This is a genomic window from Agarivorans sp. TSD2052, from assembly GCF_023238625.1.
Classification (GTDB): Bacteria; Pseudomonadota; Gammaproteobacteria; order Enterobacterales; family Celerinatantimonadaceae; genus Agarivorans.
This window is the reverse complement of sequence record NZ_CP096670.1, coordinates 4,050,001-4,280,686: the sequence shown is the minus strand read 5'-3', so window position 1 is coordinate 4,280,686 and position 230,686 is coordinate 4,050,001. Positions and strand designations below refer to the sequence as shown.

Annotated in this window: 212 protein-coding genes and 2 riboswitches (2 of these 214 running past the window's edge); of the genes, 134 read left to right on the top strand and 78 right to left on the bottom strand. The window is 44.6% G+C overall.

What is annotated here, in order from left to right:
• The 6 genes from xylF to M0C34_RS19560 form a co-directional block, all read right to left on the bottom strand.
• Positions 1-136 carry the 5' end (the start) of a D-xylose ABC transporter substrate-binding protein gene (gene xylF, locus M0C34_RS19585; protein WP_248713338.1) on the bottom strand. Its footprint begins 857 nt before the window's first position, so 136 of the gene's 993 nt are visible here — the first part of the coding sequence; the start codon lies at positions 134-136; its stop codon lies off the left edge, out of view.
• A gap of 406 nt (positions 137-542) precedes the next feature.
• Complete coding sequence (menC, locus tag M0C34_RS19580) at positions 543-1,463, bottom strand: o-succinylbenzoate synthase (protein ID WP_248713337.1); 921 nt, start codon at positions 1,461-1,463, stop codon at positions 543-545.
• Between the two features lie 100 nt (positions 1,464-1,563).
• The gene (gene menB, locus M0C34_RS19575) at positions 1,564-2,409 is read right to left on the bottom strand and encodes a 1,4-dihydroxy-2-naphthoyl-CoA synthase (RefSeq protein ID WP_248713336.1); all 846 of its coding nucleotides are present in this window, start codon (positions 2,407-2,409) and stop codon (positions 1,564-1,566) included.
• A 1-nt stretch (position 2,410) separates the two neighbouring features.
• Positions 2,411-3,196, bottom strand: a complete 786-nt coding sequence (gene menH / locus M0C34_RS19570; RefSeq protein WP_248713335.1) for a 2-succinyl-6-hydroxy-2,4-cyclohexadiene-1-carboxylate synthase — start codon at positions 3,194-3,196, stop codon at positions 2,411-2,413.
• Complete coding sequence (gene menD / locus M0C34_RS19565) at positions 3,186-4,916, bottom strand: 2-succinyl-5-enolpyruvyl-6-hydroxy-3-cyclohexene-1-carboxylic-acid synthase (protein WP_248713334.1); 1,731 nt, start codon at positions 4,914-4,916, stop codon at positions 3,186-3,188. Before menD ends, menH begins: the two co-directional genes overlap by 11 nt.
• Complete coding sequence (locus tag M0C34_RS19560) at positions 4,900-6,231, bottom strand: isochorismate synthase (RefSeq protein ID WP_248713333.1); 1,332 nt, start codon at positions 6,229-6,231, stop codon at positions 4,900-4,902. The genes menD and M0C34_RS19560 overlap by 17 nt, the downstream gene beginning before the upstream one ends.
• A 133-nt stretch (positions 6,232-6,364) precedes the next feature.
• On the opposite strand from M0C34_RS19560, the gene M0C34_RS19555 reads away from it, so the two are divergent.
• The 9 genes from M0C34_RS19555 (at position 6,365) to thiH (ending at position 15,858) form a co-directional block, all read left to right on the top strand.
• On the top strand, positions 6,365-7,255 hold the full coding sequence (locus M0C34_RS19555; protein ID WP_248713332.1) for a 1,4-dihydroxy-2-naphthoate polyprenyltransferase: 891 nt from the start codon (positions 6,365-6,367) through the stop codon (positions 7,253-7,255).
• Positions 7,256-7,380: 125 nt separating this feature from the next.
• Positions 7,381-8,568 (top strand): outer membrane beta-barrel protein, encoded by a 1,188-nt coding sequence (locus M0C34_RS19550; RefSeq protein ID WP_248713331.1) that lies wholly within the window; start codon positions 7,381-7,383, stop codon positions 8,566-8,568.
• Between the two features lie 16 nt (positions 8,569-8,584).
• Positions 8,585-9,136: a polysaccharide biosynthesis/export family protein gene (locus M0C34_RS19545; protein WP_248713330.1), complete on the top strand. Its 552-nt coding sequence runs from the start codon at positions 8,585-8,587 to the stop codon at positions 9,134-9,136.
• 128 nt (positions 9,137-9,264) lie between these two features.
• A riboswitch (TPP riboswitch) is annotated at positions 9,265-9,379 on the top strand.
• Positions 9,380-9,488: 109 nt separating this feature from the next.
• Complete coding sequence (gene thiC, locus M0C34_RS19540; RefSeq protein ID WP_248713329.1) at positions 9,489-11,426, top strand: phosphomethylpyrimidine synthase ThiC; 1,938 nt, start codon at positions 9,489-9,491, stop codon at positions 11,424-11,426.
• Positions 11,416-12,960, top strand: coding sequence for a thiamine phosphate synthase (thiE, locus tag M0C34_RS19535; RefSeq protein ID WP_248713328.1), 1,545 nt, complete (start codon positions 11,416-11,418; stop codon positions 12,958-12,960). The genes thiC and thiE overlap by 11 nt, the downstream gene beginning before the upstream one ends.
• Positions 12,961-12,968: 8 nt before the next feature.
• Positions 12,969-13,754, top strand: a complete 786-nt coding sequence (locus M0C34_RS19530) for a HesA/MoeB/ThiF family protein (protein ID WP_248713327.1) — start codon at positions 12,969-12,971, stop codon at positions 13,752-13,754.
• Positions 13,751-13,954: a sulfur carrier protein ThiS gene (thiS, locus tag M0C34_RS19525; protein ID WP_248713326.1), complete on the top strand. Its 204-nt coding sequence runs from the start codon at positions 13,751-13,753 to the stop codon at positions 13,952-13,954. Before M0C34_RS19530 ends, thiS begins: the two co-directional genes overlap by 4 nt.
• An 11-nt stretch (positions 13,955-13,965) precedes the next feature.
• The gene (locus M0C34_RS19520; protein WP_248713325.1) at positions 13,966-14,733 is read left to right on the top strand and encodes a thiazole synthase; all 768 of its coding nucleotides are present in this window, start codon (positions 13,966-13,968) and stop codon (positions 14,731-14,733) included.
• 12 nt (positions 14,734-14,745) lie between these two features.
• Positions 14,746-15,858, top strand: a complete 1,113-nt coding sequence (gene thiH / locus M0C34_RS19515; RefSeq protein WP_248713324.1) for a 2-iminoacetate synthase ThiH — start codon at positions 14,746-14,748, stop codon at positions 15,856-15,858.
• A 3-nt stretch (positions 15,859-15,861) separates the two neighbouring features.
• Here thiH and M0C34_RS19510 read toward each other — a convergent pair whose 3' ends face one another.
• Entirely contained in the window at positions 15,862-16,602 is a 741-nt protein-coding gene (locus tag M0C34_RS19510) for a substrate-binding periplasmic protein (RefSeq protein ID WP_248713323.1), read from the bottom strand.
• Between the two features lie 126 nt (positions 16,603-16,728).
• Here M0C34_RS19510 and M0C34_RS19505 point away from each other — a divergent pair, with 126 nt between their 5' ends.
• Complete coding sequence (locus M0C34_RS19505; RefSeq protein WP_248713322.1) at positions 16,729-17,265, top strand: putative ATP-dependent zinc protease; 537 nt, start codon at positions 16,729-16,731, stop codon at positions 17,263-17,265.
• An 8-nt stretch (positions 17,266-17,273) separates the two neighbouring features.
• On the opposite strand, the gene M0C34_RS19500 is transcribed toward M0C34_RS19505, so the two are convergent.
• On the bottom strand, positions 17,274-18,119 hold the full coding sequence (locus M0C34_RS19500) for a DNA ligase (RefSeq protein ID WP_248713321.1): 846 nt from the start codon (positions 18,117-18,119) through the stop codon (positions 17,274-17,276).
• Positions 18,120-18,236: 117 nt separating this feature from the next.
• Here M0C34_RS19500 and M0C34_RS19495 point away from each other — a divergent pair, with 117 nt between their 5' ends.
• Positions 18,237-18,593, top strand: coding sequence for a GFA family protein (locus M0C34_RS19495; RefSeq protein WP_248713320.1), 357 nt, complete (start codon positions 18,237-18,239; stop codon positions 18,591-18,593).
• A gap of 70 nt (positions 18,594-18,663) precedes the next feature.
• On the opposite strand, the gene xylA is transcribed toward M0C34_RS19495, so the two are convergent.
• From xylA to xylB, 7 genes are all read right to left on the bottom strand, one after another.
• On the bottom strand, positions 18,664-19,986 hold the full coding sequence (gene xylA, locus M0C34_RS19490) for a xylose isomerase (protein WP_248713319.1): 1,323 nt from the start codon (positions 19,984-19,986) through the stop codon (positions 18,664-18,666).
• Between the two features lie 304 nt (positions 19,987-20,290).
• The gene (locus M0C34_RS19485; protein WP_248713318.1) at positions 20,291-21,202 is read right to left on the bottom strand and encodes an aminoimidazole riboside kinase; all 912 of its coding nucleotides are present in this window, start codon (positions 21,200-21,202) and stop codon (positions 20,291-20,293) included.
• Positions 21,203-21,294: 92 nt separating this feature from the next.
• A complete protein-coding gene (locus tag M0C34_RS19480) occupies positions 21,295-22,038 on the bottom strand; it encodes a transporter substrate-binding domain-containing protein (protein ID WP_248713317.1) in 744 nt (247 codons plus the stop codon).
• A gap of 202 nt (positions 22,039-22,240) precedes the next feature.
• Positions 22,241-24,244 carry a transketolase gene (gene tkt / locus M0C34_RS19475; RefSeq protein WP_248713316.1) on the bottom strand — a complete coding sequence of 668 codons (2,004 nt, stop codon included), beginning with the start codon at positions 24,242-24,244 and terminating at the stop codon, positions 22,241-22,243.
• A gap of 27 nt (positions 24,245-24,271) precedes the next feature.
• Positions 24,272-25,231, bottom strand: coding sequence for a transaldolase (gene tal / locus M0C34_RS19470; protein ID WP_248713315.1), 960 nt, complete (start codon positions 25,229-25,231; stop codon positions 24,272-24,274).
• Positions 25,232-25,686: 455 nt separating this feature from the next.
• Positions 25,687-26,901: a XylR family transcriptional regulator gene (locus M0C34_RS19465; RefSeq protein WP_248713314.1), complete on the bottom strand. Its 1,215-nt coding sequence runs from the start codon at positions 26,899-26,901 to the stop codon at positions 25,687-25,689.
• A gap of 134 nt (positions 26,902-27,035) precedes the next feature.
• Positions 27,036-28,487 carry a xylulokinase gene (gene xylB, locus M0C34_RS19460; RefSeq protein WP_248713313.1) on the bottom strand — a complete coding sequence of 484 codons (1,452 nt, stop codon included), beginning with the start codon at positions 28,485-28,487 and terminating at the stop codon, positions 27,036-27,038.
• Positions 28,488-28,770: 283 nt separating this feature from the next.
• Between xylB and M0C34_RS19455 the strand changes: the two genes are divergently transcribed.
• Positions 28,771-29,973: a XylR family transcriptional regulator gene (locus M0C34_RS19455; protein ID WP_248713312.1), complete on the top strand. Its 1,203-nt coding sequence runs from the start codon at positions 28,771-28,773 to the stop codon at positions 29,971-29,973.
• 84 nt (positions 29,974-30,057) lie between these two features.
• A complete protein-coding gene (locus M0C34_RS19450) occupies positions 30,058-30,948 on the top strand; it encodes an aspartoacylase (RefSeq protein WP_248713311.1) in 891 nt (296 codons plus the stop codon).
• Between the two features lie 116 nt (positions 30,949-31,064).
• Here the strand turns inward: M0C34_RS19450 and M0C34_RS19445 are convergent, their stop codons facing one another.
• Positions 31,065-31,790, bottom strand: a complete 726-nt coding sequence (locus M0C34_RS19445; RefSeq protein WP_248713310.1) for an NAD(P)-dependent oxidoreductase — start codon at positions 31,788-31,790, stop codon at positions 31,065-31,067.
• Positions 31,791-31,888: 98 nt separating this feature from the next.
• Between M0C34_RS19445 and M0C34_RS19440 the strand changes: the two genes are divergently transcribed.
• Both M0C34_RS19440 and M0C34_RS19435 read left to right on the top strand, forming a co-directional pair.
• Positions 31,889-32,782 carry a LysR family transcriptional regulator gene (locus M0C34_RS19440; protein WP_248713309.1) on the top strand — a complete coding sequence of 298 codons (894 nt, stop codon included), beginning with the start codon at positions 31,889-31,891 and terminating at the stop codon, positions 32,780-32,782.
• A gap of 120 nt (positions 32,783-32,902) precedes the next feature.
• Positions 32,903-33,223: a DUF1840 domain-containing protein gene (locus tag M0C34_RS19435; RefSeq protein WP_371923093.1), complete on the top strand. Its 321-nt coding sequence runs from the start codon at positions 32,903-32,905 to the stop codon at positions 33,221-33,223.
• Between the two features lie 15 nt (positions 33,224-33,238).
• Here the strand turns inward: M0C34_RS19435 and M0C34_RS19430 are convergent, their stop codons facing one another.
• The 8 genes from M0C34_RS19430 to M0C34_RS19395 form a co-directional block, all read right to left on the bottom strand.
• A complete protein-coding gene (locus tag M0C34_RS19430; RefSeq protein WP_248713308.1) occupies positions 33,239-33,835 on the bottom strand; it encodes a P-loop nucleotide/nucleoside kinase family protein in 597 nt (198 codons plus the stop codon).
• A gap of 87 nt (positions 33,836-33,922) precedes the next feature.
• Positions 33,923-34,894: a magnesium transporter CorA family protein gene (locus tag M0C34_RS19425; RefSeq protein WP_248713307.1), complete on the bottom strand. Its 972-nt coding sequence runs from the start codon at positions 34,892-34,894 to the stop codon at positions 33,923-33,925.
• Positions 34,895-34,921: 27 nt separating this feature from the next.
• On the bottom strand, positions 34,922-36,292 hold the full coding sequence (locus M0C34_RS19420; RefSeq protein WP_248713306.1) for a magnesium transporter: 1,371 nt from the start codon (positions 36,290-36,292) through the stop codon (positions 34,922-34,924).
• A gap of 56 nt (positions 36,293-36,348) precedes the next feature.
• Positions 36,349-36,780, bottom strand: a complete 432-nt coding sequence (locus M0C34_RS19415; protein ID WP_248713305.1) for an ATP-dependent zinc protease family protein — start codon at positions 36,778-36,780, stop codon at positions 36,349-36,351.
• Positions 36,773-37,330, bottom strand: coding sequence for a mechanosensitive ion channel domain-containing protein (locus M0C34_RS19410; protein WP_248713304.1), 558 nt, complete (start codon positions 37,328-37,330; stop codon positions 36,773-36,775). The genes M0C34_RS19415 and M0C34_RS19410 overlap by 8 nt, the downstream gene beginning before the upstream one ends.
• Before the next feature lie 9 nt (positions 37,331-37,339).
• Positions 37,340-38,356 (bottom strand): succinylglutamate desuccinylase/aspartoacylase family protein, encoded by a 1,017-nt coding sequence (locus M0C34_RS19405; RefSeq protein WP_248713303.1) that lies wholly within the window; start codon positions 38,354-38,356, stop codon positions 37,340-37,342.
• Positions 38,357-38,389: 33 nt separating this feature from the next.
• A complete protein-coding gene (gene rimK, locus M0C34_RS19400; protein ID WP_248713302.1) occupies positions 38,390-39,295 on the bottom strand; it encodes a 30S ribosomal protein S6--L-glutamate ligase in 906 nt (301 codons plus the stop codon).
• A gap of 39 nt (positions 39,296-39,334) precedes the next feature.
• Positions 39,335-39,691, bottom strand: coding sequence for a MaoP family protein (locus M0C34_RS19395; protein ID WP_248713301.1), 357 nt, complete (start codon positions 39,689-39,691; stop codon positions 39,335-39,337).
• 84 nt (positions 39,692-39,775) lie between these two features.
• Here M0C34_RS19395 and M0C34_RS19390 point away from each other — a divergent pair, with 84 nt between their 5' ends.
• Positions 39,776-40,747 carry a LysR family transcriptional regulator gene (locus M0C34_RS19390; protein WP_248713300.1) on the top strand — a complete coding sequence of 324 codons (972 nt, stop codon included), beginning with the start codon at positions 39,776-39,778 and terminating at the stop codon, positions 40,745-40,747.
• 6 nt (positions 40,748-40,753) lie between these two features.
• Here the strand turns inward: M0C34_RS19390 and M0C34_RS19385 are convergent, their stop codons facing one another.
• Positions 40,754-41,521: a hypothetical protein gene (locus M0C34_RS19385; RefSeq protein ID WP_248713299.1), complete on the bottom strand. Its 768-nt coding sequence runs from the start codon at positions 41,519-41,521 to the stop codon at positions 40,754-40,756.
• A gap of 186 nt (positions 41,522-41,707) precedes the next feature.
• Positions 41,708-42,595, bottom strand: a complete 888-nt coding sequence (locus M0C34_RS19380) for a LysR family transcriptional regulator (RefSeq protein ID WP_248713298.1) — start codon at positions 42,593-42,595, stop codon at positions 41,708-41,710.
• Positions 42,596-42,699: 104 nt separating this feature from the next.
• Here M0C34_RS19380 and M0C34_RS19375 point away from each other — a divergent pair, with 104 nt between their 5' ends.
• Together M0C34_RS19375 and M0C34_RS19370 are read left to right on the top strand one after the other, a co-directional pair.
• A complete protein-coding gene (locus M0C34_RS19375) occupies positions 42,700-43,938 on the top strand; it encodes a DUF3179 domain-containing (seleno)protein (RefSeq protein WP_248713297.1) in 1,239 nt (412 codons plus the stop codon).
• Positions 43,939-44,140: 202 nt separating this feature from the next.
• Complete coding sequence (locus M0C34_RS19370) at positions 44,141-45,967, top strand: ABC transporter ATP-binding protein (RefSeq protein ID WP_248713296.1); 1,827 nt, start codon at positions 44,141-44,143, stop codon at positions 45,965-45,967.
• Between the two features lie 43 nt (positions 45,968-46,010).
• Here the strand turns inward: M0C34_RS19370 and M0C34_RS19365 are convergent, their stop codons facing one another.
• Complete coding sequence (locus tag M0C34_RS19365) at positions 46,011-46,652, bottom strand: hypothetical protein (protein ID WP_248713295.1); 642 nt, start codon at positions 46,650-46,652, stop codon at positions 46,011-46,013.
• 137 nt (positions 46,653-46,789) lie between these two features.
• On the opposite strand from M0C34_RS19365, the gene M0C34_RS19360 reads away from it, so the two are divergent.
• The gene (locus M0C34_RS19360) at positions 46,790-48,046 is read left to right on the top strand and encodes a sensor domain-containing diguanylate cyclase (protein ID WP_248713294.1); all 1,257 of its coding nucleotides are present in this window, start codon (positions 46,790-46,792) and stop codon (positions 48,044-48,046) included.
• A gap of 20 nt (positions 48,047-48,066) precedes the next feature.
• Here M0C34_RS19360 and yegD read toward each other — a convergent pair whose 3' ends face one another.
• Together yegD and M0C34_RS19350 are read right to left on the bottom strand one after the other, a co-directional pair.
• The gene (gene yegD, locus M0C34_RS19355) at positions 48,067-49,440 is read right to left on the bottom strand and encodes a molecular chaperone (RefSeq protein ID WP_248713293.1); all 1,374 of its coding nucleotides are present in this window, start codon (positions 49,438-49,440) and stop codon (positions 48,067-48,069) included.
• Between the two features lie 89 nt (positions 49,441-49,529).
• Complete coding sequence (locus M0C34_RS19350) at positions 49,530-49,958, bottom strand: hypothetical protein (protein WP_248713292.1); 429 nt, start codon at positions 49,956-49,958, stop codon at positions 49,530-49,532.
• Positions 49,959-50,165: 207 nt separating this feature from the next.
• Here M0C34_RS19350 and M0C34_RS19345 point away from each other — a divergent pair, with 207 nt between their 5' ends.
• On the top strand, positions 50,166-50,465 hold the full coding sequence (locus M0C34_RS19345) for a hypothetical protein (protein WP_248713291.1): 300 nt from the start codon (positions 50,166-50,168) through the stop codon (positions 50,463-50,465).
• Positions 50,466-50,498: 33 nt separating this feature from the next.
• Here M0C34_RS19345 and M0C34_RS19340 read toward each other — a convergent pair whose 3' ends face one another.
• Positions 50,499-51,365, bottom strand: coding sequence for a mechanosensitive ion channel family protein (locus M0C34_RS19340; protein WP_248713290.1), 867 nt, complete (start codon positions 51,363-51,365; stop codon positions 50,499-50,501).
• A gap of 282 nt (positions 51,366-51,647) precedes the next feature.
• Here M0C34_RS19340 and M0C34_RS19335 point away from each other — a divergent pair, with 282 nt between their 5' ends.
• On the top strand, positions 51,648-52,529 hold the full coding sequence (locus M0C34_RS19335) for a DMT family transporter (RefSeq protein WP_248713289.1): 882 nt from the start codon (positions 51,648-51,650) through the stop codon (positions 52,527-52,529).
• 141 nt (positions 52,530-52,670) lie between these two features.
• Complete coding sequence (locus M0C34_RS19330; protein WP_248713288.1) at positions 52,671-52,916, top strand: DUF2498 family protein; 246 nt, start codon at positions 52,671-52,673, stop codon at positions 52,914-52,916.
• 3 nt (positions 52,917-52,919) lie between these two features.
• Here the strand turns inward: M0C34_RS19330 and M0C34_RS19325 are convergent, their stop codons facing one another.
• A complete protein-coding gene (locus M0C34_RS19325) occupies positions 52,920-54,557 on the bottom strand; it encodes a glycoside hydrolase family 13 protein (protein WP_248713287.1) in 1,638 nt (545 codons plus the stop codon).
• A 344-nt stretch (positions 54,558-54,901) separates the two neighbouring features.
• Between M0C34_RS19325 and M0C34_RS19320 the strand changes: the two genes are divergently transcribed.
• Positions 54,902-57,232 (top strand): starch-binding protein, encoded by a 2,331-nt coding sequence (locus tag M0C34_RS19320; protein ID WP_248713286.1) that lies wholly within the window; start codon positions 54,902-54,904, stop codon positions 57,230-57,232.
• 60 nt (positions 57,233-57,292) lie between these two features.
• Here the strand turns inward: M0C34_RS19320 and M0C34_RS19315 are convergent, their stop codons facing one another.
• The 4 genes from M0C34_RS19315 to M0C34_RS19300 form a co-directional block, all read right to left on the bottom strand.
• Entirely contained in the window at positions 57,293-60,475 is a 3,183-nt protein-coding gene (locus M0C34_RS19315; RefSeq protein WP_248713285.1) for an efflux RND transporter permease subunit, read from the bottom strand.
• Between the two features lie 2 nt (positions 60,476-60,477).
• A complete protein-coding gene (locus tag M0C34_RS19310; protein ID WP_248713284.1) occupies positions 60,478-61,497 on the bottom strand; it encodes an efflux RND transporter periplasmic adaptor subunit in 1,020 nt (339 codons plus the stop codon).
• Positions 61,498-61,551: 54 nt separating this feature from the next.
• Complete coding sequence (locus M0C34_RS19305; protein WP_248713283.1) at positions 61,552-63,240, bottom strand: FAD-dependent oxidoreductase; 1,689 nt, start codon at positions 63,238-63,240, stop codon at positions 61,552-61,554.
• An 86-nt stretch (positions 63,241-63,326) separates the two neighbouring features.
• Positions 63,327-63,512 (bottom strand): YgaP family membrane protein, encoded by a 186-nt coding sequence (locus tag M0C34_RS19300; protein ID WP_220720015.1) that lies wholly within the window; start codon positions 63,510-63,512, stop codon positions 63,327-63,329.
• 154 nt (positions 63,513-63,666) lie between these two features.
• Between M0C34_RS19300 and M0C34_RS19295 the strand changes: the two genes are divergently transcribed.
• The 3 genes from M0C34_RS19295 to M0C34_RS19285 are packed head-to-tail and all read left to right on the top strand — an operon-like array spanning position 63,667 to position 64,862.
• Positions 63,667-63,963 (top strand): ArsR/SmtB family transcription factor, encoded by a 297-nt coding sequence (locus tag M0C34_RS19295; RefSeq protein WP_248713282.1) that lies wholly within the window; start codon positions 63,667-63,669, stop codon positions 63,961-63,963.
• Positions 63,964-64,012: 49 nt separating this feature from the next.
• A complete protein-coding gene (locus M0C34_RS19290) occupies positions 64,013-64,441 on the top strand; it encodes a YeeE/YedE family protein (RefSeq protein ID WP_248713281.1) in 429 nt (142 codons plus the stop codon).
• Entirely contained in the window at positions 64,434-64,862 is a 429-nt protein-coding gene (locus tag M0C34_RS19285) for a YeeE/YedE family protein (RefSeq protein WP_248713280.1), read from the top strand. Before M0C34_RS19290 ends, M0C34_RS19285 begins: the two co-directional genes overlap by 8 nt.
• A 34-nt stretch (positions 64,863-64,896) precedes the next feature.
• Here the strand turns inward: M0C34_RS19285 and M0C34_RS19280 are convergent, their stop codons facing one another.
• Positions 64,897-66,087 carry an ROK family protein gene (locus M0C34_RS19280; RefSeq protein ID WP_248713279.1) on the bottom strand — a complete coding sequence of 397 codons (1,191 nt, stop codon included), beginning with the start codon at positions 66,085-66,087 and terminating at the stop codon, positions 64,897-64,899.
• Positions 66,088-66,595: 508 nt separating this feature from the next.
• Between M0C34_RS19280 and M0C34_RS19275 the strand changes: the two genes are divergently transcribed.
• Positions 66,596-67,282 (top strand): substrate-binding periplasmic protein, encoded by a 687-nt coding sequence (locus M0C34_RS19275; protein ID WP_248713278.1) that lies wholly within the window; start codon positions 66,596-66,598, stop codon positions 67,280-67,282.
• A gap of 62 nt (positions 67,283-67,344) precedes the next feature.
• On the opposite strand, the gene M0C34_RS19270 is transcribed toward M0C34_RS19275, so the two are convergent.
• The 4 genes from M0C34_RS19270 to rep form a co-directional block, all read right to left on the bottom strand.
• Positions 67,345-70,416, bottom strand: coding sequence for an alpha-amylase family glycosyl hydrolase (locus M0C34_RS19270; protein WP_248713277.1), 3,072 nt, complete (start codon positions 70,414-70,416; stop codon positions 67,345-67,347).
• Positions 70,417-70,496: 80 nt separating this feature from the next.
• Positions 70,497-73,502, bottom strand: coding sequence for an alpha-amylase family glycosyl hydrolase (locus M0C34_RS19265; RefSeq protein ID WP_248713276.1), 3,006 nt, complete (start codon positions 73,500-73,502; stop codon positions 70,497-70,499).
• Positions 73,503-73,776: 274 nt separating this feature from the next.
• Entirely contained in the window at positions 73,777-74,877 is a 1,101-nt protein-coding gene (locus M0C34_RS19260) for a protein kinase family protein (RefSeq protein WP_248713275.1), read from the bottom strand.
• Between the two features lie 282 nt (positions 74,878-75,159).
• Positions 75,160-77,184 (bottom strand): DNA helicase Rep, encoded by a 2,025-nt coding sequence (gene rep, locus M0C34_RS19255; RefSeq protein WP_248713274.1) that lies wholly within the window; start codon positions 77,182-77,184, stop codon positions 75,160-75,162.
• Positions 77,185-77,351: 167 nt separating this feature from the next.
• Here rep and M0C34_RS19250 point away from each other — a divergent pair, with 167 nt between their 5' ends.
• Genes M0C34_RS19250 through M0C34_RS19240 form a run of 3 tightly spaced genes read left to right on the top strand, consistent with a single transcriptional unit; the run spans position 77,352 to position 82,139 of the window.
• A complete protein-coding gene (locus tag M0C34_RS19250) occupies positions 77,352-77,918 on the top strand; it encodes a TetR/AcrR family transcriptional regulator (protein WP_248713273.1) in 567 nt (188 codons plus the stop codon).
• Between the two features lie 16 nt (positions 77,919-77,934).
• Positions 77,935-79,056, top strand: coding sequence for an efflux RND transporter periplasmic adaptor subunit (locus tag M0C34_RS19245; protein ID WP_248713272.1), 1,122 nt, complete (start codon positions 77,935-77,937; stop codon positions 79,054-79,056).
• Between the two features lie 11 nt (positions 79,057-79,067).
• Positions 79,068-82,139 (top strand): efflux RND transporter permease subunit, encoded by a 3,072-nt coding sequence (locus M0C34_RS19240; protein ID WP_248713271.1) that lies wholly within the window; start codon positions 79,068-79,070, stop codon positions 82,137-82,139.
• Positions 82,140-82,205: 66 nt separating this feature from the next.
• Here the strand turns inward: M0C34_RS19240 and M0C34_RS19235 are convergent, their stop codons facing one another.
• Together M0C34_RS19235 and tcdA are read right to left on the bottom strand one after the other, a co-directional pair.
• On the bottom strand, positions 82,206-83,840 hold the full coding sequence (locus M0C34_RS19235) for a methyl-accepting chemotaxis protein (protein WP_248713270.1): 1,635 nt from the start codon (positions 83,838-83,840) through the stop codon (positions 82,206-82,208).
• A 182-nt stretch (positions 83,841-84,022) separates the two neighbouring features.
• Positions 84,023-84,799: a tRNA cyclic N6-threonylcarbamoyladenosine(37) synthase TcdA gene (gene tcdA / locus M0C34_RS19230; RefSeq protein WP_248713269.1), complete on the bottom strand. Its 777-nt coding sequence runs from the start codon at positions 84,797-84,799 to the stop codon at positions 84,023-84,025.
• Positions 84,800-84,941: 142 nt separating this feature from the next.
• Here tcdA and M0C34_RS19225 point away from each other — a divergent pair, with 142 nt between their 5' ends.
• Positions 84,942-85,469 (top strand): DUF4136 domain-containing protein, encoded by a 528-nt coding sequence (locus tag M0C34_RS19225; RefSeq protein WP_248713268.1) that lies wholly within the window; start codon positions 84,942-84,944, stop codon positions 85,467-85,469.
• A gap of 46 nt (positions 85,470-85,515) precedes the next feature.
• Here M0C34_RS19225 and M0C34_RS19220 read toward each other — a convergent pair whose 3' ends face one another.
• Complete coding sequence (locus M0C34_RS19220; RefSeq protein WP_248713267.1) at positions 85,516-86,979, bottom strand: sensor domain-containing diguanylate cyclase; 1,464 nt, start codon at positions 86,977-86,979, stop codon at positions 85,516-85,518.
• Positions 86,980-87,097: 118 nt separating this feature from the next.
• Here M0C34_RS19220 and M0C34_RS19215 point away from each other — a divergent pair, with 118 nt between their 5' ends.
• On the top strand, positions 87,098-88,132 hold the full coding sequence (locus M0C34_RS19215) for an acyltransferase (protein ID WP_248713266.1): 1,035 nt from the start codon (positions 87,098-87,100) through the stop codon (positions 88,130-88,132).
• A 58-nt stretch (positions 88,133-88,190) separates the two neighbouring features.
• Here the strand turns inward: M0C34_RS19215 and M0C34_RS19210 are convergent, their stop codons facing one another.
• The gene (locus M0C34_RS19210) at positions 88,191-89,471 is read right to left on the bottom strand and encodes a hypothetical protein (RefSeq protein WP_248713265.1); all 1,281 of its coding nucleotides are present in this window, start codon (positions 89,469-89,471) and stop codon (positions 88,191-88,193) included.
• A 216-nt stretch (positions 89,472-89,687) separates the two neighbouring features.
• Between M0C34_RS19210 and M0C34_RS19205 the strand changes: the two genes are divergently transcribed.
• Positions 89,688-90,800 (top strand): DNA alkylation repair protein, encoded by a 1,113-nt coding sequence (locus M0C34_RS19205; protein WP_248713264.1) that lies wholly within the window; start codon positions 89,688-89,690, stop codon positions 90,798-90,800.
• 68 nt (positions 90,801-90,868) lie between these two features.
• Here the strand turns inward: M0C34_RS19205 and fghA are convergent, their stop codons facing one another.
• Positions 90,869-91,708: an S-formylglutathione hydrolase gene (gene fghA, locus M0C34_RS19200; RefSeq protein WP_305883142.1), complete on the bottom strand. Its 840-nt coding sequence runs from the start codon at positions 91,706-91,708 to the stop codon at positions 90,869-90,871.
• Between the two features lie 91 nt (positions 91,709-91,799).
• Complete coding sequence (locus M0C34_RS19195) at positions 91,800-92,930, bottom strand: S-(hydroxymethyl)glutathione dehydrogenase/class III alcohol dehydrogenase (RefSeq protein WP_248713263.1); 1,131 nt, start codon at positions 92,928-92,930, stop codon at positions 91,800-91,802.
• Between the two features lie 193 nt (positions 92,931-93,123).
• Between M0C34_RS19195 and M0C34_RS19190 the strand changes: the two genes are divergently transcribed.
• The 6 genes from M0C34_RS19190 to M0C34_RS19165 all read left to right on the top strand — a co-directional run bounded on the left by M0C34_RS19190 (position 93,124) and on the right by M0C34_RS19165 (position 98,651).
• On the top strand, positions 93,124-93,999 hold the full coding sequence (locus M0C34_RS19190; RefSeq protein ID WP_248713262.1) for a LysR family transcriptional regulator: 876 nt from the start codon (positions 93,124-93,126) through the stop codon (positions 93,997-93,999).
• A 269-nt stretch (positions 94,000-94,268) separates the two neighbouring features.
• Positions 94,269-94,634 (top strand): hypothetical protein, encoded by a 366-nt coding sequence (locus tag M0C34_RS19185; RefSeq protein ID WP_248713261.1) that lies wholly within the window; start codon positions 94,269-94,271, stop codon positions 94,632-94,634.
• A gap of 17 nt (positions 94,635-94,651) precedes the next feature.
• The gene (locus M0C34_RS19180) at positions 94,652-95,179 is read left to right on the top strand and encodes an ankyrin repeat domain-containing protein (RefSeq protein WP_248713260.1); all 528 of its coding nucleotides are present in this window, start codon (positions 94,652-94,654) and stop codon (positions 95,177-95,179) included.
• A 390-nt stretch (positions 95,180-95,569) separates the two neighbouring features.
• Entirely contained in the window at positions 95,570-96,040 is a 471-nt protein-coding gene (locus M0C34_RS19175) for a carbohydrate-binding protein (protein ID WP_248713259.1), read from the top strand.
• A 510-nt stretch (positions 96,041-96,550) separates the two neighbouring features.
• Positions 96,551-98,182, top strand: a complete 1,632-nt coding sequence (locus M0C34_RS19170) for a methyl-accepting chemotaxis protein (protein ID WP_248713258.1) — start codon at positions 96,551-96,553, stop codon at positions 98,180-98,182.
• Between the two features lie 166 nt (positions 98,183-98,348).
• Positions 98,349-98,651 (top strand): DUF1330 domain-containing protein, encoded by a 303-nt coding sequence (locus M0C34_RS19165; RefSeq protein ID WP_248713257.1) that lies wholly within the window; start codon positions 98,349-98,351, stop codon positions 98,649-98,651.
• A gap of 532 nt (positions 98,652-99,183) precedes the next feature.
• Here M0C34_RS19165 and M0C34_RS19160 read toward each other — a convergent pair.
• Complete coding sequence (locus M0C34_RS19160; protein ID WP_248713256.1) at positions 99,184-100,704, bottom strand: KAP family P-loop NTPase fold protein; 1,521 nt, start codon at positions 100,702-100,704, stop codon at positions 99,184-99,186.
• An 834-nt stretch (positions 100,705-101,538) separates the two neighbouring features.
• Positions 101,539-103,020, bottom strand: coding sequence for a ketol-acid reductoisomerase (gene ilvC, locus M0C34_RS19155; RefSeq protein WP_248713255.1), 1,482 nt, complete (start codon positions 103,018-103,020; stop codon positions 101,539-101,541).
• 225 nt (positions 103,021-103,245) lie between these two features.
• On the opposite strand from ilvC, the gene ilvY reads away from it, so the two are divergent.
• The 13 genes from ilvY to M0C34_RS19090 all read left to right on the top strand — a co-directional run bounded on the left by ilvY (position 103,246) and on the right by M0C34_RS19090 (position 116,449).
• The gene (gene ilvY, locus M0C34_RS19150) at positions 103,246-104,127 is read left to right on the top strand and encodes an HTH-type transcriptional activator IlvY (RefSeq protein ID WP_248713254.1); all 882 of its coding nucleotides are present in this window, start codon (positions 103,246-103,248) and stop codon (positions 104,125-104,127) included.
• A gap of 33 nt (positions 104,128-104,160) precedes the next feature.
• Complete coding sequence (gene ybaK / locus M0C34_RS19145; RefSeq protein WP_248713253.1) at positions 104,161-104,634, top strand: Cys-tRNA(Pro) deacylase; 474 nt, start codon at positions 104,161-104,163, stop codon at positions 104,632-104,634.
• A 28-nt stretch (positions 104,635-104,662) separates the two neighbouring features.
• Positions 104,663-105,400 carry a substrate-binding periplasmic protein gene (locus M0C34_RS19140; protein WP_248713252.1) on the top strand — a complete coding sequence of 246 codons (738 nt, stop codon included), beginning with the start codon at positions 104,663-104,665 and terminating at the stop codon, positions 105,398-105,400.
• A gap of 69 nt (positions 105,401-105,469) precedes the next feature.
• Complete coding sequence (ubiK, locus tag M0C34_RS19135) at positions 105,470-105,724, top strand: ubiquinone biosynthesis accessory factor UbiK (RefSeq protein ID WP_248713251.1); 255 nt, start codon at positions 105,470-105,472, stop codon at positions 105,722-105,724.
• A 444-nt stretch (positions 105,725-106,168) separates the two neighbouring features.
• A complete protein-coding gene (locus M0C34_RS19130; RefSeq protein WP_248713250.1) occupies positions 106,169-106,867 on the top strand; it encodes a hypothetical protein in 699 nt (232 codons plus the stop codon).
• Between the two features lie 84 nt (positions 106,868-106,951).
• The gene (locus M0C34_RS19125) at positions 106,952-107,503 is read left to right on the top strand and encodes a carbohydrate binding domain-containing protein (RefSeq protein ID WP_248713249.1); all 552 of its coding nucleotides are present in this window, start codon (positions 106,952-106,954) and stop codon (positions 107,501-107,503) included.
• 39 nt (positions 107,504-107,542) lie between these two features.
• On the top strand, positions 107,543-108,052 hold the full coding sequence (locus tag M0C34_RS19120; protein WP_248713248.1) for a carbohydrate binding domain-containing protein: 510 nt from the start codon (positions 107,543-107,545) through the stop codon (positions 108,050-108,052).
• A gap of 375 nt (positions 108,053-108,427) precedes the next feature.
• Entirely contained in the window at positions 108,428-110,512 is a 2,085-nt protein-coding gene (locus tag M0C34_RS19115; protein ID WP_248713247.1) for a glycoside hydrolase family 52 protein, read from the top strand.
• 167 nt (positions 110,513-110,679) lie between these two features.
• Entirely contained in the window at positions 110,680-111,783 is a 1,104-nt protein-coding gene (locus M0C34_RS19110) for an AraC family transcriptional regulator (protein WP_248713246.1), read from the top strand.
• Positions 111,784-112,106: 323 nt separating this feature from the next.
• The gene (locus M0C34_RS19105; RefSeq protein WP_248713245.1) at positions 112,107-113,210 is read left to right on the top strand and encodes an ABC transporter ATP-binding protein; all 1,104 of its coding nucleotides are present in this window, start codon (positions 112,107-112,109) and stop codon (positions 113,208-113,210) included.
• Between the two features lie 88 nt (positions 113,211-113,298).
• Positions 113,299-114,558 (top strand): extracellular solute-binding protein, encoded by a 1,260-nt coding sequence (locus tag M0C34_RS19100; protein WP_248713244.1) that lies wholly within the window; start codon positions 113,299-113,301, stop codon positions 114,556-114,558.
• Between the two features lie 55 nt (positions 114,559-114,613).
• On the top strand, positions 114,614-115,609 hold the full coding sequence (locus tag M0C34_RS19095; RefSeq protein WP_248713243.1) for a carbohydrate ABC transporter permease: 996 nt from the start codon (positions 114,614-114,616) through the stop codon (positions 115,607-115,609).
• A gap of 9 nt (positions 115,610-115,618) precedes the next feature.
• Complete coding sequence (locus M0C34_RS19090) at positions 115,619-116,449, top strand: carbohydrate ABC transporter permease (RefSeq protein WP_248713242.1); 831 nt, start codon at positions 115,619-115,621, stop codon at positions 116,447-116,449.
• Positions 116,450-116,517: 68 nt separating this feature from the next.
• Here the strand turns inward: M0C34_RS19090 and M0C34_RS19085 are convergent, their stop codons facing one another.
• Positions 116,518-116,757: a GlsB/YeaQ/YmgE family stress response membrane protein gene (locus M0C34_RS19085; protein ID WP_248713241.1), complete on the bottom strand. Its 240-nt coding sequence runs from the start codon at positions 116,755-116,757 to the stop codon at positions 116,518-116,520.
• A 193-nt stretch (positions 116,758-116,950) separates the two neighbouring features.
• Between M0C34_RS19085 and M0C34_RS19080 the strand changes: the two genes are divergently transcribed.
• The 8 genes from M0C34_RS19080 (at position 116,951) to M0C34_RS19045 (ending at position 124,275) form a co-directional block, all read left to right on the top strand.
• Positions 116,951-117,559: a GNAT family N-acetyltransferase gene (locus M0C34_RS19080; RefSeq protein WP_248713240.1), complete on the top strand. Its 609-nt coding sequence runs from the start codon at positions 116,951-116,953 to the stop codon at positions 117,557-117,559.
• A 12-nt stretch (positions 117,560-117,571) separates the two neighbouring features.
• A complete protein-coding gene (locus M0C34_RS19075; RefSeq protein ID WP_248713239.1) occupies positions 117,572-118,195 on the top strand; it encodes a DUF1349 domain-containing protein in 624 nt (207 codons plus the stop codon).
• A gap of 143 nt (positions 118,196-118,338) precedes the next feature.
• A complete protein-coding gene (locus M0C34_RS19070) occupies positions 118,339-119,685 on the top strand; it encodes a class II 3-deoxy-7-phosphoheptulonate synthase (RefSeq protein ID WP_248713238.1) in 1,347 nt (448 codons plus the stop codon).
• Between the two features lie 176 nt (positions 119,686-119,861).
• Positions 119,862-120,692 (top strand): hypothetical protein, encoded by an 831-nt coding sequence (locus tag M0C34_RS19065; protein WP_248713237.1) that lies wholly within the window; start codon positions 119,862-119,864, stop codon positions 120,690-120,692.
• Positions 120,693-120,854: 162 nt separating this feature from the next.
• Positions 120,855-121,748 carry a DMT family transporter gene (locus tag M0C34_RS19060; protein ID WP_248713236.1) on the top strand — a complete coding sequence of 298 codons (894 nt, stop codon included), beginning with the start codon at positions 120,855-120,857 and terminating at the stop codon, positions 121,746-121,748.
• 72 nt (positions 121,749-121,820) lie between these two features.
• The gene (locus M0C34_RS19055) at positions 121,821-122,351 is read left to right on the top strand and encodes a hypothetical protein (RefSeq protein WP_248713235.1); all 531 of its coding nucleotides are present in this window, start codon (positions 121,821-121,823) and stop codon (positions 122,349-122,351) included.
• A gap of 19 nt (positions 122,352-122,370) precedes the next feature.
• Complete coding sequence (locus M0C34_RS19050) at positions 122,371-122,916, top strand: DUF2301 domain-containing membrane protein (protein ID WP_248713234.1); 546 nt, start codon at positions 122,371-122,373, stop codon at positions 122,914-122,916.
• Positions 122,917-123,120: 204 nt separating this feature from the next.
• A complete protein-coding gene (locus M0C34_RS19045) occupies positions 123,121-124,275 on the top strand; it encodes an MFS transporter (RefSeq protein ID WP_248713233.1) in 1,155 nt (384 codons plus the stop codon).
• Positions 124,276-124,375: 100 nt separating this feature from the next.
• On the opposite strand, the gene M0C34_RS19040 is transcribed toward M0C34_RS19045, so the two are convergent.
• Positions 124,376-124,552, bottom strand: coding sequence for a hypothetical protein (locus M0C34_RS19040; RefSeq protein ID WP_248713232.1), 177 nt, complete (start codon positions 124,550-124,552; stop codon positions 124,376-124,378).
• Positions 124,553-124,808: 256 nt separating this feature from the next.
• Here M0C34_RS19040 and M0C34_RS19035 point away from each other — a divergent pair, with 256 nt between their 5' ends.
• Positions 124,809-125,393: a DUF1287 domain-containing protein gene (locus M0C34_RS19035; RefSeq protein WP_248713231.1), complete on the top strand. Its 585-nt coding sequence runs from the start codon at positions 124,809-124,811 to the stop codon at positions 125,391-125,393.
• 64 nt (positions 125,394-125,457) lie between these two features.
• Here M0C34_RS19035 and M0C34_RS19030 read toward each other — a convergent pair whose 3' ends face one another.
• Positions 125,458-126,354 carry a LysR family transcriptional regulator gene (locus M0C34_RS19030; protein ID WP_248713230.1) on the bottom strand — a complete coding sequence of 299 codons (897 nt, stop codon included), beginning with the start codon at positions 126,352-126,354 and terminating at the stop codon, positions 125,458-125,460.
• 106 nt (positions 126,355-126,460) lie between these two features.
• On the opposite strand from M0C34_RS19030, the gene M0C34_RS19025 reads away from it, so the two are divergent.
• Entirely contained in the window at positions 126,461-127,030 is a 570-nt protein-coding gene (locus tag M0C34_RS19025; protein WP_248713229.1) for an NADPH-dependent FMN reductase, read from the top strand.
• Between the two features lie 60 nt (positions 127,031-127,090).
• On the opposite strand, the gene M0C34_RS19020 is transcribed toward M0C34_RS19025, so the two are convergent.
• Together M0C34_RS19020 and M0C34_RS19015 are read right to left on the bottom strand one after the other, a co-directional pair.
• On the bottom strand, positions 127,091-127,870 hold the full coding sequence (locus M0C34_RS19020; protein WP_248713228.1) for an ABC transporter permease: 780 nt from the start codon (positions 127,868-127,870) through the stop codon (positions 127,091-127,093).
• Positions 127,871-127,992: 122 nt separating this feature from the next.
• Positions 127,993-129,117 (bottom strand): GGDEF domain-containing protein, encoded by a 1,125-nt coding sequence (locus M0C34_RS19015; protein WP_248713227.1) that lies wholly within the window; start codon positions 129,115-129,117, stop codon positions 127,993-127,995.
• Between the two features lie 307 nt (positions 129,118-129,424).
• On the opposite strand from M0C34_RS19015, the gene M0C34_RS19010 reads away from it, so the two are divergent.
• A complete protein-coding gene (locus tag M0C34_RS19010; protein ID WP_248713226.1) occupies positions 129,425-130,069 on the top strand; it encodes a YceH family protein in 645 nt (214 codons plus the stop codon).
• A 43-nt stretch (positions 130,070-130,112) separates the two neighbouring features.
• On the opposite strand, the gene M0C34_RS19005 is transcribed toward M0C34_RS19010, so the two are convergent.
• Positions 130,113-131,255: an HlyD family secretion protein gene (locus M0C34_RS19005; RefSeq protein ID WP_248713225.1), complete on the bottom strand. Its 1,143-nt coding sequence runs from the start codon at positions 131,253-131,255 to the stop codon at positions 130,113-130,115.
• A complete protein-coding gene (locus M0C34_RS19000; RefSeq protein ID WP_248713224.1) occupies positions 131,255-131,662 on the bottom strand; it encodes a DUF3302 domain-containing protein in 408 nt (135 codons plus the stop codon). Before M0C34_RS19000 ends, M0C34_RS19005 begins: the two co-directional genes overlap by 1 nt.
• 180 nt (positions 131,663-131,842) lie before the next feature.
• Here M0C34_RS19000 and M0C34_RS18995 point away from each other — a divergent pair, with 180 nt between their 5' ends.
• On the top strand, positions 131,843-132,769 hold the full coding sequence (locus tag M0C34_RS18995) for a sialidase family protein (RefSeq protein WP_248713223.1): 927 nt from the start codon (positions 131,843-131,845) through the stop codon (positions 132,767-132,769).
• Positions 132,770-132,833: 64 nt separating this feature from the next.
• Here the strand turns inward: M0C34_RS18995 and M0C34_RS18990 are convergent, their stop codons facing one another.
• The 4 genes from M0C34_RS18990 to M0C34_RS18975 form a co-directional block, all read right to left on the bottom strand.
• Positions 132,834-133,835, bottom strand: coding sequence for a DUF2860 domain-containing protein (locus M0C34_RS18990; protein WP_248713222.1), 1,002 nt, complete (start codon positions 133,833-133,835; stop codon positions 132,834-132,836).
• 283 nt (positions 133,836-134,118) lie between these two features.
• Positions 134,119-134,577 carry an aspartate carbamoyltransferase regulatory subunit gene (pyrI, locus tag M0C34_RS18985; protein ID WP_248713221.1) on the bottom strand — a complete coding sequence of 153 codons (459 nt, stop codon included), beginning with the start codon at positions 134,575-134,577 and terminating at the stop codon, positions 134,119-134,121.
• Entirely contained in the window at positions 134,577-135,509 is a 933-nt protein-coding gene (pyrB, locus tag M0C34_RS18980) for an aspartate carbamoyltransferase (protein WP_248713220.1), read from the bottom strand. Before pyrB ends, pyrI begins: the two co-directional genes overlap by 1 nt.
• Positions 135,510-135,622: 113 nt before the next feature.
• Positions 135,623-135,982: a TraR/DksA family transcriptional regulator gene (locus tag M0C34_RS18975; RefSeq protein WP_248713219.1), complete on the bottom strand. Its 360-nt coding sequence runs from the start codon at positions 135,980-135,982 to the stop codon at positions 135,623-135,625.
• Positions 135,983-136,304: 322 nt separating this feature from the next.
• On the opposite strand from M0C34_RS18975, the gene M0C34_RS18970 reads away from it, so the two are divergent.
• The 24 genes from M0C34_RS18970 (at position 136,305) to M0C34_RS18855 (ending at position 160,724) form a co-directional block, all read left to right on the top strand.
• Positions 136,305-137,387, top strand: a complete 1,083-nt coding sequence (locus tag M0C34_RS18970; RefSeq protein WP_248715667.1) for an extracellular solute-binding protein — start codon at positions 136,305-136,307, stop codon at positions 137,385-137,387.
• A 405-nt stretch (positions 137,388-137,792) separates the two neighbouring features.
• Positions 137,793-138,389 (top strand): PEP-CTERM sorting domain-containing protein, encoded by a 597-nt coding sequence (locus M0C34_RS18965; RefSeq protein ID WP_248713218.1) that lies wholly within the window; start codon positions 137,793-137,795, stop codon positions 138,387-138,389.
• 111 nt (positions 138,390-138,500) lie between these two features.
• A complete protein-coding gene (locus M0C34_RS18960) occupies positions 138,501-139,913 on the top strand; it encodes an undecaprenyl-phosphate glucose phosphotransferase (RefSeq protein WP_248713217.1) in 1,413 nt (470 codons plus the stop codon).
• Between the two features lie 93 nt (positions 139,914-140,006).
• Positions 140,007-140,540 carry a polysaccharide biosynthesis/export family protein gene (locus M0C34_RS18955; RefSeq protein WP_248713216.1) on the top strand — a complete coding sequence of 178 codons (534 nt, stop codon included), beginning with the start codon at positions 140,007-140,009 and terminating at the stop codon, positions 140,538-140,540.
• Between the two features lie 36 nt (positions 140,541-140,576).
• The gene (locus M0C34_RS18950; RefSeq protein WP_248713215.1) at positions 140,577-142,838 is read left to right on the top strand and encodes a GumC family protein; all 2,262 of its coding nucleotides are present in this window, start codon (positions 140,577-140,579) and stop codon (positions 142,836-142,838) included.
• A complete protein-coding gene (locus M0C34_RS18945; RefSeq protein WP_371923092.1) occupies positions 142,835-144,259 on the top strand; it encodes an oligosaccharide flippase family protein in 1,425 nt (474 codons plus the stop codon). Before M0C34_RS18950 ends, M0C34_RS18945 begins: the two co-directional genes overlap by 4 nt.
• A complete protein-coding gene (locus M0C34_RS18940; RefSeq protein WP_248713213.1) occupies positions 144,228-145,031 on the top strand; it encodes a hypothetical protein in 804 nt (267 codons plus the stop codon). The genes M0C34_RS18945 and M0C34_RS18940 overlap by 32 nt, the downstream gene beginning before the upstream one ends.
• The gene (locus M0C34_RS18935) at positions 145,021-145,992 is read left to right on the top strand and encodes a hypothetical protein (RefSeq protein ID WP_248713212.1); all 972 of its coding nucleotides are present in this window, start codon (positions 145,021-145,023) and stop codon (positions 145,990-145,992) included. Before M0C34_RS18940 ends, M0C34_RS18935 begins: the two co-directional genes overlap by 11 nt.
• A gap of 13 nt (positions 145,993-146,005) precedes the next feature.
• Positions 146,006-147,217, top strand: coding sequence for a hypothetical protein (locus M0C34_RS18930; protein ID WP_248713211.1), 1,212 nt, complete (start codon positions 146,006-146,008; stop codon positions 147,215-147,217).
• A 57-nt stretch (positions 147,218-147,274) separates the two neighbouring features.
• Positions 147,275-148,414 carry a glycosyltransferase gene (locus M0C34_RS18925; RefSeq protein ID WP_248713210.1) on the top strand — a complete coding sequence of 380 codons (1,140 nt, stop codon included), beginning with the start codon at positions 147,275-147,277 and terminating at the stop codon, positions 148,412-148,414.
• Positions 148,415-148,960, top strand: a complete 546-nt coding sequence (locus M0C34_RS18920; protein ID WP_248713209.1) for an acyltransferase — start codon at positions 148,415-148,417, stop codon at positions 148,958-148,960. It begins immediately after the preceding gene.
• A 138-nt stretch (positions 148,961-149,098) separates the two neighbouring features.
• A complete protein-coding gene (locus M0C34_RS18915) occupies positions 149,099-150,232 on the top strand; it encodes a polysaccharide pyruvyl transferase family protein (RefSeq protein ID WP_248713208.1) in 1,134 nt (377 codons plus the stop codon).
• A 280-nt stretch (positions 150,233-150,512) separates the two neighbouring features.
• Complete coding sequence (locus M0C34_RS18910) at positions 150,513-150,818, top strand: LbetaH domain-containing protein (protein ID WP_248713207.1); 306 nt, start codon at positions 150,513-150,515, stop codon at positions 150,816-150,818.
• Positions 150,815-151,777 carry a nitroreductase family protein gene (locus M0C34_RS18905; RefSeq protein WP_248713206.1) on the top strand — a complete coding sequence of 321 codons (963 nt, stop codon included), beginning with the start codon at positions 150,815-150,817 and terminating at the stop codon, positions 151,775-151,777. The genes M0C34_RS18910 and M0C34_RS18905 overlap by 4 nt, the downstream gene beginning before the upstream one ends.
• Positions 151,778-151,786: 9 nt before the next feature.
• Positions 151,787-152,710, top strand: a complete 924-nt coding sequence (locus M0C34_RS18900; RefSeq protein WP_248713205.1) for a glycosyltransferase family 2 protein — start codon at positions 151,787-151,789, stop codon at positions 152,708-152,710.
• Positions 152,711-152,712: 2 nt separating this feature from the next.
• Positions 152,713-153,975 carry a glycosyltransferase WbuB gene (locus M0C34_RS18895; protein ID WP_248713204.1) on the top strand — a complete coding sequence of 421 codons (1,263 nt, stop codon included), beginning with the start codon at positions 152,713-152,715 and terminating at the stop codon, positions 153,973-153,975.
• 4 nt (positions 153,976-153,979) lie between these two features.
• Positions 153,980-155,107, top strand: a complete 1,128-nt coding sequence (gene gmd / locus M0C34_RS18890; protein ID WP_248713203.1) for a GDP-mannose 4,6-dehydratase — start codon at positions 153,980-153,982, stop codon at positions 155,105-155,107.
• 10 nt (positions 155,108-155,117) lie between these two features.
• Positions 155,118-156,077 carry a GDP-L-fucose synthase gene (gene fcl / locus M0C34_RS18885; protein WP_248713202.1) on the top strand — a complete coding sequence of 320 codons (960 nt, stop codon included), beginning with the start codon at positions 155,118-155,120 and terminating at the stop codon, positions 156,075-156,077.
• Positions 156,074-156,547, top strand: a complete 474-nt coding sequence (locus M0C34_RS18880; RefSeq protein WP_248713201.1) for a GDP-mannose mannosyl hydrolase — start codon at positions 156,074-156,076, stop codon at positions 156,545-156,547. Before fcl ends, M0C34_RS18880 begins: the two co-directional genes overlap by 4 nt.
• A gap of 107 nt (positions 156,548-156,654) precedes the next feature.
• A complete protein-coding gene (locus tag M0C34_RS18875; protein ID WP_248713200.1) occupies positions 156,655-157,413 on the top strand; it encodes a hypothetical protein in 759 nt (252 codons plus the stop codon).
• Positions 157,414-157,416: 3 nt separating this feature from the next.
• A complete protein-coding gene (locus M0C34_RS18870; RefSeq protein WP_248713199.1) occupies positions 157,417-157,833 on the top strand; it encodes a VanZ family protein in 417 nt (138 codons plus the stop codon).
• Positions 157,820-158,617, top strand: coding sequence for a tyrosine-protein phosphatase (locus tag M0C34_RS18865; RefSeq protein ID WP_248713198.1), 798 nt, complete (start codon positions 157,820-157,822; stop codon positions 158,615-158,617). The genes M0C34_RS18870 and M0C34_RS18865 overlap by 14 nt, the downstream gene beginning before the upstream one ends.
• 3 nt (positions 158,618-158,620) lie before the next feature.
• The gene (locus tag M0C34_RS18860) at positions 158,621-160,027 is read left to right on the top strand and encodes an O-antigen ligase family protein (protein ID WP_248713197.1); all 1,407 of its coding nucleotides are present in this window, start codon (positions 158,621-158,623) and stop codon (positions 160,025-160,027) included.
• Between the two features lie 466 nt (positions 160,028-160,493).
• Positions 160,494-160,724 carry a hypothetical protein gene (locus M0C34_RS18855; protein WP_248713196.1) on the top strand — a complete coding sequence of 77 codons (231 nt, stop codon included), beginning with the start codon at positions 160,494-160,496 and terminating at the stop codon, positions 160,722-160,724.
• 176 nt (positions 160,725-160,900) lie between these two features.
• Here M0C34_RS18855 and pckA read toward each other — a convergent pair whose 3' ends face one another.
• The 3 genes from pckA to hslR all read right to left on the bottom strand — a co-directional run bounded on the left by pckA (position 160,901) and on the right by hslR (position 163,994).
• Entirely contained in the window at positions 160,901-162,526 is a 1,626-nt protein-coding gene (gene pckA / locus M0C34_RS18850; protein WP_248713195.1) for a phosphoenolpyruvate carboxykinase (ATP), read from the bottom strand.
• A gap of 178 nt (positions 162,527-162,704) precedes the next feature.
• Positions 162,705-163,586 (bottom strand): Hsp33 family molecular chaperone HslO, encoded by an 882-nt coding sequence (hslO, locus tag M0C34_RS18845; RefSeq protein WP_248713194.1) that lies wholly within the window; start codon positions 163,584-163,586, stop codon positions 162,705-162,707.
• Between the two features lie 12 nt (positions 163,587-163,598).
• Positions 163,599-163,994 (bottom strand): ribosome-associated heat shock protein Hsp15, encoded by a 396-nt coding sequence (gene hslR / locus M0C34_RS18840; protein WP_248713193.1) that lies wholly within the window; start codon positions 163,992-163,994, stop codon positions 163,599-163,601.
• Positions 163,995-164,250: 256 nt separating this feature from the next.
• On the opposite strand from hslR, the gene gspC reads away from it, so the two are divergent.
• The 12 genes from gspC (at position 164,251) to M0C34_RS18780 (ending at position 175,572) form a co-directional block, all read left to right on the top strand.
• Positions 164,251-165,141 carry a type II secretion system protein GspC gene (gene gspC, locus M0C34_RS18835; protein ID WP_248713192.1) on the top strand — a complete coding sequence of 297 codons (891 nt, stop codon included), beginning with the start codon at positions 164,251-164,253 and terminating at the stop codon, positions 165,139-165,141.
• A gap of 19 nt (positions 165,142-165,160) precedes the next feature.
• Positions 165,161-167,260 (top strand): type II secretion system secretin GspD, encoded by a 2,100-nt coding sequence (gene gspD / locus M0C34_RS18830; protein WP_248713191.1) that lies wholly within the window; start codon positions 165,161-165,163, stop codon positions 167,258-167,260.
• A 65-nt stretch (positions 167,261-167,325) separates the two neighbouring features.
• Positions 167,326-168,798 carry a type II secretion system ATPase GspE gene (gene gspE / locus M0C34_RS18825; protein WP_248715666.1) on the top strand — a complete coding sequence of 491 codons (1,473 nt, stop codon included), beginning with the start codon at positions 167,326-167,328 and terminating at the stop codon, positions 168,796-168,798.
• A gap of 8 nt (positions 168,799-168,806) precedes the next feature.
• Positions 168,807-170,027 carry a type II secretion system inner membrane protein GspF gene (gene gspF / locus M0C34_RS18820; protein ID WP_248713190.1) on the top strand — a complete coding sequence of 407 codons (1,221 nt, stop codon included), beginning with the start codon at positions 168,807-168,809 and terminating at the stop codon, positions 170,025-170,027.
• A 27-nt stretch (positions 170,028-170,054) separates the two neighbouring features.
• Positions 170,055-170,495, top strand: coding sequence for a type II secretion system major pseudopilin GspG (gspG, locus tag M0C34_RS18815; RefSeq protein ID WP_248713189.1), 441 nt, complete (start codon positions 170,055-170,057; stop codon positions 170,493-170,495).
• 1 nt (position 170,496) lies between these two features.
• Entirely contained in the window at positions 170,497-171,087 is a 591-nt protein-coding gene (gspH, locus tag M0C34_RS18810) for a type II secretion system minor pseudopilin GspH (protein WP_256469292.1), read from the top strand.
• The gene (gspI, locus tag M0C34_RS18805; RefSeq protein ID WP_248713188.1) at positions 171,084-171,446 is read left to right on the top strand and encodes a type II secretion system minor pseudopilin GspI; all 363 of its coding nucleotides are present in this window, start codon (positions 171,084-171,086) and stop codon (positions 171,444-171,446) included. Before gspH ends, gspI begins: the two co-directional genes overlap by 4 nt.
• Complete coding sequence (gene gspJ, locus M0C34_RS18800) at positions 171,446-172,165, top strand: type II secretion system minor pseudopilin GspJ (protein WP_248713187.1); 720 nt, start codon at positions 171,446-171,448, stop codon at positions 172,163-172,165. Before gspI ends, gspJ begins: the two co-directional genes overlap by 1 nt.
• Positions 172,165-173,154, top strand: a complete 990-nt coding sequence (gene gspK, locus M0C34_RS18795) for a type II secretion system minor pseudopilin GspK (RefSeq protein ID WP_248713186.1) — start codon at positions 172,165-172,167, stop codon at positions 173,152-173,154. Before gspJ ends, gspK begins: the two co-directional genes overlap by 1 nt.
• Entirely contained in the window at positions 173,151-174,353 is a 1,203-nt protein-coding gene (gene gspL / locus M0C34_RS18790; RefSeq protein ID WP_248713185.1) for a type II secretion system protein GspL, read from the top strand. Before gspK ends, gspL begins: the two co-directional genes overlap by 4 nt.
• Positions 174,350-174,820 (top strand): type II secretion system protein GspM, encoded by a 471-nt coding sequence (gspM, locus tag M0C34_RS18785; protein ID WP_248713184.1) that lies wholly within the window; start codon positions 174,350-174,352, stop codon positions 174,818-174,820. The genes gspL and gspM overlap by 4 nt, the downstream gene beginning before the upstream one ends.
• Positions 174,817-175,572 (top strand): type II secretion system protein N, encoded by a 756-nt coding sequence (locus M0C34_RS18780; RefSeq protein WP_248713183.1) that lies wholly within the window; start codon positions 174,817-174,819, stop codon positions 175,570-175,572. The genes gspM and M0C34_RS18780 overlap by 4 nt, the downstream gene beginning before the upstream one ends.
• Positions 175,573-175,616: 44 nt before the next feature.
• Here the strand turns inward: M0C34_RS18780 and yrfG are convergent, their stop codons facing one another.
• Entirely contained in the window at positions 175,617-176,279 is a 663-nt protein-coding gene (gene yrfG / locus M0C34_RS18775) for a GMP/IMP nucleotidase (RefSeq protein ID WP_248713182.1), read from the bottom strand.
• 75 nt (positions 176,280-176,354) lie between these two features.
• On the opposite strand from yrfG, the gene nudE reads away from it, so the two are divergent.
• The 3 genes from nudE to M0C34_RS18760 all read left to right on the top strand — a co-directional run bounded on the left by nudE (position 176,355) and on the right by M0C34_RS18760 (position 178,282).
• Positions 176,355-176,921, top strand: coding sequence for an ADP compounds hydrolase NudE (nudE, locus tag M0C34_RS18770; protein ID WP_248713181.1), 567 nt, complete (start codon positions 176,355-176,357; stop codon positions 176,919-176,921).
• Position 176,922: 1 nt separating this feature from the next.
• Positions 176,923-177,738: a 3'(2'),5'-bisphosphate nucleotidase CysQ gene (cysQ, locus tag M0C34_RS18765; RefSeq protein WP_248713180.1), complete on the top strand. Its 816-nt coding sequence runs from the start codon at positions 176,923-176,925 to the stop codon at positions 177,736-177,738.
• A 136-nt stretch (positions 177,739-177,874) separates the two neighbouring features.
• Complete coding sequence (locus M0C34_RS18760) at positions 177,875-178,282, top strand: c-type cytochrome (RefSeq protein ID WP_248713179.1); 408 nt, start codon at positions 177,875-177,877, stop codon at positions 178,280-178,282.
• 78 nt (positions 178,283-178,360) lie between these two features.
• Here the strand turns inward: M0C34_RS18760 and ylqF are convergent, their stop codons facing one another.
• Complete coding sequence (gene ylqF / locus M0C34_RS18755; RefSeq protein WP_248713178.1) at positions 178,361-179,305, bottom strand: ribosome biogenesis GTPase YlqF; 945 nt, start codon at positions 179,303-179,305, stop codon at positions 178,361-178,363.
• Between the two features lie 237 nt (positions 179,306-179,542).
• Here ylqF and M0C34_RS18750 point away from each other — a divergent pair, with 237 nt between their 5' ends.
• The 3 genes from M0C34_RS18750 (at position 179,543) to M0C34_RS18740 (ending at position 182,559) form a co-directional block, all read left to right on the top strand.
• Entirely contained in the window at positions 179,543-180,229 is a 687-nt protein-coding gene (locus M0C34_RS18750; protein WP_248713177.1) for a hypothetical protein, read from the top strand.
• 129 nt (positions 180,230-180,358) lie between these two features.
• Positions 180,359-181,483, top strand: coding sequence for a M14 family metallopeptidase (locus M0C34_RS18745; protein ID WP_248713176.1), 1,125 nt, complete (start codon positions 180,359-180,361; stop codon positions 181,481-181,483).
• A 296-nt stretch (positions 181,484-181,779) separates the two neighbouring features.
• A complete protein-coding gene (locus M0C34_RS18740; protein ID WP_248713175.1) occupies positions 181,780-182,559 on the top strand; it encodes a PEP-CTERM sorting domain-containing protein in 780 nt (259 codons plus the stop codon).
• Between the two features lie 60 nt (positions 182,560-182,619).
• On the opposite strand, the gene gltS is transcribed toward M0C34_RS18740, so the two are convergent.
• From gltS to M0C34_RS18725, 3 genes are all read right to left on the bottom strand, one after another.
• Positions 182,620-183,843, bottom strand: a complete 1,224-nt coding sequence (gene gltS, locus M0C34_RS18735; protein WP_248713174.1) for a sodium/glutamate symporter — start codon at positions 183,841-183,843, stop codon at positions 182,620-182,622.
• Between the two features lie 219 nt (positions 183,844-184,062).
• Entirely contained in the window at positions 184,063-185,412 is a 1,350-nt protein-coding gene (gorA, locus tag M0C34_RS18730) for a glutathione-disulfide reductase (RefSeq protein WP_248713173.1), read from the bottom strand.
• Positions 185,413-185,476: 64 nt separating this feature from the next.
• The gene (locus tag M0C34_RS18725; protein ID WP_248713172.1) at positions 185,477-187,480 is read right to left on the bottom strand and encodes an ATP-binding protein; all 2,004 of its coding nucleotides are present in this window, start codon (positions 187,478-187,480) and stop codon (positions 185,477-185,479) included.
• A 187-nt stretch (positions 187,481-187,667) separates the two neighbouring features.
• Between M0C34_RS18725 and prlC the strand changes: the two genes are divergently transcribed.
• The 10 genes from prlC (at position 187,668) to glpG (ending at position 199,460) form a co-directional block, all read left to right on the top strand.
• A complete protein-coding gene (prlC, locus tag M0C34_RS18720; protein ID WP_248713171.1) occupies positions 187,668-189,701 on the top strand; it encodes an oligopeptidase A in 2,034 nt (677 codons plus the stop codon).
• 67 nt (positions 189,702-189,768) lie between these two features.
• Positions 189,769-190,854, top strand: coding sequence for a mechanosensitive ion channel family protein (locus M0C34_RS18715; protein ID WP_248713170.1), 1,086 nt, complete (start codon positions 189,769-189,771; stop codon positions 190,852-190,854).
• Between the two features lie 400 nt (positions 190,855-191,254).
• Positions 191,255-192,670, top strand: a complete 1,416-nt coding sequence (locus tag M0C34_RS18710) for a DUF4397 domain-containing protein (RefSeq protein WP_248713169.1) — start codon at positions 191,255-191,257, stop codon at positions 192,668-192,670.
• A gap of 598 nt (positions 192,671-193,268) precedes the next feature.
• Positions 193,269-194,387, top strand: coding sequence for a branched-chain amino acid ABC transporter substrate-binding protein (locus M0C34_RS18705; RefSeq protein WP_248713168.1), 1,119 nt, complete (start codon positions 193,269-193,271; stop codon positions 194,385-194,387).
• Between the two features lie 97 nt (positions 194,388-194,484).
• Complete coding sequence (gene livH, locus M0C34_RS18700) at positions 194,485-195,411, top strand: high-affinity branched-chain amino acid ABC transporter permease LivH (protein WP_248713167.1); 927 nt, start codon at positions 194,485-194,487, stop codon at positions 195,409-195,411.
• The gene (locus M0C34_RS18695) at positions 195,408-196,679 is read left to right on the top strand and encodes a high-affinity branched-chain amino acid ABC transporter permease LivM (protein ID WP_248713166.1); all 1,272 of its coding nucleotides are present in this window, start codon (positions 195,408-195,410) and stop codon (positions 196,677-196,679) included. The genes livH and M0C34_RS18695 overlap by 4 nt, the downstream gene beginning before the upstream one ends.
• Positions 196,676-197,440, top strand: coding sequence for a high-affinity branched-chain amino acid ABC transporter ATP-binding protein LivG (gene livG / locus M0C34_RS18690; protein ID WP_248713165.1), 765 nt, complete (start codon positions 196,676-196,678; stop codon positions 197,438-197,440). The genes M0C34_RS18695 and livG overlap by 4 nt, the downstream gene beginning before the upstream one ends.
• 20 nt (positions 197,441-197,460) lie before the next feature.
• The gene (locus tag M0C34_RS18685) at positions 197,461-198,162 is read left to right on the top strand and encodes an ATP-binding cassette domain-containing protein (RefSeq protein WP_248713164.1); all 702 of its coding nucleotides are present in this window, start codon (positions 197,461-197,463) and stop codon (positions 198,160-198,162) included.
• Between the two features lie 129 nt (positions 198,163-198,291).
• Positions 198,292-198,618 (top strand): thiosulfate sulfurtransferase GlpE, encoded by a 327-nt coding sequence (gene glpE / locus M0C34_RS18680; protein ID WP_248713163.1) that lies wholly within the window; start codon positions 198,292-198,294, stop codon positions 198,616-198,618.
• A complete protein-coding gene (gene glpG / locus M0C34_RS18675; RefSeq protein ID WP_248713162.1) occupies positions 198,615-199,460 on the top strand; it encodes a rhomboid family intramembrane serine protease GlpG in 846 nt (281 codons plus the stop codon). The genes glpE and glpG overlap by 4 nt, the downstream gene beginning before the upstream one ends.
• On the opposite strand, the gene M0C34_RS18670 is transcribed toward glpG, so the two are convergent.
• A complete protein-coding gene (locus tag M0C34_RS18670; protein ID WP_248713161.1) occupies positions 199,438-199,839 on the bottom strand; it encodes a flagellar basal body-associated protein FliL in 402 nt (133 codons plus the stop codon). The two genes, glpG and M0C34_RS18670, sit on opposite strands and share 23 nt — an antisense overlap.
• 243 nt (positions 199,840-200,082) lie before the next feature.
• Between M0C34_RS18670 and M0C34_RS18665 the strand changes: the two genes are divergently transcribed.
• Together M0C34_RS18665 and ubiA are read left to right on the top strand one after the other, a co-directional pair.
• Complete coding sequence (locus tag M0C34_RS18665) at positions 200,083-200,628, top strand: chorismate--pyruvate lyase family protein (RefSeq protein WP_248713160.1); 546 nt, start codon at positions 200,083-200,085, stop codon at positions 200,626-200,628.
• A gap of 21 nt (positions 200,629-200,649) precedes the next feature.
• Positions 200,650-201,504: a 4-hydroxybenzoate octaprenyltransferase gene (ubiA, locus tag M0C34_RS18660; RefSeq protein WP_248713159.1), complete on the top strand. Its 855-nt coding sequence runs from the start codon at positions 200,650-200,652 to the stop codon at positions 201,502-201,504.
• Between the two features lie 26 nt (positions 201,505-201,530).
• Here ubiA and plsB read toward each other — a convergent pair whose 3' ends face one another.
• Both plsB and M0C34_RS18650 read right to left on the bottom strand, forming a co-directional pair.
• Positions 201,531-203,924, bottom strand: coding sequence for a glycerol-3-phosphate 1-O-acyltransferase PlsB (gene plsB / locus M0C34_RS18655; RefSeq protein ID WP_248713158.1), 2,394 nt, complete (start codon positions 203,922-203,924; stop codon positions 201,531-201,533).
• Positions 203,925-204,132: 208 nt separating this feature from the next.
• On the bottom strand, positions 204,133-204,822 hold the full coding sequence (locus M0C34_RS18650; RefSeq protein WP_248713157.1) for a GntR family transcriptional regulator: 690 nt from the start codon (positions 204,820-204,822) through the stop codon (positions 204,133-204,135).
• Between the two features lie 355 nt (positions 204,823-205,177).
• On the opposite strand from M0C34_RS18650, the gene M0C34_RS18645 reads away from it, so the two are divergent.
• The 6 genes from M0C34_RS18645 to M0C34_RS18620 all read left to right on the top strand — a co-directional run bounded on the left by M0C34_RS18645 (position 205,178) and on the right by M0C34_RS18620 (position 210,516).
• Positions 205,178-206,365 (top strand): ABC transporter substrate-binding protein, encoded by a 1,188-nt coding sequence (locus M0C34_RS18645; RefSeq protein ID WP_248713156.1) that lies wholly within the window; start codon positions 205,178-205,180, stop codon positions 206,363-206,365.
• 98 nt (positions 206,366-206,463) lie between these two features.
• On the top strand, positions 206,464-207,333 hold the full coding sequence (locus tag M0C34_RS18640) for a branched-chain amino acid ABC transporter permease (protein WP_248713155.1): 870 nt from the start codon (positions 206,464-206,466) through the stop codon (positions 207,331-207,333).
• Between the two features lie 4 nt (positions 207,334-207,337).
• Entirely contained in the window at positions 207,338-208,309 is a 972-nt protein-coding gene (locus tag M0C34_RS18635; RefSeq protein WP_248713154.1) for a branched-chain amino acid ABC transporter permease, read from the top strand.
• On the top strand, positions 208,306-209,088 hold the full coding sequence (locus M0C34_RS18630; RefSeq protein ID WP_248713153.1) for an ABC transporter ATP-binding protein: 783 nt from the start codon (positions 208,306-208,308) through the stop codon (positions 209,086-209,088). Before M0C34_RS18635 ends, M0C34_RS18630 begins: the two co-directional genes overlap by 4 nt.
• A 3-nt stretch (positions 209,089-209,091) precedes the next feature.
• Positions 209,092-209,814 (top strand): ABC transporter ATP-binding protein, encoded by a 723-nt coding sequence (locus M0C34_RS18625; protein WP_248713152.1) that lies wholly within the window; start codon positions 209,092-209,094, stop codon positions 209,812-209,814.
• A 6-nt stretch (positions 209,815-209,820) separates the two neighbouring features.
• Positions 209,821-210,516, top strand: coding sequence for an aspartate/glutamate racemase family protein (locus M0C34_RS18620; protein ID WP_248713151.1), 696 nt, complete (start codon positions 209,821-209,823; stop codon positions 210,514-210,516).
• Positions 210,517-210,582: 66 nt separating this feature from the next.
• Here the strand turns inward: M0C34_RS18620 and aguA are convergent, their stop codons facing one another.
• Genes aguA through aguB form a run of 3 tightly spaced genes read right to left on the bottom strand, consistent with a single transcriptional unit; the run spans position 210,583 to position 213,960 of the window.
• Positions 210,583-211,674 carry an agmatine deiminase gene (gene aguA / locus M0C34_RS18615; protein ID WP_248713150.1) on the bottom strand — a complete coding sequence of 364 codons (1,092 nt, stop codon included), beginning with the start codon at positions 211,672-211,674 and terminating at the stop codon, positions 210,583-210,585.
• Between the two features lie 2 nt (positions 211,675-211,676).
• Complete coding sequence (locus M0C34_RS18610) at positions 211,677-213,074, bottom strand: APC family permease (RefSeq protein WP_248713149.1); 1,398 nt, start codon at positions 213,072-213,074, stop codon at positions 211,677-211,679.
• 4 nt (positions 213,075-213,078) lie between these two features.
• Positions 213,079-213,960, bottom strand: coding sequence for an N-carbamoylputrescine amidase (gene aguB, locus M0C34_RS18605; protein ID WP_248713148.1), 882 nt, complete (start codon positions 213,958-213,960; stop codon positions 213,079-213,081).
• Positions 213,961-214,065: 105 nt separating this feature from the next.
• Between aguB and M0C34_RS18600 the strand changes: the two genes are divergently transcribed.
• A complete protein-coding gene (locus M0C34_RS18600; protein ID WP_248713147.1) occupies positions 214,066-214,959 on the top strand; it encodes a LysR family transcriptional regulator in 894 nt (297 codons plus the stop codon).
• 166 nt (positions 214,960-215,125) lie between these two features.
• Positions 215,126-215,593: a DUF2059 domain-containing protein gene (locus tag M0C34_RS18595; RefSeq protein ID WP_248713146.1), complete on the top strand. Its 468-nt coding sequence runs from the start codon at positions 215,126-215,128 to the stop codon at positions 215,591-215,593.
• A 123-nt stretch (positions 215,594-215,716) separates the two neighbouring features.
• Here the strand turns inward: M0C34_RS18595 and M0C34_RS18590 are convergent, their stop codons facing one another.
• Positions 215,717-215,977 carry a VanZ family protein gene (locus tag M0C34_RS18590; RefSeq protein WP_248713145.1) on the bottom strand — a complete coding sequence of 87 codons (261 nt, stop codon included), beginning with the start codon at positions 215,975-215,977 and terminating at the stop codon, positions 215,717-215,719.
• Between the two features lie 361 nt (positions 215,978-216,338).
• On the opposite strand from M0C34_RS18590, the gene M0C34_RS18585 reads away from it, so the two are divergent.
• Both M0C34_RS18585 and M0C34_RS18580 read left to right on the top strand, forming a co-directional pair.
• Positions 216,339-216,590 (top strand): DUF2999 family protein, encoded by a 252-nt coding sequence (locus M0C34_RS18585; protein WP_248713144.1) that lies wholly within the window; start codon positions 216,339-216,341, stop codon positions 216,588-216,590.
• 254 nt (positions 216,591-216,844) lie between these two features.
• Positions 216,845-218,131, top strand: coding sequence for a DEAD/DEAH box helicase (locus M0C34_RS18580; protein WP_248713143.1), 1,287 nt, complete (start codon positions 216,845-216,847; stop codon positions 218,129-218,131).
• A gap of 90 nt (positions 218,132-218,221) precedes the next feature.
• On the opposite strand, the gene metJ is transcribed toward M0C34_RS18580, so the two are convergent.
• Complete coding sequence (metJ, locus tag M0C34_RS18575) at positions 218,222-218,521, bottom strand: met regulon transcriptional regulator MetJ (RefSeq protein ID WP_248713142.1); 300 nt, start codon at positions 218,519-218,521, stop codon at positions 218,222-218,224.
• Positions 218,522-218,674: 153 nt separating this feature from the next.
• Here metJ and metB point away from each other — a divergent pair, with 153 nt between their 5' ends.
• Both metB and M0C34_RS18565 read left to right on the top strand, forming a co-directional pair.
• Positions 218,675-219,832, top strand: coding sequence for a cystathionine gamma-synthase (gene metB / locus M0C34_RS18570; protein WP_248713141.1), 1,158 nt, complete (start codon positions 218,675-218,677; stop codon positions 219,830-219,832).
• Between the two features lie 30 nt (positions 219,833-219,862).
• On the top strand, positions 219,863-222,274 hold the full coding sequence (locus M0C34_RS18565; RefSeq protein ID WP_248713140.1) for a bifunctional aspartate kinase/homoserine dehydrogenase II: 2,412 nt from the start codon (positions 219,863-219,865) through the stop codon (positions 222,272-222,274).
• 163 nt (positions 222,275-222,437) lie between these two features.
• Here the strand turns inward: M0C34_RS18565 and M0C34_RS18560 are convergent, their stop codons facing one another.
• Positions 222,438-224,495 (bottom strand): alpha-amylase family glycosyl hydrolase, encoded by a 2,058-nt coding sequence (locus tag M0C34_RS18560; RefSeq protein WP_248713139.1) that lies wholly within the window; start codon positions 224,493-224,495, stop codon positions 222,438-222,440.
• A gap of 273 nt (positions 224,496-224,768) precedes the next feature.
• Here M0C34_RS18560 and fabR point away from each other — a divergent pair, with 273 nt between their 5' ends.
• Positions 224,769-225,389 (top strand): HTH-type transcriptional repressor FabR, encoded by a 621-nt coding sequence (fabR, locus tag M0C34_RS18555; protein ID WP_248713138.1) that lies wholly within the window; start codon positions 224,769-224,771, stop codon positions 225,387-225,389.
• A gap of 12 nt (positions 225,390-225,401) precedes the next feature.
• The gene (locus tag M0C34_RS18550; RefSeq protein WP_248713137.1) at positions 225,402-225,740 is read left to right on the top strand and encodes a DUF1422 family protein; all 339 of its coding nucleotides are present in this window, start codon (positions 225,402-225,404) and stop codon (positions 225,738-225,740) included.
• Here M0C34_RS18550 and M0C34_RS18545 read toward each other — a convergent pair.
• Positions 225,737-226,198, bottom strand: a complete 462-nt coding sequence (locus M0C34_RS18545; protein WP_248713136.1) for a YHS domain-containing (seleno)protein — start codon at positions 226,196-226,198, stop codon at positions 225,737-225,739. The genes M0C34_RS18550 and M0C34_RS18545 overlap by 4 nt on opposite strands.
• 109 nt (positions 226,199-226,307) lie before the next feature.
• Positions 226,308-227,411, bottom strand: coding sequence for a tRNA (uridine(54)-C5)-methyltransferase TrmA (gene trmA, locus M0C34_RS18540; protein WP_248713135.1), 1,104 nt, complete (start codon positions 227,409-227,411; stop codon positions 226,308-226,310).
• A 147-nt stretch (positions 227,412-227,558) separates the two neighbouring features.
• On the opposite strand from trmA, the gene M0C34_RS18535 reads away from it, so the two are divergent.
• Both M0C34_RS18535 and M0C34_RS18530 read left to right on the top strand, forming a co-directional pair.
• On the top strand, positions 227,559-228,734 hold the full coding sequence (locus M0C34_RS18535; RefSeq protein WP_248713134.1) for a DUF5610 domain-containing protein: 1,176 nt from the start codon (positions 227,559-227,561) through the stop codon (positions 228,732-228,734).
• A 56-nt stretch (positions 228,735-228,790) separates the two neighbouring features.
• A riboswitch (cobalamin riboswitch) is annotated at positions 228,791-229,016 on the top strand.
• Between the two features lie 37 nt (positions 229,017-229,053).
• Positions 229,054-230,686: the 5' portion of a TonB-dependent receptor domain-containing protein gene (locus M0C34_RS18530; RefSeq protein ID WP_248713133.1), read on the top strand. The gene runs 203 nt beyond the window's last position; the window shows 1,633 of its 1,836 coding nt (coding positions 1-1,633); its start codon is at positions 229,054-229,056; its stop codon lies off the right edge, out of view.

The window sequence follows — 230,686 nt, the reverse complement described above, 5'->3', positions numbered from 1 at the left end:
CAAAAAAGTCGCGGTCTTTTTGCCAGCGCTCTAAACGAAGGTCGTCTATTGCTAGGCCAATTTTTACAGTTTTCGCAAATACTGGGGCAGACATCGCCAATACCACTGTACACAGTAGAGTGATCAGTTTTTTCATATTTTTGCTCCTTGCTTTATAGCTTGTTTTATTTTGTTTTAGCTAAATGTAGGGTGAAGAGGTCATCCCAATAACCATTCCTCAGCATCCAGACTAGGCGTATGAAAAATAATCGCCAATGATGCTTTTTTGTTCAGGCATGATGTTTATTCACATAAAGTAACACTTTGTGACACACCTCAAGAAAACGTTTTCCTGTGGGGCGTGCTTATTACGCATTGGCACTATAGTTGAGTCACAGTTTTGCTTGAGTGGCTTATTTTTTGGCGACAAAAAAGCATGGCGGTAGCCGGTGTTAGTTCAAGTGTTTGTGTTTAACTTTCTGATTGTTAGTAAAAAATGCCACCAGGTAGTTATCAGCAATCTCCCTTCTATTAACCGAACTTTAGCGGGTGACTGGTGGTGCTTAACGGCTATGTGTAAACTCTTGAATGAGTTCTATCTCGCGGGGGGTGTCAGCAAAGGCTTTAAAAGTGTCTAAGCCTGGCGCTTCATCAGGAGTGTATTGTTTGGCTAGGGTTTGGATCCAAGCCAGCCCTGTTTCTGTTTCGCAGGCTGAGCTTAATACGCACTTAACCTTATCAGCGCTGGCTTGTTCAATCAGATTAATGGTGCGATGCCAAGATCCGACTAAACTGGGCTTGATGACTAAACAGCGTAAACCTTCAAAGTAGTGGTAGCGATAAGTGCTATCTTGCAAGGTTTCGTCTAATGCGATACCTACTTGAGTGCGGGCAGCTAGCATAGCGCATTGTTGACTGTTGTTTAGTGGCTCTTCAACGTATTCAATTCGGCTTAAATCGATACTTTCTAAAACAAAAACAGCTTGGTTCCAAATCCACCCTTGATTGGCATCTAAGCGCAAGGTGAGTGAGGGGTATTGTTGTTGTAATTGTTGAATCAGCTGGATGTCGTGTTTCGGAGAGTGCCGAGCCACTTTGAGTTTGGCCAGCGTAATATGACCTTTGTTAAGTACTTGCTGGCAGTCAGTTAAATCACCCGTTAATAGGGGGTAAGCCACTTGAATTGGCGATTCAGGTGGTAGGCCTGCCATCGCACAATCTAGACCAAAGGCCACACTGGGATACAGTTTGCGTTGGGTATGTCCTTGCAAACAGTCGATGATTTGTTGCTCTGCTTGGGCTAAATTCTCATCACTAAAGCCAGGCAGGGGGGCAATTTCTCCCCGACCAATTCGACCATCGCTAAATTGAATGTCTAGGTATAAGCCTTGTCGATGGCTTATTTGTAGAGGCCCAAGCTGCAAGGGTTTGGTTAACGCTTGGCTATAACGGCTTAGCGTGGCACTTTTCCAGTGACATAACATGCCTTTAATCCTCTACATTTTAGAATGGGAGTAAGCCATATGCTTACCCCTCTCAATCTATCATCGGAAGCTCAATATGATCAATTGATTCTTTTGTTAATTAAGGGTTCCGCTTAAATTTACTAAATTCTGGCGGCCGCTTTTCATTAAAGGCATTACGCCCTTCCTGACCTTCTTCTGTCATATAGAATAGCATAGTGGCATTCCCAGCAAGCTCTTGTAAGCCTGCTTGGCCATCGCAGTCAGCATTGAGCGCTGCCTTTAAGCAGCGCAGTGCCATTGGGCTGTTCTGAAGCATTTCTCTGCACCATTGCACGGTTTCTTTTTCCAGTTCGGCGTAGGGCACTACGGTGTTTACTAAGCCCATGTCTAAGGCCTCTTGGGCGTCGTACATGCGACACAAGAACCAAATTTCACGGGCTTTCTTCTGGCCGACGATACGCGCCATGTAGCTGGCACCCCAGCCGCCATCAAATGAACCCACTTTGGGCCCTGTTTGGCCAAATTTAGCATTGTCGGCGGCAATGGTTAAATCACACATCATATGCAATACATGACCGCCGCCCACTGCGTATCCCGCTACCATGGCAACCACCGGTTTCGGACAAGTGCGAATTTGCCGTTGGAAATCTAGCACATTGAGGTGATGGGTGCCCTGATCGTCTTTGTAACCGCCGTAATCTCCACGTACTGACTGATCGCCACCCGAACAGAATGCTAGCTCACCTTCACCGGTTAAAATGATGACGCCAATCTCTGGGTCAATTCGCGCATCGTGTAAGGCGTGCATCATTTCTTGTACCGTTAAGGGGGTAAAAGCATTGCGTACTTGAGGGCGATTAATGGTAATTTTGGCGATGCCGCAGCGTGACTTGTGGTAGCGGATATCGCTGTATCCATTGTCGGCATTCAACCAATTTACAGCGGAGTTATCAATCTTAGTCATTCTATTCTCTATGGTTTTTAAGACACTGGGACAGTTGCTGAAGAAACAGTGTCGGTTGTTCAAAGTGGCAGTTGTGCCCGGCGTTGTTAATGCTGTGCCAACGCAGGCTAGGCGTGTTTTGCGATAGCTGTTTAGCTAAGCCTTGGTACTTATTGTCTAGGCTACCGCCAATAAAATCTAGTGGCATTTTCAGTCGACCCAGTTGTTGAGCGAGATCAGCCTGTAAACCGACACTACATGCCACTTGGGTGGCTGCGATGCCTTGTCGATCTTGCTGGCTACGCTTGGTTATTAGTTGCTGGCGCTGCTCGCTGGACAAATTGGCAAATATGCCTTGTTGGTACCAATCGTCTAACAGTTTCTCCAAGGGTTCTGTTAACCAGCGTTCAGCCCACTTTTTATCGTGGTCTAAGCGTTGCTTTCGCTCTTGGTCATCGCTTAACCCGGTATGTGCTGACTCAATAATCAACTGTTGCAAACCTTTTGGGGCTAACAAGGCGTGATGCAGGGCTAGGCGGCCGCCTAAGCTGTAGCCGAGCAAGCTATAGTGCGTGACTTTTAACCTTTTAAGGCAGGCACTTAGTTGATGACTAAAGTCTTTAAAAGCGGCTCGTGGTTTTAAGCGTTGTTGGGCGCTCATTCCATGTCCGGGAATATCTATAGTGACACAGTAATAGTGCTGGCTTAGCGCTGCGATGACTGCGCGCCAGTCACTACCGCTGCCCAAAAAGCCGTGCAGTAATACCAAGCAAGGAAGTTGGTGTTGGCCATAAACACTAAAGTGCATCTTTAGAGCTCACCTCTATGATTAAATTTTTATAGCGGGTGCTGGCATCCCCAGAGGTAAAACTTACCTCAATTAAACTGGCACCTGGTTGCTGTTGGGAGTGTTTAAAGGCTTGGACAAACTGCTCGATGTTAGCGACTTTAAGATAAGGTAAGTTAAAGGTGTTAGCCGCCGCTGCAAACTGAGTGTTATGAGGGAGCTGGTAATAGTCATTGGCCAATTGGTGGTGCTTATTTGGCTCAGCAAGCGCGGGAAGCAGCTTGAAGATCTCTCCACCTTGGTTATTAAATAGCACGATGATTAAATTAGACTGACAGCGACTGGCTAAGGCTAAAGAGTTTAAATCATGTAGAAGAGAGGTATCGCCAATCACCAAGGTAGTGGATGTGTGCAGCGCTTGGTTAATTCCGCTACTGGTAGCGAGTAGGCCATCAATCCCAGAGGCTCCACGGTTGCTAAAGTAGTGTTTGGCTTTACAGTCTTGCCCAAGCAACTCAAACATACGCACTATCATACTATTCCCCATAAATAGCGCGGTATTATCTGCTTGTAATCGAGATATTTGCTGACATATTGCTAGCTCAGAATAATCGACTAGAGCGCGATTAATCACAGGCGCTAGTTGTTGCTGGGCAGCTTGCCATAACTCTAAGTAGTGGGCATTGGATAAGCCACTTGTTACCGGATGAGCGGCTAACCATGACTTGGCTTGGCACTGCCAACGTTGTTGTGCTCTGTGAGCGGAATTTATTCGCTGTGGTAGCGTATCAATCAAGTAATGCCTTGCGTTTGATGCCGCTAGCCATTGGTTTAGGCGTTTAGAGACTAATTTACCGCCAAACTGAATAATCAATTCGGCGTCAGCGTGCTGTGCAAAGTGCTGATTGGCGAGTAACAATTCTGCTTGGCTAATAATTCCCTTGCGAGTGTCACTTTGTTGCCAGTGGCTTTGACAATCGGCTACTACTGGCCAGCCAGCCTGTTGAGCCCAAGCGATAATGGCTTGGCTTTGTTCTCTTGCTTGTTGGCCGATCACGACCAGTACTTTGCTCTCAATCTTTAGTTGATGCCAATCACTGGCAGGGGGCGCTAGCGGCTCAGCGCTGAGTTGTTGATAGTAAGGCTGCGATCCTGCGAGCCAAGGCGCGAGTTCATTCGCTTGCTGGCGAAGATCTTGTTGCGCCTGTTCAGGGTAAAACGGTTCACGGTAGGGGCAATTTAAGTGCACCGGACCGGTAGTCTGTTGCTGCACCGCTAAGGCATGGCCAAGCTCTGTTAGCATGCTTCGTGGTGAGAGACTTAAGCTGGGTTCGGCCAGTTGCGCTTGATATACCGGATAGTTAGCAAAAATACCCAACTGCTCTATCGCTTGGTTAGCGCCTACCGCAATTAATTCATGGGGGCGGTCTGCGCTAAGAACCAGCAGCGGAACGGCGCTTTGCTTAGCCTCTATGACCGCTGGATATAAGTTAGCCACCGCGGTGCCAGAGGTGGTGATTAGCGCCACAGTTTGTGCCTTTGCTTTGGCCACACCTAAAGCAAAAAAGCCTAAGCCTCGCTCGTCAAAGTGGCAATGGCTAATGCACTTGGGGTGATTGGCCACCGCTAACGTTAAGGGGGTTGAGCGAGAGCCCGGTGCAATGCAAAAGTGCTCAATACCGTGGCGTACGCAGTCTTCTATTAACCACTCAGCCCAGGCAATATTAATGTTCTTTTTCAAGCAGCGCGTCCTCATCTACTAACTGCAGTACCGTGGCGATTTTATGATTCAGTTCTTGCCATTCTTGTTCGGCTTGTGAGCCAGCAACAATCCCAGCACCGGCAAAGGTACTTAAATGCTGAGGCGTGACCAGTGCGCTGCGGATTGCCACTGAAAATTCACTTTGGGCTCCGCTTAGCCAGCCAACCGCTCCAGCATACCAGCCGCGAGCGTAACCTTCATTTTTTAATATAAATTGTACTGCTGATGAACGCGGTAGGCCGCCCACCGCAGGAGTGGGGTGTAAAGCCTGCAATAAAGAACGGTCGTCTAAAGAAGGGCTTATTTTGGCTTGGATCCGCCGTTTTAAATGTTGTACCCGGTCTAACTTGACTAACTGCAATTCATCGAGTGTACGAACATGCAGGCTCAATTCCCTTAAGCGACGGGTTAAATCATCTACCACCAATTGGTTCTCTAATTGGTTTTTGGCGTCTTCGAGTAATTGTTCGCCCAGTTGTTGGTCTTGCTCGGGTGTGTTGCCTCTAGGTGTCGTGCCTGCCAGTGCTTCACTAACCAATTGACTTCCCTCACGCGAATACAGGCGTTCGGGACTACAGCCTAAAAAGCTACTAACCCCATCAAATTGAAACAAAAAACTATAACAGTTTTGTTCTTTTTGTTGCCATTGCTTGAGTAAAGAGAAGGCGTTGAGCTCTGCATTGAGTTGAATGTTGGTCTGTCGCGATAACACTACCTTGGCGGTATGCTGTTGAAACTCTTCACTGGTGACTTGGTCAACCAAGCGCTGCCAATGTTGGCGACTAGGTTGGTCTTGACGGCTTAAGGCTTTCAGTGGGGCATGTTGCAGTGCTTGGCTGGGTTTTAAGGCGCGAAAGGCTTTCTCGATACGCTGATATTCAAGTTCTGGCTGATGCTCAAAATTGGCATTAATAAACAGTCGGGTATATTCACCATCACAACGAATTTCGAAACGCGGCAGGATGAAACGTCGCTGCGGAAAGCTCGACCAAAGAGCGCTTTGCCTTGCAAAGGCAATGCCGCCATAAAAACGGAGTTGGTTATTGGCCGGATCGAGTTGGTCGCATACCGACTGCAGTTGTTCGAGATTTAATATTGATTTAGCGGCCCCTACAAAGGCAACTTGTTGTTGATGTTTATTTTTCCAATAACCGCGGGTGCTATGTTGCTGTTGGTTTAACCACGCTAACAGATCGAGTTTGGCAAGCTTGATACAAGCTTGTTGAAACCCGTGCTGGGGTGCCTGCCTCAATTGGCGTATGGCTTGTTCAAATTGGCTGTCAGACAGCTTCACCGTAGTTACTTCCTGCGCTTGATGACGTTCTCAATGTAGCTGTTTTTTTTACAATATTACAGTCAGATTTGGCTCAGCCTTGATGCTGAGCAATAATAGACGCTAAGTTCTTATCTTTAAGTTGAATATTACTTTGAAATCATGGCTTCATGCGGCGCGTTTACGCACTCTTCCTTTGGCAAGTTCTTCGATTATTCTTGGCTCCGCGCTGGCGCTTTCTCAGCAAGCGTTTTCTTGGCCAGTTTTGGTGTTAGCCCTAGTGACCGCCTTATTGCTGCAAATACTGTCTAATTTGGCTAATGATTATGGCGATGCAGTGAAAGGTGTAGATGATGACTCTCGGGTGGGCCCACAGCGGGCTATTCAAGCTGGCTTGCTGAGCCCGCAGCAAATGCTTAGAGCGATACTGGTGGTGGCTTTGTTGTCAGTGGTGAGCGGGCTTAGTTTGTTAGCGACCAGCTTGGGAGGACATTGGCAGGCTTGGCTGGGATTTATTGGCCTTGGAGGTTTAGCCATTGTGGCTGCAATGGCCTATACAATGGGCGCTAAACCCTACGGCTACCGAGGTTTTGGCGATATCAGTGTCTTTTTGTTTTTTGGCTTGTTGGGTGTGATGGGGTGCTATTACCTGCATACACAAAGCATGAGTTTTACCGTCTGTTTAGTGGCCGCCGCCAACGGCTTACTCGCTACAGCGGTATTAAATATTAATAACTTACGAGACTTTAAGCCCGATCAACAGGCTGGCAAGTTAACCTTAGCGGTGCGTTTAGGGGAACAGTTGGCGCGTTATTACCATTTAGCGTTGGTATTTGGCGCTTTGCTGTTGTTTGCTATCTATATCGTTTTGCAGGCTCCCACTAGCTTGGCTTGGTTATATTTATTGCCCGCCATGGCTCTGATCAAAGTGGCGCTCACAGTATTTCGTCACCACCAACATCAAATTCTTGACCAACAATTGCAAGCCACCGCAAAACTGAGCTTTGTGTTGGCACTGGTATTTAGCGCTGGCTTGCAATTTTAGTGGCTAGGCTTATCGCTGAGTGAGGCGTATTATTCACATTTATTCTAATAAACCTCAGCAAAAAGCCTTGGGCGTTGTCCTTCGGCTTTGTTAAGGTAGCAGTTAGTCAATTTGGAGAATAAATAATGCGCAAGATAGGGATCGTCTTGCTGCCAGCCCTAGCAATGGCAGGTCATGCCTTGGCGGCAATGCAGCCAGCTCAGTGGTACAGTGCAGATGGAGTCGGAGTGATGCCTAGTATAGAAGTACTTGGCCTCTATGACAGTAACTTAACCAACACTAATGACGACAAAGTGTCCTCTTGGGGCACCATTGTGTCCCCTGCCATAGCGCTGTTATCAGAGCGTGATACCAGCCGTTATTATGCCGGCTACCGCCTCGAGTGGGCTGAGTATTTTGATAGCCCCGAAGATAACTTTGTCGATCACCATCTGCAGTTGAATGGTGATTGGGAGTTCTCGGCACGTCACCGTGGTCAATTGAGTTATGACTTCAAACGAACCCATGATCAACGAGGTGACGGCATTTCGGCGGGTTTAGGTGGCGTGATTGACGAACCTGTTCAATATAACTTAAATCATTTTCATGGCTTATATGGCTATGGAGCGCTGAGTGCAAGCGCGCAAATTGAATTAGAAGCCAATGCTCGTCAACTAGACTATGTCAATTTTCGTGATGTCACTCAGTATCGTGACCGCAAAGCAATTGACGGCAGTGTACGTTTTTTCTATAGGGTGTCTTCAGCGACCCGTTTACTGGCCGAGCTTGAAGCCTTGCAAAGTGATTACAAAACCACCGAGCCTAATACCGATAGCCGAGACTTCAATGACTTGTTTGCCTATGTGGGTGGCGACTGGGCGGTGACAGGTAAAACCAAAGGGCGCGCTAAAATTGGTTGGCAAGAGCGTAAGTTTAAAGAGGGCTCTCGTGATAAGTTCGCCGACCTCAGCTGGAGTATCGCAGCTGATTGGTCACCGAGAACTTACTCTACCGTTAGTTTAGAGGGGGGGCGCAAAGCCAAAGCGCCAGAGCAAGGCGGAGATATAATAGATAACACTAATATCAAGTTAGATTGGCAACATTATTGGCAAGAACGACTGTTAACTTATGTGACATTTGGCTATGACGATGATGATTATCTTGGCATTACTCGACAAGATAAAACTTATGAAGGTCGAATTGGGGTAAGCTATCAATTCCGTCGTTGGCTAGAAATTTCACTTTGGCAGCTATGGAGGGATAAAGATTCTACGGTTGAGGCCGTTAGCTATGATAAGCAGGTAACTAGTCTTAAATTGAGACTCAGCCTATAAATGAGGATTTAGCTAAATGAACAAAGGATGGAGGCCATTTAAATGCGGACTTACTGTGCTGCTTGCTGGGTTATCCTTTGGTCTTTTAGCTGACGCTAACGAAGCAATACAAGAATATCGTTTAGCGGCGGGTGATACCTTTCGAGTGATTGTGTACGGTGAGCCAGAACTTCACATGGAGACGCGTTTAGCTGACGATGGTTATATTCGTTATCCTTTTCTTGGCAAAATAAAAGCCAAAGATATGACCTTGACCGAGTTACAGTTGCTGATTCAATCCGGTCTGAGTGGCGACTATCTGGTCGACCCTATGGTACAAGTGACCATGGTCGAATACCGACCATTTTTTATCAATGGTGAAGTCGCCCGCCCGGGGGCTTACCCTTATCAACCGGGTTTAACGGTCAACCGTGCAATCACTTTAGCGGGCGGCTTTAGTGAGCGTGCAGGTAAAAGTAAAATTACTATTCAAGCCGAAGGTGCCAGCCCCGACCAACAACAAAGAGTCACTTTAGAAGATCGCGTTTCAGCTGGCGATGTGCTGAATGTTCCGCAAAGCTTTTTCTAACATTCTTTTTAAATACTCATCCTAAAAGGTTAAGCAATTGTTAGTGTTGGCTTAACAAAAATAATTAATTTCATTATTACCTTTCTGTATATCGCTATTGTGGTTTGGTTTTTTCAGCCCTATACTCGGCTTTCTTGTCGGAGTGCCGAAAGGCTGAGACCACGAGTAGCTAAGCTACGCTGTGTGGGATCCGTATAACTTGATCAGGATAATGCCTGCGCAGGGAACAAGATGAGTAACGGTTTGCTTCTGTTAATGTTTGAGCCACCAACTAAGCGGCACAACTTAACAAAAGGTTACTTTTCCTACATCCGACAAGCCTCATTCTTAAATTTTTATTTAGAGGCCAGTCATGTCAAGACGCGAAACCAGAGCTGCAGCAGAGCAATACATTAATAATCTGCAAGGCCAACCTTTTCCAAATTCAGAAAAAATCTATGTTCAGGGAAGTCGAGACGACATCCAAGTGGCGATGCGCCAAATTAACCTGGCTGACAGTTTAGTCGGCGGCACTAAAGATGAACCAAAGTTAGAGCCTAACGAACCTGTACGCGTTTACGATACCTCGGGCATTTATACCGACGAACATGCTGAACTAGATGTTCATAAAGGCCTGCCACAACTGCGTAAAGCGTGGATTGAAGAGCGTGGCGATACCGAAGAATTAACCGGGCTTAGCTCTAACTTTTCGCAGCAGCGTTTAGCTGATGAAGGCTTAGACCATATTCGCTTTGAAAGTTTACCTACTCCTCGAAAAGCTAAACTTGGCAAAACCGTTACCCAACTGCACTATGCTCGCCAAGGTATTGTTACACCAGAAATGGAATACATCGCGATCCGTGAAAACATGGGGCGGGATAAAATTCGTGAAGACTTGTTGGCCGAGCAGCAAAAAGGTCATTCCTTTGGCGCTTCACTGCCAGAACATATTACCGGTGAATTTGTGCGTGATGAAGTGGCCCGTGGTCGCGCTATTATCCCTGCCAATATTAACCACGCCGAAGCAGAGCCAATGATCATTGGTCGTAACTTCTTGGTGAAAGTAAATGCCAATATCGGTAATTCGGCAGTGACTTCATCGATTGAAGAAGAAGTTGAAAAGCTAGTATGGGCCAGCCGTTGGGGCGCCGATACGGTGATGGATTTGTCTACCGGTCGTTATATTCACGAAACCCGCGAGTGGGTGATTCGTAACTCACCTGTGCCGATTGGCACCGTACCTATTTATCAAGCCTTAGAAAAGGTAAACGGCGTAGCTGAAGACCTTAATTGGGAAGTCTTCCGCGATACCTTGATTGAACAAGCCGAGCAAGGTGTTGATTACTTTACTATTCACGCCGGTGTATTACTGCGTTATGTGCCTATGACCGCTAAACGGGTGACGGGTATTGTGTCGCGTGGTGGTTCGATTATGGCGAAGTGGTGTTTAGCTCACCACACTGAAAGCTTTTTGTATGAACGTTTTCGCGATATTTGTGAAATTTGTGCCGCTTACGATGTATCACTGTCGTTAGGTGATGGCATGCGTCCGGGTTCTATTGCTGACGCTAACGATGAAGCCCAATTTGCTGAGCTAGAAACCTTGGGTGAGCTCACCAAAGTGGCTTGGGAATATGATGTACAAGTGATCATTGAAGGCCCAGGTCATGTGCCAATGCAGATGATTAAAGAGAACATGGAGAAGCAGTTAGAAGAGTGTCACGAAGCACCATTCTACACGCTTGGCCCATTGATCACTGACATTTCACCTGGCTACGACCACTTCTCATCGGGTATTGGTGCCGCGATGATCGGTTGGTTTGGTTGTGCGATGTTGTGTTATGTCACACCTAAAGAGCACTTAGGTTTACCGAATAAAGACGATGTGAAGCAAGGCATGATTGCATACAAAATAGCGGCGCACGCAGCTGATTTAGCAAAAGGACATACTGGCGCACAGATCCGCGATAACGCCATGAGTAAGGCGCGATTTGAGTTCCGTTGGGAAGATCAATTCAACCTAGCCTTAGACCCTGATACAGCGCGCGCTTATCATGACGAAACCTTACCGCAAGATTCTGCCAAGGTGGCTCACTTTTGCTCAATGTGTGGACCTAAATTCTGTTCAATGAAAATCTCGCAAGAAGTGCGTGACTATGCCAAAGATTTAGAAATCAAAATGATTGATGAACCTTTGGCTGACTTAGGTTTTGTTGCCGAAGGCATGGCCGAAAAATCTGCAGAGTTTAGAGACAAAGGGGCCGAGATTTACCATTCGCCACTGCGTGCTGAGACCAGCGATGAAGTCTAAGTTGGACACGATAATCGACTTGCGTCCGCAAATCTGGACTATCGCTGGTAGCGATAGTTGTGCGGGGGCGGGCTTGCAAGCTGATTTGCTTACCGCTCACGACTTTGGCGTAGAGTGCGCCACTGCGGTGACGGCAATTACGGCGCAAAACATTCAAGGGGTGACGGCTATTCAGCCTTCATCACCTGACTTGTTAGCGGCGCAATTAGATGCGCTAGCGCTTACCAATCCTGCCAAGGTGATTAAAATTGGTATGTTGGGCAGTGCTGAGTTAGTGCGTGTAGTCGCTGATAAATTAGCGACCTACAAGGCGACTTGGGCTATACCTCCAATAGTGGTATGTGACCCCGTGTTGGTCGCTAGCTCAGGCGCTAATTTAGCCCTAGATGACTTGATGCAGGCTCTCCCAGCTTTATTGGCCCAAACCGATGTCTTAACCCCTAACGCGACTGAATTAGCGAGTTTAACCGGCTTTACGCTAGACAGTGTCGCGGCGCTTAAGCAAGCCTGTAGTTGCTTGCTTAAGCAAGGGGTCAAAGCGGTGTGGGCCAAAGGCGGACATTTAGCCTTAACACCCGGTGCTGCTGTAGATTATTTCACAGACGGCCAACGAGAAATTGTACTGTCGAGCGCAATGATTGACGCGCCGCATACTCATGGAACCGGATGTACGCTAGCGTCTGCGTTAGCCTCTGCCCTAGCGCATGATTTCGCCATGGAAGATGCACTGGTATTAGCTAAAGCCTATGTTTATCAGGGCTTAAAACAAGTGCTTGGTCGTGGTAATTTAGCCCATCTTGGCTGGCCCACTGAGCGTGCAAACTTCCCACGGGTAGAGTCAGCTCAAACAGTGTTAGGCCAAAGGTTTGGTTTAAGCGAGTCTTGGCCAGAAGCGGTAACTTTTGAGCGCTGTGATACCACCAAGTTGGGAGTGTACCCGGTGGTTGATAGCCTTGAGTGGATCGAGCGCTTGCTTGAGCTTGGGGTAAAAACCCTGCAGTTGCGCATTAAAGATAAAACCGATGCCGAAGTTGAAGCCGATGTTATTCGAGCCATTGAGCTTGGCCATCAACACCAAGCCCGGTTATTTATTAACGACTATTGGCAATTAGCGGTAAAACATGGCGCTTATGGGGTTCATCTTGGCCAAGAAGACTTAGAAGTCGCGGATCTAGCACAAATTGCTGCTGCAGGTTTGCGTTTAGGTATTAGTACTCATGGTTATTTTGAATTGCTACGTGCCAGCCAGTTACAACCAAGTTATATTGCTTTAGGGCACATTTTCCCTACTACAACCAAAGACATGCCGTCTAAGCCACAGGGTTTAGCTAAGCTAAGCCGTTATGCTCGCTTGATGCACGATTATCCTTTGGTGGCCATTGGTGGTATCGATTTAAGCCGAGCTCAGCAAGTATGGCAATGTGGAGTAGGCAGTGTGGCCGTGGTACGAGCGATTACCGAAGCGGCAGATCCTGCTGTTGCGGTAGCTGAACTTGAAGCCATAGCAAGCCAGAAAACAGTCAACCAGCATTAGGAAGCAATATGAACCAAGCCAACAGTGATTTGACCTTAAGCGATCAAGAATGCCTTCGTTATAGCCGCCATTTGTTATTAAAAGATGTGGGTGAAGAAGGGCAAGTTAAGCTTAAGCAAGCGCAGGTTTTGGTGATCGGTATGGGCGGTTTAGGTGCGCCAGCTAGTTTGTATTTAGCGGCCGCAGGTGTCGGCAAGTTAGTGCTCGCTGACTTTGATGACATTGATAGTTCCAATTTACAACGTCAAGTGCTGTATCGAGAAGAGGATATAAAGCAGCCGAAAGTGTCTGCGGCTAAGCAGCACTTACAGGCGCTTAATTCTCATATTCAGATACGCACAGTAAATCGAAAAATGGATACTATGTTATTGGCTATGGAAGTGGCGCAGGCAGATGTAGTGCTTGATTGTAGCGATAACATTACTACCCGTTATGCGGTAAATCAGGCTTGTGTGGCAGCCAGCGTACCGCTGGTGAGTGGTGCCGCGGTGGCTTTTGATGGGCAGCTAATGGTGTTTGATTTTCGCCAAGCAGCACAAGGCTGTTATCACTGTTTATTTCCCAATGCTAGCGAGCAGCAGTTGAACTGCAGTAACGCCGGCATATTGGGCCCTGTGGTAGGCACTATTGGCAGCTTACAAGCGCTAGAAACAATCAAATTGATTGTTGGAATCGCATCGGCTCAAGTGGGACGTTTTTCTAGCTTTGATGCTCACACTCTTGAGTGGTTTCACCTAACAACCAAACATGACCCTAAGTGTCCAGTGTGCGGTACCAATAGAGAACAGTCATGATATGCATTGAATTTAACGGTCAGGCTACCGAGTTGAAGCCACCTCTTAATATTGAGCAGTTATTAGCTCAGCAAGCACAAAATTCTGAAGGGGTCGCCGTGGTATTGAACGGCAACATTATTACGCGTAGTGAATGGGCAAATACTGAGATCTTGGATCAAGCAAAAGTAAGAGTCTTCCGCGCAATCGCTGGTGGTTAAAAGGATACGTTGTGTTAAAAATTGCAGATAAAAGTTTTACTAGTCGCTTATTTACTGGCACTGGAAAGTTTGCCACGGCTCAGCTAATGAGCGACAGTATTCAAGCCAGTGGTAGTCAATTGGTGACTATGGCGATGAAGCGGGTTGATGCGCAAGACCAGCACGACGACATTCTGGCTCCGCTGATTAAAGCGGGGGTCAATTTGTTACCTAATACCTCGGGTGCGCGCAATGCCGAAGAAGCCATTTTTGCCGCTAATTTGGCCCGCGAAGCCTTGGGCACTAACTGGCTTAAGCTAGAAATACACCCTGACCCTAAATATCTGATGCCTGATCCTATTGAAACCTTAGCAGCCGCCGAAAAGCTGGTGCAGCAGGGCTTTGTGGTGCTGCCTTATGTGCATGCAGATCCAGTGTTATGTAAACGTTTGGAAGATGTAGGCTGCGCCGCGGTAATGCCCTTAGGTGCACCAATTGGCACAAATAAAGGTTTACGTAGTCGTGACTTCCTCGAAATTATTATTGAACAAGCCAAGGTGCCTGTTGTCGTTGATGCTGGCATTGGTGCGCCGTCAGACGCGGCTTTAGCCATGGAATTAGGTGCTGACGCGGTGCTTGTAAATACCGCTATGGCGGTGGCTAAAGACCCAGTGGCTATGGCCAAAGCCTTTGCGCAAGCTGTCGAAGCGGGCCGCACTGCCTATCTTGCGGGCTTAGGAGCAGAACTACGTCACGCCGAAGCGACTAGCCCCTTAACAGCATTTTTAGATACCTTGTAAGTAGAGAAGCCTATGAGTTTTGCCAAGCAATTAGCCCAATACGATAATGCTGCTGTTCATTTAGCCATTAACAGTAAAACCACCGTTGATGTAGAACGGGCACTCGCTAAAGATAAGCTGGATTTAGATGATTTTCAGGCTTTGATTTCGCCTGCCGCAGAAGGCTATATAGAGGAGATGGCGCAACGTAGCATGCGTTTAACCCAGCAGCGTTTTGGTAAAACTCAACAGTTCTATATTCCGCTGTATCTAAGCAATATGTGCAGTAATATTTGTGACTATTGTGGGTTTTCGATGGGTAACAAAATTCGCCGGCTTACCTTAGATATGGAAGAGCTTGAGGCTGAGTTAGACGCCATTAAACAACTCGGTTTTGACCACATTTTGTTGGTTACCGGAGAGTCCGAACGCAAAGTTGGCATGGATTACTTCCGCCTAGTCATGCCTAAAATAAAAGCCCGTTTCTCACATGTTTCCATGGAAGTTCAGCCGTTAGACCAAGCTGAATATGAAGAACTTATTAGCTTGGGTTTGGACGCAGTGATGGTTTACCAAGAAACCTATAACAGACACCGTTATGCAGAGGTCCACCCTAAAGGGCGAAAACGTAATTTCGATTATCGTTTAGCTACGCCAGAGCGTTTAGGTGACGCCGGCATCAGAAAAATGGGTATTGGTGCGCTAATTGGCTTAGATGAATGGCGCAGCGATTGCTTTTATGTGGCGGCGCATTTGCAATACTTAGAACGAAAATACTGGAAGAGTAAATTTTCTATTTCTTTCCCTCGCTTACGTCCTTGTGAGGGGGGCTTTCAACCTAAATCTGTAATGAGCGACAAACAATTAGTGCAGCTAATTTGTGCCTATCGTTTGTTTAACCCTGATGTTGAATTGTCATTATCTACCCGCGAGTCGGAGCATTTTCGCAATCATGCTATCCCGCTGGGTATTACTAGCATGAGTGCTTTTTCTAGTACTCAACCGGGAGGTTATGCCGATACCAGTGAGAAAGCCTTAGAACAGTTTGAAATTAGCGATGATCGTAGGCCTGAAGTGGTCGCCGAAGCGGTAACAAACGCAGGCTATCAAGTGGTATGGAAAGATTGGGATCGAGCGCTAGGCTAGCGGTTACTGCAAGTATTTAGCTTCTAATTGTGCCAAAGCCCCTTGTTCAAGTAATTGCTTAAGCTGTTGGTCAAATTGCTCAACAAACTTTTCGTCAACCTGTTCTTTGCTAAAAGCTAAGTACACGGGGACTTGGCCTAAAGCAGGCTTGAGCAGCTTCAAGCTGTGCGGTTTACCCTCTTGCGTGGCAACCAAAAGTGCTTGCCGACTGTCGGTGGCTATCATATCTAACCTGCCCAATAATAATGATTTGACTAAACCTTCAACGCTATTGTGTTTGTCTACATCAAATACTTTATCTGCTAGTGCTGCATCAAAAGAAGGCGAAATACGGACATTGCGCACCTTACCTATACGATAGGCATCGAGTTCAGAGAAATCTCCTGAAAAGCTATTCTCAGACCATGACGATGTGGCAATGAGGTGCTGATCTAGGAATAAAAAGGCGGTATCAGGATAGTAGAAAAACTGCTCTCTGTCGGTGGTACGCATAGTGGGAATAAGCCCCTGACTTTGATGGGTTTTCACCTTGGCGTACGCTCTTGCCCAATTGCTTAGCTGATAATCGGCATCCACGCCAAGTTTTGCAAAGCTCTGGTCAATGAGATCGATAATGATCCCCTCTGCTCTGCCTTGAGCATTGAGCATAATGTAAGGCGGGAAAATGAAGCTTTGTATTTCAATCGTTTTTGCTTGCGATGTACCACAGCTAATTATTATCAAAAATAATACGAGGTATTTCATTTGTATCCTCATCTTTGAACTCTCGGCAAAATTATAGGCAAACATGCTATGGTAAGCGACCCAAACGGCGGTAACTAACCGTTTTATTTATTATCCGCGTGAACAATCACATAAGAGAGGTATAGCGTGTTAAAGAAACTACTAGTTGCAGCAATACTAGTACTTGCTTGCGTAAGCAGTGCAATGGCCGAAAAACTAACGGTAGGTGCCGCCGAGCGTGTTCGCATCGTCGAAGCCGACCTGCACTTCTTAACTCGAATTGATACTGGTGCAGCTAGCACTTCTATGCATGCAGAAGCCATGACCGTATTGGATGGCGAGAATATTAATCCTGCGGATTACAGCGAGGCTGAGCAAAAGTCGATAGTGCGTCCCACAATGCGTAAAAATATCGGCAAGTACTTGCAGTTTACTACTGAAAACGAGCAGGGTGAAAAACACCAAGGTAAGGCGCTTATCACCAATGTTGCTGCGGTGCGAAATTCACAGGGCTTAGAAATCCGCTACAAGGTGGCTTTGGCGGTGGAATGGCAAGGCCATGCCAAAACAGTGGAAGTAAATTTACGTGACCGCAGTAAAATGCACTACAAATTGTTAGTTGGGCGCAATTGGCTTGAAGGTGACTACCTGGTCGATGTAGAACGAAACAAAGACTTAAAATAAACGTCGCCTTATAAGGCTTGGTGAATGCGCACAAAACGGGCAAAACGAGGTTTGCCGTGTTCGGTTAGGCCATTGTAGCGATATTCAATCACGCTGCCGATAGGGGGTGGTTCGGCCCGTAATTGGTCACTCAAACCACTGCCTATTTTAAATTTTCGACCTTGCGCGTCTTCTACGACTAAGGCACCTAACATACCTCGGTACTTACCTTTTCCATGGCTGTAGGCGATCACCTCCGCCTCGGCATCTTGGTAGCTTTTATACTTGATTAGTGCGTTGCTACGACTCGGTAAATACAGTGATTCAGGGTCTCTTAGCATTAAACCTTCACCGCCCTCAGCACTGATTTGTTGCAGCTGCTGTTCTAATTTTGGCCGCCCTGGATAAGCGCGATAAACGGGTACCTGCATAAAGGCATTGGCTGCACTTAGGGTTTGTAAGTGCCGATAGCGTTGCTGATAAGAACCCAAATAGTGCGGTAAATCAAAGGCAATAAAGCGGACTTCTTGCCACAGTGGCAAGCTGGGGTTGTGTTGATTGATTAAGCCCACTAAGTGACTAAATTGTCCTCTACCGAGCCATAGCTCTCCGTCTACGGCAACCTTGGGTAATTGACTCAGCCACGCCTTGGGTAATTCAATGATGTGGCCGCGACGACTGAGTAGTTGCGTTCCATCCCAATAAGCGCGCACCCCATCATATTTTTCACACACCCAATAGTGTTGCAGCGCTAAATCTTGCTGGTAGTCGGCTGCCAGCATCAGTTGTGGTGGTTGCACTGCTTGGGCAAAAGCCTCGCGACTACTGATTAACAGTAAACAAAGACGGAGTTTGCTACTGAGAGAAGTTTCCATGCGCACCTCTGTATTGACTTATTTGTTACTAATAATAGTGCAAATGAAAAAGGCTCGCTAGCATTTATCGCATTCAGCGTTAAACTCAAAAAAGGTTTATCTCTGAGGGTGAGAATTATGACTAAAAGTTACCTAGGAAGTTGTCATTGTGGCGCGGTGAGGTTTAGCTTGAAAACGAGTTTAGAACCGGCGGTGCGTTGTAACTGCAGCCTTTGCCAGCGTAAAGGTATTGTAATGGTGACAGCTGATGATACGAGTTTCGAGTTATTGTCTGGTGAGCAAGCATTGACGTTGTACCAATGGAATACACAAGTGGCTAAACATTATTTTTGTAAACACTGTGGAATATATACCTTCCATAATCCGCGTACTGCGCCAGCGCTAACTCGGGTTAATGCAGGCTGTTTAGAGGGGGTCGACCCCTTGAGTTTAGATGTGGGGGTAGTGAATGGTGCTGCACTGTCTAGTGAGTAATTTAAGATAAAAAAAGGCCGACGCTGCTGCGTCGGCAATAATGCAAAAGGAACTAACTAATACTCAGGTTTTACTTACTAAAAATATGTTTATTAACGATGTTTTCTAATTCTTCTTGGCGACCAGAAACGTGTGCTGGGTCAATGTTGTCAGCAATCGCTTGTGTGGCTAAAGACTCTAGGCTGTAATCGCCGGTCATGATGCCTTTACCTAAATCACCGTTCCATCCCGCGTAGCGGTCAGTAACAATCTTGCTGATGTCTTGGCTCTCTAGCAAGCTAGCCGCTTTTTCTAGTGCAAGTGCACAAGTATCCATGCCGCCAATGTGGCCGTGGAAGAAGTCAGCGGGATCGATACTTTGACGACGTAGTTTAGTGTCAAACATCAAACCACCGTCTTTAAAGCCGCCAGAGCGAAGAATGTCATACATTACCGGTGTCCATTCTTCTACGCTGTTAGGGAATTGGTCAGTATCCCAGCCTAGTTGCGCATCACCACGGTTAGCATCGATAGAGCCAAATAGGCCTAAAGAAATAGCGGTAGCAATTTCGTGATGGAAAGAATGACCCGCTAAAGTAGCGTGGTTAACTTCAATGTTTACTTTCACTTCGTCTTCTAGACCGAACTGTTTTAAGAAACCGTAAACGGTAGCAGTATCGTAATCGTATTGGTGCTTAGTAGGCTCAGCGGGTTTTGGCTCAATCAAAATAGTACCGGTGAAACCGATTTTATGTTTGTGCTCAACCACCATTTGGAACAAGCGACCTAGCTGCTCGCGCTCTTGGCGCAAGTCGGTATTTAGTAGCGTTTCGTAACCTTCACGACCGCCCCATAATACGTAGTTTTCGCCGCCTAGCATCTTAGTTGCGTTCATCGCAGTAAAGATTTGGCTCGCTGCGTAAGCGAAGATTTCAGGATTAGGGTTTGAACCTGCGCCAGACATGTAACGTGCGTTAGAGAACGCATTTGCCGTGCCCCATAACAATTTCATGCCGGTTTCGCTTTGCTTCTGCGCAAGCACATCCATCATGACTTTCATGTTTTCGGTGTACTCTTTTATAGAGTTACCTGCTGGTGCTACGTCAACGTCGTGGAACGAGTAGTAAGGCGTGCCCACTTTAGAGAAGAAATCAAAAGCAACATCGGCTTTCATTTTCGCCATTTCAAGTGCGTTACCTGGTTTTTGCCAAGGGCGATCGAAGGTGCCGGCACCGAAGATATCAAAACCGTCCCAGCAGAAGTTATGCCAGTAACAAGCACCAAAGCGCAGGTGCTCTTCCATGGTTTTACCCATGATTACTTTTTTAGCGTCGTAATGACGAAACGCTAGTGGATTAGTGGACTCTGGCCCTTCGTATGCGATTTTCTCGAACTGCTCAAAATATTGAGTCATGAAACTACTCCTAAAGGAATGTAATACATAGGAGAACCAATCTCCTGCTTGTTAAGTATTGTTAGCCTTAGGATGAATTCTCTCAATTATGAAAAATGCGGTCTTTTTTCAGCTATTTGCTTTTCGTGCGCTAACTCCCGTTTTGAATGGAGGTTTTTTAGGGTTTTTCAGCAAAAGTAGTGATTTCATTGCGTGGATGGGAAATATCGTAATGCGAATTTGGTTGCTGTAGGGTGGGGCGATTCAATCGTGACCACCTAACTTACGGAACAGCACCCAAAACATCGAGGTGTTTTGGCTTAGTTTAGCGCTTAAGGTAGGGAAGCGCCGACATTGCGCCTTTCTCTGCCACCGCCAAGGCTCCACATTTATTACCACGCGCTAAAGCCTCTAGTAGAATGGTTTTATCTTGCCACTGACTAAACTGGCATAACTGCGCTAACACGCCACCCACAAAGGCGTCACCAGCGCCGGTAGTATCAACCACTTTGTCCACCGGTTCAGAGGCCACCTGATGCTGCTGACCCTTATAGATCAGCTGGCTGCCTTGTTCACCCAGCGATAAAATCACAGGGATCTGAAAATTATTATGTAAGTGTTCAATGGCAAGAGACAAATCTTGGCTGTCGGTTAACCATAATGCCTCTTCTTCCGATAATTTTATAAGATCGCACAATGGCAGGTATTGCGTGATATGTAGGCGCATATGTTCGGGGCTGGGCCACAACATTGGGCGCAAATTGAGATCAAAAAACACCCAACCTCCTGCGGTGCTACATTGTTTGGCCGCCACTGTGGCTGTTTGGCGGCAAGGTTCAGCCGCTAAAGCAATAGAGCTCAATTGTAACCATTGCTCTGATTGAAAAGTGGGTAGTTGGTCAAGGCTTAAAAATTGGTCGGCACTCGGCTTGACTAAAAAGCAAAACTCACGCTCTCCGTGTGGGTCTAAAGATACCATTACCGTAGACGTATGATGCTGTTGGTCAATGCTTAAGCAACGCAGGTCTAAGCCTTCAGCGCGCAGGGTCGCGCTAACACGCTGGCCCATTGGGTCATTGCCTACTCGACCAATAAAACCACTGGCTACGCCTAAGCGCGCTAAGGCCACGGCAACGTTAGCTGGGGCTCCGCCAGGACACATTTTTAGTAGTCCATTAGCCTCGGGGAGCAAGTCAATCACCGCATCACCTAAATTCCAAACCTTTGGCTCATTCATCGCTTTCCCTCGTATCTACGTTTTTTCTGATTCATACTGTTGGCTAATATGATGGCTTAAATCGAGTCTTCGTTGTGTGGCTAGCTTCTAGCTTAAGGCTGCCGTTTTATGCCTGAAAGGGTGTAGGAGTTGTCTAGGTAGTGTTTTTGCACTTTGCTAATAGCCAGATTGAGCCGCAACATAAAATCGGGATGCTTAGCTAAATAGTTCTTAGAAATATAGATACCAAAGGGCGCCGAGCGTTGTACCACTTCAATATACTCGCCGCTAATAATATTGGTATGCACATTAGCCGTTTTAAACACATCGGCCGACAAAAATGCCGCATCAATACGTTTTAAATCAAACAGTAGTTGTGCCAGTTTAGCGACGTTTTTCTGTTTACCGATCACTCGATAATAGTGCTTATTCAACCAACGAAGGGTATTTGTTCCTTCTATCGAGGACACTTTTGCACTTGATTTGAAGCCCTCAGCGTCGGGATCTAAATAGCTGTCATAACGAAAAAACCAGCTCCAGTTATTAAACAAAATTGGGTGAGAAAATACCGCTACTTGGTCACGCTGTTGGTTCTGCGAGGCTAAGAAAAAACCATCTGCCATACCATTCTCTACATCACTAAATGCGCGTTTGTAATTAGGCACCATTTTGCTTTGATAGGGGACGTTTAGCTCTTGCATTATTTTGTCGATGAGAAAATTGCCTCCTGCTAATGGTTGCTCACTGGCAAAGGTATAAGGCACAAAATTGGGATACACCAAACGCAGGGGTTCAGCATAGCTAGGTGGAACGCTTACTCCAATACATAATAAAATTGCCAAGCAAGCTACGCGCACAACATCGACTCCAAAGGGATAAGGTGGTTAGCAATAGTATAGTCAGACCGATGAATATCAATTGCTTAGCGAGCATGTTTAGTTGAAATAGTTGAACTGGATCTTTATTACTGAGGTTTTTGCTGCGGGGGACATTACGTGATTGGGAGAATAATAGGGCGCTATTCGTTTTCAGCTAGCGCCCTATGTGTCCTTTTTTAGTTTAGCTATCTAATAAGCTTAAGCTTTGGTCGACAACATTTTCTACAGTAAAGCCGAACATTTTAAATAGTTCGCCGGCAGGAGCTGATTCACCAAAGGTTGTCATACCTACGGTAACGCCGTCTAGACCAACATACTTGCCCCAAAAGCCAGCTTGTAGGGCTTCTACGGCAACTCGTGCTCGTACTGCTTTAGGTAGCACCGCTTCGCGGTAAGCGGCATCTTGCTTGTCGAAACGCTCGGTACATGGCATAGATACTACCCGTACTTGTTTGCCTTGCTCAGTCAGTTTAACTGCGGCGTTTACCGCTAGCTCAACTTCAGAGCCTGTGGCCATTAAGATTAGCTCTGGCGTACCCGCACAATCTTTAAGCACGTAAGCACCACGATTAATGAGTTCTAACTGCTCACCACTGCGTTTTTGCTGGGCAAGGTTTTGGCGAGAGAAAATTAACGCACTTGGGCCATCATTGCGTTCTACCGCGTTAATCCAAGAAGCGGCAGACTCTACTTGGTCACAAGGGCGCCAGGTTTCCATGTTTGGTGTTAAACGTAGGCTCGCTACTTGCTCAACAGGCTGGTGCGTTGGACCATCTTCACCCAAACCAATAGAATCGTGAGTGTAAACGAAAATAGAGCGTTGCTTCATTAATGCTGCCATACGAACCGCATTACGGGCGTATTCCATGAACATTAAGAAGGTCGCTGAGTAAGGAACAAATCCACCATGTAAAGCAATACCGTTTTGCATTGCCGACATACCAAATTCACGTACACCGTAATGTAAGTAGTTACCTGATGCATCTTCTGCCGTTACTGACTTAGAGCTCGCGTGGAAGGTAAGGTTAGAAGGGGCTAAATCCGCTGAACCGCCTAACAATTCAGGTAAAATTTTACCAATTACATCAAGCGTGTTTTTCGACGCCATACGGCTAGCAATATTAGCAGGCTCGTTTTGTAAGCGTTGCAATAAGGCTTGAGTTTCAGCTTTCCAGTTTTCTGGCAGCGTGCCTTCAACACGGCGTGCGTACTCAGCAGCGAGTTCTGGGTAAGCTTTTTTGTAAGCGGCAAATTTGTCGTTCCACGCTTGCTCTTGAGTGTTGCCCTTGGCTTTGTTATCCCATGCTTGGTAAACGTCAGCAGGTACTTCAAAAGCCGCATATGGCCAGTTCAAGAATTCGCGGGCGGCTTTAATTTCGTCATTACCTAGTGGTGCACCGTGACAGTCGTGTGAACCAGACTTATTCGGTGAACCAAAGCCAATGACTGTTTTAGTACAGATTAGCGTAGGTTTAGTGATGTCACCTTTAGCAGCAACAATCGCGGCATTAATTTGCTCAGGATTGTGTCCGTCGATGTCACGAATTACGTTCCAGCCGTAGGCTTCAAAACGTGCTGGGGTATCATCGGTGAACCAACCTTCAACGTGGCCATCAATAGAAATACCATTGTCATCCCAGAAGGCGATTAGTTTACCTAAGCCTAGGGTGCCAGCCAGTGAAGCCACTTCGTGAGAAATACCTTCCATCAAACAACCGTCGCCCATAAAGGCGTAAGTGAAGTGATCGACAATCTCATGATCTGCACGGTTAAATTGGGCCGCTAACATTTTCTCAGCGAGCGCCATGCCTACCGCATTAGCAATACCTTGGCCTAGTGGACCGGTCGTTGTTTCAACACCAGGAGCATAACCATATTCTGGGTGACCTGGGGTTTTAGAATGCAACTGACGGAAGTTTTTCAACTCTTCTATCGGCAGGGCATAACCGCTTAGGTGAAGTAGCGAGTACAACAACATTGAACCGTGGCCGTTAGACAAAACAAAACGGTCGCGGTTGCTCCAGCTTGGGTTTTCTGGGTTGTGAGCTAAGTGATCACGCCAAAGTACTTCGGCGATGTCAGCCATGCCCATAGGGGCGCCTGGGTGACCTGAGTTAGCTTGTTGAACGCCGTCCATGCTCAAGGCACGGATAGCGTTAGCAAAATGTTGACGAGGGTGAGCCATCTTTAATTTCCTAATAATAAATAATCTTTAAGCTTGCAGTGCTTCAATAAGCATTTTGTCTAGTTTCACTTGGTCAACGGCAAAGGCGCGAATACCTTCAGCCAATTTCTCGGTGGCCATAGCGTCTTCGTTGTGAGCCCAGAAAAACTCGGCTTCGGTCATTGGCGCAGGACGATTATGAGAAACGCCTTTGTCTACTAAGCGCGCTTCTAAAGGAGCGTTGGTTTGGTCTAACTCTTCAAGCAATGCAGGGCCAATTGTTAAACGGTCACAACCGGCTAATTCAACGATTTCACCAATGTTACGGAAGCTCGCGCCCATCACGACAGTGTTATAGCCATGTTCTTTGTAGTATTGGTATATTTCAGTCACAGAGATAACGCCAGGATCCTTCGCGCCAGCGAAATCGGCGTTGCTATCTTTAGCTTTGTACCAATCTAAAATACGACCCACAAAAGGAGAGATAAGGAATACGCCAGCTTCTGCACAGGCACGTGCTTGAGCGAAAGAGAACAATAAAGTTAGGTTACAGTTAATGCCTTCTTTCTCTAATTGTTCTGCAGCGCGAATACCCTGCCAAGTAGAGGCTAGTTTAATCAATACGCGTTCTTTGCTAATGCCGGCCGCTTGGTATAGCTCAATTAAGCGGCGCGCTTTAGTAATACTGGCTTCAGTATCAAAAGACAAACGTGCATCTACTTCAGTAGAAATACGGCCAGGTACTAACTCAAGTACTTTACAACCAATGGTCACGACTAACTTGTCGGCGGCCATTTCGATTTGCTCGGCGGGTACGTCAGATTGCGTTTTTGCCCATTCGGCCACTTCTTTTAGCAAGCTTGAGTACTCAGGCAAACCTAAGGCCTTAACAATTAACGAGGGGTTAGTTGTCGCGTCTTCTGGAGAAAACTTGCGCATGGTGTCCAAATCGCCAGTATCGGCAACTACCGTGGTGTATTGTTTTAGCTGTGTTAGTAGAGAACTCATAAGATGTATAGACCCTTGTAATGAAAACTAATTGTGCGGCTTGTTTGGTGAGCCTTCATTATTGCTGAAGGTCGGTGACCAAAGCTAAGCTTCATGTCCGTATTAAAGTGCCAGACTGGCAGTTGAGCGCAATTACGCTTTTTTTAGCGCTAATGTTGAATTTTCGCAGTCCCAACCTAGATCACACTTTATTTGATGTTTTCTTGGTTTTGACGGCGTAAATCTAATCGCTTCGTCACACTCGAAGCCATGGTGCGCTGAAATAATTTAAAAAGAAACGCGCTTAACTATCAGAGTTTTCATAAGGCTAATGATGTTTTTTTGATCATAACCTGATCTGTTGGTTCGCGTTGTTTCTTTGCAAGCTTCGTTTGATGGCAACTTCGCTTCGCTAAACTCAATAAAACAGGCACTGCTCATCGAATATAACCAGAATAAAGCGACTATAGCTTGCCTTAAGCGCTGGCCGAAATTGGCTGTTCATCAATAATAAGGGGATCCAGATCTCTATTTGTCACCCCTTTTTGTTCTCGTAGCTTACCTGGTGTCATATTCCAGCGTTTCTTAATGGCGCAAGACAAATACTGCGGGCTACTAAAGCCTACTGTTTTCGCGATTTCACCCAAGGTTTGCTCGGTATCGATGAGTAACTCTAGCGCTAAGTTAAGTTGGGTATCCAGCAAATACGAGTGTAACGATATGCCCAGTTCAGCGTGAAATTTATTGTCGATGGCACCTCTAGAGCAGCCCAGTTCGGCCAAAATTTGCTTCACCTTGATATTGCCTTGATTAATTCGAATCAAGCTAAGAGCGCCACGTACTAGATTATCTTTGAAGTGGAAGTAGTCGGTTGAATCGCGACCAATCACCCGTTCAGGTTGTACATGATGGTGCTGTTTTAGTAATTGCTTTCCGTCCATGAGTGGTTGCAGTAAAGATGCGGCCAAATAGCCCATAGCGCGAGTACCTTGGCGAACCGATGTTAGGGTTGGCAGGCTCAAGGTACAATTTAACTCGTCATCGTCGATACCCATAATTGACACCTCTTCAGGTATCTTTATTTTGGCTAACTCACAGGCATAACTTAGTTGGCGTGCTCGTACATCGTTTGCTGCGATAATCCCAACCGGTTTTGGCAGGCAACGTAGCCAGTCACATAAGCTTTGTAAATCGCTATCCCAACTATCAGCTTCCGCTTTGCCGCTAAACTGACTATAGGCACATTGATTACGCTCGCACCAGTCCTGCAGCATCCGTTCTCGGTCGGCAGACCAATCGTTAAACTGTCGGTTAGGGTAGCCACAAAATGCTAAATGGGTATAACGGCGCATTTTTAAAAAGCGCGCCGCCATATTGATAACTTGTTTGTTATCCGACATGACCAAAGGGTAATTTTGCATGCTGTTAGCCGACAATTCACTACTCGAAATACCGACAACCGGTATGTTGCGAGACTTGATCGCGTCGCGAATTTCAGGGTGATCAAAATCAGCAATAACCCCATCGCCTTGCCACTTGCTAAAATCATCCACTGAGAATAGGTTTTGCTCGCCAATGAATAAGTTCCAAGGTGCGCCATTTTTCACAAACGAGGAAATGCCGGTAATAATGCCTCGGTCGTAAGCCATATTTGCGTTTAATAGCAACGCTACGCGGTAGTTTTTTGCCATGGTATTTGTCTTCCGTATTACTACGATTATTTCGCTGAAATAAGTCTATTTAAGCCAATGCTTAAATAGATTCACTAATGGTCAATATTGCTAACAGCCATAACAGGGTTATGGCTGTTAGCCGGCCTTAATGATTAAAACAACGGCGCTAGTTTCTGGTAAATAGCTTGGAATGTTGCGCGGCGTGCAGCATAGCTCGCGTGACGTTGAGCATTCACCTGATGCACTTCAACGAGCTCTGGCACAGGGCAAATAAGGTCAAGATCAGCATTATCAGTGACGCCAAGTTGGGCTAAACGAGCCGCACCTAAAGCTGGGCCTACTTCGCCGCCTAAACGGTAACTGACGCTTTGACCAAATACATCGGCTAGCATTTGACGCCAGTATTGGCTGCGTGCGCCACCACCAATTAGGGTGATTTCTTCAGGCTTTAATCCGGTTGAATGGAGTGCATCTAAGCCATCCGCAAAGGCGTAAGCGACACCTTCTAATACTGCGCGGCATAAATCGAGTGGGCCAGTACTGTGGGTCATGCCAAAAAACACGCCTTTAGCTTCTGGGTTGTTATGCGGAGTCCGCTCACCTGAAAGATAAGGTAAGAAGAAAACGGTATCTTCAGATTCTGGTGCGGCTTCAACAGCGGCTAACATGCTTGGTACGTCGGCTTGGCCTGTCAGCTTAACGACCCAATCTAAACATGAAGCAGCACTTAAAATAACCGACATTTGATGCCAAGCACCTGGTAAGGCGTGGCAGAAGCTGTGCAGAGCAGATTCTGGATTACTTAAGTAGCCATCGCTTACTGCAAAGTAAACACCTGAGGTGCCTAGCGACAACATCGCTTGGCCTGGTTTAGTAATGCCCACGCCTACAGCGCCAGCAGCGTTATCACCACCGCCCGCTACTAAAGGTACAGCAGGCATGCCCCAGCGCTCGGCCAGTTCAGGTTTTAGGGTACCGGTGACTTCGCTCCCTTCAAATAGCTCAGGCATGTTGGCGCGGTTTAGGCCGGTAGCGGCCAGTATTTCATCGCTCCAATCACGTTTGGCTACGTCTAACCACATGGTGCCAGCCGCATCAGACATATCGGAAGCAAAGTTACCTGATAACAAATAACGCAAATAATCTTTAGGTAATAATACCTTGTCTACTTGAGCAAATATTTCTGGTTCGTTTTGCTTAATCCACAGTAGTTTAGGCGCGGTAAAACCAGGCATCATCAAGTTGCCAACGATGTCTCGAGAGTTAGGCACTAGGCGTTCTATTTCTTCACATTGAGCGGCGCTGCGACCGTCGTTCCATAAAATCGCTGGGCGTAAAATGTCACCTTTGGCATCGAGTAAGGTTGCGCCATGCATTTGTCCACTTAGGCCAATTGCTTTTACTTGCGCTAAAGAATGCTGCTTACTCAAGCTGGTTAAAGCATCTTGGGTGGCTTGCCACCAATCTTGGGGGGCTTGCTCTGACCATAGTGGAGCAGGCCTAGAAACGCTTAAGCTAGCGGTTGCTTGGCTTAATAGTTCGCCGCTTTCTGCGAGTAAAACCACTTTTACGCCTGAAGTGCCTAAATCAATACCAATGTACATAGAAGTTCCTTATTGGGACGCGAGCTGCTCAACTTGTTTTGTTAAAGACAAATAGACCTAGCTGGTTAATTTAATAAGGCCATCCTGCCGTGAATAGGAAAAGTGACTCAATTACGAAAACTGCTAGTAGGGTAGCGTTTTTCTATGGCGTGCCTGAGTTCACAGTTTCACTCAATTTGTGCATGATCATCATCACATTATGTTTTTTCACGGTGGCATAAAAGCCATTTTTTTTACATAGTAAATTAAATAACCTTAGGCACTACGCTTTTAGGAGCCCCATATGTTTGATAAACGTTTCAAAATCACATTGTTGTTTAATGCTAACAAGGTCTATGACCGCCAGATAATCAAAGGGATCGGGGATTATTTGCAAGCGTCGCAATGTGACTGGGATATTTTTCTTGAGGAAGATTTTCGCTGCCGTATCAATCGGCTGCAGCATTGGGTAGGCGATGGTATTATCGCTGACTTTGATGACCCCGAAATAGAGCAAGCGCTTACTGGTTTGCGGGTACCTGTAGTGGCAGTGGGCAGTTCTTACGAAAACCCTGATCAGTACCCTAAGTTTCCTTATGTGGCTACTGATAACCGCTCCTTGGTAGGAGCGGCGTATGAGCATCTCAAAACCAAAGGCTTAGAATCGTTTGCTTATTATGGTATGCCGCCCAATGAAAATAATCGCTGGGCCATGGAGCGAGAGTCAATCTTTCAGCAGTTAGTGGCTAGCGATGGTTACGAATGTGCGGTATACCGTGGCATGGAAACCACCCCTGAATCTTGGCAATATGCGATGAACCGCTTAGCTGACTGGATCCAGTCACTGCCCAAACCGGTGGGTATTGTTGCAGTATCAGATGCGCGCGCGCGTCATTTACTTCAAGTGTGTGACCACCTAGGCATTATCGTACCTGATAAGGTGTCGATTATTGGCATCGATAATGAAGACTTAACTCGCCACCTAAGCCGAGTGTCTTTAAGCTCGGTAGCGCAGGGCTGTCGTAAAATGGGCTTTCAGGCTGCCAAGCTATTGCACCGTCAATTGCAAGGGCAAGAGCTACGCAACGTACGTGAATTGGTGGGACCAGAACAGGTTATCGAGCGTCAATCAACCGATTTTAAAGCTTTAAAAGACCCTTACGTGATTCAAGCCATGCACTTTATTCGCCACAATGCCTGTAAAGGGATTAAGGTTGAGCAAGTACTCGATTATGTGCGGGTATCTCGTTCAAACTTAGAAAAACGTTTTAAAGATGACATTGGTCACTCGGTACACCAAGAGATCCACTGTGCCAAGCTAGAGCAAGCGATGAGTTTGCTACGTAATACTGAGTTATCAACCTCAGACATCGCAGAGTTATGTGGTTATCCGTCATTGCAATATATGTACGCGGTATTTAAGAAAGACCTAGAGCTCACCCCAAAAGCCTACCGTATCGGTAAGCAAGAGCAAGACCAAGAACAAGATTTAGAATTGGAAGAGTAACAAGCCCGCGCTTTGGCTTGAGTCAAAGCGCGTTTCCTTTTAAGCTCAAGGCTGTTTGCTCAATAGCTTAAAGGAAAGTTTGCTTTGTCTAAAATTAGCACAGTCGCTATCGTTGGCGGTACGCATGGAAACGAATTCAGCGGTATTTATTTACTCAACAAGTGGCAGCAATCTCCCGAACTTATCTCCCGCCCTAGCATCAGCGTAGACACCGTATTTGCTAACCCCAAAGCTTATGGCGAAAACAAGCGTTATATCGATGCCGATCTTAATCGACAGTTTACAATGTCCGAACTGAACGATCTTAGCTTAAGTAACTACGAGCAGTCGCGAGCCAAAGTATTACATCAGCAGCTAGGCCCCAAAGCCAGCCCCAATATGGACTTGGTGATTGATTTACATAACACCACCTCTAATATGGGGCCCACCTTAATCTTGCTCGAGCCAACGCCGTTTTACAAACAACTGGCGGCGTATGTGAAACTACAAATGCCCGAGGCAGTGGTATTTTTAGATGAGCCAGAAGACGATTTAGCCAACCATCGCTTTTTGGCCAGCTGTGGAAAATACGGGGTGTTGGTTGAAGTTGGCCCGCAGCCACAATCAGTATTGCGTCAAGATATTCTTGAGCAAATGGAAAACATGACTGGCCATATTCTCGATTTTGTTGAGTTACACAATCAGCAGCAAGTCCCGGAACTACCCAAGCAAGTAGAAGCCTTTTTATATCTCGATAGTATTAAACTGCCGCTAGATGACCAGGGTGAACGCCTGGCTATGGTGCATAGCAATGTGCAAGACAATGACTTTAAAGCGATAAAGTCTGGAGACCCAATATTCCGCACCTTTACGGGTGAAGATATTTGCTACCAGGGTGAGAAAACGGTGTATCCGGCGTTTATTAACGAAGCTGCCTATTACGATAATGACTTGGCGATGTCGCTACTCGACAAGGTGTACTTAGAGCTAGAGTAGTAGACGGTTAATCCCATAGCGATTAACTGTACCGTTAGTCGCTATTACAAGGTTGTAGGGCAGAGCAGGACTATCCTCTTCATGCTGGGTCTTTGTGTTCTCGTCAGTAAACCATGTTAATTAGACGCATTATAAATAACGGGCCATTGGCCTTTCCATTGTTGCCAGATTAGCTCGTTGATGATCAGTTGCGTCATGAAGTGGGCCACATTGATTCGACTGGTTTTACCTGCATCAAAAATTGCACTGCGTATTGGCGATGAATACACATCGTATTGAGTGACCACATCGTTGTTCACTAGGCTATCAGGTCTGATTGCCGCCCATTCGATGCTATTGTGGCTGGTGCTAAAATGCGACTGCAGATACGCCGCCGCTTCTTCGTTGTCGGCATGCGGGGGTAAGAGCATTCTTATTAACCCTATAATAAAGGATTGTGCAGTCGATATTGTTTCGCCTGCTGGTATGTTTACATTACCGCTTGTATTCATCAGTAGAAACTTTACTGGAGAGGCGGGCTTGCTTCTCTCTATCGCCATGCATAATCGCTGAACGCTATCACTAACGAGTCGCTGTGGTTGGCCAAACATTCCGTGCAACGTTAAGTTGTGACCAAGGCATGAAGCGACCGCTTGGCAGCCTGATACGTGGTGGTGTAGTTCTGTATCGCTCATGTCTAAGAGATTGGCTTGGGTAATCGAAAGTTGCTGATTGTGGATTAATGCGTCAGATAAATATCCCACTGAGCGGACGATAATTTTTACTTTTTGCCCTTGTTTGAGCAATTGCTCAACTAACAACTGACCGGTTGCCCCGCTAGCCCCAACGACCAGAGTAGTCATCGTTTTGTTCTCCCATTATCAATGATGTGGCCTCACTATACTTATACGTAAATAGAAGGTAAATTGGCTAAATTAGTATAATAAGTATGCATTTTCGTATGAACTGGAAGTCAGCTAAATTCGATTGGAACAACACGAGAGCATTTTTGGTCACCGCAGAAGAAGGCACTTTATCCGCCGCAGCTAAAGCCTTGAATATGACGCAGCCAACGCTGAGCCGTCAGGTGGCGGCACTCGAAGCGGAGCTAGCAGTCAGCTTATTTGAACGGGTGGGGCAACGCTTGGTGTTAACTGAAAGTGGCCTAGAACTATTAGAGCATGCACGCGCCATGGGAAATGCAGCCTTGCAGTTTTCTTTAGCGGCTAGCGGACAATCTCAACAACTTGAAGGTTCAGTGACCATTTCCGTTGGAGAGTTAGATGCAGTGTTTCGTTTACCTAAAATCATCGCTAGATTGCGACAACAAGAACCGGGAATAGACCTTGAAGTCATCGTTACCAATCAAACCAGCGATCTAAAGCGAAGGGAAGCCGATATCGCGATTCGCAATTTTCGTCCAACGCAGCATGATCTGATTGCTAAGAAGCTTGGAGAAGAGCGTATTTGGCTCTACGGAACCAAAGGCTATTTGGAACAGTTGCCCGCATTCTCAGATATCAGCAATTTCAGTGACATTCAGCTTATCGGTTTTGACCGAACGAGCGCGGTATCAAAGGTTCTCAATCAACAAGGTTGGCAGCTGACAAAACAGAATTTTCAATTGATTACTTCATTTCAGCTATTACAGCTGGGTTTGTGTAAAGAAGGACTGGGCCTGATGTTTTTCCCTCAAGATATGGGTGATAAGGACCCGCACTTGCAGCGTGCTTTTGAACACCTGGGGCCAGCCATGCGCCTCCCTTTATGGCTAGTATGCCATCAAGAATTACGAACTAGCCTTAGAGTGCGGCGAGTATTCGACATTATTGCTCAAGCGCTAGGTCAAGTTTGATTGGCTAGCTAAAGTTAGCAAAATGTCGCGATGACTGAAAAATCACAATATTGTATGCTGGGTTCAGGTTATTGTTTGTATTCAGCGTTAAGCTTTATGCTTATAGCCAAGAGGATAACGATGAGTATGTTAATTACATTTAGCTGTAAAGCCTATGCCAAGGTGACCATGTTTGGTGAGGTAGGACTGCATTTGTTGAAGATGATGGGCCACAGTGGAACAGTGCCTGGTGCGCTTCGAGCTGAAGATGTGCCAGCGGCACTCAGCCAGCTAAAAACGGCCATCGACAAAGAGATAAAAGCGCAAGCTCAACATCAAACTGAAGATGACCCAGATACCTATGTTGAGCCGCCTGTTAGCCTAAGTACCCGCGCATTACCCTTGATTGAATTATTAAGCGCAGCGGCTAAAGAGCAATGCAATGTAATGTGGGAAGGCTAGGCAGTAACCTACCACTTAAGGCTTATGACTCGCCTCTAAGACCGACAGTATCTGTTGCATAGACTGCTGATACTGTGCTTGGTTGGAATTTTTAAACAGCAGTAAATCGTCCACCACTTCCGGATTATCAATGCAATGAGGTATCGAGAAATCAACGCCTTTAATATACTCATCCCAGTTTTCTAATTTCCAAGTGTCTCTAGGAGAGTCTCGCTCAATCATCCGTTGTTTCACCACGTCTACGTCGGTTTCAACCCATACCACGGTGAGTCGGGCATTTTTTTCAAGCAGTTGACTTTTCAAGTTATCGATATAGGCGGTATCTCTTATTTCTCGAGTAAAAGGTGCGTTAATTAACACGATGTCGTCGTAATCTAAGGCTTCCATGGCCAAGGCTAAAGTCGCTTGGTACTCGTAGTTGCGAATATGCTGTTCAAAGAAATCAGAACTGCGATTTACTTCAGCGTTGGCCAGTTTGAATATTTGATGCGACAGTACAATCAGCGTGTCTTTGTCGAGATAAACAACATGCTTAAGCGCCTTGGCCAACTGTTTAGAAATATAGGTTTTACCACTGGCCGGTGGCGATGTGACTAAGATTAATCGTTTCATTTTTGTTCCAAGTTGCACGCTTAATTGTTAAGCAGCTTATCATTTACCAATAGTTTTTCCAGTTGTCTATAGCGTAACGTCTAACGCTTAAAACCAGCGCTTCCATTTAAATAATGCAATTAACGCTATCGCAATTGACAGCATACTGCCCAACAAGATGAAGTAGCCATTGGGGTGGTGTAGCTCAGGAATGACTTCAAAGTTCATGCCGTAGATGCCAGCTAAAAAGCTTAGTGGCACAAATATCGCGGTAATCAATGTCAATACACGCATGGTGTTATTGAGCTTATGTGAGCTAATCGATAAGTAACCGTCGACTAAATCCCCACAGATCTCATAATACATGGTCGTTAAGCTATGTAGGCGTTCGAAACGTTCGTGCAAGTCTTGTAATACCGGCTGGTCGATAGTTATGTTGGTAACGCTTTGTTCTGACTGCAAATTAACCAGCTTTTTACTGACGCTAAGGTGATAATTAAAAATTCGATTTAGTCGCAATATATCGGTTTTTTGCAGGGTAATAGCGGCTAACAATTGATCGTCGCCATGGCGGCTAATTTTTTCTTCTAATTCGCTTAAATGGTCTTCAAACTCTAACAGCTGGTTTAAATATAAGTTTGAAGCGCTATGCATTATTCGACAGGCTAAACTCAAGGGAGCCTGTAAGTATTTATTAAAACCTTGGTTGATTAAGTTTTCTATGCCTTGTGATTGGCCTTGATGAACAGTGATAAGGTAGTTGTTACCAGCAAACATGGCCAGTTGCATATGGTCGAATTTTAGTTCGCCTAAGCACTGTTGAATGCCCCGATACATGATGAATACTTGCTCATCAAATAGCTCAATTTTAGGCGGGTGACGGCTGCGAAATACGTCGGTTATTGCTAAGGAGTGGCAATTGAAGCGTTTTAACAGTTGTTCGGCATCGAGCTGTGTCATCGCTTGTAAATCAATATCGATCCAAATGCTGTGACTAGCTTGTGATGACCAACTGTCTATCTGGCTTGCATCGCCCAAGCTAGGCGAACCGTCGTCGCGGCTTAACCAAGTTCTAATCATCTATGTGTCCCTAGATTTACGCGTGGCTTAGCGAATTAAAAAAAGCGAAGCTAGCCCTAAAAATGCGACGAAACCCACTATGTCGGTGACGGTAGTTAAAATTACAGAGCCCGCTACTGCAGGATCTATGTTCATTTTTTTCAATACAAACGGTATTAAGGTCGCTGAGGCTGCTGCCGCTAAGCTATTTAATACAATTGCTATGAAGATCACTACACCTAATGGCACGGAATCAAACCAAAAACTCACCACTGCTGCAATCACCAAACCGAGCATTAAACCGTTAAAGGCAGCAATCTTAAGTTCTTTATTTAACAGAAGCTTAAGGTTGCTTTGCTGTAAGTGATTAAGGGCAATACCACGCAGTGCTACCGCCAAGGTTTGGCTACCAGCGATGCCACCCATACTGGCGACTACTGGCATTAAAATAGCCAACGCCACCAGTTGCTGTATGGCACCTTCAAATAAGCCAATGACCCATGAAGCCAAAAAGGCAGTGGCTAAGTTGGTCGTGAGCCAAATAGCACGCATTTTGGCTGCTGTTGGCACCGGTGTGAACAAGTCTTCCTCATCAGAAGGGCCGTCGTTAATCACCACATCTAAACTTTTTTCTTGTAGCCATTGCACTAGATTAGAAAGGGCAATAGCGCCAACAATTTTGCCGTCTTTTTGCACCGGATGCCAAGCATGACCGGGCACAATATTCACCGACATAGCTACGTCACTGAGCATTTGCTGGTGGTCGAACACCTCAATGCTTTGGCAGATTTCCGCTAAACGTGTCGCATCGGCCGCGTTGCTTATGTCAGTCATACTGCAGGCACCGTGAAACTGTCCATTAGCGTCTACCAAATAAATGGCGACGTGTTTGTCGGCTTTGTCAGCTAAGCGCTGTTTAATCCGTTGCACGCTAGAATTGGGGCGGGCACGTAGTATATGGGTATCGACATAACGGCCAATTTGTTCGTCTTCATAGCTTAGTGCATCTTGCAGCTGTGAAGTGGTCAGCTCATCTTGTTGTTCCAGATAAATATCGACCATTTTCTCTGGAAGAAAATCAGCAAATTCAACAATTTCTGCATCACTGATATAGTGTTGCAGATCGTTTAATTGTTGCTCGCCAAGTTGACTAAATAGGTGCTTTACCGTTTCGTATTGCAGTAGGTGCAATATTTCCCAGTTACGCTTTGTTTCAATGTAAGGCCAAACCTGCTGACGATAAGCCTCTGGGAGTGATTCAACCAGGTTAGCCAAGACCGCATTATCGTATTGGCCGACAAAGCTTAAATCTTGCTCATCGGTGCTTGAGTTAAGTGTTTCAAGGACTCGACTTAGGGCTTCATCATGGTGACCATCAAATATTTGTTGGTTGGAGCTTGGCGTAACTTCGTTAGTCATGTTGTTGCTCCCTGTCGGTATTTGTTAGTGCGTATACGGTCCTTTCTGCGGCCATTTTAGCCGGCAGAATCAACTAGAAAACTTTGCGAAGGGTCTACTAATACTTTATCACCCATGCCTTGGCGCCCTAATAACATTAAGTAACTCATATCTTGGCGATTGGTTAAGGTTATCTCAATAGGCCAAGTTTGCTCACCTAACTGGAACGCGGTTTGAATCACATAACGCTGCTCTACTTCGCCATTAGATGATTTTACGCGGCGCGTATCAAAGATAGGCGCCGAACATCGGCAAACTTGCTCCAAGTTATAAATATCTGGATGCAAATCAAAGCTAATATGTGGCTTACCCTTGATTTTTTTACGTTCAATATTATCCACATGCAAAGATGAGGTTTTAGCTCCAGTGTCAATGCGAACGGGTAGTTCGCTAATGCCGAGTTCGGGTAAATGGCAGGTTTCTAGGTTGCCAATGATTAACTTAGCCATTGGCTTTTTCCTCCGTGCTTGTTGGCGTTTCAATCGGTTGGTCTGCATCAAGCTGCGTTTTCTGTTCGGCGCTAATCACCACCGCTTTTTGAAATACCATCGAATTAGGGAAGGTGAGTTTAGCACCGTTCTCGTCGACCAAAATAACGTGAAACAAGGTAATTTCTTCTAGGCGCCCCTCAATGGAGTTGTCACCATCTAAGATTTTAACTTGGTGACCCACCCGATAAGGGAAGAAGAAAAACACAATGATACTGGCAGTTACATTACTCAAAATTGACCATTGGGCAAATAAAGCAACGCCGATAACTGCAAATACCGAGGAAAAAAATACCCCGAAGTCATTAAAGCCAACATCACTAATGATGCTGAGAATCATCAGTAATACTAAGGCCATAATACTACGCAATACCCAAGTTACGTAGTGAATCCGCGCTTTGGCAATACTACGTTCCTGCCCAATTTTTAGCACCAATTGGTTGAGTTTAGTTTGGCCAGCCATGAAGCCGATTAGGGCTAAAGCGCTTAATAAGATCTCGTTAATGCTCATTACTTTACCTTATTGTACTAAGCCGTTATCTAGGGGCTTAATTGACTCTTGCAGGGTTTCTATTTGCTCTGCCACTTCGTCTTGGTCGGCGCCAAAATAGGCGAGGTGATACATGGCATCGCCTTCTTGCACCAAGGGGATGTTTTGTTTGCCAATCACAATACCCGAGCGCTTAACCGTTACTTGGTTGATCAGCTTGCCAAAAGGGCTATAAATGTCAGCCAATATATCCCCCTCTTCCACCAGATCCCCTAATTGGGCATATTCACTGACAATGCCACTAGCAGACGCGCGTAACCACGAACTACTGTAGGCAATGTAAGGCGGCGCTTTTTTGCTACTGCGCCGCTTCTTAATCATACCTAAATGCGACAGTACTTTTAAAATGCCTTTTACTCCACTTTGAATCGATAATTCATCAAAGCGTAAGGCTTCTCCGGCTTCATAAAGCAAGATTTTGGTTCCGTTATTTACCGCGGATTCACGTAACGAACCATCACGTAAATCGGCGTTTAATAAAACCGGTACACCAAAGGCCTCGGCTAAGAGCTTAGTCTCAGGATCTTTCAAATTAGCCCTGATTTGTGGCAAATTTGAGCGATGAATCGCGCCGGTGTGTAAATCAATGCCGTAGTCACATTGCGCCACTATTTCGCTTAAAAAAATGTGTGCCAAACGGCCCGCTAACGATCCTTTTTCAGAGCCTGGAAAGCAGCGGTTTAAGTCACGCCGATCAGGCATATAGCGGCTTTGGTTAAGTACCCCATAAATATTTACCATGGGCACAGCAATTAAGCAGCCCTTGGTCAGCTTAAAACTAGGGGAGCGCGTTAAGCGACGAATAATTTCGATGCCATTTAGCTCATCACCATGCACTGCCGCGCTGATAAATACCGTTGGGCCCGCCCGTTTTGCGCGGGTGATATGCACTGGAATAGAAATATTGGTATCGGTATATAGTTTCGCTACCGGAATTTCTATTTGTTTATGTTCACCCGGTTTTACTTCTATTCCAGCAATGATCATCGTTAGCCTCTTAACGCTTTAGTCCTAATGCTATTAGCCTTTACCACGAGTTTTAGTGGCGAAGGGTTTGGCATTTTTTTCAATAAACTCAAATACCATGCCTGCTACATCTTTTTTGGTGGATGTTTCTATGCCTTCTAAACCTGGCGAAGAGTTCACTTCCATCACCACTGGACCATTATTAGATTGCAAAATATCTACACCACATAAGTTTAAACCCATGGCTTTTGCCGCATTAACAGCAGTGGCTCGCTCTTCTTTGCTCAAGCGGACCAACTGTGCTGCGCCGCCGCGGTGTAAGTTAGAACGAAACTCACCCTCTGCCGCTTGGCGCTTCATAGCGGCGACGACTTTGCCTCCGACTACTAAGCAGCGAATATCGGCCCCCCCGGCTTCTTTAATAAACTCTTGTACCAAAATGTTGGCTTTTAAGCCCATAAAGGCTTCAATCACACTTTCGGCGGCTTTATTGGTTTCGGCCAGTACAACACCAATGCCTTGCGTGCCTTCAAGCAACTTAATCACTAGCGGCGCTCCACCTACATTTTTAATTAGATCTTGAATCTTGTCAGGCTTGCTGGCAAAGCCGGTGCGTGGCAAACCAATGCCTTTACGTGACAATAATTGTAGTGAGCGCAACTTATCGCGTGAACGGCTAATGGCAACCGATTCATTGACACAAAAGGTACCCATCATTTCAAACTGACGAACCACCGCTGTACCATAAAAAGTAATTGATGAACCAATCCGTGGGATGACCGCATCGTAGTTAGGCAGTACCTCACCGTTGTAGCGAACCGTGGGTTTACTGCTAGTTATGTCCATATAGCAGTGTAAGGTATCTATGATATCTACTTGATGGCCACGGGCTTCACCAGCCTCTTTTAAGCGACGAGTGGAGTAGAGGTTTTCTCCGCGAGATAAAATGGCTATACGCATGGTAATTCCTTAATGGTATGAGCTGATGCCGTGTTTAGTTTAGTCGTCATCATCAATAAATATTTCTTCAGCGATGTGATGTTTACCGCCGGGCGATTTTGCGTTGCTATTTAAGGTATGAAAGCGACGCCTTGAATAAGCCAATGTCTTATATTTCATCCATAGTTTTTCTAGTTTGCTACTCGGCTCTAGCTGTAAGCTGGTGACCAGCAAGAACCGTTGTTCTTGGTTGCCTTCAGGCAGCAGTTCACCGGTTTCAAGGGCCTTCATGGTTTCACCAAATAAGCTTAGTAACTCAGACTCTAGCAGGGTGAAATCACCGGATTTACTAAAACCGCGTTTAAATTTCAGATCATCGTAGAAACGTTTTTTTCCAAAGCGAAAATCAGTCGTCATTACCGTTACTCCAACTTATTCAGGAAAAAGGCTGGCTAAGCAGCGCAGCTAAGTTGGCTGCAAGGTAGAGACTATTGGGCAAATATGAAAACGAATAGTTTTTGTCGTAAGAACAATTTTTGTTTGTTAATCTCGCAAGCACTAGAGCAAAGAGATAACCCTATGGATGTAAAAGTATTTCGCACCTTTCTAGAAGTGGCTAAAGAAAAACACTTTGGGCGAGCGGCAGAAAATTTATATATCACTCAGGCTGCGGTAAGCGCCCGAATTAAGCAGCTTGAAATTTTTTTTGATGCGCCTTTATTTATCCGTGATCGTAATGCCATTAAATTAACCAGCTCTGGGGAGCGCTTGATTGCCTATGCGGAAAACATGGTGCGAACTCTTGAGCAATCTAAAGCGGAACTATTACTCACTCAAGCCCACGCTATTCAGCTTACTCTTGCCGGTACACCTAATGTATGGGATGCCTATTTGCAAAACGGCCTAAGTGTGGTTACCGAGCATTTTGAGGGCTATGCATTTACCGCAGAAACTCTAGGTAGGGAGCATATGAATCGCGCCTTAATAGAACGAACCTTAGATATAGGGGTCGGGGTTGATCCTTTAAAATCAGATGAATTAGCCTGTAAGAAAGTCGCCGATTTGGAGTTGATGTTGGTATCGACCCAGCCCAAAAATCAGCAGCAGGCTTTAGAGCAGGGCTATGTATATGTTGATTGGGGGACCCGCTTTGCCTCTGAACATGCGACTCGCCATAGTAAAATGCCACCCCCCTTTTTACGTACCTCAACCGGACGAATAGCCTTAGATTTTATATTGGAAAAAGGCGGAGCTTGTTATTTACCCGCATCCATTGTGGAGCCTTTTCTCGAGTCCCAGCAGTTGTTCACGGTAGCGCACTCAGAGGCTTGGTTGCGGCCAGTGTATTTAAGCTACCGTAAAGATTCTGCCGCTTTGGAACAAATTAAAAAAGTAGAGAAGTTGTTAGATAAAACAGAGCCAGCTACTGCCTTTAGTTTGCAACAGGCAGGAGAGTTACCTCCCGCCGAGTAGCTTAGTTTAGCCAACTAGAGGGGCTGCTAGGGTAAACTCAATAAGACTATCTTTTGGCAGTTCTATATCGTTACCTTGAGTAATAAGCGATGCGCCCACCCCTACTTTTGCCCCGTTTTTGGCTCCACTGCTGCCATTTATTAACCCACCAATAGCGGCTGCCCGAGCCGTTTTACCGACGGTGTCTCCGGCGGTGTTTGAGCCATTAGAGCTTAATGAATCGGTTTGAATATCATGCATTTGGTCGTTTATTAACACACTAGTTAGAGTGATGCTCATACTGGCTGAGCCTGCTACTCGGCCCGCTTTTTTTACTTCACTTAGCTCACCATAAACGGTGCTACCACGCTTGGCTACCACCGTATCACCCGACATTAAGTTGGCTTCTAAGGTGCCTGTGAAGCGCTGGCCTGTTTCGTGCTGGCGAGTATTTACACCTTCACTCATGCGCACCGTTATCACGGTGCCAGCGGGGACTTCTGCGGGCTCAATTGGACTCGCGTCTGTGTTAGCGGCTTCTGTTTGGTTGCTGTCGGTAAAGCTGCTGATGGTGTTGTTATCATTTAAGTTGTCACTGAAACTAATATTGGCAATTTGGGCGGTAGGGAGCTTTACCTCAATACCGTTTAAATCTAAGACCAGCGTTTCTGCATTTTGCGACACGATGGCGCCTTGCAAAGAACGGCCATCTTTTAGCTGAACGGTTGCGGCGTGAGCCGAGCTTGAAATAAGACCAGCGAAGATAAGTGCGTACAATGATGATTTGATGTTCATGGTAAGTTCCTGCAGTAAGTCATGTTGATGGAGGCATCATATGAACTTTGCTATTGCAGAATAAGCCTGTTAGCTGGGAATGATTGTTCCACTAATTGGCTTAATCACGGCGTAAATAGATGGGGTTTAGTCAATACGGGAGATCGCCTCATAGGTGAGCGCTACGCTCACCGAGTGGAAGTACGGCTATTTGTGTTCCATAAAAGCTTGTAGTTTTTCTATAAATATAGCCACTTTGGCTGGTAAATACTTACGAGAGTGGTAAATAGCATAGAGGTAGCCGCTAAGTTGCTGCGGATGTGCATAAGCTTTAACTAATTTGCCTTGTTGTACTAAACCCTTAGACAGCATATCAGGAACTAGAGCAACTCCCTTGTCTTGTAAACACAAATCTAAGCCTAATTCAGGGTTTTGCACACTAAAAAATGGTGATATGGATTGCAGCACAAGCTCGCCCTGGTGCTCAAAGCGCCAAAAGTGAGTGGGTGATTGAGAGACAGAGTTAAAAATAATTCGGTGCTTGTTCACGTCACTAGGATGCTGAAGTAAACCGTGTTGCGCAATATATTTGGGGCTGGCGTAGTAATCGTACTTAATGGTGGTAATACGTCGGGCGATTAAGGATGAATCCTTTGGTTCGTCTACATGAAACATGATGTCGTAACGGGTCGATGTTTGCTCTTCTTGGCGACCTTCGCTGCTAAACGCTTCAAATTTTAATTCTGGGTAGTCATTAATCATGTCTATCACTACCGGCCAGAATATGCGTAGCAGCGTATTGGGGATGAAAATACTTAAGGTGCCACTTGGCTGGTCGTTTTGCTGCTGAGTATCGTGCTCTAACTGTTTAGCTTGTTGAATAAGTTGCTCGCAGCCCTGTAAGTAGTTGTTACCTACTTCGGTTAAGCTCAGGCTGCGAGTCGTTCGCGCTAGCAGTTGCACCCCAAGGTGTTTTTCTAGATTGGTGATTCGGCGACTAATCGTGGATTTAGGGATCCCCGTCGCGTCGGCTGCCTTAGTAAAGCTACCTTGCTCGGCTAGATTAACAAATAGTTCCATATCTTCTAAATTCATATCGCGATCCTTGCGGGCTGTCGTTGTTCCATTATATGCAACAATAAGTTGTATTGTCGTCGGTTTTTCCGCTACTTCCTTCACATTAAGCTAGCTGCAATTGAATGAATGATAGAGCAGAGGTGTTTATGTTTACGAGTTTATTAATCGGAGCGGGCTTAGCGGCGTCCTTATATTTCGCGTTTATTATTTTTATGGAGCTGGGGGATTTTGGCCAGTGGGTGGTTAAGTCTACACGCAGTAAAACCATGCGAGCTTGGCATCAACGAAAACGTTTGAGCCGAAACACCTTGCTAAGCTTGGTGCTTGCTTGGGGATTGTGGCTGGTTTTAGCGAGTCATATCCCGTTAATGATGATGCTGGTAATCAGTGTGGTCATTTTGCTGATGTTTTTCTCTGGCGCAATAAACCCAGATTTTATGATGCGTGCCCGCCAAGACAATGCGGTATTTGTTAATACCGAGCAAGCGCAGCAGTACTATCACGATGATGAAAGTGTGATTGTTTATGAATACGCTGGCCAAGCACGTGCGCATTCTGATAAACAATTGGTTCGTCCCCATGTGGTTGGTGATCGTTCCGACGGCCCGGCAAATGTCGTGATGACCTATTGCGGTTTAACCAATTTAGGTATGGCTGTTGTACCTGAAATTAATGGTCAAGCTTTGTCACTTCGCCCAGTGTTACAGCTAGAAAATAATTTGGTGATGGCTGACGCGAATACCGACCAACCAATCCAGCAGCTGTGGGGCCGTAAAGAATGTGATGTAACGGCCGGTAATGCTGGCGAAATGCAGCAGGTGGCTACCTTTAGAATGCCGTTTGCCAAGTTTAAACAGGCTTACCCTAATGGCTTAGTGTTTGTAAATGATTACCTTGAAAAAGGTTTACGGCCACCATTTTGGCGAAACCCAGTGGTTTATGTTTACGACCGTATGATTGAACTGATTTTTGGCCTGGCCATCAATGCACAACATAAAATGGAAAAACCCATATTTCCCACGATTAAACATGTAGACGAACGCTTACCCAGTAAGCAATTAGTGTGGGCGTTTAATATAGGGGAGAGTTATTTTGCCTATACCGAAGCGTTTTTACGCAGCCAAGGTGGCTTAGTGAGTATTGAAGCTGAAGGGCAAACCATTGTGGTTAATTACGATCAAGAGATGCAAAGCTTAGGGGTGTTTTATAATCCAAATCAGCAGCCAGTAATAGGTTTAGATTTTGCGGGTAACTTAGAAAATGGCGAACAGCTAAAGCGAGTGGAAACACTTAAAGCGGGTATTTTTTGGATAGTGTGGGCTAACTTTTTCCCACAAACCGAGCTTAATATAAGCCAGTAAACCTCTTTACCCCCGCACTTTGATGGCAAAGGCTGGAACGTCTGGTTTCAGCCTTTTTTATGGTTTTTATTCTGATGTTCATCGAGAATTAGTTAATTGTCGTTTTATGCTCAGCAATACTGCGTCTCACTGATAAAGTGCGTTAAAGTAGTAAGTAGTATTTGTAATTTATATCTCCGCGATTTATCGCAAGGATTGCTTGATGTTTAGTTTTTTTGAGCGGCTCACGGTAGCGTTTCCGAAACAAGAGCCTAACCAACCCCCAAAAGGTTTATACCAATTTTGTCGGCACTATTGTCAGGGTATGGTTGCGCCCTTATTACTGATGGCTGTGTTGGCTGCGCTAATTGCAGTATGTGAAGTTGCATTGTTTGGCTTTATGGGCAAGCTGGTTGATTGGTTAAGTACTAAAGACCCCAACACTTTATTAAGTGACGAAGCATCCACCTTGTGGGGCATGGGGTTAATGTTGTTAGTTATCATGCCTCTGCTGACTCTAGCTTACTCTTTATTGATTCACCAAGCGTTGCTTGGCAATTTTCCGATGGCGATTCGCTGGTCAGCTCACCGCTATTTATTGCGCCAAAGTGTCACTTTTTTTGCGAATGATTTTGCGGGAAGAGTCGCCACTAAAGTGATGCAAACGGCTCTGTCAGTGCGTGAAACCGTCATGAAGCTCTTAGACCTCTCGGTCTATGTGATTGTGTATTTCACCTCGATGGTAGTGCTGGTGGCGCAGGCTGATTTAAGGCTGATTTGGCCAATGCTGATTTGGTTGCTGGTTTACATCAGTATTCAGTTAGTGTTTGTGCCTAAATTAAAAAAAATATCTACTGAGCAAGCCAATGCTCGTTCATTGATGAGTGGTCGCATCGTTGATAGTTACACCAACATTGCTACGGTAAAGTTGTTCTCTCATAGCCAGCGTGAAGCCGACTATGCGCAAGAGGGCATGGAAGAATTTTTGCTTACCGTCCATAAACAAATGCGTTTGGTGACCTACTTAAATGTGTCAGTGCAAATGGCTAATTACCTACTCACCTTTAGTATTGCTTTTCTCTCCATATATTTGTGGATGGTGGGTGATATTTCAGTTGGGGCAATCGCTATAGCCATTGCCTTGGTATTGCGTTTAAACGGTATGGCGCAGTGGATCATGTGGGAAATTGGCTCGTTGTTTGAAAATATTGGCACGGTGGCCGATGGCATGGCAACACTAACGGTGGCCCAAACCATTACCGATCAAGTAGATGCTAAGCCATTACGCGTAACTGAAAGCCGGATCCATTATCGCGATATTCGTTTTCACTATGGCGAAAAAACGGGGGTGATTGAGCAGCTTAATCTCAGCATTAAAGCGGGGGAGAAAATTGGTTTGGTAGGGCGTTCGGGCGCAGGCAAAACCACCTTAGTCAACCTGTTGCTCCGTTTTCATGATGTAGAAGGCGGGGCAATCTTAATCGATGACCAAGATATTAGCCAAGTGACCCAAGACAGCTTGCGCGCGCAAATAGGCATGGTCACACAAGACACCTCATTGTTGCATCGGTCGGTGCGCGATAACATCTTGTATGGTCGTCCTGATGCTAGCGAGGCGCAAATGCTCGCCGCAGCAAAACAAGCCAAAGCTCACGATTTTATTTTGGGTTTAACAGACCAAAGTGGCCGCACTGGTTATGATGCCCATGTTGGTGAGCGCGGAGTAAAACTCTCCGGAGGGCAACGACAGCGGATCGCGATTACTCGGGTATTGCTTAAAGATGCTCCTATTTTGGTGTTGGATGAAGCGACATCGGCCTTAGATTCAGAAGTAGAAGCGGCTATTCAAACCAGTCTAAATCAATTAATGGAAGGTAAAACAGTGATAGCAATAGCTCACCGTTTATCAACTATTGCGGCTATGGACCGCTTAATTGTATTGGACAAGGGTGAGATTATTGAACAAGGCACGCATGCTGAACTGATTCAAGGCAAGGGGATCTATAGCCAGTTATGGGCGCATCAAACCGGTGGTTTTTTGGGTGAGTAGTCCTTAATGCTAAATAAAAACGCTAGCTATTTGGCTAGCGTTTTTATTCATGGCGTTTAATTTTTTGGGCAAAGCTCTGAGGCTTGGTTTTATCTAAGCGCATCAGTAATACTTGATTCTGTGCAGTGGTTTGCTCCACTAATTGCGCGGTAGTTTTTAAGCTGGACGCCAGCTGATTAAGCTGGCTGGTGGCGGTGATAACCGCTCTACTTGTGGGAGCGAGCACACTAAAGTAGATGGCCAGTAGCGCCACGATGATAAGCACGACCAACGCTGCCAATATAATGAGTACCCACAGCTGAATTTTATTGGATAAATCGTCTGCTAATTCTACGATGGGCTGGGTGCTTTGAGAGACGGTATTTGGCAATTGTTGAAGGCTACTGTTTAATTGAGTGCTGAGTTGTGTAACCGCCAACAGCGTGTCTTCAAATTGCTGTTGTTGCTGAGGTGTTAGTTCCGGATTTGTCGCGAGATGATTGATACTTTCAGCGATACTGTCTAGCGCTTGCGCCGATTGTAAGGCCGCTTGCTCAATCCCTATCACTTCAACATTAAGTTGCATGTTTAACCGAGGGCCGGCGTTTGCTTCGCGAGTGGCATTAATCTCCTGGGCATATACGGAAAAGGCGATTAGTTGGCTAGCGAGGGTTGCTAGCAATATCGGGTAGATGATTTTCAACACATTGATACTCTTGGTTGCCGTCCATAGCTTAACTTTACTTTAACAGTCGTATTGATAAAGTGATAGTCAGTGTGAATATTTGAGTTAGTCAGCCAGCCTGACTACGCTTTAACTTAAATAGATAGGCTAAGGCATTAATGGCAAAAGTACGCGGTCTTCGCAGTTATTATGGTGTTGCAATTCATCGAGACTTTGTTCCCTTATATGTCGATGAAAGTTACGCGCACCTTTTTGGTTATGATAACGCCGAGCAAGTTCTGGCTCTTCCCTCATTGCTATCTTTAATTAGTACTGAAGATCACCAAGAGGCCATCGCCGCGAACCAAGCGATTATGTGTGGTAGCGCAAGACCTAAAGCCAAAGTGTATGAAAATAGAAACCGCCAAGGCAAACGTTTTTCGGTAATGATTATTGATCAATTGACCGACTGGCAAGGAGAGCCTGCCATACAGGTCACCATTATTGATGTTTCCGAGCAAGTGGCGGCAGAAAAAAGGCTAGAAGAAAGTGAGCAGCGCTATCGTTCATTGTTAGAAACGTCGATCCAAGGAATATTGGTACATCGCGATTTTGAGCCCTTATATGCTAATCAAGCGTTGGTGGATTTAATTGGTTACGACAGCCCTGAGGACATTCTTAACATGCCTTCTTTGTTGTCACTGATCCCCGAGGCAAACCAACAGCAAGCCATGCAATCGCATGAGCAGTTGATTGAAAGGCAAGCGGCCACCAATAACTTTGTGGTTGAATATGTGCGCCGAGACGGCACATCGGTTTGGTTACAGATAACCGCAGCGCCGGTGAGATGGGGGGATAAACCCGCTGTGCAAGCGGTGATGATGGATGTTTCCCAACAGCATCAACATCAGCGGCGCTTAGAGTTTCAAGCGAATCATGATGCACTAACGGGCTTGATTAATCGTCGCTCAATGAATGCTACTTTAATTGAAGCGTACGCAAGCAGTAAACGCTCACTACGCCCTTTATGTTGCCTGCTTTTAGACATAGATAACTTTAAGTTAATTAATGACCGTTATGGCCACCCTGCTGGAGATGAAGCGCTTAGGGTATTTGCGATTGAAAGCTTAAAAGTATTGCGGGACGGAGACTATTTAGCCCGTTGGGGGGGCGAAGAATTCTTGCTTTTACTTCCAAATTCTACGCAACAACAAGCGATGCAGGTAGCCGAGCGGGTACGCAAACATTTGGCGGATTACCGCATCGTGCATGGAGAGCATCGGTTTAGCACCACTGTCAGTATCGGACTAGCGATGCTATCGGAGTATGACAGTAGTGCAGAAGCCTTAGTTGCGCGCGCTGATGGTGCTTTGTATATCGCCAAAGAACGGGGTAAAAATAGGGTTGAATTAGCCCCGCAAGTGTATCAGTTATAAAAACATATGCTTAGGTCTCATTAAGCCGTATCAAAGATATGGTCTGCCCATAGTGTTAAGCCGCTGGTGACACTGCCAAAATTATCACCACAAATTAATGGCGCTGCGTAGCGATCCGCTAAGAATTGTTTAATCATTGGTGAGTTAGCACTACCACCGGTTAAGAAAATGGCTTCTGGCTGGCAGCCTGCCTGGGCGACAACATCATCACTTAATTTGGCGATGTTACTTAATAAACGCTCGGCTGCTTGGCGGTAGGCGTCTAGGCTCACGCTCACCGATAACTGTTGATTGAGATAACTAAGGTCGACAAGGGTCTCAGTATGTTCGCTTAGGGCTATTTTAGCTTGCTCGGCTGAAGCGCTCATTTGATAAGTTAAGCGCTCCTGGCTTAGCTGTAATAAACCTTTTAACGGTGCTAGCTGCGGTTCTTTAATTAAGCGTTGTAGCAGTAAAGTCGTATCTTTTTCATAGAAACGGGCTTGTGCTGGGAAGTCGTTAATGGCAGCCGCGTCCCAAAAGGGCTTTATCGGCATCGGTTGACCGCTGCTCAGTGTAAGCTTCGCGCCTAAACTGGGCATTAAGGTCTCAAAATTTAGCGCAATGTCAAAGTCGTTACCGCCGATACGCTCACCGTTGTAGCCGAGCACTAGGCTTTGATGGTCTTTAGTGGCCAAGTAATTTGGCCCCATGGTGAGCATCGAGATATCACTAGTTCCACCCCCTATATCAATCACCAACACGCGCTGTTCGTGGCTTAATTGTTGTTGGTAACTGAGGCCGGCAGCCATCGGTTCATATAAAAACTCAAGCTGTTTGAACCCCACAAAAGAGGCTGCGTTGCTCAAAATGTTGATGGCTTGTTGATTACTCAGTTCACTATTTAAGCCTTGGAAATTAACCGGTCGACCAATGACCACTTTTTCTAGTTCAGCCTGGCCGGTTTGTTTCACTTGCTCGGCAATATGCCACATCATGGCAGCAGCGATATCTTCAAATTGTTGTTGTTGACGTTCACGGATGCCGCTAGCACCCAAAAAAGACTTGGGCGAGCGTACGTAATAACAATCGGCGGGGTCGATGAGATATTCTTTAAGCGCTTGTTGACCAAAACTTAAATGCTCATCGTAACCATCTAGTTTGAGTTCTTTTAACGAGCGTAAACTGGCACTTAATTGCTGACCACGCGCTTGCTTGTATGGCTGTGCTTTACCTTGTTGCTCAAGCTGCTGATAGAGCCAGCCGCAGATCATCTCTGATTGAGGCGCAAACAAGGTAGAGGGCATATAACTACCGTGTTCGGGTAAATTGACTAATGTGGCTTGTTGGCCTTGCATAATGCCTACGGCACAGTTAGATGTTCCGAAATCGAAACCAGCAATAGATTGGCTCACAGTAGGCGCCTCATACTTATAAAAGGCCGCGCAGGGTAGCAAATTTAACGAAGTGGGTACAGCGGGCAAAGCCCCTTTAATTTTCAGTCTTAGAGAGCAAGATCGGCATCAGCAAGACGCAACAGATAATTCTCTTTGCTGTTTGCTGGCAGTGTATATTGCCAGTCTTGGTCGTCAATTTGCTGGTACACGGTGCGCATACCTTCGCCAAGGTTGGCTTTAACATTCAGTTGCTTAAAGCTCGTTGAAGGTGGGTTGCTGGCCTGGCTCATATCCACTAATTCCAATATGTTGCGGCGCTCCCCCGGCGCGATAGTACCTTGAAACTGTTCGATACTCAGCGGTGCTAATTGCGGGTTTAAGCTGCTGTTTAGGCTTAATGGGTAGTTGGTGAGATTTTCAATGCTGTAGCTAGTATACAGCGGGTAATCTTGGTCAGTGAGCTGCTTATTGGTATTACAAGCAGAGATAGCGAATAGCAAGCTTAAGCAAACCGTCGATTTATTTATGCTAGTCATATAGCAGCATTCAGGTTTAATTGATAATTAACGCAATATAGTTCAATTGTTTCTATTGTCAATTAAATTTGAGTGCTTCAATTAAAGTACCAAGTCAGAAAACTCTTATTTGACCCCATACCGCCAATGCATGTAACGTGTCAGCAGAAGTGGAGTAGTATCATTTTTGCTAAGCAAGTGGTTGATTAAAATGGAATTGAGTTATTGATGTTGTTGCAAGAAATCGTCGAAATAATCAGCTTTACGGACTCTGACCTTTTGTCAGAGACACTTGAAAGCTTTAACCAGCATGGAATAGTCACAGGCGATGAGCTGCCTTTTTTAACCATTGTTTATGAGCAAGCGCCGCAATACGTGATCAAGAAGCTGACAGATGTGGGTTTTAAGGGAGCGCTGCAAATAGTCAAGTTAGAGACTAGCTTTAGCCACATTAGCTATCTGGTATTCGACACTGCACGGTATACGCTGGCCGAGGCCATGCAATGGTTCGAAGCTAAACGGGCTTGATGCTAGCAGTCCTGTTGATAAAAGGCGGCATTATTAGGGCGGTTCGCCAAGACTAGGGGCGTTGAGTGCATTGTTTTGGCTTGTTTGAGCATGGTGTTGCAGGCAAAACTCAAAAAAGTCGGCCGTGATTTTTTGTTCAATGTCCATGGTTTGGTCGGTGGGGCAAAAAATAGTGACCTCAATTTTAATATGGCCTAAGTCAGTGGTGCCGACCTCTATCTGTGGCTTAGGACCGGTGATGCTGATCCCCATTTTGTGCTCAATAATCTGATTGTAGCGTAAGGCGACATCTTCGAAATCTGCACAATATTGGCTGGCATTTTCTTTTAGCTGAGCGATAAAGCTAAAGGGGTTGATATGGCTATCTCGCACTAATACAAAGTTGTGTATCGCATAGCGCTTCATAAAGTTTAAATTTTGAATGGCACTGGTAATTAGCTTGTTATTGGGAATAGAGAGGGTTTTGCCAGTGTATTGATAAGTATCAATGTTGACTTCTAATACCGTGGTTTTAATCCAGTCAATTTGCGACACTTCTCCAGCATGATTGTCTACTTCAATCCAATCGCCCACGCGAAATGGTCTGGTAGACATAAGATAGAAAAAGCCAATAATGCATTGGATAAACTCTTTGGTGGCTAAGACTATTGCTACTGCAAATGCGGCTAAGGAGAAGGCAAATTTTTGAATCTCTCCTGCCCATAGATTAAATAGCAACAATACCAATATAAACAGCAAAAAGTTTTTGAAATTACTAATCAAATCACGATGATCTTTACCGTTAGTTCGTTGCTTTTTTCCAATGAGTTTTAGGGCTAAATAGCGGACTAAGAAGGTGAAGAATATTAAACAAATTGTGATGGCCAATTTGCTGTTTAGCCAAGTCTCTAGGTCATCCATACGCTCAAAAATTCTTATGCCTTAAACAATGCCTGTAAGTTAACCTGCATTTTGTTGGAAAGGCAAACTACACTGGCTAATATTCTGAGTTTCACTAGAAAATCAGCATATACTCTGGTGGCGTAAGCGTTGGTTAGGGACTGATTGAATGGTTGGTATTTGGCTTTAGCTAAAGCGCTTCAATGGCCTGCGTCACTAATAACAATCATTTATAAGCAGCTTGTTATAGCCTGTTATGCCGCATACACTGCCGACTTTAGTTTCCAATATTTAGCTGCACTGATGAAAACACAAACCAAAGCCTATTGTTTTGGCTTAACTGCCGTACTGATGTGGTCTACCGTGGCAACAGCCTTCAAATTAGCGCTGCAGTGGTTAACGCCAATCCAGTTGGTATTGTTAGCCTCTATTAGCTCGATCTTATTGCTTAGTAGTGTATTGCTGTGGCAAAACAAGCTTCACTTAGCCTGGCGGTATGCGCTTGCTAGGCCGGCCTATTTTTTATTGGTAGGCGCGATTAATCCATTTCTTTATTATTTGGTGTTATTTAAAGCCTACGATTTACTGCCTGCCCAACAGGCACAGTCTCTCAATTACACGTGGGCAATTACCTTAGCGTTGTTAGCTGTCCCCTTTTTAAAGCAACAACTACGCAAGCAAGATTTAGTGGCGATGGCTTTGGGCTACCTGGGAGTACTAGTGATAGCCACTCGTGGCGATATTTTGGCGATGCAGTTTGATAGTGTAGCGGGGGTGTTACTCGCGCTATTTAGCACCTTACTGTGGGCCGGTTATTGGATTATTAATACTCGACATCAAGGTGATGCAGTTGCCAGTTTATTAGTGGCTTTTTGTTTTAGTCTGCCGATGGTTTTTTGCTATTGCTGGTTCACCGATGGTTTGCCGCCGTGGCATGCTAAAGCTTGGTTAGGGGCTGCTTATGTTGGTTTGTTTGAAATGGGTATCGCTTTTGTCTGTTGGGTTTTAGCGCTTAAATATACAAACAACACGGCGCGCATCAGTAACCTAATTTTTGTTTCGCCATTTTTATCGTTGTTTTTTATAGGCTATTTTTTAGGTGAGCAAATTGAGTCTGCCACCTATATCGGTTTATTGTTAATTATTAGTGGCTTAGTTATCCAGCAATGGCATGGCAATAAATAACAGCTTGAAGCCGAGCAATAAATGCGCGTTTTGTAATTTATTGAAGCTGAGGAAAATGCCACAAGTTTTGATTTAATAACTATTGCCTTGCGTGGCAAATGTGTATGCTAAAGCTTCTCTTTTAGTCACGAAAAATAGTGTATGAGCAAACAAACTATAACTAGAGAAGCCTTGATTGATATTGCTAATCAACTGCTGCGCGATCATGAAGATTACATCCCAGGCATTGAAGTTAGAGAGGTCACTCAACACCGAGATGTATTAACCTTTAAGGGCGAGTCATTTTTGGATGACGAGCTATTACCCACGGTAAATAGCCCAACCGCGTTCAATTTGTATAAGTGGTTATGCCATCGCTTATCTGAGCAATATAGTCTTAGTGAATAGACGCTAACTGGAACTTAGTGCATATATTAATGCTTGATATGGTGCTAAGTTCAGTTGCTCTAGCTGCATAACTTGCAGGCTATTTTGCTGCAGGTTATTCAAGATTACGTCGTCGACCTCATAGTCAAAACTAATCGTAGTCGCTTGCTCACTTAGGTTACATACCACTAATAAACTCTGGGCGTTATGCTGGCGCAAGTAGGCAAATACTTGCTTATGCTCAGCGAGTAACAGTGAAAATTTCCCATAAATCATGGTGTCGCTATATTTTGAAGATTTCCGTAGCTGGATCAGTTGCTGGTAGTGATAGAACACAGAGTGTTGGTCATTCAGCGCTTTTTCTACATTGATCTCAGGGTAATTAGGATTGAGTGCCAGCCATGGTTGGCCTTGGCTAAAGCCGGCATTGTTACTACTGTCCCATTGCATTGGGGTGCGGGCATTATCGCGGGCACTAGTATAGACTCCGCGCATAAACTGTTGGTGGCTAAGGCTTTGTTGTTCAACCACCTTTTCTTGATAACTGCTTTTTATCTCGATGTCGTCGTAATCATCGAGCTGTTCAAAACGCACATTGGTCATGCCTATTTCTTCACCTTGATAGATATAGGGAGTGCCCTGCATTCCATGTAACAAGGTGGCAAATAGTTTAGCGCTACGGCGGCGATATTGTTGGTCATTGCCCCAACGGCTGACAATGCGCGGAAGATCGTGGTTATTCCAAAATAAGGCGTTCCAGCCATCACCATTAAAGGCAGTTTGCCATTTGCTCAGTACTTTTTTTAATGCCACTAAATCAAAGTTTTGTACCTGCCATTTACCGTACTGGGGATGCCAATCTATGGAGGCGTGCTCAAACTGGAATACCATGGATAACTCTTGGCGTGCTGGGTCTGAGTATAGCTTGGCAATCTCAGGTGTCGCCCCCCATGTTTCGCCTACAGTAACCAATTGCTTGTTGGCAAAACATGCTTGATGCAAATTCTGCAGTAGCGGGTGTAAGTGGGGGCCGTTTTCGGTAATCCCTTGGTCAATTTGTTTACCAATTAGGTCAATCACGTCTAAGCGGAAGCCAGCGACACCTTGCTCTATCCACCACGAAATCATTTGTTGGATTTCTTTGGCAACGTTGGGGTTTTCCCAGTTTAGGTCGGGCTGTGCGTCAGCAAATAAGTGGAAATAGTATTGCTGGGTATTCGCGTCAAATTGCCAGGCAGGCCCACCAAAAATGGATGCTATCTCATTGGGTTGGTCACGCCAAATGTAATACTCTCGGTAAGGATTTTGACGACTTTGTTGCGCCTGCTTAAACCAAGCATGCTGATCAGAGGTGTGGTTCAGCACTAAATCCATCATGATGCCAATATTCCGTTGGCGAGCTGAGTTAATCAGTTCACGCATATCGTCTAAGTTGCCAAAGCGTGGGTCGATGGCCTGGTAGTCAGCTATGTCATAGCCATTGTCTTTCATTGGCGAAAGGTAGACGGGTGATAACCAGATTACATCGATAGCCAACTTTTCTAGATAATCTAATTTGCTAATAATGCCGCGTATATCACCATTGCCATCACCGCTGCTATCACAAAAACTACGCGGATAAACTTGGTATACCACGGCTGAATGCCACCATTGCTTTATCATGTCACTGCCTTAATTCTCAGCTTATTATGGCGATTGTAATGGCTAAGCTAGTGATGAGTAACATTTTTCTCTGGTCTGGTTGAAATTTGATCGCTGCCCGCTGTTTTTGTTGGCTTTGTTAATTATTTGTGATCGCTTGCTCATTAACTGGTCTAACTTTCCTATTGTACGAAATTTGCGCGTAACGTAGAACACTAGGTAAATTAACTAGGGATAGTTAAGTTTAAGCCGTACTTGTGGTTCTTTTCCCGATGTCTTCTACCTACTCACCATATAAAACACCAAAGAGTGATGGTGACTAAAAAAACATAAGAGACGCTCAACGATTACATGGGAAAGTATCAATGAGAAAATTTAGCAAACTCGCCACTAGCGCCCTGCTAGTTGGTGCGGTGCTGGGCTATGCGTCCAGTGCCATGGCGGCTCCTAGAACCGCCTTTGTACACCTCTTCGAATGGAAATGGGAAGATATCGCGCAAGAATGTGAAACCTTGCTTGGGCCTAAAGGCTTTGCCGCTGTGCAAGTTTCTCCCCCCACTAAGTCCCACGACGCGGGTGCGTGGTGGAGTCGTTACCAACCGGTTAGTTATTCGTTTGAAGGTCGCAGCGGTAGCCGTGAACAATTTCAAAACATGGTTCAACGTTGTAAGAATGTTGGGGTAGATATTTATGTAGACGCAGTGATTAATCACATGGCGGCTTACGATAGAAACTTCCCTGAAGTGCCTTATGGACCCAATGACTTTAACTCCTGTACAGGTGATATTGATTACGGCAATCGCTGGCAAGTACAAAACTGTGATTTAGTGGGTCTTAACGATCTTAAAACGGGATCAGATTATGTACGCCAGAAAATTGCTGATTACATGAATGATGCTATAGGCATGGGGGTAGCTGGTTTCCGTATTGACGCTGCCAAGCATATTCCTGCTGGCGATATAGCGGCAATTAAGGGCAAGTTAAACGGTAACCCTTACATTTTCCAAGAAGTGATTGGTGCACCTGGCGAGCCTGTTCGCCCAACCGAATACACGTTTATTGGCGATGTGACAGAGTTTGAATTTGCCCGTAAGTTAGGTCCAGCCTTCCGAGATAGCAATATTGCTTGGTTGAAAGACTTAGGCGGCCAAATGGAGCTTTCTAGCTCTGATGCGGTCACCTTTGTGACGAACCACGATGAAGAGCGTCATAACCCCGGCGGACCAATTTGGCATGGGGTGCAAGGAGACGGCTACTTCTTAGCGAATATTTTTGCTCTCGCTTACCCTTATGGTTATCCGAAAATCATGTCGGGTTACTACTTTAACGGCGACTTTGATGCAGGGCCACCAAGCAGCGGTGTGCATACCGGTAATGCTTGTGGCTTTAATGGTGGCAGCTGGGTGTGTGAGCACAAATGGCGCGGTATCGCTAATATGGTGGGGTTCCGTAACCATACAGCAGGCGAGTGGCGTATTAGCAACTGGTGGCAAGGTGGCAATGACCAAATAGCCTTTGGCCGCGGTGGTTTAGGCTTTGTAGTTATTAACAAACGTTATGGTAGCAACATCAACCAAAGCTTTGACACCGGCATGCCTGATGGTCAGTACTGTAACGTTATTGAAGCAGACTTTAATGAAAGTACTGGTCAATGTAATGCGGCTGCAGATGCTAGTGGCCAAACGGTGATCACGGTAAGTGGTGGCCAAGCTAACTTCAGTGTCGGCGGTGATAAAGCTGCTGCGATTCACGTAGGAGCAAAAATTGGTGAGGTATGTACTGGTGCTGATTGCCCATGTACTACCAACTGTGGCACCGATCCTAAACCGGCTACTCCGGTAGTCGCGACGTCAATTTGTACTTCTGAAAACTTGTCTAGCCTCTATTACTGGGGCGCACAACCTGCAGGTAGCTTAGCTGATGCAGCTTGGCCTGGTGTAGCCATGCAAACAAATGGTGACTTTAAGTGCCATGATGTAGGGGTAGAACTAAGCAGCGTTAATGCTATCTTTAGTAATGGCGGGGCCAATAAAACTGCCGACCTAACGGTGGCGGGCGGTGCCGGTTGTTACAAAGACAGCACTTGGCGTTCACTACAAGATTGTGGCTTTGAAGTAGTGGTTGTTGATCCTGAACCTGTTGGTGGTACTGAAGTGTGTTACGACAACCAAGCGGGCTTTAGTAAGCCAACACTTTATTACTGGTCTGTAAGCGGAGAAACTGCAGTTGCCAATGCGCAATGGCCTGGTGTGGCTATGGTGCAAAAAGAAGGTTATTACTGTTATGACTTTGCTACTAAACTAAGCAGCCTGAACCTTATCTTCAATGATAATGGTGCTAACCAGTCGGCTGACTTAAGCACTACGGGTGATAACTTATGTTACGCACTAGGTAGTTGGGTTGCCTCTACGAACTGTGTTGGAGGCACCAATCCTGATAACGGTGGCGATGAAGTATGGTACTTCCGTGGTACTGCAAATGGATGGGGTAAAGCTCAGCTAGATTATGACAGTACTAGTGGTTTGTATTACACCGTTCAAAGCTTTAACGGTGAAGAAGCGCCAGCGCGTTTCAAAATTGATGATGGCAATTGGACCGAGTCGTACCCAACTGCCGATTATCAAGTGTCTGACAACAGTGCTTACCGGATCAACTTTAATAGTGTGACTAAAGCTATTACGGTGAGCGCTCAATAAAATATTTTTATGCGTCTCAGCTTTTGCCCGGTTTACACCGGGCTTTTTTATGAGTCAAGCTTAAGCCATTTCGCTTGGGTAATGTTTACGCATTAAAGCGAAATATAAAACCGGAATCACTACCAAGGTGAGCAAGGTCGACACCAATATTCCAAATATTAAACTAATCGCTAGCCCGTTAAAAATCGGGTCGTCTAAGATAAACAAAGCGCCAATCATAGCGGCTAATCCAGTCAAAATAATTGGTTTGGCTCTTACCGCACCCGAGCTAATCACCGCTTTAGAAAATGGCATGCCAGCGGCGGCTTGCTGATTAATAAAATCGACTAACAAAATCGAATTTCGCACAATGATCCCCGCTAAAGCAATCATGCCAATCATAGAGGTGGCAGTAAACTGTGCACCTAATAAGGCATGTCCAGGCATCACCCCAATAATGGTTAATGGAATAGGCGCCATAATAATCAGCGGTACTAAATAAGAGCGAAACTGTGCCACTACCAATAGATAGATCATGATCATACCCACCGCATAGGCCAGGCCCATATCGCGGAATGTTTCATAGGTGATTTTCCACTCGCCATCCCACAAAATTGCAATGTCACTTAGCCCGTCGGGTTGCTCTATATAATGCTGGGCAAAGGGTAAACCAGCCTCTTCAGCACTCAAGGCCATGTCAAACATGCCATATAAGGGACTATCTAATTCGCCTGCCATATCGGCAATGACCATGACCATGGGAATGGTATTTTTATGCATGATTGGTGTATCGATGATGCCTTGCTGAATGCTCACTAACTCACTTAAAGGTATCGCTTGGCCTTGCTGATTGGTTAAGCGTAAATTAAGCACTTGCTCTAAATCTAGTTTGTCGCCTTCTTTTAGCTGCAAGCGGATCGGCACTGGGTATTGCTGTTGCTCACTGTGTAAGTAGCTCACATCGTTACCGCCAACGGCGGTGCTAATTACCTCGACAATATCACCATAGTTAATCCCTAGTAGCGAACTTTTAGAGCGGTCAATGGTTACCCGCCATTGGCTTTGTGGGCCTGGCAGCATGATGTCGATATCAACGATGTCTTCGGTGTTATGAAAGTGCTGCATCAAGGCATTGGCGGCTTGCTGACGAATCTCGTCACTGGGCCCATACACTTCAGCTACGATGGGCGACCACACTGGCGGGCCGGGGGGGACTTCGACCACCTTAATATTGGCTTGATAAGGTAAGCCAATGGCTTGTAACTGTTTACGTACTGAGCCTGCGATGCTGTGGCTATCGCGTTCACGTTCCGATTTATCAACCAAGTTAACTTGTATATCACCGAGCTCTTGGCTGTTGCGCATGAAGTAGTGTCGCACTAAACCGTTAAAATTAATGGGGGCGGTGGTGCCAGCATACAGTTGTAAATCGGCGACTTCAGGTACCGTCATTAGGTAATCACTAAGCTCGAGCAATAAGCGTTGGTTTTGCTCTAAGCTGCGGCCTTCGGGCAGATCTACCATCACCTGAAATTCAGATTTGTTATCAAAGGGCAGCATCTTCATGACGACCAGCTTATTAAGCGGTAAGGCGATCGCTGCGACGATCATGAGTATTACTGCTAACCACAGTAAGCCACGGGCTTTTTTGCCATTTTTTTTATCCAAAAACGGACCGATTAAGCCTTCAAAGAAACGCTGTAACTTCGACTCTTCTGATGACTCAGCTACGCCATGGGCGCTACTGTTCAGTAGCTTGGCGCTGAGCCAAGGTGACAATACAAAGGCAACTGATAACGAAATAAGCATGCCGAGGCTGGCATTAATTGGAATAGGGCTCATGTAAGGCCCCATTAAGCCAGACACAAAGGCCATGGGGAGCAGCGCGGCTATAACCGTAAAGGTGGCCAAAATAGTGGGTCCACCAACTTCATCTACCGCCTGCGGAATAATACTTAGTAAATCGGGTTTGTTTAGGTCAGTGGCCGCTAGCCCCATATGGCGGTGGATATTTTCGACCACCACAATGGCATCATCAACGAGTATTCCGATGGAGAAAATAAGCGCAAATAGCGAAACTCTATTCAGGGTAAAACCCCAAGCCCAAGAAGCAAACAGAGTAATGGCCAGAGTAATCACAATGGCGATGCCCACCACCACAGCTTCGCGCCAGCCCATGGTAATCAATACTAAAAGTACTACAGCGGCAGTAGCAAAAATCAGTTTGCCAATCAGCGTATTGGCTTTGTCAGCTGCGGTGGCACCATAGTTTCGGCTAAGCTGGTGGCTCACTTGATGAGGGATTAACACATTGTCTAATTGATTGATTCGTTGTTCAATTCGCTCCGCCAGTTGCACCGCATTTTCGCCCGCTTGTTTAGCAATGGCAATGGTCACCGAAGGGAAGCTACCTTGCTGATTCACCAGCCAAACGCTTTGGCTGGGTAGCTCGGCACTGAGGCTAATCTCGGCGACATCTGTGAGGTATACGGCTTGTTGCTGGTGGACTGCTATCACTAGGTTTTCGAGTTCGCTGGCGGTCCGCAAAAATTGCCCGGTTTGAACTTTGATGACTTGGTTATCTTGAATCAGGTCTACCAAGCCAGATTGCTGGTTATTTGCCTGTAGTTGCTGAGCGATTTGCTTAAACTCAACACCATAAGCATTCAGCTTGACGGGATCGATGCGCACTGACGCGACCAAAGGTTGCTCGCCTAAGGTGTATACATCGTTGGTGCCGGGGATCCGTTTCAGTTCGGTTTCTAGGGTGTGGGCTACCTTTGTTAATTCGAAAGGCGTTAGTTGCTGGCTCTCGTCCCAAAGGGACACACTTACGATGGGTACATCGTCAATCGCCCGTGGTTTAATTAAGGGTTGGCCAACGCCTGCTCCGGTGGGTAATTTGTCTAAATTGGCGTAGATTTGATTGTATAAACTGACGATGGCATCGTTTCGCTTAACGCCTACCTCAAACACCACAATGAGCATTGCACCATTAGGTTGAGAGAAGGAATACAAGGTGTCGATACCATTTAACTCTGAAATTATTTTTTCAGCAGGTAGGGTGACTAAATGCTCAACCTCTTTGGGGCTTGCACCCGGAAATGGGATGTAAACATCGGCAAAAGTCACATCAATTTGCGGTTCTTCTTCCTTGGGGGTAATCATTACCGAAAATATCCCCATTAATAAGCCCACTAAGGCTAACAATGGGGTTATTGGCGAGTGCAGAAAACGCTCTCCAATGCGTCCAGCTATTCCCATGACTATTGCTCCTTATCTAGCATTGCTTGATAGGCTGACAACGCAATGACATCACCATTTTCTAGCCCCGAAAGCACTTGAACTTGGTCTGCGTTAGTATCGCCTAAGCGCACTTGATTAAGACGATAACCTTGACTGGTTTTTAAGTAGACTGCACTCAGTTCGTTAAGCTCTAGCACTGTGGAGCGGGGTACCCACATTTGCTGACGTTGGCCATAACTAAAGCCCAGTTTGGCCCAGCTGCCGGGGTACATGACAGTATTGTCGGTAGGAAGATTGAGGCGTATTTTAAATGAGTGGGACTGCGGGTCGGCGTGCCTGAAAATAGTGAAGTCATTTGACAGCAGCTCTGTTTGCCCGGCAAGCGTAAGAGAAAACTGCGTATCGCTATTGATCACATCAAGGTAGCGTTGTGGAATGTAAGCAATCGCCCGCATGTTCTCTAATGAGTAGCCAGAATATAGCGGCTGACCTTGAGAAATGGTTTCGCCTAGTTGCACATGACGCTGAGTCACAATGCCGGAAAAAGGTGCTTTAATTACCGTGTATTCTAGGGTTTCTTTTGCTTGAACTAAAGCCGCATTCGCCGCGTGAACCGCGCTTTTTGCTGCCTTGGCTTCAGTTTCTGCTTGGTCGAGCTGACCCTTTGACACCGCCCCTTGGGGGTAAAGTTTTTGCAGTCGTTGCCATTGACGTTGGGCTTCGTTGTTTTGTGCAATAGCGCGACTAAGCTGGGCATTAGCAGAGGCATAAGAGGCGGATTGCTGAGTGCTAGTGATTTCTAGAATGACCGAACCTTTTTCAACAAAATCATTCACGTCGTAATAGAGCTTAAGCACTCTGCCTGATGTTTGTGCGGCCAGCGTTGCGGCGTCTACCGCTTCAATAACGGCATCTAACTCAACGGTAATCGGTATCGCTTGTGAGCTTACAGTGAAGCTACTAGTAGCGGGTGATGTTGCCTGAGCGGCATTGGCTGCAAACAATAGCAGACCAAGGAAAACAGTGACTAGAGTTTGCATTATGAATTACCCTCCTGGTAAAAAATGGCGCTATCTTATAGCGCCATTTTAGGTCTATTGAGTTGCTTGATCCGCTAGCCACGTTTTATAGCCACCGCTTAAGTTTTTAGCCTCAAAGCCATGATTAGCCAGTTGGCGATAGGCAACATTGCCACGTAAGCCCACCATGCAATAAATTAAAATTTCTTTATCTTTAGGTAGTTCAGCAATGCGGTCACGTAATTGGTCTACTGGAATGTTGATGGCTCCTGGGATTGCTCCCAATTTCTCTAGCTCACCAGGATTACGCACATCCAAAATTAGCTGCTGTTCAGTGGGCTGATTGATGTCATCGCTGTGACACAAGCGAGTCGTGCCATCAATACTATTGGCCGCAACAAAACCTGCTTGGTTTACCACATCTTTGGCGCTGCCAAAAGGCGGAGCATAAGTCAGCTCTAGATGTTGTAAATCAAATACTGTCATTCCGGCGCGTTGGGCTACTGCAAGTACGTCGATACGTTTGTCTATACCGTCTTTACCCACTGCCTGAGCACCATAAATCAAACCACTTTGCGGATGAAATAATAGCTTGAGATTAATCGGATGTGCACCGGGATAGTAACCAGCATGGCTGGCCGCGTGCACGTATACTTTTTGATAATCAAGTCCCTTTCTCTTAAGCGTTTTTTCATTTAAACCGGTAGAGGCCACAGCGATATCGAATATCTTACAAATTGCGGTGCCTTGGCTCCGCTGATAATGCTCGTTCGCACCAAAGATGTTATTGGCGACCATTCGGCCTTGACGATTTGCCGGCCCTGCCAGTGGGATTAGTGCTGCGTCCCCGGTGACAAAATCAGGATCTTCAATCGCATCACCCACAGCGTAAATCGCTGGGTCAGAGGTTTGTAATTGACTATTTACTTTAATACCACCCAGCTCGCCCAGCTCAATTCCGGCGAGTTTGGCTAATGTGGTTTCAGGTTTAACCCCTATCGCCATAATCAGTAGTTCAGTCTCTAGTATATCCCCGTTACTTAGGCGTAACGCTAAGGCTTGAGGATCAAGGTTGGCTAATTCATCCTCTTTCTCATGATGGGATGGAAATACAGCTTCTAACGCGACGCCTACATGTAGATCGACACCATGGTGGCGAAGCTCTTGATGTAAAGGGCTGGCCATTTCGGGGTCTACAGGGGCCATAACCTGTGATGACAATTCAATCAGGCTGGTACTTATACCGCGTTGAATTAAGGCTTCGGCCATCTCGATACCAATAAAACCGCCACCCACAACGGTGGCATGTTTAGGTTTGTTGGTGTCGATGCTGGCAATAATCTTATCCATGTCAGGAATATTGCGTAATGAGAACGTACGATTGTTTTGAATGCCGGGAAGTGGCGGAACAATCGGAGCAGCGCCAGGGCTCAACACTAAAGCATCGTAGCTTTCTAGGTAGTCTTGTTGGTTTAGCAGATCGCGAATAGTGACAGTTTTGTTTTCTCTATCAATGCTAATGACTTCATTCATCACCCTCACATCAACGTTGAATCGGGCTTTAAAGCTTTCAGGAGTTTGCAGTAATAAAGCATCGCGCTGTTCGATGTCACCACCAATATGGTAGGGCAGGCCGCAGTTCGCAAAAGAAATAAACGGGCCTCGCTCTAACATAACAATCTCGGCAGTTTCACTTAAACGGCGAGCTCGGGCAGCCGCGGACGCGCCACCAGCAACACCACCTACGATAACAATCTTACGCATAACAAACTCCAAAAATTTAACTATAGCTTCGCTGCTCAAGGGCAGAATAAAAACTAATCATAAAGATGATTTATATCAATGATTTACTATTTAAAACCTAAACGCTTAAATACCATCGCGGCTGGGCAAAAACCGGTGATTGCACTTTGAATCAAATTAAAGCCGACAAAAACCGTAAACCAAATAAAGTTAGGGTGAACCCACTGGGTTAATGCCAGTGAAAGTAGCACCATCGCTCCTGCAAAAATACGAACAACATTTTCTAATGACATGATCGTTCTCCTTGTTAAGTCTGTCATCACTATATATTAGTAAAATCTAATTCGCAATAATCTAATATAAATTAAACTAAATTATTTAAGGCTAAATTAGGTTTGACTAATTTACTGTGCTTTGTATAATAGCGGCAAGTAAAAAGGGGGCTGTATGCAAGATGTGTTGGTTATGCGAGAAAATGCAGAGTTGGTGAGTGAACTACTAAAGACCATCGCCCACCCAGATCGCCTAGTAGTATTGTGTTTGCTAAGTGATAGTGAAATGGGCGTCACTGAATTACGCCAGTTCAGCCAGAACAGCCAATCAGCGTTTTCTCAGCATCTAAAGGTGCTAAGAGAAAGTGGTTTAGTGGAAGTGCGCAAAGAAGCACAAAACGTCTATTATTGTCTTGCTGACCCGCGTATCAAGCAACTGCTGAATAGCTTACAACAACAATTTTGTCGTTAAGCTGCGACCGCCTTAACCTATTTTTTGATTTAAACGTTTGGAGTTATCTATGAGTAATTTTACCCCATGGAGCGCCCTGTTGGGGGGCATGCTTTTGGGCTTGTCTGCGTCTCTATTATTACTGTTAAGTGGCAGAACCGCAGGCATAAGTGGTGTACTGGGTGGTATTTTTGGTGCAGCCAAAAGTGAATGGCCTTGGCGGGTAGCATTTGTTGGTGCCATGGCTGCCAGCGTATTGGTGACTCAGCCTCTTGGTGTTAGCGTGCCTGTACTGCCAGATTACTCTCTATCGTGGATTGTGTTTGCCGGGCTTGCCGTTGGCGTAGGTACTCAGTTGGCTAATGGCTGTACCAGTGGGCACGGCATATGCGGTATTGGTCGCTTTTCACCTCGTTCGATATTTGCCACAGGGGTATTTATGATAACTGCAGCTCTCGTGGTAGGAGTGAGCGCTTATTTAGGAGCAGGTTATGTATAAAATAGTAGTTGGTTTAATTACAGGCCTGCTATTTGGTTTGGGAATGAATATCTCGCAAATGGTCGACCCCAATAAAGTACTTAACTTTTTAGACGTATTTGGTGCTTGGGATGCAAGTTTGGCCTTTGTTATCGGTGGGGCTTTATTGGTATTTATCCCATTTTATCACCTGGTCATAAAGCCAAGGGAGCGTGCCATAAATGGCGATGAGTATCACTGTGTGCCGACCAATCAGGCTATTACTAAGCGTTTAATGGGTGGTTCGATATTGTTTGGTATCGGTTGGGGTATGGTAGGTATTTGTCCTGGCCCTGCAGTGGCAAGCTTGTTACGTGGTGATTCCGCCATTTATTGGTTTATCGCTAGCATGCTTATCGGCCACTATGCGAGTCAGTTCGTGGTGAAACAGCGGCAAGTTTAAGCCTGCTTAAAAAGGAGCCTAAGCTCCTTTTTTATTAGTCGGTTTGCTGCTGAATAATCGCAATCATACCGAGGCCTGTCATGTCTTCATCCCAAGAGAACTTCTCGACCACTCCATCGGTTTGATGGTAGGGCAAGAGGTTTTCTTTTAAGGTTTTGCTCATCGCTTCATGAATAAACGCATAATCACGTACGCCAGGCCCTGAAATAACGATTTTTTGCGGATTGAATAGCGCCATAATGTTGGCCAATCCCAAACCTAATACTGTGCCGGCTTGGTTGAAAATGTTAGCCATCACTTGGTCGCCGCTTTGGGCACGCTCGCAGAGGGCTTGCATTTGCTTTTCTGAAGGATGGAGAAATTCAGATTGTGGCAAATTATAGATGGCACTGGCATCTCGATAAATAGCATAGTCACCTAGGTAGGCTTCTATACAGCCGCGCCCTCCGCAGCGACACTGAGATCCATTTAAGGTGAATTTAGTATGGCCAAACTCAGTGGTTGCGGCGCCGGCGTCTTGGTAAATTTCACCGTTCACAATTAAGCCCATCCCCACGCCGTAGCCAAGCTGAATAGCCACAAAATTATTAATATTTTGGTATTGAGGCTGGCTATGCAGTGCAACCGCGAGGCAGTTTGCATCGTTGGCAATAAATACCGGAAGTTGGGCTCGCTGACTGAGTAGATCCACTAAATGTAGGTGTTCACCATCTACCGCCGGGCTCCATAATATCCCCTTACCTTGCGTCTCGATAACGCCTTGTACGGCGAGGCCTAATCCGCGTAACTTGGCTCGGTCAACTTGGTGCTGGGTAATGAAATTTTCTACTACCGAATGTATGGTATCAGCCAATTGTGTTTCATTTAAGCTGACCGTTACCATCGACAGCGTGCGGTGTGCAACTATTTCGCCGTTTATGTTGCCAAGCATTAAGCCAATTTCATTGAGGGATAACTTAATACTCAAGTAAAAAGCGGAGTTTTTGTTGAGTTGTAATTTTACTTTAGGCCGCCCGCGAACGCCGCCAGGTTCAAGCACTACATTTTGTTCAAAAATAATGCCTTGCTGGACTAACTCTGAGGTGATTGAGGTAACGGTTGCTGGGCTTAACTGGGTATAGCCACCCAGCTCAACTCTGGCTAACTCACCATGAATGCGCAGACTTTGAATGATATCTCTGCGGTTGGCGGTGCGGATTAGCTCGGTATCGGTAATTTTCTTCATTAACTACTTATTCAGCTTGTAGGCTTATTCAGACAAAGTAACCCTTTTAAAAGGAATAAAAATCACTTTTTCAAAGTTTTGTTATTTCTGTCACGCTTATCCAATTTAAGCGTGGGTTCAGAGTAGTTAGCTAGCGCGATGTAGCGAGCATGACATGCAATAAAAATAACCCGCCAACGAGGGCGGGCTCTGGGAATGAGTCCACAAAGGAAAAGAAAATGCTATAAACAGTAAATCTAACTGCTGTCCTTCATCGAATAACGATGTTTACCACTCTCTCGTCAAATCAGCGCTACCAAAGGTTTGCTGAAGATTGACTTGAGATGGTTAAATATTAGTCGCTTTATGTGCATTTAGAAATTATGAAAGTTAGTTGCTTGGTTAATAAATTTTTTGGTCGTTAGCGAAACCAAGGGTGCAACAAAGCTAAGCGGCAGCAAATAACAATGATTGATAAGCGCTGTGCGACTATTATTAAAAGGTGTTCCTAGTATGAGGATGGATCCTATTGAATAATTTACGCCGTTGTTGTTTGGCGATAACGATGTTCAGCGCGGTAGCGTATTGCCAGGCAGAGCCTTTACGTTTGGTGACCCATCATTTACCTCCCTATCAGGTATTAGAGGGAGAAAGACTGAGTGGCAGTGCGATTGATTTAATTCAGTGCACATTGACCGAGATGGGCCAAGCTTATCAAGTGGATGTTCGTCCGCTAGCTCGGGCTAAAAAAGAATTTACAGACGGCAAGTTCGACGGCGTTTTTGTATTAGACCAAGTGAACCAAACTGATAACTTTGGTGTAGCGAGTGAACCGTTATTGTTAACACAGCGCAACCTGTACACCTTAAAGAGCTTAACGTTGTCGATAGATAGTCCGGAAATGAAAGCGCTGCAGATTGGCGTTTTACATGGCTCTACTTTGCAAAAATGGTTGCTGAAAAATGGTTACAGTAATATTCAGACTCGCTATGATTACCATGTGTTGTTCGAGTTACTGCAGCGAGGCCGTTTGGGGGCGGTATTCGCACCGACAGAAGTCTATCTAAACGAAATGGATCACGGGCATATAAATAAAGAATTAAAGGTTAAGACTATCAGTGAAGTTAAGATTGTTAGTTTCTTTAGTTTTAATTGGCTTAAAAAGCATCCGCAGTTTTTACCTAAATTTAATGCTGCACTCGCTAGATGCAAATAAAGTTTAGCGAGCAGACAAAAAAAAGCCCAAGCAATTTGCTTGGGCTTTTTAGTTGACTTAGCTTACTGAGCTTGGGTAAACAAGGTCACGGCTGAGCCTTCAACGAAGGCGTTTCCAGAGACTGTAGCTGATTGTACCGCTCCGCTTGCGTCAGCAACTTTGCTCCAGCTACCGGCTGGTAGGCTAACGGTTTGATTGTTACCACTGTTATAAACGATAAACAGGTTGTGACTATCACTGGGATCGGTGATATGGCCAGTTATGACTTGGCCGCCAAACTGGTCTGGGCGACTCACAGTCAAATACTGGTCAATTTCTTGAGTCGTATTCATTCGTAAACCCGCATGGTTGCGGCGTAGCGCTATTAACTGCTTAAAGTAGTTAAAGGTGGCGGCGTTATCCGCTTTGTTGCCCCAACGAATCGCATTGAAGCTGTCTGGTGCGTTATAGGTATTGTGAGTACCGCCATGAGCACCATAGTTCCACGCTGAAGGGCTATTAATTTGCTGGTTATTTGTCTTAGTCCGTAAGAACTCGTCACCGGCATGGATAAATGGAATACCTTGGCTGGTAAGTACCATGCCCATACCAAAGTTAACCACCCGTTTCGCGTAACCTAGATCACTGGGTGGATTAAAACTAATCACTTGGTGTGAGCTGTCTTGTTGCACGTTGCTGGCAGTGCTTAAGTACACTTTGTCCCACAAACCAAAATTATCGTGAGCCGAAATGTAGTTAATGCTTTGCTCTGGGTCTGCCGCATAGTTGCGGAACCAAGTGCTGTTACGTCCGTCATTAGGGTTGTAAGGTGAACCTTTAAAGCCATCATAGATTGCCCAACCAGATTCAGCTGCGTCTACATTGTTAAACATGTAACCAGTGCGAGTATCGTCGTTGGAACCTTTTAGAGACTCACGGAACGCACCATTAAACACGCCTATGTGCTCATCAGCCATGTTATGAGTGGTGCCGTAACGTACCCGTTGACCTTCTAGTGGATCGGTTGCATAACCGTTCCATGGTTCGCCATAAATCAGTAGCTTGCGATCAGCAAACTTGTTATTTAGGTGACGTCCCCACTTTTCTACTTCTTGGTAAGAAAAGATGCCGATTAAGTCGAAGCGGAAGCCATCGATGCCATATTCTTCAACCCAAAATTCTAAAGAATCTTGAATCATACGGCTTACCATGGGTACGTCGGCATTGATGGAGTTACCGGTGCCAGATAAGTCGGTGGCAGTGTAGTATTGGCCAGAAATATTTTCGAACATTTCATCATCGAAGGTATGGTTGTACACCACATCCATGACCACGCGAATACCCGCTTTGTGGAATTCGTTAACCATAGTTTTGAATTCACGAGCACGCGCTTCATAATCAGTAGGTACGCTAGAGTAACGCTCTTCTGGTACGTTAAAGTTGCGTGGATCGTAACCCCAGTTGTAACAAGGATTACTATCTGGCAAACCGTCACAGGTAGCGAAATCGTATACTGGCAGCAATTGCACATGAGTAACACCCAACTCTTTCAGGTGGTCGATCCCGGTTTTCACTCCATTAAAAGTGGTTCCAGCTTCTACCATGCCCAAGAATTTACCGTTGTTACCCGCACTGACACCTGAGCTTGCATCGATAGTAAAATCACGTACATGTACTTCATAGATAATGGCATCTTCTCGCTCAACCAAGTTTGGTCTGGTTGCCCAGCCGCCAACAGGATCTGTGCGGGTCATGTCCATAACAATGTTAATGGCTTCGTAATCGCCAGTACCAGGTTGAACCATTTTTCCGTATGGGTCGCGAACTTGCACGCCGTTAATTGAGAAAGTATAGGGTTTTAGGTGTAAATCGCCGGCTACGCTAGTTTGGTAAACTTGGCTATAACCTGCAAAATCGCCCACTGGCTGTAGATTATGTTCTATTCCATCAACCTTCACTTTTACATTGCTATGGTCTGGAGACCAAATAGAGAAAGTAGTTTCAGTCGCCGAATATACTGCCCCTAAGGTTTCGGTTGATGTGCCACAGTCTGTTACACAGGCTTCTTTCTCTGTAGTTACGGCTTTAGATGCTGCGTTGAAACATATTTTGTAGGTGGAGTTTGCATCTACGGTTACATCAGCAGTTGGATAGTTTTCGGTCCAATCACCAAAGTGGTCAATTTTAAAGCGAGGGTTATTGCTGCCAAAGCTTTGAGTAGTACAATAATTGTCGCCGCCAGTGCTGGCCATTAGCGTAGTTTGCCAATCGTTTGAGGTACCACGGAAGTACCAAGTATCACCGGTTGCTTGGGCGATGGTGTACTCAAAACTGCTTACTGAAGAATTACCTGAAGCATCGATGGCAAACACTTTCAGGCTTAAGTCTACGCCTTCGGTGACCACATCGGTGGCGCTAAAGTTTGCGTCGTTACAGGGTGCAGACGCTGCAGTCGGTGTTGAACCGTCGGTAGTACAGTAAATAGCAGGTGCACTGTCTTGGTTATCACTGACGCTTACACTAATTTGCTGCGCATCGGTGTAAGTGCCGGCCGCTGGATTAGCGCTTACGGTAGGTGCTTGAGTATCTTCTGCATCTACTGGCGTAGCAGTAATCGCTTTAGAGCTTGAGTTAAAGCAAATGTCGTAACTGGCGTTACCGCTTACAGTGAAGTCGCCCGTTGGGTAAGCGTCATTCCAATCGCCGTAGTGGTCAATTTTGAAACGTGGGTCGTTGTTAGCAAAAGTCTGGGTAGTACAGAAGTTTATATTGTCGGTACTGGTCATGGCGGTAGTCGCCCAACCGTTAGACGTACCGCGATAGAACCAGCTGTCTGCCGGTGGCTCTACATCGCCACAGCTAGTGACTTCGGTAGTGGTAATATTTTTACTGTCGCTAAAGAAGCGAATGTCGTAACTCTTGTTCGCTGTTACCCGCACATCGGCTGCAGGATAGGCTTCATTCCAATCGCCAAAGCGGTCAATTTTAAAGCGTGGGTCATTGTCGCCAAAGGTTTGGCAGGTTTTAAATTCAGTGGCTGATACCACCTCTAATGCTTTGGTTTCCCAGCCATTACTGGTGCCTCGGTAAAACCAATCGGCTTGTGCACTGCTAGTCGCAAGCATTAAGCCAATGAATATTGTTGTTTTGTTCATAGTATTAACTCATCCATAGTTAATGGTTCTGACCATTAGCGCATACTATGAGCTAATGGTCAGATGAAGCTCTTTAGGGCTTATTGCTTGTCTAAAATTACGAAGCTATTGGCAGCAACGCTAACCGAGTGACTGCCACCCGATACGCTAACAATTTGCTCGTTATAGCTTGCGCTGTTTGTGTTAGGCGTAATTAGGCGATAACTACCATCACTTAGATTGTTAAAGGTGTAACTAAAGGCCGAGCCCTTAGTTAGCGCAACATAAGCAACGCTTGCGCCGTTATCGCGTTTAATTGCAGCGTGATCACCGTCTAGCAACAAGTTGGTTTGTTGACCTTTTTGAATGGCTTCCGATGAACTGCGTAGGCTGTTTAACATTTTTAGGTGTTTATACAGGGTTGGTTGATTGGTTTTGGCGTAGTTAATCCCTTCTGAGCCCAACATCCAGCGCGCTACTACGTCGTCTTTTTCAGTGGTGGTAATGTAGTGTGGCCAGTTTGAGTAAAGTACCTCGGTACCGTAAAACACCACTGGCAAACCGCGGAACAAGTAAACAAAGTTTAGGTTGTTCATGTATTGGGTTTCGCTAAGGATACCGTTGGCGCGGGTCACGTCATGATTATCGACAAAAGTGGCAAGATAGGTGGGGTCATAAATGCCTGAGGCATCACCGTCTGCGCCAGCAATACGCGCATAACCGTTATCGTCTTCAAACCCAGCTTCGCCTTTAAAGGCTTTGCCCATCCAACCTGGAAAATCCATAGATGAACCATGTAGATCCAACATGTGGAATTTTTTACCCTGACCGTTGTAAATTAAATCCACCGCAGACTTGCGATCGCCTGTCCATGCTTCACCCGCCATGTAAAAGCTATCGTTGCCTAGGCTACGTGCATGATCGTCCATGGCCAGTGTGAAGCGCTCCCAAAAATCAGCCGTCATGTAAGACACGGTATCGATTCGGAAGGCATCTACACCGTGGTCGATAAAGCGTTTATAAACGTTGATTAAGTGCTGGGTGGCATTTTGATCCTCATCGCCATGCTCATTAAAGTCGAGTAGGTCAATTAGCCAAGTATTGCCGGTGCTGGCATAGCTAAAGAAGCCATTTTTAGCGCCGTCCATGTAGGGGTCATTGGTTTCCCAGTTCCAGGTTTGTCCATCCATTTTGATTTCTAACGCGCGGTCGGCCCATTTACTTTTTGAGCCCACAACCGACGAACCTGGTTGACCATGATTGACCACAATATCGAGCATAATTTTCATACCACGAGCATGTAATGCGTTCACTAAGGCGTCAAATCCAGCCCAGCCATCGTTGTCTTTTCCTAGTGAATGTAGATGTGGGTCAATCTTGTCGAAGTCGTAACCCCAATAACCATGGAAAGCCGAAGCCTCATAGTCATCATTAGCGTTAAAGCGACGTCCTTCAGGTTGTTTAACCACTGGAGTAATCCAAATCGCGGTAAAGCCCATGTCTTGGATGTAATCTAGGTTGTCGATAATGCCTTGGAAATCACCACCGTGGTAGTACGACAACGGACCCGTTTTACTGGTGTTGGTGTTGTACTTATCGGCAGCACCATTAGGTAAATACTCGTCACCCCAGATGTTGTTATTGCTGGTGTCTCCATCGGCAAAACGGTCGGTCATAATGAAGTAAACATTCTCTTCACGGAAGTCACTACCAATAGTCATGGTTGGGTCGATGGTGTAATTAAAAGTGGTGATAACCTCGTTACCTGAAGCATCTACCGCCAGTACTTTTAATACTAAGTCGATACCATCATTTACCACATCATTGGCGGCAAAGCTTTGTTGGTTACATACCGCTAACGCCGCCGTTGGCACGCTGTTGTCGGTAGTACAGTACAACTTCGGCGCTTGGTCTTGGTTATCGGTAACACTTACGCTAATTTGCTGCGCTGTGGTATAGCGACCGCCAGAAGGGCTGGCACTAACGACTGGCGCTTTAGTGTCTTCACCTTCAATTTCGGTGGTGGTCACTTGCTTAGTCGTAGCGTTAAAGCAGATATCATAGGTGGTATCTGGGTTTACGGTTACATCAGCAGTTGGATAGTTTTCGGTCCAATCACCAAAGTGGTCAATTTTAAAGCGAGGGTTATTGCTACCAAAGCTTTGGGTGGTGCAATAGCTTTGCCCGTCTTCTGTAGTCATTGCTGTTGCTAGCCAATCGTTTGAGGTACCACGGAAGTACCACGTATCGACTGGCGCGTCGGTAATGGTGTAGTCAAAACTGCTGACCGAAGAATTACCCGAAGTATCGATGGCAAACACTTTTAAGCTTAAGTCTACGCCTTGGGTGACCACATCGGTGGCGCTAAAACTCACTTCGTTACAGGGTGCAGACGCAGCAGTAGGTATTGACCCATCGGTCGTGCAGTAAATAGCCGGCGCACTGTCTTGGTTATCACTGACGCTTAAGCTGATTTGCTGTGCTTCAGTGTAAGTGCCGGCCGCTGGATTAACGCTTACGGTAGGTGCTTGAGTATCTTCTGCATCTACTGGCGTAGCTGTAATCGCTTTAGAGCTTGAGTTAAAGCAAATGTCGTAACTGGCGTTACCGCTTACAGTGAAGTCACCCGTTGGGTAAGCGTCATTCCAATCGCCGTAGTGGTCAATTTTGAAACGTGGGTCGTTGTTAGCAAAAGTCTGGGTAGTACAGAAGTTTACATTGTCGGTACTGGTCATGGCGGTAGTCGCCCAACCGTTAGACGTACCGCGATAGAACCAGCTGTCTGCCGGTGGCTCTACATCGCCACAGCTAGTGACTTCGGTAGTGGTAATATTTTTACTGTCGCTAAAGAAGCGAATGTCGTAACTCTTGTTCGCTGTTACCCGCACATCGGCTGCAGGATAGGCTTCATTCCAATCGCCAAAGCGGTCAATTTTAAAGCGTGGGTCATTGTCGCCAAAGCTTTGGCAGGTTTGGTATTCGGTTCCTGAAACTACTGCTAGGGGGGTGGCAAGCCATTGGTTTGCTGTTCCCCTAAAGTTCCACTCGGCTGTCGCAGGCGCAGACAGCAACGTCGCTCCCACAAGAGCGATCGATAACTTGTTCATGGATCCTTTCCTTATACTGTTTTTGCTGTTTTTTTATGCACCCTGCTATGGCGAATATTTTGGAAATCCGCTCAACTAGGGTGAATTTTATATGTTTCTTATAGTTGTAAGCACTAACAGCAGATCAATATGCTGCTTAATGCTGATAGCTATGTTAGAGAAAAAACATTAGAGGAGGGTAAAAATTGTACAGAAGTGTGATGCTTTAATCACAAAGGCGTCAGTTATATTTGAGGCCTTTGTAAACAAAGCTTAACAGTTTGAATATGAGCGACTATTTTTGCTGGTAGTTAGCGGCAAGGCTTCGGTATTCCTGATATTTTTTAATCAGCTCCACTTGGCCCAATTTGGCGTTATCAAATAACAACGCACCATTGTTCTCTAATTGTAGATAAACGGTGGCTAACATCGTTATTACCTTGTCTATGCGCCTTAAGGTCATTGCGGTACAACTTTTTCCGCTAATGTCATCAGCAATATCGAGGCAATGGGAACGGAAGCTCTCAGCAATGAAAAGATTTTTTAATGACCGTTCGTTATCGAGGGCGTATTCCCAGCGCTCTATAATGGCCGTTTGCCATTGAATGATGGCGGGTTTAGCGTAATTTTGTTTTAGCCAAATCAGTTTTTCTGTATAGATATCTAACGCTACCTCTTTGAGCTCTCGATACAAAGCTAATTGGTCGTTTTGGGTCATCACATCTTGGTAGCGTAAAAGATAACCAAATACGTTTCTTGTTTCTAAGCGTTCAACAGCGTGAAATGCCGGCGCTTCTAAGCCATCACTGTTGTAATGCTCTAGCGGATCGTAAGGGTACATATAGCCAAAGTCGAATAAGTGAATTTGCCTACCATCGTAAATGATGTTGCCTGGCGACATATCCCATTCCATTAATCCCGCTTGTTCAAGTGCAAATTGGCTAGCAAAAATCTGGCGAAATATCTCTCGGCTAAAGCTGCATATAGGTTTACCGTCGATCCACGGGGACAGGATAAAACCCCGACGATAGTCAGCGTATAAGGTGGCGACAATATGCTTAAAGGCTAGGGCAGTTTGTGGGGAATCTTTTAAGCGTTGAATATCACGGCGGCGCTGAACTTCGTTTAGAAAAGAGGTTTCACCATCTACGTTATGCACTAATGCTTGAGGGCGCTTGCGTTTAAGATTGTAATGGCGTCCCTTAATGCATAAGTGGAATACCGTGGCAGTTAAACCGCCATCAAATACTTCAACTACGTGAGGAGAGCTCGCATCAAGTGCCACTAATTCGTCAACGGTTAAAGGACAGGCATCAATATCACCAACGATGATATTGTCTTTGCCTTGTTGAAAGCGCAATTGTGATTGTTGGCGTTGTTCAACGAGAGCATTCATTTCGTGGTCCTTACGTTTTTATCCCTATTTTGTGAGTCTATTCTCAATTTTTTAGCAAGTAAGGTTAAATTGTGGGATGAAAACCGTTTCGGTCACAAATCTCCAATGCTCATGGTGAGTTATTAGCGCAGGATCACATTTGCTAGTGATTCGGTGACAGAGGTTTTTGCTGCTGGTTTTTGTGCGCAGGAGAGGTCTGTTGCTTGGTTGGTCAAGCAACGACTTAGGCTTATCCAGAACACCAGCACCGTGCTATGGCTGAGCGTGCGGGTTCATTAACGTCTATTTATCTTGGTTTAAAGCTGCACGTAAGGCGGCGATACCAATGGAGCCTTTTTCTTGACGCTGTTCTGCGGTTTCTTTTTTACGGCGTTGTTCCCACTGTAAATCGTCTTGAGGTAGCTCGTATAAAAAACGGCTTGGTTCAGGCTTGATTAGCTCACCAAATTGGCGACGTTCTTTAGTGAGAGTAAAGGTGAGCTCTCGTTGGGCGCGAGTGATACCCACATAAGCTAAACGGCGCTCTTCTTCTACATTGTCTTCGTCAATACTGCTTTGGTGAGGCAATAAGCCTTCTTCCATGCCTATTAGATAAACAAACGGAAACTCTAAACCTTTAGAAGCATGCAAGGTCATCAGTTGTACCTGATCGCTATCTTCATCATCTTCACCGCGTTCCATCATATCGCGCAAAATCAAACGATTAACGACTTGCGGTAGGGTCATTGGCTCGTTGTCGCTATCACCTTCTAACATACCGCTGACCCAGCGAAATAGCTCTGAGACGTTCTTCATTCGCATCTCGGCTGCTTTGGGGCTAGGGCTGGTTTCATAGAGAAAGTCTTCGTAGTGAATATCACGAATTAAATCCCTAACGGCTTGTTGGGCGTCACCTCGTTCAACCCGTTCTGCTAGAGCCAGCAGCCATTGCGAAAATTGGCTTACGGCATTAAGGGCACGCGCAGGCAAAATCGTGGTCATGGCGAAGTGAGTGGTCGCAGCAAATAAACTAATGTTCTGTTCGTTAGCGTAGGTACCTACTTTTTCTAAGGTGGTGGGGCCAATTTCACGACGAGGTGTATTGATTACTCGCAGTAGTGCGTTGTCGTCATCTTGGTTAACCAGCACCCGTAGGTAGGCCATGATGTCTTTAATTTCGGCGCGCGAGAAAAATGAAGTTCCGCCACTAATTTTATAGGGGATACGGTTATTCATTAAGGTTTTCTCGAGTAAGCGAGACTGATGATTACCCCGGTACAAAATGGCGTAATCTTTATAGCTAGCGCTATTCATGAAGCGATGGCCAATCAATTCGGCCACTACCCGTTCAGATTCTTGCTCTTCATTTTTAGCAAATAAAATCTTAACGATTTCACCATAGTTAAGTTCTGAAAACAGCGTTTTATCGAAGATGTGCTCGTTGTTTTCGATCAAAATATTAGCGCATTTTAGGATCCGCTGGGTAGAGCGATAGTTCTGCTCCAGTTTGATGACCTGCAGTGCAGGAAAGTCTTGTTGCAGTTGCATCAAGTTTTTCGGCTGGGCTCCGCGCCAAGAATAGATACTTTGGTCGTCATCGCCTACCACCGTGAAACAAGCGCGTTCTTGAGTAATCAGCTTTACCAGCTGATATTGGCTGGTATTGGTATCTTGATATTCGTCTACCAATAGGTAACGAATGGTATCTTGCCAGCGCTTACGCACCGCAGCATCATGCATCAGCAATAAGGTTGGCATGAGAATCAGATCGTCAAAATCTAGCGCGTTATAAGCAGTTAGTTGGCGCTGATAAGCTTGGTATAAGCTGGCAAATAACTGCTCTTGCTCACCTTGCCCAGTAGCTCTAGCTACTGCTTGCGCAGGCAATATAAGATCATTTTTCCAATTAGAAATGGTAGTGATTAGCTGTTTAAGTAGGTCTTTATCGCCGTCTAATTGTTGTTCGGTGAGTTCCTTGAGTAGCGCCATTTGGTCTTGATCGTCAAATAGCGAGAAGTTAGGTTTTAGCTTTAAGGTTTTATACTCTTTGCGAATAATATCTAAGCCGAGTGTGTGAAAGGTACATACCCGTAAGCCGCGGCTTTCTTTGCGGCCCAAGGTTTGGCCTACACGCTCTTTCATTTCGCGCGCAGCCTTGTTAGTAAAGGTGACCGCTGCAATATGTTTGGCGTTGTAAGCACAATTTTGAATCAGATGAGCAATTTTATTGGTAATGACACGTGTTTTACCACTGCCAGCACCAGCTAATACAAGACATGGGCCTGATACAAAGCTTACGGCTTTCGATTGAGCGGGATTTAACTTCACTAAGCTTTCCTTCTAATTTGGCCGAGTATTTTAGCTGATCACTGCGTGTCGATCTACGCTAGACTTAAGTCATCAAAAACTAAAAAGTAAAAAATGAACGATTATTCATTGATTGTTTTTTGATGATCTCTATAATCCCCATTTCTTACTGAATAAACGTTCATTTTATGATTCCTGATAAACGCCTCCGCATTCTTGCCGCTGCTGAAACCCTGATTAGTCGTTCGGGCTTAGAAGCATTGACGATGCAACGTGTTGCTAAGCAAGCAAAAGTGGCTGCTGGCACTATCTATCTGTACTTTAAAGATAAAGAACAGTTAATGGCGGAGTTACATGAGCGTAATTTGCGCCTTTTTGCAGAGGCGTTTCTGGATGGTATACAACAAGAACAAGGCCTAAGAAACCAGCACCGACGCTTATGGCTTAACGCATTGGGTTATCATCAAATGAACCCCACAGTACAACGCTTATGGGTTCATTTAGAGACCTTGCCACGTAATACTCGCCATCGAGAGCTAATTCAGGAGTTGTTTGAACCGGTAAAACTCTTTTTCAGCGCAGGCGTTGATCAAGGCTGTTTTAAGCCCTTGCCGGGGGAAATGCTCTATGCTTTAGCCTTTGGTTCGGTGCATGAAATTTGTCGGTTTGCCTATTTAAGAGACGTTAATTTTACAGAGCAAGACATGGATGCCGCTCTATTATCCAGCTGGGATGCTATTACGATTCACCCTTAGTGATTGGAGTTGGGAAATGAAAAAATGGATGGCAATCATGCTAGTCCTCTCAGTGATACTGTTTGGTAGCGTGTTTGGTTTTTACTCGTTTAAGCAGAAAAAAATTGCCGAGTTTATGGCTAAGCGACCGGTGCCAGAGATGCCAGTAGAAGTTGCTTTAGCTAAGTCTCAAGATTGGCAAGCTGCAATTGAGTCGATTGGGTTTATCGAACCTTACCAAGGGGTGAACATCACCAGTTCGGTAGCCGGTCTGGTAACCAAAATTCATTTCTCATCGGGTGATACAGTGCGAGCGGGTGATTTGCTCGTGAGCCTAGAAGCCGAAGTTGAAAAAGCTAATCTTGCCAGTGCTAAGGCTAAGTTGCCGGCGATTAAGCGACAGATGGAGCGTAATAAATCGCTATTAGAGCGTGGCTCAGTATCACAGACTCAGTTTGATGACTCTGAATCTAATTATTTAGCCTTAGTGAATGATATCGAAGCACTGAAAGCCACCATTGAGCGTCGTGAGATTAGAGCGCCATTTAATGGGGTGATCGGTATTCGCCAAATCAATTTAGGTCAATATCTTCAAGCGGGCGAGGATATGGCGCGCTTAGAAAACCTTGACCACATGTTGCTACGTTTTATTGTACCGCAAAAAGATATCTCTCTAATTAAGCGTGGTACTGAGATTGAGCTAAATTCAGATGCTTATCCAGAGCAATGGTTTAAAGGCCAAGTTACCACCGTTGAACCTACCGTAGACCCACAAAGTGGGGTGATTCAGGTTCAGGCTACTATACCTAATGCTGACGGTTTATTACGTTCAGGCATGTATGCCAGTGTACGTATTTGGCAACCGGTTAAACCCCATCAGGTGGTGGTTCCCCAGCAAGCTATTTCTTTCTCTTTATACGGAGAATCTCTCTATGTATTAGATAAAGTGACTGCTGAAGACGGTAGTGAAAGCTTGGTGGCAAGACAGCGCACTATTCAGGTTGGCGAACGCCGCGGCGATGTAGCCGTGATTACTCAAGGTGTGGCTGCTGACGAGCAAGTTGTCATCTCTGGCCAGGTTCGTTTGCGCAATGGTGCAATGGTGCGGATTGTTGAAGATAGTTTCTTACAACGCGACCAAAACTTGCCAAAAGACTAGGAGCTTAGGTCATGAAATTTACCGATATTTTTATTCGGCGGCCGGTGTTAGCTCTGTCTTTGAGTTTGCTGTTATTGATTGTGGGTATTCAGTCCATTTTCAAACTGCAAATTCGAGAGTACCCAGAGTTAACCAACACAGTAATTACGGTGAGCACCGCCTATTACGGCGCGCCTGCTGAAGTTATTCAAGGCTTTATTACCCAACCTTTGCAGCAGTCAATTGCTGAGGCTGACAATTTGGATTTCTTGGAATCTAAATCTGCCATGGGTAGCAGTACCATTACTGCTTATATGAAGACAGGCTCAGATCCCGATGCCGCGCTATCAGAAGTGATGGCTAAGGTTAATGCTGTACGGGCCCGTTTACCCAGTGAAGCTTTAGACCCGAACATTTCGCGCTCTACTGGTTCTAGTACCTCGATTATGTACATTGCGTTTAGTAGTGATGAGCTTAAATCGGCGCAAATTGTTGATTATGTTAACCGCAATGTTCAACCGCAAATGGTGACCATCACCGGGGTGGCAAAAGCCAACGTATATGGTCCTCAGTTGTCGATGCGAGTGTGGCTTGACCCTATTAAGCTAGCTAACCATAAGCTTACCGCCGCCGAGGTGGTGAGTGCACTACAAAATAACAACTTTAGATCGGCGCCGGGCCAGGCAAAAAGTCGTTTTTTCTTGTACAACGTTGAAGCGGATACTGATTTAAAATCTCGCGCAGAGTTCGAGCAGTTAATCGTTTCTCGCAGCAACAATGGTATTGTGCGTTTAAGTGATGTGGCCGACATTGAATTAGGCGCTGCGCGTGAAACAGTGCGCGCTAAAGCGGATGCGCAAACCGCAGTGGTGGTGGCCATTGACCCTACACCAACAGCAAACCCGCTTACTGTAGCTAAGTCTGTGATCGACATGTTGCCGGAGATTGAGGCTAACCTGCCGGACAGTATGGGGATGAAAGTACTCTACGACTCAACCGAGTACATAGAATCATCCATTAATGAAGTACTGACTACGATTGTGGAAGCCACCATTATTGTGGTGGTGGTCATTTTCTTATTCATGGGGAATTTGCGCGCGGTACTCATTCCGGTGATTGCGATTCCTTTATCGCTGATTGGTGTTTGTTTAGCTATGCAAGCGCTCGGCTTCTCACTTAACTTGCTCACGCTATTAGCCATGGTACTTGCTATTGGTTTGGTGGTAGATGATGCGATTGTGGTGGTGGAGAACGTTGACCGGCATATTCGACAAGGTATGAAGCCTTTTGATGCCGCCATTGTCGGAACGCGTGAAATTGCCTTACCGGTGATTTCAATGACCATCACCTTGGCCGCGGTGTATTCGCCGATTGCCTTGGTTGAAGGCTTAACTGGGGTGCTGTTTGCTGAGTTTGCTTTAACCTTGGCGGGCGCAGTAGTGGTATCGGGTTTTGTGGCCTTAACGCTCTCGCCAGTAATGTGTTCGGTATTACTTAAACACAACCCTAACCCGGGTCGATTTGAGGTTGGCGTACATAACTTCTTAGACCGTCTAGATAGCGGTTATGACAAGATGATTGGCGCTTTGCTTAAGCGTCGACCGGTGATTGTGGTATTCGCGATACTGGTGATGGCCTCGCTCTATCCCTTGCTGAAAATCATCCCCACCGAGTTAGCACCGGCGGAAGATAAGGGGGCGGCAATGATTATGGCAAATGGCCCAGCCGGCGCCAACCTTGACTATATGGACCAGTACACCACTGAAGTGGGGCGTATTGGCTTAGAGTTAGATGATATCGCCGGTTCATTTACCTTGGCGGGTATTCCTAGCGCAACGCAAGGTCTTGGCTTCCTAAATACCACGGTATGGGAAGATCGCACCATGGACCAAGATACTTTGGTTAAAACCATTCAGGAAAAAACTGCCGATCTTGCGGGTGTGTCGGTGGCATCATTCCCACTGCCAGTGTTACCCGGCGGGAGTGGCGGTTTCCCTGTGCAATTTGTATTGCAAGGTACTGGTGATTACCGCACTTTGGTGAGTTTGGCGCAAGAGCTGCAACAAGCTGCGATGCACAGTGGTTTCTTTGTATTTACCGACTTGGATACCAAATTTCAAACCGCCACCTTAGATATCAAAGTGAACCGCGATAAAGCGGGTGCTTATGGCGTAAAAATGGCCGACATTGCCAGTACGCTGGGCACCTTAATGGGGGATGGTTACATTAACCACATTAACTATGACGGTCGCTCTTATGAAGTTATTCCGCAGGTTAAGCGGGTAGACCGCTTAAGCCCTGAGGCGATAGGTCAATTTTACGTGAAAACCGTAGATGGTAGCCCTGTGCCTTTGGCTAACTTGATTGAGTGGGACTTAACGGGTCAGCCAGATGCCCTGTTGCAAATGAACCAAACTAACTCTGTTACCTTGAATGGTGCGCTGATGCCCGGCCAAACCATGGGGGATGCATTGGCATTCTTGGAGCAAAAATCGGCTGAGATTTTGCCAAAGGGTTATGGTTTTGAATACAAAGGCGAATCGCGTCAGTATGTGCAAGAGGGGTCGGCGCTGTTCGCAACCTTTGGTTTAGCCTTGGCGATTATCTTCTTGGTATTAGCGGCGCAGTTTGAAAGCATCCGAGATCCACTTGTGATTATGGTGTCGGTGCCTTTGGCGATATGTGGCGCCTTGTTGATGATGGGTTGGGGCTTGGCAACGCTTAATATCTATACCCAAATTGGTATGATCACCCTGGTGGGCTTGATTACTAAACACGGTATTTTGATGTGCGAAGTCGCCAAAGAGCGTCAAATTTTGCGTGGTGAAGATAAGATTACTGCCATTCGTCATGCGGCGCGTATTCGTTTACGTGCGATTTTGATGACCACTATTTCGATGGTCGCGGGTCTAATTCCTCTGCTATTGGCTGTTGGACCTGGTGCTGCGGCTCGTTTCGATATTGGTATGGTGATTTGTGCCGGCTTATCGATTGGTACGGTATTTACCTTGTTTGTATTACCGGTGATCTATTCGTACTTAGGTGCTAACCATAAACCGGTGCCAAGTGTTGATCACCTAGAAGGTGAAACGGTTGCCGATTAGGTCAATGAGCTTATCTTAGAGACAAAAAACCCAGCATAATGCTGGGTTTTTTATTGCAGTAAAGCATTAATAAACGAAGCGTTTGAGTTGTGTATTAAAGTCATCGGCGAGGGCATTTAGTTGCTCGCTAATTTGATTTGATTCATCCACTTGCTGAGAATTTTGGGCAGCCACATCGGCAATCCGCTCAATCAGGGTGGCTATCTCTCCTGCGACGGTGGTTTGCTCTTTAGCGGCAGACGCAATGTGTAAATTCATCTCGTTGATACTACCAATAGAGGTGACAATCTCCGAGATTAGATTTTCAGCGGTTTCCACCTGTTGCACCACCTCATCAGTACGGTTTTGGCTTTGCTCCATAGCGGTCACTGCGTTATTAGCGCCCCCTTGTATTTTCTCCAAAATATTTTGAATTTCACTGGTGCTTTGTTGAGTTTTTTGCGCCAGTGTTCTGACCTCATCGGCCACCACCGCAAAGCCTCTGCCTTGCTCTCCAGCGCGGGCCGCTTCAATAGCGGCATTGAGTGCCAGTAGATTGGTTTGTTCGGCAATCCCCTTAATCACATCTAAGACAGCACCCACATTATTGGTATCAGTGGCCAAATCTTTTACCACTTCACCGGCGTGGCTGATATCTGATACTTGGGTATTTATAGTGTTGATTACCTGTTTCATTGCTTCTGCGCCATTATGGGCGGTGAGATCGGTATTATGAGTGGTATCGGCGGTATTGGCAGCCGTTTGGGACACTTCATTGGCAGAGTGTGACATTTCTTGAATGGCAGTTGCCACCAGATCTGAGCTTTCACGTTGTTGATGAGTACCTTTAGCTAAGTCTTCAGACATGCTGTTTAACATGCCAGAAGAGCTGTGTAGCTGCTCTCCTGATTGGCTTAAATCGGCAACCGTGGTAAGCAAAAATTGCTGCAGTTTACGGGTTGCGTCTGCCAGTCTTCCTAGCTCATCGCCGCGCTTTAGGTTTACCGTGATGTTTAGCTTGCCATTGGCTAATACGTCGATGTCTTCTACCAGAGAGTTAATCGGTTTAATACATTGACGTTCCATGAAAATAAAACTGACAAAAATAACCAATACACCGCTAATACCAATGATGATAAAGCTAATATTACTGACCGCTGTGGCCTGCGTATTGTTTTCAGCAAAACGCTTGGCAGTGATTGCAGCTAGTTGCTCACTTAAGGCTTGCATTGATTTCGATGGCGCTCGGTCAATGCCTGCCACCGCTTTATCACCCACTCTATAATCGAAACCTGCAGCTTCGTATGCGGCTTTGCCTTTTGCATACGCTGTGCCCATGGTTTTGTGAGATGCCAGAAAACTGCTAGCGATATTGGCTAACTCTGGATAGTCTGACGCTTGTAGTTCGCTCACCAAGGTCGTGACCATCTGTTGTACTTGTTGCTGTTGCTCTTGAAAGCGTCCCCAGTATTTTTTATTTTGATTAGCATCATGGCCGCGCAGTAATACGTTCTTCCACTCTTGAATCTGTGTTTTAAAGGCAATGTGAGAAAGCAGGGTGACTTCTTCTAGATGCACTTCGGTATGAGTGAGTTTATCAAATTTATGCGCGGTTTCTCGTAATTGAACGGCAGTGTAAATGGCGACAGCCATTAATAATATTAGCGATGCGATCAGTACCGACAGAATTTTAAAGCGTAGGCTGGATTTATCCCAAGACATTTTGGCTCTCCTTTGCTGGTTAATTAAGCATAGAACAGCGCTTAGTAATTAGTCTTAAATCCGATATTTTTTTAGGTTTAGCGTTCATTTAGCGACAAAAAAATCGACACATTAATCAAAAATGATGATTTTAATCATAGGCTATCAAGGCCTTGTCTCTATATATGGGCATACATACGGTGTTATAAACAGGCCAATTTTTTCAACACTCGAGATACCGCGGCAAATGCAAAACTAGCGGTAAGGTGAGTCACGGCGCCAAAACCGCTACTGCAATCCATACGCATGCTGCCTCCAGCATCGGGTTTTGCCATGCAAGTGGTGCCGTCACTGCTGGGATATATCAGTTGCTCGGTAGAATAAACGCAATCCACGCCAAATTTACGTTTAGGGTTTTTGCTAAAGTTATAAAAACGCCGCAGCTCATTACGCACTTTGGCGGCTAATGGGTCTTGAATGGTTTTGGCTAAATCAGTGATTTTTATCTGAGTAGGGTCAATTTGTCCACCAGCGCCGCCTACCGTCACCAACTTAATTTTGTTGCGTTTACAGTAGGCAATTAACGCAGATTTGGCTTTGACGCTATCAATGGCATCAATCACGTAGTCAAAATCCTTAGTGATGTATTCACTCAGATTATCTTTGGTGACGAAGTCTTCAATCTCGATGCAATCACATTCTGGATTGATTTGTAGAATGCGCTCGCGCATTACTTCAGTTTTAGATTGGCCGATAGTATTGCGTGTAGCATGGATCTGACGATTAGTGTTGGTGGTACAAATGTCATCTAAATCAATCAAAGTGATTCGGCCAATACCGCTTCTGGCCAAAGCTTCTGCTGCCCACGAACCCACTCCGCCGATGCCAATGACACAAACGTGAGATTGTTGGAATGTTGCCAGTGCGGCTGTACCGTATAAGCGGGCGATGCCACCAAAGCGCTGTTCAAATTGAGACATGATAAACCACGATAAAAATAACGGCGGCGATTATAACAGAGCGCCGCGCTGTGGTTAAGTATTAACAAACTGCGGTAAAAGCGCCGACTTATGTTAGATTTAGATTATCGTCGTTAAAGTTTATTGGCAGTTGGAGTAGCAAATGTATCGTTTTTTTATTATCGCCTGTGTGGCGAGTTTAACGGTGGCTTGTACGGTTAAACCCGCCACTGATTACAATGTTGATCAAGATTTCTCCCAGTATCAAGATTTTGCCTTCTCACCCATGCCCGAAGGGGCGGTGGTTAGCATTGACGCTCAACGAATTGAGCGAGAGTTAACTAGCCAGTTGCAGATGAAACATTTGCAGGCTGTGACTATCGAACAAGCAGATTTATTGGTTGATTACCGCGTTGATACAGCAACCGAGTTAGAGTCTTACGGTGGTTCTTTTTCGGTAGGTGTAGGGCGTAAGCATGGGGCGATAGGGATGAGTTCACCCGATCGTTACAAAGAACGTAAATACGGTAAATTAGTGGTCGAGTTTCTAGACCCAAAGACCACATCAATAGTTTGGCGGTCTATCTCGCAAAGCCAACTACGTGAAACCATGGGGCCAGAGAGTCGTGCTAAATTCATTAGTGAGCAAATCGCTTTGATGTTAGCTAACTACCCACCTAGCGCGCAATAGCGTTAGCGCCCACCTTTTCTTGGTGGGCGAAGTTTCTGTTATTGAGTTAATCTGCAACCACGCTGCGGTTGCGACCATTTTGCTTGGCTTGATACATGGCTTGATCTGCGCGGTTAATCATTAAACTGGCGAGGACTTCATGGGTTTTGATTTGCGCAATACCACAGCTGATGCTCAAATTGACTTGATGACCATCGATAGTTTGTTGATCATTGTTAATGGCTATACGGATTTTTTCAGCGACCTCTAAGGCTGCTAAGGCATCACAGTTAGGCAAGAGTATAACGAACTCTTCCCCTCCCCAGCGACATACAATATCCGATTGGCGGATATTTTTTTCGGCAATCTCAGTCACTTTTATTAACGCCTTATCTCCAACTAAGTGGCCAAATTTGTCGTTGATATGCTTAAAGTGGTCGACATCAAAAATTATCAGCGAACAGGGACTACTGGCTCGGTGTTGTATGTCTATCACCTGCTCAAGTTGTCCTTCAAAACTCTGCCGATTAAAGGCGCCAGTTAGTTTGTCGGTAGAGGCTAATGTCTCTAGGCGACGCTGGTAGCGCCCCAAAGTAAAGTTGGCCACAAGTAGCATGCCTAAGGTCACAGCAATGCTGATCACTAAATTGAGTATTAAGGTTTGCTGAAGTTGTTGGGTAGCGGGAGCATCTTCCTGTTCAACCATCAAATACCAGTCAAACTCTGGAATATAACGAGCGTTCAAAAAGTGCATTTTTCCCTGTTCCATAAAGTGATAACGGCCATTGTGGCTACTCAGCAATAAATCAACTTGCTCGGCCAAGCCTTCGCGTTGATGAATATTTCGGGGCCCTTGGAAATTGTTATCACTGAGGGCTAAATTGCCTGTGGCATCAATGAAGTAAACGCTACGCTGATAGCGCTGTTGATAAAGGCTAATCATTTCTTTAACGGATTCTACGTTTAGACCAACACCCGTTACACCAATCAGCTTTCCATCAAAATCGTACACTTTGTAGTTTACAAATACCGTAATACGGTTTGCATCGGCAGTGTCATAGTCAATGTTGATTTCATAGTCTTGGGCGGGAGGCAGCTGACTGACGCGGAAAAACCAAGCGTCATCTAAGTTATTTTTTGATAGTGTTTTTATGATGCCGTCAGGGTGATAGTAGCGAGATGATTTACTTGAAACAAAAAAGGCAGTAACGGTTTGATAACGTTGTTGAATAGCAGTGAGGTAACGAACAATGGGTTCGGCTGTCTCGTTGTCTTGAATGGCCCAGTCACGAACAAAGGTATCTTGCGCCATTAGCGAAGAAATAAAAATGGGCCGTGATAAGTCGCGTTGAATTTCTGAATAAATTGTATCACTGGTCAATGGCAAATGATTGGTTTCAATCTGTTCGCTCAAAGAGTTATGGGCGACTTGATAACTTAACCATGAGGTTAGCCAAAAAGCACATAACAACAATAGCGACAGCACCACCACAAACTTACGTTTATCGTGCCATAGACTGTAAATGGGCACTTGCACTCCTTGCAATTTGGCTTTTATTCAATGCCTTAGTGTAAGGTTAAAGGCTTTCATAGGCAAATGACTGTGCTACAGTTGGAGTTAAATATTTACCTTAAGTAAGCAAATTTTCATGAGTGCTAAGCAAACCACCAGACCCTCCTTATTTTATATTGAATGTTTGCGCTTTATTGCTGCCATTGCGGTGGTGAGTATTCACGTGCTAGGGCCTTATCGCGATTTAGTGCCTGATTTGGCTTGGCACGAATGGCTGCCAGCAGTCTCTCTTAATGCGATTAGTCGTTGGGCTGTACCGGTGTTCATTATGATTAGTGGTGCATTGCTGATGTCGGACCAACGGCCATTTAATGTAAGCCATTATTTGCCGAGAAGGTTAGCAAAAGTATTACTCCCATTTTTAGCTTGGACCGTTATCTATGCGTTTATCGGCGGTTACCAACAAGGCATTTGGTCCTGGGATGTTACTGCCAATCTATTGGAAAATGCGCCTAACGAACACACGTGGTACCACTTGTGGTTTTTCTATGATTTCATTCCGCTGTATTTTGTCATTCCATTGCTCGCGCCTTTGCTCTATAAGATGGAAAAACAGCGCATATTATTGTTGTTAGCGGCCTGGTTAGTTCTCACCTTAATGCATTGGCTAAAGGTAGAAACCCCCTTACGTCAGAATATTATCTTGTATAGCGGTTATTTGGTTATGGGGTGGTATTTGTTTAACCATGATCAAACACCTTATTTGAAGTTTTGGTTAGCGACGGGTGTGGCTACACTGGCTTTTAATGTGTTTGGCAGTGCTTTTTACATTTGGCAGCAAGGTGAATACAGCAGCGTATTTATGGGTTATAAAAGTCTTAATACGGCGGTAATTGCCATGAGCCTATTTGTATTGGCTAAGGCTTATGCTGAACGTATACCTGATGGCTTGAGGCCGCTAATTAAAACCATATCAAAATACAGCTTTGGTATTTATTTAGTTCATCCGTTATTCCTCATTCCGGTGCGAAATCCAGATTACGGTATCTACCAATGGTTTGGCCATTCGAGCATTGCTTTGCTGGTAATAACAGCAGTGGCCTTAGCCTTGGCTTTTGCCGTTAGTTGGCTGTTAACTCGTTGGTCGGCCACTCGCTGGTTGGTGCCTTAACTTCCAAATATTAAGCATAAAGCCTGTGAATCAATCATCAGGCTTTATGCGCTTCAAATTAGCGCTCTAGCAAGAACGGTTCTGAGTTGGTATCTATTAATTGGCTGCTCGAACGGGATAAAGCAGTAGGGCTTATGGCGATCCACTGATCAATTAATTCGTGGTATTCACTTTCAAAATCGGCATAAGTCAGTGCGCTACCGTCTGGGCGTTTAGCATAGGCATTAAATGCGGCTCTAAAATCGGGGTTTGGTTGATTGAACTTATCGTATTCGTATTCTGAGTAGTCGCCGTATTCTACGACATGGTATATACCGTGGTCAGCAATATGCTTTAGTACGTTCATCGTAAAGCCTGGTGATGTGCCTTCTAAGTAAGTAACCGCTATACCATAGTGAGAATAAGAATTACTGCCTAATACGCTCTGATATTTGTCATCAAGAGGGTAGCCTTTAGTGTGATTGTTAGGGTCAGGTTCATGACCCATTGCATACTCGGCACTTCCTTCTAAAAACCAGCGATCTACCTGACTTAAGTAGGTGACATATTGATGCTGCAGAGTGTGGGTAAGTTCATGGGTCACAATGTACGCCGAGCTAGGTCTTGCGTCATTAGTGCGGGCTGTATAGCCGACTAAATTGCCAGTCGCCCACAAATCACTGCTGTTATAAGCAGGATTTAAGCACACTATAGGTTTACCCGGTAAAGCCTGAGCAAAACTCGCTGAAAGTTTACTGTAAGCAGAATCCTCTTGAATGATTTTTATAAGAGTATTTAGCTGAACTAGGCTCAATTGGCGGACTTTTTTATATAAGAACTTTTGCTGTTCGGGAAAGCTAGTTATGTCTTCGTAACTAAGGGGGAGTTCTTCACCGGTAATTTGTTGATACAACATGTTGCCTTCGAAATGGCCTAATTGTTCTTGTAGGTATTTTGCTGCTGTTAAATAGGTTTCTAAGCTAAAGGAATATTTTTGTTGTAGCGCAACGAGATCAACGCCCATTTTTTGCTTTAACTCGGTAAGGCCAAATTCGGTCCAGGTGGCAAATCGCTCAAATAGTTCCGCTGTAGGAACGGCGCTGCCAAATACTAAAACATTTTCTGTTTCATAATATCTGTCATAACGCTGACATTTATTGCTCGCATACATGCTAATTAGGTTGGTAGGAAAGACAAATCCGCTATCTTTTTTCGATTTGAACTCCCCCTGAACGCTAGGTAATTCAGGTACTGATTCTTCATTATTCGTAGTTTGAGAACTATTTGAACTTCCGCCCCCACATCCTATGAGAAACGATAAGGCAATGACTGGGAGTGAAACGAGCTTTACTAAATCCATTTATAGCCTTCAGTTAAGTTTTTAATCGGTGATTAATTCATTGTCAATTTATTGATTTAAAAGTCATTAGTATAGTGTTGTTCAATCAAATTGTGATTTGTATCAGTATCGCTATAAACTTATTTTTGATTTTCAAAATGGTGGCCTAAATTTTAACTAGCAGCCTTGGTTGGGGCTTGGTTATAGTGGTTTCAATTATCTTGATGGAAAGTGTAGATGGAACCCATGTTAATGAAGAATGGTTTGGCTGAGCCGGCATTAAAACGCATCGCTGATGGTTTGTTAGCAGTCTATCCACAGTTTAATGCCGAGCAGTTTATGGCGCTGGCGCTAAAGGGCATTGATGAGCTAGAGCTTAAGCAGCGTGTTACCCACATTATTGAGGTGCTGCAGCAAACGCTACCTAATGACTTTGCGCAAACTGCTGCGCTATTACGTAAGTTGCCTGCTCATTGGGATCGTGGCGACCCCAAAGATAGTCTACGTGGCTTTGCCATTTGGCCTGTGACCGATTATGTGGCGATCGCCGGGATAGAAGATCCTCAAATAGCCTTGCCGGTGTTGGCAGGTCTTACCCCTTTGTTTAGTGCCGAATTCGCCATTCGACCGTTTATTGAAAAACATCCAGACCTCACTTGGGCGCAATTACATGCTTGGTTAAGCCATGAAGATGAGCACGTGCGGCGCTTAGTTAGCGAAGGATGCCGCCCTCGCTTGCCCTGGGGCGCACAGTTAAAGGGTCTCATCGCCGATCCGGCGCTGATTATTCCTTTATTAGATCAGCTAAAAGACGATGATAGCCTTTATGTACGACGTTCGGTGGCGAATAACCTCAATGATATTAGTAAAGATCATCCAGAGTTGGTATTAAGCCTTTGCCAAGCTTGGCAGCACAATGGCAGCGTCGAACGAAGCTGGGTGATTAAACATGCTACGCGTAGTTTAGTTAAACAAGGTCACCCCTTAACTTTTCCGCTGCTCGGCTATACGGCCAAGCCGCAATTAGAGCTTGAAGAGTTTGCCTTGCTTAATCATCAAGTGACAATGGGGGAGTCACTCAGCTTCGCCTTGGCGATTCGGGCTAAGCAGCCCAATCAAAAATTTGTATTAGATTATGCCGTACATTTTATGAAGGCGAATGGCAAAACCTCCGCTAAAGTATTTAAGCTGAAGAACTTAAGTTTAGATAAAGATGAAATGTTTGCGATGGAGAAAAGCCACTCTTTTAAAGTCATTTCTACTCGCAAATATTATCCTGGTGAACACTTTGTCGCCTTGCATGTTAATGGCCAAGAAATCGCCCGCTTAGCGTTTAATTTAAGCCTTTAATCACACGCCTTTGAGGCACAAAAAACCAAGCATAGCTTGGTTTTTTTGTATATTGGGCTAGCGGTGTTTCACGCCAAGTGTTTGGCGTGAAACTGCAGGTGAGACTCAATAAAGCTGGCGATAAAAAAGTAGCTATGGTCGTAACCGGTATGCATATTTAGGCTTAAAGGGTAAGCGCTTTGCTTGGCCGCTGTCGTTAATGCTTCGGGTTTTAGCTGCTCAGCTAAAAACTGATCAGCCTCTCCTTGGTCAACCAATGCAGGGACAAACTGGGTTGCTTCGCGCATTAGCAAACTGGCGTCGTATTGTGCCCAGTGTTGCTGGTCACTTCCTAAGTAAGCGGTAAAGGCTTTTTGGCCCCACGGCACGGCACTAGGGTTACAGATAGGGCTAAACGCTGATACTGAACTAAAACGCTCGGGGTTACGCAACGCAATGGTTAAGGCTCCGTGACCGCCCATCGAGTGGCCAGCAATAGCGCGTTTACTGCTTACTGGAAAGCGTGACTCAATTAATGCTGGCAGTTCACTCACAATGTAGTCATACATGTGGTAATGCTGGTTCCATGGGGCTTGGCTGGCGTTTAGGTAAAATCCCGCACCTTGGCCTAAGTCGTAAGCCTCATCATCGGTTACATCGTCACCGCGAGGGCTTGTATCGGGCGCTACAATGGCAATGCCTAGCTCGGCAGCCATACGTTGTACGCCAGCTTTCTGCATAAAGTTTTCGTCGTTACAGGTTAGCCCCGATAACCAGTACAGCACCGGTACTGGTTGCTTAGCACTAGCCTGTGGTGGCAAAAAAATCGCAAATTGAGCTAGCCCATTTAAACTGCTCGCACGGTGGCTGTAGCGTTTATGCCAGCCACCAAAGCTTTTGTTGGCGCTGATAAGTTCAATGTCATGCATTTAGCTTATCCTTATTAGTAAAAGTGGATAGAAGAACAGTGCTAATACGCTTGCTGATGCATTAAAGCACTGTATTTAGGTTGCTTATTAACTATTTGTCGAAATGAATAACACTGCGAATACTCTTACCTTGATGCATTAATTCAAAGGCTTCATTGACCTTATCTAAGGCCATGGTGTGGGTAATGAAGTCGTCTAGCTTAAATTCACCTGCCATGTAGCGTTCTACGTATTCAGGTAACTCAGAGCGACCTTTAACCCCACCAAATGCAGAACCTCTCCATACGCGCCCCGTGACTAATTGGAAAGGTCGGGTGGAGATTTCCTGGCCAGCGCCGGCTACGCCAATAATCACCGACTCGCCCCAACCTTTATGACAGCACTCTAACGCGCTACGCATTAAATGAACGTTACCCACACATTCAAACGAAAAGTCCACGCCGCCGTCGGTCATCTCTACAATCACTTCCTGAATAGGCTTGTCGAAGTTTTTTGGATTAACGCAATCGGTCGCACCGAGCTTTTGGGCCAATTCAAATTTAGATTCGTTAATATCGATTGCAATTATGCGGCCTGCTTTGGCCATTTGTGCGCCGATAATGGCAGACAAACCAATGCCACCCAGACCAAATACTGCGACGGTATCGCCGGGTTGAACATTGGCGGTATTGGCGACAGCGCCCATGCCGGTGGTGACGCCGCAACCTAACAAACAGACTTCTTCTAGTGGCGCCTCTTGGTTGATTTTGGCGAGTGATATTTCTGGTAGTACCGTGTATTCACTAAATGTTGAGCAACCCATGTAGTGAAAAATAGGCTGTCCATCAATCGAAAAGCGGGTGGTGCCGTCGGGCATTAAACCCTTGCCTTGGGTTTCGCGGATCTTTTGGCAAAGGTTGGTTTTACCCGATAAGCAAAACTTACACTCGCCACATTCTGGGGTGTACAAGGGAATAACGTGGTCACCCACTTTAACGCTAGTAACACCTTCGCCAATTGATTCTACAATGCCGCCACCTTCGTGACCCAAAATAGCGGGAAAGATCCCTTCCGGATCATCGCCCGATAAGGTAAATGCATCAGTGTGGCAGACTCCTGAGGCAACAATTTTCACTCTTACTTCGCCTGCTTTAGGCGGTGCCACATCGACAATTTCCATTTTTAATGGTTGGCCTGCAGCCCATGCTACAGCCGCTTTTGATTTGATGGTTTGGGCAGTCATTGCGCTTCCTCACTATGGATTAGTTATCGCCTAAAGGCGTAGTTAATAGCAGTATTATATTTGTTTCTCATTTGGTGATAATCTGGCTATTCATTAATTCACCTTTACTGTGTGGTAACAGTGTTGGCCAAATCATTATCTTGTTTGGCTGTTAGATGTTAGCCAAACAGTATTAACCGCTAGGTTGGCCGCTATGTTCCAGTGGGACGGTATTAACGAGTTTGTCGCCGTAGTAGAAACCGAGAGCTTCACTGCTGCAGCTCAACGCTTGGGTATATCTACTGCTCAAGTGAGTCGTCAGGTTTCCCAGTTGGAAATACGTTTAGCCACTAAGTTGTTTTATCGCACGACTCGGCGCGTGTCGGTTACCGACAGCGGTCAGTTGTTTTATCAACAGTGTAGGCCATTGATCGAGGGTTTGCTTGACGCCGAGCGTAGCTTAAACAACCTTCAGAGTACGCCACGCGGTAAGCTAAGCATGACCGCCCCGGTGACCTTTGGAGAACAGCACATTGCCCCTGCGGTGAATGACTTTTGCCTACAATATCCAGAGTTAGAGGTATCACTCCAGCTTAGCAACCAAAAAATTGATTTAGTGGATCAGGCCATAGATTTAGCGATTAGGCTGGGCGAGCTACCCGATTCTAGCATGATGGCTAAACGCTTAGCCGAGCGCAGCCTGCATGTATGTGCCTCGCCAGCGTACTTGGCGCAACATGGTTCGCCTCATGGCATCAGTGAGTTGGCTCAGCATAATTGTCTACAAGGGACTATCGAATACTGGCGATTTGCCGAACAAGGTAAGACTATGGCGCTGAAAATAAGTGGTCGGCTGCAGTGTAACAATGGGTATGCCTTGCTTGATGCCGCGCTAAAAGGGTTGGGTATTGTTCAATTGCCCGACAGTTATGTAAAAAAATACCTGCAAAGCGGTGCGTTGATTGAACTATTAAAGCCTTATCAAAAAGGGCCTGAAGGGATTTGGGCTTTGTATCCACAAAACCGACACCTATCTAGCAAAGTAAGCTTGATGTTATCGCATCTACAGCAACGCTTAGCGGAGGTTTAATAAGGTTATGTTTACTGCCTAGTTCGTCTCGTTTTCTCGGTTGGTATTTTAGCCTCGGTAGGGCTTCATTAAATGCTATTTGAGTTAAATGTCATTACTATGGGAACTTGATTTCACGGTGTATAATGAGTTTCTTGTTATTTATTGTGTCGCGAGGGAATGGCTTCATCTAGGATGAATTTCATATGATTAGAGTCGAGAGAATGGGGATTTAGTTAGGCGGAAACCTTTATAGCTCTGACGTTTATATTAAGAGTATGCATCCAAAGATGGATTATTTAAATGTCACCGACAAGGTTCAGGGTTTTGCTCAAGGTTTGTTAGTTGAAGCCGTAGAGGCTTATTTTGCGTTCGGTTTGGTCGGCTCTATATGTCGAGGGTCTTACACCCCTAGCCCGGGAGCTAAAAAAGTTCTACCAATGTTTGGTTCGGCTGCTAAGAAACATGGGTTCAAGTCGGCTAAGGGTAAGGATGTGGCAGATGTCAAAATTTATGAGCGTTTGAGAGACCGGCTAGCGCATCGTTTTGGTAATACTTCAAAATGGTATGCAGCAAGGTTAGCAAGCGTAGGAAATGCTCATTCAGGGCTCCGCGGTGGCCTAAGGAACGGTCATAGGTACGCAATTAAGAAATGAATAGGTTTGGGTTTAAGATGATAAAGTTTTTTATCGGTTTAGTGCTCGCATTTTTTTGCATAATAGGTCTGGCTGGCTACTCTCTAGTTCAGTCAAATGTTGAGGATATTATCGTTTGCGCTACTAATGACAACAGCCATTATATACCATCTAGTGTATGTGATTATTATGTAGTTAATTATCGCCTAGGTGATGAAGATATTGCTTTCCTTAGTGCTGGCGCTGGTTTGAATTTTCTTATCGGTGTGCCTGATGTAGCGTTAAGGGAAAAGTATATCAGGTTGCTTGTAGAGCGAGGGATCTCTATTAATAGTTCTTCTCAGGTAGATGGTATGACGCCTTTAACCAGTGCGATTCTTCTAAATGATCCTGTTTTGGTACAACTCTTGACCGATTTAGGTGCCGACCCACGCGTTCTAGATAAAAAATTCTCTACGAATGCATTTGGTGTGTTGTCATTCCTCCAAGATAAGCAGCCTTCAGTTGATAGAGCGGCGATTTTATCTCCAATTATTGCTGCTTTAGCCAAACCACCAAGCCAATAGCGTTTATCTAGCTGGTTACCATCCACAAGAGTCATTTTAACTCTGTTAGGTATTGAACTGACCATGGCATCTTGCCAAGTGTATTTCTCATCTTCGCTTTGACGCTTCCATTGTCGTCCTGTTCGGTTACCAGTGAGGTATTCCCCACAATCGGAATTAGCATAACTTTATTTTATTTTGTTTAATTATATATCACTTAAATCGCCATAAAGTGTGAGCGCTAACCAATAATCCACCTATTAAGTTTTACTCCTAAAATAAACGATATAATCTAATTATAAGGTCGAAATTTAAACAGGCTGTTTGCGACAAAAAATTAATGCAGAGAGTGAAGTTTTTTGATCTAAAGACAACTAAGAATAACAACACACATTATTAGAGAGATAGCCAATGACTACAAAATTAAATAGAAAAACAGTAAAGCTTATGTCAGCTCTTGCTTTAGCCTCTGCAACATTTTTAAGTATGGCAGCCAATGCTGCAATGAAAGTTGAAGCAGAAGACTTTGCTAATCAAGAAGGAATTAAAACAGAGTCTAGTTCGGATACTGGCGGTGGCATTAATGTTGGTTACATCGAAAATGGAGACTGGGTTGAGTACGCAGTTGATGTGCCTGCTGCCGGCACCTACACCCTTAGCGCTCGCGTAGCGAGTGCCACTGGTGGCGGTAGATTTGTCGTCTTGGCAAATGGCGTAGAGAAAGCCACTGTAAAAGTAAAAGGTACTGGAGACTGGCAAAGTTGGAAAACCATTGAATCAACGGTAGATTTAGATGCGGGCCCACAAACGCTGCGTTTTAATTTTAAGGGTTCATCAGGCTATTTATTTAATATGAATTGGTTTGAGCTAAGCGCCAAGTAATTTTATGAAATAAATAAGGCGATGTTTAACGTCGCCTTAATGTTACCTAATAATAAATAGTAAGGCTGTAGGATAAATCATTACGGCTTGATAACTATTAATATTTATCCACTATATTATTGTGGAAATGATTGCCTTAACTATTTATTATGCAGTCTACTTATACTGTCAGATTATTTAAAACAGAAAAATGTGCTTAGCGCGTCAATATCGTGCTTTAGTTTTCCTTCCAATTATGCAGATCAATATAGTTGTCACTATGTTTATATCTGATTGCTTAGACGGCTAGAATATGTCGATTTAAGTGTCCATCACTACCATTGTTGAGTTATTACTCTAATCTTGCTTAATAAATGTGCATGCGAATTATTTGCATTAGTATTTAGTTCACAAGTCTGATGGATCTCATTAAAATGACCGCAACATAATAAAGCATCAATAAATGATGCAAGTTGGAGCTATTTTGCTTCGATCTCCGGTAAAAATGACAACTTCAAGCAAGGTTTAGTAATGGAATACTTCAAGTCTTTTTCTATACGTCAAAAGCTATATTTATTGGTTGGCTTAGCCATTTCGGTATTGGTAGTTTTACAGCTAATTTCAATGCAAGAGCTTAAACGCAGCTTGTTACAAGATCGCATCGATAAGTTAAAAGCAGTAGTAGAAGTCACCGCCGACAGTGTTGAGTTTTATCGACAACAAGCGCTAAACGGCGAGCTTTCAGAGGAACAGGCGAAAACGCAAGCGTTAGCCTTGGTAAGAGGTTTGCGCTACGAGGGCGAGCAGTATTTATTCATTGTAGATAACGATATGAACATGCTGGCTTATGGCGTCAATTTACAAAAAGAAAACACCGATTGGTCGCAGGTGAAAGATCCGAATGGGGTCTATTTGATTAGAGACATGTGGCAGCAAGCTCGCCATAACGGTGTCGCCCAAGTCAACTATCAGTGGAACAAGCCAAATCAGCAGACGCTAAGTGATAAGGTGACTTACGCTGTGATCGTTGATGGTTGGGATTGGCTATTAGCAACCGGCATATACGTTGATGATGTTGAGGCAATTTTTCAGCAGAAATTACTGTCTTCTTCGCTATATTGGGCTCTCACCTTAATCGTACTAAGCACTGGTGCTTGGGTCATTGGCAAAGGTATTTATCAGCCTGTGCAGGGTTTATTAGCGGTGATGCAGCAGGTTGCAATGGATAAAGACCTTACGGTGCGGGCCGCTGAATCGGGCGGGCAAGAAGTCAGCGCTATGGGTAAGGCGTTTAATAATATGCTAGACAGCTTTAACCATAGCATTCAAGAAGTGGCTGCAGCCGTTAGCCAAGTATCCAGCTCGTCAGAAGAGCTATCGGTCATTACCGATAGCTCACGGCAAGGGCTTAAACAGCAAGCGGCTGAAATAGACCAAGTTGCTACAGCAGTGTCGCAACTCAGTGTTTCGGTGGACGATGTAGCTGAACACACCAACAATACTTCAGATCAAACTAAACAAACCATGCAGCAGGCCCAGCAAGGGTTTGATACTGTAGTTGCAGCGCGCAATTCGGTTAGTCAATTGGCCAATGATGTAGAGCAAGCAGCTACCGTTATTCACGGCTTAGAGAAAGAAAGTGATAACATTGGCTCGATTCTCACGGTGATAAGTAGTATTGCCGAGCAAACTAATTTGTTGGCGCTAAATGCTGCGATTGAAGCTGCGCGTGCAGGCGATCAAGGCCGGGGTTTTGCCGTCGTCGCCGATGAAGTTAGAACTTTAGCCAAGCGCACTCAAGACTCAATTGGCGAGATTGAGGCGATGATAAAGCGGCTGCAAAATGGCTCGCAGAATGCTGTTCAAGTGATGCTGCAAAGCAAAACCAATGTGGATCAAAGCGTGTCTAATATGCAGCAAGTGAACTCAGCGTTAGATGGCATGCATCAAGGAGTGAGTGAAATTAGCGACATGAGTGAACGGGTATCTAGCGCTTTGTCCGAGCAAACCCAAGTGGCTAACGTTATTAAAGATAATGTTGTTGCGATAAGCTCAGTAGCTGAACTGACCGCAGTAAGCGCCGAACAAATCTCGGCGGCCAGTAAAGAATTGTCAAGCCTCTCTGTACACTTACACCAAGTGACCAGCGCTTTTAAGGTGTAATAACAACAGCCTCAAATACTGTTTGGGGCTGTTATCATTTCTCACGCGATTATCAATTTTGTCAGTCACTGCTAAGCTTTATCCAATTGTTCATGACTAAGTCAGCCCATTAGCACTTTCAGCTTGTTTTAGTGACAGGTTTGGATGGGTTTTGGAGGGTATCAATATGACTTATTACTCGGTATTAGAAGTGAGCCCGACCCACCAAGATTGGATCCCCGATTACACTGGCCCAACGAAGGCCTTGTTAGCTAAACACGGCGGGAAATATTTAGCACGCACCAATAACCATCAGCGCTTAGAGGGGCAGGGGGAGGGGGTTACCCTGCGAGTGATTATTGAATGGCCATCCAAGCAAGCCGCTTTAGACTTTATGAATGACCCTGAATATGCGCCTTATTTAAAAGCGCGGGTTGAGGGATCCGTGAGCCATCATGTACTGATCGAAGGTAGAGATGATTTAGCTTAAGTTCGCTGGTTGCTTTGCCGGTTTCGCCTACGGCGACGTCATAAGCTTTGTCCAGCTAAAGCTTACAAGCAAAAGAAAGGCTGCCCCGCATCTTCTCAGATCCTGCGTTGCGCATTCACAAGGGCGTTAAAGTAACTCGCTGCGCTCAAACAGACTTCAACTTTTCTCCCTTGTTCATTTACGCTACTCGGCGAAGATGATGGGGATTATTTCACGCGGTTGCTCATAATTCCCCTTATTGGGGAGCGTTGACGTCGCCGCAGGCGAAAGCTTTGCTTTTAGATTGCAAGTCTGATTACACATAATAGCGTGTTGGTCGTGTTGGTTTCGCCTTGACGGCGATGTACTTTTCTTTGCGTGGCCAAAGAAAAGTACACAAAAGAAAGGCCACCCCGCATCTTCTTGATTCCTGCGTTGCGCATTCACAAGGGCGTTGAAGTAACTCGCTACGCTCAAACAGACTTCAACTTTACTCCCTTGTTCATCTACGCTACTCGGCGAAGATGATGGGGATTGTTCCGTGTGGGTAGCTTTATTCGAAAGTAGTGGCTAATTCCACCCAATTTTTGTAGCTTTCTTTGGGAACCGACAATGATGAAAGCTCCATTCCTGCCATGTCAGTGGCTTGCGGTTTGCTGTGGGAATTTGCTATGTTTCTCTGTTGTTGCGCAGCTATCGGATTATTCAGATTTTCTATTTGCAGGGAGAGAACATCGCGGTACTTGAGTTGTTGGTGACCCTCTTCAAACTTAACAATGTAAAACCCGTCTTCATGCGGTACTAGGTTTTCAGGAAAAGGAATAGAAGGTGTAATTTTAACCTTTATGGAATCTCTCAGACTTGTGTTTATTAGCGTTGCTTGTAATTGGTCAGCGGTATGAAGCCCATATTTAGAGTCTTTCATCGGTAGTCTTTTCATTACGCATTGGTAATATTCCGGGTATTTATCATGAATAATCATCAATGAACATAGTAGTAATAAGTCGATATTTTCTTCATTAAGGTTCACTAGGATCGCGAGAATTTTATCAACTAATTGTTCAGTTTCTCGTAGAGACAAAATATAGATATCTGATACCGATGCTAATAGCTCGAAAAAATACCCTTTATCGTTATCTAGTTGAGGCCAAATTTTTGGAAAGAACTTATCTGTTTGTTCTTCGCTTAAATATGAAAGGTGATTTGCTATAAACGCTAGGCGAGGTTGTTCTTTTAGCGTGCAGCGGCGTTTGAAAAAGCGACCTAGGTAAACATTGGCGTCAAAGTCATTCCCATAAACCGCTTTAACTGCATGTTGCAGTTGCTCTGTATCGGTGGCTACGACAAAGATTACGTAAGGCATATCGAAGAAATGTTTGATCACCTCTAACATTTCTACCGCGTAGGAAGGGCGGCAGCGGTCCAATTCATCTACAAAAATAAAAGTAGGGTTTTGTTTTTCGGAGCAAGCGGTAACATTATCAATAAATGTGGTGATACTCTTCTTAAAGTCTTCAATACTGCTGAGTTTTTGTTCGTGATCTTTAAACATCGCTGCGACGACTTTTCCGGTGGCTTCCGCAAACTCCTCGCTCTTGCTTGGATCTTCTTCAGAATCTTTGTCTAGTATCTCATCGACATTAATACCACTAACTTTTTTGATTACAGCCTTGGTTATTTCTGGTGCGGCATGTTTGCAGAAGCCCCAGGCTTTACTCCCTATGTTTCTAATCGCTTGCTCGTCTTTATCTTGTGATTGGTCGCGAAGTTGAGCGGTAATTGACGACACAACTGTCATCATTGGGTCATCAGAAAAGTCTTGCTTCCAGGCGTCTATGTAAACCGTTGGATGGTGTTCTTCTATAGAAGCTTGCCAACGTTTTAGGAAGTAGGTTTTACCTGTTCCCCAGCTAGAGTTGAGGTTGAGTACATAGCCACTTTTAGCTTGGGCAATTAAGAAGTTGGTGAGGAAATTTGCATAAGTTGCACGATTAAGTTTGTCGGCAGAAAACTCTTCATCATTTTCCTTTGTTAAAGGGGGACTCCAATCAAAGTTATATTTTTTACCTGCCACTTAACTTGCTCCGTAAACTCTTATTGAGTAAAGTTATCATAAGCCTGCATATTTGTGGCTTACTTTCTAGTTAATGGTAGTTCCACAAATTTTTTCTTCTGAGTAATAATTGATTTTTGGGTTAGCTGGTTGTGTAGATTTCGCCTTGACGGCGACGTCATTTTTCTTTGGCGAGCAAAGAAAAACGAAGCAAAAAGAAAACTCGCCCTGCATTATCTTCTTCCTGCGTTGCTCGTATCTAAGTGCGTCGAAAAACTCGCTACGCTCAAACAGGTTTCGACTTTATCACTTAGACACTTGCGCTACTCAGCGATAATGAAGGTATGAAAAGAGATGACGCTTTGTGTTGCGGCGCTTTTATAACAGATACTTAAAATATATTTAGCTTAGCGAAATCAAGAGCTCTAAATACACGCATTTGAAGTTAAGAATTATTAATCACAAATCCATTCAATAAAAGAAACCTCAATAACTATTCAAGTGGGGGCTTCCCCATCATCTTCGCCGAGTAGCGGAAATGAGCTAGGGAAATAAGTTGAAGCCTGTGTGAGCGTAGCGAGTTGCTTCAACGCCCTAGTGAGTGAGCAACGCAGGTTTTTAGAAGATGCGGGGCAGCCTTTCTTTTGCTTCGTTTTCTTTGGCTGTTCAAAGAAAATGACGTCGCCGCAGGCGAAAGCTCTGCTTTTTAAAAGTGATTTCGATTGGTTACAAATGCGGGTAGGCGAAAGCTTTTAATTAATGCCAATTAATATAAAAACAAAAAAAGCCCTGAGCATTGCTCAGGGCTTCCTATTTCCACCATTAGCTAATCGTCATTAGCTAAAAGTAAGAAGATTAACCGCCTACAGCGATTTTCTTCATGTCTTTCATGTAGCCGCGTAGTTTCTTACCTACAACTTCTACTGGGTGGCTGCGTAGCGCTTCGTTTACTTCGATTAGGCGAGCGTTATCAACGCCGTTGCTTTGCTCTTCAAAGCCTTTACCGATGTACTCTAAGCTGATGTTGTTCACGGTGTCGCGCAATAGTGGCACAGCAGCGTGAGAGAATAGGTAACAACCATATTCTGCAGTATCAGAGATTACTACGTTCATTTCGTACAAACGCTTACGGGCAATGGTGTTAGCAATTAGCGGAGTCTCGTGTAGTGACTCGTAGTAAGCACTTTCTTCAATGATGCCTGCAGCAACCATAGTTTCGAACGCTAGTTCTACACCGGCTTTAACGAGGGCAACTAAGATAATGCCTTTGTCGAAGAATTCTTGCTCAGTAATTTCTACGTCAGATACTGGGGCTTTTTCAAAACCGCTTTGGCCAGTTTCTTCACGCCACTTAAGCAAGTTAACATCGTTGTTTGACCAGTCAGTCATCATAGTGCGAGAGAATTCGCCTTCGATGATGTCGTCCATGTGTTTTTCAAACAATGGGCGCATTAGGTCTTTAAGCTCGTCGGCTAGGTCAAAACACTTAATTTTAGCTGGGTTAGACAGGCGGTCTACCATGTTGGTAATGCCACCGTGCTTAAGGGCTTCGGTTACTGTTTCCCAACCAAACTGGATAAGTTTAGCGGCGTAACCAGGCTCAATGCCTTCGGCTACCATTTTGTCATAACCTAAGATGGCGCCAGTTTGTAACACACCACATAAAATGGTTTGCTCGCCCATAAGGTCAGATTTAACTTCAGCCACAAAAGAAGACTCAAGTACGCCCGCGCGGTCACCACCGGTTGCAGAAGCGTAGGCTTTAGCAATCGCAAGGCCGTTACCTTGTGGGTCGTTTTCTGGGTGAACAGCAATTAGGGTTGGAACACCAAAGCCACGTTTGTATTCTTCACGTACTTCAGTACCAGGGCACTTAGGTGCAACCATTACAACAGTGATGTCTTCACGTACTTGCATGCCTTCTTCAACAATGTTGAAGCCATGTGAGTAAGCTAAGGTAGCGCCTTTCTTCATTAACGGCATAACCGTTTCTACTACGTTGCTGTGCTGCTTATCTGGCGTAAGGTTAAGTACCATATCCGCTTGTGGGATAAGTTCTTGGTAAGTACCAACGGTAAAACCGTTGTCGCTTGCTTGAACAAAAGAAGCACGCTTCTCAGCAATGGCTGCGTCACGTAAAGCGTAAGAAATGTTTAGGCCTGAATCACGCATGTTTAAGCCTTGGTTTAGGCCTTGTGCGCCACAACCCACTACTACGATGTTCCAGTCTTTAATAAAGTTACAACCATCAGCAAATTCGCTGCGATCCATAAAACGACATTTACCTAATTGCTCAAGCTTTTGGCGCAAGCTAAGGGTGTTGAAATAATTAGCCATGTTTGACTCCGTAAAAATAGCGTTAATTAAATGATGATGGTGTTGTTGTGTTTACGAGATCCCGATGCACCTCTTTGTGTGCGTTTCTTGTTCCTGTCTCGTGATGGCCTCAATATAAACATAAAGTAGCATTGCGTAAAATGATGTTTTTGGGATATTGTATTTCACATATTGCAATAAGGGTTGTGGTTCAATGGGGAAAATGGTGTTTAAGGGGAATAAGCGGTGGACGTAAGAAGTGTTGAGCTGTTTTTACACCTAAGTCAGAGCTTACATTTCGCTAAAACTAGCCAAGCGATGCATGTGAGCGCTTCTACTTTAAGCCGGGTCATCCAGCGTTTAGAAGAGGAATTGGGCAGCAGCTTATTTACTCGAGATAAACGCAGCGTGCACCTTACTCAGGCGGGGCAACGTTTTCGTAGCTTTGCTGAAAACTGGCTAGAGCAATGGCGTCAATTGCAAATGGACCTCTCTCTACAATCTAGTGAATTGGCCGGTGAGTTGACGCTATATTGTTCAGTGACGGCTAGTTATAGCCATTTACCCGATATTTTGGATAAATACCGCTTATCTTGCCCCAATGCTGATATCAAATTGGCCACTGGTGATGTAGCCATGGCGGTAGACAAAGTCGCCAATGGCGAAGTAGATATTGCCATTGCTGCTCGCCCAGAACAGCTCCCCCTGAATATTGCCTTTGCCAGTATTAGCAAAATTCCGCTGTCGATAATTGGTCCAACAGTGTCGTGCAACGTGCGTAAGCTATTAGAGCGTAACCCTATTCCTTGGGATCAAGTACCCTTTATTTTACCGGAGCATGGCCCAGCGCGAGCGCGTATTGATCATTGGTTTAAGGCAATGCGTATTACGCCTAATGTGTATGCCAAGGTCGCTGGTCATGAAGCGATTGTGAGTATGGTGGCCTTGGGCAGTGGAGTGGGCATAGCGCCCGAAGTGGTAGTAGACAACAGCCCAGTGCGTGAGCGGATCCAAAGTATTGCTGTTGGGGTTGAGTTAGCCCCTTTTGATTTGGGGATCTGTATGTTATCAAGAAGGTTACACGAACCATTAATGCAACGGTTTTGGCAAGTCGCCGCGCGTAATTAAACATCCATTTAAACGGGTATAAGGTGGTAATTAATGACACCCGCAGTACAGCAGCTTAAAAAAGCCAAACAAGAATTTCAGTTACTTGAATATAAAAGTGACCCCCAACAAGGCAACTTTGGCCAAGACAGCGCCGACAAGTTAGGCCTTGATCCGCAGTGGGTTTTTAAAACCCTAGTGGCGTGTGATGAGCACGACCCTAAGAAAATGGTGGTTGCTGTGGTACCAGTAACGGGTCAGCTTGATTTAAAAGCACTGGCTAAGGCCGCAAAAATCAAAAAGATGCGCATGGCCGATGTGCCAGTGGCCGAGCGCACCACCGGTTATGTAAAAGGGGGAATTAGCCCCTTTGGTCAAAAAAAGCGTTTACCTACCTTTATCGACTGCAGCGCAGAGCAACTGGATGAAATTGTTGTCAGTGCCGGTAAGCGTGGTTTATCGTTGCAATTATCGGCTAACGTTCTGCAAAATCTGCTGGGGGCGCAGTTTGCTATACTTAGTCACTAGCGTGAAGATTTTTAATCCAAGGTGGGCCATGCGATATTTGTTGTTAATAATAGTTACTTTCCACTGGGCTGTTTTAGCCAGTGATTTAGAACCTGCAAAATTTTCCACCAGTATCGTCAAGCCTTGGGGTTACCAAGACGCAGAATTGGCTGGGCAAGGTCTACTGCCGAGTTTCACCCAAGCCTTAGTGAAAGAGGCAGGTATAGACTACCTCAATACTATGCGACCTTACCCAAGAGTAATTAAAGAAATGGAATCGGGGAGTGCCGATTTTGCGGTAATGTTTGCTAGCCCTCATTCAGACGAGATAGCGGTTGATTTAGGTTTAGTGGTGACGGTCAAAATAGTGGCCATCGCTAATGCTGGAGAGCAGCCTGTTCACCATGTATCGCAATTAGCCGGCAAACGTATAGGCGTTATTCGTGGCTCTGCTTATGGGCCTGATATAGATGATAACCCTTATGTTGAGCGGGTAAGTTTTATTAATACCGAGCAAGGTATTCAAATGTTGCTGCTAGGTCGCATCGACGCAATGATCGCCACTAATTACTCGATAAATTACGCATTGAAAGAGTTACATGTTGCGGCGGCACAAATCACACCCATATATCAATTAGCCACACGAAAGGTTCATTTGTATTGGTCGCGTTCGTCCGGCCAAAAGGAGCAAGCAGAACGCTTAAAGCAAGCGTTGGTTCGTTTACGTGAAGATGGTGTGTTAGATAACATTTTTGCCTTGGACGGTACTTTGGCTAATCAGTATTAAATACCTTTTCGCTTCGCTTGAGCCGACAAATAAGCTTCTATACAATGAGGTCAAATTAAGGAGAGTTTAATGATTAACCCGGCTAAAATTGAAGAAATAGCGAAACAAGTGAGCGACATGGTTCCACCTGGGCTAAAAAATGTAGGTGATGAATTTGAGCGTAAAGTAAAGCAAGTGATTCAAGCTAAGCTGAGCCAACTTGACGTGGTAAATCGCGAAGACTTTGACGTACAAACCCAAGTGTTATTAAGAACCCGTGAAAAATTAGCTGAATTAGAGTTAAAAGTGGCAGAGTTAGAGTCGCGTTTGAATCAAACGTCTTAAGTCAGGGCTCATTTCACCAATATAAAAACAAGGCTACCGCTTTGTTTTTTTTTGCACCTTAATTTGTTTATTTTATGAAATATAGCCACTTACTTTTATCTGTGTTGTGATATATGGTAAATTCATTGTGAATTTTTATTCTCAAGCTATTCATGGTTATTGCAGGCGAGATCTCACTTTTGTCTTTTGTTGAACATATTATTAACATCAATTATCCTTCTTTTTCAGTATCTTATGGTTAAAATCTTTGTTTTTTAACAAATCTCTCCAAGCTTTTGCTAAATATCGCTTAGTCATTTAAAGTGAATTTTATTTCGTGATAGCGCTTACATTGTGATCTCTGTCGTTTCCATGCGCCTGCTTGCGCCTTACGATAAAAGTGTAAAAGGCGTCTAGGGCAACTCGGGTCAAGAGCCTTCAAAGGGATTTCATAGGGAGAGAACAATGTTTAACAACACAATATTTAAAGTATCAATGTTAGCCGCTGCAGTAACCATGGCCGGTTGTGCCAATGACGAGGGTACGCCAGTAATACCGCCACCGCCAGCAGATGAAGCTTTAGTTATTATTGATGATGGAGCGACCGGTAGTTTTACACTTAAAGTAGGTTACGCACCTGATTATCAAAAGACAGAGTTAGCGAAAGATGGAACTTATGACCAAGCTGGTCTTAAGGTTTCTCCAAGTGCTAACGGTGAAGAATACGTTTGGGAAGTTGAAACATTTGGCAACGGTGAAGCGTATTTCATTGTTGGTAGTGATACCCAAATGGATATGACTGACTATCAAGCTGGTATTTATGTATTTGATCTAAACGTAACTAATGCTACTGCGTCAGGAAACTATGCTCACCAAATCGTAATGCAAACTAGCGGTGGTGCGACGGATTACCTTGATCGAAATACCTACTACTTTGGCCAAGATCAATTAGCTGACTTAGAAGGCGAAGGCTGGAAAACAATCACTGTGCCAGTTAGCTGTCTCAGCGCCGATGAGAATGGCAACTTTGATATCACTAAGGTGAACGAAGTATTCCGTTTGGACATTCGCAACGAATCAGTTACCTATGAATTAGGAACTGTGAAGCTTGAGAAAGACGCAACTATGAGCCCTGAAGGCGCGGTTGAGTGGACTTGTGGCTAATCAATAGCTAACAGTAGGCCGCTAAATGTTTTTTAGCGGCCTATTTGTCTTTAACTTGGAATAAAGGCGCATAAGGATATGAAAATGAAACGTTTTTTTGTGTTGTTTGTTGCCATTTCTTCAGGTTTCTTAGTGGCTTGTGGCAGTACTGGAACATCCGGAGATAGCAGCAAAAAAGATCAATTCGCCATTCCGTTAATGGTTACCTACACTCTCAATGACGGAAAAGGCTGGGACAAAGTCAGCGCGGGCACCCAAGGTTGGGGTGACGGAGTCGGTAAATTTAGCTTAGCGAACGAGCAAGCTAATGTGAAAATCAGAAAGAAAGCCAGTAATCCTTGGCATATTCAATTAAAACGCCCTGTGGCTTTAGTTGAAGATATGCACTACGAATTAACCGTTGAAGCCTCGGCCAGTCAAGAAAGCTTGATGGTAGTGGCGGTGCAACAAAATTATGGCGATTACGTGACTTATTTTTATCGTTCAGAAACAGTAAGCACTGAAAACCAAGTATTCACTTATGACTTTACTATGCCTAATGATGAGAGAAAGGGGACTTTTTCAATCATGTTTGGTGACGGTGAAGAAGGTGTGAGCTATAGCTTACGTAACATTAAGTTGAATTCGACCTATTAGTTATCTCAAACCTTAAGCGTTATTTAAAAGGAAAATATTATGAAACTGCTAACATCTCTAGCCTTAGCATTTAGCTTATTCTCGGTAGCATCGGTGTCACAGGCTGCCAATGTAGATATTAAATTAGACAATGGCAAAAAATGGCAAGAGGTCAATGCGGGCGTTGACGGTTGGGGCGACGGTAAAGGTAATTTTTCCTTTAATGGCGACACCGCTACGGTAACCGTAGAAGAAAAAGCCAGTAATCCTTGGCATATTCAATTAAAGCACCCAAAAGTGAACCTTGAAAAAGGCCAGAACTACCAAATTACCGCTGAAGTAAGCGCCAGTGCTAAAAGTCCATTAACCATTATCGTACAAAAAGACTCTGGTGATTACGCCACTTATTATGCTGAAGATGTGAGTGTTAACAGCGCGTCTCAAACCTTTAGTTTCCAATTCAAAATGCCAAAAAGTGACAGCAAAGCCGCGTTTGCTTTCTTCGCTGGTGGCGCTGATCAAGGTGTAACGTATACCTTTAAAAACATTAGCCTGAAATCCATGAACTAGTTTTTCCATAACCTTCTTTAACCTATCAACGTAGGCAGTGCGCTTAATCCCAATAGCACTGTATGTTTTAGCAAGCTATAGCAGTTTGCTTGCTTAAAACAGCTACATTACTCGGTTACTCCTCGTTCCTTTCTGCGAGGAGTTTTTTTATTGTTTTTCGTATCATGCTTAAGGTTTCTGTGGTGCCATTTTTTTTGTTTCTTTACACCTTCTGATTTTATGACTTAACTCAAAACTTCCATTATATTCCTTTGAATCAAACACTCGCCTTGGGTAGATTGAATTCATGTGAAAGCGCTTACACTCTTTTGATAGGCGCAAATCAATCCAATTTGGCGGCGCGTGTGCGCTGTTTCTTCAATCCCAGGAGTTGTTATGCAACATAATCAGCAGTTTTTTCATGCTCATCACTCGCCAATGGGCGCATTAGCCTCTTTTACCTTTGGTGAGCATGGCGACCACGGAGGAATGGGTTTAGAGCTAGGAGCTCCTTACGAAGGCAATATCTTCATCGGCTACCAAGATGGTGACGGTGTGGTAAATAGTTTTCCATTTTACAAAGGCGCTAATGATCAAAGTGAGCGTTATGTTCAAAAAGATGACAGCTCAACACTCACCGAACGCACTTTTTCAGAGGTAGAGCGTGATTACCGCTGGGCGAGCGATACATTTTCTGCTCCAGGAATTAGCCTTAAAGTGCTGAGCCCGTTTTTTGATATTCCCGATCCTGCTTTGGCTCAGCATCAATTGCTTAAACAGGCCAGCTGCCCTGCGGTATATGTAGAGCTCACGCTTGATAATACTAGCGATAAAGACTGGACCGGCTTTTTTGCTTTGCAGGGAGAAGAATTACGCTGGAACAAGCTGCTTGATGGTGATGCAAATGGTATGGTTGGGGTGACGTGTCGCAACAATATTGGTCTGGCAAGCAACAGCAAACATACCCGCGCATTTAGTCATTTTTCGGTACAAAGTGCTTTGAGTAAAATGGGCAACAACGAGTGTTTCATGCTAGGCCCAACCGCTGGTGTGATGATTGATGTGAAAGCCGGTGAAAAAGTCACGGTTCGTTTAGCTTTAGGCTTTTATTTAGACGGTAACGTAACCTTTAACCGCGCAATGCAGTATTACTACACCCAGCACTTTACAGGCTTAAACGATGTACTTGCTTATGCATTACGTCATTACGATAGTTACGCCGCCATCGCAGAGCGCGCCGATAAAGAGCTATTAGCCAGTTCATTAAACGCCCATCAACAGTATTTAATCGCGCATGCTACTCGCAGTTATTATGGTTCAACCCAGTGGCTATTTGACGGCACCCAATCTGTTTGGGTGGTCAATGAGGGCGAGTATTTGATGATGAATACCCTCGACCTAACCGTAGATATGCTGTTCTTTGAATTGAAGAAAAACCCTTGGACAGTGAAGAACACGCTTGAGCAGTTTTTAACTCAATATAGTTTCTATGATGAGATTTTTGACCCCGCTAATCCCGAGCTTAATTTCAGCGGTGGCTTGTCATTTACCCATGATATGGGAGTGTCTAATAATTGGAGCCCTAAGGGAGAAAGCTCTTACGAAATGGCGGGTTTAGACAGACTTTGTTTTAGTCATATGACCTATGAGCAGCTAACTAACTGGGTATTGTGTTGTGGCTTATACATCAGCAAAACAGAAGACCGCGCTTTTGCCACTGAGCAGCGTGGTACCCTGATCGACGGTTTACAATCGCTGTTAAACCGAGATAATCCCGAGCCAGCTTTACGTGATGGAATCATGAGCTTCGAATCAGCGAGAACCGAGCAAGGGGGAGAAATTACCACCTATGATTCTTTAGACCATAGCCTTGGCCAAGCTCGGGGCAATATTTACCTAGCAGGGAAAAGTTGGGCGGCTTACTTAGCGATTGCAGAGGTGCTCAATCAATTAGGCGAAACAGAGCACGCTGCTATTGCTCTACAAGCGGCAAAACGCTGTGCTGATAAGTTAACAGAGAGTTTTGATCAAGAGTTAGGCTATGTACCAGCGGTATTAGATGGACACTCAAAAAGTGCCATTATCCCAGCGATTGAAGCCTTAGTTTATCCTTATCAGATGGGCTTAACAGAGGCCGTTTCAGAAACGGGGCCTTACGCTAGCTACATTAAAATTCTAAAATCACACCTAAAATATGTGTTAAATGATGAATACTGCTTATATCCAGATGGCGCATGGAAGCTGTCTTCTACCGCTGATAATTCTTGGGCAAGTAAAATATTTTTGAATCAGTATGTTGCTCGAGAAATTTTAAATATTCCTGAGGCCTTTAGCGTAGAGGCTGATGCCGCTCACCAACGCTGGCAAACCGAAGGTGCCAGTAAACATGCGTGTTGTGATCAATTCAGCTCCGGTAAGCCAATTGGTAGCTTGTATTATCCTCGATGTGTGACCAACATCTTATGGTTAGATGAAAAATAGCCTTTTAGCCTAGGATCGTTGGCTTGGTGCTAGCTGCTAGAGTACTAATAGAGTGGCGACTTAATCAGCGCTAACTAGCAAAGTATAATAATTAACAAGCTGATGAGGTTCATCAGCTTGTTGCTTTTTGCGCTTTTAGTTGAGTGGCAGGAGAAGGGAGAATCTAAATGCGAGAACGCAATGCAGTTTTATTGTTGCTCGACGTAAAACACCCCTATGACAGAGAAATCTTAAAGGGAGTGACTAGTAATAGCTGTCCATTATCTCATTGGATGCAGCCAGAAGTAATGACCATTGCTGAGGCTAAGCTGATCACATTAGATCGGTTTTGCGGAGTGATTGCCGATTTCGATAAATTGGGCGTACCGCAGTTTTGTAAAGATCTCTCTCTTCCCTTGGTAGCGTTATCAGGTTCACGTTTAAATCTATTACCTGATCGCAATTTTGCGCGAGTTAGCCCTGATAGTTATGCCATTGTTGAACTTATCGTGCAGTCATTCTTGGCGAGAGGCATTCGTCGTGTCTCTTTCTTTGGAGGAGTGCCCGCTTTTTCTGCTCCTTGGGTGAAAGAACGCAAAAATGCTCTGGCTAAGTTGGCACTAAAATACAAATTAGAGTGGTTGGAGTTAAGCCTTCCAGAACTCACCAAACCTGAGCAGCAAGTGGGGGTGTTAGCCGCTTCAGATACTCAAGCGCGTCAATTCGCTAGTTTGTGCCATGATCAGGGCATTAGTGTACCAGGGCATTATTCGATTATTGGCGTAGATGCCGATCCAACCGAAAGTGCATTATCGCCTCTTTCTTTGTGCTCAGCGGTATTACCCACTCAGCAAATTGGAGAGCAAGCAGTGCGTTTGTTGCAAGAACAGATTGACGGAAAACCTGCGCGCGAAATATTGGTGCCTGCCGTAGAGATTGTTAGTGGTGCCTCGGCCGACCTTGCCGCTCCCACCGATCCCCTTATTACCAAGGCTTTGTTCTTCCTAAACAGTAACTTTCACCGCCGAATTAAAGTCGCTCAGGTTGTAGACTATTGTGCGGTATCTCGCAAAACTCTTGAAACACGCTTCAAACAAATTCTTGGAAAAACCGTGCATCAACAATTACACGAAGTTCGAATGGAATTTGCAAAGCAACAACTTACCACTACAAATTCCTCGGTTGATGCAATTGCCGATGCTGCGGGCTTCTCAAATCAACACTACCTGTATTATCTATTTCGCCAGGAAATGGAAATGACGCCAAATCAGTACCGGAAAAAGTTTGCGTGAAAACATAAACGGCTAATTAATTGTTACTAGCAAGACAACGCCGTTGATATTTTTTTGAGTTTCTAAAATCTTCGCTAAGCCTTATCGCTAGTGGTTTCGTGACTATCGCATTACGTTATATAGTTTAATAATTGCTAATTGTCATGATAGTGGCTTTTTTTATGACACGTCTCAAATCTTAACCTTTATTAGTTTGAAGACCTTTTCAGGCTTAGCTAAAGTTAGTTCCAAGAAAGCGCTTACACGAAAGTGGTGAAATAGAATTTTTTTTCTTGTTTCGTGTCAACGCTTCTCCACATTTAAACTTATGGAAACGATACATCATGGCAGCAGTTACTTTTAACAATTTGAAAAAACGCTTTGGTAAAACCGAAGTGGTAAAAAGCTTCGACTTACACATTCAAGATGGTGAGTTTGTCGTGTTACTTGGCCCTTCTGGTTGTGGTAAATCAACCACTTTAAGAATGCTTGCTGGTTTAGAAGATATTTCAGATGGTGAAATTTTCATCGCTGACGAGCTAGTGAATGACCTGCACCCAATGGAACGTAACATTGCAATGGTGTTTCAAAGCTACGCTTTGTACCCACATATGAGTGTTGAGCAAAACATTGCGTTTGGTTTGAAGATGACCGGCGTTCCAAAACCTGAAATCGCCAAGCGCGTTAAATATGCTGCCGACATGTTGGAGCTTACGCCACTGATGGACCGCAAGCCTAAAGAGCTATCGGGTGGTCAACGCCAGCGTGTAGCAATGGGTCGTGCAATGGTTCGCACACCAGAAGTATTCTTATTCGATGAGCCCTTATCAAACTTAGACGCTAAATTGCGTGGCTCTATGCGTGCAGAAATCAAAACTTTGCACGACAAATTAGGTACTACCACGTTGTATGTAACCCACGACCAAGTTGAAGCCATGACTTTAGCAGACCGGATTGTGATTTTGAAAGATGGTTACATTGAGCAGGTAGGAACACCTAAAGAAATTTTCGAAGAGCCAGCTAATAAGTTTGTTGCTTCGTTTATTGGTGCGCCAGAGATGAATATGATTCCGGCCACTATTAAAAAACTAGGTACGACCTCAAGCCTAGTTTTCTCAGACCAACATATCGATTTACCTGCATCTTACGCAGAAGATGAGTTGGTTTGTACCTTGGGGATTCGTCCAAGTGACTTATACCTAACTAAACGCTCTATTGAGTCAGACACTATCGGAAACGTCTTGGCCACTGTTGTGGGCGTTGAATTATTGGGGTCAACCTATCATGTGCAGTGCGAGTTAGACGGCGCACGTTTCATAGCAGAAGTTGCCATTGCAGATGATGTAAACGCAGAGATGCAAGGTAAAGTGGAGTTGTTCTTCGATATTTCGCGGATCCACTTGTTTAATAATGAAACTGGCAAAGCAATATTGCCACAATTGAACTAGTTTGCTTCCAAGCGCCTAAAAGGTTTTAGGCGTACTACCCAACTGCGACATTGAATAATAATAAAGTTCATGTACTTAGGAGAATAGGATGTTTAATAAAAAGAAAATTGGAACGGTAGCTCTAGCTTTAGGTGCCACACTTGCGTTAACCGCAACGTCGGCATTCGCTAAAACTACTCTGACTGTAGCTTCATTCCCAAGTTTTGACCTAGCGGTACAGTCAGCCATTCCTTTATATAAAAAGCTTCATCCAGAAGTAGAAATTAAGTTGGTATCTTTGGCTTACGGAGATCACCACAATGCAATGACCACAGCGTTAGCAACTGGCGGTAACCTACCTGATGTTATGGGTATCGAATATGGTTACATCGGCCGTTTTGCTTCTTCTGGTGGTTTAGAAGATTTACGTGCTGCTCCATACAGCGCTGCACAATACGAAAAATTATTCTCGAAATTTACTGTGCCACTAGCCACTGGCGGTACCGGTACACTAGCAGCTATTCCAGCTGATATCGGTCCTGGTGCGTTGTTCTACCGTGAAGATATCTTTACCAAAGCGGGCGTAACGCAAGAAGACCTAATTAAAGACTGGGATTCTTTCATCGCTGCAGGTAAGAAAATTAAAGAAACGACTGGCTCTTACTTAGTGGCTAGCGCAGTGGATATTAAAGACGTTGTGATCCGTAGTGGTCTTGAAGATGGTCAAGGTATCTACTTTGATTCAGACAACAACATCACTGTTAACAACGACCGCTTCAAAGAAGCATTCCGTTTAGCTAAAGCTGTTCGTGATGCAGGTATTGATGCGCAAGTGGGTGCTTGGAGCTCTGAGTGGACTGAAGGTCTACGTCGCGGCACTATCGCTTCTCAAATGATGGGTGCTTGGTTAGGCGGTCACTTGAACAACTGGATTGCTCCAGACAGTAAAGGTCTATGGCGTGCAGCTGCACTACCAGGTGGTACTTATGCAAGTTGGGGTGGTTCTTTCTACGCCATTCCTAAGAAAGCACAAAACAAAGCAGAAGCATGGGAGTTCATTAAGTTCATGACAATGAACAAAGAAATGCAAATTGCTGCGTTCCGTGATTTAGACGCTTTCCCAGCATTAATTGAAGCTCAAAATGATGATTTCATTAACCAGCCTATTCCTTACCTAGGTGGCCAAGTGGCTCGCGTAGAGTGGAAAAAATCTGCTGACCGCATTCCAGCATTAGACGTGCATAAGCATGATCCAGTTGCTGAACAAATCATCAACGATGCACTAGAAGGTGTATTAGAACGTGATGAGAACATTGATGCAGCGTTAGCTGAAGCTGAGAAACAAATCAAGCGTCGCGCTAGACGTTAATTTTAAATCCTGAGGGAGCTTGCTCCCTCTCTTTTCCTTTTGTCGGGAGTTAAAGATGTCTTCTGTCGAGTCTGCCGTAAGACCACCAGTAACCAAAATAAGAAAGCGGACCCTAAAGCAGCGACTAAACGCTAGTGGCTATAAGTGGGCTCCTTACTTATTTGTTAGTCCATTCTTCGTTATTTTTGCTGTTTTTGGGTTGTTCCCATTACTATTTTCATTGTTTTTATCTTTCCACTATTGGGAGCCAGCCTCCGGCCTAGCGGCAATGGAGTGGGTAGGCATTGAGAACTTTACCTTCACATTGACCGATGATTGGTTTCAAAAATCAGTTTTCAATACGATGTGGATCGCTCTTGCTGCCGGTATCCCGCAGCACGTAGTAGCTATTCCATTAGCGTATTTCTTACATACCAGCTTTAAACGTAGCCGTAACACGGTTATCGGCATGTACTTCCTGCCGTTTATTACCTCGTCTGTGGCTATTTCTTTGGTATTCACTACCTTATTCTCTCGCGATTTCGGCATGATTAATATGCTGTTTACGTCGGCGGGTAACTGGACAATATTCGGTGATATTCAGCCTTTATCTTGGCTATTCCCAACCGCAAATATTGACTGGAACCGTCCTGAATATACTAAGACGATGATCGCCTTTGTTGTGTTCTGGCGCTATGTGGGTTGGAACACCGTATTGTACCTCTCTGCAATGCAGACTATTCCTAAAGATCTTTATGAAGCGGCAACCGTTGATGGCGCTAAACGTTGGCAACAATTCTGGTACATCACAGTACCTATGCTTAAGCCAATGATGTTCTTTGCAGTAACCCTAACCATTATTGGTAACTTACAGTTGTTCGAAGAACCGTTCATTATTACCGGTGGTAGTGGTGGCCTAGAGCAAGCGGGTAAAACTGCAGCAATGCACATGTATATTACAGCATTTGTTGAAGGTGACTTTGGTACGGCGTCAGCAGTGTCTTGGATTCTGTTCGCTCTAATTGCTTTCCTCACCTGGGGCAACAACAAATTACTTGGTGAGAAGAAGTAGGACTTAATCATGAATAAAATTACTAAAAGCCATTTAATTGCGTACTTTATAGTGGGGATGGGCGCGATAATAATGCTTGCGCCGTTCTACTTCATGTTTGTATTTGCGTCGCATACCAACTCATCGATTCTATCGGTGCCACCACCAGTATGGTTTGGCGGAGAGTTTGTAAACAACGTTGGTATTCTTTTAGATGCACTACCGTACTTCTGGCACAACATTGGTTTGAGTTTCTACGTAGCCTTAATCACTACAGTATTAAACTTATTCTTCTGTTCACTAGCCGGTTATGCCTTCGCTCTGTTTGAGTTTAAAGGTCGCAACATTATGTTCGTGTTAATCATGGGCACCATGTTACTACCACCATTCTTAGGCATGATTCCAACGGCATTGATTATGTCTAAGCTCGAGTGGATGAACCAACCACGTGCGCTTTACATTCCAATGGCTTGTGGAGCAATGGGTATCTTTATGATGCGTCAGTTTATCTCTAGCGCGATTCCTAAAGAGCTAATTGAAGCGGCACGTATGGACGGTTGTAACGAGTTTGCTATTTACTGGCGTGTAGTGGTTCCACTTATTACTCCAGCATTTGGTACGCTTGGTTTGATTACCTTCATTGGTCAATGGAACAACTTCATGGGCCCATTGGTGGTAATGAATGACATGAAGATGTTCACCGTGCCACTCGCACTACGAGCACTACAAGGTACTGGTCAGGTTCCTTGGGGCGCAATTTGTGCCGGTGCAGCAATTGCGGTAGTACCACTGATGATCTTGTTTGTTATGACCTCACGTAAGCTGATTGACGGCTTAACAGCGGGTGCTGTGAAAGGCTAATAAACAAAGCAAAATAAAAAGCCAGCCTAACTAGGCTGGCTTTTTTGTATCCGCGTTTTAACCTAAGGTTACTTTTTAACAATACTGACGATGTAAAGTAGAATAACCGCACCCGCTACCGCAGTAATCAGAGAGCCCAGCATACTGGTAGTGCCGAAGCCCAATAAGCCGAATACAAACCCACCGACCACCGAGCCAACAATACCGACTACGATGTTACCCACTAAGCCAAAGCCGTCGCCCTTCATAATGTTGCCGGCTAACCAACCTGCGACTGCGCCAATCAATAACCAAATAATAATGCCCATACGTTCCCTTATTCATGAGTGAAATATTTGCCATGCTAACTGGGCTCGCGATATAGCCACATTAGCGTCTGCTTGGCTTAAGTGTAGTCAATAGTTGAACATATTTTGATTAAAGTTTACGCTGATTTTTTCTTTCTATTCACTTGCTTGCAGTTTAATCTGAACACTGAGCCTGACAATTTAGGAGCCATCGATGAGTGCTCAAGCTTACCTTATAGACACTGAATTAGACGCCGACGATGTATTGTTACAGCCCTTGCAAATTAGCCATCGCGACGCGCTGTTAGCTGCCGAAGCAGATGGCAAGCTAAGTGAGCTATGGTACACCAGTATTCCTAATGCCAGCTCTATTGATAGCTACCTAGAAAGCGCCTTGTTAGATAAGCAGCAAGGGCGGGCTTTACCTTTTGTGGTAGTCGATAAACACAGTGGTAAATTGATCGGTGCTACCCGTTATTGCAACGCTGATGGGGTTAATCGCCGTTTGGAGATTGGCCATACTTGGTATGCTAAACGCTACCAACGCTCGGCGGTAAATACCCAGTGTAAGTTACTGTTGCTGGGCTATGCATTTGAGCAGCTGAACTCGATTGCCGTTGAGTTTCGAACTCATTGGCATAATCACGCTTCACGCAATGCGATTGCCCGCCTTGGCGCGAAACAGGATGGGGTATTGCGTAACCATAGTGTTGATGCTCAGGGCAATTACCGCGATACGGTGGTGTTTTCTATTACCAATCAAGAGTGGCCGACGGTAAAGCATTCGCTGCAATATAAATTAGCCCGATATAACAAGCTTTAAGGACGTTAATTGATGAAGGCATTCGCGAATGCGCAGTGGATAAACCCACCCAAACAGTTTCTATTAGACCAGCAGCAACTGCAGCTGACGACTGAACCACATACTGATCTTTGGCAGCGCTCTTATTATGGTTTTCGTAATGACAATGCGCCCGCTTTACTCATAGAACAACAGGACAATTTTAGTCTTAGCGTAAAAGTCAGTTTTAACTATCAGCAGCAGTTTGATCAGGCTGGGGTGATTATCTATCTCGATAGCGACAACTGGTTTAAGGCATCAATAGAATTTGAGACTTCAGCGCTATCGCGGTTAGGATCGGTAGTGACTAATTTAGGCTATTCAGATTGGGCCACCACCGACATTGTCACCCCGCAACATATTTGGTATCGCTTAAGTCGCCGTGGGCCTGATTTTTTGATCGAGTATTCTCAAGATGGCCAACACTATCAGCAAATGCGGGTGTTTCATTTACACCTCTTAGGGGAAACTCAAGCAGAACAAGGTGATCCGCCAGCGCCTGCTAAACACACGATTAAGTGTGGTTTATACGCCTGTAGTCCGATAGATTCATCATTTACCGCCTGTTTTGAGCAGCTGCATCTCTCAAGTTGTTTATGGCGCTCTCACCCCTTGTAGGGGGTGTTTTAGCTTAAAATGATGCCTTTTGGCGAGCAATAAGTAAAAAATAGTTAGTTTTGAATAAAAAAACTTAAATTAGCGCTTTTCATGCGGCTGAGAATGCCTATTATGGGGGTTTAGTACACTCTCGGGAACGCAACATGACGCAATGGACACCCTCAAGCTGGAGAGACAAACCAGTAAAACAATTACCTACTTACCCTGATCAAGAAAAACTTCAACAAACCGAGAAGTTTTTAGCTGATCAACCCCCGCTTGTGTTTGCAGGTGAAGCGCGAGCTTTACGTGAAGACCTAGCTAAAGTAGCTAAGGGTGAAGCGTTTCTATTGCAGGGTGGTGATTGTGCTGAGAGTTTTGATGAATTCCGCACTAGCCATATTCGAGATACCTTCAAAGCCTTAATGCAAATGGCGGTAGTGTTAACTTTTGGCGGTCAAAAGCCAGTAGTAAAAATTGGCCGTATCGCGGGTCAGTTTGCTAAGCCGCGTAGTGAAGACATGGAAACCATCAATGGCGAGAGCTGGCCATCGTACCGTGGTGATATTATCAACGCCATCGACTTTAATGAAAAAAGTCGCGTGCCAGATCCACAGCGCATGGTAGATGCTTACAATCAATCTACGTCTACGCTTAACTTGTTGCGCGCTTTCGCCCAAGGTGGCTTGGCTGATTTAAACCAAGTCCATAAATGGAACTTGGATTTTATCAAGAAAAGCCCACTGGGTGAGCGTTACGAAACCTTAGCGGGTAGCATTGAAGAATCGTTGGCCTTTATGAATGCTTGTGGCATTAACCCTGCAACAGCACCGCAATTACGTGAAACCAACTTATACACCTCGCACGAAGCGCTATTGTTACCTTATGAGCAAGCCTTAACGCGTTGTGACAGCTTAACCGGTAAGTGGTACGACTGTTCTGCACACATGTTGTGGATTGGTGATCGTACTCGTCAAATCGACCACGCTCACATCGAATTCTTGCGTGGCGTAGAAAATGCTATTGGTTTGAAGGCCGGCCCAACCACCGATCCTGAAGAGTTATTGCGGATTATCGATATCATTAACCCGAACAATGAAGCGGGTCGTTTGAACTTAATCGTGCGTATGGGAGCGGATAAAGTGGCTGACCACCTACCTGGCTTGATTCAAGCGGTAGAGCGTGAAGGTAAAAATGTAGTGTGGAGTTCAGACCCCATGCACGGTAATACCATTAAAGCGCCAAACGGTTACAAAACACGTCGTGTTGATGATGTATTGCGCGAAGTTCAGCAGTTCTTCCAAATTCATAAAGCGGAAGGTTCATACGCTGGTGGTGTTCATTTTGAAATGACTGGCCGTAACGTAACCGAGTGTGTGGGCGGTGCTTTCCAAATCACTGAACACGACTTAGCGCAGCGTTACCATACATACTGTGACCCACGTTTAAATGCTGACCAAGCTTTGGAATTAGCATTCTTAATTGCAGATCATATTAAAGCGGCTCGCTAATTAGATTTTTTTGCTAAAAAGCCACCTGCGGGTGGCTTTTTATTTTTAATGTTAAAGTTTTATCGGCATATTGTATCGATTCACTCGATAGTTTGATGTAACTACACCACAGACTTGCTGCTTGGTTAACACCCTCCTAAATTTGTTTGCTTTTGTGCCTAACTGCGAGCAATAAAATGTCTTTGACCTCCCCAAAAATTAATTCAAGCGTGATGCTTGGCGCCTTATTAAGTGCTGGTTTGTTTAGCCAATACGGCTATGCAGAAGCGAGTACAGCTTCGGTTGAGCAAAACCAAGAACAAGATTTACAAGATATGTCTGATCCGCTGGCGGTATATACCCAAGCTGGCGTAGGGCTTACCAATAAAGGCTTAAACCTAAAAGTGGGCCAAACTTACGATACTGGAAAGCCAACCACCATGGCGATGAATATTATTGAAGTAAAAGGTTTTGCTGGTGAAGCGCTTGGGTGGGATGGAAGCAGTCAACGTGATAACTCTGTGGACTCCATTCGCTTTCGAAATTTTGGTGTAGATATCACTAATGGTCGCGGTTCTCAATTAGATGTGAGTTACGACATTAGTAATGAAATGGGCAGTGCTTCTTATTCATTTATCCAAGCGCTACCCAAGATGGGGCCCTTTCAACTTTATCCGTTAGCTGGCGCAGGTGTGGCGTTTGCCAATAACTACGCGAAAGGTAGCGATGATTATGCTGCGGGTTATTCTGCGCCTGGCACCTTTGCCTTAGTGGGGGCTTATTCAAAAATTACCATTACCGACAAGATTTGGCTTAACTACAACCCAATGTGGATGAGTAGCTTGTCGGGTTCTGATTTTTACAAAGATAACGCTTTTGGTATCGGTAATAGTGATGTCTTTACTCATGAATTTGCGGCTTCTTATCAAGTTAACCCACGCGCAAATGTACGTTATTATGCTAACTGGACTGAGTATTCTAACTTTCAAGATGGTGACCATCGTATAGAGTTTAACTATCAGTTTTAGTGGTTTCACCCTGCTGTGAGTCTTTGTCAGTATGAACCGCCGCTCGTTTAGGGCCAAGTTAACCGCCTTTAGGCGGTTTTTTTATGGCTAAGCTATTATCGGGTCGCTTGTTGTTTTAGTTTGTAGCACACTGCCAGCATATCAATGTGTTTGGGTTACAAAATGGATTTAGCCAGTGTTATTCGCTTGTTATTGTTATCAGCTATTTGGGGAAGCTCTTTCCTGTTCATGCGGGTAGCGGCCCCAATATTAGGGCCTGCAGTACTTATTGAATTGCGCGTTGGCTTTGCCGCGTTATTTCTGTTGGCAGTAGGCTATTTTTTGAAGAAAAAGCTGATGCTACGAGAGCATTGGCGTCACTACCTTATTCTTGGTTTGTTTAACTCCGCTTTGCCATTTTTATTGCTGGCCTATGCTGCGCAAACCTTGTCTGCTTCACTGCTGTCTATCCTTAACGCCACCGCGCCAATATGGGGGGCAATCATCTCAGCCTTGTGGTTACGCCAGGCTCTCGCGATGAAAAAGGTTCTCGGCCTGGTGATTGGGGTGCTGGGTGTGGCAATACTTGTGGGTTTTGATCATGCAAGTTTCGCCCCTGGTGCTAAAGTGGCTATTGCTGCCTCGATAGGTGCAGCAGTCTGTTACGGCATAGCCAGTACCTACGCACACTCAGCCAAATCAGTTGAGCCTTTTGCTAATGCCCATGGCGGCATGTGGGCTTCAACACTATTGGTTGCCCCAGCTATGTTGTTCTTCCCTGTGGTGGAGCTTCCTTCGAGCAATTTGATGTTGTCAGTGGTGTTTTTAGGGGTGGTGTGTAGCGGGGTTGCTTACTTGTTGTATTATCGCTTGGTCACCGATGTAGGCGCCTCGTCGGCGTTAACCGTGACCTTTTTGGTCCCCATTTTTGGCATTTTGTGGGGCCGTGTTTTTCTTAACGAAACGATTGGTTGGAATACCGTAGCCGCTACTTTGGTAATTTTGGTGGGTACGGCTTTAGTGACGGGCTTTTCTCTGCGAAAAGTGCTTAACGCTAGGTTAACAATAAAGGTTTGACCTTCACCATGATGAAGCCAATCTAGTAAAAAGCGAAAGCCCAACCCATACTTATAGTTTCAGGGAGGGCTTATGAGCTGGCGTTTTACACGGACACAGGTTTTAGTATCTATTGGTTTGCTGTTCAATATTGTCGCAGCGCTAATGACCAACTTTTATATTGATAGCGTGAGCCAAGAGGCCCATCAGTGGGTACAACAGCAACAAGCTAATGATAATCTTATTAAGCAGACTTGGTTACAAATAGAGTCATTAGAACGCAAGCGAGAGCTGATACTGAACTTGGTGAGTAACGAGGCGCAAACCCAGCGAGATATTCCTATGGCCGTGCAGCAATTACTGGCTAAGGATCTACAGTATTGGCTAGAAATGGGTGAGGTCCCTAGCATCAGTTTAAGTAACGTAAATCAGTTGGACACCCTTGTATCAACAGTGCAAAGCCAACTGCGTGAACGTATCGACAATTGGTATTTGCAAAACATTGATTTTATGAGCACTTACACCGAACAAATGGGTACAATCTCTAGTTTGCGTAACCTAGCCTTGTTTCTACAAATCATGGGCTTAGCCTTGATTTTAGCAAGAGATTTAAGCCGAACCTAGTATTCTAAAGGAGTTAGCATTGGCTAATATTGAGCACCAAGAGCAGCTAGATGTTGTTGATAAAGTGAGTGTTGTACTGTATCGCATGGCTTGGGTAGTGGTAACGCTCTCTTTTGGCTGGGCCAGTTACAGCGGAGCTTATCAGCATTCTATTTGGCAGCCCTTATGGTTACTGGCGGTGGGCTGCAGTTTGTTGGCGCATAACCTTCATATCTATAACAAGCTTATTCGTTATTTGGTGGCTGCCTGTGGGTGGCTAGCCTTATGGTTGACGATGAGTTATTACCTCTGGCATTGGCCATTTATGGCTATGTTTTCGCTAGGGGCTTTTTATGCCGTAATAGGTGCTCTAGCGTATAAAGAAAGCTTTTGTTTTAACTTGGGTTTACTGCGCTGGATGCCATTACTGCTAGTGGCAGACTGGGTACTAAGCTTAGGCGATTGGCAAGCTTTACGGGTTGTTAGCTTATTGCTTGCGGCGATTGGCTGCTTACTCATCGCTTATCATAAAATCAAACAGCCGCTGTATTACGACATCGGTAAGCGCAGTCACTATCAGCTGTAATCTTTATAAGCGTGAGTCGTTTTTTGAGAGGGCGACTGGATTGACTACCGGGATTAATGCGTGAAATCCTCGTAGTAGCAAGAGCATGCGCATCTTATAGTCAGCGGTAAAAAATTGCTGCTTAAACGAGTCTTCGGCTACTTATTGATTAATTTTCAACGTATTATCTAGCTCAAGTTAAACGCTGTTATTGCTAGAGTTTACATGTTATTACTGGTTGTTATCTACTTAGCTTTCATTAGTTTAGGCCTGCCCGATTCGCTGTTGGGATCTTCTTGGCCAGTTATCAGCACCGATTTAAACACCAGCCTAGAATTTGCCGGGGTGGTGTCTTTTGTTATCAGTGCAGGCACGGTCATCTCAAGCTTAGTCGCTACACGAGTGATCCATTATTTGGGCACCGGTAACGTGGTCGCCATTAGCGTATTGATGACCGCATTGGCCTTGCTGGGGTTTAGTGTTGCCAGCAGTGTGTGGTTTTTGGTGTTACTGGCGGTTCCACTGGGCTTAGGTGCTGGGGCAGTCGATGCCGCCTTGAATAATTTTGTAGCCCTACATTACAAATCAAAACACATGAATTACTTACATTCTTTCTGGGGCGTTGGGGCCACCGCTGGGCCGTTAATTATGGCAGTTTACATTAGCCAGCAAGATGGGTGGCGCGATGGTTATTCAAGCATTGCTTATATTCAGTTTGCTATCGTCGCGGTACTTATCATGGCATTACCGCAGTGGAAACGGGTAAAACTAAGCTTAAGTTCTGTAAAAGAAGGCGAACCTTCGCAGTTTGTTACTAACTCAATGGCCCTTAAGATCAACGGGGTCAAATTGCAGCTAGCGATGTTTTTTTGCTACTGCTCGCTAGAGGCAGGGACAGGCTTATGGGCAGCCAGCTATTTAATTATTGAAAAAGGGATCACCCCTGCTGATGCTGCATTTTGGACCGCTATGTACTATTTAGGCATTACCATTGGGCGATTTATTTCAGGCTTTATTGCCGAACGATTCAATGAAGACCGACTGGTGCGTTATGGCGTGGCGATTATCTTTGTGGGGGTAAGCTTAATGTTGGTACCTTTATCACCGCTATTCGCCAAAATAGGTCTGCTATTCATTGGTCTAGGATGCGCACCGATATACCCTAACACCATTCACCTAACACCGTTGCGGTTTGGTAAACGTTCTTCTCAAGCCATTATTGGTTTGTCTATGGCTACTGCCTACGTGGGGACCACTTTAATGCCGCCATTTATTGGCTTACTCACCACCTCGTTTTCCTTCATGGCGTTGCCGCTCGCCTTGTTAGTGTTTTGTGTGGTGATGCTATATACGAGCGAACGGCTAAAGCAGTTAGCTTAACAAACCTTGCTGAGTCGGCCTAAGTCGTGTGTTTGCCAACCAGTAAACTGCAGCGGCTTAACCCTCGCTGCAGCTTACTTTTTTAAATTAAGCTTCGCGCTTAGTTCGACAGTAACGCTATCAGTTCATTCTCTGTTGCTGGGACTTTTTCTAATTCTATTCCAGCCGATACCCCACCTTTAAGCATATAGGCAGACGTTCCGCAGTGATCGTAATGAAACCACTGTCCGTCAATGCATACGTCGGTGTAACACCGCGGGTCTTGTATTAATTCCATATCACTACCTCAAGCAGAATTATTTACGCTCTTTCAACATAAACCAAGAGGCAGAAAATAAAATATGATCCAAATCAACGGATGGTTTCAGCTACCTCTATGGTGTTAGGGATTATTGTGTAAAGAGTGAGATGGATCTGCTACTGCACTAGATCTGGTCAGTAACCATTTAGGCGCTGCGCCAATAGATAGGCTGATTACCTCAAGTGTAATTGTGTATTATGTTGACAATGTAGTCATTGCGTCTGGAGTAATAATGCTGAAGTGGGGAGTGGCACTAAGCCTTAGCTTATCGCTAATTGGCCAAGTGCAAGCGCTTGAAAATGAACTGGTGCTCGCAGCATTAAAACGTACTCAGCAGCCAGTGACGTATGACGGTTCGTATTTTTCTTTAGATTACCCCAATGGTGATGTGCCCGCACATTTGGGGGTTTGTACCGATGTGGTGATTCGTTCATACAGGGCCATTGGTATCGATTTACAAGTGCAGGTTCATGAAGATATGCAGCAACACTTTGCCGCTTATCCCTCAACGCGTATTTGGGGTTTAAGCCGCACTGATAAAAATATCGATCATCGAAGAGTGCCCAATCTACAGGTGTTTTTTGCGCGTAACGGCGAATCTTTTAGCATTACACACAGTGCCGATAGTTATTTACCGGGCGACATTGTCACCTGGATGCTTCCCGGAAACCTGCCACATATTGGCATCGTGACCGATAAGCTAGCGCCTAGTGGTAGGCCTAAAATTGTACATAATATCGGTCTAGGCCCGCAGCTTGAAGATATGCTATTTGATTATAAAATTACTGGGCATTACCGCTATCACCCTGCCTTATAGCGGTGAGTTGCGTTGCTAGTGTTGATGCGCCAGTTTAAGATGCTGTTCGACAAAAAACGTGGTTCTATTTTTGTTGATGCATTGCCTTAAAGCGCTGCTTTAAAAACTGGGTGAAGGCTTGTACTTTGCTAATGCGGTGCATATCTACGTGAGTCGTTAGCCATTGGGGGATTGCCCATTGTACAGGTGGTTCGATTAACGGGTATAAGTCTGGATGTTGCTTGGCTAACCAGCAGGATAAGGGGGCTGCGCCAAAGCCTGCCTTTATTGCTGGGATAAAGGCGTTAAAGTCGTTCACTCGCAGGCTAATTTGCTGCGGGTCTACTTGGCTATTCATCCAATGAATCGCACTAATTTGCGAGTAGGGCTCGATGGTGGAAATAAGTCGATGCCCGACAACCTGCTCTAACGAGCGTATACAGCCATATTGTTGAACATAGCTTTTAGACCCGTACAAGGTCATCGGGATTTCCCCTAAGTGTTGCACCACGTAATCCAAGTCTTTGGGTTTATTGCCAGGGCGAATACTTACGTGTGCTTCACCATGTTCTAGCTTTAGAATTCGGCTATCGGCCGCGTATTCCATTTTAATACTGGGATAAAGTGTCTGAAATTCAGCCAACAAGGGCAGCAGAATGTCTGCCATATTGTTTACCGTAGTGAGCACTAAGGTGCCAGAGAGTTGGTTATCTGTTCCTGCCAGCTTACCCAATAAACGGTTGAAGTCGTTTTGAGTATTTTCGGCAGCTTGGGTTAGCATTATACCGGCTTCGGTTGGCTGGTAACCGCGAGCGTGGCGATGAAATAAACGGGTGCCTAAGCGTTCTTCTAAGGCATTTATCCGTCGTAATACCGTACTGTGGTGAACATCTAAGGCTTCTGCCGCGGCGGTAAGCGTACCTAAGGTGGCAACCTGATAGGCAATGTGGATGTCGTTCCAATCACTTTTGTGTGCATTCATGCACAGAAGTGTTGCACAGGTACTATTTTTCTTCAAATTTGCTTGTGTAACAATGCTCTCAAATCGAACATAAATTCCACTTTCAGGCTAAACCTAGGAGCACAACATGATTAAATTAATCGCTATTGCAGGCAGCTTACGCGCTCAATCTTTTAACAAAAACTTGGTTAAAATAGCCGCTCAAGGTGCAGAAGATGCGGGGGCCGAAGTGCGTTATGTCGACTTGGCTGATTTTTCCATTCCGCTTTATTCTGAAGATTTAGAAGCCGAGGGAACGCCTGCTTCTGTGAACGACTTAAAGCATTTGTTCGCTCAAGCCGATGGTATTTTGTTAGCCAGTCCTGAGTATAATGGCTCTATCTCTGGGGTGTTAAAAAACGCCTTGGATTGGTTATCGCGCCCGTCCAAAGATGCGGAGATTGGCCCCGCTTTCCAAGGCAAAGTTGCAGGCATTATGGCGACATCTCCTGGTGGTTTAGGGGGGATACGCGGTCTGGCGCATACGCGTGATATTTTGTTCAACTTAGGGGTAATGGTTAGCCCTAAGCAAGTGGCCGTGGGCTCGTCTTATCAAGCGTTTAACAGCGAAGGCCAGTTAACGGACACTGATATGGAGCAGCGAGTAAAAGCCTTGGGGGCAGAGGTTGCCGAGACAGCTAAACGCTTAGCAAGTTAAACGAACAAACGACAAGGCTCATTTAATGGTGGCGGCTTACGGCTGGCCGCTCCCGTTTAACTAGCGGCTTGTCAATTTCACCAAACCGGTTTGGCTAATGGCAATGCGAACCGTCAAGCTTAAGGTGGTCGCGATAGAAATACTCAGCATCACAAAAATAGCGATAAGAATGACTAGCTGATACTTAACGGCGATGATGGGGTCACTGCCAGCCAAAATTTGTCCGGTCATCATCCCTGGTAGAGTGACTAGCCCTACCGTTGTCATTGAGGCCAGCACTGGCGCAAAAGATTGCTGCATAGCGGTTTGCACAAAGCCCAGAGTGGCTTGTTGGCGGTTGGCGCCTAACGCTAAGTAAGCTTCATATTCACTGGTTTTTTCGCTTAAGGCGTTAAATAAGCGCTGTAGTGCAACAATGTTGGCACTAAGGCTATTGCCCAATAACATGCCCGCTAAGGGAATTAAGTATTGGGCACTGTAAACAGGGCTGGGTTTGAGTAAGGCAAAGAGCAAAATCAGTAACAGTGGGCTTAGCCCTAGTATCAAGCCGCTGAGTACCGGAATAAATAGGGCTTTTTGTGGCAATTTAGCTTTGCCAATAATGGCACTAGCGCCTACAACAAGCATTAGTGCTAACCAAAGTACATTTACCCAAAGACTGTCTAAATCAAATAAAAATTGTAGGTAAATGCCCAGCAATGCCAGCTGCACTGCCATTCGCACTAAGCTAATAGCGATGTCTTTGCCAAGGGAGAGTTGAAAGTGCCAGTTGATTAATACTGGGATAAGCAATACCGCACTAAACATTGCAAGAGCAGACCAACTAATGTCTATCGTCACCGGTGATTTCCATCCTACACAACAAGCAAGAAAAATGGCGCTAAAGCCAAACTATAACTAGTGTAGCGCGCCATTTTCTCAGAGTCTTGTATTGGGGTGGGCCAAAATGTTTGTGCGGCTGTTTAGCTAGCTTGTTTGGCTGAATCAGTTTGATATACCCGAACACAGTTTTTGCCTTCGGCTTTAGCTTGGTAAACGGCTTTGTCTGCCGCTTTCATCATTTCTTCATGGTGCTGCATCTTGTCGTTACGGTGGGCAATCCCTACACTTACACTGACCTTGTATTGTTGCTTGTTGATTTGCATTGCGTCGATACGCTCACGTATGTCGTTACCTAAACGTAGGCTGCCTTGCGCATCGGTATTGGGGCAAATCAACAAAAACTCATCACCACCTAAACGTGCTACTACGTCGTCATTTCTCACTGATTCACGTAATGATCTTGCTAACAACATAAGCACGGCATCGCCCGCATCATGACCATTACGATCGTTAATCTGTTTGAAATGGTCAGCGTCAATCATCATGCAAGCTAAAGGGGTATCTTGTTTTAAAGATTGTCGCCACAGCTCTTTTAATTGGATCATGGCATGGCGTCGATTAGGCAAACCAGTGAGTACATCAGTATGCGCCAACGATTGCAGATGGCGATTAGTTTTTTGTAAGGCTAAGGTTCGCTCTTGTACTTTCTGCTCAAGATTTTGGTTGAGCTCGAGCAATTCGTGATTGCGTAAACTTACCTGATGAAATAAACCGCGTAAAGCGGCAATTAGCGGTTCGGTGGCTAAGTCGGCAGGCTGCTCTGTTTTGCTAAAAGCCAGTGCAGGTGGATCACCAGCTTGGATATATTCTAGTTGCTTAGCAAGCACTTGATCGATGCCCAATATGTGATAGGCCAACCATTGAATCAGGTAGTCGAGCAGGTGCTTAACTTTTTCTTGTTGGCTGTTGCTATCAAGTACCTTGAGGTTGGCAACTTCCGCTAAAAATTCATGATGAGCTTTGATGTGAGCTTTGCGATGTCTGGGATCAACCCGATTCACCGCCATCAGTGTTTCTTCTTCTTGGAAGTGCTCAATAACATAACGATTGAGTTCTACAGACAGTGATTCAATCGCTTCGCTAGGGGTATCTTGTTCGGTGAGTTGCTCACCAATCTGATTGATAAGATCGATCAAATTACGGTGCTGTTGATCAACCGTAGTTAAACCTGTCTCAAAGTCAGAAGTCCAACGAAATGATTCCATATCCTGCTGTCCAGCCTATCAATAATATAAGGACTAAAACTCAATGGTGGCATACTAGGTTTAGCTCACCAAAAGAAGGGGGCTACCTTACCGACTAATTAGAACAGTAAAGCTAATCTATATCAAAAAAACATCAATTCAAAGGCAGTTTATCAGGCTTTTCTTCCATTTTATGCCTTTGCTTATGCCTAAATATTGTTCAAGAAGATTAAACTTTTCGGCTATGCTGTTTCGCTGCAAAATATTGGCGTATGCTAATCTACAAGGCGAAAGCTGCTGTTATTACAATCTGCTAGAGAGGTGATAAGTGGAACAAAATTTAACCTTAGAACAAACCCGTGTTATTGGCGCACTGTTAGAGAAAGAAACCACCACTCCAGACCAATACCCTTTGTCGCTAAATGCCCTAACCTTGGCGTGTAATCAAAAAAGTAACCGTGAACCAGTAATGGCCCTATCAGAAGCTGAGGTTCAAGATGTCTTGGTGCAGCTGCAGCAATTACGCATGGTTACCGAGGCCCCGATGGCTGGCCGCGTGGTGCGTTATCAACATCGTTTCTGTAATTCTCAATTTGGCGGTTTACAGTTAGATGAGCAACAACGAGCGATTATTTGTTTGATGTTTTTACGTGGCCCACAAACGCCGGGGGAATTGCGTACGCGCAGTCAGCGCCTAGCTAATTTTGCTAGTGTGCAACAAGTAGAACAAAGTCTGCAGGCACTGGCCGATCACGACAGCGGTAAATTGGTGTTAAGGTTAGAGCGTGAGCCAGGCAAGCGTGAATCACGTTACGCCCATCTATTCTCTGGTGAGCCGACCTTGCCAGCAGCCAGCAGTGTTGCAGCAACCCCAGTCATTGTTGAACAACACACTGATTTACAACAGCAAATAAACTTGTTGCAACAAGAGTTAGTCGCGTTAAAACACCGCGTAGAAGAATTGGAAAAATAAGATAAGGCCAGCAATCTGCTGGCCTTATCTTTTAGCTGCTAGCTTAGTGGAAGGGGAAGATGTAATTCACCCATCCTTGCATTCTCAATAATACTTTTCTGATTACCGATACATGATGGAAGTGGTCAGTATAAATGGCAACATGGCCACTGATTCCCATCGGGAAGTGAAATTCGTCAAAGCGTTCTTCGGGGTCAATAATCACTAAAGCGCGGCTATGTTTAAAGAAAGTTTCTGCGCCGCGTAAATTACCATTGGCCTGAAATTCACCTTCGGCAATCGTGGGCATGACTTGCCTTACGGTTCCTTTAAATACAATACCTGGTTGGGCGCTAACAATGAACTCTGCTTGGTCGCCCGATTTAAGACGCTTAATTGAGTTTTCCCAAAAGGCACCGACAAACATCGCCTCTTCTTTAGGGATAAAGGTCATTACCGGTCTTAAGGGCATTGGCACTGCTACCATCCCTTTACGTAGGCCGACTTGTGTCACGTAGCCGTCGGTAGGTGCATGGATCACGGTTTGTTCTAAGTCGAACAGTGCCTTATCCAATTGGCTTTGTAAGCTGGCCACGCTGGTGTTTACGCCGTCAAAGGTAGACTCGTAGGCTAATTGAGCTCGCATTTCATTGGCGTCTGCCACTTGTAATTGTGCTTCGGCAGCCAGATAAGCTTGTTGACGATTTTCTACTTCTAGCTCACTAAATGGGCTATTTTTTCCGCCTTTCTTTCGGCCATCGGCATAGCGTTGGTAAGCTTGTTGAGTTCTATCGCGCACCGCTTTGGCTGACGCGGTAGTCGCTTTAGCACTGGCCAATTGGGCATACAGTTGTGGTACTTGTTGCTGAGCCGCCGCCAATTCGGCTTGGCGTTGCCGCACTATGGCTTCAAAGGGCTCAGGGTCAAGTTTAAACAGTACATCACCTGCCTTGATTAAGCGGTTGGGTTCAACTGGCACGTCGATCACCTTGCCACGCACTAAAGGCATAATAGGCACCGAGGTATACACTTGGCGAGCGTTGGCGGTATAGGGGTGGTTATAGTTCATTAATATAATTAATGCCCCAATGATTATTACCCCACCTAATACGGCGGTAGGCACGGTCCACTTAGTTAAGGGAATATTGAAAATTTTGAATATGGCAATACACATGCCGGTATAAGTGAGGATAAGCAATAAATCCATTATTGGTTCTCCTGTTGTTCTAGTTGTTGCACATGTTTACTAATAATGGCCACTTGGCGTTTCAATTTGCTGATTTCGGCGGCCATTTCATCTTCACGAGATGCTAGCTGCTGCTCTTTTCCTTCGAGCTGTTGTTGCCTATCTTCAAGCGCTTGTTCTTGTTGTTCAAGCTGTTTAAAACCCCAACCTCGGTCTTCGCGGTATAAGGTGGCCCAGATCCATAAAAAGGGCCAAAGAACATGTAAGGTAAACAAGCTAACCCAACCGGCAACATGAATCGCATCTTGATGGGGATGGTTGCGATGCTTTGATATTTCATAGGGGATATCGTGAATGGCGATAATGCCGTAAAACAAGGTTAGGCCTACAAAGAACAGTAAACCCAGCGCGAAAAAATCCAAAAACATAGTCCCTCCTTGGGATATCTTTGCGATTAATTGAAACTAACATTCAGCTTAAATCAAATGGGTCGATAACGATACTAAGCAATTAAGTATTGATAACGATAATGGTTAAGCGGCCTTATTTTGTATTCGCGAGCTAGGCTTAACTGTTGCGGTAGTGTCATCAACACCATAGAGGTCACCATGAAGTTATGTTTGGTAGAACAGGTTTGGGATAAAGGCGAGCACAACGCTTTTACAGACTTATGCGATTTTAACTCAGCATTGTGGTTGTGTTTTCGTGAAGCCGAAGGCCATGTCAGCCCAGAGGGTGATATTCGTATTCTGCGTAGAGCGGATGATCAGAGCCATTTCAGCGCAGCGGCATTGATTCATGTAGAGGGTATCGATTTACGTGACCCCAAGCTGGTAGAAAGCCCAGATGGTAAGTTACTACTCACTTGCGCTGGGGTAGACCGCAGTGCAGAGCGCCAAATAATCCAAAGTTATATTGCCTGGTCTAGTGATGGCATCACTTGGTCTGAGCTTAGCCCTCAAGGCGAGCAGGGCATGTGGTTATGGCGCAGTCGCTACCTGAATGATGTGGCGTATTCAGTGGCTTACAATTACAGCCTAGATAAAGTGAGCTTATATAAAATGGATGCTGAGCAGCAATACCAGTTACACGTAGACCCTTTATTTAGCCTTGAACAAAACGGTTTAGCTTACCCCAATGAGCATGATCTTGCCTTGTTAGATGATGGCTCGGCCTTGTGTTTATTACGCCGTGATAAAGACAGCGGCACTGCCCAATTAGGTTCAGCTACCGCGCCTTACCTTAACTGGGATTGGCTAGACTTAGGCGCACAAATTGGCGGCCCAGTAATGCTTAAACTTGATGATGGCCGAGTATTATGCGCGGTACGTTTATATGAGCCGGTGCGTACCAGTTTGTGTTGGCTTCAGGTAGAGCGGGGCCAACTGAAAGAAGTGCAGGTTTTACCCTCTGGTGGAGACACCAGTTACGCTGGGCTAGTGCAGCGCGGCGAGCGCATCTATTGTAGTTACTACTCTAGCCACCACGATAAAACGGCTATCTATATGGCAGAGTTAGATTTAAGCCAAGAGTAAATAGCTAAACCACGGCAACAAAAAAGGCAGCTGTAATAGCTGCCTAAATGATCCGCTGTTGCTACTAGAACTTATAACCAAAGCCAAAGGCTGCTATGCCACCTTTGCTATCGTAGAACGTAATGTTTGAGTCGGTATCGTTGTAGCCACCCAATATATTAAACATGGCGTTTTCCCAACCAAAAGGTTGTTGATAAACGTAGATGGCAAACAGTGATATTTTGTCGTCTTTTTGGGTTTGATTATCAAATACAGGGTTGCTTCCAGAGTATTTAGTTTGGCCATATTCAGCGTTTACAGTGAATAGATGCTGACCAGAGCGGTACAAACTGTTTAAGCGCAAAGCATATTGGTCAAAGTCGTTGGCGCTGCCATCAGCTTTGGCGGTGGTATATAACAAAGCGGGTGATAAAAACCATTTGCGCGACAAAGGCACAAAGGTTTCGGCAATAACACGGTGTAAATCGGCATTACGGTTCAGAGCTTGGGCTTCGCTTGAATTTGCCCCGAATAATGCCACTCCACTTTGCTCGTTATCTACGGTGCGTTTAGCGTAGGCATATTCTAGAGTTAACGGGCCATCAGCTATCGCTTCGTAACGTATCCGCCCACCTTGGTAGTTCTCATCGGTTTCTTGTCTGGCGACATTAGTATCATAGGGGTCACTCCATGTGTCATTCATGAAAGGTAACTCGGGGAAGTAAGCAGCAGTAATTTTACTGCGATCGCTTAACGCTCGGGTGTAACCGAGCTCGTATTGAAATTGTGCTCTGCCTAAATTCTCGCGGCTGTTACCTAAGAAAAATTGGTTTTTAAGATCTTCGGTGGTGTAGTCAACACGGACCAGTGGGTAAACAATCACTGAGCTAGAGCTTTGACCGTTGTTGTTAAGATCTTTGGTGATTTTATTATCGTCATCGGTAGAGAATTGGTTTTGGCCGCTTACGTAACCGACGTTTAAGTTGATGGTTGCAGACCAGCCAGACTCTTCGGCTAACGGTCGAGCATCTGCGGCAACACTCAACAACATACTACAGCACACTAACGAGCTTACTCGTTTAAACATTCGTCACATCCTTGTATCTGGGTAATCTTAGTGAAATCATTATCTTGGATTAATACTACTAACGTTAATGATAGATGAATAGATCAACGTTTGTTTTATCTTTTACTCAACGTAAACTAGCCGCTATTTGTACCGTTAGCCACTGAAGCGCTGCGCTCCCTGCTTAACAGGCGCTAGCTTGAAAGACTTGTTCGGTTTTTGTTGCGTATTAAAGGGTTGAGTGTGGATAGAAAAACAGAGCGACTGGCGCTCTGTGGTTGATTTATATCGCTTAGTGCAGACTTTAATCTAGCTCTGAGAATAAACTGCGGTCAAAAGATTTTTCACAGTAGTGACATTTCAGTTTGATGTCTGTTTTTTGGTGTCTTACATAAAAATGGCTGTCGATAGGTTCGTTATGGCTTATACAATTACTATTTGGGCAAGCAAACACCGCCTTGATATAGTCGGGCGTAGACACGTGGAACTTTCTCACCACCTCAAAATCTTCAATTAAGTTAATGGTGGCATTGGGGGCAAACAAGGCCAACTGATTGGCTTGGTTCTCATCAAAAACGGTATTTTCAACTTTGATCAAATCTTTTTGTTGTTGCTCTCCGCTGGGTAAGTTTAAGCCAACGGTAATTCGTTCTTGAGCTGCCGATAGTTGGAAAAACTTTAATATCTTAATGCCTTGCCCTGCAGGCACGTGGTCAATCACTGTTCCGTGAGCAATCGCTTCAACTTGCAACTTCTTCTTCATTATTGCGCTCCAAATTCGTTAGTCATAATTAGCGCTAATAAGGCTTGGCGCGCATAAACACCGTTCTCGGCCTGCTCGAAATAATAGGCATAAGGTGTGTTATCAACGTCGGTAGTAATTTCGTCAACTCGTGGTAGCGGATGCAAGATCTTAAGGTTGTCTTTGACCTGCTCAAGCATATTGGCGCGTAGAATAAAGCTTGATTTAATATGTTGGTATTCAGTTTCGTCGAAACGTTCTTTTTGCACGCGGGTCATATATAAGATGTCGAGTTCGTCCACCACTTCTTCAATACTGTCGTGCAGACTGTATTTGATTTCTCGCTCGTTTAACTCTTCAATAATATAGTCGGGCATCGCCAGTGCCTTGGGGGCAATAAAGTAAAATTCGCAGCCAAAGAGTGACAAAGCTTGAGTGAGAGAGTGAACCGTGCGGCCATATTTTAAGTCACCGACAAAAGCGACTTTTAAGCCTTCTAAACTACCTTGGGTTTCAAAGATCGTGAACAAATCTAGCAAGGTTTGGGTAGGGTGCTGGTTTGAACCGTCGCCACCGTTAATCACCGGTACATTCGAAAATTCGCTGGCTAAGCGCGCGGCACCTTCTTGTGGGTGACGCATAAAAAAAGCATCACTATAAGATGAAATAACTTTTACCGAATCAACTAAGGTTTCACCCTTCTTGCCTAAAGAGGTGTTGCCACCATCGGCAAAACCTATCACGCTGCCACCTAAGCGCTGAACGGCCGTTTCAAAAGATAAACGAGTACGGGTTGAAGCTTCAAAAAAACAGCTGGCAACAACTTTGTTTCGTAATAACTCTGGGCGTGGTTGTTGCTTGATGCTAGTGGCTGTGTCGACGATTAACTCAAGCTCCTGACGGGATAAATCAGGGATAGAGATAATGTGCTTTTGATAAAGCGGGTTGTTCATGCTCGCAGATCCTAATCCGATGTGAAATCGGAACAGAATTATAGCAGCGAGCAGTCCCAGTGAATATGATCTTAGTAAGGAATACCAAGATTAATTTCTTTTAGCGTAAAACCTTAGGCGTATTGACTACTTTTTCGTTCGCGATAATCTTGGCAATCAATACAATAGCGCGATTCTGGGCGGGCATTAAGGCGGGCGGTGCTAATATCTTCGCCACAGCCTTCACAAAAGCCATAATCTTGCTCTGCAATACGGCGCAGTGCATCTTTTAAGCTTTTAACGTGGGCGAGGTCATGTTGGCGACGGTTTAGCTGGAGTTGTTGAGACTCTTCTTGGTTGGCGCGATCGACGTCGTCACCTAAATCAACTTTATCTTTGAACAGCTCGTTGTCTTGCTCTAGGCGCTGTTGAGTTTCGTTCAATTGCTCGGTGAGTTGTTGACGAATGGTCTCAATTTGTTGGTCGCTAATCATTTTTTTGAATGTCTTCCTTCCTATTGCGTTAAGCGCTAACGATTACCTTATATGTAACGCTAATAACCCAAAAATTAGTTAATCGACAATTTTAACCACTAGTAAAGCCTTTTCAAAGTGCTTTTTTGGATAAATGTTAGCCAGCTAGCACTTGGGTTTAGATAAATTACCCGTTATTATCTCGCGGCGTTTGCTGGTGGAAGAAAAAGTGCGCTTTTTTGTCAGTTTTCACCCCGCAAACTACACTAATAAGGTATCAAACAAGATTTCTGTGATTTCGTATCACACCCTATTGAGGATTGTATGAGTGAATAAAATAAACATGTTGTTGGTTGGGCTTTTGGCATTGGCCACTAACGCAGTAATAGCTCAAGAAGAGAAAGTACTGAATGTTTACAACTGGACTGAGTATATTGCAGAAGACACCATTGCAGAGTTTGAAAAAGAAACTGGCATTAAAGTCATTTACGACGTCTTTGATTCTAATGAAGTATTAGAAGCTAAGTTACTATCAGGTAACACCGGTTTTGATATTGTTGCGCCGTCTCATGACTTTTACGGTAGACAAATTACCGCAGGGGTATACCAACAGCTAGATCGCTCTAAGCTGACCAATTGGGATAACCTTGACCCAAAACTACTCGCCACCTTAGATAGTTACGACCCAGGTAACCTGTATGGTATTCCTTATATGTGGGGAACGACCGGTATTGGCTACAACGTTAATAAAGTAAAAGAAATTCTTGGCGAAGATGCCGATCTTAACTCTTGGTCTTTGGTCTTTGATCCTGAGATTGCCGGCAAGCTAAGCCAATGTGGTATAGCATTTTTAGATGCGCCAAGTGAAGTGATAGCAGCTATGCTGAACTACATGGGCAAAGATCCTAATAGTACTAAATCGTCTGACTATAAAGGTGAGATAGAAAACTTAATGGAGCAATTGCGTCCTAACGTTCGCTACTTCCACAGCTCTCAATACATTAACGACCTAGCCAGTGGAGACATTTGTGTGGCGATTGGGTGGTCTGGCGATGTACTTATGGCGGGTGACCGTGCAGCTGAAGCTGATAACGGGGTTGAGCTAGAATACATTATCCCTAAAGAAGGCGCAGGCGTTTGGTTTGATATGTTTGCCATCCCTAAAGAAGCCAAACACCCAGAAAATGCCCATGCGTTTATCAACTACGTATTGCGCCCTGAAGTGATTGCCAAAGTGACTGATTTTGTTTGGTATGCCAATCCAAATATTAAAGCCACTGCCTTAATCGACCCAGAGATTGCCCAGCACCAAGGCATTTATCCCAATGAAGATGCCGCTAAAAATCTCTACGGCTTTGTAAACGTACCCCCAAAAGTAGAACGCACCCGCACTCGTCTTTGGACCAAGTTTAAAACGGGTCGTTAACATACATATTTAAGCCATTTAAAAGCCAGCGTATTCGCTGGCTTTTTTTGTCGGTTAATTTTACACCTGTACCAATCTTATTGATATTCTGGCTAATAGTGAATGGCCAGCAGAAAGCTCCTTTACCCTCTCTACTGATTTATTTGTTAAGAATAAAGCGCTGCTGTAATAAACAAACAGCAGTGGATAATAAAAACAACATAAATGGTAAGTTAAGCCTTATTCGTCTAATTAATTTACATACCGAATATATTAACAAGTCCTTAACAACCTAGGAGATTAATAAAAAAACCTTTAAAAACAGAGGGTTAAAAAAATGTGATCTTGTTATCACTTTTGGCTTGGTGATTGCTATGTTACTTACGACAGTTGTTGCTTTTCACTTTTTTGGTAAGGATAACCGCAATGAAAGCTTCCATCTTTTTTTTAATCACAGCGTTAATCACATTTAATACTTCGGCCGGGATTATACCGGTTTCAGAAAACCCCGCAGAGGCTGCAGGGCCGCTGGTATTTTTAGCCGGTGGTGCATCACCCCATCAAAACCCTGCACTATACCCAGTAGCAAGCTCTGCCAGCACCGTTGATATAAACGACGATGTTAGAGCAACTGTTAGCTTTGACTTACAGGCTTTAGATTTTGCTTCAGATGAAGGTGCATTCCCATACGATAACGGTTTTTTAGACCTTACCTTCCTTTGGTATTTCGGCGGTGTTGAGCAAGGGTTTAATTATAGCTATATCTCATGGGCAAGTATCCTTGACCAGCAGTTATTAGGTTTAAGCTTGTTGACCTTTGTGTCTGATGATTACCTTTTTGCCAATAACTTATTACAAGTAGGCGAGTGGTCACTTTACGCCTATGCCGAACAACAATACGTGGGTGGGTCATTATTTAACGTTACAGAAACGGCTCCAGTACCAGAGCCTGCATCAATTTTGTTGTTTGTGTTGTCTGTTGCCGGTGTATTTGGCCGTCGTTTATTGCGAACAAAAAACTAATTGATATAAGTTAAGCAGCAGGAGAACGGATTCCCGCTGCTCACCTATGTTGTGCAATAAAGCACCAATATAGGCACGTTTTAGCCAACAAGCTTGGCACAAGGATGTGTTATGGGAAACGAAAGAAATGGCTTTGTTCGCAGCCACGAGTTTGAGTTAGCGCTTGTTTATCGCATTACCGACTTAGTGATCATTTTTGCTACGCTAGCATCATTAGCGTGGTGGAGAAATGGCCAGGTAGACGGTGATTTCAGGCTGTTAGCCATTGGCTTAGGCATGGTGTTTCTGGTTATTGCAGAGTCTTTCACTTTGTACCGCTCATGGCGGATAGCCTCAGTGAAAGAGCAAGCGCAAACAACATTAAGTGTTTGGCTGATAACAGTGGCAATAATACTCGCGATTAACTATTTCTTAAAAGTTTCTGATAACTACTCACGGCTAGTATTTGGCGGTTGGCTGTTAGTCACGCCTATCGCATTGATTGTATGGCGGATGGTATTTCGTGAAGTACTCGCCTTATTAAGAAAAACTGGCTACAACACTCGTAAAACCCTCATTATTGGTGTATCTGAAACAGGCTTAAGGCTACACCAAGAGCTGATATCTAACCCCGACTTAGGTTTACACTTTATTGGTTTCTTTGATGATCGCGACAGTGCTCGCCTAGGCGACGACTCTCATTATTTTGGGCCGGTAGGCTCGGTAGCTAAAGCCTTAGAGTTAGCTAAAAATGGCGAGGTAGACCATGTGTATGTGGCGCTACCAATGCATGCCAAAGATAGAATCACCGGTTACCTCAAACAGTTGTCAGACACTACCTGCACCACCTTTATTGTTCCCGATTTTTTCACTTATAACTTGATTCACTCGCGTTGGAGCAGCTTAGGCAATATTCAAACAGTGAGTGTATTCGACAGCCCGTTCCGAGGTGTATTTAGTGTAACTGTAAAGCGGATTCAAGATGTGGTGTTAGCCAGCATTATTATCACCTTGATCAGCCCGCTGATGTTAGCGGTAGCCATTGGCGTAAAACTGGGCTCTGCGGGGCCAATATTGTTTAAGCAAGACCGCTATGGCCTAGACGGTAAAAGAATTCGCGTTTGGAAATTCCGCTCTATGAAGGTAATGGAGAATGGCGGCACAGTGACCCAAGCTACCCAAAATGACCCACGGGTTACCCCCTTTGGCGCATTTATTCGCCGCACTTCACTAGACGAACTTCCGCAGTTTTTTAATGTGCTATTTGGCAGCATGTCGATTGTTGGGCCGCGCCCACATGCGGTAGCGCATAACGAAGAGTATCGACAAGTGGTTGACCGCTACATGCTGCGCCACAAAGTTAAACCCGGCATTACTGGCTGGGCGCAAATAAATGGCTGCAGAGGCGAAACCGACACCCTAGACAAAATGGAGCGCCGTATTGCCTATGACCTGGAATATATCCAGCTATGGAGCTTATGGATGGACATTAAAATTGTCTATAAAACCATTTTCAAAGGTTTTCGCAGCGACCAAGCCTATTAAGGCATTAGATATGCAAGGGAGTATATGAAAGTTACCCGAGTCACTACTGTTATTACCAGTGTGCAATTAATCTCCATAACAGAGGTGGTTTAAATGTTGATAAAGTTACAGCGTATTTTATTAGTTTGTAGTTTGTTGCTGCCTATATTTAATAGCTATGCGGCCAATGAAGACAATTACCGCTTAGGGCCTGGCGATGTAATCAACATTAAAGTGTATGGTGAAGAAGACCTAAGCATGGAGCTGTTAATAAACAACAGCGGCAAAATTGATTACCCCTACCTCGGCCGTTTAAGCGTGAGCGGTGCAACCAGCCAAGAGCTAAAACAAACTATTCAAACCGGCTTAAAAGGTGATTATTTAATTCAGCCGAAGGTAGCCGTAAATATTGTTCAATATAGACAGATATTTATCAACGGTGAGGTAGAAAATCCAGGAGGGTATGCCTACCAACCGGGTTTAACTATAGAAAAAGCTATTGCACTTGCAGGCGGTTTCACCGAACGCGCATCCAAAACCAATATCAATTTGAGTTCTGGCGCTAATAATAGCCTTGTATCTAAGGCGACGCTCAATTCTAAAATTCAAGCTGGCGACATTATTGTTGTGAAGGCGAGCTTTTTTTAAGTCTTGAGGCTATCGAATGAACAAGGATGTATAAACGTGAATAAACACTCGAGTATCAATGTTCACCATATTGACAATGACTTGATAAATCAGCAGATCGTGGCTGCTAAGCGATTTGAGTCTAATGAGGAGTTGATTGATTTAGGGCAATACTTTATAGCAGTTTTGAGATATTGGCCGATGATAATAGGCTTTACTTTCATTGTGGGTCTATTAGCTACTCTAATCGCTTTTTCTATAACGCCCGTATATCGAGCAACAGCAGTGTTGTTGATCGAAGCTGAACAGCGAAATGCAGTTTCTATAGCCGAGGTGATAGGCGTAGATACATCTAAGCAGGAATATTATCTCACTCAATTCGAGCTGCTTAAATCTCGAACTATTGCTCAGAAGGTTATAGATAAATATAAACTAGGTGAGTTAGCGGAGTTTAACGGTCAGAAGGAACTTACTAACTTTGATAAGCTAAAAAATCCAATAGGTACTTTGCGGGGATACGCTCAAGAGTCGGTTTTGGTTCAAAGTTGGTTACCGCCGCAACAAGCTGCTTCTGATTTAGATATGCAAGAAGCGTTATCTCAAAGGGTTATGGCGGAATTTCGTAAAAGATTGATCGTTAGTCCGATAAGAAAGACACAGTTAGTTAATATTAGCTTTGAGTCTGGGGATAAGCGCTTAGCAGCAGCGTTAGCGAATGCGGTTGGGGAAGCTTACATAGAGAACAATCGAGACGCACATTTACAAGCGAGTCAAGAAGCAACAACCTGGTTAGAAGATCGTTTGACAGAACTAAAGACAGCTGTCACATTTTCTGAAAATCGATTAACAGGCTTTTTGGAGAGAGAAGGCTTAGTAGATGTGAGTGGTATCGATAGTTTAGCTTCTGCTGAATTAAGTGATATTAGTCGTCGTTTAAGTGATGCTAGAGATCGAAGAGTTGCAGCGGAATCGTTGTTTTATGTACTGCAAGATAACCGTAATGCAGGGATTGCTCAGCTATCATCTATATCAGCAATATCTAACCATCCGCAGTTAAGAGATGTGCGATTAGCTGAAATAGAAGCGGAACGTTTAGTTTCTGAGCTAAGTAAACGTTATGGCCCTAAACACGACAAAATGATTCAAGCGCAAGCTCAGTTAGCCTCAGTGAAAGACAGAACAAGAAAAGTGCTTAACAGCTTGGCTACGGGGATAGAGAAAGAGCTTAATGGTGCGAGAAAGCAAGAAAATGCAATTCAAGCTGAATTGAATGGGAAAAAAGATCAATTCCAAGGGATTGCGGTTAAGAGAGCGACATATGACGCTCTTAAGCGGGAAGTAGAAAGTAATCGTAAGCTTTATGACTTATTTCTAAATCGACAAAAAGAAACAATGGCCACCATGGATTTCCAGCCTTTAGTTGCTCGCTTTAGTGATTTAGCTAGTGTTCCGTTGGTTCCTGCGAAACCGAGAAAGATGGCGATTATCGTAATATCAGCTCTAGTATCCTTCGTTTTTACTATTTTCTTTTCATTAATCTGTCACTCAGCAAAAAATACAATTGAATCTGTTTCTGATATTCAAGAAAAGCTCCACCTAGCTCCCCTAGGTTCAATTCCCCTATTGAAAGGTAGGCAGTTTGCGAAAATGGCGCTTTTATCTGAGGCGTACTTTAATAAGAAATTTAATCATTTCAGTGAGGCCGTTAGGAGCATTCGAACTTCATTACTGCTTAACATGGCTGGAAAAGAAAGAAGTTTAATAGCTGTATCATCAGCTGTTCCTGGTGAGGGAAAAACTACGGTTTCTATCAATCTAGCTTTATCAATGGCCCAAATGGAGAAAACGCTATTAATAGATTGTGATTTACGGAGGCCATCGGTAGGCAAAAGGTTTGGCCTCAAAGTTTCCCATTTAGGACTTAGCAATTTGATACTGATGGGAAGTGACATGGATGAGTGTATCTACTTACATGAAAAGTCCGGGTTAAGTGTTTTGCCAGCAGGTATGTTAGTTCCTAATGCACAGGAGTTACTCGCCAGTCAGAAGTTCATTGAACTAATAGCATCGCTTGAAAAGCATTACGACAAGATAATTTTTGATACGCCTCCCGTGGTGGCAGTTAGTGATGCTCTGATTTTGGGGAAAATAGCTGGCGGTTGTGCTTTGGTTATTGGATCAGGTACTACAAAACTAAAGCAACTTAATGGCTCTATAGCCAAATTTGTAGACCACTCTATACCTATAGACGGAGTTATCTTAAATCGGACGGTCGCAAAAAGTAGTGAAGATTATGGCTATTATGGGTACTCGTCTTGAAGAATCTTTTAACTCTACCTACTTGCCATCCAACGTGGGTTATTATCAATCACGGCCTATGTAAGTTGCTAATTGCTATGAAGTTTCTTTTTGCTGCCAAATGCTTTGGGCCAGAAGTGATGGGTATAGTAGGTCTTTTGCTAATTCTTTATGCGATAGTGGAATCTCTTTCGGAGTTCGGATTAATAGGGGCTATCGTTCAAGCTGAGAGGTATCCAAGTGAAAGTGATTTAGATTCCATTTGGTTGGCGCTTACACTTCGTGGTGTGGTAATCGGGATCATAGTATTTTCTATTCCAACTTTAACTAATTATGTAACTAATACTTCTGAGACGTTGGTATCTGCTTTATGTCTTGCAGTTTGCGCTTTGTCTAAATCTATGGTTAGTCCAAACTGGTATATTGCATTAAGAGAGAGGAACTTCAAAGAGATATTTTTCATAACTTTTTTAGGAGTGTCTTTTGATTTTCTAATATTTGTAGGTTTGATTCTTCTTGATGTCAAATTTGTGGCAATATTTATAAGCTTGGCCGCAGGTGAAATAATAAAACTGATCCTTACTTATCTATTATTTGGCACTGATAGGAAGCTATTTATTAGGTTTAAAAGTTTCAATATAGATATTAAAAAATACTCAAATTTCGGTAAGTGGATTTGGTTGAATAATATAATTAATTTGTTGTTAAATCAGTCTGACAAGTTAATTACTGGTCTGATTTTGGGGAATGCTAGTTTAGGGATATACCACATGAGTAATCGCCTAGCACAACTAGGAATTTCAGAGTTTTCTATGGCTTATAGTAAGTACCTCTTTCCTTCATTTTCTAGAATGAACGAAAAAGATGTTAATAATATGACTAGGTTTATGACCAAATCATTATCGCAAATATCGTTGTTAGCTTTTTCTTCTGTGATTTATATGTTCAGTATTTCTAGCTTACTTCCTATTTTACTGGGAGAAGAGTGGAAGGACGGTATTATAGTCTTAAAAATATTATCTATCACAATGGCTATAGGAAGTCTCATTTCTGTAATGGTTGTATACCATAGAGCTTTAGGGAACCCTAAACTGGTAACTTCTGCAGCAACAATTCAACTTATTATATTTATACCAGTCCTGCTAGCATTAACATACTTATATGGAGTTCATGGGGCAGCATCGAGTACTGTTATTAGTACGGCCATATGCTTTGTTTTTCTAATAAAAAATGTTCCATTTGACTATTCGGTTTTGTTTTCAGTTTATAGAAGTTGTTTAGTTCCATTCATATTTTTCATTATTGTAGTTTTGATTAGTGATGTATTTGATGGATATATCATTAAAACTGCAATAAGTACATTTGGATTTTTAATTATGTTGTTTTCCTTAGTACTAGGGAGTAGAGCGAGTGAAACTTTCTATAAATTTTGCAGACGATAAATTTGAGGCGTTTAGGAAGTGGAATACTTACACGGCAAAAAACAAAGGTAAAGTGGATAAAGTTTTTGAGTTTAAAAAAGAAGACATGGATGATGATTTTGTAGAAAATAACTCTGAAGTATTAAATAGGAAAAGAGGCGCTGGTTATTGGCTTTGGAAACCATATTTTATAAAAAAGGTTATGGATTCTGCAAATGACGGAGATTACATAATGTATTGTGACTCAGGTACAATTTTTATTAATAGCGTAGATTTACTTATTGATGTTATGGATGAGGATGGTAAGTCTGTAATGTTATTTGAACTGCCTCTTATTGAGCGGCAATGGACAAATAATTACTTATTCAACTTTATGGGTTTGGAAACTAGTGAATACAAGGATTCTAATCAAATTCTCGCGTCATATATGCTATTTAAAAAAACGCCATATTCTGTTTTTTTCGTTAATGAGTATTTAAATCTTTGTAGAAAAAAAGAATTAGTGACCGATGATATGACAACGGAATCTGAAGAAGCTTTTGATCATAGACATGACCAATCTATTTTAAGCTTGTTAGCAAAGAAAAATGGTCTAATACCTTATAGAGACCCGTCAGATTATGGGGAGTTTCCAAGCCAATACTTTTCTATGAATAGATTGTTTAGAGTCAACGATAGAAGAAGTAAGTATCCAACCATACTTTTGTCAAACAGAAAGGCTAATCCAATCAAGTACTACTTTAAATTTAGGATTAAAGCTTTATTAAGAAAGGTAATAGGGAATGGATTTTAACTTTTATTCTAGGCTTGAAAGTGGTCATCGCATCGAATATATAGATTTTTGTGAGAAAAAACTAAATGGCAGAAGGTGCTCATTATTGACTGCTATGTTTACTAGAAAACCTGTCCTTTTCCTTATGGTAGAAGAAGGTTTTGTTATGTATTTTCTAGTATCTTTGTTAAGGAGTCTATTTTTAAGAAGAACGTCCGGCTTAGTATTTCGAGGTGTGGATGTGCTTAAGAGCGGAATTATGAAAAGTGGTGTAAAAAAAAATGCAATGGGTTTCACAAGACGAATAAAATTTATAAATAACATTTCAATTGTACCATTTTATGTTGAGCCAGAATTAGAAAGCATATGTGATGAATGGATATATGATTTTCAATTCTGGGATAGAGATGTTCTATGTAAGAGTGTAGGTGGAGTCGCGTGTATCGATTTGGAACGCAGGATTAGGGAAGCTGCTAATGGGCGAAAAATATTATCTGCAATCGGTAAGCAAGATAAAAGTAAAGGTTTCGATTCTTTCATTGCGTTGTATTTATCCTCCGAAAAACTACGGGAAAAATACCTATTTGTTGCGGCTGGTAAGGTTTCTGGTTTCGATGAGACCCAGATACTAAAGTTTACCAATTCGGGAGGGCTAGTTATCGATAAAAAGATATCAAGCGCTGAACTTGTGGCGATGTATAAGGTGACAGATGTTGTTTGGGCAGCTTATTCACCGGAATATGACCAATCTTCAGGGGTTTTTGGAAGGGCATTGCAATACGAAAATTTTGTAATAGTTAGAGCTGGTTCAGTCATTAGCAAAATTGTGAAAAAAGTTAAATCAAGCTATTTAGAAGTGCAATTGGAAGAATATGATGTAACTGTTGAAAATTTGCTAGGTTTTAATTTTGTTGTTAACGATGAATTGATGCTAATTAATGATCAGAATAAGCTTGTTGATATTGTTTCAGGTGACTTTTAGTTAAGGTGTTGTGTTGGAAATTAAAAAAAACTATTTCTGTAGAACAAATTATCTGCAATTGGCATTAGCGCTATACTTTACTGGTGCGTTATTAGCCTGGTCGCTACAAGGCTTAGGGATTCTACCTCGTTTCTATGATATTGGCGTGGTCTTAACTTTATCTTTCATGTTGATTTTTGTAGCCCTTAGGGGAGGCTTTTTGTTAAAGAGGAAATTGAACTACTTGGTTTTTATGTCCTTTTTAATTGTTGTTTTTATAGTGTTGCTCAATTCGTTAGCTTCTTCAGACAGTAAAGTTATTTTGTTCTGTTTTGTGTTTACTATTTCTTACTTTCTTTTTTTAAATATGGCCAGCTATAAGATAAAAGTAGGAAAGATCTATATTTTTTTTTCCACGTTGCTGTGTTGTCTATTTTTGTTTCAGGTAGAAAGTCTAAATATGGATGAGATCGGAATCGGAAGGGTTTCTGTGAGTGAAGAAAATGCAGCTTATGGTTTTATAGCATACTGCTGTGTATGTTCTTTGGCTGGGTATGCACACAATGCAAAATTTGACTGCAATGGCTATCAACAATTTTTACTTGAGCTTGCGGGTATATCAATACTTTTATATATCGTCATATTAACAGGTGTAAGGTCTCCTTTGTTTGGGTGTTCATTTTTAATAATTTATTGGTTTTATCAATATGCTAGGAGCGAATTACTTTCTTCTCCATTAAGGCTTGTTTCTATGATTTGTCTACTATGTGGAATGTTTTTAATATTATCATTATGGCTTTCTGATTCTTTTTTTGAAAGATTATTACACATGGGAGATACGCTATATAGTGGATTGATGACAATTTCCGGATCAGCTGTAACTGATAGCGCGTCATTTTCTAGAGTACTAATGAGAGGTATAGGTTTAGATAGTTTTTTAAGTAATCCTATCCAAGGTAGTGGTTATAAATCATTGTGGTTGGATTTTCCATTGTTACAGGCTTATTCTGACTTAGGGATACTTTTCGGATTTCTATTTATGGGGACTTTTTTGATTCTGCCTTGTTTATTTTCATTACGATATATCAATAGCAGTAATGCTGTGGGTTTTTTTTCTTTATTATATTTGGCAAATGTTCCCAGGCTTTTTCTACATGGACAACCTTACGACTGGCAACATTTTATTTACTTGGTGCCAATCGTTGCTTATATGTCTAACGCCAGGATGATGACTGACAGCAGTTAGTAGTTGTTTGTATAATGAAAGGGAATGACACTGGATGTGAATTTTTTAGGATGAATTATGGAAAGTAAAAAAGAACCTCGAGACGTACTGGTAGTTTACCATTATATTGCTAAATATAGGGAACCAATTTTCAATGCTATGTTAGATAACAGTTCATTCCACATAGCGGCTGACATTCAAGGGAATAGTTCGATTGAGTTGATAGATAAAGAATTCTATTCTAATGCTAACTTCATAAGATTAAGGAATGTTTGGCTTTCCCGTTCTATTCTTTGGCAAATAGGTTTGATTAATAAAGTTGTAAGTAATAGATATAAAACAGTGATTTTTTTGGGGGATCCTTACTTTCTGTCTACATGGGTTTCGCTTGTTATATCAAAATTATACGGAAAGAAGACAATTCTTTGGACTCACGGCTTTATTAGAAGTGGTGGGTTTAAAGATAAGGTAAAACTTTTAATGTATAAATTAGCTGATGCGCTATTTTTATATGGTGATGCAGCAAAGACTAATTTGGTTAATAAAGGGTTGAGTAGTAGTAAATTATTTACTATTTTTAATTCGGTAGACTATTTTCTTCAAAGAGATATAGCTAATTCTATTGATAACTCTTCGCTACGCCTTCTAAAGAATCAACTTTTTCATAATTCAGGATTATTTCAATTAGTTTTTGTAGGCAGGTTAACTAAGCAAAAGAAACTAACGGACTTGGTTTACTTGTTATCTAACCTTAAAGATAAAGGTGTGTTCGTTAACTTACTATTTATAGGTGATGGAGAAGAAAGGGAGGAGATCGAAAAACTAGCCATTTCTATGTCTCTTAATAAACAAATTTGTTTCTATGGTAAAACATATAATGAAGTTGAGTTAGCCTACCTAATAAGCTCTAGTGACTTATGTGTGGCTCCTGGAGAGGTTGGCTTGACCGCGATGCATGTAATGGGCTACGGAGTTCCTGTAATTACACATGATAGTTACAAAGATCAGATGCCTGAGTACGAATCAATAGTGGTTGGTAAAACGGGTTTACTATTTGAGTATGGGTCATTCGATTCTATGGTAAATACTGTAGAAAACTATATATGTGATCCTATCCCTAATGTAAAAGAAAATTGCTTAGACATAATAGAAAGTAAGTACACAGCTACTGCACAAATGAGTGTAGTTATGGCGTCTATCGAAAAGGTACTATCTTAGATGATTATGTTATATATCCGCTCAGTTAGAAATGTATTTAAAATACTTATTACTCGAAGGTTTGGAGTTAATATTACTAGCAATGTAATGGTTAAATCAAATATATCTAAAGATATAAAAGTTGGAAAATATTGTTATATCGGTCAATATGCCTCCGTGTGCTCCGGAGTTCGTATCGGAGATTATAGTATTATAGCTCCCTATTTTTCAGTGGTAGGCAGTGATCATAATTTTGATGTTGTTGGAACCCCTATTGTATTTAGTGGTCGTCCTAGTTTGAGAAAAACAATAATAGGAAAAGACGTATGGATTGGACAAGGGGTGACAGTTATGGCCGGATGTTCAATTGGAGACGCAGCGATTGTTGCTACAAGAAGCGTAGTTACTAAAGACGTTCCTCCTGGAGCTATTTATGGTGGGGTCCCAGCAAAAAAGATTAAAGACAGATTTAATTCAGATGAGCTTAATAGTCATTTAAAATCGCTATCTGAAAAATTTTTTTCCGGACTGTCTCCAAAGAAAAATAAGCTACAAAAAAGGAATTAGTCGATAAGGTTTTCAGTTGTCAGGTTAATTCTATGATTAACATTTTTTAGACGGTTTTTTGTTAGTGTCGCATTATATGCGTTGTCTTTTTATTTGGGGCTTACACTATAATAATTATTTATGTTATTAAGGTTTTTTATGAAATTGGGCATTTTTACCTACCATTTCAGCAATAATTACGGCGCATTATTTCAAGCGTATGCCTTGAGAACTTATCTCAACCAAGCATTTGATGTTGAGGCTGACTTTGTTAACTACCACCCCGATTATGTTGAGGCCGGTGGGAATTTCAATTTAAAGCAACCTTTATCAAAAGATAACCTGAAAATTGTTTTTTTGAAGATGGTAGAACTACGCGATAAATGGTTTGGTAATTCGGCAGTTAAACAAGGGTTTGAGTCTTTTAAGAAAGAGCATCTCAATGTTGTTGGGGATAAGATCCTCTCTCTGGATGGCGTGCTAGCAAATGTAGTGAATATGGACGCACTAATATGCGGTAGCGACCAAGTGTGGAAACCTTCTGAGCATTACGGTGTAGACCCCACCTACTATCTAGCGATCCCTAATCTAGATGAGAAGGTAAAGCGGATCGCGTATGCGCCTAGTTTTGGCTCTGCAGAGTTAGACGTAAACCACCAACAGCAAATAGCTGCCTATATAAAAAATATTGATAGCCTTTCAGTAAGAGAGCAGTCTGGCTGTGATTTAGTAAAAGAAATTACTGGGCTAACCGCAGACTGTGTGCCGGACCCTACCTTTTTACTGGACGACTTTCAGACTGTTATTAAAGAATATCCATTATGCTCCTCTAAGCATGTGTTCTGTTACGGTCTAAGATCACGCGACGTAATCGGTGAGTGGGCAGAAAATATTGCCAGTGAACTTTCATGTAAGCTTTACTCTCCTCATAACCCTCATCGGCGCTGGCGCGAAATAGGCGAGACTGTATATCCGTGCCCAGGCCAATGGTTGTACTTGTTAAAAAACTCAGAATTCGTCGTAACAAATTCATTTCACGGCACCGCTTTAAGCATTCTTCTAAATAAGCCTTTTATTGTTGTTAGGTTACAAGGAAGCAAGACTAAGTTTAATGCTCGTGTTGATAACTTATTGAAAAAATTGGGTTTAACAGAGCGTGCAGTTGATGCGTTTAGTGACGCCGCGGTAAAAGACATGATTCTTAAAGAAATTGACTGGAACAGTGTGAATAAAAAAGTTGAGGCGCAAAGAACTCTGGGCAGAGACTTTATTCGCAAAGCATTATCGCTTTAAGCCGTTAACCCCAGCAGATGGATTGTATATGAGTGAGTTTGCAGATCATAAATATGTTGACCAACTTGGCGCTCGCAACAAGTTATTAAGGCTTGTTTGGAGCATAACCTATTATTTGTTTTTTAGATTTACCCCGAGGGTTGGTTTTAATCCTTGGCGGATTTCGTTATTGAAGTTGTTTGGCGCCCAAATAGGTAAGGGTTCTAAAGTTGCCGCCAGTGCAAAAATTTGGGCTCCTTGGAATTTAGTAATGGGCGAGTTTTCTGTCCTAGGAGATCAGGTGGAATGTTACACAATGGCCAAAATCACACTGGGTTCTAAGGTGGCAGTTAGTCAACGAACGTTTCTTTGCACCGGCAGCCACGTAATCTCAAGTTTGACCCGAGAATTAATTACCAAGCCGATTAGTATACAGGACCATGTTTGGGTTGCTGCCGAGGCTTATATTGGCCCTGGCGTCACTATTAAACGCGGTGCAGTGGTTGGGGCTAGAGCGGTAGTGGCTAAAGATGTAGACGAATGGCAAATATTGGTTGGTAACCCAGCCCAAGTTGTAGGTTTGCGTAAGCTCAAGGAGGAGTTATGAGTCGTTTTAAGGAAATAATTGGTTTGCTACTTATTCCAGTGGAATACAGTTTGGATTTTGTAAGAGCTTTAATGTGGAGCAAGGCGTCGCCATTAAGCCCTCAAGATAAAAAGCTACATTACGAAATAGTATTGCTAGCGCACACTGTTGAAAAAGGTTTGAGTATGCCCGAGCCTAGAGCCGGTTTTGGGCAGGAAAAAATAACTAAGTTGCTGGGGTACCTTGGTAGCTATGAAGATCATTTTCAGCGATTTGCTGTAGAGAAGGCATATGGTTGCTTGGCTGAATACTTAGAATGGCATGCTGAAATAGGTTATCCGCTTGGTGATTTTGGTACAGGCATTCAATCTTTTGTTGATACTTGTAAAGAGAAAGGCTTGAAGCGTAAAGGTGGCAGTAAAAGTATTCGCAACAGTAGTGTTGAAGCTCAAGAAAGCCTGGAATTTGCATTGTTAAACCGTTTTAGTTGCCGTAGTTATCAAGATCGCATCGTAACACCCGAGCTTATTGATAGAATTGCTCAGATGGTGGCAAGAACACCGTCTCAATGTAATCGCCAATCTAGCCGCGTACACTATTTTTCTGATCCTGAGAAAATAGACAATTTACTGCGCCTACAAGGTGGAGCTGAGGGGTTTAGAGAGACAGTAAGAAACTTATTTATTGTAACCAGCGAAATAACAGCTTGGAGCGGTCTAAAAGCTCGTTCTCAGGCCTATGTCGATGGCGCTCTTACTTCAATGCAACTGCTTAATGCCTGTCAATCCTTGGGCTTGGGTGCATGCCCGCTAAATATGGCAGTAACAAACAGTCGAGAACTAAAAATATGTAATGTTGGTGGGATACCTAAAGGGGAAAGGATCATTATGATGATTTCTTTTGGTCACCCTAAGCCAACTGATTTGAAAGTTGCCCGTTCGGAACGATTGTCTTCAGACGAAGTAATGATTTGTCACTAGGGTAGCAATATGAAATCTGGTTTATCTGTGATTATTCTCACTTTCAACGAAAGCTTACATATATCCCGAGTCGTGGATGCTGTTCGCAGTGTGGCTGAACGAGTTGTTGTTGTAGATTCATTTTCAACAGATAACACCGTTGAATTAGCCACTGCGAAAGGTGCTGAGGTGTTCCAAAATCCGTTTGTCAATCAGGCGCAGCAGTTCCAATGGGCAATTGAAAACTGCGATATTAACTCGGAGTGGATTCTTCGCCTAGATGCCGATGAGTATATAGATGAGGAGTTGTGCAATAACATCACCCATTTTTTATCTACTGCTTCTGAAGATTGTAACGGTGCCATTTTAAATCGTCGGCATATATTTCTTGGTAAGTGGGTGCGCTTTGGCGGTCGTTATCCATTACCCATGTTGCGTCTTTTTCGCAATGGGTGTGCGCACATTGAGCAAAAATGGATGGATGAGCACATTGTGTTGGACAAAGGATATGCACAAGAACTGAAGGGCGGTTTTTTCGATGACAACCTTAATTCGGTCACTTGGTTTATTGATAAACACAACAAATATGCCACCCGTGAAATGTTAGACATGATGCTAAAGCGGATAGAGCCACAAGCTGAATCTACAATGACCAAAGAGACTGGCTTTAAAATTAGACTAAAGCGCTGGCTTAAAGAAGATATATATCAACAGTTACCTTATTTTGTCCGACCCGTTTTATATTTTTTGTTTCGGTATTTTATTCAGCTCGGCTTGCTTGATGGAGCTAGAGGTTTTGCTTACCACTTTATGCAAGGGTTTTGGTATCGAGCACTTGTTGACTTGAAGTGTCTTGAGGCAGAGGCGGCGCTAAAAAATTGTAAGACAATGGAAGAGCAGTTATTCATGCTTGAACAGTTAAGTGGTTATCAATTGTCAGGTAGGGGAAGTTAGCCATGAAAATACTCATTTACGGCATTAATTACGCCCCAGAGTTAACCGGTATTGGTAAGTATTCTAGCGAAATGGCTGAAGCTTTGGTGAGTATGGGTCATCAAGTTAAGGTGCTTACTGCGCCGCCTTACTATCCCGCCTGGGAGATAAGCGAAGGGTTTAGTGCCTACAAGTACGTTGGCCAACAAATAAATGGTGTAGAGGTATTACGCTGCCCACTTTATGTACCTGCTAAGCCTTCTACATTCAAGCGTATTGCGCATTTGGCCAGCTTTGCCTGTTCTTCCTTTTTTGGGCTAATTAAAAATATTGGCTTTCGCCCCGATGTGGTTATTTTAGTTGAACCGCCGTTATTTTGTGCCGCAAATACGCTGTTGTTTACTGCTGTGACAGGGGCTAAGTCTATTTTACACATACAAGATTACGAAGTTGACGCCATGTTTGGTTTGGGTATGGCTGGCCAAAGTAAAGGTTTAAAGAAATGGGTGTATGCCGCAGAGTCATGGGTAATGCGCCGGTTTAGCCGGGTGTCTACGATTTCAAATAGCATGGTAGCTATGGCTAAACGCAAAGGGGTAAATGAACAGAATGTGATGTTGTTTCCCAATTGGGCAGATACCAATTTTGTTACACCGCAAACAGACGGCGCCGCATTTAGAGAAAAATTTGGTGTGGCAGACGACCAAGTGCTGGTGCTTTACTCAGGCAATATGGGCCTAAAGCAAGGCTTAGAAATGGTTATTGAAGCGGCAAAAGTCACCCAGAATAACCCTAAAATAAAATACCTTATGGTAGGCGAGGGGGCCGCCAAACCAGCCCTTGAGCAATTGGTTATGCAATACGGTTTAACTAATGTGCAGTTTCACCCCTTACAAGCCTATGCGCAACTGCCTCAATTGTTGGCCTGCGCTGATATTCATTTAGTGGTGCAACGCCTTGGCGCGGCAGACGTGGTGTTGCCCTCTAAGCTTACCAATATTTTATCTTGTGGTGGCCATGCGCTGATCACCGCTGAAGCCGATACCGAGCTAGGATTGCTTTGCCAACATTACCCAGGTATTGCTACGCGCATAGAGCCAGAGCAACCAGCACGTTTTGTTGAAGCAGTGCTTTCACTAGCAAACGATCCCAAGATTAAACGCGTTAATCAGCTTGCGCGTGAATACGCAGTAAATAATTTGGAAAAAACCCGTGTTTTACAACGCTTCGAGCAACAGCTGGATGAGCTGCTTGCAGGTAGTAATCACGCTTTACTAAAGGACTAGAATAATGACTAAGAAAGTAGCATTAATTACCGGGGTAACCGGACAAGACGGATCTTATTTAGCAGAGCTTTTGCTAGAAAAAGGCTATGAAGTTCATGGTATTAAACGCCGTTCTTCGTCATTTAATACCGAGCGGGTCGACCATATTTATGAAGATCGTTTACAAGCCGAAAACCCAAGCTTTTTCTTGCATTATGGTGACTTAAGTGACACTTCTAACCTAACCCGTATATTGCGTCAGGTGGTGCCAGATGAAGTCTATAATTTGGGCGCTCAATCTCATGTTGCTGTGTCGTTTGAAGCGCCAGAATATACTGCCGATGTAGATGCCATGGGCACACTGCGTTTACTTGAAGCCATTCGCTTTTTGGGATTAGAAAAGAAAACCCGCTTCTATCAGGCTTCAACTTCTGAGCTTTATGGCTTGGTACAAGAAATTCCGCAATCTGAGACTACACCGTTTCACCCTCGGTCGCCTTATGCAGTGGCCAAAATGTACGCCTACTGGATAACCGTTAACTACCGAGAAGCCTACGGAATGTATGCGTGTAACGGTATATTGTTTAACCATGAATCGCCACGTCGCGGCGAAACCTTTGTTACCCGAAAAATCACTCGTGCCTTAAGCAATATTGCTCTTGGTTTAGAACAGTGTTTATACCTAGGTAATATGGATGCGCTGCGAGATTGGGGTCATGCTAAAGATTATGTGCGTATGCAATGGATGATGTTACAGCAAGATCAGCCAGACGATTTTGTTATTGCCACCGGCAAGCAAATCTCGGTGCGAGAGTTTGTTACCTTAAGTGCTAAAGAACTCGGCATCGAGCTAGCTTTTTCAGGCGAAGGCGTTGATGAAGTTGCCACCGTGGCAGCTATTCATGGCGATAAAGCGTCAGCCCTTAAGGTTGGCGATGTCATTGTTAAGGTTGATCCGCGTTACTTCCGCCCGGCAGAGGTAGAAACACTGTTAGGTAATCCAGCTAAAGCCAAGGCTAAGTTAGGCTGGACACCCGAGATCACCGTGGAGCAAATGTGTGCTGAAATGGTGACGAACGATTACGATAAAGCCAAGCGCCATGCGCTGCTTAAATCTCATGGCTTTGATGTCAGCATGGCAGTGGAAAACTAAGGAGCGCCTTATGGTCAGAGTATTTGTAGCTGGACATCGGGGAATGGTGGGATCTGCCATTGTGCGCCAGCTTGAACAGCGCGACGATGTTGAGTTGTTGCTACGTAGCCGTAACGAGTTAGATTTACTCGACCCACAGGCTGTGCAGGCTTTTTTCAACGATAATGCCGTTGACCAAGTATATTTAGCGGCCGCCAAGGTAGGCGGTATTATTGCCAATAATACTTACCCAGCCGAGTTTATTTATGAAAACTTGATGATAGAGTGCAATATTATCAATGCCGCTCATTTAGCTGGCGTAGAACACTTGTTATTTTTGGGCTCGTCGTGCATTTATCCTAAATTGGCTAGCCAACCTATGGCTGAGAGCGCGCTGTTAACCGGTACTTTAGAGCCGACCAATGAGCCCTATGCCATAGCCAAAATTGCCGGTATCAAGTTATGTGAAAGCTATAACCGTCAGTATGGGCGTGATTACCGCAGTGTTATGCCTACCAACCTTTATGGCCCATTTGATAACTTTCATCCCCAAAATAGCCATGTGATTCCGGCTTTATTACGTCGTTTTCACGAGGCAAAACAAAATGGTGACGCCGAGGTACTTGCGTGGGGTAGCGGTAAGCCAATGCGAGAATTTTTGCATGTAGATGACATGGCCGCAGCGTGTGTGCATGTTATGGAGCTAGATAGCGCCATTTATCAGAGCAATACCCAGCCAATGCTAAGCCACATTAACGTGGGAACAGGCGTTGATTGTACTATTCGTGAGTTGGTTGAAACTGTAGCCAAAGTGGTGGGGTACAGTGGCAGTATAAGCTTTGATAGCAGTAAACCTGATGGCGCACCCCGTAAGTTAATGGATGTGAGCCGCTTGGCCGATTTAGGCTGGAGATATCAAATAGAGCTAGAGCAAGGGTTAGCCACTACTTATCAATGGTTTTTAGACAATCAACAGGCCTACAGACAATGAGCTTTTTAAGTCAACAAGCGTTTAGCCAAGTTATTGCTAATACGCCGCTGGTATCAATAGATTTGATTATTGAAAACCCTCAGGGGCAAGTATTACTGGGCCAGCGTTTAAATCGCCCTGCTCAAGGCTTTTGGTTTGTGCCGGGTGGGCGGATCATGAAAGACGAGAGTATGCGCGATGCGCTTACACGGTTAGCAAGGCAAGAGCTTGGGCTTGAGTTGACATTAGACAATGGCGAGTTTCTAGGTAGTTTTGAGCATTTTTATCACGACAATGTGTTTTATCAAGATACCGATCCTCAAAGCCAGTTTTCTACTCACTACGTTGTGCTGGCGTATCGGTATCGTTTACGTATTGATTTAGCTCTATTACCAGAGCAGCAGCACGGGCAGTACCGCTGGTTTTCAGCCGCCGAGTTACTGAGTAGTGACGAAGTTCATCAACATACTAAATGGTATTTAGAAAACTAACTGTAACGCTGGCTCGGTGCCACTTAGCGGACGTGAGGTGAATATTGAGCGTTTGTGCTGATATGAACGATGCAATGGAATGAGCAGACCAAGGGATAAATAAAAGAATGGACGCTTCTATGGATATTCCGCATTCACCCAGTGCGGTGAGCAAACAGTATGTATGGGTGCGCTACCTAGCGTTAGCGACAGTAGCCGGGCTGGCCATTTGGGTACTTGTGTCGGCCTCACAATTAGGACTCGCTAATGTGTATTCTTATGCGCTTAGAAGTTGGCACGAACGCTGGCAACAAGATTACAGCAGCCAGTTAAACCAAGATACGGTACAAATAGCAGACCAAGTGGGTTTGCAGATGCTTGAATACCGTAATAGCGACCCTTTATATCAAACCTTAATGGCCAAACAAGTTGAGTGGCGTAATTTTTATCAATTGGTTATCGCTACTGGTGAAAATAAGTCACAGCTTCAGCTAGAAAACTTGGATGAAGCCTTTGTTCACTATTTACAAGCCATAGAGCAAAGGCCTACTTGGCCAAATACCTATGTGGATATCGCGAGTAATCGCTTAAAAAGTGGTGAGTCTGCTGATCTATGGTTTGGTTATTTGGAGCAAGGTTTGCGCATAGCGCCCGCTACGCGGGCAAGTTTAGTGGGGGTGGTTAACCTTGGTATTAGTAATTGGGAGCAACTTAACCCAGATCAACAAGCCTTAGTAACACGCTCGCTAAAAACGCTTGTTGATACCCATCGTATGAAGGCTGAGTTAGCTAAGGACTTTGGTTCTGAAATGGTCCGACTGCGGGTATGTTATTTATTAAATTTTGAAGGTCACCCTACGCAGCCTAATTTCTGTAAGAGTGGTTAGCTTATGTGGCATAAAGGCTTAACAGGATTAACCGTATTTATCTGGCTTGGTGTACTAGCGGCTAGTGTATCTAAAACCTTGGGTTTATTTCCTGATACTTTAAGCGCAGTTGAAACCGCAATGGGCGGTGATAAACGACTACATTTAGCATTGGCTTATGTTTGCTCACTCAGCGTGTTTTTTGTGTTTTGCCAAGGGGCCGACAGAAAGTGGCAAGCTATTTTGTCATGGGTTTTAATCTTACTTATCCTATTTACTTTAGATGAAGGCCTTCAAATGATTTTTCCATTAAGGCAGTTTTCTTGGGAAGATTTAGCGGCTAATTACTTAGGTTTGGCCTTAGCGTTAATCACTTGGTTCGCCCTTAAAAAGCTAATTGGTACAAGAAATCTAAAGGAGCAGCTTAATGGGGTTCGTTGATATTCACTGTCATATTTTGCCTGGCATTGATGATGGGGCAAAAGATCTAGCCCAAAGCTTGGCGATGTTAGACAAGGCGATAAGCTGTGGCACTCAGGTAATGCTGGCTACTCCGCATATATTGCCCGGAATATTTGATAACACCGCTGAAACCATAGAGCGTAGCTATCTTACGCTGATGAATGCGCTGCAGCAGCGCAATATGCCCTTGCGTATTTATCATGCGGCCGAGGTGCACCTTAGCCCTGAGATTATGTTGTGGCACGGTCAAAATAAATTGCCTTTGTTAGGTCGCTACCAAGATAAAGATGTGTTGTTGCTAGAGTTGCCACATGGTCATGTGCCGCAAGGCCTTAATAGCCTAATAAAGTGGCTCACCGCGCGAAACATTACCCCTTTGATTGCCCACCCTGAAAGAAATCGCGGGATATGGAAAGAACAATACTTGCTGCAACAATGGCGACGTTTAGGGTGTTTATTTCAGGTCACTGCCGGCGCTTTGCTGGGGGAGTTTCGCGAGCAAGCGCAACAAGTGAGTGAGCACATGCTACAACAAGACTTAATCGATGTAGTGGCCAGTGATTGCCATGGTATGGAAAAGCGTAGCCCCGATTTAAGCAAGGCCTTTGCTAAGGTACAGGCGCTTGCGGGTGAGCCGCGAGCCCAACGCCTATTTGTTGATACCCCCGGCACTATTGCCGCTAGTTGTTCAGGAAGAATGGAACCAACCTTAACGGCGGTTAATGGTCAACGCGAACGCCTAAATGTAGACAAGGAAGCCTAAAATATGATGGAACTTTCATCGCCTAGAGTTGAGCGTACAGCGTTTGGCTTAATGTTATTTTTAATCGTTTGGCTGCCCATCCCCCTAGCCAGCAATAGGCCTTGGGCCTGGTCTATTATGGAAGTGCTAATAGCAACTCAGTCTTTAATGCTGGTTTACTGCTGTAGAGGCGGGATCCCTTGGCAGTGGCTAAAAGCTTGCCGAATTTTACTGTTTGGCTTACTGCTTTTTCAGCTATTTACGGTTATTCAGTTAGTGCCCTTATCGCAGGGGGTGTTAACTTGGTTAAGCGAAGCAGCATTAAATTTTCGTTTGTTGGGCATACCCGGCTCAAGTCATTACCCTATTTCTTTAGACCCCAATCAAACAATTGTTAATCTGGTGAAAGGCTGTAGCTATTTGCTGTTAGCGATAAATGCTTGTTTGTTGTTTAATCATCCAGATCGAATTCGCATGGTGATGTTGGCCTTTGTTATTAGTGGTACTTTTCAGGCTTTTTATGGCTCGTTACTGATTTTGAGTAATATTACTCACTCACCGATTTTTGATATGGCGGTGGGCGGAAATGCCACCGGTTCATTTGTCTATAAAAACCATTTTGCTAACTATCTCATCTTGTGTTTAAGCATGGGCTTGGCCTTAGTGGTGGCAGATCTTAACGCCACAAGTGCAAGCAGTTGGCGTCATCGTATTCAGCAAATTATTGAGGCTTTATTAAGCGGTAAAATGCTGGTAAGGCTGTGCATGATCATTATGGTGATTGGTTTGGTGATGTCTCACTCACGCATGGGGAACAGTGCATTTTTTGCTATTACTATATTGGGCGCGGTGATGGCCTTGTTGCTATTTCGCCAGCGGCCACGTTCGTTAACTCTGTTGTTTTCTAGCGTGTTGCTGATTGATGTGGTAATCGTGAGTTCCTTTTTTGGGCTAGACCAAGTGAGAGAGCGCCTAAGTGCAACGGTTTTAGTAGAAGAAGGCCGAGCAGACATAGTGGGGTGGTCATGGCCTATTGTAGAAGATTTTTATATGACTGGTTCAGGAGCAGGAAGCTTTTACACCATCTTCCAAAACTATGCGCCCGAACCTTTAAACCGTTTTTATGATCATGCCCATAATGACTATTTGCAGTTTGTGATTGAGTCAGGGTTACTTGCAACCCTAATATTGGGCGGGGCAGTACTGTGGGTGTTAGTTCAAGCGACGCTGGCAATGCGTAAACGACGAGACCCTTTATTACGCGCAACCTCACTGGGTTGTGCAATGGCAATTATTGGTATGCTAATTCATATTAGCGTTGATTTTAACTTACAGGCGCCAGCCAATGCCGCCAGCTTTATTATTATTTTATGCTTGGCTATGGTTGCAGCAAAAATGCCCAGAAAAGGCTACGTACCCGATAAGTATTAGCGGGTGTTTACCTTGGGTGTGCAATATTGGTGAGTAGTTGCACCGTAATAACCTTAGCTGTTTTGCGAGACAGAAATTTATACATAATCGCCTTAAAGTCTTAAATGCGTGAAATGGTCCATTTACTAGTGTTTATGTGTGTAAAAGTGCTATTGAGTGGCTTATTATTAAGTGATTGTGCTGCGATTGCTTGATGTTGTAGAAGGGGGGCGTAGCGGCTGAGCTTTAAGACCAAAAATAGATGTCGAAATATTTTACATGGCTCACATAAATAGATTTGACGTTTTTTTAACTTGTTGTTTTTATTGGGTTTGTATAGTTGGTTCTTTATTTGCATATATTATGAGCAGTAACAAATGCAAGTTTGATTTTGTGTTGAAGTTGGCATTATTCCATTTGTCGGTGGGTGTGCTTTAGCAACAATACATATAATTTTACTTATGCCACGGTAGTTCAAGGAGGACTTATGAGGCAAAAACGGTTAACAAAGTGGGTACTAATTTTACTCTCGGCTGGGCAAATGGCGCTGGCGAGTATGACAATGGCTGCTGACCTACCTGCACCTTTTTTCCCTGCGGGTCTTAGCGCTCCTGCGGGCTTGTTATTACCGCCTCCACCACCTCCACCAGCTCCTGGAGTAGGCAGTGGCGGAAGTGGTTCTGGCGGTGGTGGTACAATATTCGCTTCACCGAGCTAAGCACATTAGCCAGTAAGGTTATTGTAAAAAGAGGCTAGCAGTTGCTAGCCTTTTTTTTGTCTCGCTATATCGCTCGCAGTTTACCGCTTATAACGCCATGTGGTTTAGTGGATAAAAAAATGCCAATGGGTATTATCCCACTGGCATTTATAACTTACTGTTTTATTGTATATTTATCAGTCTAGCTGAGGGCCTGCTGCCACTAAGGCTTTACCTTCTGCGTTGTCAGTGTATTTGGCAAAGTTTTTGATAAAGCGATTGGCTAAATCATCGGCTTTGCTTTCCCACTGCAGTGGATCTTGGTAAGTATCACGAGGATCTAAGATGTCACTGTCTGCACCGGGTAAGGAAGTAGGCACTTCTAGATTAAACACTGGCAAGATTTTCGTTTCTTGCTGCTCAATTGAGCCATCTAAAATGGCGTCAATAATCGCGCGTGTATCTTGAATTGAAATACGTTTACCTGTGCCGTTCCAACCGGTGTTAACCAAGTAGGCTTCTGCCCCTGCTGCTTCCATGCGTTTTACTAGCACTTCAGCATACTTGGTTGGGTGTAGCGTTAAGAACGCGGCACCAAAACATGCAGAGAAGGTGGGGGTGGGTTCAGTAATGCCACGTTCAGTACCGGCGAGTTTGGCGGTAAAGCCAGACAAAAAGTGGTACTTGGTTTGCTCTGGCGTTAACTTCGCCACTGGTGGAAGTACACCAAAGGCATCAGCGGTTAAGAAAATGACTTTCTTAGCGTGACCTGCTTTAGACACAGGTTTAACGATGTTTTCAATATGATCAATCGGGTAAGAAACACGGGTGTTCTCGGTTTTAGACCCATCGTCATAATCAACACTAGCATCGTTACGCACCGTAACATTTTCTAATAACGCGTCGCGTTTAATCGCCTTGTAAATGTCGGGCTCGGCTTCTTTACTTAACTTGATGGTTTTGGCGTAACAGCCGCCTTCAAAGTTAAATACCCCTTCGTCATCCCAACCGTGCTCATCATCACCAATTAATTGGCGCTTAGCATCCGTAGATAAGGTGGTTTTACCGGTGCCTGATAGGCCAAAGAAAATGGCGGTGTCGCCATCTGCGCCTACGTTGGCAGAACAGTGCATTGAAGCGATATCATTTAGCGGTAGGTAGTAGTTCATCATGGCGAACATACCTTTCTTCATTTCGCCGCCGTACCATGTGCCACCAATGACTTGCATTTTTTCGGTCATATTGAAAACGGTAAAGTTTTCAGAGTTAAGGCCTTGTTTTTGCCAGTTTTTATTGGTGGTTTTAGAGCCGTTCATCACTACGAAGTCTGGTTCGTAGTCAACTAACTCTTCCGCTGTGGGGCGGATGAACATATTGGTAACAAAGTGAGCTTGCCACGCGACTTCAACAATAAAACGCACTTTTAGTCGAGTGTCTGGGTTGGCCCCACAGAAGGTATCGACAACAAATAAACGTTTACCCGACAACTGGTCGGTCACGGTTTTTTTGAGCTCGACCCATACCGAGGGATCAATCGGTTTGTTATCGTTTTTAGCTTGTTCACTGGTCCACCACATGTTGTCGCGGGTCGCGTCATCTAAAACGATGTATTTATCTTTGGGGGAACGTCCGGTAAAGATACCGGTATCAACCGCAACAGCACCTGATTTGGTTACAATTCCTTTTTCATAACCAGTGAGTTCGGGGCGGGTTTCTTCTTTGAATAGTTCTTCGTATGAGGGGTTGTACACCACGTCCGACACGTCTTTGATGCCGTATTGAGCCAGGTCGATAACCTGATCTTTTTCTGCAACGTCAAGCATAGCAGTCTCCTGTAGGTAGAGAGGTAAGATTTATATTATATTTTTATTGGTGTTGGCTTTGATTCTATCCCTTTAGAGGTGCTAAAAAGAGAGGGGGGTCAAATTACCAGCACTTTTTTTATGGTTATTGTGGTTCTAATCAGGAAATGCGATTGACACCGCATTTCCTTAGCTCAGTCTAATGAATTTTGGCAGGGTTTGTCGATATATTGCGCGTGAAAATGTTTTCAACGTCGGCTTCGTTAAATTTGTAGTCATGTCCACAGTAGTCACAATGCATCGAAATGTGACCGCGTTCATGGCAAATTTCGAGTAATTCTTTGTGGTCAATATTGCTTAATGCTGTTTCACAGCGCTCTTTGGAGCAGCTGCACTTAAAGCACACGTCTTGCGGCTCATATAAGCGAACTTGGTGCTCATGGTATAAGCGATACAATAATTGCTCGGCGTCTAGCTCAAAGCTTTCTTGGGCTGTCGTGGTGCTACTTAAGGTGTTGATCAGCTCGAAGTGCTCACTGTCTTGTTGTTCACTGCCCGGTAACGCTTGTAAGAATAAGCCGCTAGCATGTGGGCGACCGTCAAACATGCCGGTAAATAACCAAATACGCGTATTTAGCTGTTCAGATTGCTGAAAGTAGCTTTCGATACTGGCGGCAACCCCTTCTGGCTCAATGTTTACAATGCCTTGGTAGCGCTCTCCTTGAGTAGGGCTTATCGTAATCACGATGTGTCCCTTACCCACTAACTCGGCAAAGCTGATTTCTGGGTCTATGGCCCCGTCATAGCGTGCAATACCGCGCATCTGTTGCTGGTCTGTACCACTTACCGCTATCACCTTTAATGGCCCATCGCCTTGTAACTGCACCGTTATATCACCTTCAAATTTCAAGGTGGCGGTTAACAAGCAAGTGGCGGCGAGCAATTCCCCTAGCAGTGATTGCACTGGCACTGGATAGTTTTGCTGTTCGATGATTTCTTGGTAGCTTTGCTGCAGCTGCACCAATTCGCCACGCAAGTTGTATTCTTCAAAGGTATAACGGTTGAGTATGTCTTGCTTCATGTTTAGACCTGACTATTTTTGTTTAAACTGAATAATTTGCCGACGTTGTTTTTTATCTGGTCGACGTTCGGGGCTAGTGTTTTGTGCCATGAGCTTTCTTTGCATGGCAAATTCTTCACGCTTTTTAACGCTTTGTTCAGTCTCTTGATAAAGTAACTGAGCTTGTGGCGCGGGGCCGCGTTTATCACTGACTTGCTGAACAATAATTTCGATTTGTTGCTGCCCTTGCCAAAGGCTAATGGTAGCGCCAACTTCTACAGTTCGACTCGGTTTACAGCGCTGCTGATTGTAGTGAACTTTACCGCCCATCACCATGTCGCGTGCTAAGCCTCGCGTTTTATAAAAACGTGCCGCCCATAACCACTTATCTATACGTGGTTGCTGAATGTTAGTAATTTGAGATTTCATTCGAAGTCTTAGCTGGTTTATGTATTAACTGTTAAATTATATCAGCTTTATAGAGGCGCGCGATGTTCAAATTAAATGTGTGAAATTGTAGAGAAACCACAAAAGTGTAAAGAATCGCAATTTTTCTATCTATAGTACTTGTTCTGCGTGCAACTCTCTTTAGAATGAACTGCATCTATATTTGGCGGGTTGCCAGACATACCAATAAGGATAATCGATATTCGGTCAACGATGTCAGTTGTATTATAGCTAATAAATGGATATTAAATCTTTTTCTACTCAGTGCGCGCATTATCTGTCGTCACCTAAAAGTAGCGCATTAATTACCTTATTGCTGCTATGCCTAGCGGCTTACCAACTCGCTAACATTACTTGGTTACTTATTCCAAGTAAGTCTCAGTCTTTTAGTTGGGTGCCCCAGCAAGTAAATGCAGTAAAAAGTAGTGCTCAAGTTGATTTGAGTCGTTTAACGGCGCTGAACTTGTTTGGTGAGTATCAAGCCAAGCCGCAAGCCAAATCTGTTGCTACAACATCTACCACTGAAGCGCCAAAAACATCGCTTAAACTGACCCTTTCTGGTTTAGTGGCAAGTAGCGACCAATCTAAAGCCTTAGCCATTGTTGAACACAAAGGTAAGCAACAAACTTACGGTGTAGAAGAATCTATTAATGGCACTAAAGCGGTCATAAAAGAGATTCAAATAGATCGTATTATTTTGTTGCATCGAGGTGTTTATGAAAGCTTGTTACTGGATCCTGACGACAAATCGTCAAAGTCGAGTTCTGCCAGTAATAATCGTAAAAAGACCAGTGCTAAATCAAAGTCTGCAGTGGCCTCTAGTAAGGTAAATGTTAAAGAAGTTTTGAACGATCCATCAAAGTTGACTGATTACATTCGAATTTCACCAGTGCGTAAAGATGGAACCCTAACTGGATATCGAGTAAACCCAGGGAAAAATGCGGGTTTATTTAAACAAGTAGGCCTTAAAGCTAATGATTTAGCGGTGGCCTTAAATGGATACGACTTGCGCGACAACGCGCAAGCAATGCAAGTAATGCAAGAAATGGCCGAGTTAACGGATATTACCGTGACTGTAGAGCGCAATGGCCAATTGCAGGATGTGTTTTTTAGCCTGCCTGATGAATAAGTACCGGAGAGTTTTTTACATGAAGTTGCAAGCGTTACGCTTTGTTCGCCGCGCCCTGGTGGGTCTAATTGGATTAGGCCTATGTGGGGTGGTAGGTGCCACTGAATTTTCGGCAAATTTTAAGGATGCCGATATCAATGAATTAATTACTACGGTAGGGCGTAATCTTAATAAAACCATCATTGTTGACCCCGCGGTTCGTGGCAAAGTTAACGTGCGAAGCTATGACCTACTCACCGAAGAGCAGTACTACCAATTTTTCTTAAGCGTATTAGATGTATATGGCTTTGCTGTGATTGATATGCCAAATGGTGTGTCAAAGGTGGTAAGAGCTAAAGACGCTAAAGCGGGCGCGATTCCGGTTGTGGATCGCGATGACCAAGCCACGGGCGATGAAATGGTCACTCGTGTGGTAGCAGTGAAAAATGTATCAGTAAGAGAGCTGGCGCCTCTGTTACGTCAACTTAACGATAATGCCGGTGGCGGCAACGTGGTTCACTACGACCCTTCAAATGTGATTATGCTAACGGGGCGCGCTGCGGTGGTAAACCGCTTGGTAGAGATTATTCGCCGTGTCGATAAAGCAGGTGACCAAGAGGTTGATATTATTCGCCTTAAGTTTGCATCGGCGGGTGAACTGGTGAGAATTTTGGATTCATTAACCGCCAATACTGGTGCTAAAGGCGCCAGTGCTAGCTTGTTAATTCCTAAAGTGGTGGCCGATGAACGAACCAACAGCATTGTGGTATCAGGTGAACCCAGTGCCAGAGCGCGCATTGTGCGCTTGGTTACTAAGTTAGACAGCGAACTACAAACCTACGGTAATACCCGAGTATTTTACTTGAAGTATGCCAAGGCTATTGATTTAGTGGACGTGCTAAAAGGGGTGAGTGAAACCGTGACCGCTGAGGCTGCAGGAGGCTCTAAAAAAAGCAGCTCGTCTAACTCTCGTGGCAATTTCTCCATTGAAGCTCACGAAGATACTAATGCCTTAGTGATTACCGCTCAGCCTGATAACATGCGCACGCTAGAAGGGGTGATTAATCAGCTCGATATTCGCCGCGCGCAAGTCCATGTAGAAGCGATTATTGTTGAAGTGGCAGAAGGCGACGGGGTGAGTTTGGGCGTGCAGTGGGCGACTCAAGCGGGTGGTACTCAGTTTAATGACTCTGGTGTTTCAATCGGTGAGTTGGGTGCAGGTATTTATGATGCTCAGCCAACCAAAGGTAGCACCGTATGTACCGGCGAAACCTGTACGGTTAACCCTGACACTCCCGGCGACATTTCTGGTTTAGCCAGCTCTTTAGCTAAAATCTCGGGTGCGGCCTTTGGTTTTTACGGGGCTGACTGGGGCGTACTCATTCAAGCGGCTGCTAATGATTCGCGCTCTAACTTATTAGCTACACCGTCTATTACGACCATGGATAACATGGAAGCCTATTTCACCGTAGGTGAAGAAGTACCGGTATTAACCGGCTCTGCCTCTAGTAGTAGTAACGATAATCCCTTCACCACGGTTGACCGTAAAGAAGTCGGGATTAAGTTAAAAGTAACGCCACAAATAAACGAAGGCGATGCCGTGCAGCTCACCATTGAGCAAGAGGTGTCTAAAGTACAAGGGCAAACCTCGGTAGACGTGGTATTTGCGAAGCGCCAATTACAAACCACAGTGTTGGTTGACAGTGGTGACACCATCATTTTGGGTGGTTTATTAGACGACCAAATTGAAGAAAGTGAATCTAAAGTACCATTACTGGGTGATATTCCGGTACTTGGCCACTTGTTCAGGTCTACCAACTCGAAGAAAACCAAACGTAACCTGATGATCTTTATTCGTCCGACCATTATTCGCGATTCGGTGACTATGCAAAATGTGAGTTCGCGTAAATATAGCCAAATCCGCGCTCAGCAATTGCTACGTGAAGAGTTAGGGGTGGCATTAATGCCTGAAACTAAGGTGCCAGTATTGCCTGAGTTTAATTCGGTAGAAGACGTATCACCTGAAGTTCAAGAATATATCGATTTCTTAAAAGACAAGAACGAGCGCCTAAAGAAAGAAGAAGCTGACAAAGCCGCCAAACAAGAAAGCGCTAATCCAAAGCAAGTGAGTGCTGAGTAATGGATTTAGAAGCAGAGCTTAATTCGCTAGAGGATGAAAAGGCGCTGGTGTCTGATACGCCTCATATGGAAGGCATTGAAGGCTGGCAGCTGCCTTATATGTTTGCTAAAACCTATGGCGTAATGTTAGAGAAACAACACAATGCTTGGCGGGTTTACCATAATTCAAGCCTTGAGCTCAATGCGCTGTTAGAAATTCGCCGAGTGTTACAACACGAGTTTGAGTGTGAAGCTTTATCTGATGATGAGTTTGAGCAACGCCTCACCGAAGGTTACCAGCGAGACTCTTCTCAAGCGCGTCAGTTGATGGAAGATATCGGCAACGATATGGACTTCTACACTCTGGCTGAAGAACTGCCAGAAAACGAAGACTTATTGGAGTCAGAAGACGACGCGCCAATCATTAAGTTGATTAACGCGATGTTAGCTGAAGCGATTAAAGAAGGCGCCAGTGATATTCACATTGAAACCTTCGAGTCTATTTTGGTGATTCGTTTTCGTATTGATGGTGTATTGCGCGAAATATTACGCCCTCACCGTAAGCTAGCCGCCTTATTGGTGTCTCGTATTAAGGTTATGGCGCGTTTAGATATTGCTGAAAAACGCATCCCTCAAGATGGCCGTATCTCATTACGTATCGCTGGGCGCGCGGTGGATGTGCGTGTATCAACCATGCCATCTAGCCACGGCGAACGGGTGGTTTTACGTTTATTAGATAAAAACAATGCTCGCTTAAACTTGGCCAATTTAGGCTTGGTTGAAAAACACCGAGATGTGGTGAGCGAGTTACTGAAAAAGCCACACGGCATTATATTGGTAACCGGCCCAACCGGTTCTGGTAAAAGTACCACCTTGTACGCTGGCTTAAGCGAAATTAACAGTAAAGACCGCAATATTCTTACCGTAGAAGATCCCATCGAATATAACATTGAAGGGATCGGCCAAACTCAGGTTAATACCAAAGTGGATATGACCTTTGCACGCGGTTTGCGGGCCATTTTACGCCAAGATCCTGATGTCGTGATGATTGGTGAAATTCGTGACTTAGAAACCGCTCAAATTGCGGTGCAAGCGAGTTTAACCGGACACCTAGTATTATCTACCTTGCATACCAATACGGCCATTGGCTCGGTCACGCGTTTACGGGACATGGGGGTTGAACCTTTCTTATTGTCGTCGAGCTTGCTAGCTGTGTTAGCGCAACGTTTAGTGCGTACCTTGTGCCCAGAGTGTCGCGAAGCCCACGTGGTGAGTGAGCGCGAGCATCAGTTACTCGATATTGCCAAAGACGCAACGGTATATCGGCCGGTAGGGTGCGAGCACTGTAATAATACCGGTTATCGCGGCCGAACCGGTATTCATGAGCTATTGCCAGTTAACGATGAAGTGAGAGAAATGATCCATTCAGGCAGTAGTGAGCAAGACATAGAAGCATTGGTGCGCAGCAGTTGTCCCAGCATTCGCCAAGATGGTGTTGCTAAGGTGCTGCTAGGTATTACTAGCTTAGAAGAGGTATTGCGGGTTACCCGCGAAGGATAGTTAGCCTAATGCCAGCATATGAATATCAAGCCTTTAATGCGAAAGGTAAAAAGTCTAACGGCGTATTAGAAGCCGATACTCCTCGTCAGGTTCGCTCCAGCTTGCGTGAGCAGGGGCTTACGCCGCTGAAAATTACTCAGGTGGCAGAGCAAGGCCAAAAAGAAAAATCTAGCTTTGTCGCTGTGCGCCGCAAGGTCAGTACTTCTGATTTAGCGTTATTAACCCGTCAATTAGCCACGTTGGTGGCCGCCGCCATGCCGATTGAAGAATCATTAAAAGCGGTGGGGCAGCAATGCGAAAAACCTAAACTCAAAAGTATTATTTTGGGGGTACGCGCCAAGGTAGTTGAAGGCTATAGTTTGGCTGACAGTATGGCCGACTTCCCCGATGTGTTTGAAAAATTGTATTGCTCGATGGTGGCTGCGGGAGAAAAGTCGGGCCATTTAGATAAGGTACTTGATCGATTAGCCGACTATACCGAACAACGACAAGCAATGCGCATGAAAACCATGCAAGCGCTGATCTACCCAGCAGTGCTTACCACCGTGTGTGTATTAGTGATTGCTATCTTGTTGGTATCGGTGGTGCCTAAAGTTGTTGCCCAGTTTGAACATATGGGGCAAGAGTTGCCCAATGCTACTCAGTTCCTTATTTTTGTCAGTGAGTTAGTCAGTAATTATGGGCTAATTTTTGTGGTGGTCATTGTATTAGCCATGGTGATTTGGCAGCGTTTGCTACTAAAAGACAATATAAGAATGGCCTGGCATAAGCGCATTTTGTCGCTGCCCGTCGTGGGCAAAGTGAGTAAAGGGCTAAATACCGCTCGCTTCGCCCGCACCTTAAGTATTTTAAACGCCAGTGCGGTACCCTTACTCGAAGGTATGGGCATTGCTGGTGAAGTACTGACCAACGATTATGCTCGTGCTCAAGTACTCGATGCCGCCGCTAAAGTTCGCGAAGGGGGCAGCCTGCACCAATCACTTGAGGCGACTAAATTGTTCCCACCAATGATGTTACACATGATTGCCAGTGGTGAGCGCTCAGGAGAATTAGAAGGAATGCTTGAGCGAGCTGCCGATAACCAAGATCGCCAGTTTGAGATGCAAGTAAATATAGCGTTAGGGATATTTGAACCCGCCTTGATTGTGACTATGGCTGGGGTTGTGCTATTTATCGTAATGGCGATTTTGTTGCCTATTTTAGAACTTAATAACATGGTTGGGTTATAACCCATACTAGGATTTCGGAGTAAGAACATGCAAAAGTTAAAGGGTACCCGCTCAGCTAGCCAAGGTTTTACTTTGCTAGAAGTGATGGTAGTAATTGTTATTTTGGGTATTTTAGCTGGTTTGGTGGTACCAAACTTGTTGGGTAATAAAGAAAAAGCCGACATTCAAAAAGCGAAAACAGATATTATCGCCCTAGAAAATGCCTTAGATATGTATCGTTTGGATAATTCGCGTTACCCAACAACAGACCAAGGCTTAGATGCGTTGGTGACTAAACCTAGTTCAAGCCCAGAGCCTCGTAACTATCCAGAAGACGGCTACCTACGTCGCCTACAAAAAGACCCTTGGGGTAATGATTACATTTTAATTAGCCCAGGTGAAAAAGGCCGCATTGATATCTTCAGTGCCGGTTTTGATGGTGAAGAAGGCACTGATGATGACATTGGTAACTGGAATTTAGACCAGTAAGTTGCGCCAACCGCGGATAAGTTCTCGTTCACGCCAGCAAGGTTTTACCTTGCTGGAAGTGATTTTAGTACTGCTGTTAATGTCGATAGGCATTTATTCGGTAGTGATGTCGGTGTCTGGCACTAGTGAACAGAAAGTGATTGAGCAGCAAGCCAAGCGTTTAGCAGCCTTAGTACAATATGCCCAAGAGCGAGCCTTGCTTACCGGTTATGACTACGGAGTCTTCAGTGACGCTGAAAGCTACCAATTTGTGCGAATGGAAAAGCAACGCTGGGTAAAAATTGAAGACCGCATTTTTAAACCGCAAACATTCGAATTACCCTATTTTTTGGAACTCAACCTTGAAGATACCGATCAGCAAGAGCAAAGTTTTGGTACTGGCAGCTTGGGTTTTGAAGACAATAGCTTATTTGAAAAAGATTTTATCACCGAAGAAGTAACACAAAGCATTATTCCGCAGGTATTGGTGCTAAGTAGCGGCGAAGTCACACCGTTCACCCTGATATTTGCCTACGAGGATAGTAATAACCGTTGGGCGGTCAGTAGTGATGATTTGGGGCAACTCAGTATTTCTCGAGAAGAGTCGCAATGAAAACACAAGCCGGGATGACGCTATTAGAAGTGATGGTTGCCTTAGCGGTATTGGCCATCGCGGGAACCGCAGTGATGAAAAGTGCCTCTGAGAATTTGCGCAGCCTGAGTTATCTCGAAGATAAGTCATTTGCCCTTTGGATCGCCGATAACCAAATGGCCGAGTTAAAACTGAGCAATACTTGGCCTGGCACATCCAGTAAAAAAGGTACTACCCGGTTTGCCGATAACGACTGGCATTGGCGCTCGCAAGGCGTGGCAACTGCCGACAGCAACTTTATTGCCGTCACCATTTCTGTGTATCGCAACGCCGAAGAGAAAACAGCGCTGGCCGAAGTTACTAGTTATGTGAGTCGCTGATGAAACAACGCGGATTTACTCTCTTAGAAATGCTAGTGGCAATTGTTATTTTTGCCCTACTCACTATGGCTGCTTATCAGGTGCTGCAGGGGGTTATGCGCAGTGATGAAATTTCACAAAAACACGGAGAGCGTTTGCGTGAGTTGCAGCGGGCGATGTTTTTGATGCAGCGTGATTTTAATCAAATGGCCCCTCGCGCAGTGCGAGATGAAACCGAAGAACAGCGCCCCTTAGTCTTGGCCGGGAAATACTTGCTAGAAAGCGATGACATGGGCATCGAGTTTGTCACCTTAGGTTGGCGTAACCCGGCTTCGGTGCTCAGGCGTTCAAATGTTCAAAGAGTTGCTTACCTGCTAAAAGACGAAAAGTTAGTAAAGCGTTTTTATAACTACCCTGATGCTGTGGTGGGTTATGAACCCAGAGAAATGGTATTACTCGACGGTGTTGAAGAATTAAGTTTTCGCTTTCATGGCACTACAGGTTGGAGCGATGAGCTTTCCAATACCAGTAAATTACCTCGTGGCGTAGAAGTAACGTTTAGGCATAAAGTCTTTGGAGAGTTACGCCGCGTGTTCTTAACTCCTGAAGGAAGCCGTGCCCCAACGGCAACCCAAGCGCAAGAAGAGTTAGACAGTAATGCTAATCAAGGTGGTAACGATACGAGTAATGGTGGTGATGGCAACAACTCGGGTAGCCAACCTCCCCCGGAGGGCACCTAATGAACCAAGCTATTGGGTCTTTGCAACGCCAGCGCGGGGTTGCTTTGCTTACGGTGATGTTGATTTTGGCGGTAATGGTGGTGGTAGCCTCTCAATTTAGCCAGCGCTTACAATTAGACTTAGCCAGAGCCACCAATTTACAGCACTCGTTAAAATCAAATTGGTTATTGGCGGGTGCCGAAGCTTTTGCTTTCAAAGTATTAAAACAAGACTTGGAAGATGACGACCGGGTGCATCTTGGTCAATATTGGGCAACCGAAGGCATGGTTTTTCCGGTGGAAGACTCAGTAATCAAAGGACAAATGATTGATTTACAAGCCTGTTTTAATCTTAATGCGCTAGGTCAGCCTAATAAAACTGACGGACAGCCTCCTAAAGTTGCTGATCAGTTTATCGGTTTATTGGTGGCTGTTGGGGTAGATGCTTATACCGCAGAACAGATCACCGATGCGACTAGAGATTGGATTGATAGCGATACTATTCCACACCAACAAGGTGCAGAAGATAGCACCTACGAAGGTTTAAGCCCGGCCTATTTACCGTCGAATATGCCGATGGTTGACCGCAGTGAATTTCGAGCAGTTTATGGGGTAACTGCGGCGATTTATCGCCGCGTAGCGCCCTATATCTGTGCCATCCCTGAAGCAAGCTTAGCCATTAATGTGAATACTATCGCTGTGGACCAGCCTCAACTGCTAGAAGCCTTGTTTTATCCTGATCTAGATAACACTGGCGCGCAACAAGTCTTGAATGACCGACCCGATGAAGGCTATCGTACCTTGGATGAGTTAATGACCCATCCAGCCTTAGCGCCAATCCCCTTAACGTTGCCGGGCTTAAGGCAGACACTTTCATTGAATTCAAATTATTTTATGGCGAAACTGCAAGTAGAAAATGAACAAGGACAAGCACAAATGACCAGCGTTATTCAACGCAGTGGCACCTCTGATCTTAAGCTAATCCGCAGAAGTTATGGAGGTGAGCTATGAGCGAGCAACTGATATTGCGCTTACCCAGCAATGACAAAGATGTTATTAACTGGATTGTGTGGTCTGACAGCGAACAAGAAGTGATTGCTGCTGGGGAGCTCAGTAGCAGCGCCGAGTTAGCCTTGTTAAAAGAAAAGGCCGACCATCGCCGAGTATTGGTGTTAGTGTCTGCTGCTGATATCACTATGCACCAGTTAGCACTACCCAAAAGTGCCCAACGCTCTTGGCAGCAAGTGGTTTCTTTTATGCTGGAAGAGCAATTAGCTCAAGACCCAGATAGCTTGCACGTATGTTTAGTGGGTAAGGCAAAAGACACGATTGATATTGCCTGTGTGAGCCACCAACAAATGACGCTATGGCAAGATATGCTAGAAACGGCGGGGATCCACAGTCAAACTTGGCTGGTGGATAGCATGTGTCTACCAAAGCCCGAAGCAGGTCAAGCCTCAGCCATTCAGCTTAACCAGCAGTGGCTATTTCGCTTTAGCGATGACCATGCCATTAGTATCGACCAAAGCTGGTTATCAGTCGCTTTACCCTTGCTGGCTAACAAGTATCCAGAGTTGTCTATTCAGCATTACAGCCCAGCGCCGGAACTTGAAGTGACGGGCTTAGACTGGAGTGCTCGTTCTCCTGAATTAGCAATGAAGCTATTAGCTGATGGCAGCCATAAGAACAAATTCAATTTATTACAAGGACAATACGCCAGTAGTAATCCTTTAACCGCTATTCTAAAGCGCTGGCGTAAAGTGGCTATTGCCGCTGGTATTTGCTTTACGTTAGCGCTAACCCATCAGTTGGTAGAGACCTATAATACACAGCAACAAATTGCTGCGGTAAATGACAACATTCGTCAAGTCTATAAGCGAGTATTCCCGGAAGTGTCGCGGGTTAGAGATAGCCGGATCCGTAGTGATTTTCGCAAGGCTATAGCCGATATAGGCCAAGAGTCTCCGCAGGATTTCCTAATGATGATGGTTCACCTATCAAGCGCGTTTGATAGACACCGAGATTTAGACCCGCTGAGTTTACGCTATGACCATAGTAAGGGAGAGATCCGCTTGCAGGCTCAGGCTAAAAATTTCCAAGTATTTGAACAATTCAGACAAGCAGTACAGCCTTTTACTACCGAACAAGGCACCTTGAGTAATAAAGCCGGTGCGGTAGTAGGTACCTTAATTATTAGGAAGTCTTCATGAAACAGTGGTGGCAAAGCTTAAATAAGCGTGAACAAGACTTGGTTATGATTGCCAGTGTGCTGTGTGCAATAGCAATACTGTATTGGGGCATTTGGTCACCGGTGGTTAACGCTAATCAAAGTGCCAAACAACAATTAATTAGCCAGCAAGAAACCTTGTTATGGGCACAGCAACAAGGGGCGCATATCATCGCCAATGGACGTTCTGCTAAAAGTGATGCTTCGGTGAAGGTGAGCCAAGCAGTCAGTAGCACGGCGCGTCAGCAGCGTATTACGATTACTCGCATTCAACCAAGAAATGAAGAAGTAGAAGTGTGGATTGACAGTATTGCGTTCAATCAGCTGTTGGCGTGGTTAGACATGCTCAGTAAACGCTACGGTATTATTGTGAAAAATGTCGATTTAGATGAAGGCAAACCTCAAGGTATCGTTGGGGTGCGTAGATTACGTTTAGGTAAGGCCGAATGAAGAAGTATATTGGTTTAGCGTTGCTATTAGTAACGGTGTATTTGGTCAGCTTAGTGGCCACCACACCCCTGGCGGTGGCGATAAATTACCTGCCCATACCCAAACAGGTGAAACTAAATCAACCTAGTGGTTCGCTATGGCAGGGTGAAATTTTGAGCGTTGAGCTACCGCAACTCACTCTAAACAGAGTGAGTTGGGACTTTAAGCCCGCCTCATTGTTGTTAGGTCGCTTAAGTGCTCAATTGACCCTCAATGATAGCAAGCAGTTGCAAGGTCAGGGTGTAGTTGGAATGAGCTTCTCAGGCTGGTTTGTTAAAGACTGGCAGTTAGAGGCCCCAGCAAGTTGGCTAATAGAGCAAGTACCACTGCCTTTGCCCTTGTCCCTAGAGGGCGATATTCAATTGGATTTAGCTGAAGCGAGCCAAGGTAGCCCGTGGTGCGAACAATTGGCCGGTCAATTACGCTGGTTAGGCCCATTAGTTGTTACTCCGCTGGGCGAGTTACCGCTAGATAATGCTAACGCTGAGTTAAGTTGCATTGATGGTCAACCAAGCATTGTGCTTAATCATAAAGATGCTCAGCTAGAACTTGAGCTGCTAGCTTCTGTTGGCCAACCTAATTGGCTGGCTGAAGGCAAGATAAAAGCGGGGGCTCAGATGCCAAGAAGTATCAGCAATAACCTTAAGTTTATTGGCCGCCCCGATCCTCAAGGTTTCTATCGGTTTAAGCAGCAGGGGCGTTTACCCCGTTAAGCAAAATAGCTAGCGGCCTCTTCGCTAGCTGTTTTAATCGCTGGTTAAGCGAGTAATTCTTTCGTGAAATGGTGGTAATCGTCAATGGAGGGGTGATGCTCAAATACCTTGCTCGCTTGCATTGAATCAGGGTTACGGATTCCTAACAAATGCTTGATACCAAACTTCTTCGCTTGATCAAGCACCCGTTCATTATCATCTATAAATAAAGTGCGTTCGGGGTCAAATGGGTGGTGTGCAATGAACGTGTCCCATAGCTCTGGCGCTTCTTTGGGATAGCCGAATTGATGAACGCTGTACAAAGTATCCAAATATTTATCTAAGCCGGTTACTTTAATCTTAGTGGTAAGGCCATCAGGGTGACAATTGGTCAGTAAAATACGTTGTTTACCTACCTGACCCAAGGCTTCTAAGAATGGTTTCACGTCGTCTCGCCACTTAATTTTGTGCTCTACATCGGTTTTCAGCTGACGAATATCTATATTGGTTTTATTGCTCCAATAATCGAAACAATACCAATCTAAAGTGCCAGACACGGTTTCATAATCAGCAAACAAGCGCGCTCTGGCTTGTTCTACGCTTACACCGTTCTGATGAGCAAACGAGATAGGCAGGTAATGCATCCAGAAGTAGTTATCGTAGTGCAAATCTAAAAGCGTTCCATCCATATCGAGTAAAACGGTGTCTATTTGGGTCCAGTCAAACATTCTTGCTCGCTAATCCTTGAGTGCTTCTAACAGCAATGTAACAATGATGGTAAGTGAATGATAGTAGGAACCGCGATGAGCAAGCATCATCCGCCTCGATTGTTAGACAGCGCAATTGCAGCCGAAAGCCGCTATTTTAAAATCGAAGAGTTACATCTTGAGTTCAGCAATGGTGAGCGAAGGTTCTACGAACGATTAGTTGGTTCAGGCCAAGGTGCGGTAATGATCCTACCGATAACAGAACAAAATGAGCTGTTGTTAATTAGTGAATATGCTGCCGGCACAGAGCGTTATGAGCTAGGCTTTGTGAAAGGCTTGGTGGATATTGGTGAGCAGCCAATTGATGCCGCCAATCGAGAGCTACAAGAAGAGATTGGCTTTAAAGCCGATAGTTTGCAACTGTTGACAGAGTTATCGGTGGCGCCAGGTTATTTCTCTAGCCATATGACAGTGTTTATCGCTCAAGGTTTAACGCCCAGTGTATTAGTAGGCGATGAACCAGAGCCGCTAGAAGTGATTAACGTTCCCTTGAATGATATTGACAGCTTATATAGTCGAAAAGAGTTTTCTGAGGCCCGCAGTGTTGCGTCATTGTTGCTGTTAGAAAAATGGTTGAAGCAGAAAAAGGCGAGAAATAAATAGGATGTTTGACCCTGCAAGTGTACTGCCTGATGTTATTGAAATAGCCCGTGGTGCGGGTGAAATTATTCGTAATATCTACGATAAAGGCGATTTTGTTAGCGAAACTAAAGAGGACGCCACGCCGGTCACCTCCGCTGATTATGCCGCCCACCATTTCATTATGGACAAACTTAGCGCGTTAACCCCCGATATTCCTATTTTGTCTGAAGAGCAAGCCGATATCTGCCTAGCCGACCGACAGCATTGGCAAACGTATTGGTTGGTCGATCCCTTAGATGGCACGCAAGAGTTTGTTTCTGGTAGTGGTGATTTCGCCACCGAAATCGCCTTAGTTCATGATAATCAACCCGTGCTAGGTGTGGTGTATGGTCCGATTGTGCAGCTGTTGTATGCAGCAGTAAAAGGCCAAGGAGCCTTTAAAGAGCAAAACGGTATCCGCACCCCTATACGCAGCCAGCATTACCAGGGTGTACCAAAACAGATCCGTGTAGCCACCAGTCGAGTGCAACGTCCTGCGCTATTACAGGCTATTTTGAATTGTGATTATCGTTATAAGCTTTACCCTCTGGGTAGTGCCAGTTTGAAAAGCTGTATGGTCGCAGAAGGTGCGGCTGATTGTTATATCAGAGTAGGGCCTACCGGTGAGTGGGACACCGGGGCGCCACAAATTATCTTACAAGAAGCGGGTGGAACATTGCTTGATTTGCACTTGCGTGACCTTAGTTACAACCTGCGTGAATCACTAGAAAACCCTAATTTTATATCATTAGGTGACCCACAATTACCTTGGCGGGATATACTTAAAAACCCAAGCTAGGTAACAAGCCAGACACATCATACTAATATTCGTTTTTACAATGGTTTAACCTCAGGGTAATAGCGGGTATAATTTTGCCAATAATGACAAGGATGCCGAATACTACGGTCAGTAGGCACGATGAGGAGAGATAAGGGTGAAGCTTTTAAACTGGAAAACATTGGTATTGTCGATTGGTTTAACAATACTGCCTTCGGCCTTTGCTGCCGATATGTCAGATGACGCGATTGCAGAGCGAATTAAGCCGGTTGGTGAAGTTTACCTTGATGGTGAGTTAGACGTCGCTAAAGCTCCCGCTGCTGCAAGTGGACCGCGTGATGGTGAAACGGTTTATAACACCTACTGTACTGCTTGTCACAGCACAGGCGCAGCAGGCGCACCGAAGAAAGGGGATAGCGCTGCTTGGGCACCACGTATAGCACAAGGTGAAGAAACCTTGTTTAATCATGCATGGAACGGCTTTAGTGCAATGCCAGCCAAAGGAACCTGTGGTGATTGTACCGAAGACGAAATTAAAGACGTTATTGCCTACATGATCAAATAAACGCTTTGCTTGAATGACAAACACCACGTATAGCGTGGTGTTTTTGTTTGTGCTGTTTACTTAACGGTAGTGCAAGCGCTAACTATTTTTACGACGCCTCATGCGCTTTTTACTCTTTTGAAGCTCTTCTACCATTTTCTTACGTTCTTCTTTTTCAGCCACAATAATCGCTGTTTCCACCTTTTCAACCGCGACCATTGCAGGCGTTTCTAGGCTAATTCTCCCAATGGTGGCATCGCGTAGCTCATTGAGAATAATGGTGGCGACTTTTACGTAGTCAACATGTCCGCCGCGTACCAGACAGCCGCGTAACTTACCGATTTCTTCCATCAATACCACTTCAGACTCAGGCAGTTCATCTAGCTTGTAGCGTGTTTTAAGTGCTTCTGGATAGGCTGCTAATAAATACTCGCAGGCAAATGCGGCTACGTCATCATAGTCCATTGCCGTGTCTTTTACGGCACCGGTTGCGGCTAAACGGTAACCACTGGCGACATTGTCAAACTTAGGCCACAGAATTCCGGGGGTATCAGATAAGATGATATTTCCGTCTAAGCGGATCCGCTGTTGGTTTTTAGTGACTGCGGGCTCATTACCTGTTTTAGCAATTTGTCGACCTGCCAAGGCATTAATTAAGGTTGATTTACCCACATTAGGGATACCACAAATCATGGTATGAATAGGCTTATCTACGCCTCCTTTATTGGGTAGCATGCTACGACACAAGGCCAATAAATCTTGAGTTTGATTGCCTTGAATTGTACATAGAGGGATGGCTTTCACACCTTGCTCTTGCTCGAAGTATTCTTGCCATTGCGCTGTAACAATGGGATCGGCTAAATCACTTTTATTCAGTACTTTGATACAGGGTTTGTCACCGCGTAAGGTGGCTACCAGAGGGTTTTCACTACTATAGGGAATGCGTGCATCCAATACCTCGATAATCAAATCGATTTTTGGCATCACTTCTTTAATTTGTTTCTGGGCTTTGTGCATGTGCCCTGGATACCATTGAATGGCCATTCCATCCCCTTTGATTTCACTAAATTGGCGCTTATTGTACTCAGTAAAGGTACAAAGTGTAGTTCTTTGTGACTATTTGCTCGCAGGCCGCGACTAAGATTGTTAACTAAGTGTCTAAAAATCTTAGTTACTGTCTATTTTTAATATTGCTGCTATGTTCAAATAAGCACAGCTCGATTTGCTTTTTTTAAGGCGCTGGTCGACCCCATATACTCAGACAATCTTAGGGAAGAGATAATGTCTATGACAGACCTACCAGATGACAGTGAAGCAGGCTCATCATCTGATCTTCAAGCGGCGGAGCCTCATCGCTCTGGCGCTAGCTTACAAGTACGTTATGAACACCATAAAGCGCGTCATCAGCATTATAAAAAGGCCTATCGGCATCTTAAAAAGTATCGATGGATAAGCTTAGGGGCCTTGGTTGTGGCGTTTACAACAGGCTTTTCGCTGATGGCTATATTGCCAACCTATAGCCAACTTCAAGATGATTATGAAGGGGTATTGGTCGATGTAAAAATCAGTGAAGATCAAAACCTATTATTGAAAGAAGCTTTATTGGCAGAGCGCAAGCATAATTTTGAACTCAACAAAGAAGCGCATCCAGAGTTACGCATTTTCGCGTTTAATACCTTAATCGCTACAGACCAGCAAAATGTGCGTTCTGCCTTTTTTGAAGCGACAGACAAGATAGGTAAGCATGTCGATGTAAACTACCAGTTGTTGGTGGCAGGGCCAATAGAGCAAGATTTGTTCTTGGTGTTGATCGATCAAACCGGAGAAGAAGTACATCAGCAAGCGATTGATTTTGGTAATACACCTCCCCAGCAAGATGAGTCGCTAACCTTAGAAGGCGCACTGTCCTTGGATAAAGATATTGACGTTCGTTATTTCAGAGTGAAACAGCTTACCCCTGATAATTAGCTATTTCCTGCGCGTGAAGCGTGCGTCATTAACTATTGCACTCAACAACCGTTATTTACAGCCTCAAATTTTGTTTATGAGGCTATACTGCCTATCAAAAATTGATCCCTTAATGATTGAGAGGCAGCGATGTATATTACCGACCATTTTGATAGTGGCAATATTCGTGTGGTGGCGTTAGACGACCCGCAAAATATCCAACTTGAAATTAAACAGGACCACCAATCAGATTTTTTTCAGTGGTTCCACTTCCGTTTTGAAGCACCTTTAGAGCAAAACTACCAATTCAATATCATCAATGCGGGTAAGTCTGCTTATGCCAAAGGTTGGCAGGGTTATCGCGTCGTGGCTTCTTATGATAGAGAAGAATGGTTTAGAGTGGATGCAGACTTTGATGGAGAGCAACTAAGCTTTTCTTTATTGCTTGAGCAGCCAAGTATCTATTTTGCTTACTTTGCGCCATATAGTTACGAGCGTCATCAAGATTTATTGCACACCATGCAGCAAGATTATCGGGTAAATCTCAATACCCTTGGGCAAAGCTTAGACGGGCGCGACATGAGTTTACTGACCATTGGTGACCCCGAGCAAGCACAACACAAAGTGTGGGTTATTGCTCGCCAGCATCCAGGTGAAACCATGGCAGAATGGTTTGTTGAAGGCATGTTAGGCAACTTGCTAGATCAAGATAATCCACTGGCCATGAAACTGTTGGAGAACACGGTTTTTTATGTGGTGCCAAACATGAACCCCGATGGCTCAGTGCGCGGCCACTTACGCACCAATGCTGTAGGAACAAATTTGAATCGAGAGTGGCAAAATCCGAGTATGGAGCGCAGCCCCGAAGTCTTTTTAGTTCGACAAAAAATGCTTGAACTCGGCGGGGACCTATTCCTCGATATACATGGAGATGAAGATCTACCCTACAACTTTGTGGCTGGCTGTGAAGGCATACCCAGTTACGATCAGCGTCATCAGCAATTAGAAGAAACCTTTAAACAAGCATTTATGGCTATCTCTCCAGACTTTCAAGACCAGCATGGTTACGATAAAGACCAGCCTGGTGAAGCCAATCTCACCATCGCTGCAGCTTGGTTAGGTGAGCAGTTTAAAACCTTGTCTTATACCATTGAAATGCCGTTTAAAGATAATGCAGACATGCCCGATGAGGCCTTTGGTTGGTCGCCAGAGCGGGCGATGCAATTGGGTTGTGACGTATTGTTCCCCATTAACCAAGCTTTGAATAAGTTGTAATGTTAATGGCCAATGCTTGGGCATTGGCCTTTTGTCAGGTTTTTTTACACTCCAGTTTTATCATTAATCATAAGCTTATTGATGTTTTATCGTATGTTTAGCGTAAAACGAGAATAACTGTGATCGATGTCTCTACCAGTCTATTTTGACTGTGTCAACTATTTATACAGTTTATATTATTGATATTGTACCTTTTAATTTACATGCTGTTATGGTGATGATTTTAAAGAGTTTATTTTCGAGGAATGATTTATGCAGTAGAGCAGCTGCAACTTACCTGACGCACGGAGCGCGAGATGAAAATAAAAACAATAAGTACAGTCGTTATTGGAATGGGGCTTATTTGGGCCGCTACTACAGCATCTGCAGCGGTTATCTATGATCAAAATGTCACTAATGAGGTTATTTTTGGCAGTGGTAACGCCAATGGAGCGTTTACTGTTGACCAACAAAATGGCCTTGAATTAGGTTTGAGGGCAAAGCTTCGCTTTGACCAGAATAATCTTCCACAAAACACCTTCAACAGTAATGGTGATGGCACTTACCGGTTTGATAATGTCGCGCCTCCATCTGGCTTTGGTTTTGCTCCTAATTCGCCATCAACAGCCATATGGAATTTTGAGTGGTCAATAAACAGTAATTTTGATGGCAGTGGGGCTAGCTTAGATAGCTTTAATTACCTACTACAAATAGACTTTGACCCCAGTGCTGGGACTAATTTTTTGGCATTTGATCCGATCAATAGTGGCGCTGCAGATCATGCTTTAGGTGATAATACGACTGCTAACGGTGCAGGAATATCTGATCCTACTAATTATGCGGCTAATATCGCTAGTTTACATTTGGCGCAAAACTCTTGGAACATGGAATTCTTTGATGGAGGCCCATATACCTTTAATGCTCTGGATGCAGGGATTTACGATATTGTACTTACAGCCTATGACGGTCAAACTGAGTTAGCAAGTACCTCGATTCAGGTGATTAACGCCAGTGTTCCTGAGCCGCAAACATTATTTACGATGAGTTTAGCCTTGTGTGCTTTAGGCTGGATGAGGCGTAAACGAAGCGCTGCATAGTCAGCTGCTAGAGCGTTAAGAAAAACGAAGCGTAATGCTTCGTTTTTTGTTTTAAGAGACTTAACTTAGAAAACTAATATAAGTTTGCAGCACTATTAGATTCACAATGTCGATGAAAAAGGCGCCAACAATGGGGACGACCATAAAGGCTGGGGGGGATGGGCCGTTGCGTGATACTAAGGCACTCATGTTCATCACCGCAGTCGGGGTTGCGCCTAAGCCGAAACCACAATGGCCGCCAGCAATTACCGCGGAGTCGTAGTCTTTACCCATAAATTTGAAGGTGACGAAACTGGCAAAAATGGCAATCATCACCGTTTGGCAAAGTAGGATGACCAGTAAAGGGAGCGCTAGGTCAAAAATTTCCCATAGGCGCAAACTCATTAAGGCCATCGATAAAAACAGGGATAAGGATAAGGTACCGAGTAAATCAACACATTCGTTGTTGATCTCATAGCGGCCACTGAGCTCACTGGCATTGGCAATGATCACCCCAAAAAATAAAGCATAAACAAAGTCGGGCATTTTGAGCCAACTTAAGGCCAGCTCCGTTTCTATTTGTTTGGCAAATTTGGCCGCGACAACACACACTAATAGCAGAAATAACACCTCTATCACTGACGTTGGTGTTACCAAATCTTCTTCTTTACGGCTATAGGTTACTAAGTCTGGGTGGTTTTTATGGTGTTTCTTTCCCTTAGAAAACGGTGACTCCAATTTATTTTTGTTAATTAGCCGCTGACCTACTGGGCCGCCAATAATCCCGCCCATGACCAAGCCAAACGTAGCGGCGGCCATCGCAAACTCCAGTGTTTGAATGCCGTATTCTTCAGCAAATATCTGAGACCAAGCTGCGCCAGTGCCGTGCCCTCCTGAAAGGGTGATGGAGCCGGCAAATAGCCCCATCATCGGCTCTAAACCTAACGCGGTGGCTAAAATAACGCCAAGTCCGTTTTGTAAAACGATATATAACGAAGCAATGCCCAGAAACACAAATACTTTTCTGCCGCCCTTTAGCAGCAATTTATAGTTGGCCACTAAGCCAATGGTGCTAAAGAACATCAACATAAGGATGTTCTGCAAGGGAAGGGCGAAACGTAGTTCAATACCCTGTAATTTAAGCAAGGTAATGATAATGGCGATGACTAAACCACCGACAATGGGTTCGGGGATATTGTATTTTTTGAGTATGGCCACGTAATGGCAAATAATCCGACCAAGAAATAACACTGTTAGTGCAATTAAAAAAGACTCAAGCTCACCAACGGCATAAACGGTGTCCATATTGACGATATCCTTTAAATAAAAATCAAGGCAATAATTTTATAGTGTAGCTGGCGAAATGCTAAGGGTGAAAAATTTATAAAAAACAAGGTGATCTGTTGTTTAAGGCGGTAAGTGTAAATGAAAATACTGCTGTGGGGCGAAATCGTTACTTGAACATTGTGTTGCTAAAGTAATGGCTAAACCCTAGGTCGGGTTTAGCCATTAAATACAGAGTGTTTAGCGCAGTGTGACGAACTCTTCACCACTGGTTGGATGTATTGCTACACAAGCGTCAAAGTCGGCTTTCGTTGCGCCCATTTTCATGGCTACGCCAAAACCTTGTAGAATTTCATCCATGCCTAAACCAATACCGTGTAGGCCTACCACTTTCTCATTTTCACCGGCACAAATGAGTTTCATTTTAGTGACTTGGCGATGCTGAGTGACAGCGGTATACATTGCCCCAAAGCTTGAGTTGTAAACCTTCACCTGGTCTTCACCAAATTCGGCAATGGCTTCTGGCTCGGTTAAACCGATGGTGCCAATGGCAGGGTGGCTAAATACTACGGTAGGGATCAAGTCGTAATCCATTTTTGCATTGGTTTGGCCATTAAATAGGCGCTCCGACAACAAACGGCCGGCTTTAACTGCAACAGGTGTTAGTTCAACTTTACCGATGTTATCACCGACGGCATAAATGCCCGGAGTGGAAGTATTCGAATATTCATCAACCTTAATGTACCCGCGGTCATCACACTCAACCCCTACACCCTCTAGGTTAATCTTGTCGTTGGCTGGCTCACGGCCAATCGCCCAAATAACCGTATCAACGTGTAAGTTGTTACCGTTTTCGAAACTGACGATTAAGCTACCATCGGCTTGTTTTTCAATGGCTTTGGGTGTGCTATTGGTGTGTAGTTTAGGGCCATCTTCAGCCATAATTTCAACTAAGGTTTCACTGAGCATTGGGTCAAAGCTACGCAATGGCGCGTGTTTACGCACTGCTAGATGAGTGTCGCTACCTAAAGAATGCAAGACACCAGCAAGCTCAACCGCAATGTAACCTGCGCCGATGACTAATACTCGCTTAGGTTGCTCGGTTAGAGCAAAGAAGCCATCTGAGTCGATACCAAGTTCTGCACCCGGTATATTAGGAATGGTAGGGCGGCCACCCGTGGCGATCAGAATATGCTTAGCGCGAATTTTCTCACCGTTGACTTCCACGGTGTTGGCATCAACAAATTTAGCAAAGCCATTGATGACAGTAACGCCGTTGTTACCTAATACTCGGTCATAAGAGCCATGGATGCGCTTAATATAAGCTTCGCGACTAGCTACTAGGGTTGACCAATCAAATTTATTTACTTGAACGTCAAAGCCGTAATCAGGGGCGTAACGATGAATTGCTTCAGCCACTTGGGCACCAAACCACATCGCTTTTTTAGGTACACAACCCACATTAACGCAGGTTCCGCCTACATGGCGAGCTTCAACTAACGCCACTTTTTGGCCATACATCGAGGCACGGTTAGCCGAGGCAATACCGCCGCTGCCGGCGCCAATGCACAAATAATCAAATTCTTTCATTAGGGGTCTTACTCCGTGTAGAGCCAAAATATTGCAGCAGTATAGCCTGTACTAGAGCCTGATGTTAATCAGCTTTTTGAGCTTGATAAGGCAAACGAATAGAGAAGTGCACACCTTCATTGGGTTTACTGTCAAAGGCTATATGGCCTTTCAGCAATTGCACTACTAGATTGTAAACGATATGGGTGCCTAAACCACTGCCGCCTTGGCCACGTTTTGAGGTAACAAAGGGGTCAAATATTCGCTTGGCTATATTACTATTAACACCGCGGCCTGAGTCTTTGAAATCGATATGTAGTTGGTCATTTTCACGAGAGATATTGATGTCAATACGTTTCTCTCCGTCCCAACCGTCAAATCCATGCCTGATTGAGTTGATAATCAAGTTTGAGTAAATTTGGGTAAAGCTACCGGGGAAGCTGTAAAGCTCGAGGTCGTCGTCGCAATTAACCTCTATTTGGCAACCTGAACGGCGTATTTTATGCCCTAAAGAGGTAATAACTTGATGCACGTTCTCGTTGAGATTAAAGGTGTAACAAGCTTCAGAGCTCTGGTCTACAGCAACTTGTTTAAAGCTGCTAATTAAATCAGAGGCCCGCCTTAGGTTGTTAAGGAGCAGTTCGGTAGACTGATTTAAGTTTTGAATTAGTTCTTCCATGAATTTACGGCTGAGTTTGCCCGTTTCGACATTTTGGGCGAGTTGTTTACCTTGCTCCTGCAAGTATGAGGCGGCGGTAACACTAATACCGATGGGGGTGTTAATTTCGTGGGCCACACCCGCCACTAAGCCACCAAGCGAAGCCATTTTTTCTGCTTCAACCAGCGATTGTTGGGCATTTTTTAGTTTATCGAAGGCGTTGGCCAGCTGTAAATTGCTTTCTTCAAGGCGTTCGGTGCGAGATTGTACTTTTTGTTCAAGCTCGTCGTTAAGGGTTTTAATCTCATTTTCAACCCGTTTCAGTGGAGTAATGTCATAACCAAAAGCAATCATGCGTGATACATGGTTGCCTTCGTAGAACGGCACAAAAGTCCACAGCAAGGTGTATTGATTGTTGGCTTGATCGGTGAGGGTGAGTTCTTGGTCTTGAATAACCCTTAATTGGCGTAAATCAGCTTCAATTTGCTCGCGCATATCGTTGTCGATAAACACACTTAACCAATTTTGCCCTTCTAATTCTTCTTGATGAAAGCCCGTTAGCATCACACCCGCTGGGTTGGCGGTAATGACATTCAGTTGATTGTCTAAAGTAACAATTACCGCGTTACTGGCGTTGATCACGGTTGCTGAGAAGTCTCGTTCATGAGCGAGTTGTTCGGTGGCTTTGAGTTTTTGGGCAAATTCATGATCAATTTTCTGCGTCATCTGGTTGAGCGTGTTAACCAGCTCTCCCAATTCGTCGTTACGTAGTTTTCCACCGGTTTCTAGCTCGAGTGGGGCGCCTAGGTTATCTAGGTCTAAGTTACGGGTATAGTCAACGATGGTATTGAGATGGCGAACAATCACGTAATAGATAATGAACAAGATACCAATCGATACCACTAAAGTCTTAATGGTTTGGCTAATTAGGATCAACATGGCTTTTTGCCATAAACGCTCGTAAACTTGTTCTAACGAAGCGGCAACAAACAGCTTACCTACCATCTCACCTTGGTATATCAGCTCAAACTCTTGGGATAAATCGTAGCGATCAGCCGAGCGCCCCCGAGCTAATAAGGGAACTTCCGAAGAGCCTAAAATTTCTTTTACCAGCACATACTGCATATTAGGCAAATTCATAATGCCTTCTATTTGCACTTCAACTTGTTCTTCATCTAAATTCCACAAACTGGCAGCAATAGGTTGTAAAAAGCTGACTTCGATTTGGTCAATGCTTTCTTCAATAACTTGCACATCTTGTTTGTAGTCGTAGCTGAGTTGGATCAGGGTAATGATAATGGCCAGCAAAGTAGAACAGATGAGTATATAGGACAACATGCGCAAGGAAAGGCTGCTAGAGCCTTTATGTAGTGCTAGTTTTCTCCACAAACTGTAATTATCTGCAGTAGTGGTATCTTGGTTATTATCCATTAATCGATGAGTCCCGTTGGCCTAGGTTATTGATAAACCAAGTAACCAAAATAATCCTTAAGGAAATCATAGTCTAATTCGAGGCTATGTAAAATGTTCAAATTGTGAAACGTGGGTTGATTTACAAATTAATAACCCCAGATTAAGTTATTCTAGTTATAGTTTCTTCAGTCCTAAAGGATCCCCTATGAGCAATCCCTTACTTGATTTACCCGGATTACCTCCGTTTAGCCAAATTAAGCCAGAACATGTGCAGCCTGCGGTAGAGCAAGTGATTGAAGAATGTCGCGCTACTATCGACCGAGTACTTGAGGAGCCGATCGCTACTTGGCAAAACTTCATTCTGCCCTTAGATGAGGTGAATGATCGCCTAAGCCGTCTTTGGTCGCCAGTAAGCCATTGTAACTCGGTAGTGAATAGCCAAGCCCTGCGTGAAGCTTATGAAGCATGTTTGCCAATTTTGTCTGAGTACAGCACCTTTGTGGGTCAGCATGAGGGTTTATATCAAGCTTACAAGCAGCTAGCCGCCAGTGATGCTTTTGCTGAATATAACTTGGCTCAACAAAAATCGATTACTGATGCGCTGCGTGATTTCGAATTATCGGGTATTGGCTTAGAAGCCGAGCAGCAAAGCCGCTATGGTGACATAGTGAAGCGGCTGTCTGAAATATCCTCACAGTTTTCCAACAATGTGTTAGATGCTACCTTGGCATGGCAAAAACATATCAGCGATGTTAACGAACTTGCTGGTTTGCCCGAATCAGCCTTGGCTGCAGCGAAACAAGCCGCCGAATTAAAAGAACTTGATGGTTATTTATTAACTCTTGAGTTTCCTAGTTACTTACCAGTGATGACTTACGCAGATAAGCGAGAGTTGCGTGAAGAAATGTATCGCGCTTTCAGCACGCGCGCTTCTGAGCAAGCGAGCACCGAACAAAAATTTGATAACACTGCCATTATTGATGAAGAGTTAGCATTGCGTACCGAGCTGGCCCAGTTATTAGGTTTTGCTAGCTACGCCGACAAGTCTCTAGCGACCAAAATGGCCGAATCACCTAGCCAAGTACTGGGCTTTCTTAATGACTTGGCTGCCCGCTCTAAACCACAAGCCGAGAATGAATTAGCCGAGCTGCAAGCCTTCGCTAGCGAGCACTATCAAGTTGCCGAATTAGCCGCTTGGGACATGGCTTATTATTCTGAAAAATTGAAGCAGCACACTTACTCAATTTCTGATGAGCAGTTACGCCCTTACTTCCCAGAAGATCGTGTATTAGGTGGCTTATTTGAAGTGGTGAAACGCTTATTTAAGGTGACGGTGACCGAGAAGCAAGGTGTTGATACTTGGCACTCAGACGTACGTTTCTTTGACATTAGCGATGAAACCGGCGAGCTACGCGGCTCCTTCTACCTAGATTTATACGCGCGAGAGCATAAACGTGGCGGAGCATGGATGGATGGCTGTATCGACCGTCGAGTAGATGCGCATGGAAAACTGATCAAACCGGTGGCCTATTTAACCTGTAATTTTAATAAGCCAGTGGGGGATAAACCGGCCTTATTTACTCACGACGAAGTGATTACCTTGTTCCATGAATTTGGCCATGGCATTCACCATATGCTGACTAAAGTAGACGAAGCTGCCGTATCCGGGATTAACGGTGTAGCTTGGGATGCGGTCGAACTACCTAGCCAGTTTCTAGAGAATTGGTGCTGGCAGACTGACGCTTTAGCTTTCATTTCTGGTCACTATGAAACTGGCGAACCCTTACCCCAAGCTTTGCTAGATAAAATGCTTGCGGCGCGTAACTTCCAATCGGCGATGACCATGGTGCGCCAATTAGAATTCTCGCTGTTTGACTTCCGTTTACACTATGAAGCTGCCGATGGCCGCAGTGTTCTTGAACGCTTGAACGAAGTGCGCGAGCAAGTATCGGTGATTAAGCCACCAAGTTTTAACCGTTTCCAAAATAGCTTTAGCCATATTTTTGCTGGTGGCTATAGCGCGGGTTATTACAGCTATAAATGGGCAGAGGTATTGTCGGCAGATGCTTTCTCAAAATTTGAAGACGACGGTATTTTCAACTCTGAGACTGGCTTACACTTCTTGAGTAACATCTTAGAAAAAGGTGGCTCTCAAGAGCCGATGGAATTATTTAAAGCCTTTAGAGGAAGAGAGCCGAAAGTGGATGCTTTATTGCGCCACTCAGGTATCGCCGCGTAAAGTCGTCGGCTAACTCAATCTTATTAACGCGGCTTCGGCCGCGTTTTGTTTATAAAGAGACGGATCTATGTTTGAAGAGTTTTCCCAGTGGTTAGAGCAAGAACAAGCCCAGTTAGCGACCTCTAATTGGCTGTTTGACGTGTTTGTGGTGTTAGGCATTACCTTGTTAGCGTTTATTGTGTGGCGCGTATTGGCGGCGCGTTTAAGTCGTTTAACCCAAAAAACCACAACGGTATGGGATGATGCTATTTGGTATTCGTTGTGGAAACCGATCAATTGGTTGATAGCTGTCGTCGGTCTCTCGCTGGTGGCGGTGGCGTTTGCCAATGCGCTTGATTCTGACTTGAAACCAGTGATTCCAGTCGTGCGACAAGTATTGATTGTTTTTCTACTCGCCTGGGTAGGTATGCGCTTTGTTCGCCGTGCTGAGCGCCAGCTAATTGCTGTGGGCAAAGATCAAACCACCGTGCATGCGGTAGCAAAACTGTGCCGTGCAGCCGTCATTATTTTACTCATGTTAGCCGTGTTTCAAACCCTAGGCTTTAGTATTTCAGGTGTATTAGCCTTTGGTGGGATGGGCGGCCTAGTAGTGGGTATGGCTGCCAAAGACTTGTTGGCTAACTTTTTTGGTGCCTTAATTGTCTACTTCGATAAACCCTTTAAGGTGGGCGATTGGATCCGTTCTCCAGACCGCAGTATTGAGGGTACCGTAGAGAACATCGGCTGGCGGGTGACCAAGATCCGCACCTTTGATAAACGCCCTTTGTATGTACCTAACGCGATTTTCTCTAGTATTGCAGTTGAAAATCCAAGCCGTATGAGCCACCGACGGATTAAAGAAACCATCGGTATTCGTTACGATGATGCGCCGAAAATGACCAAGGTCGTCGCAGAGGTAGAGTTGATGCTGCGTCATCACCCAGAGATCGATACCAGCCAAACTCTCATGGTTAACTTCAATAGCTTTAATGCCTCGTCGTTAGACTTCTTTATTTATACTTTCACCAAAACAACCGATTGGGTCAAATACCACCAAGTTAAACAAGATGTACTCAATAAAGTGGTTGAAATTGTGGTTGCCAACGACGCTGAGTTTGCCTTTCCTACCCGCACTTTGCACTTGGCTTCACAAGTAGGGAGTGACGTGTCTTAGTATTCGTTACCGTATTGGTTGTCGCCTGGCTGGCAACCAATACTGCTCTATTTTTCTCTGAACTTACTCACTGCTATAACTCAACTAAGCTTCTCGTCTCCAAAATAATGTTTAAGCGGTACGTTTATCTGCCTTGAATGCCTATCTGCAAATATGGAGTTTTGGTTGAATCGACCGCTGTTGGCTTTTCGTTGGCGGGCTTGCTCAGTAATATCCAATCTTGTTTCTGCAAATGAGTTCTTCAACTAAACCAAATCAAAGGCTAGCCGAACTTAAGCGCTTAAAGATGTTTGAAGGCTTGTTGAATGCGCTTTCATCATCAATCAAGTCATCCAGCCTAGGTTGCGGATGAGGATGGCAGAAATCTGACGTTTCCCCGTATTATGGAGTAGTTATGTTTATGAGTAAGTTATGGAAACTTGCGGTGTTAGTGCTAGTTAGTATCACTCTAGTGGCTTGTGATTTAAGTAACTTTCAAATCGGTGACGATGATGAAGATGAAAGCGCGACTTCTAGCACGGGTTATTTTCGATTTGTAAATTTAGTTCCAGCGTCGCCAGATATAGAGCTCATCATGGATGAAAACGCATTTGCCCAAATTGGCTTTGCTGAGTCCAGTGCTTTAACTGAGTTGAGCACGGGCAGTTATGACCTCGAGTTTAATCAGATTTTACCGAACACAGAGTATGCTCGCTTCACCGACGATGATGAGATCACAATAAAGAAACAGTATATTCATTCGTATATTCTGTATGGAGAGGATCCTTTTTCCCCAGAAGTGCTAACAATTCAAACCGATGTTGACGACCTATACGATGACGAATACGACGACGGACAAGCGAGAATACAGTTTTTTCAAGCATCCAGTGAGTTAGCGAATGTAGATATTTATCTCGTTGATGAAGGGGGTAATTTGCTTAATAAATCGGTGACCAGTTCGCTGAGCTATATGGGGGAATCTGAAGAGCTAGATGTTGACCAGGGTACTTATAAAATTATAGTCACTGAGTCAGACACCAGCTCTATTGTCATAGCAGCGGATAATATCAGCCTCGAAGCCGCTAGTTCATACATTTATAGTGTGGTGAGTTATTCGGTTGCAGGCAGTAATACGCTGCGCTACGCGGTGGTTGAATGTGATGAAGATGAGGCACGATTGATTACCAATGATGCCCAACCTGCTTATCTTAGAGTAAACAATGCTATTGCTAATACCGAAGCGATAGATATTTATTTCGATGATGGCTCCGGTAAACAATTGCTGTTTACCCATCTAGACTTTGGTGATTTGTCTGCTGAAGCAGAAATTACGATTAGTGATGTGGATGACGGCGATAGCATGACATTTTATATGTATGATTTTGGAGCGGATATTGATACCGACTCAGCATTAGCAGTGGAAAGTTTTGAGATAACGACAGACTCTCAAATCACCATTATTGCAGCCGGTGATAGTGACGAAGACCTGACGCTAAATGACCAAGTAAATGATCTGAGTATCATTGCCACCCACGGTAAGCTCATTTTCACCCATGCTATTGATAATGAAGATTCAGAGTCTTTAGACATTGTGGTGGTGGCCGATGGCGCTAACCCCAGTAATTATGAAGCGGTAGTTACTCTGACTTACCTCGGCTCTGAAGAGTATCAGATTGAGCAAGGAGACTATGATATATACATATATGGTGAGAGCAGTGGTGACTTGCTGCTTGAATATAGTCTAAGCAATGTAGAGGAAGGCGATGTGGTTAACTTAACCGCTACCGAAAGCGCCTATGGCGGAGCACCCTACGACATGCAAAGAGTGTTCTATTAGTTTAAGTACAACGCTCGTTTAAACGAGCGTTTTTGGTGTCCACTTTTTCACTCTACACAACGATTCATCTCGGCGGATAATGTCAGTTTACTGTGCATATTATGGTATTCACACTGGCCAGTGTTGCTCTGAATACTAGATATTGACGCTGCATAAATATTCCAAAAGTTAGCGTAATATTTCATTACTAATGGCAAGGGAAAAGCTAAAGTGGCCTGTCTACTGCTTATTGGCTGTGCATTTATGCTGCAAAGAAAACCAAAATCCCGTATCAATATTAGTAATCCACCATAGTTGTAGCATATTTACAAAAATTAAGGGTTAAATGCCTTATTTGTGATCCGTTGTGGGTTAAATCTCTACTTTTTTGGTTTTCTATGCTGTTTGTGGCTGGTGGTTCGCTTGTTGAGCAGAGTTATGGTCGGCGAAAAAACCAGTGCGAACCTACTCTGCTGATCCTTCCTCTTGTTAAACACTGTGAGTATAAGGTAAAACAGGAACCACTGAGGTGATTACTGGGGATAGCTTGGCTTTGCCAGCTAGCGCATCATCTCTGCAAACATACATAATATAACAAAAAGCTAACATGGAGTTTCTAATGACTAAATGGAAAAAATCAGCTTCCGGCTTAGCGGTTTCGCTAGCGTTATTTGGTGCTGTGTCTGTAGCTAACGCTGCTGATACTATCAAGGTTGCAATTGCAGGCCCTGTAACCGGTCCGGTTGCTCAATATGGTGACATGCAATTTGCTGGTGCAGGTATTGCTGTTGAGCTGCTTAATCAAGCGGGTGGCATTGAAGGTAAGCAAATTGAAGCGGTAGTGTACGACGATGCTTGTGAACCAAAACAGGCGGTAGCCGTAGCCAACAAAATCATCAATGATGGTGTTAAATACGTAATCGGTCACCTGTGTTCTGGCGCGACCCAACCCGCGTCAGACGTTTATGAAGACGAAGGCGTATTAATGATTACTCCTGCGTCAACTAGCCCTGATATCACCAGCCGTGGCTACCAACTTACTTTCCGTACTATTGGTTTAGATAGCGACCAAGGCCCAACTGCCGCTCGTTACATTATCGACAAAGTTAAACCTGAGCGTGTTGCGGTTATTCATGACAAACAGCAATACGGTGAAGGTATTGCCACTTCAGTAAAAACTGAACTAGAAACTGCGGGTGTTAAAGTGGTGGCCTTTGAAGGTGTAACCGCTGGCGATAAAGATTTTTCTGCGCTTATTTCTAAACTAAACAAAGAGAAAGTGGATTTCGTTTATTACGGTGGCTACCACCCTGAACTTGGTGCCATTTTGCGTCAGTCAGCAGAGAAAGGCCTTAAGGCTACCTTTATGGGTCCAGAAGGTGTGGGTAATAAAGACATCTCGGCTATTGCAGGTGAAGCCTCAGAAGGTTTACTGGTTACCCTTCCTAAGAAATATGACTTAGACCCTGCCAACAAGCCTATTGTTGATGCCTTAGTAGAGAAAGGTGATGACCCAACTGGCCCGTTTGTATGGACAGCCTATGCGGCTATGCAATCTATTGTTGCTGGTGTGAGTGCTGCGGGTGATGATCCTGAAGCAGTCGCTGAATACCTACGTAACAACAAAGTTGATACGGTAATGGGACCACTACAGTGGGATACTAAAGGCGACCTTAAAGGCTTCGACTTTGGCGTATTCTCTTGGCATGCTGACGGTTCTTCGTCTGCCGCTAAGTAATTCCGTAATGATGCACCGACTAGCTTTTGCCTAGTCGGTGTTTTCCGTTTTAAAAGACACTTAATTGGTGGTCTAGAGCCACTAGATTGGGGCAGCTATGTCTGAGCAATTTTTCTATTTTTTTCAGCAGTTAGTCAATGGATTAACCATTGGTAGTACCTATGCGCTGATCGCCATTGGTTACACGATGGTGTATGGCATTATCGGCATGATTAACTTCGCCCACGGTGAAGTGTATATGATCGGTAGTTACGTCGCATTTATTGTGCTCGCTGCTTTATCACTCATGGGATTAGATTCCTTACCGATTTTGTTATTTGGTGCGTTTGCAATAAGCATCATTATTACCAGCGCCTATGGCTGGACCATCGAAAAAGTCGCTTATCGACCGGTACGTGGTGGTAACCGTTTAATCGCCCTGATCTCGGCGATTGGTATGTCCATCTTCTTACAAAACTTAGTGCGCCTCTCGCAAGGTAGCCGAGATATTGCCATGCCAAGCTTAATCTCTGGTGGTTGGTCTTTCGGCCCCGAAGATGGCTTCAATTTAACGATTTCATACATGCAGTTGGTTATTTTTGTGGTGACCTTTGTCACGATGATTGTACTTACCACTTTTATTACTCGTTCACGCATGGGGCGTGCTTGTCGAGCATGTTCAGAAGATATTGGCATGGCTAATTTATTGGGTATTGATACCAATAAAGTCATTTCATTGACCTTCGTTATTGGTGCTGCACTTGCGGCTGTCGCGGGGGTATTGCTAGGCATATATTACGGGGTGATTAATCCGTATATCGGCTTTATGGCTGGGCTAAAAGCCTTTACCGCAGCAGTATTAGGCGGCATTGGTTCGATACCTGGAGCGGTAGTGGGTGGTTTGCTACTGGGCATAACTGAAGCGATTACCGCTGGTTATTTTAGTACTGAGTACAAAGATGTGGTGTCGTTTGGCCTGCTGTGTTTTGTATTGTTGTTTATGCCAACCGGATTGCTAGGTAAGCCGGAGGTAGAAAAAGTATGAGTAAGCTCAATCTTTCTGGCGCCTTGATTTCAACCATCACGTTTATGTTATTGGCAGGCTGGTTACTGGGTATTCGTATGGAGCCGAGTAGCAGTGGTTTAAATTTAGCTCTCGCAGATGAGCAACACCTAAAATGGTTGTTTATCGGTATGGCTGCAGTATTTATCAGCCAGTTATTACACCCTTTGTTGTTTGGTAAGGCTAAACCTCGGGGCGCAGTCAAAAAGTTCAACTTTAAACTGCCTAGCCCAGAAGAAAGCCCCAAAGCTTATCGCTTAATGGTGTCATTTGCGCTAGCGGGCGCCATTGTATGGCCCTTTATTGTCAGTCGTGGCTCGGTGGATTTAGCCACCCTAACCTTAATTTACGTGATGCTTGGTTTGGGCTTAAACGTAGTGGTAGGTTTAGCGGGTTTGCTTGATTTAGGTTACGTGGGCTTTTATGCGGTTGGTGCATACACCTATGCGTTGTTAAGCGCCGATGGTTTTGGCTTTTGGACATGTTTACCTATTGCGGGTGGCATGGCAGCCTTGTTTGGCTTTTTACTGGGCTTTCCTGTCTTACGCTTACGTGGCGATTATTTAGCGATTGTGACCCTCGGTTTTGGTGAAATTATTCGTCTATTGCTGAATAACTTGACCCACCTTACTGGTGGTCCTAATGGTATTAGCGGGGTGCCGAAACCTACTTTGTTTGGCTTAGAGTTTAACCGAAGACTAAAGGGTGAAGGTTTCGATACCTTCCATAACTTTTTTGGTATTAGCTACAACTCGCAGTATAAAGTTATCTTCTTATACTTGATGGCTTTATTACTGGTCGTGCTCACTATTATTGTGATTAACCGCCTATTAAGAATGCCCATTGGCCGCGCTTGGGAAGCCTTGCGTGAAGATGAAATTGCTTGCCGCTCTTTAGGCTTAAATCCAACCGTGGTTAAGCTTACTGCCTTTACTATTGGTGCTGGTTTTGCTGGTTTTGCTGGGAGTTTCTTTGCTGCCAGACAAGGCTTCATTAGCCCAGAGTCTTTCACCTTTATTGAGTCAGCCATTATTTTAGCGATTGTAGTACTAGGGGGCATGGGCTCACAAGTTGGTGTGGTACTCGCGGCAATTATTATGACGGTATTACCTGAAATGGCGCGCGAATTTAATGAATACCGTATGCTGATGTTTGGTTTAATGATGGTATTTATGATGATTTGGCGACCACAGGGTTTATTGCCGATGTCTCGTCCTCACATTGAGTTAAAAGAGGGGGCCAAGGCATGAGTAATATATTAGAAGTTAATGGCCTTACCATGCGTTTTGGTGGCTTACTGGCAGTAAATAATGTTGCACTAACGCTTAAAGAGAAAGAAGTCGTATCGGTCATTGGCCCCAATGGCGCGGGTAAAACGACGGTATTTAACTGCCTAACTGGTTTTTATAAACCAACCGCCGGCCAAATTTTATATCGCGGTGAAGCGTTGCAAGGTCTTGCGGGGCATCAAATTGCTCGTAAAGGCATCGTGCGAACCTTTCAGCACGTTCGTTTGTTCAAAGACATGAGCGTGGTTGAAAACTTGTTGGTTGCTCAGCACCGCCATTTGAATACTAATTTCATCGCGGGTTTGCTGAAAACGCCGAGCTTTAAGAAAAGCGAAGCGGACGCCTTGGCATTTGCTGAGTACTGGTTAGCCAAAGTGGGTCTTACCGAGTTTGCTAACCGTAAAGCCGGCAACTTGGCTTATGGCCAACAGCGCCGTTTAGAAATAGCACGCTGTATGGTGACTCGCCCTGAAATTTTGATGTTAGATGAGCCGGCAGCGGGGCTTAACCCTAAAGAGACCGACGATCTTGATAATTTGATCATGGATTTACGCGCCAATGAGTCCGTATCTGTATTGCTGATTGAGCACGACATGAAACTGGTTATGGGAATTTCTGATCGGATTTACGTGGTAAATCAAGGCTGTCCTTTGGCAAATGGTACGCCAGAAGATATTCGTAATAACCCTGAGGTTATCAAAGCCTATTTAGGTGAATTTTAAGGCTGAGGGACAAGCAACTAATGTTAGAGTTAAAAAATGTTTCAACGCACTATGGCCCTATTCAAGCCCTGCACAATGTAAATGTGCAGGTGAATGAAGGCGAGATAGTTAGCCTTATTGGCGCTAATGGTGCAGGCAAAACCACTTTGCTTATGACCTTGTGTGGTGATCCAAGAGCCAGTAGCGGCCAAGTATTGTTTGATGGCAAAGACATCACGCATAGCCAAACCCATGACATTATGCGTGGCGACATAGCGGTAGTGCCAGAAGGGCGTAGAATATTCTCTCGTTTAACCGTGGAAGAAAATCTACGTATGGGAGCGTTTTTTGCGACTAAGCAAGAAACAGAAGAGCGTATCGAAGAGATGTATAACTTGTTTCCACGATTATTGGAGCGAGTTAGCCAGCGTGCCGGAACCATGTCGGGTGGTGAACAACAAATGCTGGCCATTGGCAGAGCGTTAATGAGTAACCCTAGGTTGCTGTTGTTAGATGAACCTTCACTGGGGTTAGCGCCGATCATCATTCAGCAAATTTTCGATATTGTGGAGCAACTGCGGCAACGTGGAATGACCGTATTCTTAGTTGAGCAAAATGCTAACCAAGCCCTACGTTTAGCCGATCGTGGTTATGTGTTAGAAAATGGCCGCATTGTGTTGGAAGATACCGGTGATAATTTGTTGGTAAATGAAGATGTTCGCAAGGCCTACTTGGGCGCCTAAGCCACAAATGGAATAATACTAAGCAAGCTTCGGCTTGCTTTTTTTTATCGCTTATCCACGTAAACGATGTGACTTTTTCTTTGCTATAAAACCAGTTAAAGTGAAGGAAATATTCAGAAGAGAGTTGCCATGGAACAGTTTCAACAAATCGATGTGAGCGGTGCCCAAGATAAGATTGCGAATGATGGCGCTGTGTTATTAGATATGCGTGATCCTCAGTCGTTTTCGCAAGCCCACCCGGTTGATGCTTTTCACCTGAGCGATGGCAGTTTAAATAAGCTGATTTCTGAAACAGAATTTGATACCCCGCTGATTGTGATGTGTTACCACGGTATCTCTAGCCAAGGCGCTGCTCAATATCTGCTGCATCAAGGATTTGAAGAAGTGTATAGCCTACAAGGCGGCTTTGAAGCATGGCGCACTGTGGCGCCTATTGAAGCGGGTGAAGCTGAGTGAAGCAGCTTATAGTAATGAACAACCCAAGGGTTGCCCAAGCCTACGTTGATTATATGGCGGTGCTAAAAATAGAATGCTTGTTAGCGCCTGCAGAGCAAGGCGTAGCGATATTTCTAAAAGATGAACAACACTTAGAAAAAGCTGAATACGAGCTTAAGCAGTTTTTAAATAACCCCAACGACCAGAAATATTTAGCCGCATCTTGGAAAGTGGCTGATAGCCGTAAAGCGTCTTTTTCTTATGGTGGCTCAGGGGTTGTTAAGAATGCATTTTTAGCCCATGCGGGGCCTGTTACCTTAGCGGTGTTAATCATATCGGCGCTTGTATATGCTTTTATGAGTTTAGGTTTTGAACGCTACCTGATTGAGCATCTCACGATTACTCCCCGTTTGGAGCAATTGGCCTCAGTCGAATTTTGGCGAGTGATTACCCCCATATTTTTACACTTTTCTATTATCCATATTGTGTTTAACGGTTTGTGGTGGTGGCAACTCGGCGGTGAAGTCGAACGTCAGTTAGGTAGCTCTAAGCTGCTACTTATCACCTTGGTGGCGGCCATTATTCCCAATGTGGCGCAACTGTTGGCTAGCGGGCCATACTTTGGTGGCTTATCAGGGGTAGTTTATGCACTGTTAGGCTATTGCTGGTTTACGGGTTGGTTAAGGCCTAAAACGGGCTTGCAACTTAGTCCAGCAATAGTGGGCTTTATGTTGGTGTGGCTAGTGATTGGTTTTATGGATATAGTCGGCCCATCTACCGCTAACTTAGCCCACTTGTTCGGTTTATTCGTGGGCTGTGCTCAAGCAATATTTGACAAGATTACTGATAAAGGTACTTCGTAAATAACAGTTTGCTAACCAATTTTTTACCGGTTTCTTGAACGAGTAAATCATTGACCGCCTCTTGGCAAAGCACTCTTATTTCTTCGCGGCCTTTCAGTGACTTGATATCTTCTTCGCGCTGGTGGCCCAAAATTTCTATGATCGCGTCACGAATCAGTGGCGCGTGATGTTCAATACTGCTTAGGGCACTTTGATTCTCTACCATGACTTCAGCAGTAACGCGAACATAACCCAGCTTCTTACCACTACTTATGTAGTTAGTAATAATGTCTGGCTCAAACCCAAAGTAGGCATAACTTGGGTTACCCGCTTCTTGGCTATTGGCGAGGGCTGAGAAAAATAAGCTACCGCATAACAGCAGTGTGTGGGCAAATTTCATGCGACGTTCTAATCCTTTGCTAGTCTTGGTTTTATTGTTTCTACTATACGATGATAGGTCAAGCACTAAGCGCATATTTAAACTATAGCTTCTCTTTAGCTCAGCATATCTACTACAGGCTTAACTATTGATAATGCGCCTAATATAGACTTAGCAAGAATAGCATAATAGGGCGAAAGGATAGTTTACTTTAATCCTTGAATTACCGGATAATATGGCTATAACTCTTTTACAAGTATAGCCGTGAACCTAAACAAGAATCCACCTTGTGGCGCCGAAGGCGTTTGGCATTTACCCCAAAAGGTGGAGTTAAGTAGTCACGTTTTAGCCGATTGGCTGCTCTATCCTGGGTCGCTTACTGCCCGCTTGCGTGAACATTGCCAACATTTTTCGATAAATGTGTTGTTTGAAGGTTACCAAGAAATTGCTGAGCATGAGCGAATGTCATTAGCCTGTGCAGGGCCCTATTGGATAAGAGAAGTACTGCTGCTTTGTGATGGCAAGGCATGGGTGTTTGCACGAAGTATTATCCCCCAAAGCTCCTTGGAGGGCGATGCCGCAGCGGTGAGCCAGCTAAATAATAAACCTTTAGGTGAATTGTTATTTACTGAAAAAGGCCAAAGACAAAGCTTAGAGATAGGCCTAATCGACAAAGCGTCAAGTATTTATCAGTATGCTAATGACAATGTTGCGCTGTGGGGCAGACGTTCTCGGTTTATACTCGATAGTGCGCCACTGCTAGTTGCAGAGGTTTTTCTTCCCGATAGCTTGGCATATAGCAAGGAGTAGTAAGTGCAAGGAGTGGCAAGAATGCGTCCCTATTGGCAGCTAATGCGGGCCGATAAACCTATTGGTACCTTGTTGTTGTTGTGGCCTGCGTTGTGGGCTCTGTGGCTGGCAGCTGATGGCGTACCTGATCTGTCGGTATTAGCAGTATTTGTATTGGGCGTTTTTCTAATGCGCTCTGCAGGCTGCGTAATTAACGACTATGCCGATAGAAAGGTAGATGTTCATGTTGAACGTACTGCTCAGCGCCCCTTAGCGACCGGTGAAGTGACTGAGAGAGCCGCCTTACTGTTGTTTGCCGCTCTTGTCGGCTTGTCTTTTTTATTGGTGCTTACTCAAAATACTTTAACCATTGTATTGTCAGTCGTGGCGTTGGGCCTTGCCGCTTTATACCCATTTATGAAACGGGTTACCCATTTGCCGCAATTGTTTTTGGGCTTAGCGTTTAGCTGGTGTATACCAATGGCTTATGCCGCTCAAACTGGCCAAATCGCAAACGAAGCTTGGTTATTAGTATTCGCCAACGTATGTTGGACCATTGCTTACGATACTAAATATGCAATGGTGGATAGAGAGGATGATTTAAAGATCGGTGTTAAGTCTACCGCTATCTTATTTGGCCGATTTGATAAGTTGATTATTGGCGTTTTGCAGCTGGTCTGTTTGTTGTTTTTTGCTGCGATTGGCTACTATAAACAGTTAGGCTTGAGCTTTGATATAGCATTACTGGGAGCCGCCGCTTTATTCGTTTATCAGCAAAAGTTAATTCGCTATCGGCAACGAGAAGCCTGCTTTAGTGCATTTCTTAATAATAACTACGTAGGTTTAGTATTGTTTGCTGGTATAGCCAGCCACTATTTGTGGCTGGCATATACCTGATAATGTTATTGCTTGGCTTGATCGGGCTAAGCCTCTAAATCCAATAATTCACTGATTGAATCATAAACGCCATCGGCCAGTAATGGAGACAGCTGAGCAAACAAATTATTGGCGTGTTCAGGGGCGGTGTAGCCTTGTTCACGAGCCAGTGCCAACAAATTGGTGGTGATGCGCTTGTCGTAGTATTCAGGGGCATCAATGTTATGTAGCTTGGCAAGGCGTTGAGCCCCCGCTAATGCTTGTTGTTCTAGCTCTGTGCGCTCTAGATGTGGACATTTAGCGAGTAACGCCGCCACAATCGCATAGCGGTGTAAGCTTTCTTGCGCTATTTGAGCAAGCAGCAATAAGCGACCACGCCGATGATTATCAATTTTAAAGCAATCATCACTTTCACTAATTAATTTAAGTGACACAAACTCAGCCAAGTAACGCTCGATAAGTTCACTCATATCACTAGCTTGATAGTGCATAAACAGCTCGCCTTTTAATAAAGGGTAAAGCTGCTCCATCAGTGTTACCAATTGGCTGCGGCCTAAACGGCGATGCTGAAGCAAAGCCGTGGCGATAAACGCAGGAATAATCAGCAAGTGAATAATATTATTGCGATAGAAATTCAGTAATACCTGCTGCTTCTCATCTAAGCCCACTATCTCACCAAGGTAATCACTGCGAATTTCAAACTTATCTAAGCTAATCGCTTGGTCTAATAGGCTTTCAGCGTCTATGTCTGGCAAAGTGACATGGCTGCTGTAGGGCACATTTTTGATCAACGTGGTGCATAGTGTGAGTTGCTTAACCAGCTGTTTGCGCGGCATGGCGCGGTTTTCGGCCGCCAGTAAAATAATGGCGCTCAAGCACAAGCCGTTGACCGCCGCAGCACTGTTAATATTTTCCATCAGTTGGTTGGATATGTCGTTTACTGCAGGCACTAACCAGCTGGGTTTTAGCCCATCTTCAGGGTGGTCTCGCCACTCGGGTGCCAGTTTATTTAGGCTATGATTTAGATTAATCGGTTCGCCAAAGTTGACGTAACCATGGCCAAAATTGCGCAGTTTTCGCAGCATACCAAATAATGACAGTAACGATTCTTTGTCTTTGGTTTTGCCTTTTAGTTCTTTGTAGTAAGTACCAACTTCCATAACGTGCTCGTAACCGAAGTAAACCGGCACAATCGTCACTGGCCGTTCTAAACCGCGCATCATCGCTTGCACTGTCATGGCTAGCATGCCAGTTTTAGGCGGTAATAAACGTCCGGTTCGGCTGCGGCCACCTTCGGTGAAGTATTCAACCGAGTATCCGCGGCTAAATAATAGGCCTAAGTACTCTCTAAAAACCGTGGAGTAGAGTTTATTGCCTTTAAAACTACGGCGAATAAAGAAAGCACCAGCGCGGCGGAAAAATGGGCCTGCCGGCCAAAAGTTTAAGTTAACCCCGGCTGCGATATGCGGTGGTACCATGCCTTGGTGGTAAAGCACATAAGATAATAGCAGGTAGTCCATGTGGCTACGGTGACAAGGTGCGTAAACTATCTCATGCCCTTCTTGAGCTAACTGGCGTACTTTTTCAGCATGGTTAACCTCAATGCCAGAGTAAATTTTGTTCCAAACCCAACTTAATACCGAATCGGCCATGCGTAGATTACGATAAGAAAAATCTGCGGCAACTTCTTCAAGATATTTTAACGCGCTTTGTGTTGCTTCAGCCTTGCTGATTTTCTTAGCGTTAGCTTCATCTTCGATAGCATTACGAATGGTCGATGAAGCGAGCAACTGCTCAAACATATGACGACGATTTGGCAGTTTAGGACCCGTAGCAATCATTTGCATACGGCTAAAATGGATACGTGCAACCCGGGCGAGTTTATGGCCTATCCGCTTATCTGAGCCCTGTCTTTGCGCCATGTCTTTTAAGGATACTGGCCGACTAAAGCGAATGAGGTTTTCCCGCCCTTTAAAGACCACTTGGTATATTTTCTTCAGGGTTCCCGCGGGGCGAGTAGGCTTACCCCCCATCAGATCTTCAACACTCTCTCGGCCAGGGTAACGGTCCCAAAATAGTTTCACCGGAATGAGCTGAGCATTGTGGCTCTCATCACTTCGGTGAATGCTTAAGGCTGCTGTGAACTGCTCAATCGTCGCCTCGAGGGTTTCGCCATTGCCATCAACCAAAAAGGCCACCCGTTGGTGGGCTTGGCCAGCAAACATTACCGGGTCAAAGGGATCGGGCAGGCCTAGTTGCTTACAAGCGAGTTGCAAGGTGAGTACGTCAGCTAACGAATTGCTAGGGATCACGTAAATGATTGGTTGAGATAAATCTAAATCAAACTCGTTAATCGGATTCTCTGGAACAAATTTTCCGCGAGTAAAGAAACCAATAATTGTACGTAAAACCGCCAATATTGGAGAAGGCAAATGTAACATCTGAAAGAGCTTATAGTGGTTAATTAATACAAGGCATAGGGTAGCAGACTTATCAAATTTTGGCTTTGATTTGATGCAAACCCTCAGTAATTCATGTTGAGACAATTCTCTCGGTGTGGTCGATATTAGATACCTTTAGTTGGCTAAAATGCGGGTCAAAATATGCCAAAGGTAGCGCTGAGGCTAAACTTTTGCTTAATCCGCATGCTTATGACGAAAAAATGCTGGCCAAATCGGGGGTTCCTTCTTGGCGATGGTCTAAATTGATATTGGCCTTGATATGGTGAATATGCTCACGCATTAAACTCACCGCTAGGTCTTCATCGCCCTGGCGTATAGCTTGGATAATTCTAGCGTGCTCATCATCTCGGCAATTGCTCATACCCACCGAGCCAAACATAGCAATAATCAATGATGATTGGGTGACTAAGTCTTTTACTAGTCGAAGCATCACTGCGTTGTCAGCTATTTTCGCTAAACTGATATGAAACTGCCCTGATAGAGTAATGGCTTTACGCCGATCGCCTGCGTGATGGGCGTCAGATTCTTGCTGCAAGTGTTGTTCTAAACCATCAATGTCTTTAGCGGTGGCGCGTTGCACTGCTAAGCGGATCAGCGATGGCTCAATGGCTAGCCGGGTTTCAAACACATCATGTGCTTGCTTGGCGGTAGGGCTGGCTACAAATGCGCCTTTATTTGCATGAAGCACCACCAACTCGCGGTTTGCTAACATCAATAAGGCACGACGCACTCGCATTCTTCCCACACCAAAGGCTTCGCATAACTCTGATTCAGCCAGTTTAGTTCCGGGGGCCAGGCGTTGATCGATGATGGTCTGGTAAATGCGCTCTACGATCATTTCTTCTTCAGCGGTATCTGATGTTTTATTGTTGGTCATGAGTTCGTATTAACCATCCTTGAGATTAAAGCTGTGCTGCATTTTAAGTCACTGTGCACTATTTTCATCCAAATTCTACTCCATTTATCTTTGGTTTTGTTGATTGCTGATGTTGCCTTAGTATTTGATTCCCTTCAAATCGCCCGAATATAAGGGCTTCAAGCGTAGATTTCGAAAACTCATAACGAGAAGCTAAGTATGGCATGTGGCTTGCTTGTTAACAATCGATATGATTAATCGTTAACAATACTTTATTCATTGTTAACAATCATTGTGTTTCAAGGAATATAAAGAACCATCACTTTTTTGTTGTTTAGATTTAACCATTAATGTGTGCCTAAAAGGAGTTCATACAATGCAATATCGTAATTATATAAAGTACGGCCTGCTAGCGAGTGCTATCAGTATGACTTGTTCAACCATCGCTTTTGCCGCTAATCCAGTACTTAAAGTTGGCTTTGTCGGAGTAACATCAGGCCCTGCAGCAGCTTGGGGTATTTCTAATCAGCGTTCAATGGAAACGCGCGCAGATTGGATCAACGAAACAGGTGGTTACACCATTGGAGGCACCACTTACGACATCGAGATTGTTGCCTTTGATGACCAGAAAGATCCTAAGCGCTCAATTGCTGGTATGGAGAAAATGGCGCAAGAAGGTATTCATTATGTGGTGGGACCGAACGTAGATGATGGCGCCGCGGCAGTGCGCCCAGTGGCTGAGCAAAAGGGCATTATGTATTTCCCTTACGCTTTCCCTAAGTCGCTATATACCAAACCAGCTTCTAATGCAGTACTAGGCATGGTGGCCAACTACCAGTCTGGCCCCGCGATTTACCAGTACCTGATCGACGAGAAAGGCATCAAAAAAGTCGCCTTTGTTGCAGCCAACGAGTCAGACCCCTTAAGTCAGCGTGATGGCGGTGTTGCAGCGGCTAAAGCACTTGGTTTAGAGGTGGTGTCTAGCAGTGTGACTTATCAGGTGGATACCACCGATTTTACCCCAGTGTTGCTGCCGGTGATTAAGTCTCGACCTGAGCTGTTGGTATTATCGGGTGTGTCGCCAGCAAATGCACCGCAGTTAATTCGTTCAGCGCGTGAGTTGGGCTATACCGGGCTTATTTCAACGGAAACGGCTCAAGATGCTAACGTTTTGAAAGAAGGTGCGGGCAAACTTGCCGACGGTTTTATTTCAGTGGGTGGTGCGTCAACGCCTGAGCTAGCGTCAGATAAAATGCGTGAGTTTGTAGAGCGTTACACCAAGAAATTTGGTGAGTATAACGATGAGTCAAACACTAAGGTTTATGCGCTTGAGTACATCCTTGAAACGCTAAAAGCTAACCCCGCAGCGATGAAAGACGTAGCGGCGTTCCAAGCAACGATGGATACCTTTGAAGCGCCTAACCCTTACATGGTGGGTGATGCCAAGTTGAGCTATGTGGGTATGTCTTCATTTGGTCAAAAACGCCAAGTAGCGGTACCACTCGTGGTCAATGTTTATCGTGATGGCCAATTTGAAACCTTGTTTGTAGCCACTGTTGATTAAATCAAAGGTGGCAGCTATATAGCGGCTGCCACCGATGCTTGGCGACTCATACTGAGAAGCCAAGCATTCTATAGAGAATGCTTTGTGAAGGGTTAGTTATGGAACAGATTGTCGTTAATGGTCTTTATCTTGGAGCGCAATATGCCTTGATTGCGCTAGGCCTAACACTGATTTTTTCGTTGATGAACGTACTCAATTTTGCCCATGGGCAAATGTATGTGTTAGGTGGCTTTGTTACCTACACCATCGTGGTGCAGTTTGAATTGCCTTTCTTAGTGGGCTTAATTTTGTCAGCCGTTACCCTTGCGGTGGTGGGGGGCTTAATAGAGAAATTCTTATTTCGGCCAGTGATTAAGAAATCCAAACGCGATGAGAGCTCCATGCTACTGGCTGCGGGTATCGCCTTCTTTCTCGACGCGGTCATCTTGTTAAGTTTTGGAGAAAAACAGCGCGGTGTTCCCAAAATAATCGACGGGGTGTTTAACTGGGACTTTCGCATCATCATGCCCTACGACCGAATAGTGATTGGCTTAATTGCTATTGCGATGATCGTGGTGTTTATCATATTTATGCAATATTCCAAACCTGGCCGCGCCATGCGGGCCTTGGCACAGGATAAAGTTGCCGCCCAATTAATGGGGGTGAACGTTGATCGCTACCAAATGATTGGCTTCGCTTTAGGTGCCAGCTTGGCCGGTGTGGTGGGTGGCTTATTGGTTACTATCACCGGTATTAACCTTGGCATGGGCGGGCCCGCTTCAATTAAAGCGTTCATGATGATCATGATTGGCGGGGCTGGGGTTATCTCTGGGGCGATCGCCGGCGGTTTTATCTTAGGCATGTTAGAAAGTGTTGGTTTGTCGGTGTTATCGGAATATGGCGATATCACTTATTTGGTGATTTTTGCATCGTTGATGATCTTTTTAGCCATTCGCCCACAAGGGCTAATGGGCAAACCATGGGGCTAATAGTATGAACAAAAAAATGGTGTTTCGAATAGCGCTTTTTTTGCTCGCGGTTTACTTACTGGTTCCGTTAGTGATTACGTTAACTGGGCGCAGCGATTTTTATTACACGCTCACTTCAGTGGCTTTGTTGTCGATTGCATCGGCGGGGGTATGGTTAACCTTTTATATTGGCCGGATAAATATTGGCCAAGGGGCTTATGCTTTAGCCGGTGGCTATGTATCGGCTATTTTAGTGACCCAAGCAGGGCTTAACTTTTGGCTTAGCTTGCCTTTAGCTGGGCTATTTTGTGCCGTATTATCGGTATTTATCGGGCTGCCGATTTTAAGGTTACGCGGCGTGTATTTTGCCATGGTGACGTTAGTGTTAACCGAAGTGATGCGCCTAACGGCTTTGGCATTACCTGTGACACAAGGTGCCAAGGGTATTACTTCTATTCCGCTACCTAAGGCGGTAGAAATTTTCGGCATTACCCTGATCCCCGATTTTGCTAGCCTAGACAATCCTAAAATTGCGTTCTACCTGATGGCTGTGACCCTCATGATCATCGCTTACGCGGTAGTGTGGCGCTTGGTTAACTCGCGTTTGGGGCATCTGTGTCGCTCATTGCAGCAAAATGAAGAGTTATCGGCCTCTATTGGTGTAAATACCGCTTACTTGCGGATTGTAACCTATTCAATATCGTCCTTTTTTGGCGGCATTGCTGGGGCGAGTTTTGTTGCCATTTCGCAATCAATTTACCCTTCATCTTTCCAAGTCGCCGACAGTGTTAACTTCATGTTGAACTGTTTCTTGGGGGGCTTAGGTTATGTATTTGGGCCGATGTTAGGCACTTTAATGTTGTACTTCGGTTGGGATTTATTATTTACCGCTGGTAAGTATCAAATGCTGATTTTTTCTAGCCTACTGATCATTTTGATGTTGGTGTTACCCAACGGCGTATTTAGTCTGCTGGAACGAAAAAAGGAGCGCTTATGACAGCCCTATTAGAACTGCATGGAGTGACTAAACGATTTGGTGGCTTAACTGCGGTGAATAACATTAGCTTCTCAGTAGAGAAGGGCGAGATATTGTCGGTAATAGGTCCTAACGGGGCGGGTAAGTCGACCTTATTTCAGCTGATTTCATCATTTTTGAGCACCAGCAGTGGCGAAGTGTTATTAAAAGGTGAGCGAATTAATAACCTCGCACCGCACATTGTTGCTCGTAAAGGGGTGGTTCGTACTTTTCAAGAAACCACGGTGTTTCGCTCAATGACGGTGCGCGAAAACATTATTGCGGCGCATCACTTACGCTCCAAAGCCTCCTTATTCGGCTTTTTTCTCGGCAGTGCGGCGGCCCGCAGTGACGAACGCATATTTGCTGAGTCAGCCGATAAAATTATCGAATTTTTAGAGATGCAGGCAATTAGCGGCGAGCTAGCGTCAAATTTACCGCAAGGCCATTTACGCGCTTTAGGCATGGCCATCGGCTTGGCCACTGATCCCGCTATTTTACTGCTAGATGAACCATTTGCAGGCATGAACCACGACGAAACCATGAAAATGGTCAGCTTGGTGAAGCGCCTAAGAGACGAACGGCAAGTCACGGTATTGCTGGTAGAACATGACATGCCGGCAGTCATGAAAATATCAGATAGGCTGATTGTGATTAATTTTGGCGAGAAAATTGCCGAAGGCACACCTAGCGAAATTCAAAATAACCCCAAAGTCATCGAGGCTTACTTGGGCTCAGAAGATGCAGCTATCGGGATGTAAGCTATGACCGAAATACTTCGTTTTGACAATGTAGAACTTTATTACGATCACGTTTATGCCCTAAAAGGGGTATCGATTAATTTGCATCAAGGTGAAACCGTGGCGCTTATTGGGGCCAATGGTGCGGGGAAATCCTCTATCTTGCGAGCCATCACCGGTTTAACTGACATTAAGTCGGGGGCTATTCACTATCTAGGTGAGCGTCTCGATGGCACTTCTGCACCCGATATTGTGAAAAAGGGCATTGCCATGGTGCCAGAAGGGCGACGGGTTTTCCCGTTAATGTCGATTAAAGACAATTTATTGATGGGGGCATTTACCCGGAATGACAAAGCCGGTATTGCCGACACGCTCGACAGTGTTTTAGAGCGTTTTCCCAGGCTGCGTGAGCGTTACCAGCAGCAGGCTAGTACTCTATCAGGGGGCGAGCAGCAAATGATGGTGATTGGTCGAGCCCTGATGGCAAAACCTAAAGTGTTATTGCTCGATGAGCCTAGCTTAGGTATTGCGCCCAAGTTAGTACAAGACATTGCTCGCTCTATTGTCGCTATCTCTAGGGACCAAGACGTAAGTGTATTGTTGGTAGAGCAAAATAGTCGCATGGCGATGTCTATTTCCAATCGCACCTATGCCTTATCTACCGGCTCGGTAGTGCTTGAAGGGCAGTCCAGTGAGTTGATGAATGATCAGCGGATTAAAGCCGCTTATCTCGGCGGAGAGGTGTAACCAACGATGCGAATTCTGGTAGTTAATCCTAATACCTCAGCGGCCATGACCGACAAAATCGCCCTGTCAGCCAAGCAGATTGCGGCGACTGGCACTGATATTATTGCAGTGCATTCGCAACATGGACCTGCGTCTATAGAAGGTTATTACGACGAAGCCTTAAGCATTCCCGGTATGTTAGCGGCGATTCAGGCAGTGGTGAATTACGATGCCATTGTGATTGCGTGCTTTGATGATACCGGCTTGGATGCCGTGCGCTGCTTGACCGATAAACCGGTGCTTGGCATTGGTGAAGCGGCTTGTCATGTGGCGTCGATGCTGGCTAATAAGTTTTCGGTGGTCACCACCTTGGCCCGCTCGGTACCAGCATTAGAGCATAATTTGCTGGGCTATGGTATGGACAGAAAATGCGTGAAAGTGCGCTCATCTGAAGTCGCGGTATTAGAGCTTGAAGAGAATAATCCTGCAGCCTTGTCAAAAATTTCTAGCGAAATTGAACAGGCCATTATTCAAGATCGCGCCGAAGCAATTGTATTAGGTTGTGCAGGTATGACCGATTTAGCCAACGCTTTGTCTATAAAATACGGTTTACCAGTGTTAGATGGAGTGTCTTGTGCGGTGTCGTTATGTGAAAGCTTGGTGCGTTTAGGAGTGAATACTTCCCGTTTAGGTGGTTATTCACCGGCGGTGGATAAGTACTGAAACAAGATAAACCAAGCCAAGCGGCATTGACTTGGTTTATCTTTCACGAGGTGTTTGTCTGCGAAGTTAGACGCTAGGCACTTGTTGGGTAATGCAATGAATATTGCCGCCACCCAGTAAGATTTCACGCGCCGTCACTCCCACTACCTTATGCTCAGGAAATGCCTCAATCAACACATTTTTGGCCAATTCATCGTTAGCTTCATCTAGTAGAGGAAACACCACTAAGCCATTGCTTATCAGGAAGTTGGCGTAAGACGCCGCTAATCGCTCACCGGCCTCACGTTGCATGCCCTCGGTTTGGTCTATTCCCGCCGCTTCCTCTTCACTCATATAAAGAGGGCCAGGCATGGGGAGTTTATATATTTTTAGCGCACGGCCCTTGGCATCGCGTTCATTACTGAGCTGTTTATACGCGGCTTGGCTAATGGCATATTGCGGGTCGCTGGGATCATCACAGCAAGTGAGAGCTACTTCTCCGGGCTTAATTACATGCATGATATTGTCTACATGCCCATTGGTTTCGTCGTTATATAAGCCCTTGTCTAGCCAGATGATTTTCTCTATACCCAAATAGCTTTTTAGATTCTCTTCTATTTGTTGCTGAGACAAATCAGGGTTTCTGCTGGGGTGAAGCAAGCATTCTTTGGTGGTATATAAGGTGCCGTCACCGTCAGTGTGAATGGCTCCGCCTTCTAATACAAAGGGGGCTTTGTAGCTAGCGTCTCCAGTGATATTGAGCATCTTCTCGGCCACCGCATCATCTAGATCCCAAGGGAAATAAAGGCCATCAACTAAGCCGCCCCACGCATTAAATTGCCAACTAATACCGCGGCGCTCGCCTCCTTGATTAACCACGTAAGTAGCGCCAATGTCGCGCATCCAGCTGTCGTTATAAGACATCTCAATCACTTTGATATGTGCTGGCAACTGGGCCCGCGCATTAGCGTATTGGCTTTGTTCAACCAACATTACCACTGGCGTAGCTTGGGCAATCGTTATTGCTACCTCTACAAAAGCGTGTTGGGCAAACTTGCCGCTATAGCGCCAGTTATTGCTGCGTAATGGCCATGACATCCACACTTCGCTTTGTGGCTGGTGTTCACCGGGCATATAAAAACCGGCACTGGCAGGTACCTCTTCGATGATTCTGCTCATGCTTAAGCTCCTGTTTCGCTGGCCAGATTCAGTGGGCTACTTTGTCGTTTCGCTCGTAGCAGTAGCAGCTCACCAAGGGCAATGGTGGCTAGCACGCCGCTTAATACCGGAATGGTATATTGCCAATCGATAGTGCCGAAAATGATATCTGGGAAGATAAATAGCACCACCGCTTGTAAGATAACGAGGAAACAAATAACGGTCATCGCTAGCTGCACTTTAAGCCCGCCCGGTATTTTAAATGGCCGGGCTGTTGCTGGATCGTTAATACGCAGCTTTAAGTAAGCAGGGAACATCAATAAGTAAGGTAATAGGAAGATGCAGCTTGAAAAGGCAAACATCGACCAGAACAACTCATCATTGGTGTTAGCAAAAAAAGTGTAGATGAAAATAACGGCAGTAGAAACTAACCCTGTGATGATGTTCGCACCTACCGGGGTGGCGTATTTAGCAGAGCTTTTTGCCACAATGTTAGGTAACTCACCGTCTTTAGCTGACTGCGCAGCAGCGCGGCTAGAACCCATGGTCCAGCTCACCATATTGCCAATAAAGGTCAGTAGGGTCACAACGCCTAGCGCATAGGTCATAAATATACCTAGCGGACCATTGCCAAACAGTACTTTAAGGGCATCAATAATGCCTGCTACTAAGCCCACTTCTTCAACCGGCAGTGCCATTAGTATGCCCAAGGTGCCAATAATGTAGAGAAAGGCCGTAATTGCAATGGCTAAGAACACCACCTTGGGAATTTGTTTTACGTCTTTCATTTCTTTAGTCATGGTGGCGACCAATTCAAAGCCCATTAAATTGAAGACTAACGCAGGAAGAAATGCCGCTCCGGAATCAAAAGAAGGCATTACTGCCGCTAAGCTAAATTCGTTGGCAACACCATTTTTCATCGCATAAATAAAACCGCCTATGCCAAGCACCGAGATAATGAGCACTTTTAATACCGCACATACATTGGTAATTAGCACCCCCACATCAACTGAGATATTACATACCCACACGGTTAGCCAAGTCAGGCTTATGCAAATAAACACCTGAGCGCTAAGGGGTAAGTCTGGCGCAAATAGTTCTGAAAACATACCGGCAAATAAGATGTACACCGCGGGCATCCACAAGCCAACATTTATCCAGTAAAACCAGGTCGTTCTAATAGCCCAGCTGGAGCCAAAGGCTTTCTTTACCCAGTCGTAAATGCCTCCCTCTCCGGGGTAGGCGGCGCTGAGTTCTGAGGTGATCAAGCCATAAGGAATCACAAAAATAACTAAGATGAGTGTCCACCACCCTAGAGAACTTACGCCTATAGACGCTGACGCCGTTAAGGTGTCTACGACCAGTACCGCACATAAGCTAAACAATGCCAGTGGGGTTATGCCCATTTTTTTAGTTGTCATGCGTCTAATCCTTTAACTGACCATCTAGGGTTAATAAGTGTTGGTAATGCTCGGGGCGTCGATCTCTAAATAGCCCCCAAGCGCTGCGCTGAAACTCAATCTCGTCTAGATCAAACTGGTGTACGAGTACCTCTTGAGTATCGCGGCTGGCTTTAGCCAGTACTTCGCCGGTGTAATTGGCAATAAACGAAGACCCAAAGAAGGTGATTTGATGATCGCGAGACTTTGCTTGTTCGCAGCCAATTCGGTTAGAGGCTATCACTGGCACCTGATTGGCAGCGGCATGCCCCTGCATCACACATTGCCAATGCGGTTGAGAGTCTAGCTCTGGTTGGCTTGGCTCACTGCCAATAGCGGTTGGAAAAAATATTAACTCGGCACCTTGTAAGGCGAGGCTACGGGCGGTTTCTGGAAACCACTGATCCCAGCAAATACCAATGCCAACTTTGGCATAACGGGTGTTCCAAACCTTGAAGCCGGTATCGCCAGGGCTAAAGTAGTATTTCTCTAAATATCCATCACTATCGGGGATATGGGTTTTTCGATAAATGCCTAACAGCGAACCATCGGCATCAATCATCGCCAAAGAGTTAAATTTCACGTTGCCCGCTTTTTCAAACCAGCTGAAGGGCAACACCACTTCTAGCTCCTTGGCTAACTCAGAGAGCTTTTTAAAGGCCAAATTATCTTCTAAGTAACTGGCGAGCTTGTGATATGACTCTTCAATTTCAATACAAAAATATGGTGTTTCAAACAGTTCTTGAAGCAGGATGATTTGCGCGCCTTTGGCGGCGGCTTCTCTTACTAAATATTCTGCCTTGGCAAGATTTTCTTCTATGTTCCATGAACAAGACATTTGTGTGGCGGCTACAGTGACTTTTCTCATCCCAATTCCTATACGGGTGATGCAAACTATGGAACATTTTTATCTTAAAAAGGGTTATTATAAAAACGCTATTTTTTTATTTGTATATGAGAGATATCGATAACTGTGGACATAGATATAAATCAACTACGCCTGCTGGTGGTATTAGAAAGGGAAAGGCATTTATCTAAAGCCGCCCAAAAGCTGTTTATGAGCCAGTCAGCGGCTAGCCATATTTTGTCTAAACTGCGTCATCGTTTTGATAACCCGTTATTTATCAAAACCCGCACCGGCATGGAGCCAACACCGCTGGCTCAAGCCTTATTACCTGATATTGAAAAGGGCCTAAGTTCGATAGACATGGCCTTAGCCAAAATGAAGCCATTTAACCCCTTACTCGACGCCAAAACGTTTTACATTGGTGCTATCGACTACTTTGAGTTTTATGCACTGCCTAAATTGGGCAAAAAAATGGAGAACAGTGCACCCAATGCACGAATTGCGGTAGACATTCTTTCCGAAAACATCCAAATGGAGCGGGTAGAACAAGGCCGAATAGACCTGATGTTAGGGGTGGATACATTGCAAAATATGCCGCGTTATTATCACCGTTATCATTGGCTAAGCGATCCTTATGTGGGCATTGTGTCCAAACAACAGAGCAACTTTCCTGAAAAGTTTACCTTTAGAGACTTTGTAGAGACGCCACAGGTACACCTACCCTTAATTAACTCGGGTGCCGATCCCATCGACCGATGGCTACTGGCGCAGCACCAAGCTCGGCAGATTTCAATGACGGTGCAAAGCTATGCGGTGGGCGCAATGGTCACCGCCAATACCCGTAACTTAATGTGTGTGCCGCAACGGATTGCCAAAGAACTCGAACAAATGCTACCGGTACGCATCGTTGAGCTACCAGAGGGCATACCCGAGCTATCGTTAAGCATGTTTACTCATCAGTTATACGATAGCCAAGAGAGTGTTCAATGGTTAATCAAACAAATTCAGCAATGCACCTGACAAATTATTCATGCACTCATCACCGGGTTTTAGGTGAGTCTGGGTATCACGCTCCGGTAAATTGCGATTAAAATCACTTTAAAATGTGGACTATTGCCACTTGCTTGTTAATGTTAGTCAACGATTTATCAGTACTTTTCTCAGCACCCATATACAAGGATAGAAAGTGAACAAATATTTACTATTACCATTGATGGTTTTAACCTTTGTGGCGCCTACGATGGCTCAAGAAACGCCAATCGATGAGATGTTTAAGGTTATGAAGATGGACCAGCAGTTTGAGGGTGGATTCGAGGCCATGATGCCAACCATTGATCAGATGACCGCTCAATTTAGATTGGATAATGAGGGTAAGGAAGAGCTTAAGGGTATTTTTCGTGCTTGGTTTAATGAAGATATCGACCGTCCGAAAATCATTAATGATATGAAAGAGCTGTACACACAAACCTTTACTGATGATGAAATCATCGAGATTACAAAGTTTTACCAAACGCCAGTCGGTAAAAAATTCTTAGAAAATTCAGCCCACTTAATGCAGGTAGGTGCCCAAGTAGGCATGCAAGAGGCGCAATCTAAACAAGCGATGTTGATGGAACGAGTAAAACCTTTCTTGGAAAAGCACGGTATTAAATAGGCGATATGCCTCTGGCTCCCCACCTAGACTTAGGCGGCTTTTATATCTTACTTTAATAAGCCGCTAGTTGATGTTGGTATAGGTCCGACCGCCTTACAGTGCAAAGCACTGGGCTCAATCAGACTAAGCGATAGGCTTAGTTTCTCCCGGTGACAACGGTGACTTACTTTGCTGATTCGCATAGTAACGATTGATTAGAAAACAAGACATAGAAGCGATGGCTATGCCGAGCATGTCTGCCGAGGCGTCGATAAGGTCAAACGTGCGATGCGGTATAAATGCTTGGCTGAGCTCTTCACCAAGGGCAAATATAGTCACCAAAATAGCTCCCCAATAAAGCCGAACACTCGCAATGGCTAAAACGCGAAACTTCAGGGCGATCACCAAGATAAACGTGAGTGTGCCAAAAAGGCAAAAGTGGCCTAATTTGTCGCCATAAGGAAACGAGGCTACAAAGTTAAAAAAACACGCTAGAGCCGCCAGTATTCGCTAAATAAATAACCCACAAAATAAAGCCAAGAAAGACTGCTGCGAATACAGTGGCCAGTTTATTCATAATCAATCGCTAAAGAACAAGAAGACTTGCAAAGCAATATAACAGGCCGTTCAACTTGAGATAAGCGAATGATGCTGAATCATAGAGACTGCGTTAACCGGGTTAACAAGGTGGTGGTTGTCAGTGTCATCATATTCAGTCAAATGGTAGACTGCTCCCTTATTTTGTTTAGTGTTTAAAGGTAATGTGATGAACCCAATTATTGCAATGTTGAAAGAGAACAATATTAGTGACCAACAGATCGGCGAGGTGTTTCAAGCGCTGACAGACAATCCTCTTGCAGCAATGGCAACGATCTCTCAGTTGGGCTTACCTCAAGAAAAACTTCAACTTATGCTCGGCCAGGTGATGCAAAACCCCGCTTTGATTAAAGAAGCGGTAAACGAGTTAGGTTTAGATTTCTCGAAAGTTGAAGCCGCCAAAGAGCAGCTTCAGAAGTAAGTTTCATTGCTAGATAATCTGCAAGGGGCGTTTAGCGGTTATATATTACAGTCTTATCAGCCCGTTTTATCTTTAGCGTTGTAGATTGCTCGCTTAAGCCGAATCGACAACCCTTGGCTAGTTCTGTTGGTGTCAATGTTGCTGTGGCTGGCCGCACGATTAGCTAAAGCACTTGAGCCCTAAAAGCGTTCGACCACCGTTAAACAGCCTTGCTTAGACTGACGAAGCGGTGCTGCTGTAACCGAGGTTTTTCTATGTCATTTGAGTTACTAGGCTTGTGTAGTGCGCTGTTGAAAAGTGTTGCTGAACAAGGTTATACAAAACCAACACCGATCCAACTCGAAGCGATTCCGGCGGTACTGAGTCAACGTGATGTTATGGCGGTGGCACAAACGGGTACCGGTAAAACAGCGGGTTTTACCCTACCGATGGTACAGTTGTTATCTGGCGCTGCTAGCCCGAAGGCTAGCTCGGTTCGTGCACTTGTTATTACTCCCACTCGAGAACTTGCCACTCAAGTGCTCATGAATGTACAAAACTACAGCCGTCATATGAATATTCAATCAGCGGCGGTGATGGGGGGGGTGAGGATAGAACCGCAAATAACACAGTTGCAAGCGGGTGTAGATATCTTGGTTGCCACCCCTGGCCGTTTGATTGATCTATACAAGCAGCAAGCGATTCGCTTCGATCAGCTTGAGATCTTGGTGTTAGATGAAGCCGACCGTATGCTGGACTTAGGGTTTATCGACGAGATGAGCTACCTCCAAAGTGTACTGCCTAGCAAACGTCAAACCTTGATGTTTTCAGCGACCTTTTCAAAACAGATCAAATCGCTGGCGAGCGGTATGCTCAATAATCCGCTGTTGATTGAAGTTGCCGCCGCAAACAGCACGGTTGATTCGGTTAAGCAGCGTCTCCATCCGGTAGACAAAGCGCGTAAAAGTGAGCTGCTGATTCACCTTATTAAGCGTAATAATTGGCCTCAAGTGTTGGTGTTTAGTCGTACTAAACTGGGTGCTGACAGTTTAGCCTCTCAGCTTGAAACGGCTGGCATTAGTGCCGCTTCTATCCATGCTAACCGAACCCAACATGCTCGTACATTAGCTTTAGAAGGGTTTAGAGACGGCAGTGTTGCAGTGTTAGTTGCTACTGATATTGCTTCTCGAGGTATAGATGTTAGTCAACTGTCTTGTGTGATTAACGTCGATCTGCCCTATGTAGCAGAAGACTATGTGCACCGAATTGGTCGTACTGGTCGAGCTGGCAGCTTTGGTTTAGCGGTTTCACTGTTTAGTGAGGATGAAACTAAACAGTTGAGAGCAATAGAGCGCTTAACGGGCCTGAAGTTCAAACATGACATTGTCCCTGGCTTTGCGCCCAAGCCCAAACCGAAGCAAGCCGTGAATATATCGGATGATGATGACGAATATGGCAATTTTGAGCCAGACCCAGAACCGCAAGGCCGAGCTAAAGGGCGAGGAAGTCGTCAGCCCAAGGTGGCTAATCGCAGTGGCAAAAAACGACCGCGCAATAAATGACAACAAGCAGATTAAAGAAAGCAGCCGTAGTCTTAAGACTAAATTCATTGGCATGCAGTTAAAGCAAAGCCGCTCTAACAGCGGCTTTTTCTAATCTTCTTTATTGAGTTCTGCTAGGGCGGCCTTTTCTAAGGCCGGATCTGGCTTATCTTTTTGTAAGTCGGCATCATCGGGCAGGGGCTGACCAGTATAGGCATGTAAAAAAGCTTCGCAAAGCAATTCGCTATTGGTGGCGTGACGCAAGTTATTAATTTGTCTGCGGGTACGTTCATCAGTCAATATCTTTAAAACCTTAAGAGGTATAGATACTGTGATTTTCTTAACTTGTTCGCTTTTTTTACCGTGTTCAGCGTAAGGGCTGATCCACTCACCGTTCCATTCTGTCGACATACTACAATACACACTAAACCAAAGAGACCCTATTGTAACGGGGGAAAAGCCACTTAGCAATCCAACAGCAAAGACATTTAGACGTCTAGAAGTGTTGACGTCTTTTTTGCTGGTGGTAAAGTGGCAGGATAAATTGAGGGAGTAAATCAGCAAATGTCTTTAAAAGATCTTCAAGCAGCCACCATAGCAGTGCGCAGCGGTATTGAAAGTGATAGCCAGCACGGCGCAGTAGTTCCGCCCATTTATTTGTCGAGCAACTACAGCTTTGCTGATTTTAACCAGAAACGCCAATTTGATTACAGCCGCTCAGGCAACCCTACACGCCACATTTTGGCCGAAGCCATTGCCAATTTAGAGCATGGCGCGGGCGCGGTCATTACCAATACCGGTATGTCGGCGATTAACTTGGTTACAGCCTTATTAGAGCCGGGTGATTTACTGATTGCTCCTCATGATTGCTACGGCGGCAGTTACCGCTTATTTGATAGTCTGGCTAAGAAAAGTGCTTTTGAAGTGGCTTTTGTAGATCAAAATGATTCGTCAGCACTGGCTGAGCTATTAACCAAAAAACCTAAAATTGTTTGGCTAGAAACGCCAAGTAATCCTTTATTGCGAATTGTTGATATTAAGACTATTGCCGAGCAAGCACATGCTGTGGGGGCCTTGGTGGTGGTAGATAACACCTTCTTATCGCCAGCCCTGCAAACCCCTATTTTGTTAGGCGCAGATATTGTGGTGCATTCGGCCACTAAATACATAAATGGCCACTCTGACGTGGTGGCCGGAATGGTCGTAGCGGCCACTGATGAGTTAGCCGAGCAGCTAGCTTGGTGGGCTAATTGTTTGGGCTTAACTGGCTCTGCCTTTGATTCCTATCTCACCTTGCGTGGCTTACGGACTCTCAAGGCCAGAATGAATGTCCATCAGGAAAATGCACAAGCCATTGTGGCGTGTTTGCAGCAGCAAAGCGCTGTGGGCAACATTTATTATCCTGGTTTACCTGAGCACCCGGGCCATGCGCTAGCGCAAAGCCAGCAGCGTGGTTTTGGTGCTATGTTGAGTTTTGAATTGGCTTTAGATGAGAGCCAAATGGTGAAATTTTTGAAAGCGTTGCAGCTGTTTTCCTTGGCCGAGTCGTTAGGTGGAGTAGAGAGTTTAATCGCCCACCCTGCGACCATGACACATGCCGCCATGTCGAGTGACGCCTTGGCAGAGGCAGGGATTTCTAATCAGCTATTACGCGTGTCGGTGGGTTTAGAAGACGCCCAAGATTTAGTTAATGACTTACAGCAGGCCTTTGCCAAACTTTAAGTTTGGCTAAAAGTTGTAGAGAGGTATTCAGTGTCAGTAAATAGGCATGTTCATAAATTTGGCGGTAGCAGTTTGGCCGATGCGGGTTGTTTTAAGCGCGTTGCCAATATTGTTGCTGAACATTCTCAGCCCCATGATCTTATTGTTGTGTCAGCAGCCGGTAAAACGACTAATCGTTTACTGAAGATCATTGAGCTAGCCAAGCAAGCAGATGATGCTACGGGCGAGGCTCTAAAAGGGCTTATTGAGTTTCAATCTAAGTTAGTTAATGAGTTATTAACTGAGCAAAAGGCCAAGCAAATTGTCAGCGCTTTAGATCGTGAGCATCATCAAATTGCCAGTGTATTAGAGGGCGAGCTCAGTACCTTTAATATTAACCAGCTGTTGTCTTTTGGCGAACGCTGGTCAGCCCGTTTGTTAGCAGCATTACTCAGCGAATTAGACTGCCAAGCCGAATGGTTAGATTCTCGAGAATTTTTTAAAGCGGAATTATCAGCTCAGCCTCAAGTTGATGTTGAACAAAGTGCGCCATTATTAGCACAGTGCTTAGCGGCTAAATCGGCTTGTAGAATAGTCGTTACCGGCTTCATTTGTAGCGATAGCCAAGGGCGTACTGTAACCTTAGGGCGCAATGGCAGTGATTATTCGGCTACTGAACTCGCCGCTTTGGCTGATGCCATCTCTACCACTATTTGGAGTGATGTGGCCGGTATTTACAGCGCTGACCCGCGCCTAGTAAAGGATGCGCAGCTGTTAGAACAGTTGGCTTTGAATGAAGCCTCTGAACTGTCTCGCATTGGTAGCTCGGTGTTACATGCGCGAACGTTAGAGCCCTTGGCTCGTTCTAGACAAAAAGTGAATCTGCGCTGTAGCTATGCTCCGAAAGATGGGCAAACCCTTATCTATCGCAAAGGTATAAAAAGTAACGCGGCTAAAATTGTCACCTCAGTAGACGATATCGTGTTACTTGAGCTGACTTTTAAGCAAGATTTTAGTCGCCATGCTACTGGTTTATTAGCAGAGCTAGCAAAGAATCATTTGGCTCCAGCTACTCGCCACAAGCATAGTGAAACGGGCTCTTTACGCATGGCCTATACCCGTGAGTTAGTGGATGAAGCCTTAACACGCATTGATCACTTGGCTGCCCAGTTTCAGGTGCAGCGAGTAGAGCGCAGCGAAGGCTATTGTTTGGTGGCATTGGTTGGCGCAGGTGTCTGTGATAACCCGCAGCAGTGTTACCAATTTTTTCAGCAGTTAGCTGAGCAGCCTCTCGAGTTTATTCATTCGAGTGCCGATAAGTTGAGCTTGTGTGCGGTAGTTCGAAAAATCACTTTAGAGCCCTTGCTTAAAGAGTTGCACACCAACTTGTTTAAACAAAAACGTAAGCTAGGTTTAGTGGTATTTGGTAAAGGCAACATAGGTAGCCAATGGCTAAGTTTGTTTGCTGAGCAAAAAGCAGAATTAGAGCAGCGCTACCCATTAAGTTTGAGTCTAGCCGGCGTGTTTTCTAGCCAACGTGGTCAATTAGATTTTACAGGCTTAGATGCCAAGCAAGCCTTGACGGGCGAACCAAACCTTACACTGATTTGGCCTGATCTGTTCGATAAGCTTAGCCGCCACCCTTATGATGAACTGGTCGTTTTAGATATTACTGCCAGTGAATCGGTAAGCGCATATTATAGCGAGTTTGCGCGCCGAGGTTTTCATGTGATTACCGCCAATAAACATGCGGGCGCCAGTGAACAAGCAAATTACACAGCCCTTAAAACCAGCTTTGCTGATCACGGTTCACATTGGTTGAGCAATGCCACGGTTGGCGCTGGTTTACCGGTGCAATCTAGTATTCAGCACTTGCGCCAAGCGGGTGATCAGATTCTGGCTATATCGGGGATATTTTCTGGCACCTTGAGCTGGTTGTTCCAACAGTATGATGGCTCAGTGGCCTTTTCTGAGTTGTTGGCGGATGCGCTTAACCAAGGCCTAACAGAACCCGACCCGCGAGAAGATTTATCCGGGAACGACGTGCAACGTAAGCTGCTCATTTTGGCTCGTGAAGCAGGTTTTTCATTAGAGCTTGATGATATTCAACTACAGTCTTTGGTGCCTGAACGTTTAGCGGGCTTAGCGCTTGAAGATTTTCTTGATGCGATGGTGGAGTTAGATGAGCCTATGCTGCAAGCCTACAATGATGCTAAACGACAAGGCAAGGTGATTCGTTTTCTGGCTAAGATAAACCCTCAAGGGCAGGCTGAGGTAGGCTTAGCAAGCATTGATGAGCGACATCCGTTTGCCAACTTAAAGCCTTGTGACAATATCTTTGCCATAGAGAGCCAGTGGTACAAGAAAAACCCCTTGGTCATTCAAGGCCCTGGCGCTGGCAGAGAAGTGACCGCCGGAGCACTGCAAGCAGATTTAGTGAGTTTGTGTAGCGCACTAAGTTAAACAGCGGAATATTTAAAACAAAAAAAAGCCTCCATAAAGGAGGCAAAATAAGGGTACAAAAGGGTGTTTAACAAACGTTTGAAGGATAACCTTCGTTCTAGTATTAAAGGCTCTAGACAACCTATCTCAAGAGGGCGGTAATGACACCGCCTTCTTAATGTTACTACTCACACTTGCTTATCATCATCGTTCCGCCAGTTAAGGCATCATTGATTTCAAAGCTGTAAACATAATCACCGGCTTCAGGAATCACAAGACTTGATTCAGTGCCCTCACCGGCGGCAATTGACATTGCTTGCTCTGTTGCGATAACTGCTACGCCTGTAGCCGTTGCAAATTCTGAGCTCCAATCAGCGGCAGCGAACTTGAAACCAAATGATGTGGTCGCAGATTCAGTGACGACGACTTGGTAAATGTTGTCACCTTTGTAGCTAAATTTGTGACTATCTGGTGTCGCACCAAAGCCATCACCACCATTATAGTTACCGCGGATCCACATCTCTTTATCAAGAGGGCCATTGCCAGCAACGTCAGGTGCGCTGCAGTCAGCTAAAGGACCAGTGCCGATCAAGCTTCCACCATTGCCTTGTTGCGGGCCTTCAGCAGTTGCCGACAGTACTTCAAGGAATAGTGATTCAAAACCCTCGATGTCGATGCTGTAACCACCCGATGCGATATCGATGGTTTCGTTGGTCAGCATATTACGCAGTTGACCATCACTACCAATATCTTCACCGGTGACATCAATAGTAAAGCTGTTAGTACTGGTGTTGTTTAGAAATAGTATGGTGTTGTCTTCATATTGCTTGTGGTCGAAGAACACACTGGCGGCGTCATCATGACTAATAGCGATGCGCTCACCTTTATACAGTGCAGGGTTAGCAGCACGCAGAGTCATCAGAGCGCTGATGTAGTCCCGTAAATCGGCTTGACTGGCGTCAGCGTTAAATACTGCACCGCCTTGCTCGCTGGCTAAACCTTCCACTTTACCACTGTTACGGGCAACGTGATCGTCACAGAGACCTTGGTCAGCACAAGTTGTGTTACCTACTTGGTCTGCAAATCCGGGGACTTCGTCGCCAATTTCTTCACCGTAATACATGGTAATGGGACCAGAATAAGCACTTAAGAAAGCATAAGCTGCTTTATGGCGAGCCCAGTATTCTTGTTGGTTTGGTTGAGCAATGTCGCCACGCTGTAATAAATCACCAAAACGAACTAAGTCATGGTTACCAATAAAACCATTGGGTACGGCGTGGTCTGGGTTGGCTATTTGAGCGTTGAACGCAGCATTTAAATTGGTTGCGTCGCGACCTCCACTGCCATTTTCTTCTACGGCATAGGTTTGAGTAATGCTATAACGCATTGGAAAATCAAAGGCCGAACATACGCCTGGTGCTGCTTCTGGGCCGTAACCTTCATCACGAATCTGACTACCGCCACCATCCCAAATCTCAGCAACCATGTAAGCGAGAGGGTTAACGCTTTCGCCATTCATGGTGTAAGTGGTTGCTTTTGAGGCATCTTCTACCGATTTACGAATTTCTCCCCATGCGCCAACCGGAACTTGGTAAGCTTGGTCTAAACGCCAGCCATCAATACCTAGTTCAGTGACCCAATAGCTAGCCACTTCTTTGTAGAACTCTAAGGTGTCGTTATCGGTACCCGGGTAACTTACTGGGTTGTCACTACCAGAAGGTGTTAGGCCGTTAGGAGACGGAGTAACACTGCCTTTATGGTGACCAAATACGCCATCAAAAATAACGTACATACCTTTTGCATGTGCTTTATCAACTAATTCTTTAGCTTGCGCTTTGGTACCAAAATTAGGGTCGATTTCAAAGTAGTTACGAGTAAAGTAGCCTGTTGCATCAAGCTTAGAGCTACCCTCTGAGTCAAAAATTGGGGTCATCCAAATCGCATTCATACCTAGGCTTTGAATGTAATCTAATGAGTCAATGATACCTTGAAGATCACCCTTGTGGTGGCTAGTGCCGTAACCATCGTTATAGTCATGGTTAGAGTCACCATCGATGAACGCTTCGGTCATTACTTGGTAAATACGCAGTTCTTTCGCTTTTTCATAAATAGCTGCATCACACGCATAAGCTTGGTATTCGTAATCTGATGGAGGTGTTGTGCCACCACCATCACCACCACCACCACAGGCACTTAACCCAAATACAACTGCCATTGAGATAGCACTTTTAGACCAATTCATAACTCTTCCTTGCTAGGTACATCTTATATAGCTTGAGTAAATCACAGCGTAGGCCATCTAGATACTTGGTATCGTTTTCAAGTTGATGAAAAATTGACCCAGCTCGCATCTTTGGTTTTATTGAGATCTTTCACAAGATATGAAATCCTTTTCATGTCTTGTTTGTAAATGGACTGTATTTGTTGTAGGGGCAATGCGGTTGGATTAAGGATCTTAAATTTGGCTTTTTCTTCGCTCAAGGTATTATGCTCTAGGGAATAAAGAGGAGAAGTAATGAGCGGTGTAAGAGCGCAGCAAAAAGAAAAGACCCGTAGAGCGATTATTGACGCTGCATTTAGTCAATTGAGTGCTGAGCGCAGTTTATCCAGTTTAAGTTTGCGAGAAGTCGCCCGTGAAGCGGGTATTGCGCCAACGTCTTTTTATCGTCATTTTTCTGATATGGAAGAGCTAGGCTTAACCTTAGTGGATGAAGGGGGACTAACTTTACGCCAACTGATGCGCCAAGCTCGTCAACGGATCATCGCCTCTGGCGGCAGCGTTATTGGCACGTCGGTCGCAACATTTATGGAGTTTGTGTTTAATAATCCGAATATATTTCGCTTATTGCTGCGCGAACGTTCAGGCACTTCACCAGCTTTTCGGGCTGCGGTAGCCAGAGAAATCGCTCATTTCATTGCAGAGTTAACCGATTATCTTGAGCTCCAATACCGCTGCCCGCGAGAGGACGCGCAAATGCAAGCTGAAGCAATGGTTATCTTAGTATTTAACGCAGGCGCTTCAGCGCTTGATTTAGCGGAGCATGATCGTCAGCAGCTATCTCAAAAAACCATTAAACAGTTACGAATCGTAGCCAAAGGTGCGGCTTTATATAACCGCTCTGAAACCCTAAGTTAAGAGGTCGTCAATATGAAAGTAAGAAAATCGCTATTATTACTATCGTTTGTTGCAGGCTTGAGTGGCAATGCGAGTCTTGCTCAGTTTGCTGTAGCAGGATTGAGTTTTTCAATATTTCCTATTATTGCTTTTGTGTTAGCGGTAATGCAGCTCTATCAAATGTACATGCATCAAGACCTCAGTGAAGATTCGCCGATTACTAGCGTGGCGGCATTCTTACTTGGAGCCTTAGGTTATTCAGCCATGTTAAGGGCCGAATTTCCCGATATTGGCAGTAATATCGTATTACTTCTTGTTTGTTTAGCCATTGGACTGTGGTTGATGTTTAAAGTGGGAGGCTTTAAGCGCTAATTGTTTAGTGCTTGCTGCCAAGCTTGGTCGGCAGTGCGTTGATAGCTTTGCCAGTCGCCAGTTAACCAACGCTGGCGACCTCGTTCAGCAAAAAATAAGTGTAACTCGCCGTTAAAAAATTCCCACACTTGGCCGTTAGTGCTAATTAACCCCTCTCCTAGCGACAGGGCATTTGAGCAAAACCCGTTGTATCTCGGGCGATAACGCTCAGGCCCACTGGCAAATTTATCGGCACTTTGCTGACTCGCAAAATACCAGTCGGCCTCATTCCAGCGAACTTTGAAACGGGCCGAGCCTTCAACAATTGTTCTATTTCCGGCCTGAGCGGCGCTATGGTAACTGAGTACATCTGTTCCACCGACCGCTTTATCCCCCCAATAACTGGTACTAACTGGCTCGGCGGTAAAGCTGTTTAAGCTGAATAGTAAGGTAAAGCTAATTATGAATAGGCGGTACATAAGCGGTCCTTGCATTGTGGCTATTATCAACTGTAGACCGATCGGGGCTGGTTGTAATTTCACATTGAAGGAAATCAGCGATTAAGCACCTTAATCGCTGATGGGTTGTTTATCGGCGTTGTAGGTAGACGCCAACCTCAATGTGGTCAGTGTAAGGGAACTGATCAAACAGCGCCCAATGACTAATCTTGTGAGTTTTACTCAGGGTGCTGAGGTTGTCGTATAGAGTATTTGGGTTGCAAGATATGTATACAATGTTGTCGTAGGCTTGCACCATGCCTAAGGTAGCATCGTCTAAACCTGCTCGTGGTGGATCAACTAAAATGGTATTGCATTGGTAGCTGGTTAAATCCACATCGGCTTCTTTTAAGCGGCGAAATTCGCGCTCACCTAACATGGCTTGAGTAAACTCTTCTGCCGACAGACGCAAAATTTTCACGTTATCAATGGCATTGGCTTTGATGTTGTATTGTGCAGCTTCAACCGACGGTTTAGCTATTTCGGTAGCCAGTACTCGATTAAAGTTTTTCGCCAGAGCCAGCGAGAAGTTACCATTACCACAATACAGCTCCAATAAATCACCTTGGCTATTGTTAGTCGCTTGTTGTGCCCATTCCAACATGTGTTGATTTACCACCGCGTTAGGCTGAGTAAAGCTATTCTCAATTTGCTGATAAGTGATCTGCTGTTGATTAACAGTGAGCACTTCATCGACCCGATCTTGCTCCAAACACATTTTCTGTTTACGCGAACGACCAATCAGTTGAATAGAGAACTGCTTACTGAGTTCTTCTTTTAATAGTTTGGCTGCTTCCCGCCATTGTTCATCAATGGCTTTGTGGTAAAGCATGCTCACAATGACTTCGCCGCTCAAAGTCGACAAAAAATCCACTTGAAATAATTTGTAGCGCAATAAGGTATTAGACTTTAATTGCTCAATCAGCAAAGGCATTAGGCGGTTGATAATTTCGCTGGCGGGGGGAAAACTGTCTACTCTAAATTTCTGTTTGGTTTTCTGGTCAAACATAATGTAGTAGAGATCGTCACCTTCGTGCCATATGCGAAATTCGGCACGCATCCGGTAATGTTTAGTTGGAGAACCGAAAATGCTGGGCTCTGGTGGTGAAAACTCAGCAAACTGTTCGCGACGTTTGGCGACTTTCTCGGCCAAGAGATCTTGGTACTGTTCTGGGTAGTATGCAATAGCGCTCATGACCGCTCCTCTAAATCTAGCAAGGAGCGCAATTTAAAGGCGCATCGCGTGCTTGTCCAGTTTATCTACAATAATAGTGATAATATTTCTAAAGTTTTAATTTAACGTGCCGATACGCAGAGACTAGGGTAAATCCATGGGGGCTTTATGAATGAACTAAATGGCTTGGGCAAAACGCCCATTCAACAATATGCTGAGCGTCTATTGCAGCAATCAACACCTTCGATTGCTAAGAGCAATGGCCTTGCTGATGATAAAGCAAGCTTGACCCAGCAGGGCGCGGTGGCCAGCCATGTATTATTGAGTTCAATTGAAAAGCACACCTTATCTATTGCTAACGGGGCGGTGACAATACCTAAGCCTGAACAGCCTAGTATTTTTGACGCTGAAGAAGTCGCCCGCAATGTACTTAACTTTGTGGCTGGTTCGCTAAATAGTGCCAAGCAGTCGGGAATGTCAGACGACAAACTTGAAGAAATGATGGCTCAAGCTCGAAAAGGCATTGATGTTGGTTTTGCTGGGGCTCGTGAAGAGCTTAGCGATGCAGGTATTCTAAATGAAGAATTAGAGAAGGGCATTGATAAAAGCTACGACCTAATTCAAGAAGGTTTAGAGAAAATTGAAGACGGTGATTACGAAATCCAATCAGCGCCTATTTATAATCAATTGGCTATGTCTAATTCTCAATCTGCCAGTATGGAATTAGAAACGGCCGAGGGGGATATCGTCACCATCAGCTATGGCTCTCAATTAGCCGCTAGCTATACAGAAGGGCGCTCATCTATTCAGGCTTCCTTTGCTTCCCAACAACAATTTAGTTTTTCGGTCGAAGGTGACTTAAACGATGATGAGCTAGCCGCGATCGCTGATTTGATTAAACAAGTTGATGAAGTGGGCCAACAGTTCTTCTCTGGCGATTTAGATAAGGCTTTTGATCAAGCCCTTAACATTGGGTTTGATGAGCAACAGTTGGTGGGTTTTGCGGTTAACTTTCAGCAGCAACAGAGTGTTGCGGTTACTCAGGCTTACCAGCAGGCTGCCGACAAGCCAGCGGGTGGTTCAGACTTAGTACCTGATCTCAGTGAGTTCTTATCAGCATGGCAAGATATACAAGCCAAGGTGAGTGCTTTGTTTGCTGAGCCTCAATCTTCTACCGAAGCATTGTTAGCGGGAATATTGCCGATTTCAAGCCCAGCGGAAGAGAAAGACAAGCACGCAGATGTTGAACGCTTCAAAGGCTTCGCTGACAGAATGGCTGAGGCCGTAGCACTGTTTAACAATACCCCTACTAATCAAGCCAGTTCTGCCAACAATATTAGTTAATTTCAAGTTCAGCTAATGCTCGTTGCTTTGTGCTATCAATCATATAAGGGCTAGCTTATAATCTCGCTCGCTGTGGTGCCTAAACGTGTCATGTTTAGGCCTAATAGGGAATCTGGTGAAAATCCAGAACTGTCGCGCAGCGGTAATGAGGAACGAAAGCTCAGGGAGTGACCTTTTCTAAAGATCTCCAGACACTGTTTGAATGACCAAATGGGAAGTCGTAGCCGTAGTACAAATAACCAGCCTCTAAGTCCGAATACCTGCCACAACGCACATGCTAATAAATAGCAAAGTACTACGCGAAGATTAGGAACGATCGATGAACAAGCTTATGTTACTGGCCATTATTACGCCAGCTTTTGGCTATGCCCAAGAAACCCCCCAACAACAACCTACAGTGGTAGTTACCGCCAATAGAATGGAGCAAACTGCCGCTAGTGTTATTGCTCCTCTTACCGTGATCAGCCGTGATGAGATAGCCAGCAGCGGCGCTCAAGATATTGTTGATGTACTGAACCAGCAAGTGGGTATTAGTGTGGTTCGTAGTGGCGGTAAAGGCCAAGCCGAGAGTGTATTTATTCGCGGCTCAAGCTCTGCACAATCTTTGTACCTCATCGATGGTGTACGTATTAACACCGCCACTAGTGGTGGTGCTCAAATGTCATTACTGCCATTAGAATTTGTAGAGCGTATTGAAATTATACGCGGGGCTCGTGCGTCAATCTATGGCGCAGACGCTGTAGGAGGGGTAATCAATATTATTACTCGCCCAGATTTTGGTAGTGAATCACTGGGATTAAAAGCGGCTTTAGGTACGCAAAATAGCGCTAAGCTTGCCGGTCGAGCAACTGGGTTAATCGGTGATAATACTCAATATAATCTTGTGCTTAGTGCGGATCAAAGTGATGGGTATGATATTCGCCCTCAAGACAACCTAAATGAAGATTACGGCTATGAGACGTTTGGTGGTCTATTTAGTGTTGACCATCAATTTAATCAAGCTTGGCGTGGTCGTGTCTTTGCCATTCACAATGACAGTGAATCTGAATACATACAAGGTGCGAAAGCACTCAATAAACACCAACAGACCGTATATGGCGCAAGTATAAACTACGCTGCCAATCAGTGGACCAGTGAACTGGGTTTGAATTATCACCAAGACCGTTCAGACAGTGCCCCAGCGAGTGATTTCAACAATCCTGAACGCTACACGACTGAGCGAAATGCAGCTAATTGGCTGTTGGCTTATCAGCTTGATGAAAACTGGTTATTGCAAGGGGGTCTAGATTATCAGAATGATGATATTTCAGGCTCTAGCTTGGTATACCAACAAGCAAGCCGAGATAACAAGGCGGCACATATTGGCGCCCGAGCAGACTATTTGGTGCATATCTTAGAGGCGAGTGCGCGTTATGACGACAACGAACATTATGGTGACCACACCACCTATAACTTAGGTTGGGCGTGGCAACTACAGTCTGACTTACGTTTCAATGTATTACATGGCACCGCTTTTAGAGCGCCTACTTTTAATGACCTCTATTACCCTGGGAGTGAAAACCCCAATCTTAAAGCTGAAACCTCGACCAACTCAGAGTTTGGTTTTGCTTTAGACTTACTCCGTAGTCAGTGGCAATTTAACGTATTTCGCAATGATGTCGAAAACTTGATTGCTTGGGGCTGTGTAGCTCGCTGTGATAACGATTACAGTGGTACCCCTGACACATGGCCTCTTTGGACGCCGGACAATGTCAGTGATGCGCGTATTCAAGGCATAGAAATTCAAGGTGATTTTTCAACCTCTTGGGTAAATCATCGGGTGATTGTTGAATACCTTGATCCCAAAGACCAAAACACCAACAAGAACTTAATCCGTCGTCCAGAAGAACAAGTGAAGTATAAGGCTGATGTTAGTTGGGCCGACCTACAAGTGGTGGTTGACTTCTTATGGC

What these genes read in the sequence shown, in the direction of transcription:
- M0C34_RS19065 (WP_248713237.1), top strand. Translation starts at nt 119,862, where the DNA reads ATGTCTTTGACCTCCCCAAAAATTAATTCAAGCGTGATGCTTGGCGCC.
- M0C34_RS19510 (WP_248713323.1), bottom strand. Translation starts at nt 16,602, where the DNA reads ATGAAATACCTCGTATTATTTTTGATAATAATTAGCTGTGGTACATCG.
- M0C34_RS19465 (WP_248713314.1), bottom strand. Translation starts at nt 26,901, where the DNA reads ATGGCAAAAAACTACCGCGTAGCGTTGCTATTAAACGCAAATATGGCT.
- M0C34_RS18635 (WP_248713154.1), top strand. Translation starts at nt 207,338, where the DNA reads ATGAACAAAAAAATGGTGTTTCGAATAGCGCTTTTTTTGCTCGCGGTT.
- metB (WP_248713141.1), top strand. Translation starts at nt 218,675, where the DNA reads ATGTCTTTAAAAGATCTTCAAGCAGCCACCATAGCAGTGCGCAGCGGT.
- M0C34_RS19380 (WP_248713298.1), bottom strand. Translation starts at nt 42,595, where the DNA reads ATGAATTTAGAAGATATGGAACTATTTGTTAATCTAGCCGAGCAAGGT.
- gspK (WP_248713186.1), top strand. Translation starts at nt 172,165, where the DNA reads ATGAACCAAGCTATTGGGTCTTTGCAACGCCAGCGCGGGGTTGCTTTG.
- gspF (WP_248713190.1), top strand. Translation starts at nt 168,807, where the DNA reads ATGCCAGCATATGAATATCAAGCCTTTAATGCGAAAGGTAAAAAGTCT.
- M0C34_RS18990 (WP_248713222.1), bottom strand. Translation starts at nt 133,835, where the DNA reads ATGTTTAAACGAGTAAGCTCGTTAGTGTGCTGTAGTATGTTGTTGAGT.
- tkt (WP_248713316.1), bottom strand. Translation starts at nt 24,244, where the DNA reads ATGGCTCACCCTCGTCAACATTTTGCTAACGCTATCCGTGCCTTGAGC.
- M0C34_RS18880 (WP_248713201.1), top strand. Translation starts at nt 156,074, where the DNA reads ATGAGCTTTTTAAGTCAACAAGCGTTTAGCCAAGTTATTGCTAATACG.
- ubiA (WP_248713159.1), top strand. Translation starts at nt 200,650, where the DNA reads ATGCGTCCCTATTGGCAGCTAATGCGGGCCGATAAACCTATTGGTACC.
- M0C34_RS19500 (WP_248713321.1), bottom strand. Translation starts at nt 18,119, where the DNA reads ATGGAAACTTCTCTCAGTAGCAAACTCCGTCTTTGTTTACTGTTAATC.
- M0C34_RS18905 (WP_248713206.1), top strand. Translation starts at nt 150,815, where the DNA reads ATGAGTCGTTTTAAGGAAATAATTGGTTTGCTACTTATTCCAGTGGAA.
- M0C34_RS19445 (WP_248713310.1), bottom strand. Translation starts at nt 31,790, where the DNA reads ATGACTACTCTGGTCGTTGGGGCTAGCGGGGCAACCGGTCAGTTGTTA.
- M0C34_RS18710 (WP_248713169.1), top strand. Translation starts at nt 191,255, where the DNA reads ATGAGTAAGTTATGGAAACTTGCGGTGTTAGTGCTAGTTAGTATCACT.
- M0C34_RS18750 (WP_248713177.1), top strand. Translation starts at nt 179,543, where the DNA reads ATGTCTATGACAGACCTACCAGATGACAGTGAAGCAGGCTCATCATCT.
- M0C34_RS19095 (WP_248713243.1), top strand. Translation starts at nt 114,614, where the DNA reads ATGTCTTCTGTCGAGTCTGCCGTAAGACCACCAGTAACCAAAATAAGA.
- M0C34_RS19265 (WP_248713276.1), bottom strand. Translation starts at nt 73,502, where the DNA reads ATGAACAAGTTATCGATCGCTCTTGTGGGAGCGACGTTGCTGTCTGCG.
- M0C34_RS19030 (WP_248713230.1), bottom strand. Translation starts at nt 126,354, where the DNA reads ATGAATGCACACAAAAGTGATTGGAACGACATCCACATTGCCTATCAG.
- M0C34_RS18715 (WP_248713170.1), top strand. Translation starts at nt 189,769, where the DNA reads ATGTTTGAAGAGTTTTCCCAGTGGTTAGAGCAAGAACAAGCCCAGTTA.
- plsB (WP_248713158.1), bottom strand. Translation starts at nt 203,924, where the DNA reads ATGTTACATTTGCCTTCTCCAATATTGGCGGTTTTACGTACAATTATT.
- M0C34_RS19245 (WP_248713272.1), top strand. Translation starts at nt 77,935, where the DNA reads ATGAAAAAATGGATGGCAATCATGCTAGTCCTCTCAGTGATACTGTTT.
- M0C34_RS18895 (WP_248713204.1), top strand. Translation starts at nt 152,713, where the DNA reads ATGAAAATACTCATTTACGGCATTAATTACGCCCCAGAGTTAACCGGT.
- M0C34_RS19550 (WP_248713331.1), top strand. Translation starts at nt 7,381, where the DNA reads ATGCGCAAGATAGGGATCGTCTTGCTGCCAGCCCTAGCAATGGCAGGT.
- M0C34_RS19345 (WP_248713291.1), top strand. Translation starts at nt 50,166, where the DNA reads ATGTTGTTGCAAGAAATCGTCGAAATAATCAGCTTTACGGACTCTGAC.
- M0C34_RS19290 (WP_248713281.1), top strand. Translation starts at nt 64,013, where the DNA reads ATGAGTAATTTTACCCCATGGAGCGCCCTGTTGGGGGGCATGCTTTTG.
- prlC (WP_248713171.1), top strand. Translation starts at nt 187,668, where the DNA reads ATGAGCAATCCCTTACTTGATTTACCCGGATTACCTCCGTTTAGCCAA.
- thiE (WP_248713328.1), top strand. Translation starts at nt 11,416, where the DNA reads ATGAAGTCTAAGTTGGACACGATAATCGACTTGCGTCCGCAAATCTGG.
- menB (WP_248713336.1), bottom strand. Translation starts at nt 2,409, where the DNA reads ATGACTAAGATTGATAACTCCGCTGTAAATTGGTTGAATGCCGACAAT.
- M0C34_RS18550 (WP_248713137.1), top strand. Translation starts at nt 225,402, where the DNA reads ATGAAAGTAAGAAAATCGCTATTATTACTATCGTTTGTTGCAGGCTTG.
- M0C34_RS19280 (WP_248713279.1), bottom strand. Translation starts at nt 66,087, where the DNA reads ATGAAGAAAATTACCGATACCGAGCTAATCCGCACCGCCAACCGCAGA.
- M0C34_RS19285 (WP_248713280.1), top strand. Translation starts at nt 64,434, where the DNA reads ATGTATAAAATAGTAGTTGGTTTAATTACAGGCCTGCTATTTGGTTTG.
- M0C34_RS19060 (WP_248713236.1), top strand. Translation starts at nt 120,855, where the DNA reads ATGGATTTAGCCAGTGTTATTCGCTTGTTATTGTTATCAGCTATTTGG.
- pyrI (WP_248713221.1), bottom strand. Translation starts at nt 134,577, where the DNA reads ATGAAGAAGAAGTTGCAAGTTGAAGCGATTGCTCACGGAACAGTGATT.
- M0C34_RS19530 (WP_248713327.1), top strand. Translation starts at nt 12,969, where the DNA reads ATGAACCAAGCCAACAGTGATTTGACCTTAAGCGATCAAGAATGCCTT.
- hslR (WP_248713193.1), bottom strand. Translation starts at nt 163,994, where the DNA reads ATGAAATCTCAAATTACTAACATTCAGCAACCACGTATAGATAAGTGG.
- M0C34_RS18740 (WP_248713175.1), top strand. Translation starts at nt 181,780, where the DNA reads ATGAAAATAAAAACAATAAGTACAGTCGTTATTGGAATGGGGCTTATT.
- M0C34_RS19120 (WP_248713248.1), top strand. Translation starts at nt 107,543, where the DNA reads ATGAAACTGCTAACATCTCTAGCCTTAGCATTTAGCTTATTCTCGGTA.
- ylqF (WP_248713178.1), bottom strand. Translation starts at nt 179,305, where the DNA reads ATGGCCATTCAATGGTATCCAGGGCACATGCACAAAGCCCAGAAACAA.
- M0C34_RS18630 (WP_248713153.1), top strand. Translation starts at nt 208,306, where the DNA reads ATGACAGCCCTATTAGAACTGCATGGAGTGACTAAACGATTTGGTGGC.
- M0C34_RS19165 (WP_248713257.1), top strand. Translation starts at nt 98,349, where the DNA reads ATGACTTATTACTCGGTATTAGAAGTGAGCCCGACCCACCAAGATTGG.
- M0C34_RS18875 (WP_248713200.1), top strand. Translation starts at nt 156,655, where the DNA reads ATGGACGCTTCTATGGATATTCCGCATTCACCCAGTGCGGTGAGCAAA.
- M0C34_RS19180 (WP_248713260.1), top strand. Translation starts at nt 94,652, where the DNA reads ATGATAAAGTTTTTTATCGGTTTAGTGCTCGCATTTTTTTGCATAATA.
- M0C34_RS18695 (WP_248713166.1), top strand. Translation starts at nt 195,408, where the DNA reads ATGAGTAAGCTCAATCTTTCTGGCGCCTTGATTTCAACCATCACGTTT.
- aguA (WP_248713150.1), bottom strand. Translation starts at nt 211,674, where the DNA reads ATGAGCAGAATCATCGAAGAGGTACCTGCCAGTGCCGGTTTTTATATG.
- M0C34_RS19485 (WP_248713318.1), bottom strand. Translation starts at nt 21,202, where the DNA reads ATGAATGAGCCAAAGGTTTGGAATTTAGGTGATGCGGTGATTGACTTG.
- glpE (WP_248713163.1), top strand. Translation starts at nt 198,292, where the DNA reads ATGGAACAGTTTCAACAAATCGATGTGAGCGGTGCCCAAGATAAGATT.
- hslO (WP_248713194.1), bottom strand. Translation starts at nt 163,586, where the DNA reads ATGAAGCAAGACATACTCAACCGTTATACCTTTGAAGAATACAACTTG.
- M0C34_RS19395 (WP_248713301.1), bottom strand. Translation starts at nt 39,691, where the DNA reads ATGACGACTGATTTTCGCTTTGGAAAAAAACGTTTCTACGATGATCTG.
- gspJ (WP_248713187.1), top strand. Translation starts at nt 171,446, where the DNA reads ATGAAACAACGCGGATTTACTCTCTTAGAAATGCTAGTGGCAATTGTT.
- M0C34_RS18960 (WP_248713217.1), top strand. Translation starts at nt 138,501, where the DNA reads ATGGGAAACGAAAGAAATGGCTTTGTTCGCAGCCACGAGTTTGAGTTA.
- M0C34_RS19125 (WP_248713249.1), top strand. Translation starts at nt 106,952, where the DNA reads ATGAAACGTTTTTTTGTGTTGTTTGTTGCCATTTCTTCAGGTTTCTTA.
- nudE (WP_248713181.1), top strand. Translation starts at nt 176,355, where the DNA reads ATGAGCAAGCATCATCCGCCTCGATTGTTAGACAGCGCAATTGCAGCC.
- M0C34_RS19070 (WP_248713238.1), top strand. Translation starts at nt 118,339, where the DNA reads ATGACGCAATGGACACCCTCAAGCTGGAGAGACAAACCAGTAAAACAA.
- M0C34_RS19195 (WP_248713263.1), bottom strand. Translation starts at nt 92,930, where the DNA reads ATGACTGCCCAAACCATCAAATCAAAAGCGGCTGTAGCATGGGCTGCA.
- M0C34_RS19025 (WP_248713229.1), top strand. Translation starts at nt 126,461, where the DNA reads ATGATTAAATTAATCGCTATTGCAGGCAGCTTACGCGCTCAATCTTTT.
- livH (WP_248713167.1), top strand. Translation starts at nt 194,485, where the DNA reads ATGTCTGAGCAATTTTTCTATTTTTTTCAGCAGTTAGTCAATGGATTA.
- M0C34_RS19300 (WP_220720015.1), bottom strand. Translation starts at nt 63,512, where the DNA reads ATGTCATTAGAAAATGTTGTTCGTATTTTTGCAGGAGCGATGGTGCTA.
- M0C34_RS19080 (WP_248713240.1), top strand. Translation starts at nt 116,951, where the DNA reads ATGAGTGCTCAAGCTTACCTTATAGACACTGAATTAGACGCCGACGAT.
- livG (WP_248713165.1), top strand. Translation starts at nt 196,676, where the DNA reads ATGAGTAATATATTAGAAGTTAATGGCCTTACCATGCGTTTTGGTGGC.
- M0C34_RS18705 (WP_248713168.1), top strand. Translation starts at nt 193,269, where the DNA reads ATGACTAAATGGAAAAAATCAGCTTCCGGCTTAGCGGTTTCGCTAGCG.
- M0C34_RS19190 (WP_248713262.1), top strand. Translation starts at nt 93,124, where the DNA reads ATGTTCCAGTGGGACGGTATTAACGAGTTTGTCGCCGTAGTAGAAACC.
- M0C34_RS19240 (WP_248713271.1), top strand. Translation starts at nt 79,068, where the DNA reads ATGAAATTTACCGATATTTTTATTCGGCGGCCGGTGTTAGCTCTGTCT.
- M0C34_RS19250 (WP_248713273.1), top strand. Translation starts at nt 77,352, where the DNA reads ATGATTCCTGATAAACGCCTCCGCATTCTTGCCGCTGCTGAAACCCTG.
- M0C34_RS18970 (WP_248715667.1), top strand. Translation starts at nt 136,305, where the DNA reads ATGTTGTTGGTTGGGCTTTTGGCATTGGCCACTAACGCAGTAATAGCT.
- M0C34_RS19015 (WP_248713227.1), bottom strand. Translation starts at nt 129,117, where the DNA reads ATGGAATCATTTCGTTGGACTTCTGACTTTGAGACAGGTTTAACTACG.
- M0C34_RS19390 (WP_248713300.1), top strand. Translation starts at nt 39,776, where the DNA reads ATGAAAACGAATAGTTTTTGTCGTAAGAACAATTTTTGTTTGTTAATC.
- M0C34_RS19305 (WP_248713283.1), bottom strand. Translation starts at nt 63,240, where the DNA reads ATGCGTAAGATTGTTATCGTAGGTGGTGTTGCTGGTGGCGCGTCCGCG.
- M0C34_RS18560 (WP_248713139.1), bottom strand. Translation starts at nt 224,495, where the DNA reads ATGAATTGGTCTAAAAGTGCTATCTCAATGGCAGTTGTATTTGGGTTA.
- M0C34_RS18955 (WP_248713216.1), top strand. Translation starts at nt 140,007, where the DNA reads ATGTTGATAAAGTTACAGCGTATTTTATTAGTTTGTAGTTTGTTGCTG.
- xylB (WP_248713313.1), bottom strand. Translation starts at nt 28,487, where the DNA reads ATGTACATTGGTATTGATTTAGGCACTTCAGGCGTAAAAGTGGTTTTA.
- M0C34_RS19335 (WP_248713289.1), top strand. Translation starts at nt 51,648, where the DNA reads ATGAAAACACAAACCAAAGCCTATTGTTTTGGCTTAACTGCCGTACTG.
- fcl (WP_248713202.1), top strand. Translation starts at nt 155,118, where the DNA reads ATGGTCAGAGTATTTGTAGCTGGACATCGGGGAATGGTGGGATCTGCC.
- M0C34_RS19320 (WP_248713286.1), top strand. Translation starts at nt 54,902, where the DNA reads ATGAGAAAATTTAGCAAACTCGCCACTAGCGCCCTGCTAGTTGGTGCG.
- M0C34_RS18535 (WP_248713134.1), top strand. Translation starts at nt 227,559, where the DNA reads ATGAATGAACTAAATGGCTTGGGCAAAACGCCCATTCAACAATATGCT.
- rimK (WP_248713302.1), bottom strand. Translation starts at nt 39,295, where the DNA reads ATGCGTATAGCCATTTTATCTCGCGGAGAAAACCTCTACTCCACTCGT.
- trmA (WP_248713135.1), bottom strand. Translation starts at nt 227,411, where the DNA reads ATGAGCGCTATTGCATACTACCCAGAACAGTACCAAGATCTCTTGGCC.
- M0C34_RS19415 (WP_248713305.1), bottom strand. Translation starts at nt 36,780, where the DNA reads ATGGCTAAGTTAATCATTGGCAACCTAGAAACCTGCCATTTACCCGAA.
- M0C34_RS19235 (WP_248713270.1), bottom strand. Translation starts at nt 83,840, where the DNA reads ATGTCTTGGGATAAATCCAGCCTACGCTTTAAAATTCTGTCGGTACTG.
- M0C34_RS19405 (WP_248713303.1), bottom strand. Translation starts at nt 38,356, where the DNA reads ATGATCATTGCTGGAATAGAAGTAAAACCGGGTGAACATAAACAAATA.
- M0C34_RS19440 (WP_248713309.1), top strand. Translation starts at nt 31,889, where the DNA reads ATGAACTGGAAGTCAGCTAAATTCGATTGGAACAACACGAGAGCATTT.
- tal (WP_248713315.1), bottom strand. Translation starts at nt 25,231, where the DNA reads ATGAGTTCTCTACTAACACAGCTAAAACAATACACCACGGTAGTTGCC.
- M0C34_RS19075 (WP_248713239.1), top strand. Translation starts at nt 117,572, where the DNA reads ATGAAGGCATTCGCGAATGCGCAGTGGATAAACCCACCCAAACAGTTT.
- M0C34_RS19410 (WP_248713304.1), bottom strand. Translation starts at nt 37,330, where the DNA reads ATGAGCATTAACGAGATCTTATTAAGCGCTTTAGCCCTAATCGGCTTC.
- aguB (WP_248713148.1), bottom strand. Translation starts at nt 213,960, where the DNA reads ATGAGAAAAGTCACTGTAGCCGCCACACAAATGTCTTGTTCATGGAAC.
- M0C34_RS18725 (WP_248713172.1), bottom strand. Translation starts at nt 187,480, where the DNA reads ATGGATAATAACCAAGATACCACTACTGCAGATAATTACAGTTTGTGG.
- M0C34_RS19105 (WP_248713245.1), top strand. Translation starts at nt 112,107, where the DNA reads ATGGCAGCAGTTACTTTTAACAATTTGAAAAAACGCTTTGGTAAAACC.
- M0C34_RS19170 (WP_248713258.1), top strand. Translation starts at nt 96,551, where the DNA reads ATGGAATACTTCAAGTCTTTTTCTATACGTCAAAAGCTATATTTATTG.
- M0C34_RS18965 (WP_248713218.1), top strand. Translation starts at nt 137,793, where the DNA reads ATGAAAGCTTCCATCTTTTTTTTAATCACAGCGTTAATCACATTTAAT.
- M0C34_RS18900 (WP_248713205.1), top strand. Translation starts at nt 151,787, where the DNA reads ATGAAATCTGGTTTATCTGTGATTATTCTCACTTTCAACGAAAGCTTA.
- M0C34_RS18650 (WP_248713157.1), bottom strand. Translation starts at nt 204,822, where the DNA reads ATGACCAACAATAAAACATCAGATACCGCTGAAGAAGAAATGATCGTA.
- M0C34_RS18865 (WP_248713198.1), top strand. Translation starts at nt 157,820, where the DNA reads ATGGGGTTCGTTGATATTCACTGTCATATTTTGCCTGGCATTGATGAT.
- M0C34_RS19055 (WP_248713235.1), top strand. Translation starts at nt 121,821, where the DNA reads ATGAGCTGGCGTTTTACACGGACACAGGTTTTAGTATCTATTGGTTTG.
- thiC (WP_248713329.1), top strand. Translation starts at nt 9,489, where the DNA reads ATGTCAAGACGCGAAACCAGAGCTGCAGCAGAGCAATACATTAATAAT.
- M0C34_RS19130 (WP_248713250.1), top strand. Translation starts at nt 106,169, where the DNA reads ATGTTTAACAACACAATATTTAAAGTATCAATGTTAGCCGCTGCAGTA.
- M0C34_RS19040 (WP_248713232.1), bottom strand. Translation starts at nt 124,552, where the DNA reads ATGGAATTAATACAAGACCCGCGGTGTTACACCGACGTATGCATTGAC.
- M0C34_RS18545 (WP_248713136.1), bottom strand. Translation starts at nt 226,198, where the DNA reads ATGTACCGCCTATTCATAATTAGCTTTACCTTACTATTCAGCTTAAAC.
- M0C34_RS19215 (WP_248713266.1), top strand. Translation starts at nt 87,098, where the DNA reads ATGAGTGCTAAGCAAACCACCAGACCCTCCTTATTTTATATTGAATGT.
- M0C34_RS19210 (WP_248713265.1), bottom strand. Translation starts at nt 89,471, where the DNA reads ATGGATTTAGTAAAGCTCGTTTCACTCCCAGTCATTGCCTTATCGTTT.
- yrfG (WP_248713182.1), bottom strand. Translation starts at nt 176,279, where the DNA reads ATGTTTGACTGGACCCAAATAGACACCGTTTTACTCGATATGGATGGA.
- gspM (WP_248713184.1), top strand. Translation starts at nt 174,350, where the DNA reads ATGAAACAGTGGTGGCAAAGCTTAAATAAGCGTGAACAAGACTTGGTT.
- gltS (WP_248713174.1), bottom strand. Translation starts at nt 183,843, where the DNA reads ATGGACACCGTTTATGCCGTTGGTGAGCTTGAGTCTTTTTTAATTGCA.
- M0C34_RS19385 (WP_248713299.1), bottom strand. Translation starts at nt 41,521, where the DNA reads ATGAACATCAAATCATCATTGTACGCACTTATCTTCGCTGGTCTTATT.
- M0C34_RS19370 (WP_248713296.1), top strand. Translation starts at nt 44,141, where the DNA reads ATGTTTAGTTTTTTTGAGCGGCTCACGGTAGCGTTTCCGAAACAAGAG.
- M0C34_RS19455 (WP_248713312.1), top strand. Translation starts at nt 28,771, where the DNA reads ATGTTTGATAAACGTTTCAAAATCACATTGTTGTTTAATGCTAACAAG.
- gspC (WP_248713192.1), top strand. Translation starts at nt 164,251, where the DNA reads ATGGATATTAAATCTTTTTCTACTCAGTGCGCGCATTATCTGTCGTCA.
- M0C34_RS18670 (WP_248713161.1), bottom strand. Translation starts at nt 199,839, where the DNA reads ATGAAATTTGCCCACACACTGCTGTTATGCGGTAGCTTATTTTTCTCA.
- M0C34_RS18625 (WP_248713152.1), top strand. Translation starts at nt 209,092, where the DNA reads ATGACCGAAATACTTCGTTTTGACAATGTAGAACTTTATTACGATCAC.
- menC (WP_248713337.1), bottom strand. Translation starts at nt 1,463, where the DNA reads ATGTTATGTCACTGGAAAAGTGCCACGCTAAGCCGTTATAGCCAAGCG.
- ubiK (WP_248713251.1), top strand. Translation starts at nt 105,470, where the DNA reads ATGATTAACCCGGCTAAAATTGAAGAAATAGCGAAACAAGTGAGCGAC.
- tcdA (WP_248713269.1), bottom strand. Translation starts at nt 84,799, where the DNA reads ATGTCTCAATTTGAACAGCGCTTTGGTGGCATCGCCCGCTTATACGGT.
- M0C34_RS18780 (WP_248713183.1), top strand. Translation starts at nt 174,817, where the DNA reads ATGAAGAAGTATATTGGTTTAGCGTTGCTATTAGTAACGGTGTATTTG.
- M0C34_RS19340 (WP_248713290.1), bottom strand. Translation starts at nt 51,365, where the DNA reads ATGGATGACCTAGAGACTTGGCTAAACAGCAAATTGGCCATCACAATT.
- M0C34_RS18915 (WP_248713208.1), top strand. Translation starts at nt 149,099, where the DNA reads ATGAAATTGGGCATTTTTACCTACCATTTCAGCAATAATTACGGCGCA.
- M0C34_RS19205 (WP_248713264.1), top strand. Translation starts at nt 89,688, where the DNA reads ATGGAACCCATGTTAATGAAGAATGGTTTGGCTGAGCCGGCATTAAAA.
- M0C34_RS19185 (WP_248713261.1), top strand. Translation starts at nt 94,269, where the DNA reads ATGGATTATTTAAATGTCACCGACAAGGTTCAGGGTTTTGCTCAAGGT.
- gspE (WP_248715666.1), top strand. Translation starts at nt 167,326, where the DNA reads ATGGAAGGCATTGAAGGCTGGCAGCTGCCTTATATGTTTGCTAAAACC.
- fghA (WP_305883142.1), bottom strand. Translation starts at nt 91,708, where the DNA reads ATGCATGACATTGAACTTATCAGCGCCAACAAAAGCTTTGGTGGCTGG.
- M0C34_RS19545 (WP_248713330.1), top strand. Translation starts at nt 8,585, where the DNA reads ATGAACAAAGGATGGAGGCCATTTAAATGCGGACTTACTGTGCTGCTT.
- M0C34_RS19045 (WP_248713233.1), top strand. Translation starts at nt 123,121, where the DNA reads ATGTTATTACTGGTTGTTATCTACTTAGCTTTCATTAGTTTAGGCCTG.
- cysQ (WP_248713180.1), top strand. Translation starts at nt 176,923, where the DNA reads ATGTTTGACCCTGCAAGTGTACTGCCTGATGTTATTGAAATAGCCCGT.
- M0C34_RS19325 (WP_248713287.1), bottom strand. Translation starts at nt 54,557, where the DNA reads ATGATAAAGCAATGGTGGCATTCAGCCGTGGTATACCAAGTTTATCCG.
- M0C34_RS18745 (WP_248713176.1), top strand. Translation starts at nt 180,359, where the DNA reads ATGTATATTACCGACCATTTTGATAGTGGCAATATTCGTGTGGTGGCG.
- gmd (WP_248713203.1), top strand. Translation starts at nt 153,980, where the DNA reads ATGACTAAGAAAGTAGCATTAATTACCGGGGTAACCGGACAAGACGGA.
- M0C34_RS18685 (WP_248713164.1), top strand. Translation starts at nt 197,461, where the DNA reads ATGTTAGAGTTAAAAAATGTTTCAACGCACTATGGCCCTATTCAAGCC.
- metJ (WP_248713142.1), bottom strand. Translation starts at nt 218,521, where the DNA reads ATGTCGACAGAATGGAACGGTGAGTGGATCAGCCCTTACGCTGAACAC.
- gorA (WP_248713173.1), bottom strand. Translation starts at nt 185,412, where the DNA reads ATGAAAGAATTTGATTATTTGTGCATTGGCGCCGGCAGCGGCGGTATT.
- M0C34_RS19110 (WP_248713246.1), top strand. Translation starts at nt 110,680, where the DNA reads ATGCGAGAACGCAATGCAGTTTTATTGTTGCTCGACGTAAAACACCCC.
- M0C34_RS19495 (WP_248713320.1), top strand. Translation starts at nt 18,237, where the DNA reads ATGACTAAAAGTTACCTAGGAAGTTGTCATTGTGGCGCGGTGAGGTTT.
- fabR (WP_248713138.1), top strand. Translation starts at nt 224,769, where the DNA reads ATGAGCGGTGTAAGAGCGCAGCAAAAAGAAAAGACCCGTAGAGCGATT.
- ybaK (WP_248713253.1), top strand. Translation starts at nt 104,161, where the DNA reads ATGACACCCGCAGTACAGCAGCTTAAAAAAGCCAAACAAGAATTTCAG.
- ilvC (WP_248713255.1), bottom strand. Translation starts at nt 103,020, where the DNA reads ATGGCTAATTATTTCAACACCCTTAGCTTGCGCCAAAAGCTTGAGCAA.
- M0C34_RS19330 (WP_248713288.1), top strand. Translation starts at nt 52,671, where the DNA reads ATGAGCAAACAAACTATAACTAGAGAAGCCTTGATTGATATTGCTAAT.
- M0C34_RS19425 (WP_248713307.1), bottom strand. Translation starts at nt 34,894, where the DNA reads ATGATTAGAACTTGGTTAAGCCGCGACGACGGTTCGCCTAGCTTGGGC.
- xylA (WP_248713319.1), bottom strand. Translation starts at nt 19,986, where the DNA reads ATGACTCAATATTTTGAGCAGTTCGAGAAAATCGCATACGAAGGGCCA.
- M0C34_RS18870 (WP_248713199.1), top strand. Translation starts at nt 157,417, where the DNA reads ATGTGGCATAAAGGCTTAACAGGATTAACCGTATTTATCTGGCTTGGT.
- thiS (WP_248713326.1), top strand. Translation starts at nt 13,751, where the DNA reads ATGATATGCATTGAATTTAACGGTCAGGCTACCGAGTTGAAGCCACCT.
- M0C34_RS18620 (WP_248713151.1), top strand. Translation starts at nt 209,821, where the DNA reads ATGCGAATTCTGGTAGTTAATCCTAATACCTCAGCGGCCATGACCGAC.
- M0C34_RS19225 (WP_248713268.1), top strand. Translation starts at nt 84,942, where the DNA reads ATGTATCGTTTTTTTATTATCGCCTGTGTGGCGAGTTTAACGGTGGCT.
- M0C34_RS19260 (WP_248713275.1), bottom strand. Translation starts at nt 74,877, where the DNA reads ATGAATGCTCTCGTTGAACAACGCCAACAATCACAATTGCGCTTTCAA.
- M0C34_RS19005 (WP_248713225.1), bottom strand. Translation starts at nt 131,255, where the DNA reads ATGGATTTATTGCTTATCCTCACTTATACCGGCATGTGTATTGCCATA.
- M0C34_RS19375 (WP_248713297.1), top strand. Translation starts at nt 42,700, where the DNA reads ATGAATGATAGAGCAGAGGTGTTTATGTTTACGAGTTTATTAATCGGA.
- M0C34_RS18975 (WP_248713219.1), bottom strand. Translation starts at nt 135,982, where the DNA reads ATGATTAGCGACCAACAAATTGAGACCATTCGTCAACAACTCACCGAG.
- M0C34_RS19085 (WP_248713241.1), bottom strand. Translation starts at nt 116,757, where the DNA reads ATGGGCATTATTATTTGGTTATTGATTGGCGCAGTCGCAGGTTGGTTA.
- M0C34_RS19000 (WP_248713224.1), bottom strand. Translation starts at nt 131,662, where the DNA reads ATGTTTTTGGATTTTTTCGCGCTGGGTTTACTGTTCTTTGTAGGCCTA.
- gspI (WP_248713188.1), top strand. Translation starts at nt 171,084, where the DNA reads ATGAAAACACAAGCCGGGATGACGCTATTAGAAGTGATGGTTGCCTTA.
- menH (WP_248713335.1), bottom strand. Translation starts at nt 3,196, where the DNA reads ATGCACTTTAGTGTTTATGGCCAACACCAACTTCCTTGCTTGGTATTA.
- pckA (WP_248713195.1), bottom strand. Translation starts at nt 162,526, where the DNA reads ATGCTTGACGTTGCAGAAAAAGATCAGGTTATCGACCTGGCTCAATAC.
- M0C34_RS19315 (WP_248713285.1), bottom strand. Translation starts at nt 60,475, where the DNA reads ATGGGAATAGCTGGACGCATTGGAGAGCGTTTTCTGCACTCGCCAATA.
- M0C34_RS19420 (WP_248713306.1), bottom strand. Translation starts at nt 36,292, where the DNA reads ATGACTAACGAAGTTACGCCAAGCTCCAACCAACAAATATTTGATGGT.
- gspG (WP_248713189.1), top strand. Translation starts at nt 170,055, where the DNA reads ATGCAAAAGTTAAAGGGTACCCGCTCAGCTAGCCAAGGTTTTACTTTG.
- M0C34_RS18585 (WP_248713144.1), top strand. Translation starts at nt 216,339, where the DNA reads ATGAACCCAATTATTGCAATGTTGAAAGAGAACAATATTAGTGACCAA.
- M0C34_RS19140 (WP_248713252.1), top strand. Translation starts at nt 104,663, where the DNA reads ATGCGATATTTGTTGTTAATAATAGTTACTTTCCACTGGGCTGTTTTA.
- thiH (WP_248713324.1), top strand. Translation starts at nt 14,746, where the DNA reads ATGAGTTTTGCCAAGCAATTAGCCCAATACGATAATGCTGCTGTTCAT.
- M0C34_RS19295 (WP_248713282.1), top strand. Translation starts at nt 63,667, where the DNA reads ATGCAAGATGTGTTGGTTATGCGAGAAAATGCAGAGTTGGTGAGTGAA.
- M0C34_RS19115 (WP_248713247.1), top strand. Translation starts at nt 108,428, where the DNA reads ATGCAACATAATCAGCAGTTTTTTCATGCTCATCACTCGCCAATGGGC.
- M0C34_RS19090 (WP_248713242.1), top strand. Translation starts at nt 115,619, where the DNA reads ATGAATAAAATTACTAAAAGCCATTTAATTGCGTACTTTATAGTGGGG.
- M0C34_RS18995 (WP_248713223.1), top strand. Translation starts at nt 131,843, where the DNA reads ATGAAGTTATGTTTGGTAGAACAGGTTTGGGATAAAGGCGAGCACAAC.
- M0C34_RS19435 (WP_371923093.1), top strand. Translation starts at nt 32,903, where the DNA reads ATGAGTATGTTAATTACATTTAGCTGTAAAGCCTATGCCAAGGTGACC.
- M0C34_RS19175 (WP_248713259.1), top strand. Translation starts at nt 95,570, where the DNA reads ATGACTACAAAATTAAATAGAAAAACAGTAAAGCTTATGTCAGCTCTT.
- M0C34_RS19270 (WP_248713277.1), bottom strand. Translation starts at nt 70,416, where the DNA reads ATGAACAAAACAACAATATTCATTGGCTTAATGCTTGCGACTAGCAGT.
- M0C34_RS18935 (WP_248713212.1), top strand. Translation starts at nt 145,021, where the DNA reads ATGGATTTTAACTTTTATTCTAGGCTTGAAAGTGGTCATCGCATCGAA.
- M0C34_RS18925 (WP_248713210.1), top strand. Translation starts at nt 147,275, where the DNA reads ATGGAAAGTAAAAAAGAACCTCGAGACGTACTGGTAGTTTACCATTAT.
- gspL (WP_248713185.1), top strand. Translation starts at nt 173,151, where the DNA reads ATGAGCGAGCAACTGATATTGCGCTTACCCAGCAATGACAAAGATGTT.
- M0C34_RS19350 (WP_248713292.1), bottom strand. Translation starts at nt 49,958, where the DNA reads ATGACTAGCATAAATAAATCGACGGTTTGCTTAAGCTTGCTATTCGCT.
- M0C34_RS19360 (WP_248713294.1), top strand. Translation starts at nt 46,790, where the DNA reads ATGGCAAAAGTACGCGGTCTTCGCAGTTATTATGGTGTTGCAATTCAT.
- M0C34_RS19100 (WP_248713244.1), top strand. Translation starts at nt 113,299, where the DNA reads ATGTTTAATAAAAAGAAAATTGGAACGGTAGCTCTAGCTTTAGGTGCC.
- M0C34_RS18860 (WP_248713197.1), top strand. Translation starts at nt 158,621, where the DNA reads ATGATGGAACTTTCATCGCCTAGAGTTGAGCGTACAGCGTTTGGCTTA.
- M0C34_RS18640 (WP_248713155.1), top strand. Translation starts at nt 206,464, where the DNA reads ATGGAACAGATTGTCGTTAATGGTCTTTATCTTGGAGCGCAATATGCC.
- M0C34_RS18580 (WP_248713143.1), top strand. Translation starts at nt 216,845, where the DNA reads ATGTCATTTGAGTTACTAGGCTTGTGTAGTGCGCTGTTGAAAAGTGTT.
- M0C34_RS19035 (WP_248713231.1), top strand. Translation starts at nt 124,809, where the DNA reads ATGCTGAAGTGGGGAGTGGCACTAAGCCTTAGCTTATCGCTAATTGGC.
- M0C34_RS18610 (WP_248713149.1), bottom strand. Translation starts at nt 213,074, where the DNA reads ATGACAACTAAAAAAATGGGCATAACCCCACTGGCATTGTTTAGCTTA.
- gspD (WP_248713191.1), top strand. Translation starts at nt 165,161, where the DNA reads ATGAAGTTGCAAGCGTTACGCTTTGTTCGCCGCGCCCTGGTGGGTCTA.
- M0C34_RS18855 (WP_248713196.1), top strand. Translation starts at nt 160,494, where the DNA reads ATGAGGCAAAAACGGTTAACAAAGTGGGTACTAATTTTACTCTCGGCT.
- M0C34_RS18920 (WP_248713209.1), top strand. Translation starts at nt 148,415, where the DNA reads ATGATTATGTTATATATCCGCTCAGTTAGAAATGTATTTAAAATACTT.
- M0C34_RS19430 (WP_248713308.1), bottom strand. Translation starts at nt 33,835, where the DNA reads ATGAAACGATTAATCTTAGTCACATCGCCACCGGCCAGTGGTAAAACC.
- M0C34_RS18645 (WP_248713156.1), top strand. Translation starts at nt 205,178, where the DNA reads ATGCAATATCGTAATTATATAAAGTACGGCCTGCTAGCGAGTGCTATC.
- pyrB (WP_248713220.1), bottom strand. Translation starts at nt 135,509, where the DNA reads ATGAACAACCCGCTTTATCAAAAGCACATTATCTCTATCCCTGATTTA.
- M0C34_RS19310 (WP_248713284.1), bottom strand. Translation starts at nt 61,497, where the DNA reads ATGCAAACTCTAGTCACTGTTTTCCTTGGTCTGCTATTGTTTGCAGCC.